This window comes from Rhizobium sp. USDA 4016 (assembly GCF_056279705.1).
The window spans coordinates 2337052-2561135 of record NZ_JBWCCY010000004.1; the positions used below are offsets into that span (position 1 = coordinate 2337052).

Here is a 224084-nt window from a genome sequence, read left to right on the forward strand (position 1 = left end):
CGATGTCCCTTTCCAGTCTCCAGGCCTTAAGGCCCACCTTATCTGTTCATTGCCTGCCTCGAAGCCGAAGCAGACGCAAATCGCGCTCGCGCGCCATTTGCTACATTTTTATGTCATAAGCAAGCGGCCCTGGGGCCGCTTGCTTAAAAGATTACTCTACGATCGAAGCAACGATACCGGCGCCGACGGTGCGGCCGCCTTCGCGGATGGCGAAGCGCAGCTTTTCTTCCATGGCGATCGGCACGATCAGCTCGACGTCAACCGTGACGTTGTCGCCCGGCATCACCATTTCCGTGCCTTCCGGCAGCGTCACGATGCCCGTCACGTCCGTCGTGCGGAAGTAGAACTGCGGACGGTAGTTGGTGAAGAACGGCGTATGACGGCCGCCTTCTTCCTTCGTCAGGATGTAGGCTTCAGCCTTGAACTTCTTGTGCGGCTTCACCGAACCCGGCTTGCACAGGATCTGGCCACGCTCGACGCCGTCGCGGTTCACGCCGCGGATCAGTGCGCCGATGTTGTCGCCGGCCTGGCCCTGGTCGAGCAGCTTGCGGAACATTTCAACGCCGGTCACCGTCGTCTTCGAGGTCGGGCGGATGCCGACGATCTCGACTTCTTCGCCAACCTTGACGATACCGCGCTCGACGCGGCCGGTCACGACCGTACCGCGGCCCGAGATCGAGAACACGTCTTCGATCGGCATCAGGAACGGCTGGTCGATCGGACGCTCAGGCGTCGGGATGTAGGCGTCGACCTGGGCCATCAGCTCACGGATCGCATCTTCGCCAATCTTCTTGTCGGAATCTTCAAGAGCAGCCAGCGCCGAACCCTTGACGACCGGGATGTCGTCGCCCGGGAAGTCGTAGGACGACAGCAGTTCGCGCACTTCCAGCTCGACGAGCTCGAGAAGCTCGGCGTCGTCGACCTGGTCGACCTTGTTCAGGAACACGACGATTGCCGGAACGCCCACCTGGCGGGCGAGCAGGATGTGTTCGCGGGTCTGCGGCATCGGGCCGTCGGCAGCCGAGCACACCAGGATCGCGCCGTCCATCTGTGCGGCGCCGGTGATCATGTTCTTGACGTAGTCGGCGTGGCCGGGGCAGTCGACGTGCGCGTAGTGGCGGGCAGCCGTCTCATACTCGACATGCGCCGTCGAAATCGTGATGCCGCGAGCCTTTTCTTCCGGCGCAGCGTCGATCTGGTCATACGCCTTGAACTCGCCGAAGTACTTCGTGATCGCCGCCGTCAGAGACGTCTTGCCGTGGTCAACGTGGCCGATCGTGCCGATGTTAACGTGCGGCTTGTTGCGCTCAAACTTACTCTTTGCCATTTTCGGCTCTCCATTCTGCTAGTCCCCGAAGGGATCTAATTCTTGTTATCGGTCAATTGGTATTCCGGTCACTTCTGACCGGAATACTTTGCCTGGATTTCAGTTGCGACGTTCGACGGGACCGGCGCGTAGTGATCGAAGGTCATCGTGTACTGAGCGCGGCCCTGCGACATGGAGCGCAGGTTGTCGACGTACTTGAACATGTTCGCCAGCGGAACGTTCGCGTTGATGACGACAGCGATGCCGCGGCTCTCCTGGCCCTGGATCTGACCACGGCGCGAGTTCAGGTCGCCGATGACGTCGCCGACATAGTCTTCCGGCGTCACGACTTCGACCTTCATCATCGGCTCGAGCAGCTGAGCGCCAGCCTTCTTTGCTGCCTCACGGAAGCAAGCGCGGGAGGCGATTTCGAACGCCAGGACCGACGAGTCGACATCGTGGAAGGCACCGTCGATCAGCGTCGCCTTGACGCCGAGCATCGGGAAGCCTGCGAGAGGACCGGAGGTCAAAACGCTTTCGATGCCCTTCTGAACGCCCGGGATGTATTCCTTCGGAACAGCACCGCCGACGATCTTGGACTCGAACTTGAAGTCGTCGCCTTCTGGGTTCGGTTCGAAGATGATCTTGACGCGCGCGAACTGGCCGGTACCACCGGACTGCTTCTTGTGCGTGTAGTCTTCTTCGTGCGTCTTCGTGATGGTTTCGCGGTAGGCAACCTGCGGCGCACCGACGGTTGCTTCAACCTTGAACTCGCGGCGCATGCGGTCAACGATGATGTCGAGGTGAAGTTCACCCATGCCGGCGATGATCGTCTGGCCCGATTCCTGGTCCGTCTTCACGCGGAAGGACGGGTCTTCGGCAGCCAGGCGGTTGAGCGCGAGGCCCATCTTTTCCTGGTCGCCCTTGGTCTTCGGTTCGATGGCGATCTGGATGACCGGCTCGGGGAATTCCATGCGCTCGAGGATAACCGGCTTCAGCGGATCACACAGCGTATCGCCAGTGGTGGTTTCCTTGAGGCCTGCGAGAGCAACGATGTCGCCGGCGAAGGCTTCTTCGATGTCTTCACGCGAGTTGGAGTGCATCTGCAGCATGCGGCCGACGCGCTCGCGCTTGTCCTTGACCGTGTTCATGACCGACGCGCCCTTCTCGAGCTTGCCGGAATAGATGCGGGCGAAGGTGAGCGAACCGACGAAGGGGTCGTTCATGATCTTGAAGGCGAGCATGGAGAGCGGCTCGGCGTCATCGGGGTGACGCTCGATTTCAGCTTCCGTCTTCACGTCGATACCCTTGATCGCCGGAATGTCGAGCGGCGACGGCAGGTAATCGACAACTGCGTCGAGCAGCGGCTGAACGCCCTTGTTCTTGAAGGCAGTACCGCAGAACATCGGATGAAACTTGACGTCGATGGTGCCGCGGCGAACGAGCGCGCGGATCTGATCGTTGTCCGGCATGTTGCCTTCGAGGTAGGCTTCCATTGCGGCTTCGTCGATCTCAACAACCGTCTCGATCAGCTTTTCGCGATATTCTTCAGCCTTGGCCTTCATGTCTTCCGGGATTTCGACGACGTCCCACTGTGCGCCGAGAGACTCGTCGCGCCAGATGAGAGCGTTCATCTCGATCAGGTCGACAACGCCCTTGAACTCGGTTTCTGCGCCGATCGGCAGCTGCATGACGACAGCCGTCGCGCCGAGACGGGTCTTGATCATCTCGACGGAGCGGTAGAAGTCCGCACCGGTCTTGTCCATCTTGTTGCAGAAGATCATGCGCGGAACATGATACTTCTCGGCCTGGCGCCAGACGGTTTCAGTCTGCGGCTCGACACCGGCGTTGGCATCGAGAAGTGCGATGGCGCCGTCAAGAACGCGCAGCGAACGCTCGACTTCGATGGTGAAGTCGACGTGGCCGGGGGTGTCAATGATGTTGAAGCGGCGCATCTTGCCGTCACGGCCCTTCCAGAAGGTCGTGGTCGCAGCGGAGGTGATCGTGATGCCACGCTCCTGTTCCTGCTCCATCCAGTCCATGGTGGCTGCGCCGTCGTGGACTTCGCCGATCTTGTGCGACTTACCGGTGTAATAAAGAATACGTTCGGTGGTCGTGGTCTTGCCGGCGTCGATGTGCGCCATGATACCGAAATTGCGGTAGTCTTCGATTTTATATTCGCGAGCCATTGTGGACTGCCTTTCGATACCGTTCGGAATTACCAGCGATAGTGCGAGAACGCACGGTTGGCATCGGCCATCTTGTGCGTGTCTTCGCGCTTCTTGACGGCACTGCCGCGGTTGTTGGATGCATCGAGAAGCTCGCCCGAGAGGCGGTCAACCATGGTCGTTTCGTTGCGCTTGCGGGCAGCAGCGATCAGCCAGCGAATGGCGAGAGCCTGACGGCGCTCCGGACGGACGTCGACCGGGACCTGGTAGGTCGCACCACCGACGCGGCGCGAGCGGACTTCGACGTGCGGGGCGATGTTATCGAGCGCAGCGTGGAAAACCGCAATCGGCTCCTGCTTGGACTTGCCCTGCACGACGTCGAATGCGCCGTATACGATGTTTTCAGCAACGGACTTCTTGCCGTCGAGCATGATGGCATTCATGAACTTCGTGACAACCAGATCGCCGAACTTCGGGTCCGGGTTGATCTCGCGCTTTTCTGCTCTGTGACGTCGGGACATACTTCTCGTCTCTTCAACTGTTAAGGCGCTTTACCACGCGGAGAACCTCGCGCAGCGCCGGAAAACCAAAACCGAATTACTTCGGACGCTTCGCACCGTACTTCGAACGGCGCTGCTTGCGGTTCTTGACACCCTGGGTATCGAGAACGCCGCGGATGATGTGGTAACGGACACCCGGAAGGTCCTTCACGCGGCCGCCACGGATCATGACGACGGAGTGTTCCTGAAGGTTGTGACCTTCGCCGGGAATGTAACCAATGACTTCGAAGCCGTTGGTGAGGCGGATCTTGGCAACCTTACGCAGAGCCGAGTTCGGCTTCTTCGGCGTCGTGGTGTAGACGCGGGTGCAAACGCCGCGCTTCTGCGGGTTTTCCTGCAGCGCAGGAACCTTGTTACGCTTTACACTTGCCTGGCGAGGCTTGCGGATCAGCTGGTTTACGGTAGGCATTCAACCATCCCTTACGTTTATCTCTCAAACCCTTGCGGGCGTAACTCGCGCCGTCTCCGGCAAGATCACACGGCTGTCGTCAATGCGCAAAATGTGGCCCGATCCGCTTGCGCAGATGGACCACTGAAGGCAGAGGACGCAAAAAAGACATGCGTCATGCGTGCAGGCATCATATCTTCAACGTGCGTTTCGAACCTTGTTTGAGGAGAACTCCAGGACGAGACGCCCCGGACAGCCATGCCTCACATGGGTTCCGATGGCGCGGGTACTACTGGTTTCCCGCTGGTTCGTCAAGGCCGGTTAAGAAATAATCTTCGGCGGATCGCCTTGAAACCCGGGCTGCGTGCGCTCTTTGAAGGCTTTTAGACGCAACGGACACCGCATGCCAAGTTGAACTTGGGCATCGCTGCAAAAACGGATAAGGAATCAGCGATCGCAGGCCGCGCGCCTGTCAAAACGGATTCGAGTTTCGAATCGCCAGATATCCAAAGGACCGATGAATGATCGAAAAGCCCGACAACGACAATAATTCCGTAGGCCCGATGATCTTCATCATCATCGGCAAGGGCTACGAGTCCGATGGCGCTGAGGGCGTCGACCTGCACGTGATGTTGAAGGCCGCCGATGACGACAGCGCGGTGCGCGAGGCGCTGAACGCCCTTGCCGAAGAGGGCTTCATCGAAGCCGACCTCGACCAGATCGGCATGCTGACTGACGTTCCCGAAGAAGAACCGCATGCCTCGGCGTACCAAGGCGCGCTCGAAGGCGAAGTCGCGATCATCCGCTTCAACTGAAGACATGACGGGGCCGGATGCGCAAAAGGTACTGATCTACGCCACCTGGCGCGGCCGACTCCTGGTTTTCGACGAGCCGGATTTTCCGGAGATCGAACTGCAGGTTCCGGGCGGGACGGTCGAACCCGGCGAAGACCCTGAGCAAGCGGCAACCCGCGAATTCGCCGAAGAGACAGGTCTTGCGCTGAGCAACACTCTTCGTCCGCTTCAATCGATGACTACCGCTTCATCAAGAACGGCGCCGCCATCTACCACCGGCGGCATTACTATCATGCCGATATTGGAGGGCCCTACCCCGACACCTGGCTTCATCACGAGATGACACCATTCGGCGGCGGCGGACCGATCCTGCTCCGCTTTTTCTGGATTGATATCGCAGCAGCAAAGGCCAGGCTCGGTTACGGAATGCAGAATTGCCTCATCCTGCTTCGCTAACCAATCCGAGCTTGGGAAATTACGATCGCTTCATAGTTCATCGCGCTATTGGAGACGTGCACAATATGCACCTTCCACGAAACGATTATACGGTCTTTCAGCTCGGCAAAAACGTCCTGCCGGTTGAACGCAGCCGGCTTCGAGGTGGCCATCCCGCAGGCCAAAGCGGCATCGAGCGATGCAAGGTGTCTTTTCCTTTCATCGAAAAGCCGCATGCGGTTCCGAGCCATGGGAACGACTTCCGTAAGCTATATGGAGGCGAGCCTGTAGTAGTTATCAAGAAAGAATGGAGAACTATTTTCGGCCTCCCCGCCGCCGCGAAACCAGACAAAAAACCGCCCGGATCGCTCCGGGCGGTTTTTCAATTCTGAGTCCGGGCTGCCGGCTATTCGGCCGCCGAAGCGTTTTCGCCGGCCATATCCTGGAGCATCGGGGTTGCGGCATCCGCGCCCGTGCCCTTGCGGCGCTCTTCGAGGATCATCTCATCGCGCGACGTCGCGATGCGGCGGATCGCCGTCATGGTGCCGCCGGTACCGGCCGGGATGAGGCGCCCGACGATGACGTTTTCCTTGAGACCCTGCAGACCGTCAGTCTTGCCGGCGATCGCAGCTTCCGTCAGCACCTTCGTCGTTTCCTGGAAGGAAGCGGCGGAGATGAAGGACGGGGTCTGCAGCGACGCCTTGGTGATGCCCAGAAGAACCGGCTCGCCATAGGCAGGCTTCTTGCCCTGCTCGATCAGGCCGTCGTTGACGTCCTCGAGCTCGATACGGTCGACGTTGTCGCCGACGATATAAGTCGAGTCGCCCGCATCGGTGATTTCCACCTTCTGCAGCATCTGACGGACAATCACTTCGATGTGCTTGTCGTTGATGACAACGCCCTGCAAGCGGTAGACTTCCTGGATTTCGTTGACGAGGTAGGAAGCCAGAGCCTCTACGCCCTTGATCGCCAGGATGTCGTGCGGTGCCGGGTTGCCGTCGAGGATGTAGTCGCCCTTTTCGATATAGTCGCCTTCCTGAAGGTGGAAGGGCTTGCCCTTCGGGATCAGGTATTCGACAGGCTCGACACCGTCTTCCGCCGGCTCGATGATGACGCGGCGCTTGTTCTTGTAGTCGCGGCCGAGGCGGATCGTACCATCGATCTCAGCGATGATGGCGTGATCCTTAGGGCGGCGGGCTTCGAAGAGTTCGGCAACGCGCGGCAGACCGCCGGTGATGTCCTTGGTCTTGGCGCTTTCCAGCGGCGAACGTGCAAGCACGTCACCCTGGGAGACCTTCTGGCCCGGCTCGACCGAAAGGATCGCGTCGACCGAAAGCAGGAAGCGGGCATCGCCGCCGCGAGACAGCTTCGCGACATTGCCGCTTGCGTCCTTGATGACGATTGCCGGCTTGAGGTCCGAACCACGCGGGGTCGAACGCCAGTCGATGACCTGACGCTTGGTGATACCCGTGGATTCGTCGGTCGCTTCGAGAACGGAGAGACCGTCGACAACGTCTTCGAACTGAACGGTACCGGCCAGTTCCGTCATTATCGGACGGGTGTACGGATCCCACTCAGCCAGACGCTGGCCGCGCTTCACCTTGTCGCTCTCGTCCACATACAGCTTCGAACCGTAGGCAACGCGCTGCGAGGAGCGCTCAACGCCACGCTCGTCCAGGATCTGGACGGTCATGTTGCGGCCCATGGCAACGAGGATGCCTTCGGAGTTCCGCAGAAGGTTGCGGTTCTTGATCTGAACCGTTCCTTCATACGAGGCTTCCAGGAACGACTGGTCGACCACGGTGGCCGTACCGCCAAGGTGGAAGGTACGCATGGTGAGCTGCGTGCCTGGCTCGCCGATCGACTGAGCCGCGATGACGCCGACCGCTTCGCCCATGTTGACCGGCGTACCGCGAGCAAGGTCGCGGCCGTAGCAGACCGAGCAGACGCCTGTCTGGATTTCGCAGGTCAGTGCCGAACGGATGCGGATCGACTGGATACCAGCCTTTTCGATCTCGACGACATCTGGCTCGAGGATCATCTTGCCGGCATCGACGATGCGCTCGCCGGTGACCGGGTGATCGATGTTGTCGAGTGCCGTACGGCCGAGGATACGTGCGCCGAGCGAGGCAACGACCTGACCGGCATCGACGATGGCGGTCATGGTGAGGCCCTTGTCGGTGCCGCAATCCACGGAGTTGACGATGCAATCCTGCGCGACGTCGACGAGACGGCGGGTCAGGTAGCCCGAGTTTGCCGTCTTCAAGGCGGTGTCTGCCAGACCCTTACGGGCGCCGTGGGTCGAGTTGAAGTACTCGTTGACGGTCAGGCCTTCCTTGAAGTTCGAGATGATCGGCGTCTCGATGATTTCGCCCGAGGGCTTAGCCATCAGGCCGCGCATGCCGCCCAGCTGACGCATCTGGTTCGGCGAACCGCGGGCGCCCGAGTGGCTCATCATGTAGATCGAGTTCATGGGCTTCTGGCGGCCGGTCTTTTCGTCGAACTCGACAGCCTTGATGCGGGCCATCATCTCTTCGGCGACCTTCTCGGTGGCCTTGCCCCAGGCATCGACGACCTTGTTGTACTTTTCGCCCTGCGTGATGAGGCCGTCGTTATACTGCTGCTCGTATTCCTTCACGAGTGCTTCGGTATCGCCGACGATCTTCACCTTGGTATCCGGGATCACCATGTCGTCCTTGCCGAACGAGATGCCGGCGCGGCAGGCATGCGAGAACCCGAGCTGCATGATGCGGTCGCAGAAAATGACCGTGTCCTTCTGGCCGCAATGACGGTAGACCGTGTCGATCATCTTGGAGATGTTCTTCTTGGTCATTTCCTGGTTGCAGATGTCGAAAGGCACCTTGCCGTTCTTCGGCAGCAATTCGCCGATGAGCAGGCGGCCCGGGGTCGTTTCATAGATCTTGGAGTACGGCTTGCCGTCCTCGCTGATCGACTTGAAGCGGCCGCGGATCTTGGTGTGCAGGGTGACGACCTTGCTTTCGAGAGCATGATGCAGTTCGCCGAGGTCGGAGAAGGCCATGCCTTCGCCCGGCTCGTTCTGGTTCATGATCGAGAGGTAGTAGAGGCCGAGAACCATGTCCTGCGACGGAACGATGATCGGTGCGCCGTTTGCCGGGTGCAGGATGTTGTTCGTCGACATCATCAGAACGCGGGCTTCGAGCTGGGCTTCGAGAGACAGTGGCACGTGGACGGCCATCTGGTCGCCATCGAAGTCGGCGTTGAAGGCCGTGCAAACGAGCGGATGCAGCTGGATCGCCTTGCCTTCGACCAGGGTGGGTTCGAAGGCCTGGATGCCCAGGCGGTGCAGCGTCGGTGCGCGGTTCAAGAGAACCGGATGCTCGCGGATGACCTCGTCGAGGATATCCCAGACTTCCGGCTTTTCCTTCTCGACCAGCTTCTTCGCCTGCTTGACGGTCGAGGAATAACCCTTGGCGTCGAGGCGGGCGTAGATGAACGGCTTGAAGAGTTCGAGCGCCATCTTCTTCGGCAGGCCGCACTGGTGCAGCTTCAGCTCCGGACCGGTCACGATGACCGAGCGGCCGGAATAGTCAACGCGCTTGCCAAGCAGGTTCTGGCGGAAGCGGCCCTGCTTGCCCTTGAGCATGTCGGAGAGCGACTTCAGCGGACGCTTGTTGGCACCCGTGATGACGCGGCCGCGACGGCCGTTGTCGAACAGCGCATCGACGGATTCCTGCAACATGCGCTTTTCGTTGCGGATAATGATACCCGGCGCACGAAGCTCGATCAGGCGCTTCAGACGATTGTTACGGTTGATGACGCGACGATAGAGATCGTTGAGGTCCGACGTCGCAAAGCGGCCGCCATCGAGCGGAACCAGCGGACGCAGATCCGGCGGGATCACCGGAACGACCTTCATGATCATCCATTCCGGACGGTTGCCGGATTCCATGAAGTTCTCGACGATCTTCAGCCGCTTCATCAGCTTCTTCTGCTTGAGATCCGACGTGGTGTCGGCAAGCTCGGAACGCAGATCGCCGGCGATCTTCTCGAGGTTCATCGATGCCAGCATCTCGTAGATGGCCTCAGCGCCGATCATCGCCGTGAACTGGTCTTCGCCATATTCGTCGACGGCGAGCATGTACTCTTCTTCCGAGAGGAGCTGATGTTCCTTAAGGGCCGTGAGGCCCGGCTCGGTGACGATGTAGTTTTCGAAATACAGGACGCGCTCGACATCCTTCAGCGTCATGTCGAGCAGCGTGGAAATGCGGCTCGGCAGCGACTTCAGGAACCAGATGTGGGCAACGGGTGCTGCAAGCTCGATATGGCCCATGCGCTCGCGGCGAACGCGCGACAGCGTGACTTCGACGCCGCACTTTTCGCAGATGATGCCCTTGTACTTCATGCGCTTGTACTTGCCGCAAAGGCACTCGTAGTCCTTGATCGGCCCGAAGATGCGCGCGCAGAAGAGACCATCGCGTTCCGGCTTGAAAGTGCGGTAGTTGATGGTTTCCGGCTTCTTGATCTCACCGTAGGACCAGGAAAGGATCTTCTCCGGAGAGGCAATCGAAATCCGGATGGAGTCGAAATTCTGTGCAGGCACCTGCGGATTGAAAAGATTCATGACCTCTTGGTTCATGCCTGTCTCCTTCATGGGCGAAAGCGCCCTTAGCTTGCGATGGTCGGCGGCAAATCCCGGGAGCCGCGCCAACGCTCAAAACGACAATAACCGCACAATGCGGCGGAAACGTCCCTGCCCGGCCGACACATTACGGGGCCATGGCGGGAACGGTGTGCGCCCTCTTAAGGCGCACACCCTATCAAGTGGTTACTCGGCTGCGTCCGGCAACTGGCCCGCCTGCTGCAGATCCTCGACCTTCGAGTTCTCCAGCTCGACGGAAAGGCCGAGCGAGCGCATTTCCTTGACGAGAACGTTGAAGCTTTCGGGAATACCCGCTTCGAACGTATCGTCGCCCCGGACGATGGCTTCGTAGACCTTGGTGCGGCCGGCAACGTCGTCCGACTTCACCGTCAGCATTTCCTGCAGCGTGTAGGCTGCGCCGTATGCTTCCAGAGCCCAGACCTCCATTTCGCCGAAGCGCTGGCCGCCGAACTGGGCCTTGCCGCCCAGCGGCTGCTGGGTCACGAGCGAGTAAGGACCGATCGAACGGGCGTGGATCTTGTCGTCGACCAGGTGGTTGAGCTTCAGCATGTAGATGTAGCCCACGGTCACCTGACGGTCGAACTGCTCGCCGGTACGGCCGTCATACAGCGTCGACTGACCGGAATCCTTGAGACCCGCCAGACGCAGCATCTCGTTAACATCGCCTTCATGGGCGCCGTCGAAGACCGGCGTTGCGATCGAAACGCCGCGCTTCCACTGGTCCGCAAGACGCAGAACCGAGTCATCGTCGAAGTCCTTGACCTGCTCGGCCTTCGGACCGTCGCCGACAACGTCGCCGATCGTCTTGCGCAACGGCTCGATATTGCCGTTCGCCTTGTAGGCTTCGATCAGATCACCGATCTGCTTGCCCATGCCGGCGCAAGCCCAGCCGAGGTGCGTCTCGAGGATCTGGCCGACGTTCATGCGCGAAGGCACGCCCAGCGGGTTCAGAACGACGTCGACATGCGTGCCGTCTTCGAGGAACGGCATGTCTTCGACCGGAACGATGCGCGACACAACACCCTTGTTGCCGTGACGGCCAGCCATCTTGTCGCCCGGCTGGATCTTGCGCTTCACTGCGACGAAAACCTTGACCATCTTCATCACGCCCGGAGGCATTTCGTCGCCGCGCTGGACCTTCTCGACCTTGTCCATGAAGCGCTGCTCAAGGCGCGACTTGGATTCGTCGTACTGGCCGCGGAGTGCTTCGAGTTCGCTCTGGACCTTCTCGTCCTCGACTGCGAACATCCACCACTGCGAGCGGGGATATTCGGAGACCACGGCGTTCGAAAGCTCGGCGCCCTTCTTGAAGCCCTTCGGGCCGGCGATGGACATCTGGCCGCGGAGCATCTCGATCAGACGGCCGTAGACGTTACGGTCGAGAATCGCCTGCTCGTCGTCGCGGTCCTTGGCAAGACGCTCGATCTCTTCGCGCTCGATTGCCATTGCGCGCTCGTCCTTTTCAACGCCGTGGCGGTTGAAGACGCGCACTTCGACGATCGTGCCGTAGGTGCCGGGCGGCATGCGCATCGACGTATCGCGGACGTCGGACGCCTTTTCACCGAAGATGGCGCGCAGGAGCTTTTCTTCCGGCGTCATCGGGCTTTCGCCCTTCGGCGTGATCTTGCCGACAAGGATATCACCCGGCTGAACTTCGGCGCCGATGTAGACAATGCCTGCTTCGTCGAGATTCTTCAGCGCTTCTTCCGAAACATTCGGAATATCGCGCGTGATTTCTTCCGGACCAAGCTTCGTGTCGCGCGCCATCACTTCGAATTCTTCGATGTGGATGGAGGTGAACACGTCGTCGGCAACGATACGCTCGGAGAGCAGGATCGAATCTTCGTAGTTGTAGCCGTTCCACGGCATGAACGCGACGAGCGCGTTGCGGCCGAGAGCCAGATCGCCAAGGTCGGTCGACGGACCGTCCGCGAGAATGTCGCCGCGGTTGACAACGTCACCGACGGTGACCAGCGGACGCTGGTTGACGCAGGTGTTCTGGTTCGACCGCTGGAACTTCTGCAGGCGGTAGATATCGACGCCGGACTTGCCGGCTTCGAGGTCTTCCGTTGCGCGGATGACGATACGCGTCGCGTCGACCTGGTCAACGACGCCACCGCGGCGGGCGCCGATAGCTGCACCGGAGTCGCGAGCGACGACCGGCTCCATGCCGGTGCCAACGAACGGAGCTTCGGCACGCAGCAACGGAACAGCCTGACGCTGCATGTTCGAGCCCATGAGGGCGCGGTTCGCGTCGTCATTTTCCAGGAACGGGATAAGAGCGGCTGCAACCGAAACGACCTGCTTCGGCGAGACGTCCATCAGGTTCATGCTGTCGCGCGGGGCGAGCATGACTTCGCCGGCGTGACGGCACACGACGAATTCGTCAACGAAGGAACCGTCCTTGTCGAGTTCGGCGTTGGCCTGTGCGACGTAGTACTTCGCCTCTTCCATGGCCGACAGGTAAAGAACATCGTTCGTCACCTTGCCGTCGACGATGCGGCGGTAAGGGCTCTCGATGAAGCCGTACTTGTTGACGCGCGCAAAGGTCGCCAGCGAGTTGATGAGACCGATGTTCGGGCCTTCCGGCGTTTCGATCGGGCAAATACGGCCGTAGTGGGTCGGATGAACGTCGCGGACTTCGAAGCCGGCGCGCTCGCGGGTCAGCCCGCCCGGGCCAAGTGCCGAGAGACGGCGCTTGTGGGTGATCTCCGACAGCGGGTTGACCTGGTCCATGAACTGCGAGAGCTGCGAGGAGCCGAAGAATTCGCGAACGGCGGCAGCTGCCGGCTTCGCGTTGATCAGATCCTGCGGCATGACCGTGTCGATTTCGATCGAGGACATGCGCTCCTTGATCGCGCGTTCCATGCGCAGCAGGCCCAGACGGTATTGGTTTTCCATCAGCTCGCCGACCGAGCGGACGCGGCGGTTGCCAAGGTTGTCGATGTCGTCGATCTCGCCCTTGCCGTCGCGTAGCTCGACGAGCATCTTGACCACGGCCAGGATGTCGTCCTTGCGCAGGACGCGGACGGTGTCTTCGACGTCGAGGTCGAGACGCATGTTCATCTTCACGCGGCCGACGGCGGAGAGGTCGTAACGCTCCGCATCGAAAAACAGCGAGTTGAACATGGCTTCGGCCGATTCCATGGTCGGCGGTTCACCCGGACGCATGACGCGGTAGATGTCGAACAGCGCGTCCTGGCGGTTCTCGTTCTTATCGGCGTTGAGTGTGTTGCGGATGTAGGCGCCGACATTGATGTGGTCGATGCCGAGAACCGGGATTTCGTCGAAACCGTTGGCGAGGATGACCGGCAGAGTCTTCTCGTCGATTTCGTCGCCGGCTTCGAGATAGATCTCACCCGTCGAGTAGTTGACGATGTCTTCTGCGAGGTAGTTGCCGTAGAGATCGTCGTCCGTCGCCTTCAGAGCCTTGAGACCCTTGTCGGAAAGCTGGCGGAGCAAACGCGGGGTCAGCTTCTTGCCCGCTTCGACCACGACTTCGCCGGTGTCGGCGTCGACCATCTCGGTGATCGCCTTGGCGCCCTTCAGCGCCTCGGGCTGGAAGGGAATGCGCCAGCCTTCGCCGTCGCGCTTGTAGAGCGACTTCGTGTAGAAGGTGTCGAGGATTTCCTCGCCATCCATGCCGAGGGCCATCAGCAGCGACGACACCGGAATCTTGCGGCGGCGGTCGATACGGGCATAGACGATGTCCTTGGCGTCGAACTCGATGTCGAGCCAGGAGCCGCGATACGGGATCACGCGGGCGGCGAAGAGCAGCTTGCCGGAAGAATGGCTCTTGCCCTTGTCGTGGTCGAAGAAGACGCCCGGCGAACGGTGCATCTGGGACACGATCACGCGCTCGGTGCCGTTCACGATGAACGTGCCGTTGTTCGTCATGAGCGGCATGTCGCCCATGTAGACGGACTGCTCTTTGATGTCCTTGATCGACTTCGCGCCGGTATCCTCGTCGATATCGAACACGATGAGACGGAGGGTAACCTTCAGCGGCGCGGCGTAGGTCAGGTCGCGCTGGCGGCATTCGTCGACGTCGAACTTCGGCGGTTCGAACTCATAGGACACGAATTCCAGCATCGAAGCGCCGGAGAAATCCGTGATCGGGAAAACTGACTTGAAGACGGCCTGAAGGCCTTCGTCAGGGCGGCCGCCCTTGGGCTCTTCAACCATCAGGAATTGGTCGTAGGACGCCTTCTGAACCTCGATGAGGTTCGGCATTTCTGCGACTTCGGGGATTTTACCAAAAAACTTGCGTACGCGCCTACGACCATTGAACGAAAGGGTCTGAGCCATCGTCGCTCCTTCAAAATTGCATCCGGGCCTGCAACGGACGGGAACCGCTGGCCAGGCGATCCCGTCGATCAATGGATAATTCAATCTCGTCCCACTTCCCGAAGCCACATGGCCGGATTGCCCTGCGCTTCGGTTCGAGACCATGCTCTTGAAGAACCCATTACCCAAAAGCCGTTTTCACGCGGCTTTTGGGTAATTCGTTCACAAAAACGGCAAATGGGAGACGGTGAAGACCGCCTCCCAGATGCAGTTCAAGATTACTTGACGTCGGCCTTTGCGCCAGCGTCTTCAAGCTTCTTCTTGATGTCAGCGGCTTCAGCCTTGGAAACGGCTTCCTTGACAGCCTTCGGAGCGGCTTCAACGAGGTCCTTGGCTTCCTTGAGGCCGAGGCCGGTGATGGCGCGGACTTCCTTGATGACGTTGATCTTGTTGGCGCCGGCATCCGTGAGGATGACGTCGAACTCGGTCTTTTCTTCTTCAGCAGCGGCAGCAGCGCCACCAGCACCACCAGCAGCGGCAGCGACAGCTACCGGAGCAGCAGCGGAAACGCCCCACTTTTCTTCGAGAAGCTTGGACAGTTCTGCAGCTTCCAGAACGGTCAGCGAGGAGAGGTCGTCTACGATCTTTGCGAGATCAGCCATTTTATCAGTTCCTTTTGTTCGGTTCGAACCGGTTTTCTATAAACAGCGAAAAACCGCCTTAAGCGGCTTCGTCCTTCTTGGCGTAAGCCGAAAACACGCGGGCAAGCTGGCTTGCCGGTGCTGCAACAACGCCTGCGATGCGGGTAGCCGGTGTCTGGATCATGCCCAGCAGCTTCGCGCGCAGTTCGTCCAACGACGGCAGGGTCGCAAGCGACTTGACTGCATCGGCGTTGAGCGTGGTTGTTCCCATGGCGCCGCCGAGCACAACGATCTTGTCGTTGCCCTTGGCGAAATCCACGACGACTTTCGGAGCGGTGATCGGATCGGCGCTGTATGCAATCAGCGTCTGACCGGTGAAGAGATTGGAAATCCCTTCCGCTTCCGTACCCTGAAGGGCGATCTTGGCCAGGCGGTTCTTCGCGACTCTGACGGTGCCGCCAGCAGCGCGCATCTTCGAACGGAAGTCGTTCATCTGCGCGACTGTAGCACCAGCATAGTGGGCCACGACAACCGAGCCCGAAGCCTTGAAGACTTCGTTCAGTTCCGTGACGAATTCGCGTTTTTCCGCTCTTTCCACTGCCTATCTCCAGTTGGCGGGACCGTGAAACGGACCCACCGGGTTGCCTTTGCCTCCCGGGATCAGAAGCGATCCCAAGCGGCGCTTGAGGATCCTGTCCCCTCGCGCTTCGCGCCAAAAGGCCGAAGGCACAAGGCATCCAAGGCTCGAACCAAATCCATGAAGCTGAGCTTCATCGAAATTCGGGTCTTACCCGTCTCATGCAGGCCGAAGTGATTAAGGGAAAACCACCTGCAATCTCGGACAGGATTCCGGATTTCTCCGGAATATTCCGGCCCCTTTCGAGGCCGGAATTCTTGCCACCGGGCAAAGCCCGATGAAATTCGTTAAGCGGCCGTGACCGACGACGGGTCGATCTTGACGCCCGGGCCCATGGTCGAAGAAATCGCTACGCGCTTGACGTAGTTGCCCTTTGCGCCAGCCGGCTTCGCCTTGATGACGGCATCAGCGAAGGCACGGATGTTTTCTTCCAGAGCCTTTGCATCGAAGGATGCCTTGCCGATGCCGGCGTGAACGATACCAGCCTTCTCGACGCGGAATTCGACGGCGCCGCCCTTGGAGGCCTTGACCGCCCCGGCAACGTCCATGGTGACCGTTCCGACCTTCGGGTTCGGCATCATGCCGCGCGGGCCGAGTACCTTACCGAGACGGCCGACGAGCGGCATCATGTCCGGGGTCGCGATGACACGATCGAAATCGATCTTGCCGCCCTGGACGATTTCGACCAGCTCTTCTGCGCCGACGATGTCAGCACCGGCTGCCTTGGCTTCGTCAGCCTTGGCGCCGCGCGCGAAAACGGCGACGCGAACGTCACGGCCCGTACCGTTCGGCAGGTTGACCACGCCGCGGACCATCTGGTCTGCGTGACGCGGATCGACGCCGAGGTTCATGGCGACTTCGATGGTTTCATCGAACTTGGCGACAGCCCGGTCCTTGACCATGCCGATAGCAAGGTTGAGAGCGTAGAGCTTCGTGGGATCAACACCTTCGTTGATCTTCTTGGTGCGCTTGCCAGCCATGGTCTTAACCTACCACTTCCAGGCCCATGGCGCGGGCAGAGCCCTCGATCATCGCCATTGCACCTTCGATATCTGCTGCGTTCAGGTCCTTCATCTTCGCTTCGGCAATCGCCTTGACCTGAGCCTTGGTCAGCTTGCCAGCGACAGAGCCCTTGCCGGGCGTCTTCGAACCGGACTGGATCTTCGCTTCCTTCTTAAGGAAGTAGCTGACGGGCGGCTGCTTCATCACGAAGGTAAAGGACTTGTCCTGGTAGTAGGTGATGACAACCGGGATCGGCATACCCTTTTCCATTTCCTGCGTGGCGGCATTGAACGCCTTGCAGAATTCCATGATATTGATGCCACGCTGACCAAGCGCCGGGCCGATCGGCGGGGACGGGTTTGCCGATCCTGCCTTGACCTGAAGCTTGAGCTGGCCTGCAACTTTCTTAGCCATAACTCTCTGCCTTTCATTGATGACCGGTTGCCCGGCCAGTGATGCCGGATTTCTCCGGCGGCTGCGGTTGCGTGGTGCGGATTTTAAGGCCCGGCTAAGACCCCTCACCTTCCACGCGATTGGCGGCTATCGCCGCGCAGAAGCCGGTCAGTACTGACCGACTTCCATCTCAAAAATCAGACCTTTTCGACCTGACCGTATTCCAGCTCGACCGGCGTTGCACGGCCGAAGATCGACACTTCCACCTTCAGGCGCGAACGCTCTTCGTCCACATCCTGAACCGTGCCGTTGAACGACGCGAACGGGCCATCGGAAACGCGGACCTGTTCACCGACCTCGAAGGTAACCGAAGCCTTTGGCCGCTCGACACCTTCCTGGACCTGGCCGAGAATGCGCTCGGCTTCGGAGTCCGGAATCGGAACGGGCTTGTTATCGGAGCCGAGGAAACCGGTGACCTTCGGCGTGTTCTTGATGAGGTGGTAGGCCTCGTCCGTCAGGTTCGCTCGAACCATGACATAGCCCGGAAAGAACTTGCGCTCGCTGTCGACCTTGCGGCCGCGGCGCACCTCAACCACCTTTTCGGTCGGCACGAGGATCTTTTCGAAGAGATGCTCGAGCCCCTTCTGCCTGGCCTTCTCCTCGATGGATTCAGCCACCTTCTTCTCAAAATTCGAATACGCGTGGACGATATACCAACGTGCCGCCATCTTATATCTCCACCCGATCAGTTGCCGGTGTTGAGCACGTAGCTCAAAGCCCAGCCAATCAGCTGGTCAGCAGCAAAGAAAAACAGCGCGGCAAAGACGACCATCACCAGAACCATGATCGTCGAGATCATGGTCTCGCGGCGAGACGGCCAGGTAACCTTGGACGTTTCGGTGCGAACCTGCTGCAGGAACGCAAACGGATTGGATTTGGATGCCATCGATTGCCCACGCAATTACGGCACGTAAAGCTGAACATATCAGCCCCACGCACCGCGTGTCTGTTGAACCCTACATAAACACCGATTCCCAATTGCACAAGAGGAAAACCGACGTCTAGCGAAATTTGCCATAATACCCTCCCCGACGGACCGCTGCGAGAACGTCCGCGCTTTCCCTTCGAAGAAGATGGCAGGGGCAGAGGGGCTCGAACCCCCGACCTGCGGTTTTGGAGACCGCCGCTCTACCAGCTGAGCTATACCCCTTTACGCTTTACATTCAGCCCTTTGACCATGAGGGTCGAAGCGCTTCCTGCAAGCATGGCGCTCCCTTTAAGACGGTGGCACGGGATATGCAAGTGCGATTTTCGATTTTTCCCAATCCGCCATCACCCCGGCATGGCCTACGGTCAGAGCTTCACATATTTGCGCCAGTCGTGCTCTTCCTTGAAGCCGAGGACTTCGCGGATCTTGCGGTTGGAAAGCAGGCCCTCATGCTCCCCGATCTCGCGGGTGAAGGGAACGTTCGGAAAGAAGCGTTTGGCGAGTTCCTTCGACGGCATATTGGCGGTCACGGTGTCGTTCACCGCATTGAAGACCTGGAAGCCCAATCCGCTCTTTTCGATACACAGATGGACGACCTGCGCGAGATCGCGGGCGTCGACATAGTTCCACGCATTGCGCCGGCGCGTCTCCGGATTGGCGATGAAGCCGGGAAACCTGTCATATTCATGCGGCTCGATGACGTTTCCGATGCGCAAGGCATAGATATCGGCACCGGACCGCTCGGCGAAAGCGCGCGCCGTCTTTTCGTTCAGCACCTTCGACAGACCGTAGCTGTCCATTGGATCGACGTCGTAGTCCTCCTCCAGCGGAAACTGATGGAAATCCTTCTTTCCCTCCGCGAAGCAGACGCCATAGGTGGTCTCGCTGGAGGCAAGGATGATCTTCCTGACGCCGAGCTTCACCGCTGCCTCGAGGACATTGTAAGTGCCCATCGTATTGATGCGGAACGTCTCGTTGTCCGTCTTGATCAGAATGCGCGGTATCGCAGCGAAATGCACGACAGCCTCGAAGCCTTGGACGCCGTTGCCCGGCTCCAGATCGGGAAGATCGCGATGCATAGACAGCGCGTTGAAGACCTGGCCGCTGTCGGTGATGTCGGCAATCAGGTTGGTGACGCCGGGACTGTCGAGCGGCACCAGATCGACATTGTGAACCTCATAGCCGGCATTCACCAGCCACGGTACGACATGACGTCCGGCCTTGCCCGAACCGCCGGTAAAAAGAATACGCTTCTTCATGAAATCTCCTCCGCATCATGAAATAGAAGGAATAGATAAAGGCTCCACAACAGGGCGCAAGGTGAAGGCGTGGCGATTGAGAAGCCACGGTCAGATTTCGCCTAAGCTGCTTCCACTTCAGGATTCCGACCAGCACCTCTTCCAGCGCGCGAGCCTGGATCTTGATGTCGTAGGCCACCTGCATATTCATCCAGAATCCGGCGATGTCTTGAAGGACTTGCCGAACCGAAGAGCCGTATCGGTGCTGATTCGACGTCCAAACGTCAACAATAATGCAACGCAAAAGCCCCGCCGTTTCCAGCGGGGCTCCTTCAATACAAGCTAATCCGAAGATTACTCTACGATCGATGCAACGATACCGGCGCCGACGGTACGGCCGCCTTCGCGGATGGCGAAGCGCAGCTTTTCTTCCATGGCGATCGGCACGATCAGCTCGACGTCAACCGTGACGTTGTCGCCCGGCATCACCATTTCCGTGCCTTCCGGCAGCGTCACGATGCCCGTCACGTCCGTCGTGCGGAAGTAGAACTGCGGACGGTAGTTGGTGAAGAACGGCGTATGACGGCCGCCTTCTTCCTTCGTCAGGATGTAGGCTTCAGCCTTGAACTTCTTGTGCGGCTTCACCGAACCCGGCTTGCACAGGATCTGGCCACGCTCGACGCCGTCGCGGTTCACGCCGCGGATCAGTGCGCCGATGTTGTCGCCGGCCTGGCCCTGGTCGAGCAGCTTGCGGAACATTTCAACGCCGGTCACCGTCGTCTTCGAGGTCGGGCGGATGCCGACGATCTCGACTTCTTCGCCAACCTTGACGATACCGCGCTCGACGCGGCCGGTCACGACCGTACCGCGGCCCGAGATCGAGAACACGTCTTCGATCGGCATCAGGAACGGCTGGTCGATCGGACGCTCAGGCGTCGGGATGTAGGCGTCGACCTGGGCCATCAGCTCGCGGATCGCATCTTCGCCAATCTTCTTGTCGGAATCTTCAAGAGCAGCCAGCGCCGAACCCTTGACGACCGGGATGTCGTCGCCCGGGAAGTCGTAGGACGACAGCAGTTCGCGCACTTCCAGCTCGACGAGCTCGAGAAGCTCGGCGTCGTCGACCTGGTCGACCTTGTTCAGGAACACGACGATTGCCGGAACGCCCACCTGGCGGGCGAGCAGGATGTGTTCGCGGGTCTGCGGCATCGGGCCGTCGGCAGCCGAGCACACCAGGATCGCGCCGTCCATCTGTGCGGCACCGGTGATCATGTTCTTGACGTAGTCGGCGTGGCCGGGGCAGTCGACGTGCGCGTAGTGGCGGGCAGCCGTCTCATACTCGACATGCGCCGTCGAAATCGTGATGCCGCGAGCCTTTTCTTCCGGCGCAGCGTCGATCTGGTCATACGCCTTGAACTCGCCGAAGTACTTCGTGATCGCCGCCGTCAGAGACGTCTTGCCGTGGTCAACGTGGCCGATCGTGCCGATGTTAACGTGCGGCTTGTTGCGCTCAAACTTACTCTTTGCCATTTGAATGCTTCCTGTGAACGAAATGGGTGACCCCGGCGAGCCGGTTTAGTGCCGCCGTTTAAGGCTTTCGGCGGGATTGCGCAAGACCTAATTGCGAACGCCATTCTTGGCTTGCAAGCGCATATGGGAGACAATTCGCGCCGAGCAAGACGATTCGCCCCGAACCTGGCGAAAATCGTTGAAACCAAGGGGAAAATCTGGAGCGGGTAGCGGTATCGAATGCGTGATCGCGCAGGCACGTCGTTCAAGCTGTCCAGGTCCCGCGAGCTCCCAAACGAGCGCGAGCGCTGCGAGCCTTGGCGGCTGGTCGTGTGGCTTAGCTCCAACCCTAATTCGGGATCTTGTTATAAAAAGATTCTGGATCGTAGACGCAGGCATAATCGAGGACGCAGAGCTTTCCACCGGCATCCCGCAAACTGGTCGTCGAGTGCTTGTCCCCCAGCCTGCAGCGCGCCGGCGGATAGCGGAAGCTGCGGCCGCCAATGCCAATTCGGACAAATACCGTTTTGTTTTGCCGGATGAACTGCGCGAGTTCGCCACAGCTGAGATCGCGAGCCCTGACTTCCACGGCCTCGGCGGCAAGGGCGACCGATGGAAGCAAGAATGCAGCGGCCAAAATCACGTTTCGCATGGCACCTCTCAATGGAGGCCAGTTAAGCAGCAGTATCCGCGTCATTCAAACAGAAATTTTGCGCGCTCGAAGGCACGGCGCCAAAAAAAGCGCGCGCAATGCGCGGCATTGCCGAAGAATTGAAAGGCTTGGAGCGGGTAGCGGGAATCGAACCCGCGTATTCAGCTTGGAAGGCTGCTGCTCTACCATTGAGCTATACCCGCGGGGTGGTGCGATCCAAGTGACGAATGGTGGAGAGAGTTGGATTTGAACCAACGTAGGCTGAGCCAACGGATTTACAGTCCGTCCCCTTTAACCACTCGGGCATCTCTCCAGTTTTTCGTCTGGATCGTAACCAAGCTCGAAGACCCAGGAGCGTTACCGCCCCTCGATCTGCGCCGCGTATATGACCGGAGCATTTGCCCATGTCAACATGAAGACAATAGAAAAAACACGAAAAATTTCATCGCCTGTTGAAAGCCGCCGCCGGCAAAGAAACCCTATGCGCGGTGAAGCACCGCCGTTATAAAGCCGCATGAGCAAAGACAACAAATCCGGCGGCAAGCCCGCAACCGACAAGTCCCCCAAGGATACGCACTACGCCACTTTGCGGCGTGCCCACCGCGATGCCAAGCGCGAGCGCGGCGAAATTCCGACGCCGCCTCCGCAGAAGCGCAAACGCGGCGGCGAGGATTGGAAGGCGCCGGCGCTTACGGCCGACCAGGTCTATCTCTACGGCCTGCATACCGTGCGCGCCGCAATCGAAAATCCCGAGCGGAAAAACGTCAAGCTGACGGTGACGCAGAATGCCCTCACCCGCCTCGAAATCGATGCCGGGCAGCTCGGCATTCCGGTCGAGATCGTCTCGCCGCAGGATATCGACAAGGTGCTCGGCCCCGATGCGATCCACCAGGGCGTAATGCTGGAGACCCGCCCGCTGCCCGTCCGGCGCCTGGAGGCGCTGAAGGACAGCCCGCTGCTCCTCGTGCTCGACCAGGTCACCGATCCGCACAATGTCGGCGCCATCATGCGCTCGGCCGTCGCCTTCAATGCAGGCGCCGTTATCACCACGCAAAGACACAGCCCGACCGAATCGGGCGTGCTTGCGAAATCGGCCTCCGGCGCGCTGGAACTCATTCCTTATATACAGATCACCAATCTTGCCGACGCGCTTGGTGAATTGCATCGGCTCGGCTTCTTCTCGATCGGCCTCGATTCCGAAGGACCGGCGCCGATCGAAGGCACGTTCTCAGGCGACAAGGTTGCGCTCGTCCTCGGTTCCGAAGGCAAGGGTCTCAGGCAGAAGACGCGCGAGACCGTCAGCGCGCTTGCGCGGCTCGACATGCCGGGCGCGATCAAATCGCTGAACGTCTCGAATGCGGCTGCGATCGCGATGTATGCCGCCCGGCTTCATCTGAAGAAATAAGCGGACGTCTCAAAATGAACGAATGGTGGGCCTAAGGTTCGCCGGAGCGCAGCGCAACAGCAAGAGAGAGAAGGAAAATACCCGGCATGGCAATCCGGCCCCTCCTGTTCGGCATCCTGTTCATCGCAGTCTTCGTCGCCATCATTCTCAGCATCATATGGGTCGATCCCACCCAGCCGACGCGCCAGCCGGATCCTCTGGCGCCTGTGACGCCGGTACCCACACCGACACCACCGGCGCAATAGCCGCCGGGAATCGCACCGGCGGCATCGCGTTTGCTGATCGACGGCTGCTCCAGCAGCCCCATTCTCGGTATCTTGATGATGCCGCCCTTTTGAGAGCCGGCATCAGCAAGCCAGCGGGCGATCATAGGTCGATGCGGAAATACAAGTAGTGCGGCCGCTGATGATGACGCCAGTAATGACGTTCCCTCCACCTGCGTTCGGCGCGCCAGGGCCGGTAGTGGCGGCGCTCATAGGCATACGGATGATGGCGCCAGTAACGGCGTTCATGCCGCCACGAATGGCGCCCATGGCGGCGATGATCACGGTAGTGCACCTTCACGACGTCGCTCTTATCGACGGACGCAACAGGTGCATATACGGGAGCGGCAACCACGGGCTCGACGGCAACGACGGCCGATCCGAGCGACAGAAGCGCTGCAATGGCAAAACGGGCAATTCTCATGGCTCATCTCCTTGATGAAGGTGAGCGAAATCTGCGCCTCCTGCCCTGAACGCCTCCTGAATCGCTACTTCAGCTTTTGTTCATGAATTAACATCTTCCCCCGCTCGAAAGCGGGGGATTTCCGAGGGGGCGCGAAGCTCCGCCGATCGTTATCGCTTCAACGGAGAGCCGCTGCCCTTCCTCCACGATCATAGACGCCGTGTTCCGACGCAGGATGTTGATTGCAGCATTGTGGTCGGCATGGGCGCGGAAGCCGCATTGGCAACAGCGGAAAGACGCTTGGCTTTCGCGGCTTTCCCTGTCCACGGCTCCGCAGGCCGAACAGGTCTGCGAGGTGCGGCGGGGATCGACCTTGCACAGGTATCCGCCCCGCTCTTCGAGCTTGTAGGCCAACACGGTTTCAAAGCCGTGCCAGCCTTGTTCGAGGATCGCCCGGTTCAGGCCCGCCTTCTGGCAGACGTTGGTTCCGGGCGCGTCCACGGTTCCCCTGGCGCTGCGCGTCATGTTGCGCGTGGCGAGGTCTTCCAGCACGACCGTTGCGAAGCGACGGGCGATATCAAGACTGGCCTTGTGCCGCCAATCCTGCCGGATGCGGGCAGCACGGGCCTGCAAGGCTGCAACGCGGCGGCGGGCCTTCGCGTGGCGGCGCGACCCGCGCTTGCGCCGCGCCAGAACGCGCTGGGCCCTGCGCTTCCTGGGCTCGATCTCCGCAAGGCCGGCAGGCATCCACCAATGCTCCCCGGTCGAAAGCGTCAGCGTGTTCGCCACGCCCCGGTCGATCCCCACGGCGGGCAAATCGTTTTGCGGGACGGCATGGTCGATTTCGCAGGCGAAGGCGATGTGCCAGCCGTTCGCCGCCAGACTCACCGTCACGTTCATGGTCTTGCCACGCAGGCGCCGCGTGTCGCGGAACTTCACCCAGCCGATCTTGGGAAGGCGCGCGGCGGACCACTTGCCGTTCAGGCGCTTGACCTCGATCTCCCGCCCCTGAAAGCGGAAGGCGCCGTTCACGCCCTTCTTGCGGGGCGAGGGATATCCTGCGCGCCCGGCGAAGAAGTTGGCATACGCCTTATCCAGATCGCGCAGGGCCTGCTGCTGGGGCGTCACATGCACGGCGGCAATCCAGTCGAACGCGGCCCGCAGGGCGGTCAATTCCCGCGCCTGGGCGATGTAATTCAAGCGGTTCCCGGTCTGCCGCCGGTAATGCCGCCACCAGTCCCTGCGCTGCTCCAGCGCCAGATTATAGACCAGCCGCACAACACCCGCGAACTGCCGCAACAGGACTTCCTGTTCGGCGGTCGGAGCGAGCTTGTAGCGGAAAGCGCGGTGGATCATGTTACGATTCTATCAATTGCTCCAAGGAGCGCAACCGTGGATCGCACCGGCAGGCATGTCGTCTACATGCTCCATGGTCATTTGGTCTTTGTCACGAAATACCGCCGTGACGTTCTGTCAGAACCGGCAATCCGCCACCTGCGGCGCATCTTCGCCAAGCTGTGTCGCGACTTCGAGGCCGAATTGATCGAATGCGACGGCGAGGACGATCATGTTCACCTGCGGGTGCATGACCCTCCGAAGATCGCCCTGTCGAAGCTGGTCAACAGCCGCAAAGGCGTATCCAGCCGACGTCTGCGCGAGAGCCGCCCGGAAATCACCGGGCGCTACCACAAGGGCGTTTTGTGGTCGCCGTCCTCCTTTGCGGCAAGCTGTGGCGGCGCACCGCTCTCGGTGATCGCCGAATATGTCAAATCCCAGCGGGAAGCAGCCAAGGCCGCTCTCGCGTTCCTCCCCGGCCTGAACGCCGGGGTATCCCGCGAGGTTCACGATGAAGAGGGATTGGGTCTATGATCGATCACGAAATCGCGCCCAGGTCGGATTTTTCTTTACAGACCGGAAGAATCTGCTAGTTGGCACGCATTGCCCTTGTAGCTCAGTTGGTAGAGCACCTGATTTGTAATCAGGGGGTCGCGGGTTCGAACCCTGCCGGGGGCACCATATATTAGTTAATAAAATCAGTGACTTGATGCTAGCCCGCGCTTAGCTGGCGGTTTTTCATGCGCCAATGATTTAACCAGAATTACCATGTTTTCCGGGCTTTTCCCGAGGGTAGCGGCGATTCGTTGGAACATGAATCGCGCATAAGAAACAAGACGCAGCATACCAAGGGTCTAGCTTGAGACAACCAACGTATAATGTCGGGAGGCGCGGTCCATTGGTATGTTGCGCTATCGCCTCAACACCCCAACCATAGAGGCGATCAGCTGCGCCAAGCTGCTATCGACTTCGGTGTCTCTCACCCCTCTCTCACCGTGGTCGGCGGATATCGAATCCGCGTTGACCGCCTCGCAGTCGGGGCGGTCTCTTTTTTTGATGAAGCTGTAAAGAAAAACCCGCCGGCTGGTGAGGCCGGTGGGCGGGCTGTGGTGGTCTGCGGACAAAGCGCCGGGATCGAAACATGCCACGCACCGGCCGGCGCGCAAATCACGCCGAGAAAGGAACCGTCGGCCAGTTGAGAGCGTGTCGACGCCTACAAGAATGAGGACACAACGAAGTCAGTAGCAGGCATTCGGCAGGTGCCGTTGTCGTCGGCGATGCTGGCCGAGCTTCGAAAGTGGAAAGACGCGGCCAAGAGCTCCGAGCTGATGACCTTGTGTTTCCGAATTCCAAGGGCGGATTCCTCGATCACAAGAACATTCTAAAGCGCGAGTTCCGGCCGCTGCTCGCAAGGCAACCGAGCACGAAGGCTTTCAACTGGCACGTAATCGGCCGCTTCGCGATCAGCCCATGGATGAAGGTCGGCATGCAGCCGAAGAACTGTCCACACGTTCGCCGGTCACTCCTCACTGGCCGTCACGATGAGCCGCCACATGTTTCCAAGCGACACGCACCGCAATCTAATGGATCAGGTTTCGTGCTCTATTTTCGGCGATGGCGCACAGATGGTGCATGACGCATAGAAGCACCTGTAGAATAAAGCTTTCCATCCTGATTTGTGATCAGGAGTTCGAACCCTGCCGGAGGCCCATTTGCATCACGATTTTTTTTGGCGCACGGTGCCACACGCCCGTGCAGTCCGGACGCCCCGATCGCATCGTCTGCCGAGGGCAGGCTTCCATACTCGTCGTCAGTTGCGGCCGTCGTTCGAGCGTGACTTGCGTGCCTCGCTGTTGGTCGAGGATGCCGTCTTTCCGTCGGGTTGCTGGCCGAAATAGGTGCCGCCGAGATGGCCGCCGGCGCTGGTGTTTTCGACCTGGCGCTCGGCCCGCTTCACGAGCTTTTTGACGTCTGTCTTGCTCATTTTGACGCTCCATTGGCTGGTGGTGACATGGGAACAACGACACGCGGCCAAGAGAGTTCCCTCTTTCCAGGAACCCGGCGCAACCGGACCGCGGCGTTGCTTTGAATGGCTGGTTCCTTGACAAATCTACCAAGCGCACGTGAAAGTACCTCGCTCGTGTACGCTATGACAATTATGGATTGCGATATCGAATGCCCAAAAAACCGAAACTCGAATACTCGGAACTTGCCGGCGAATTCACCGAGGACGGCATTACCGTGCTCGTCGATATCTTCCGGACAGCCGGCTCCAACGAGGACTGGTCGATGGAAGTCGTGACGCAGGAGGAGGATCTCATCCGCTGGGACGAACCGTTCGCGACCGACCGCGAGGCGTTTGACGAATTCCTGGCGACAATCGCCCGCGACGGCATTCGCTCGTTTCTGGACGATACCGAGCAATCCGTGCACTGAACGGCCCTGCATTCGCTATCCACCGACTGACCAGGCGTATTCGCGCTCTTGCTAAAATATGATATGGTCGCCGCGGGAGAGCGGTGATGCGACGGTATAATCTCCGGCATGAAGCCGATGATCGCTGGCTTGTTGTTGACGGAATGACAATGCAGCCAGCCGCCCTGGACGGTATCCCGATCTGCGGCATGCAGTGGGCGGAGGCCTGCGATATGGTCGATCTCATGAATACCCTCGACAGCATCGAACGCGCAGCGGATCGGTACGCGGCTTCGTTTCGCCGGAGCGCCTGACGGCCGCCTTTCCGTCTCCTGAAAATCTGCAGCCGCAGGCCCAACCGGCCCGTCCCCTTCCGGACTTGCTGTTGCCGCAACGGAACAAATCCGCCGTCCACCGGTTCGAATCTTCAAGGAGGATCGAAGCATGGTTGCGGAGTATCTTTGGCTCTTCGCTATCGCCGGCGGCGCCTTCCTTCTCGGCTGCGCGATCGCCTACGGCATGCTCACAAACCGCAAGCTCTCGCGCACTGAGCAGGACGCGCAGGACCGCAAGGTGCGGAAACTCTACGAGAAGCCGCCGCATGAGGCATCGCGATGAGCCGGCGGTATGCTTGGGCGGTCGCCATCGCGCTGGCGCTTGCCGCCGTCCTTGCCGCCGAGAGCGCCGGTTATTTCCAGTCGTCCGAAACGCCCGGCCGGCCCGCTCCCCACGCAATCGACCAGTCACAGTAGGAGCCAGTCACAGTAGGAGATCGACATGCCAGGTCAGGACAAGAGCTTTGATTCCGGCACGGATGATGCACGCTGCTCGGACACTGCGGCCGCTGCCGAGCGTCGGGAGGAAGCCAAATTGCAGGCCGCGCGCGGGCTGGCTTCCGGAATGGGCCATCCGCACGAGGCCCTGCTGGATATCAAGCCGGAGGACATAGCGCGGGACCGCCCTTTTGGGGAAATCGAGCCCGATGAACGCGCGAAACAGGCCGCCCTGAAGGAACAGGCCCGCCTCCACGGCGATGTCTACATCGTCGAAACCGACCTGGAAGACAGGGATCAGCGCGAAGCAGCGCCGGGCACGCGAGAGCAGAAATAGCAGCCGCTCTCCCCTCTTCGGCAGCCCACAGCGGAGGCGGCAGAGTCTGCTTGCGCGCAAAATACCTTGTCGCATAAGCCCTTTATCCTTTAGCTAGGCGAAGATCATAAAGGGCATCACATGGGCCGTTCATTTCAGACGCTTTGTTTCCTCGCTTCCTCGGCAACGGAGGCGCTTGCCGCGCGGGAAGAGTTGATTCGCCTTTATGGGGAGGTTCCCGCCGAGGAAGCCGATGTCATCGTGGCGCTCGGCGGCGACGGCTTCATGCTGCAGACGCTGCACAGCACGATGAATTCCGGCAAGCTCGTCTATGGCATGAACCGCGGTTCTGTCGGTTTCCTGATGAACGACTATCGCACCGAGAAACTGCAGGACCGCATCTGCGCGGCCGTCGAGAATGCCTTCCATCCCCTGCAGATGACGACGGCCAACGCCGACGGCACCAATTCCACGGCACTCGCCATCAACGAAGTCTCGCTCTTCCGTCAGTCCTACCAGGCCGCCAAGCTGCGCGTCGAGGTCGACGGGCATGTGCGTCTCGCGGAACTGATCTGCGACGGCCTCATGGTGGCAACGCCCGCGGGCTCCACCGCCTATAATCTTTCGGCCCACGGCCCGATCCTGCCGCTGGAAGCGCCGCTGCTTGCCATGACGCCGGTCAGCGCCTTCCGCCCGCGGCGCTGGCGCGGCGCGCTGCTGCCGAACAAGGTGACGGTCGACATCCATATTCTCGAGGCCGAAAAGCGGCCCGTGAATGCGGTTGCCGACAATGCCGAGGTCAAATCCGTGCTGCATATCCGCATCGCCCAGTCGGAGCACATGACGGCGCGCATCCTTTCCGATCCGGACCGCTCATGGTCGGATCGCATTCTTGCCGAACAATTCGAGGATTGAGGCCATGCAGCTTCGAACCGCTCTTCTTGCCGCTGCGCTCATCACCGGCCCGGCAGGCCTTGCGAAGGCTGTTACGCCAGCCGACACGATCCTTCCGCCCGCCGTGATCTTTGCAACCAGCACCGGCTATTGGGAGGAAAGCCGTGCGGATATCGCGATCGAGCGTGCGCCGGGCGCAGCAAGCGATCCGGCAAAAGTGGAACCTCAGCCGCGCCGCGGCTATTACAAGCTGTTTTCCGTCCGCCAGCCGGACAAGACTTCGAAAATCTACCTGCAGCAGATCGCGCAGGCCGACAGCGGCCCGGAAATCGTCTCAAGCGTCGAGCTGCACGAGTTCACGCAGCTCAAACCCTATGTCACCGATATCCGTCCGGAAAGTTCCACGGGCATGGGCAAGCAGCCCGGCCTCTTCGCCACGGTCTACCTGAAGACCGATCCGAATGCCGAATCCGAGGGCTGGACCGTGCTGATCGACGAATTCGGCGAGATCACCATCGAGAAGGCGACGAACTGACTGCTCGAACCGGCGGCCTGCCCGCACAAACCTCCCGAACGCACTCGCGCAGCCAGCGATGCGCCGGATCGAGGTCCGTCCGCGGGTGCCACAACAGCGAGATCGTAATGTCCGGCGGCGAAACCGGCAGAGGGAAAGAGAACATCCCGTCACGCAGGTTTCCCGTATAGCGTTCGGGGACGCTGGCGATCAGATCCGAGGCACGCGCCAGAGCCAGAGCTTCCGAAAAGCCGCCAACGACCGTTACGATCTCCCGTTTCAGGCCGAATGGCTCAAGCGCGTCATCGATCGGTCCCCTGTCGAGCCCGCGCCGCGAGATGAGGATATGCCGGCCGGCAGCGTAATCCGCAGGCGTGATCGCAACCTCGCACAACGGATGCCCCATCCGGACAACGCCGACGAAGCGGTCTCGGAACAGCGCTTGCGCGCGCACCTCCGGCCCCATGGCTTTTCCGACGACGCCCGTTTCCAGGTCAACGCTGCCGTCGCGCAGCGGCGCGCTGTCCCTGTCCGGCTTTGGTACGAAACGCAACTGCACGCCCGGCGCCTGGTCGCCGACACGTGCAATGAGATCAGGTCCGAAATTCTCGACAAAGCCATCCTGGTTTCTGAGCGTGAATGTCTGCACAAGCCGTGTCAGGTCGAGGGTCTCGACGGGACGCAGAACAGCTTCGGCGTCCTGCACGAGCTGGCTTACACGCTCGCGAAGCTCGAGCGCCCGCGGCGTCGCAACAAGGCCGCGTCCGGCCCGAACCAGCAGCGGATCGCCGGTCGCCTCGCGCAATCGCGCCAGCGCGCGGCTCATCGCGGACGGGCTTAGCCGCAGCCTTTTGGCGGCGCGGGCGACGCTGCATTCCTTCAGAAGCACATCAAGGGTGATAAGCAGATTGAGATCGGGATGCGACATGCAGCGACCATAGCACAGCCGGCGCAAGATGACATGGCGTCAAACGCACGAATGAGATGCATATGATGCACCTTCCGCCCTATCTGGCCGCGAGCTATCTCTGTTCCTAACGCAAATTTTGGAGTAGCTCTTCATGATATCGGTCCGATTTGTTCCTGCCGCCTTCGCTGTCGTCTTCGTGGTCGCACCGCTCGCGCGCCGGGTCGTCAACAGCCTCGTAGAGGCCTGAGGGGGAAGGGCCGATGACCTCCTGCACAGATGACGCAACCAACGATGGCATAACCCCGGCAACTTCGGTTCGATGGGCGCTTGCCGGCCTTTGCCTATCCATGCTGCTATCTTCGCTCGGCACCAGCATTGCCAATGTCGCCTTGCCGACATTGGCTCAGGTGTTCGCCGCACCATTCCAACAGGCGCAGTGGATCATTCTTGCCTACCTCCTGGCGATCACGATCTTGATCGTCGGCGTCGGACGGCTGGGCGACATTGCCGGGCGCCGGCGGGTTCTCCTGGCGGGGCTGGTCGTGTTCACTGTCGCCTCGGCGCTCTGCGGCCTTGCACCCTCGCTCTGGTGGCTGATTGCCGCCCGGGCCGCGCAGGGCCTCGGCGCCGCCGTCCTGATGGCGCTTACGATGGCGTTCGTCGGCGAGACGGTCCCCAAGCAAAGAACCGGCAGCGCCATCGGACTGCTCGGAGCGATGTCGGCAATCGGCACCGCGCTCGGTCCGTCGCTTGGCGGCATTGCGATCGCCTGGCTCGGCTGGCGGGCAATCTTTCTCGTCAACATCCCGCTCGGTCTGCTGGCCTTTTTTCTTGCCCACCGTTTCCTGCCCGTCGACCGCGATTTGCCGAAAACGGACCGCCCTGGCTTCGACGCTCTGGGCACGCTGCTGCTTGCAGGCGCGCTCGCCGCCTATGCTCTCGCCATGACAATAGGGCGCGGCCATTTCGGCACGCTGAATGCGACGCTCCTGATGGCTGCACTCACCGGCATCGTCCTCTTTGTTTTCACTGAGGCGAAAGTGGCATCGCCTTTGATCCCATTGGCAGCATTCCGCAATTCGGAGTTCAGCGCCAGCCTTGCCATGAACGCCCTCGTCTCGACGATAATGATGGCGACGCTGGTGGTGAGCCCGTTCTATCTCTCCCGTGCGCTCGGGCTCAACGCGGCGTTCGTTGGAATGGTCATGTCGATTGGCCCGGTTGTCTCGGCGCTGACCGGCGCGCCGGCTGGCCGTCTCGTCGACCGTTTGGGCGCGCCGTTCGGGGTCATCGTCGGGCTCATCGAAATGGCCGTCGGTGCAGTTGCCCTATCCGTTCTTCCGGCAATGTTCGGCGTTGCCGGCTACATTGCCGCCATCGCCGTCCTGACCCCTGGTTATCAGTTGTTCCAGGCAGCCAACAACACCGCCGTCATGACCGATATCCCCGCCGATCGGCGGGGCGTCGTTTCCGGCCTGCTCAGCCTGTCGCGCAATCTCGGGCTCATCACCGGCGCTTCCGTCATGGGCGCCGTGTTCGCCTTTGCCGCGATGACGGCCGATATCACGACGGCACGTCCCGAAGCCGTTGCCACCGGCATGCAGGTCACCTTCGCCGTCGCGGCGGCTCTGACCGCCGTCGCAATCGCCATCGCCGTCCAAGGCCGCGCCCTTGCCATGCGTCCCTCGCCTCGTGGAGACAGGTCGGCTTAAGACGGCCTGAACCGCGCTCTGCCCGCTTTTTGACTGCTGGCCCGCCACCGTTGCGGCGGGCCAGTGGTCAAATGCTTGCCTGCACGCTGTGCAGGTTGGCATAGACGCCTTCCTGCGCCATGAGGTCGTTATGGGTGCCCTGTTCGATGATGCCATCGCCTGTGAGCACCAGGATGCGGTCGGCGTGGCGGACGGTGGAAAGACGGTGGGCGATGACCAGGGTGGTTCGGCCGTTCGCGAGATTGAGCAGCGCCTTCTGAACCGCCCGTTCGCTCTCGTTGTCGAGCGCGCTGGTTGCCTCGTCGAAGATCAGGATCGCCGGATCCTTGAGGAAAGCGCGCGCTATCGTGAGGCGCTGCCGCTGGCCGCCCGAAAGCTTGACACCGCGTTGGCCGATATCGGTGGCGTAGCCATTTGGCAGAGCCGTGATGAAGTCGTGAGCGTTGGCGGCACGGGCGGCGGCCTCCACCTCGGCATCGGTCGCGTCGGGCCGGCCGTAGCGAAGATTCTCCGCCACGGTGCCGGCAAAGAGATAGACGTCCTGCTGCACCACCCCGACATGTCGCCGCAGTGACGAGAGCGTCACGTCGCGAATGTCGGTACCGTCAATGCGGATCACCCCGGCCTGCACATCGTAGAAGCGCGGTATGAGCGCGCAAAGCGTGCTCTTGCCCACCCCTGAAGGACCAACCAAGGCCACGAACTCGCCCGGCGCAATGGTAAGCGAGAGCCGCTCGAGCACCTTGGGGCCATCGGACTCGTAGCCGAAGACGACGTCGGAAAAACTGATCTCACCCCTTGGAGCTGGCATGGGATGGGCGGCCGGGCGGTCGAAGACGTCCGGTGCGATCTCCAGGATCTCCATGGCCCGAACGAAGCCGGTGTAGCCCTCCTGCCAGAGGCGGACGAAATTGGCGAGCCGCTGCATCGGATCGACCAGCACCGCCACGCAGAGCAGAAAGGTGAGGATGTCCGCCACGGACAGCTCCGCCGTCAGGATGCGCAGCCCCCCGATCACGATGACAAGTATGGTGATGAGCTGTGCGAAAGTTTCGGTGCCCACCGAAAACCAGGCCTCGCTGCGGTAGCCGTCGGCGCGGCCTTGCAGGAACCGCCGGTTCAGCTTGGCAAAACGCTCCTGCTCCAGCGCCTCGTTGGCGAAGGACTGGACGACGCGAATGCCCGCCAGTGCGTCCTCCACGCGTTCGTTGACGGCGGCGATCTGCCGCTTGCTCGCTTCGAGTGCGCGGTTCATGCGCCGGTTGAAATGCAGCGCATAAGCCGCCGCCACCGGTGTGAGCAGCAGGATGAGGCTGGCCAAAGGCGGATCGATGAAGAACAGCACCAGCATGGCGCCGCCATATTTGAGTACGGCGATGGAGAGGTCCTCCGGGCCGTGGTGGAAGAGCTCGCCCAGCCACAGGGAATCGTTCGTGATGCGGCTCATCAACTGCCCAGTGCGTTGACGGTCGTAGAAGCTGAACGAGAGCTTCTGGCAGTGTTCGAAGAGCTCCTGCCGGACGGCGGCCTCGATACGGGCGCCCATCACGTGCCCCTGATAGTCGACGAAGAAGATGGCAACGGTTTGGATCGCCAGGATGGCAAGCATGAAGGCGCCGACGGCAAGGATCTGCTCGTAGGCCTCCGGCATGTTGGGCAGAGCCAGAAGGCGGCTTGTGACGAAGTTGGCACAGAGCGGCAGAGCCACCGCCGTACCGGCGACGAGGATTGCGCAGAGCAGATCCGCCAACAGCAAAGGCAGGTGTGGGCGATAGTAGGAGAGGAACTTGCGCATGCGCAAGCGGCGCCGGTCGCGGTCGGCGTTGCGCGGATAGTCGCGGAAGAATTTCAGGAAGCGGTTATGGCGCGGCGGGCTTTTCCTCGCGCGGGGGAACAGAGTGTGCATGAAGCAGAATGTCCTTGTGGGCGATGTTTCCTTTCTGGTTGGACAGGTTCGCTTTCATGTCAGTCTCCCCGGGGATCGGACCAATGAGAGCCTAAGCATCGCGGACAACCGCGACCGATTCAACCCGGCAGCGGAAAGAGATCGGCCGGTGTTGTCACTATGCAACAGCCGGTGGCCCGCCGCTGCCGCTCAGTGTGTAGCTGGCTGCAGTATGGATTTCCGTCGCGAAATGAGAAGGCGACGAACTGTTCGCAGCAACTGGACGACGCATGTTTTTCGAAGTCGAGCTCGCTGAGATTATAAAGCGCTGTCGATATTTGTCCGCACCGCGTGGCATGAGGACGCGAGTGTCTGGGTCGCATCGACAACGACGTGGAAGCACTGCCAGTAGAGGCTGAAACGCTGGAATTGCTCGAGAAAACGGCTCTCGCTCTTTCGGATCTGATCTAACTGAACGGAATTACGTCCGATCTGCCTGAAATCCCTGTCCACATCAGGGCAGAGCATCTGACCAAGACCGTCGTTCTGGTTGAAGCAAACCGGGCTGACGAAGGCCTTCCAGCTCATGAAAGCCTCGAGCGCTGGGATTTGCGCGAACTAAAAGAACTCGTCAAGCACCATGTAGTAGGCGACTTTCCCGTCATTGATGCCGGAAAGCCCATAACAATCGAGGAAATGCCGAACCCACGCTTCCCCGACATTGTATCGGATGCTTCGCAGTGCCAACGCAATATCCTGGTATCGATCCGCAACGCCCAGACGGCCGCAATCGACATATCCACTGAATTGCCCTTCATGCGTGATGAAGTTCGGCAAACAGGCGTCGCCGTGGGCAACGACGGGATCCGTGACGTCAGGCTGGTTGGCGTCCAGGTATGCAAAAAGGCTCGCAGCGGTTGCGTTTTGCCGCTCTTCGTCAAAATCACCCTCGTCTACGGCCCCCGCTACCATCCGCGCCTTGGCAAGCCTCAAACGAGCTGTCAGCCTGTGGTCGAAAGGGCAGGTTTCCGGATCAAGTTCGTGCAATCGACGCAAAGCGGCCGCCAGAATCTCGATGCGCTGCCTATCTGTGGTCAATTTGCACGAAGCCAGGTCGCTTCCCGCGAGCGCGCTCAGCAGCAGCCAGTTTCTGCCCTCATGGCTTTCCAGGGCGACGACACTGGGGCATTGCAGTCCTTGCTCGGCAAGCCACAGCAGACGCTCCGCCTCCAACGGCAATTCCGCAAAAGGACCCGCAATTTCGCCTTTCAGGAAAAACCGCGTCCGGCCACCTTCTGCGAGCCTGAACACGTCTGCAGACGAACATCCCAGATCGTCCTGCTTCCACTCGTGTCGAGATAGCAGCGCCCTTAGACTGGGAGGTAAGGCAGTGTTTTCCATCGGCACATCATGTCGTTTGCCATAGGCTTGGCACACACGCCAAGCCGCCTGCAACCACTTGCTGCAAGCGGATTTAGCCGCTAAGCCGGATGCCACACGTTTAAGTCAGGCTCACCGTCTCTTACGGTTCTCCCTCCAATCTCAATCAACGTCCTCGAGAACAGCGTCCGGCTTGCCGCTGATGCGGTGCGCGAGCGCTGCTTCCATGAACTCGTTGAGGTCGCCGTCGAGTACGTCGCCCGGTGCCGTGCTCGAAACGCCGGTGCGCAGGTCCTTGACCAGCTGATAGGGCTGCAGCACGTAGGAGCGGATCTGGTGGCCCCAGCCGATCTCGGTCTTGGACGCCGCTTCGGCGCTTGCTGCCTCTTCGCGCTTCTTCAGTTCCGCTTCATACATGCGGGCGCGCAGCATGTCCCAGGCCTTGGCGCGGTTCTTGTGCTGCGAGCGCTCCTGCTGGCAGGCGACGACGATGCCGGTCGGGATGTGGGTGATGCGCACTGCCGAGTCGGTCGTGTTGACGTGCTGGCCGCCCGCGCCCGACGAGCGGTAGGTGTCGATGCGGCAGTCGCTTTCGTTGATCTCGATGTTGATAGAGTCATCGACCACCGGATAAACCCAGATCGACGAGAAGGACGTATGGCGGCGCGCATTGCTGTCGTAGGGCGAGATGCGCACGAGCCGGTGCACGCCCGATTCCGTCTTCAGCCAGCCATAGGCGTTGTGTCCCTTGACGAGCAGCGTCGCGGACTTGATGCCCGCCTCTTCGCCGTCATGGACTTCGAGAAGCTCGACCTTGAAGCGCTGGCGTTCGGCCCAGCGGGTGTACATGCGAAGCAGCATGTTTGCCCAGTCCTGGCTTTCGGTGCCGCCGGCGCCCGAATGCACTTCGAGATAGGTATCGTTGGCATCGGCCTCGCCGGATAGCATGGCTTCCACCTGGCGGCGCGCGGCCTCGGCCTTCAGGCTCTTCAGCGCGTCCTCGGCCTCCTTGACGATGCTTTCATCGCCCTCTTCCTCACCCATCTCGATGAGTTCGACATGGTCGTTCAGCTGCTGTTCGAGCTGCTTCACGCCGTTGATGCCGTCATCGAGCTGCTGGCGCTCGCGCATCAGCTTCTGAGCTTCGGCAGCATCGTTCCAGAGATTCGGGTCCTCTGCCTTGTTGTTTAACCAGTCCAGCCGTCTTATCGCCTGGTCCCAGTCAAAGATGCCTCCTCAGCAGGGTGATAGCCTGCTTGGTTTCATCGACTACGTTTTCGATTTCCGCTCGCATTTTCCTGCTTCTTTGCGTTGGTCTTGAGTTGGTCCGTCAAATAGTTGCGGCGGCCGCGGATGTAAAGAGCCGCCGCCGTCGCATCCATGCGGGGATTGTTCAGTAGAGGCCGCCTGCGCCAGACTGCACGGCCTGGTTGGCCTGCGGCGAGGTCTTCAGGATTTCCTCCGGCGCCATGGTGCTGTCCATGCCGATGACGGACAAGCTGTCGGCCGGACCGGTGCCGGGCTTGAAGGCCTCGATAATGGTGTTCGGATCGCCCTCCATCGCCGCCATGCCGGTCTTGCGGTCGATCGGGATCAGGTTCATGCCCTGCGGGATGACGAATTTCGATTCCGGCATGTCCTTGACGGCTGCCTGCATGAATTCGTTGAAGATCGGAGCCGAGAGGCCGCCGCCCGTACCGCCGCGGCCAAGCGGCGCCGGATTGTCGAAACCCATGTAGAGGCCGGCCACGAGGTCGGGCGTGAAGCCTACGAACCAGGCATCCTTCTCGTCGTTGGTGGTGCCGGTCTTGCCGGCCACGTCGCGCCCGCCGAGGTCGATCTTGCCGGCCGCAGTGCCGCGAGTGATGACGCCCTGCATCATCGAGGTGATCTGATAGGCCGTCATCGGGTCGAGAACCTGCTCGCGGTTGTCGACGATGTTCGGCTCTTCCTGGTTCTGCCAGTCGCCGGCATTGCAGCTGTCGCAGAGGCGTTCCTCATGTCTGAAGATCGTCTTGCCGTAGCGGTCCTGGATGCGGTCGATCAGCGTCGGCTTGATCTGCTTGCCGCCGTTGGCGATCACCGAATAGGCCGAAACCATGCGCAACACGGTGGTCTCGCCGGAGCCGAGCGACATGGCAAGCAGCGCCGGCATCTTGTCGTAGATGCCGAAGCGCTCGGCATATTCGGCAACGATGTTCATGCCGAGGTCATTGGCAAGGCGCACGGTCATCAGGTTGCGCGAGTGCTCGATGCCGGAGCGCAGCGTCGACGGACCGTTGAACTCACCGCCGTAGTTTTCCGGCCTCCAGACCTGGCCGCCGGAGACGACCTCAATCGGCGCGTCCATGATCACCGAAGCCGGCGTGTAGCCGTTGTCCATGGCCGCAGCATAGACGAACGGCTTGAACGAAGAGCCCGGCTGGCGCATCGCCTGCGTCGCGCGGTTGAATTCCGATTGCCCATAGGAAAAACCGCCTGCCATCGCAAGAACGCGGCCGGTCTTCGGGTCCATGGCAACGAGGCCGCCCTGAACCTTCGGCGGTTGGCGAAGACGGTAGGAGGTCGAGCCTTCGCCCCCCAGCCGCTCGACATAGACGACGTCGCCCGGCGAAAGCACGCCTTCCGGCGACTTGGCCGTCTTGCGCTCGCCGGTCGAGGAGCGGTAGGCCCACTGCATGTTCTTCGCCTCGATCGTGCCATGCTCGCGCTCGGCGGCAGCCTTTCCCGCACCGTCCCTGGCGGGCTGGAGGCCGATGTCGACGCTTTCGGTGGAAACGGCAAGCACGACGGCGAGGCGCCATTCGGGCACGTCGGAGAGTGCTGGGATTTCCGCGAGCGCCTTGCCCCAATCGGCAGTGGTGTCGATCGACTTCAGCGGTCCATGGAAGCCGCGGCGTTCGTCGTAGGTCGTCAGGCCGTCCTGCAGCGCCTTGCGGGCGGCAAGCTGCATCTGCGGATCGAGCGAGGTGCGGACCGAAAGCCCGCCTTCGTAAAGCGCCTTTTCGCCATACTGGCCGATGAGCTGGCGGCGGACAGCCTCGGCGAAGTAATCCGAAGCAAAGAGCGAAGGGCCGTTGCTGCGGGCGGTCACGCCGAGCAGCTGCTTCTTGGCTTCCGCCCCGTCGCTCTGGCTCACATAGCCGTTTTCGACCATGCGGTCGATGACCCAGTTGCGGCGCTCCACCGCGGCATCCGGATGGCGGAAGGGATGATAGTTTGCCGGGCCCTTCGGCAACGAGGCGAGATAGGCGGCTTCGGCAACCGTGAGTTCGGTGACCGACTTGTTGAAGTAGGTGAGTGCTGCACCGGCGATGCCGTAGGAATTCAGGCCGAAGAAGATCTCGTTCAGATAGAGCTCGAGGATCTTGTCCTTGCTGTAGGCCTGCTCGATGCGGAAGGAGAGGATCGCTTCCTTGATCTTGCGGTCGATCGTCTGGTCGGATGTCAGGAGGAAGTTCTTCGCCACCTGCTGGGTGATCGTCGAGGCGCCCACCGGACGGCGGCCGGAGCCGAAATTCTGCAGGTTGACGACGATGGCGCGCGCAAGGCCGCTCAAGTCGACGCCGGGATGGTTATAGAAATTCTTGTCTTCGGCCGAAAGGAAGGCCGCCTTGACGCGATCCGGGATCGCCTGGATCGGCAGGAAAAGACGCTTCTCCTTGGCATATTCGGCCATCAGCGCACCGTTTCCGGCATGCACGCGGGTGGTGACCGGCGGCGCATAGCTGTTCAGGACGGCGTAATCGGGGAGATCCTTCGCGACGTTTGCCAGGTAGACGGCAACGACGGCAGCAGCGCCGAGAAACAGGACGCAAGCAATTCCGAAGAAATATCCAAGAAGTCTGATCATATTGAGCTACCGGTATTCCAAATTTTCAATCGGCGCAGGCGCTATATTTGCATCTAAGCGGGCGACTTGCACGTCGCGCGGGCTTACTCCATGAGCGCCATCGCGACAAGCCGTCCAACCCGCCTGTCGAAAACATAGCGGCGAGTAACGGCCTGAATGTGAGCAAAATAGGGCTCCCCTGCCCCATTCACATGCTCCGCTTTGCTTTCGCCGCGGGTGTCACATCTCAGCCACGGCCTCAGCCGCCATTGGCAACCACGGAGGAGCGGTAGCGCTTGACGGCGTCGGTCAACAGCTCGGCGATCTTCACCCGCCATTTCTCGTCGAGCAGCAGCTTTTCGTCTTCCGCGTTGGAGAGGAAACCGAGTTCGAGCAGGATCGAGGGCACATCCGGCGCCCGCAGAACCTGGAAGCCCGCATGCCGATGCGGATTGTTGATCGTACTGATCTGATCCTTGAAGGAGCCGAGCACGCTTTCGGCCAGCGAGATCGAGAAGGCCTGGGTCTCGCGGCGCGTCAGATCGAGCAGGATATCGGCCACTGCCGGCGGTTCGGCGGCGGTTTCCTTGCCGGCGATCTGATCGGACAGGTTTTCGCGCTCGGCAAGATCGGCTGCAAGCTTGTCGGAGGCCTTGTCGGAGATCGTATAAACCGTCGCGCCGCGGATATCCTTCTGCTTCAGCGTATCGGCGTGCAGCGAGATGAAGAGGCCAGCATGGTTCTGCCTGGCGATCTGCACGCGCTCGGCAAGTGACAGGAATTCATCCTCGCTGCGGGTGAGGAACGCCTTGATGCCATGCTCGCGGTTCAGCCGGTCGGTCAGCGCCTTGGCGAAGGCGAGCGTCACCTGCTTTTCCTCGGTCTTGGTATCGACGCCGATCGCGCCGGTATCGATGCCGCCATGGCCGGCGTCGACGGCGATGATGAAATCGCCGGGCTTTGCCGCCTCGGGCGCCGGCATTGCGTTCGCCGGCTGCGGACGGTCTGCCGGATCGCTCCAGGACTGCGCCTTGACGAGGGCCGTGAACTCCTCCTTGCCGGTCATCTCGGCATCGAGCACGAGGCGGTAGCCCCTGCCATCCTCGTCCGCCTGCACCTTGGCCGTCGCCAGCTTCACCGGCTTGACGGCGCTCAGCACGATGCGGGCGCTGCCTTCGTCCATCGTGCCGTAGCGGATGTCCTTGAAAAGCCCCCTCGCCGCCAGATCCTTGGCCTGGAATCCGAAAGCGGTCGCCGGCAGATCGACGACGATGCCGCTCGGGGTTGGCGATATAGTGGACCGAAAAACTCGGCTGCCGGTCGAAATCGATGACGACGCGGGTTCGAGCGTCGTCGCCGATGATGCGGGCGCCATAGGCAAGCAACGCCTCGGGCTTCTTCGGATCGGCGGCAAGCGCGGTGATGGCCTGGAGCGAAACCGCCGCCGCTGCGAGCACGCCTACGAATCTCATCTTCCGCTTGCCGGATTCCCCCGCTGCGGGCCGCACCCTCTTAAACAATCGACCGCACACCCTATCTGTCATTGCAATGGATCCTTGCGGCCTAATACACGCACCGCCCGGCTTTCAGCGCTTGTACGCCGCGCCGAATCAGGACCGCTATTTCCCCATTGTCTATGCGTTTCGAAATCCATCAATATTATGGCGCATTTGGCTTTTCCCTTGCTATTGTGACAGAGAAACCATACAACGATTTTCAGGTTAGAAAGTGTTGACGGGATAGAGTCGCCGCGCGGCTGCCAACCCCACGAGGACCTTGGCGCCACAACCGGCAATCGTCCGCCGTCTTACGCGCTTCTCTCCACGGTAAACTGGATCCTGAATTTTCCGGCGTATGCGGAAACTTCATCGGTGGATAGCCACCAAACGCTCTGAGGAGCAAACTCATCGGACCCCAAGGGGTCTTAAGTATTGTCGATCTCGCTTGGTCATAATGGTTTCGCAGCAGGTTTTATCCAAAGTCTACAGGCCCCGGGAGAATGATTTCCCCGCTGTTGCCTGGCTGCTGCTGTCCCGCCCGAACCAAGCGCGACTTTCATTATCCGGCGCACCCACGTTCGACCGCATGCCCCCTGTTATCAATACAGGCGGGAATGCGCGTCTGCGGCTGCGCCGAGGAGCACACCTTACATGGCAGACAAAATGCTTATCGACGCGTCTCACGAGGAAGAGACACGTGTCGTTGTCGTTCGCGGGAACCGTATAGAAGAATTTGACTTCGAGTCGCAGCACAAGAAGCAGATACGCGGCAACATCTATCTCGCAAAAGTAACGAGGGTCGAACCCTCGCTGCAGGCCGCTTTCGTCGATTACGGCGGCAACCGGCACGGCTTCCTGGCCTTTGCCGAAATCCATCCCGACTATTACCAGATCCCGCTGGCCGACCGTCAGGCTCTGCTTCGCGCCGAGGCCGAGGAGCACCGCCGAGACGACGATGTCGAGCATGTCGAAACCGCGCCGGTGAGCGACCTGTCGACCCAGGAGCAGCCCGACATCGGCATCGTGCCGAAGAAAGAGCCGGCCGCCGAAGAGGTTTCCGAAGACGCCGCTCCGGTTGAAGCAAGCGCTCCGGCCGCCGAAGAGGCTCCGGCAAAGAAGGCCAAGCCGCGCCGCAGCCGCAAGAAGGCCGTCGAAACCACCGCAACCGAAGATGCCATCCCGACCGATGTCGAAGCACCTTCCGCCTCAGTCGTCGACAATGACGACGAAGGCCCCGTCGGCGGCAGCATGGCTGCTGCTGTCGAGACCGACTCGATCTCCGAAGACGTCGATTCCCGCCGCCGCGGCAATGACGACGATGACGACGACGACCATGAAGAGGAAGTGATCGAATCCGTCGGCGCCGAAGACGCGATGGAAGAGGTACCGGACCGCGTACAGCGCAAGCCGCGCAAGCAGTACCGCATTCAGGAAGTCATCAAGCGCCGCCAGATCCTGCTTGTGCAGGTCGCCAAGGAAGAGCGCGGCAACAAGGGCGCGGCGCTCACCACCTATCTCTCGCTCGCAGGCCGCTACTCGGTTCTGATGCCGAACACGGCTCGCGGCGGCGGCATTTCCCGGAAGATCACCAATCCGCAGGACCGCAAGCGTCTCAAGGAAATCGCCCGGATGCTCGAAGTCCCGCAGGGCATGGGCGTCATCCTGCGCACGGCCGGCGCCAACCGCACCAAGGTCGAGGTCAAGCGCGACTTCGAATATCTGATGCGCCTGTGGGAAAACGTCCGCACGCTGACGCTCGCATCCACCGCGCCCTGCCTCGTCTACGAGGAAGGCTCGCTCATCAAGCGCTCGATCCGCGACCTCTACAACAAGGACATCAGCGAAATCATCGTTTCCGGCGAGGAAGGCTATCGTGAAGCGAAAGACTTCATGAAGATGCTGATGCCGAGCCATGCCAAGGTGGTTCAGCCCTACCGCGACATCCATCCGATCTTCTCGCGCTCCGGCATCGAGGCGCAACTCGACCGCATGCTGCAGCCGCAGGTGACGCTGAAGTCCGGCGGCTACCTGATCATGAACCAGACGGAAGCGCTCGTTTCGATCGACGTCAACTCCGGCCGCTCGACGCGTGAACATTCGATCGAGGACACCGCACTCCAGACGAATCTCGAGGCTGCCGATGAAGTCGCCCGCCAGCTTCGCCTGCGTGACCTTGCCGGTCTCATCGTCATCGACTTCATCGACATGGAAGAAAAGCGCAACAACCGCGCCGTCGAGAAGAAGCTGAAGGAATGCCTGAAGAACGACCGTGCCCGCATCCAGGTCGGCCGCATCTCGCATTTCGGCCTGCTCGAAATGTCCCGCCAGCGCATCCGCGCTTCGGTGCTTGAATCCACGACCCAGGTCTGCTCGCATTGCGGCGGTACCGGCCATGTGCGCTCGCAGTCCTCCGTCGCGCTGCATGTGCTGCGCGGCGTCGAGGAATACCTGCTGAAGAACACGACGCACGACATCACCGTGCGCACCACGCCGGAAATCGCGCTCTACCTGCTCAACCACAAGCGCCAGTCGATCGTCGATTATGAAACCCGCTTCGGCGTCGCAATTGTCGTCGATGCCGATAGCGCAGTCGGCTCGCAACATTTCGCGATCGATCGGGGCGAACCGGTCGAAAATCCGGTCAAGATCGAAACCCTCTTCAACTTCGCAGCCATCCCTGACGATGACGACGAAGATATCGTCATCGAGACGGAGGAGGAAGAAGACGAGGAGCTTGAAGAAAAGCCCGCAGCCGCCGAGCGCGCGCCCCAGCAGCGCGCCGAAGGTGATGGCGAAGGCGGCCGCAAGCGCAAGCGCCGCCGCCGCCGCCGTGGCCGCAATGGTGCCGGTGAGCAGATCGCCGCCCAGGAGACCGTTTCCGGCGAAACCGGCAACGAGGATGAAGGCGACGAGGAGGGTAGCGAGGGCGATGATACAGCCGCAGCAACCTCCGAAACGGGGGCTGAAAGCGAAGAATCCCAGCGCCGCAAACGCCGGCGCCGCGGCAAACGTGGCGGCCGCCGCAACCGCGAGGAAGGCGAAGAACTGAGCGCCGGCGCGGAAGCCGTCGACGAAAACGCCGCTGATGCCGGGGATGGCACCGAGGCCGAAACGCAGGCTGAGATCGTCGAGGCCGTTGCCGAAGAAGCCGCCGATGGCCAGCCGGCAATGGCAGCCGTCGAGTCCGGCGCATTTGTCACGGAAGCAAAGCCCGCCAAGGGCCGCAGCCGCCGCAAGGCCGCCGCGTCTCCCGTCGAAGAACCGGTTGCCGAAGCCGTACCTGCGGAAGCCGAAACGGCCGAAGCCTACGCCGATCTCGCGACTCCGGCAGAGGACGAAGCCAAGCCGGTCCGCGCCAACCGCGAATCGAACATCTCCTCTTCGGCGACCCCGACGGTCAAATCCACGCGCAGCGAGCCCGCCGAGGCCGACAATGACGGCAAGCCAAAAAAAGCCGGCTGGTGGCAACGCCGCGGCTTCTTCTGAGACGCCGACCCAGGATCATGAAGCGACAATCCGGCTGCGGCAACGCGGCCGGATTTTTTTATCCGCTCGTCTGGTTGCGCGAAGGATGTAGCAAGAGGCTCTGGCGAGGTTTGGCAGTTTGTAAAATTGCCCTTGGCACTTGGCCAAGGCTTAGGTTTTATTGGTAAGGGGAACGCTACCCGCAGAAATGATCCCCTCTGGGCGGCGGTCGGACAGAAAATTCCGGGCCGGGTGTTACCGGACATGTCTGTGAGACACACAGACAGACCCCGCCAGGAAAGTGCGGCCGTTCATCCCAAAGCCTTGCGCTCCAACGAGGCGCCGATATCCGAGAGAGACCGACTGCCGATAAAAATCGCCGAAGGGGCGGTGGGAAGCCCCATATGCTTCACTTCAACGCGGCAAATTCCAGCCCCGTCCGAGTGGAACGCAAGATGCAAGACGCGGGGTGAAACCCACCGCGTGAACACGAGACCATGATTGCGAATATTTTGATTCAAGTACTTTCAAAAATCCTTTCGAAATCCTCGGCAAGCCTCGGAAATCAGACTCTATTTCAGCCAGACGGCAATGCGTTCCACCGCCTCGGCGATGTCGGCCTCGGAGCCCGCATAGGACATGCGCATCGTCCGGTTGCCCTCCAAGGGATCGAAGTCGAAGCCGGGTGTGGCGGCGACATCGATTTCCGCCAGCATGCGCTTGGCGAAGGCCATGCTGTCATTGGTGAAGCGGGTGACGTCGACATAGGCATAGAAGGCGCCGTCCATGGGCGAAGCGATCGAAAGCCCGATCTCGGGAAGACGCCGCATCAGGAAATCGCGGTTCCTGGCATAGCTTGCCCTATAGACATCGAGCTCCGCCGTTGCGTTGAGTGCCGCCGTTGCGGCGATCTGGGAAAGCTCTGGCGGCGAGATGTAGAGGCTTTGCGCCACGCGCTCGATCGGCCGGACCAGTCGCTCCGGCAGCACCATCCAGCCGATGCGCCAGCCGGTCATGCAATAATATTTCGAAAAGGAGTTGATGACGATCGCCTCGCCGGTCAGCTCCAGCGCGCTCGTCTCCTCGCCGGCAAATGTCAGCCCGTGGTAGATTTCGTCGGAGATGAAGGCGATCGAGTTGGCGGCGCAATAATCGGCGAGCGCCTTCAGCGCCTCCCTGCCCGTCACCGTGCCCGTCGGATTGGCCGGGCTTGCGAGCAGTACGCCTTTCAGCCTGACGCCGCCTTCCTTTTGCGCCGCCTCCAGGCTTTCCGGCGTCAGCGTGAAATGCGCCTCGGCCGTCACCGGCACTTCAATAATCTTCAAGCCGAGCGCGCCGAGGATATTGCGATAGGCCGGATAACCGGGCCTGGCGATCGCCACGGCATCGCCGGCATCGAAGAGCGAAAGAAAGGCAAGGTTGAAGCCCGCAGACGAGCCGGTGGTGACGGCGATCCGTAGCGGGTCGATGTCAAGCCCGTGCCGGTCGCGGTAGTGCTCAGCGAGCGCTTGCTTCAGGCGTGCGGTGCCGAGGGCGTCGGTATAGCCGATCCTGCCCTTGGCGAGCGCTGCGCGTGCCGCATCGAGTGCTGCCTGCGGCGCGGGATGCGAAGGCTGGCCGACCGCCATGGAAATAACCGGATGACCGCTTGCGCGCCGTCTGGTCGCCTCGGCGAGCACGTCCATGGCGTGGAAGGGTTCGACTTCGCTGCGTCTCGATATGGAAAACAAGGCTGCATATCTCCGGAAGTTCACTTGCGGCCAGACAATTGCCGCAATAATCGGCTCATCACAATCCCGCGATTGTGTCGCGCCTGCGAAAAATCCTGTTTGAGGACGGGACCATGCGCCGTAATTTGGTGCTTCGCAGTTCTACCTGTTAACACGGCGATGATAAGATGCAGCAAATATCGCGCCCCATCCGCCGTAAACGAGGATAAAATGACCTTCTTCCCGAAAGCCTTCACCGCCCTTGCGCTCGCAGCGAGCGTTGCCCTGCCCCTTCCGGCGGCAGCCCTCGATGACGCGCAGAAGAAGGAGTTCGGCGAGTTCATCAAGGAATACCTGATCCAGAACCCCGAGATCATGATTGACGTTCAAAATGCCCTGCAGAAGAAGCAGGAAGAGGCTCGCCTCGTGAAAGCCAACAGGGCGATCGAAGACAACGAGAAGGAAATCTTCGACGCGAAATACGACGCGGCCATCGGCAATCCGAAGGGCGACGTCACGATCGTCGAGTTCTTCGACTACAATTGCGGTTATTGCCGCCACGCTCTTTCAGACATGCAGACCATGCTCGAAAAAGACAAGAACGTCCGTTTCGTGCTGAAGGAACTTCCGATCCTCGGGCCGGAATCGGCTGCTGCCCACAAGGTCTCGGGCGCCTTCCGCAAGCTTGCGCCTGAAAAATACGGCGAGTTCCACATCGCCCTGCTCGGCAGCGGTGGACGGGCTGATGAGGAGAAGGCTCTCGGCGTTGCGGAATCGCTCGGCGTCAGCAAGGAGCAGATCCTCGCGGAGATGAAGAAGAGCCCGAGTGACGAGAGCGTTCAGAAGACCTATCAGCTTGCCCAGAACCTCGGCATCACCGGCACACCGTCCTATGTGATCGGCAACGAGCTGGTGCAGGGCGCGGTCGGCTTCGACGACCTGGAGGCCAAGGTCAAGAACATGCGCACCTGCGGCAAGACGAGCTGCTGAGGCCGCGCCCATCAATTCGCCAAAATCCAAGTGTTTCAGCCATGTGGACAAATATGGCACGATTCCGGCTGCCCTCCCCAAAGGGCTTTCAATCAAGGCATGGGGAGTCTATAGGTGGCCCTCGTGCTTTTGACGGAACATTCGATGACGCAGACCATTTTCGTCCTGAACGGACCTAACCTGAATTTGCTGGGCACCAGAGAGCCCGGCATTTACGGCGGAAAGACGCTCACGGATATCGAGACGGATTGCAAGGCGGCGGGCGGCGAACTCGGCTTGGAGATCGACTTCCGCCAGAGCAATCATGAAGGCGTCCTCATCGACTGGCTCCACGAGGCAAACGGCAAGGCGGCGGGCGTCATGCTCAATGCCGGCGCCTACACGCACACCTCGCTCGCACTGCACGATGCAATCCGCGCTATTTCCATTCCGGTGGTGGAACTCCATATCACCAACGTTCATGCTCGCGAAGAATTTCGCCACAAGTCGTTGATTGCGCCCGCTGTGAAGGGTGTCATCTGCGGTTTTGGCCCCCATAGCTATATCCTGGCGCTCCACGCGCTGAAGAACCTCACGGCATAAGAAGAAGACAGGGCACACTCATGGCTGAGACGAAAAAAGGTATCGATCAGGCGCTGATCCGCGATCTCGCAAACATCCTCAACGACACGGACCTGACGGAGATCGAGGTCGAGCAGGACGATCTGCGTATCCGCGTTTCGCGCGCCGGCAACACGCATTATGTCCAGGCGCCGATCGGTGTTCCTGCCTATGCTGCAGCCGCTTCTTCTGCAGCCGTACCGCAGCCTGCTCCCGCTGTTCCGGCCGCCGCAGTGCGTAACCCGGCCAACACCGTCAACGCGCCGATGGTCGGCACTGTCTACATGGCTCCGGCTCCCGGCGCCCGTGCCTTCATCGAAGTCGGCGCGACCGTCAAGGAAGGCCAAACGCTTCTCATCATCGAAGCAATGAAGACGATGAACCAGATCCCGTCTCCGAAGTCCGGTAAGGTCACGGAGATCCTCGTCGAGGATGGTCAGCCCGTCGAATACGGCCAACTCCTCGTCGTCATCGAATAAGGCAGGCGTCATGGTCTCCAAAATCCTCATAGCCAATCGCGGGGAAATCGCGCTGCGCGTGCTGCGCGCCTGCAAGGAGCTCGGCATTCCCTGCGTCGTGGTTCACTCCACCGCCGATGCCGATGCCATGCATGTGCGCCTTGCCGACGAGAGCGTCTGCATTGGCCCGCCGCCCTCGCGCGATAGCTATCTGAACATCCATCAGATCGTTGCTGCCTGCGAAATCACCGGTGCGGATGCCGTGCATCCGGGCTATGGCTTCCTTTCGGAAAATGCCAAGTTCGCGGACATTCTCGATGCCCACGACATCACCTTCATCGGTCCGACGGCGGACCATATCCGCATCATGGGCGACAAGATCACCGCCAAGACGACCGCGCTGGAACTCGGCATCCCGGTTGTTCCAGGCTCGGACGGCGAAGTGAAGACCGAGGAAGATGCGATCAAGACGGCAGCCTTGATCGGCTATCCGGTTCTCATCAAGGCAACGGCAGGCGGCGGCGGCCGCGGCATGAAGGTCGCAAAATCCGAGGCCGACCTCATCGAGGCTTGGTCGACAGCACGCGCGGAAGCGGCGGCGGCCTTCGGCAACGACGCCGTCTACATGGAAAAGTATCTCGGCAAGCCGCGCCACATCGAAATCCAGGTGTTTGGCGACGGTGAAGGCAATGCGATCCACCTTGGCGAACGTGACTGCTCGCTACAGCGCCGTCACCAGAAAGTCTGGGAAGAGGCAAACTCTCCGGCGCTTAACGTCGAGCAGCGCATGAAGATCGGCCAGATCTGCGCCGACGCCATGAAGAAGCTGAAGTATCGCGGCGCCGGCACGATCGAATTCCTCTACGAAAACGGCGAATTCTATTTCATCGAAATGAACACCCGCCTGCAGGTGGAGCATCCGATCACCGAAGCGATCACCGGCATCGATCTCGTGCACGAGCAGATCCGCGTCGCCTCCGGCCGCGGCCTCTCCGTCACGCAGGAAGAGGTCACCTTCGAGGGTCACGCCATCGAATGCCGCATCAATGCCGAGGACCCGCGCACTTTCGTGCCTTCGCCCGGCACGATCACGCATTTTCATGCGCCGGGCGGCCTCGGTGTGCGCATCGATAGCGGCGCCTATCAGGGCTACAAGATCCCCCCCTACTATGATAGCCTTATCGGCAAGCTCATCGTGCATGGACGTACCCGCGTCGAATGCATGATGCGTCTGCGCCGTGCTCTTGACGAATTCGTCGTCGACGGCATCAAGACGACGCTACCACTGTTCCAGGATCTCGTGTCCAATCAGGATATCGCCAACGGCGACTATGATATCCACTGGCTGGAACACTACCTGGCCAACCATCCGGCATAACGGAAATGGCAGGCTCGCGCAGGAAGTCCCCAGGCATTACCCCGGAGATTCTCCTGCGCGCCTATTCCATCGGCCTCTTCCCGATGGCCGAATCCGCCGACGATCCGGAAATCTTCTGGGTCGAGCCGGAGCTTCGCGGCGTGCTGCCGCTCGACATCTTCCATGTCTCTAAAAGCCTTGCGAAGACTATCCGCAGGCAGCCCTTCGATATCCGCTTTGATCATGATTTCGACGCCGTGATCGCGGCCTGTGCCGAGGCGACCTTCGACCGTCCGAGCACCTGGATAAACCATACGATCAGATCACTCTATTCGACGCTCCACCGCATGGGCCATGCCCATTCCGTCGAAGCATGGCACGACGATCAACTGGTCGGCGGCCTCTATGGCGTCTCGCTCGGTTCCGCGTTCTTCGGCGAGAGCATGTTCTCCCGCCGCACCGATGCCTCGAAGATCTGTCTCGTTCATCTGGTTGCGCGTCTGCGCGACAGGGACTTCACCCTGCTCGACACGCAATTCACCACCGAGCATTTGAAGACCTTCGGCGCCATCGACGTGCCCAAGGACGACTATGCGGTGATGCTCGCCGCGGCGATGGATTCACCGCACCTGAAGTTTTGAGGGCTGCGTCAAGCGTCTTTCCCGCGCTGCCCGCCCTCGCCCTTTGAGGGTCGCTTCGCTCTCGCCTCAGTGTGAAGACTTCTCACGCGTCGGCGCTTGGCAAATATCGGTGCTGCCTCCATCCTCATCCTGAGGGGAAGCTTACACGGCGTAGCCTCGAAGGACGAGGATGGCCACGACGCTGCTCATGAAATGGAACGCTACTTCGCCGCGCCTTCGGGCGCCGGCACCTCGGACTGCGCCTTGCAGTCCTTCAGCCAGACGTCATAAATCGGGTGTTCCACAGCGTTGAGGCCGGGGCTGTCTGCGAACATCCAGCCGGTGAAGATGCGGCGGATCTTTCGGTCGAGGGTGATCTCGTCGACTTCGACGAAACCGTCGATCTTCTGGGCTTCCGCCTGGTCGCGCGAATAGCAGGCCTTCGGCGTGACCTGAAGTGCGCCGAACTGCACGGTCTCGTTGACATAGACGTCGAAGGTGGTGATGCGGCCGGTGATTTTGTCGAGGCCGGAGAAGACGGCAACGGGATTGTCGATGCGTGCGGCAGACGCCGCCTGCGGCAAGAAGGAAGAACCAAGCGCCAGGGCAAACCCGGCAGCACGCAGGACATGATTCCGCGTGAAAAGCTTCATATCTACCCGTCTCCAGCGCATTTCAGATCAAGGCCGCAGCTCGTGCGACCAATCTGCGGGTAAAGGTCAATTGTGGCCAAAAGCGGGGCCGGACGGCTCGCTTGGCAGAGCGACATCAGTTGCCGGGCGTCCAGGCGTCGTAGTCGCCGGTCACCCGCGGGCGTTCGCCGGCAACGGCAAGCGAGCCCGGCGGGCGGTACGCCTGCGGAGAGCCGGTGAGGTTGGGACGGTGCGTCTTTTGCCATTCCTTGGCGACGTAGTTTTCCTTCGACGGCGGAACATCGGTGCGGTGGTGCATCCAGCCGTGCCAGCCCGGGGGGATGGCGGAGGCTTCGGCATATCCCTTGTAGATCACCCAGCGCTTCGGCAGGCCATAGGAGGACATGCCGCCTTCATAGTAGACGTTGCCGAATTCATCCTCACCGACGCGCTTGCCGAAACGCCAGGTCGCAAAACGCGTGCCCAACGTCTGGCCGTTCCACCAGGTGAAGATTTGCAAAAGAAGGTTCTTCATGTCTTTTCCTTGTGCTTGCCGAAGGCGAGCGGGACTAGAATTCGTTCTTCGCTTATGCCGCCGGAACGCTGGATTGTCCAGCGATTCCCATCGGGCGAAACCTCATTTCAGGGCCATCATGGAGCCCAAATGCGACGGCTTGAAACTGAGGCGCTTGGAGAAACGATGCGCATCCCGGCGCTTGGCGTTGGTTGCAGATGCGAAAGGCCGCGGCCTTTTGCCTCGCCGACGTAGAATTCGATCATCTGCGCACCAATTCCGTTGCCGCGCATGTCGCCACGTCAACTTTGGCCATCGTTGCCGGTTCAATGGGGTTCGAGCTGCTTTTCAAGGATCAGCGGCGCGATCCCGGATTGGCCCGGTCCGTCGTTTTCGTTGCGGCCTGCGTCGGCAAAACCGTGCGCGTGATAGAAGGCAATCGCCTTTTCGTTCCTTGGCTCGACCTCCAGACGCATGATCTCTGCATCAGGAAAGCAGGTCTCGAGCTCGGCGAAGATTTGGCGTCCGATGCCCTGGCGATGCAGCGACGGCCGCACGTAAAGCAAATGCAGCATAACCGTCTTCGTCCTCTCGTCCGACATGGCGGCATAGCCAATGCCGCCCACGGTCTTGCCGTTGTCGGCGACGAGGAATTCCGCGTTCTTCTTCGCCAGCCGCGCCTGGAGCGCTGCCGGAGAAAACAGGTGCGCGATCAGCTCGCTCACCTTCGCCTCGCCATAGAGATCGGCATAGGCGGAACGAAACGCCTCGACCAGCAGGGCGCGGACCTTGTCGAGGTCCCGCTCGCTTGCCGTGCGCACGAAATACACGATCCCTACTCCTCGATTCCGAGCTTGGCCTTGACGAGCGCCTGGACGGCCTGCGGATTGGCCTTGCCGCCGGTTGCCTTCATCACCTGGCCGACGAACCAGCCGGCAAGCGTCGGCTTTGCCTGAACCTTGGCCACCTGATCCGGGTTGGCGGCGATGATCTCGTCGACGGCCTTTTCGATGGCGCCGGTATCGGTCACCTGCTTCATGCCGCGGGCCTCGACGATCTCAACCGGATCGCCGCCTTCGTTGAGCACGATCTCGAAGAGGTCCTTGGCAATCTTGCCGGAGATGGTCTCGGCCTTAATGAGATCGATGATCGCGCCCAGCTGAGCCGGCGAAACCGGCGTCTCTTCGATGTCCTTGCCGGTCCTGTTCAAGGCGCCGAGCAGGTCGTTGATGACCCAGTTTGCAGCCGTCTTGCCGTCGCGGCCTTCGGCCACGGCCTCGAAATAATCGGCAATCGCCTTTTCGGAGACCAGCACCGAAGCGTCGTAGACCGAAAGGCCGAGTTCGCGGACGAAGCGCTCCTTCTTGTCGTCCGGCAGCTCCGGCAGGTGGGCTGCAAGATCCTTGATGAAGCCATCGTCGAATTCGAGCGGCAGCAGGTCCGGATCGGGGAAGTAGCGATAATCATGCGCTTCTTCCTTGGAACGCATGGAGCGCGTTTCGCCCTTGTTCGCGTCGAAAAGGCGGGTTTCCTGATCGATCGTACCGCCGTCCTCCAGGATGCCGATCTGGCGGCGGGCTTCGTATTCGATCGCCTGGCCGATGAAGCGGATGGAATTGACGTTCTTGATCTCGCAGCGCGTGCCGAAGGGCTCGCCAGGGCGGCGGACGGAGACGTTGACGTCGGCGCGCATCGAGCCTTCGTCCATGTTGCCGTCGCAGGTGCCGAGATATCGCACGATCGAGCGGAGCTTCGTCATGTAGGCCTTCGCCTCGTCCGACGAGCGCATATCGGGCTTCGAGACGATTTCCATCAGCGCGACGCCGGAGCGGTTGAGGTCGACGTAGGACATCGTCGCATGCTGGTCGTGCATCGACTTGCCGGCATCCTGTTCCAGATGCAGGCGCTCGATGCCGATCTCGATATCCTCGAACTGGCCTTGGCGGTCAGGACCAAGCGAAATGACGATCGTGCCTTCGCCGACGATCGGATCCTTGTACTGCGAGATCTGATAGCCCTGCGGCAGGTCGGGATAGAAATAGTTCTTGCGGTCGAAGACCGAACGCTTGTTGATCTGAGCCTTCAGACCGAGGCCGGTGCGCACCGCCTGCTTGACGCATTCCTCGTTGATGACCGGCAGCATGCCGGGCATGGCAGCATCGACGAGCGAGACGTTCGAATTTTGCGGCTTGCCGAATTCCGTCGAGGCGCCGGAGAAGAGCTTCGCATTCGACAGCACCTGCGCATGGACTTCCATGCCGATGATGACTTCCCAATCGCCGGTGGCGCCGGGAATGAAGCGTTTCGGATCAGGCGTGCGAACGTCGACAATGGTCATTTGATGCTCTTTGGAGGCTGTTCTTTTCAACTGGTGAGGTAAAGGAAATGGTCTGCCGGTGCAAGGCTTTCGGCACGTCAGTCAGAAGCTAGAGCCAGGCCCGTAACTGCCGTCGCCCTCGGTTTCCAGGTCCTTCGCCAATCCGACCGATGGTACGTCGCGGTCGAGCTTCGGATTATAGGCGATTGAAAGCCAGTGGATGGCGTAACCGTGCTTCTGGAAAAAGCTGATCGCCTCGGTATTTCCCGAATGCGTCTGCATTGCCGCCTTCGCGAAACCCTGCTCGGCAACGTCCTTTTCGATCTCTTCCAGGAGCGCAGAGCCGAGGCCCTGGCGAGTATAGGCCGGATCGATCCAGAAATCGGATATTGTCTCGTCCAGGTGCTCGCGCGCCGCCCAGCCGGCAACGATACGGTTGAGCTCGATCACCGTGATCGTCAGCCATGTGCCTTGCGTAAAATTGACGAAGGCACTGCGCGCCGCATCCAGCAGCGCGTCCGACTCGCCCATTGCCGTCATCGCCTTTTGCCAGGCTCTGAGGCCGATCTCACTCAAAAGGTCCGCTTCGCCCTCGCGGGCATTGCGAATGTGGATCAATGGCACCTCCGCTCAACGCTTTCAGTAGAACACCGAATCGGTGGTTTTTCCAATGATTTGCGCGCTCGCGCCATCGTTATCAGCCGATTTTCGCAAGCCCGGCGCCTGCTTGACCTCCTGTTCGAGGCGAGCTACCAAGTCCTTATGTTGAGCCATTCTCAGACCCGCTAACGGCCCTGCCTGCAAGCCTGCTTGCGCGCATGGGCCAGAAAAAAACGAAGCCCCGACGCTCGCCTCGAACGCCGGATCGTTTTTTTACGCGCTTTTTCGGCGCGAAGACCGGATCAACATTCAAATGGACATTTCCCGCACGGAGCAGCGCATCCTGCACCTATTGGCCCAGGGCGGCCGCATCGAAATCACACGCGACGAAAAGAAAAAGATCGAAAAACTGCAGCTCTATACCCGCGAAGGCTGGGTATTCTCCGGCCTTGACCTGATCACCTTCCGCAAACTCAAACAGAAGAAGGCGATCAAATCTTCGAGCGGTAAGCCCTACCGCATCACGGAGCGCGGTTTGGTGCTGGTAAGAGCCGAGCAGGATAATCGATAGTTCCGCAGCATCATCCAAGCCGCGTGTCGTTTTCGGCGCGCGGCCTTGGCGGCGATGTCAGAGCTGCGCCGAAAGCTCGGCCCTCATCGCCGACCACTCTTCAGCCACGGTACCGGCTGCGCGCTTCTTACCCGCGCGTCGGTACCAGTAATCAGCATTCCAGTCGTCGCCTTCGATGCGATGGCAAAGGGCATGACCCCAGTCGAAGGGCTTTTCACCCTCGTGGGCCTGGCAGATTTCGTGCACGGCCTGCCAGTCTGCGCCCATGTGAAAACCGCCGGCCGCGAGACGATCGAATGCCTGGATCAACGGCGCGAGGTCTGTCTTGTCCATGAAGCCTCCTCGCGCCGCAGCTATTGACGACTGAGTACCATCTCAAGATGCATCTTATCGGAAGCCGTCATCTTGCAGATGATGAGCCCGTTACCACCACTTCGCCGGCGTGAACTTGCCCGCGGCCTGTTCGATGACATGCGCGGTCTTGAAGAGGGTCTCTTCATCGAAGGGCTTGCCGATGAGCTGGAGGCCGAGCGGCAGACCTTTGTGGTCGAGGCCGGCAGGCACGGCGATGCCCGGGAGGCCCGCCATGTTGACCGTCACGGTGAAGATGTCGTTCAAGTACATCTTGACCGGGTCGGAGGCGAGGTTCTCGTCGGCGATGCCGAAGGCCGAGGACGGGGTGGCGGGCGTCAGGATAGCGTCGACGCCGGCGTCGAAGGCGAATTCGAAGTCGCGCTTGATCAGCGTGCGGACCTTCTGGGCGCGCAGGTAATAGGCGTCGTAGTAGCCGGCCGACAGCACGTAGGTGCCGATCATGATGCGGCGTTTGACTTCCTTGCCGAAGCCCGCGGCGCGGGTCTTCTCGTACATGTCGACGATATCCTTGCCGTCGACGCGCAAGCCGTAGCGCACGCCGTCGTAGCGGGCGAGGTTCGAGGAGGCTTCGGCCGGAGCCACGATGTAATAGGCCGGCAGCGCGTATTTGGTATGCGGCAGCGAGATGTTGACGATCTCGGCGCCGGCGTCCTTCAGCCAGGCGATGCCCTGCTGCCAGAGGGTCTCGATTTCTTCCGGCATGCCGTCGACGCGGTATTCGTTCGGAATGCCAATCTTCATGCCCTTCAGCGACTTGCCGAGCGAGGCTTCGTAATCCGGCACCGGCAGGTCGACGGAGGTCGTATCCTTCGCATCGACACTTGCCATCGACTTCAACAGGATCGCGGCATCGCGCACGTCGCGGGCGATCGGACCGGCCTGATCGAGCGAGGATGCGAAGGCGACCGTGCCCCAGCGCGAGCAGCGGCCATAGGTCGGCTTGATGCCGACGGTGCCGGTGAAGGCGGCCGGCTGGCGGATCGAACCGCCGGTATCGGTGGCGGTGGCGCCGGCGCAAAGATGGGCTGCAACCGCCGCCGCCGAGCCGCCGGAAGAGCCGCCCGGAACGAGCTGCTGGTTCGAGCCCGCCGCACGCCACGGATTGATGACCGCGCCGTAGTGCGAGGTCTCGTTGGAGGAGCCCATGGCGAACTCGTCCATGTTCAGCTTGCCGAGCATGACGGCGCCGTCGTCCCAAAGGTTCTGGGTGACGGTCGATTCGTAGCGCGGCTCGAAGCCGTCGAGGATGTGGCTGCAGGCCTGGGTGTGGACGCCAACGGTCGCAAAGAGGTCCTTGATGCCGAGGGGGATTCCTTCGAGATCGCCGGCCTGGCCTGCGGCGATGCGCTCGTCGGATTTCTTCGCCATGATGCGGGCGAGATCGGGCGTGACTTTGATATAGGCTTTCAGCCGGTCATTGGCCGCATCGATAGCCGAAATATAGGCTTCCGTCAGTTCGGACGCGGTGATCTCCTTGGCGCGCAGCTTCTCGCGGGATTCGGCAATGGTCAGGCTGGTGAGTTTGCTCATCGTGTTCGCTCGGATTCTTGAATTGGCAACGGGGTCGGAAAAAGCGCTGGGCTTATTCGACGACTTTCGGCACCAGGAAGAAATTGTGGTCGCTGACCGGCGCATTGGCGACGATGTCCTCGGCCTTGCTGCCGTCGGTGACCTCGTCCTTCCGCTTTTTCATCGCCATCGGCGTGACGGAGGTCATCGGCTCGACGCCTTCGACATTCACCTCGGAAAGCTGCTCGACGAAACCGAGGATGCCATTCAGCTCGCCGACCATGCGATTTGCCTCTTCTTCCGAAACGGCAATACGGGCAAGGTGCGCGACGCGCTTAACGGTGGCAAGATCGACGGACATGGCATTCTCCGAATGGGAAATTTCCCACCCGCTATAAAGGCCATATCCGCCCAGTGCAACGGCGTTTTGCTTAGATGGACAGCGTCTCGCCCTGCTTCGGCGTCTTCACCTGCGTCTTCGAGCCTTCCATGCCGGAGACGAATTTTTCCGGCGTCTGGTCGATGATCGGGAAGGTGCCGTAGTGGCAGGGGATTGCGGTCTTGAAGTTGAAGTAACGCCGGCAGGCGAGTGCTGCGACGGCACCGCCCATGGTGAAGCGGTCGCCGATCGGCACGATGCCGATGTCCGGCTGGTGCAGTTCATTGAGGAGCGCCATGTCGGAGAAGATGTCGGTATCGCCCATATGGAGCAGGCTCGCCTCATCGTCGAAATGCAGCATCAGGCCATTCGGATTGCCGAGCGAATGGGAGACGCCGTCCTCGGTGATCTGGGCGGAGGAGTGCAGCGCATTGGTGAAGGTGGCGGTGAAACTTCCGAGCGAAACCGTGCCGCCCGTGTTGCCCATCTCGATCCTCTCGACGCCTTTGGAGCCGAGCCAGGCGGCGAGGTCTGCATTGGCGAGCACAACGGCTCCCGTCTCGCGGGCAAGCGAAATGGTATCGCCGACATGGTCGCCATGGCCGTGCGTCAGGAGGATATGGGTGATGCCGCTCGCAACCTGCTTAATGTCCTGACCGGCGAAGGACGGGTTGTGGGTGAGAAACGGGTCAATCAGTATCTTTGCCGCATTCGTCTCGATGCGGAAGGCGGAATGGCCGAGCCAGGTGATCTTCATGGAATCGCTCCTTAATACGTGATGCAAAAGCGGAATTGGATGCTAAGGACATATCCGGTATGGCCACAAAGAAAAGCGGCCAATGCTTCAATTTCTTTTGACGGGATGAACGACGATGACGGTGCTGACGATCGAGGAACTGGCGGCTGTGTTGCGGTCCGGACAGGCGATCGCCGGGCTAGATCTTGGCACAAAGACGATCGGCCTTGCGATGTCCGATCTCGGGCGGCGTTTCGCAACGCCGCGGCCGGTCATCAAACGGCAGAAGTTCACGATTGACGCCGAAGTGCTGCTTGCTTTTGCCGCGAAGGAAAAAGTCTCCGGTTTCGTCATCGGGCTGCCGATGAACATGGATGGCTCGGCCGGTCCGCGCGTTCAGGCGACGAGAGCCTTCGTGCGCAACATGGAGCAAAAGACCGCCCTGCCTTTTGTCTATTGGGACGAGCGGCTTTCGACGGTTGCGGCGGAACGGGCGCTGATCGAGATGGATGTGTCGCGCGCCAAACGTGCCGGGCGGATCGATTCGGCCGCCGCCAGCTTCATTCTTCAGGGGGCGCTGGACAGGCTCTCGCTGCTCACCAGATCGGACGATTTCGAGGCCTGACGCGCCTTCCACCAGGCAATGAGCTTCCTGCGCTTGCGAAAGCCTATGATGGCGAAGACGACGAGGCTGTCGACAGCGATCGCGCGCGCGACAAGCTGCGGAATGGTTTCCGGCGGTACGCCGAGCACATCGCCGTAAATCTGGAAGGTCAGGTCATGAACCTGGCGCGTCAGCATGAAGATGCCGAAGTTCATGTCGTAGTAGGAAAGCCAGTACCAGCCGCCCAGAAAGGCGATCGGTCCCAACCAGAAGACCAGGAACCACTTCATGCGGCCTCCCCTTCCTGCCGGCTCAAAGACGCGTCGGGAGTGACCGCCCATGTCGACATTGCCATGACGCTCAAAACCAGTGCAGGCACGGCGATATCCAGCGCAAGCACCGCGAAAAACATCATCGCGGCAAAGAGCAGCATGGCTTTGGCAGCTTTGGTTCCCATGATTCCGACAGCTAAGATTTAGACTGCGGATACCCTGTCCCGTTAACCCGCAGGGTGCAATGTAAACCATTCGTTAAGGTTAACGGCCGGGTCGCCGCCTGTGGATGACACGAAGCCGCGTCAGCCGTAAACGCCGCGAACGATGCGCTTCAAAGCGGCTGCTGCTTTTTCCCAATCCTTGGGGGTCTTCAGCGCAAGGCCCGCACACTGGCCGCCTGCCGAAGCCGAGAGCACGAGGTGCTGGATCGCGGCAATGAGAATTGCGTTGACGGCGGCGGCATCGACGCCCTTCGGCGGCGCCAGCGAGCCCTTCATGCGCTCCAGCCATTGCGACAGCGCCTTCGAGCGGGATTCGGCAAGCCGCCTCACCTGCTCCGTATTCTCGGAGACTTCCCAGGCGACGATGCGGCGCATCAGCGGGTCGTCGCGAAGCGCCTCGAGGAAAAGCAACGCCAGGCGCTCCATGAGATCGCCGTAGGTGAGCAGAAACATGCCGCCGGTATCTTCCGGAATGCGGTCCCTGACCCAGGTGCCGAGATCGGCGCCGATCGCTTCGACAAGGCCGTTCAGACCGCCATAATAGCGATAGATCAGCTGCTTGTCGCATCCGGCCCGGCGGGCAACCGCGTTAATGCCGAAATTCTGAAACCCCTCTTCCGATAGCAGCGCCTTGGCCGCCCTGAGGATCGCCTTTTCGGTCGCACCGCGGTCGCGGACGCGCTTATCGGCTTCGCTTGCAGCCTGCGGAAGAGCTTCAAGTACCGCGGATTCATTCAACATATCGGATCGCCCAGCCTGTCACTATGCGGTGAGTAGCGAAGCCTTAGCTTGCCGACAATGGGCAGGTCTCGGAAAGCCTGGGGATATTGTTTGAAATGGACGAATGTGTAATCCGGCCAAAGATACACATGCGGCCAACATGCGAACCAATGTAGACATCGATGATGAGCTAAGGGAACAGGCAATGCGCCTCAAAGGCTTGCCGACGAAAAAAGCGACCATCGAGGAAGCCCTGCAAGATCTCATCCGGCGCCGGGCACAGCGCAAAGCTATGGACGAACTCTGGGAGCGGTCACAGCCTGTTGCATCACGATTTAGATTTCGAACCCATGCGCAGTACCTCGCGGTGTTATCTTGCCCTAACCTGCCGGCGGATAAAGCAGGTCCACGATGTAGGTCGCGTCGAAGCGGGAATCGAGCATGCCGTAGGTCGCCCGCCAGCCGCCTGCGAGACGCGTTTCGATGAAGGCGTCGGCGATGCGGCCGGCACCGAGGCGGTAGAGCTCGGCAGCGGCGGCGGCGAGCGCAAGCTGTTCAACCAGCAGACGAGCCGCGCCCTCGTCCCGTTCGCAGAGCGCCATTGCGGCGCGAAGGACGTCAATCGTCTTCTTGCCGGCCGGGCCGAGATCGCGGGCAAGGCCGGTGAACACCGTTTCAAAGAGATCCTTGCCGCGCGTCAGCACACGCAGCACATCGAGCGCCATCACGTTACCGGAGCCTTCCCAGATGGCGTTGACCGGGGCTTCACGGTAGTGGCGGGCGATCGGGCGCTCCTCGATGTAGCCGCTGCCGCCGATGCATTCCATCGCCTCATAGATGAGCGCCGGCGCGATCTTGCAGCACCAGTATTTCGCAACCGGCGTCATGACGCGGGCGTAGGCAGCCTCTTCCGCATTGCCGCGGGCCTTGTCGAAAGCATCAGCGAGGCGGAAGGACAGAGCCGTTGCGGCCGCGACGTCGAGCGCCATATCGGCCAGCACGCGGGTCATGATCGGCTGGTTGACGAGCATCTTGCCGAAGACGCTGCGGCCGCGGGTGTGGTGCACGGCTTCGGCAAGCGAGGCACGCATGATGCCCGACGAGGCAAGCGCGCAGTCAAGACGCGTCAACGTCACCATGTCGAGGATCGTGCGGATGCCTGCATCCGGGCCGCCAAGCAGGAAGCCGAAGGTATCGCTGAACTCGACTTCGGAGGAGGCGTTCGAGCGGTTGCCCACCTTGTCCTTGAGGCGCTGGAATTGCAGGCCATTGGCCGAACCGTCTTCCAGCAGGCGCGGAACCAGGAAGCAGCCCACGCCTTCCTTCGTCTGCGCCAGCATGATGAAGGCATCGCTCATCGGCGCCGACATGAACCATTTGTGGCCCGACAGGCGGTAAATGCCTTCGCTGATCTTTTCGGCTGTGCTCTTGTTGGAGCGGACGTCGGTGCCGCCCTGCTTCTCGGTCATGCCCATCCCGATTGTCACGGCAGACTTCTGCATGGCAGGCTTGTTCGACGAATCATATTTGCGCGAGAGGATCTTCGGCGCCCAATCCTTCTGCACGGCAGGCGAAGCGGAGAGTGCTGCCACCGAAGCGCTCGTCATCGTCAGCGGGCAAAGGTGGCCGGATTCGAGCTGGGCAGTGAGGTAAAAGCGGGCCGCACGGATCTTGTGCGCCTGATCCTTGGCGTCGGCATCGGCCTGTGGATCCCAGACTGAGGAATGCAGGCCGACGGACATCGAGCGGCGCATCAGTGCATGCCATGCCGGGTGAAACTCGACGACATCCAGACGCTCGCCGCGCGGGCCATGGGTGCGAAGCTGCGGCGTACCCTGGTTTGCCATGCGCGCCAGCTCCTGCGCCTCCGGCGAGGTCACGTAGCGGCCCATGTTTTCCAGGTCCTCGCGCGTGCCGCGCGGCAACGCCGCAGTCAAGTCGACGATCAGCGGATCGGACCGGTAGGCATTGATGCCGGACCAGAGACTTGGCTGGTTCAGCTCGGCGAGTTTTTCTTCAGCGGATGTCATGAGTCGCTTCTAGTGCAAGAGACAGGCAAAGGGAAAGCGGAAGTTCGAGCTTTCCCGCTTCAGCTCTAGCGAATTTACGACAAAATTGCATGGGGACGTAAGCCTTTGTCCGCAGCACATGCTTGCCCCTCACCGCGCCACTCATTATAGAGCGCGTGACACAGCAAGAGGCAGGTTCATGGTCTTCTTTCCCCACCGCCACCTCATCGGCATAAAAGGCCTCACGGAGCAGGATATCACCTACTTGCTCGACAAGGCGGATGAGGCCGTCAAGATCAGCCGGCAGCGCGAGAAGAAGACATCGACCCTTCGCGGCCTGACGCAGATCAACCTCTTCTTCGAAGCCTCGACACGGACGCAAGCCTCCTTCGAACTCGCCGGAAAGCGCCTTGGCGCCGACGTCATGAATATGTCGGTCGGCAATTCCTCGGTGAAGAAGGGCGAAACGCTGATCGATACGGCGATGACGCTGAATGCGATGCGGCCGGACGTGCTGGTGATCCGCCATTCGAGCGCTGGTGCCGCCGCACTCCTGGCGCAAAAGGTCTCCTGCTCGGTGGTCAATGCCGGCGACGGCCAGCACGAGCATCCGACGCAAGCGCTGCTCGACGCGCTGACGATCCGCCGCGCCAAGGGCAGGCTGTCGCGCATCATCGTGGCGATCTGTGGCGACGTGCTCCATTCGCGGGTGGCGCGCTCGAACATCCTGCTTCTGAATGCCATGGGCGCGCGGGTCCGTGTCGTCGCACCGGCGACGCTGCTTCCGGCCGGCATCGCGGAGATGGGCGTCGAGGTCTTCCACTCGATGAAGGAAGGGCTGAAGGACGCCGATGTAGTTATGATGCTGCGCCTCCAGCGCGAGCGGATGTCCGGCGCCTTCGTGCCTTCGGTGCGGGAATATTTCCATTTCTATGGGCTTGATGCGGAAACTCTGAAAGCTGCCAAGGACGATGCGCTGGTGATGCATCCGGGACCGATGAACCGCGGGGTGGAAATCTCATCCGAGGTGGCGGATGGACCGCAGAGCGTGATTGCCGAACAGGTGGAAATGGGGGTCGCGGTGCGCATGGCGGTGATGGAGACCTTGCTTGTGTCTCAGAACCGGGGGCCGCGGGCATGACGAACTCGATCGTTCTCAAGAATGTTCGCATCATCGATCCTTCGCGCAATCTCGATGAGATCGGCACGATCATCGTCAAGGACGGCATGATTGCGGCAGCCGGAAAGGATGCGCAGAACCAGGGGGCGCCGGAAGGTGCCACGGTTCGCGATTGCAGCGGTCTCGTCGCAACGCCGGGCCTGGTCGATGCATGCGTCAATATCGGCGAGCCGGGCGCCGAACACCGCGAGACGATCGCTTCGGCGAGCCGGGCGGCGGCCGCAGGAGGCGTCACCTCGATCATCATGATGCCAGACACCGATCCTGTCATCGATGACATCGCGCTGGTCGAATTCGTCAAGAAAACGGCGAGGGACACGGCGCTCGTCAACATCTATCCGGCTGCGGCGATCACCAAGCATCTGGCCGGCGAGGAGATGACCGAGATCGGCCTGCTGATGGAAGCCGGAGCCGTCGCCTTCACGGATGGCCGTTCCAGCGTTCACGACACGCAGGTGCTGCGGCGGGTGATGACCTATGCGCGGGAATTCGGCGCCGTCATCTCCTGCGAGACCCGCGACAAATATCTCGGCGCCACCGGCGTCATGCATGAAGGATTGCTTGCCAGCTGGCTCGGTCTCGGGGGCATTCCGAAGGAAGCGGAACTCATTCCTCTTGAACGAGACCTCCGCATCGCGCAGCTGACACGCGGCACGTATCATGCGGCGATGATCTCGGTACCGGAGTCGGTCGAGGCGATCGAGCTTGCGAAGAGCCGCGGCGCCAAGGTGACCTGCGGCATCTCGATCAACAACCTGGCGCTTAACGAAAACGACATCGGCGAGTACCGTACCTTCTTCAAGCTCTATCCGCCGCTGCGCTCCGAAGACGACCGCGTGGCGATGGTGGATGCGCTGGCGAGAGGCGCAATCGACATCATCGTTTCTTCGCATGATCCGCAGGATGTCGATACCAAACGGCTGCCTTTCGGCGAAGCGGCTGATGGCGCAGTGGGTCTTGAGACGATGCTTGCAGCGGCCCTGCGCCTCCACCACAGCGGCCAGGTGAGTCTGATGCGGCTGATCGATGCGATGTCGACGCGCCCTGCGCAGATCTTCGGCCTGAAAGCCGGCACGCTAAAGCCGGGTGCCAAAGCCGATATCGCGCTGATCGATCTCGACGAGCCTTGGCTTGTCTCGGAAGACATGCTTCTCTCGCGCTCGAAGAATACGCCTTTCGAGGATGCGCGCTTCAGCGGACGGGCTGTCGCGACCTATGTCGCGGGGAAGCTGGTTTACGGATTGGAATAAAGTGGGAGTTGCCCCTCATCCGCCTTGCCGGGCACCTTCTCCCCGCAGGCGTGGTGAAGGTGACTCGCAGCGGCGTTTCGCCCTTCGCAAAGGGCCCGCTGTGCAGGTTCCCTGGCCCCGCTTGCCGGGATAGGTCAGGGTGAGGGGTAAGCCCATTGGACGAAAGGGATGGAGTAAATGATCTCTGACTTGATGACCTGGCAGATTACACCGCCGCTGGCGCTTGCGGCGGCCGCGATCGGCTACCTGCTGGGCTCCATCCCCTTCGGCCTTATCCTGACGCAGGCGGCGGGGCTCGGCGATGTGCGCAGCATCGGCTCCGGCAATATCGGCGCGACCAATGTGCTGCGCACCGGCAACAAGAAGCTTGCGGCTGCGACCCTGTTGCTCGATGCGCTGAAGGCGTCGGCCGCAGCCTGGATCGTCGGTTATTTCCTTGGCGGGGAAGCGGGCATCATTGCCGGCTTCTTTGCCTTCATCGGCCACCTCTTCCCCGTCTGGATCGGCTTCAAGGGCGGCAAAGGCGTTGCCACCTATATCGGCACGCTGCTTGGCGTCGCGCCGGTCATGGTTCTGCTTTTCGGCGCCGTATGGCTCGCGGTTGCCTTTACCACCCGTTACTCGTCGCTGTCGGCGCTGGTCGCGATGCTTGTCATCCCGGTTGCATTGTGGATATTGGGAGCCGAGAAGGTTGCAGCGGTCATGGCCGTGATGTCGGTCATCTCCTATTACAAGCACAAGGCCAACATTTCCCGCCTCATGAGTGGGACGGAGAGCAAGGTCGGGGCAAAGAAATAAGATGGACGCGGCAAGCGCAAGGCCGAAGGGAATTGCGCTGAGGAAACGGCAACGGATTGCCTGGCTGCGGCTGATCGCTCCGACAATGTCGGCCCCGCCCACCTTCCGCGACCTCCTCCATCATTTTCGGCTCGCGCAAACCGCGCTCTCGGTGCTTTCGGAGCTCTCGTCGCGCGGCGGCGCCACGCGCGCAACCCGCATCGCGACCGAAGCCGAGGCGCATCGGGAACTGGAACCGGCGCAAATTCGGCACCCCTTCGTCGACGTGATCGAAGGTGCCCCGCTGGCGGAAGGGACATGCTGCCGGCCGATGTTCCCGAGCGCGCCAGGATCGTCGATGCGCTGGGCCGACACCGGTCGAGATCGATACGATCATCCGGCACACCGGGCTCTCCGTCTCGGCGGTCTATCTCGTTTCTGCTTGAACTTGATATCGGCGCAAGGCTGCACCGGCATCCCGGCTGCCTCGTCTCCCTTGCGATGGGCGATTGAGCTTCCTACATGCGGTTGTGAAGCTCGCCGGCCTCGACATAGGCCATCTCGATCAGACAGCACAGCATAATCCACCTCTTCCTTTTCGGCGACCTGACGCAACTCGGCGAGCATCTGGCGGATGGATGCGATTTTTCCCCGCGAGGCCGATCCATCGCTGTTCTTCTTTTCAACCTTGGGCGCCATGAAGGGTCTCTGGACGATTACGGACCGCTGCTTGCAAGGAGCCCTGGCCGACTTGAAAAACGATAACCATAATACCTAAAATTGCAATGCGTTCTTAATCTCTCTTTGGTTGCATTGGATTGTAACGCCTAAAATTCAGCAAACCCCTTGACCGGAACGATTTCCCTGTCCATGTCGGAGGGCCGGTATTCTTCGGGCGGCAAGTATTACGCTCTTCTCCTCGCCGGGCGCGGTAGTTTTTTAGAGAATCATGATGAATGTTGTAGTGGTGGAATCGCCTGCCAAGGCCAAGACGATCAACAAGTATCTGGGCTCCGGATACAAGGTGCTCGCCTCCTTCGGCCATGTGCGCGATCTGCCTGCCAAGGACGGCTCTGTTCTTCCTGACCAGGACTTCGAAATGCTTTGGGAGGTCGACAGCGCCTCGGCCAAGCGCATGAAGGATATCGCAGACGCGGTGAAGTCTTCCGACGGGCTCATCCTCGCAACCGACCCGGATCGCGAGGGTGAAGCGATCTCCTGGCACGTGCTCGACGTCCTGAACAAGAAGCGCGTGCTGAACGGCAAGTCGGTGAAGCGCGTCGTCTTCAACGCCATCACCAAGAAGGCGGTTCTGGACGCGATGGCCGAGCCCCGGGACATCGACGTACCGCTGGTCGATGCCTATCTCGCACGCCGCGCGCTCGATTACCTCGTCGGCTTCAATCTTTCGCCGGTTCTCTGGCGCAAATTGCCGGGCGCCCGTTCGGCCGGTCGCGTGCAATCGGTCGCGCTGCGTCTCGTCTGCGACCGCGAAACCGAGATCGAGCGCTTCATCTCGGAAGAATACTGGAACATCTCGGCCCTCCTGAAGACGCCGCGCGGGGATGAATTCGAGGCCAAGCTGGTTGCAGCCAATGGCAAACGGTTGCAGGCGCGATCGATCGCCAATGGCGAAGACGCCGCCAAGCTGAAATCCCTGCTCGAGGGCGCGGCCTATGTCGTCGACAGCGTCGAGGCAAAGCCCGTCAAGCGCAACCCGGGACCGCCGTTCACGACTTCGACGCTGCAGCAGGCGGCCTCCTCCAAGCTTGGTTTCTCTGCATCGCGCACGATGCAGATCGCCCAGAGACTCTACGAGGGTGTTGATATCGGCGGCGAGACGGTCGGTCTCATCACTTATATGCGTACCGATGGCGTGCAGATGGCACCCGAAGCGATCGATGCGGCGCGACGCGCCATCGTCGATCAGTTCGGCGAGCGCTACATGCCGGAGAAGGCCCGTTTCTATTCCACCAAGGCGAAGAACGCCCAGGAAGCGCACGAAGCAATCCGTCCGACGGATTTCGACCGTTCGCCTGACCGCGTGCGGAAATTCCTCGATGCCGATCAGATCAAGCTCTACGACCTGATCTGGAAGCGCGGCATTGCGAGCCAGATGGCCTCGGCCGAAATCGAGCGCACGACGGCCGAAATCACTGCTGACAACAATGGCCAGAGGGCCGGCCTGCGCGCCGTCGGATCCGTCATCCGGTTTGACGGCTTCATTGCGGCTTACACCGACCAGAAGGAAGACGGCGAACAGAGCGACGAAGGCGACGAAGGCGGCCGCCTGCCGGAGATCAATGCGCGCGAGAACCTCGCAAAGCAGAAAATCAACTCGACGCAGCACTTCACCGAACCGCCGCCGCGCTATTCGGAAGCGACACTGATCAAGAAGATGGAAGAGCTCGGCATCGGCCGTCCCTCCACCTACGCCGCGACGCTCGCAACGCTCCGCGACCGCGAATATGTGACGATCGACAAGCGCAAGCTGATCCCCCATTCCAAAGGACGGCTGGTGACGGCGTTCCTCGAGAGCTTCTTCACCAAATATGTCGAATACGATTTCACCGCCGACCTTGAAGAGAAGCTCGACCGGATCTCGGCAGGCGAGCTCAACTGGAAACAGGTGCTTCGCGATTTCTGGAAGGATTTCTTCTCGCAGATCGAGGATACAAAGGAACTGCGCGTCACCAATGTGCTCGACTCGCTGAACGAACAGCTGGCGCCGCTCGTCTTCCCGAAGCGGGAGGACGGTAGCGATCCGCGCATCTGCCAGGTCTGCGGTACCGGCAACCTGTCGCTGAAGCTCGGCAAATACGGCGCCTTCGTCGGCTGCTCGAACTATCCGGAATGCAATTACACCCGCCAGCTCACCTCCGAAAACGGCGCAGAAGCCGAAGGTGGGGCACAAAACGAACCGAAGAACCTCGGCACCGATCCGGTGACCGGCGAGGAGCTGACGCTGCGCTCGGGCCGCTTCGGCCCTTACATCCAGCGCGGCGACGGCAAGGATGCCAAGCGCGCTTCGCTGCCGAAGGGCTGGAAGCCGGAAGACATCGACTACGAGAAGGCGATGGCGCTGATCTCGCTGCCGCGCGACATCGGCAAGCACCCGGAAACCGGCAAGATGATCTCCTCCGGTATCGGGCGCTACGGCCCATTCCTGCTGCATGACGGCGGCTATGCCAATCTGGAAAGCGTCGAGGACGTGTTTTCGATCGGCCTCAACCGTGCGGTAACGCTGATTGCCGAGAAGGCGAACAAGGCTCCGGGCGGCCGCGGACGTGGAACACCGGCGGCGCTCAAGGAGTTGGGCGAGCATCCGGATGGCGGCGCAATCACCGTTCGTGACGGCAAGTATGGTCCCTATGTGAGCTGGGGCAAGGTGAACGCCACGCTGCCGAGGGGCAAGGATCCGCAGGCAATCACGGTCGAGGAGGCACTGGCCCTGATCGCCGCCAAGGCCAGCAAGGCGCCGGCGGCCAAGGGCAGAGCAAAACCGAAGGCAAAGGCTGCCGCTTCCGAAGGCAAGGCGACGAAAAGCGCCGCCAAGCCCAAGGCTAAAGCCGCTGCGAAAGCGAAAGCGCCCGCGAAAACGAAGAAGAGCTGAGAGTGAGCAGGAATCCGCGCGAAAGAACGAAGACCATGGGCAAGCGCCCGGGGAAGATCGGCCGCGCGAGCCGCGATGCCGCTCCCGTCGAACCGCTGAACATCGTGCACGGCGCATTGCCGTCGCGCGAAGTCATTTTGCGCTTCATCGCCGAACATCCGCAAAAAGCGTCCAAACGCGAGCTCGCCAAGGCCTTCGGCCTCAAGGGCGACAGCCGCGTCGAACTCAAGCACATGCTACGGGACCTCGAACAGGAAGGCATGCTGCAGAAGACACGGAAGTCGCTGATCCGGCCGGGCGCACTGCCGCCCGTAACCGTTCTCGACATCACCACACGCGACAAGGACGGCGAACTGATCGCCCGGCCGGCGGAATGGCCGGAGGATCAGGGCGTTGCGCCTGCCGTCGCGATCCGCCAGACGTCGCCTGCCGGACGTCAGGGCAAGGGAAAGACACCCGTTGCCGGAATGGGTGACCGCGTCGTGGCGAAGATTTTCCCGGCGGCTGACCGCGGCGGACCGGCCTATACCGCGCGCATCATCAAGATCATCGACAAGCGCCGCGGCGCGACCATGGGTGTTTTCCGCACCGCCCCCGGCGGCGCTGGACGGCTGCTGCCGATCGAACGGCGCGGCGAAGAAATGCTGATCGATCCGGACTATACCGGCGACGCCAAGGACGGCGACCTCGTCGAAGTCGAGATCGCGCGCCTCGGACGCTTCGGCCTGCCGCGCGCAAAGGTGCTGTCGGTCGTCGGTTCCGTCGCCTCGGAAAAGACGATCTCGATGATCGCGATCCACGCGCACGGCATTCCGCATGTCTTTCCGCAGCCGGTGATCGACGAAGCCGATGCGGCCAGGCCCGCGACGATGTCGCATCGCGAGGATTGGCGCGACGTGCCGCTGATCACCATCGACCCGGCCGATGCGAAGGATCACGACGACGCGGTCTATGCCGAACCGGACCCTTCCCCCGACAACCCGGGCGGCGTGATCATCACCGTGGCGATCGCCGATGTCTCCTACTATGTGAGGTCCAATTCGGCACTCGACCGCGAAGCGCTGAAGCGCGGCAATTCGGTCTATTTCCCCGATCGCGTCGTGCCGATGCTGCCGGAGCGCATCTCCAACGATCTCTGCTCGCTGAAGGAAGGCGTCGACCGGCCGGCGCTTGCCGTGCGCATGGTCTTTTCGAAGGAAGGCCGCAAGGCCGGACATACGTTCCACCGCATCATGATGAAAAGTGCGGCGAAGCTTTCCTACAGCAACGCGCAGGCGGCGATCGACGGCAAGCCAGACGACAAGACCGGGCCGATGCTGGAACCGATCCTGAAGCCGCTCTGGCACGCCTACGAAGTGATAAGGCGCGGCCGTGAGAGGCGCCAGCCGCTCGAACTCGATATGCCCGAGCGCAAGATCCTGCTGAAACCGGACGGCACGGTGGACCGCGTCGTCGTGCCGCCGCGGCTCGACGCGCACAAGCTCATCGAAGAAATGATGATCCAGGCCAATGTCTGCGCGGCCGAAACGCTCGAGAAGAAGCGTCAGGTGCTAATCTATCGCGTCCACGACGGCCCGACGCTCGCCAAGCAGGAGATCCTGCGCGAATTTCTGGCGACGCTCGGCATCTCGCTTGCTAAGGGCGGCAATGTGCGGGCGAACAGCTTCAACGGCATCCTGGCAAAAGCCGAGAACACGCCGCATCAGACGATGGTCAACGAGATGGTCCTGCGCTCGCAGAGCCAGGCGATCTACAGCCCAGAAAATATCGGCCATTTCGGGCTGAACCTGATGAAATATGCGCATTTCACCTCGCCGATCCGCCGCTATGCGGACCTGATCGTTCATCGTGCGCTGGTCGGCTCGCTCGGTCTTGGCGAAGGCGGCATCACACCGCAGGAAGAGGCCGCGCTCGACGACATCGCCGCCGAAATCTCCACCTTCGAGCGCCGTGCAATGGCCGCGGAGCGCGAGACGGTCGACCGGCTGGTCGCCCACCATCTCAGCACGCGTGTCGGGGAAGAGTTCAAGGGGCGCGTATCGGGCGTCACGAAATCGGGACTATTTGTCGCCCTCCCCGACTATGGAGCCGACGGCTTCGTACCTATATCTACGCTCGGCACGGACTACTTCATCTACGATGAGGCGCATCAGGCGCTGTCGGGTGAGAGGACCGGGCTGGGGTACCGTCTCGGAGACGATGTCACCGTAAAGCTTGCCGAAGCGATCCCGCTCGCCGGCGCGCTTCGCTTCGAGATGATAAGCGAAGGACGCAACATGCCGACGGCAGTGCGCTCGTTCCACAAGGCAGGCCGCCGTGACAACCGGCAGGCCCGCATGATGGCCGGGACAAGGCCGCCAAGGGGGCGGCGATAGGGCATCCTTTTCGGGATGCTCTGCATTTGAAATAAGGAGCGTCCCTTCTCCGCCAGGCGGCGGGTTGCGGCGCTTCGTTGCGTGTATGGACGCTCGAAAAGGAACGATCATGACCACCGCATCGACCGAACAACCGGTCCGCCATGGGGACGCAGAAAAGGCCGAGCGTCCGCTCGGCCGCTCCATCATGCGCGGCATGCTGAACCGTTGTCCGCATTGCGGCAGCGGCAAGCTTTTCAGGGCTTTTCTGAAGCCCGTCGACCATTGCGCCGCCTGCGGCGAGGCCATGCACCATCACCGCTCCGACGACCTGCCGCCCTATCTCGTCATCCTCGTTCTCGGCCACGTCGTGGTCGGCGGCTACATGATGACCGACATGATCTGGCCGCTGCCGCTCTGGCTGACGCTGGCGATCTGGGCTCCCATCACCGTTCTGACCGCCCTCGTCTCGATCCAGCCGATCAAGGGCGGCGTCATCGGCCTGCAATGGGCGCTTCGCCTGCATGGTTTCGGCGACCAGAACGACGATCACGACGATTACGATATCCCCGGCCGCGGGCGCTCGTCGTAAGCAGTCCTGCACCTTCACCGTCCAGACATAATTCGCGTGTAGTGGGCAACGCTCGCCGGCGCTGCAGGATTGCAGCGCCAGTCCTGAGTGATCACGAGCTGGATTATTTGATCTATTGCCATCGGCACCGGACTTTCCGTAAAGCACAACCCGTCACTTGGATTTGGCACGCGTGTGTCTTTCTATGTGCCACAAACGGGCGATTCGTTTCAGTCATTCAAGGATGGATTCATGTCTCAGCCGAGAAACGGCACACCGGGCGATGTCGAGGAAATCCATTGGCCGTCGCTGGTTGCCGCCGTCTCGTCGATTTCCGCTGTCGGTATCGCGATCGGCCTCGGACTTCCGCTTCTCAGCATCATCCTGGAAAAGCGCGGTATCCCCTCAACGCTCATCGGCCTCAATACGGCCATGGCAGGGATTGCCGCCATGGCTGCCGCCCCGATCACCACAAAGCTCGCGCATAAATACGGGGTCGCCCCGACAATGCTCTGGGCGGTGGTGATTTCCGCGCTCAGCTCGCTCGGATTTTACTACGCCGAGAATTTCTGGCTTTGGTTCCCATTGCGCTTTGCATTCCACGGCGCGACGACGACCCTGTTCATCCTGTCCGAGTTCTGGATCAATGCCGCCTCACCGCCTACGAAACGAGGCTTCGTGCTTGGCATCTACGCCACAGTGCTTTCGCTCGGTTTCGCGGCGGGCCCCCTGCTCTTCTCGATTCTCGGCAGCGACGGCATACTGCCGTTTCTGGTTGGCGCAGCCGCGATCCTGCTTGCGGCCATCCCGATCTTTATCGCGCGACACGAAAGCCCGATCCTAGAAGAGAAGCCGGAGCTGCACTTCATGCGCTACGTCTTTTTGGTACCGACGGCAACGGCCGCAGTCTTCATTTTCGGCGCGGTCGAGGCGGGCGGCCTTTCACTGTTCCCGATCTATGCGATCCGCGCAAACTTCACCGAATCGCAGGCGGCACTGCTGCTGACGGTCATGGGTATCGGCAATGTGATCTTTCAGATCCCGGTCGGAATGCTCTCCGACCGGATTTCCGACAAGCGCCCGCTGCTTGCCGCCATGGCCTTCATGGGCCTTATCGGCTCGCTGATGCTTCCGCTGCTGTCCCATAGCTGGATCATGATGGCAGGGGTCCTGCTTTTCTGGGGCGGTTGCGTTGCCGGCCTCTACACCGTCGGCCTCAGCCACCTCGGTTCCCGGTTGACAGGTTCCGATCTTGCAGCGGCGAATGCCGCCTTCGTCTTCTGTTATGCCGTCGGCACCGTTGCCGGCCCGCAGGCAATCGGAGTTGCTATCGACGTTGCCGGAAACAATGGTTTTGCCTATGCGATTGCCTGTTTCTTCGGGCTTTATGCCTTGCTGGCCGGCATAAGACTGCTTTTCCTCCGAAAGCGGGCTTGACTTTTCGGGCCGGATTCGTAGTTTCGCGCCAGAATTTGCCGTGGAGCCCATCCGGCTTTCCACGGCTTTCATTTTCGTAAAGGCAGGACAACCATGGCCAAGGCTACCACAATCAAGATCAAGCTGCTGTCGACGGCCGACACCGGTTTCTTCTACGTCACGACGAAGAACAGCCGTACGATGACGGACAAGATGACGAAGACCAAGTATGACCCGGTCGCTAAGAAGCACGTCGAGTTCAAGGAAACCAAGATCAAGTAATTCTTGATCTCAGGTTGTTTAAAAAGCGCGCGCCGTCTGGCTGCGCGCTTTTTTCATTCCTGGATTGTGTTTTTGCCCTCTCAGCGCAAACAAAAACGCCGTCTTTCTCCGTGATGGGAAAGACGGCGTTTTTCAGGCAAAGGGGGTCGGCCAGCAGGCAAGGCGGCACGAGGAACCGCGAAAAGTTGCGAGCTAGCCGACCGGACCCCACGACCCAGGAGATGCGGCGGACCTGAGCATCATGGGGTATGCGGACTCCTCAAGAGGGAGTGCTTTTCTCTTATGAGCCAATAATTTGCGCAAAAATGGAAGAAAATCAACAAATTCTTAATGATGAGCTATTCCTGCCTGTTCCTATGGTTAAAAGTCCAATTTTGGGGCAGGTGGAGATCAGCCTAATGACTTAGGCGCTCAGGAAATGAACCAGCTTTGCAAAGAAACCAATAGGCACATAGCAGTAACTTTACCGGATGTTGACGTTACGTAAGGTCGCAACATTTCCATTCGGGAAATAGCACTGCTTGCATAGCCGCCTGCCGCTATCCGTGTATTCTTTGACAGAGCGCCTTTGTTCTTCCCGCCGGGGGCAGATGCACCCTGAGAGGGTCACCGACGGCAGTGATCCATTTCCGGGCCTTTTCCACAAAAGAAGCGTGTCCTTTGCCAAGGCCACGATTACAAATTTGTAATGTTCGGCGTTTTCCAGTGGAAAACGATGTCCTGCGCCGGTCCTGAGACAGTATTGCCTTCAGGCTGCGGCAGCAACGACGCGGTTCCGGCCGGTGTTCTTTGCTTCATAAAGAGCAAGATCAGCCTGCTTCATAAGCTGGTCCGGCGTGATGACCGAGGACAGGCGCGAAGAGATACCGAAGGAGGCGGTGACTTTCAGCTCCTGCCCTGCCGATTTCAACCCAAAAGGAATGCTTTCGACGGAGGCCCGCAGGCGCTCGGCAACCGCGGCAGCCACCTCAGGCGACGTATCCGGCATCACCACGACGAACTCCTCGCCGCCATAGCGGCAGGCGAGATCGGCGCCGCGGACAGTCGAGCGGATGCGGTTGGCAAATTCCTTGAGCACTTCGTCGCCGGCATCATGGCCGTGCGTGTCGTTCACCTGCTTGAAGCGGTCGATGTCGGTGATCAGCACGGATAGCGGCCGCCCCCGGGCCATCGAGCGGTTGAAGAGAACTTTGAGATGATTGTCGAGGTAGCGGCGGTTGTTGAGACCCGTCAGGGGATCGGTGACGGCAAGCTCGATGGTCTGCTTGACGCTGGCGCGCAGGCGGTCGTTGAAGCGCTTGCGGCGGATCTGCGTCAGGGCCCGGGCGACGAGTTCGTTCGTATCGACCGGACGGACAATGTAGTCGTTGACGCCGAGATCAAGCGCCCGGATGACCATGTCGTCAGCGCCCTGCTCCGCTATGATCAGGATCGGCAGAAAACGGGTACGCTCCAGCGATCGGAACTGCGAGCAGAGCCGCAAGGGATCGTAATCGTCGAAATTGGCATTGACGATCACGAGTTCGAAGGCGTTCTCGGCAGCTTCGAACAGGGCTGCCTGCGGGTCGGAGATGGCCGTGACATCGGCGATCGGCTTCAGCGCCTTGATGATACGCTCCTGCGAATTGGCGCGGCTGTCGACCAATAGAATCTGTCCGGCTTCTTCCGGGCGCCCTTCGCCGGCACGCAGCAGATCGTCGATCCCCATCGTCTCGGCCGTTTCGGCGCGGATGCGCAGTTCATCGCTCAGCGTCTTCAGTCGCAGAAGGCTCTTCACGCGGGAGATGAGCTGCAGGTCGTTGACCGGCTTGGTCAGGAAATCATCGGCGCCCGCCTTCAGGCCGCGCACGCGGTCAGCCGGCTGGTCCAGCGCCGTCACCATCACGACGGGAATATGCGAGGTCTTCGCGCTCGCCTTCAGACGCGCGCAGACCTCGAAGCCGTCAAGCCCCGGCATCATCACATCGAGCAGGATGAGATCGACCTGGTTGCGCTCGCATATCGCCAGCGCCTGATAGCCGTCCGCCGCCGTCAGCACGTCGAAATATTCCGCGAGAAGCCGCGCTTCGAGCAGTTTCACATTCGCCGGAATATCATCAACCACCAATATGCGCGCAGTCATAAACGTCTTTCAGATGCGCTAGGCATCACCGAGATAGGTCTTGATCGTTTCAATGAACTTCGGAACCGAGATGGGCTTGGAGACATAGGCTTCGCAGCCGCCCTGACGGATACGCTCCTCGTCGCCCTTCATTGCAAAGGCCGTCACCGCAATCACCGGGATGACATGCAGTTCGTCGTCTTCCTTCAGCCATTTGGTAACCTCCAGGCCGGAAACCTCCGGAAGCTGGATATCCATAAGGATCAGGTCCGGCTTGTATTTTCGAGCAAGATCAAGCGCTTCCATTCCGTTTCGGGTCTGAATTGTCGTATAGCCGGACGCCTCGATCAGGTCGCGAAAGAGCTTCATGTTGAGCTCGTTATCTTCTACAATCATCACCTGTTTGGGCATGGCACGCTTGTCCCTACGTCTCGTCCCTGCAGCCGATCGCGCCGTGACAGAAGACTGCGCGCACGAATCCAGGAAACCGATAGTGGTAAACTACCGGTATTTGGTTGAAGAAAAGGTAACTTACCCAGCGAAATGCAAAGCAACTTCAAGACTTCCAAACAATTGGCCGCAGATCCCCAGGAAACGGCGATTGCCGTTCTCAGCTGGCTGGCGAATGAACCCGACATGTTCTCGCGTTTCCTGGCGCTGACGGGCGTGGAGCCTGCCCAGGTCCGCAACGCCGTCCACGATCCTGGCTTCCTCGCCGGCATGCTGGATTTCCTGATGAACCACGAGCCAACGGCGGTGGCCTTCTGCGAGGCGACCGGCACGAAGCCAGATACGCTCGCTGCCGTATGGCGGCATTTCTCCTCTCCCGGCCTCGATTCCGGAGAATACTGAGCGCAATGGAGACCGGGACTTTCGACATCTCGCATGTGCGGCTGGGCGACCGGCCGCTGATCGTCTGCGACGTCGACGACGTCGTGCTGCAGTTCATCGATCCCTTTCAGCGATTTCTTCTCAGCGAAGGGCATGAGCTTTTGCCGCGTTCCTTTCATCTTCATGGCAATATCGTTTCTAAAGATGGGGTTGCGCTCGAGGTTATCCATGTCAGCCGGCTGATCGAAACCTTCTTCGAACGGCAGGAGGAGTGGCAGCTGCCACTTTCGCGGGCCACGGAGGCGCTCGGCAGGCTCTCCGCCACTGCCGATATCGTTTTCCTGACCGCAATGCCGCCGGTCTATGCGGATCAACGGCGGCGGTTGCTCGACCGCTTCAGCCTTCCCTACCCGCTGCTTGCGACCCGTCAGCCGAAAGGGCCGGTCGTCAAGGCGCTGCATGGCATGCGCCCCCTGCCCGTTGCTTTCATCGACGACATGGCGGTCAATCTTCATTCGGTGCGCGAACATGTCGCCAACTGCCTTCTGCTGCATCTGATGCCGGTCTCCGAAATTCACCGTTTCGCGCCTGCGGCCATGGACGACATTCAGCGGATTCACGACTGGAACGAGGCTGCATCGCTGATCGGCCGTCATTTCACTGAAGCCGACGCGGCTCGAAGCCTCACTGCAGCAAATCCAACCGCATGAGCGGCCGCCCGTCCTTTCGCCGCGCCACCGGCTCGAAGCCCGCCGCATCGAAGATCGCGGTCGAGCCGATGCAGAGCGTGACCGACTTCGACTGCTTCGTATGGTCGATGGGACAGCCTTCGAGACAGCGCGCGCCGTTTTGCCGCGCGTGATCGATCGCGCCCTGCAGCAGGCGATGACTGAGACCTTTGCCACGCAGTGGCGGCGAAAGAAAGAAACAGCTCACAGCCCAGAGGGACGGGTCCAGCACATCGCCCTCCTCCAGCGGCCGGGAAACCGTGCGCGGCGAGTTGAATTGGGCAACATCTTGGCGCGGTCCCACCTGCACCCAGGCGACCGGTTGGCCATCCGCATAGGCGAGAATGCCGGGCGGCGGACCGGCGGCGATGCGGTTTCTGATATACTCTTTCCGCTCATCCGGCCGCATTTTGGTGCGCACTGCATGCGGCAATCTGAGAGCCACGCACCAGCAGTCACAGAAGGCACCGCGCGGACCGAAGACCGTCTCGAAATCTGTCCAGCGCTCCGGCGTCACCGGCTCAAAACGCAGATCGATATCCAAAGCCAAACCTCTCCAGTCTCTTGAGACTCGGAAGTTTAAGGCGTAGTCTCACAATGTTCAATCTTTGTTCTCACCACGATGACCCCCACCCCTGACAAGACACCCGGCTTCTGTCGCGACTGCCTTGCCGAGCAGAAGGGCGAGGCGCGCCGCTGCATGGCTTGTGGCAGCCCGCGCCTCGTGCGGCACAAGGAACTCTATGATCTGACCCTCGCACATATCGATTGCGACGCGTTCTATGCGGCGGTGGAAAAGCGCGACAATCCGGAGCTCGCCGACAAGCCGGTCATCATCGGCGGCGGCAAGCGCGGCGTCGTGTCCACTGCCTGCTACATCGCCCGCATCCACGGTGTTCGCTCCGCCATGCCGATGTTCAAGGCGCTGGAGGCATGCCCGCAGGCGGTCGTCATCCGTCCCGATATGGAGAAATACGTCAAGGTCGGCCGCGAGGTCCGCACCATGATGCAGGAGCTGACGCCGCTTGTGCAGCCGCTTTCGATCGATGAGGCATTCCTCGAACTCGGCGGCACCCAGCGCCTGCACCATGACCCGCCGGCCCGCACGCTCGCGAAATTCGCCCGTCGCGTCGAAAAGGAGATCGGTATCACGGTTTCCGTCGGGCTGTCCTACTGCAAGTTCCTCGCCAAGGTGGCCTCAGACCTGCAGAAACCGCGCGGCTTTTCCGTCATCGGCCGCGAAGAAGCCGTGGAGTTTCTGGCGCCGCGCCCGGTGACGACGATCTGGGGCGTGGGCAAGGCTTTCGCGGCAACGCTCGAAGCGGATGGCATCCGCACAATCGGACAATTGCAGACGATGGAGGAAACGGACCTGATGCGCCGCTACGGCAGTATCGGCCAGAGGCTCGCGCGCCTTTCGCGCGGCATCGACGACCGCGAGGTTCACCTCAACGATCCGGCAAAGAGCGTCTCCTCGGAGACGACCTTCTTCGACGATATTTCACGCTATGACGAGCTGGTGCCGATCCTGCGCAGTCTCTCCGAGAAGGTCTCCTGGCGGTTGAAGAAGAGCGGCATTGCCGGGAATACCGTCGTCTTGAAGATGAAGACGACGGACTTCAAGTCCCGCACGCGCAACCGGAAGCTGGAAGACCCGACGCAGCTTGCCGACAGGATTTTCCGGACCGGCATCGAGCTTCTGGAGAAGGAAACGGACGGCACGAAATTCCGCCTGATCGGCATCGGCGTCACCGACCTTTGCGACCCGGCGCGCGCCGACCCGCCGGACCTCATCGACCAGCAATCCACCCGGCGCGCGGCGGCGGAAACCGCGATGGACAAGCTGCGCGAGAAATTCGGCAAGAAGACCGTGGAGACCGGCTATACGTTCGGCAGCGGCAAACGCGACGGATAATCGGGCAATCGCAAGTACACGGCTGTGGCGGCCAAAGATCACCCATGCGTGAGCGCCGATCCAACGACGAACGCTCAAGCCTTCCTTAAGCATCGTGCCGTATATGAAGGACAAGTATTGCGTATTGGTTGGCTCACATGTTCTCGCGTTTTGTTTTCGGCCTCGGCTTGCTGTCGGCGACCGCACTCGTGCATCACCCTGCCTTTGCGGTGGATGCCCGCACCCTGCAAATCTTTGTTTCCAAGGACAAGCAGTCGCTTGTCGTCTATGACGGCACCAAAGTGATCGCGACCTCGAAAGTCTCGACCGGCAAGGCCGGCCACACGACACCGAACGGTATCTTTTCCGTTCTCGAAAAAAAGAAATACCACGAGTCCAACCTCTACTCGGCAGCTCCGATGCCGTGGATGCAGCGACTGACCTGGTCTGGCATCGCGCTTCATGAATCGAATTCCGTGCCGCGCTATCCGGCCTCCCACGGCTGCGTGCGCATGCCCGCCGCCTTTGCCAAGCAACTCTACAAGATGACGGATCTCAGCGTGCCGGTCATCGTCAGCGATGCCGAAGTGGCGCCCGAGCCGATCGCGCATCCAAATCTCTTCCGTCCCGATCTGCCGGAACCGCCACTGCTGCTTTCGGATGCGGAACTGCGCCCGGCGATCGGCGAAAACCGCGGAGAGCCTGTTCAGTTGGCGATGAACAACGCCGCGCCACCGCCTGTCGCGCAGGTCGCGGCACCGGAAAACACCGATCCGATCCGCATTCTCATCTCCCGGCGCACCGAGCGCGAGACGGTGATCGATATCCAGACCTATCTCAACCAGCTGGGTTTTTCGACGGGCACACCCGACGGCCTTGTCGGCACGGCCACCATTCAGGCCATCAACACCTTCAAGGCGCTGCGGCCTGCACAATTCAAAGGTGACAAAGCGCTCGTCAGCGACACACTCCTTAGGGAAGTTTACGCCGCGGCAGGCAAGGGCGAGCCGCCGAACGGCATTATCATGGTGCGGCAGGATTTCATGCCAGTCTTCGAGGCGCCGCTGACGATCGACAATCCACGGCAGGCACTTGGCACGCATTTCTTCGCACTGCACGCCGTCGACGCCAAAAACGGCAAGGCCGACTGGCTCGGCGTGACGCTCAAGAACGATCTTTCCAGGCAGGCAATGAAGCGGCTCGGGATCGTCGCCAACGAGAGTTCGATCGTGACCGGCACGCCGATCGCCAACGCGCTCGACCGCATCACGATACCCAACGAAACACGCCGCCGGATCGGCGGCATGCTGGCGGCAGGCTCGACTCTGACGATTTCCGACACCGGCATCGGCCCAGAGACCGGCGCCGGCACGGATTTCATCACAATTACGCGCTAGAGCGCAAAGTCATCGATGGCTGGCGGCACGGCCGTCGTATCGGCAGCTCTTTTGCAGTTGGTTCCGGCACCGCCTGAGCTATCGATTTCGCAGGCATGGCGTATAACGCCTAATTGCAATCTCGTCGCAAACAATGAAATACTGGTTGCATGATAGAGCGATTCATTTGGAACGTTCGATCAACCAAGTGGTGGGCCTGATCGAAAATGGAAATGCTCACGCATGTATGTCCTGAAACACGGCATCAAGAAAAATCCTGAAAAGCGGTGGGCGCTGCCTGACCGTATCTTCTTTGGCTATGGCGCCTGCCACATCCTCGCCGGTGTCTTCCTTCAGCGTCCGCCGCTCGAAGGTTTCCATGCTGAGCGGATCATTCCGAACGAGGGTTTTGCAGGAGGCCATATGTATGTGACGAACGGCATCATCGCCTTCGATTATCACGGTTATTCCGGGCGCGAACGGCTTCTGGAACACCATCGGAAGGGGTGGGCATCTCATAATCTTGGGTGGGGCTGCGCGATCGAGGGTGTCGATTTCGATCCGCTCAGCACGGCCGAGCTAAATCAACGCAAGATGCTGGGTCCCGATCAGTATCTGCATGACCCAATCCCTCGGGCACGCAACTTCATTGACCGCAGAGACCACACGCAGGATGCGGCGAAGGCGCTCAAAACAACCTTCGCTTGAAAATTGAAAAGGCAGCGCAAGAAATCTTGATTTATGCGCATGGTCCTGATGATGTTCAGCATGGGCAAACGCCAGCCGTTCAATCTCGAAGCCTACTTGCGCGATATAGCGACAAGGCCCTGTTTTATCTGCGGGCTGGTGAGCGGAGATCCTGCGTTCTTCCATCATCGCATTTTCGAGGATGAGGAGACGATCATCTTTCTCAGTAAGTATCCAACGCTGCCCGGATACTGTTTGGTTTCCCCAAAGAAACACCGCGAAGACTTGGCTCAGGATCTCTCGACCGAAGAATACCTGCGATTGCAAGGGCATGTACACCTCTTGTCTCGGGCGCTGAAAAAAGCATTCGAGGCTGAAAGAATCTACGTTCTTTCACTCGGCAGCCAGCAAGCCAACAGCCACCTCCATTTCCATGTGGTTCCTCTGCCTGCGGGCGTACCCCTCGAAGAGCAACAGTACCACGCGCTCATGGCCGAGCATGGCGTGCTGCAGATTGCCGCCGGCGAGATGGCACGGCTAGCGGAGCAGATCACCCAAGCCTTTCTTCAGGAACGGGGCGTTCCCTGATTCTGGTTCAGGCAGTTCATGACCTAGACAAGCTCGACATCGACGATGCCGGGGGCGGCGCGCAAGGCAGCGGCAATTTCCGGTGTGATGCGGTATTTTTGCGGCAGTTCGACCTCGACCTCGCGCTTGCCGTCCTCCTTGATGACGATGAAGGAAACGAGGCCGTCGCCCTTGGCGTTCAGGTGCGCCGCAACGGCGCGCAGAGGACCAGAATCGCGGACATAAACGCGCAGCGACTTCTGCATCTGCAGCGACTTTTCCTCGAGCGACTGGATCGTCTGCAAGCGCAGACCGACGCCTTCGGGCCGCTCCTCGCCGGTGGCGGTTAGCACAAAGGACTTCCCGGGTTCCAGCACGTCGCGGTACTGGTTCAGCATTTCGGAGAACAGCACAGCTTCGAACTGTCCGGACGAATCCGAAAAGACGATGATGCCCATCTTGTTGCCGGTGCGCGTCTTGCGCTCCTGCTTCGAAATGACAGTCCCGGCAAGCCGGGCATTGGTTGCGCCCTGCTTCACGGCGGAGGAGAATTCCGCAAAGGTCTGGACCCGCATCTTCTGCAGGATGTTGTTGTAGCTGTCGAGCGGGTGCGCCGTCAGGTAGAAGCCCAACACCTGGAACTCCTTGAGCAGCCGCTCGGAAGCGAGCCACGGCGAAAACGGCGGCAGCGCGATTTTCTCCGGTCCGGACGACAGCGCGCCGCCGAAGATATCCGACTGGCCGCTCAGCTTATTTTCCTGCGCGCGCTGGGCATAGCCCAGAATGCGATCAAGGCCGGCTGCGAGCTCTGCGCGATCCTGGCCGAAGCAATCGAAGGCGCCGGCATAGATCAGGCTTTCCAGCACGCGCCGGTTGACCTGGCGCGGATCGATGCGCAGGCAGAAATCCTCGATGCTGGCAAAAGGCTCGTCGCCGCGCACCTCGACAATGTGATCGACGGCATTTTCACCAACGCCCTTCAGCGCCGCCAATGCGTAATAAATACGGTTGTCGCCGGTTTCAAATTGGCGGAACGAGCTTTGAACCGAGGGTGCGATGACCTCGATGCCGAGGCGCTTGGCATCCTGCCGGAAATCGTTGACCTTATCGGTGTTCGACATATCGAGCGTCATCGACGCGGCCAGGAACTCGACCGGGTAATGCGCTTTCATATAGGCCGTCTGATAAGAGACGATAGCGTAGGCGGCGGCGTGCGACTTGTTGAAGCCGTAGTTTGCGAACTTTGCCAGCAGCTCGAAGATGTTGTCGGCTTGCGGCTTCGACACGCCGTTGCTGATGGCACCGTCGACGAAGCGTTCGCGCTGCTGGTCCATTTCCGCCTTGATCTTCTTGCCCATGGCGCGGCGCAGAAGATCGGCTTCGCCGAGCGAATAGCCGGACAGGACCTGGGCGATCTGCATCACCTGTTCCTGATAGACGATGACGCCCTGTGTCTCCTTGAGCAGGTGATCGATCATCGGATGGATCGACTCGACCTCTTCTTCCCCATGCTTGCGGGCATTGTAGGTCGGGATGTTTTCCATCGGGCCCGGGCGATAAAGGGCGACGAGGGCGATGATGTCCTCGATGCAGTCCGGCTTCATGCCGATCAGCGCCTTGCGCATGCCAGCACTTTCCACCTGGAACACGCCGACCGTTTCGCCGCGAGAGAGCATCTCGTAGGTTTTCTTGTCATCGAGCGGGATCGCGGCGAGGTCCACCTTGATGCCGCGTTTGGCTACGAAATCGACCGCAACTTTCAGTACCGTCAGCGTTTTCAGGCCGAGGAAGTCGAACTTTACGAGGCCGGCCTGCTCGACCCACTTCATGTTGAACTGGGTGACCGGCATATCGGAGCGCGGGTCGCGATACATCGGAACCAGCTTCGAGAGCGGCCGGTCGCCGATGACGATGCCGGCGGCGTGCGTCGAGGCGTGGCGGTAAAGGCCCTCGATCTTCTGGGCGATATCGAGCAGGCGCGCCACCACGGGCTCCTTCGCTGCCTCCTCCTGAAGCTTCGGCTCCTCCTCGATCGCCTTGGAGAGCGGCGTCGGATTGGCCGGATTGTTCGGCACCAGCTTGCAGATCTTGTCGACCTGGCCGTAAGGCATTTCCAGCACACGGCCGACGTCGCGGAGGGCAGCGCGCGCCTGCAGCGAACCGAAGGTGATGATCTGCGCCACCTGTGCGCGGCCGTATTTCTGCTGCACGTAGCGGATCACCTCTTCGCGGCGGTCCTGGCAGAAGTCGATGTCGAAGTCGGGCATCGAGACGCGTTCCGGATTGAGGAAGCGTTCGAAGAGCAGCGAAAAGCGCAACGGGTCGACGTCGGTGATCGTCAGCGCATAGGCGACGAGCGAGCCTGCACCGGAACCGCGGCCGGGGCCAACAGGGATATCATGCTGCTTTGCCCATTTGATGAAGTCCGCAACGATCAGGAAGTAGCCCGGAAACCGCATGCGCTCGATGACGCTGAGTTCGAATTCCAGCCGTTCGCGGTAATCCTTCTCCTCATAGCCGGGCGACATGCCGAGCGTCGAAAGGCGCATGTCGAGGCCCTCCTCCGCCTGCCGGCGGAGCTCCAGCGCTTCGGCGCGTTCCGCCTCCTCGGGATCGTCGGTGGCGCCGGTAAAGCGCGGCAGGATGGGCTTGCGGGTCTTCAGTACGAAGGAGCAGCGGCGGGCGATCTCGACCGTGTTTTGCAGCGCTTCCGGCAGATCGGCAAAGAGTTTCGCCATCTCCGCGCGGCTCTTCAAATAGTGGTCCGGCGTCAGGCGGAAGCGGCTGTCGTCCGAGACGATGGCGTTATGGGCAACGGCCATCAGCGCATCATGGGCATCATAATCGTCGCGCGTCGGGAAGAAGGCCTCGTTGGTCGCCACCAACGGCAGATCGTGCTCATACGCAAGCCCCACGACCTTCTGCTCATGGCGCTTGTCATAGGTTCCGTGGCGCTGCAATTCGACATAGAGCCGGTCTGGGAAGAGGCGCTTCAGGGCAAGCAGCCGGGTTTGCGCCTGCGCGGCATGGCCCTGCTTCAGTGCCCCATCGACGGGACCGCCAAGCGCACCCGTCAGCGCGATCAGCCCTTCGGTTCCGGCCTCTTCCAGCCAGGATGCCCTGATATGGACCGCCTGGTTGTCGTCGCCGCCGAGATAAGCGCGGCTGACGAGATCGACGAGCCGCTCGTAGCCTTCCGCGGTCGCGGCAAGCACGACGATCGAGGGCAGCTTGGCCAGCGCCTGCTGACCGCCGCGCCTTTCTGTCTCCAGGCCGTCCATATCGATCGACAGCTGGCAGCCGATGATCGGCTGTAGCCCCTCTTCCATCGCCTTTTGCGAAAATTCGAGAGCGACGAACAGATTGTTGGTGTCTGTGATGGCGATCGCCGGCTGGCTATCGCCCGATGCCTTGTAAAGGATCTTCTTCAGCGGCAGCGCCCCTTCAAGGAGCGAATAAGCCGAGTGGACACGCAGATGCACGAAACCCGGCGTACCGCCGACGAAGCCGCTCTGCGCATCCGCCATTTCATACCCTTCCAATCGCCCGAATGAATCGGTTTGCATTGTCGGCGTTGATGACAGCGATGTCCAGAAGCAGTCCCTTGTGCGGACCGCATGAAAGCGATGCGGTCCCCTGAAAACTTACAGTGCCATGAGGATCAACGAAAAGCTGGCAACGAACATTGCAATGGAGGTGAATGCTGCGATATCACGGATCATGTCAGTCATCTGGCTCTCCTTTACTCGTTATGTTTCCAATTTGTTCTGCTATTGTTCTGTTGTCAACAGGAATCATTTGCGCATAGTTAACGGCGGACCGGAGGAGAATTATGAGGGTTGTCATTGCATTCATCGCCATTCTCGTCGCAACGGCGACGTCGGCTGCGGACATAAACCCTGGCGCCATCGTCGATGGCGCGACGGGAGACTGGAACGGCGACGGCAAGCTGGATCTAGCTATCCTCGTCGCACCGGCCGATGCGGAGAGAAAAGAGCAGATCGGCATCTACATCTATCTGCGCGACGCCGACCACGAACTGCTCAGGCTTTCGGCAAGCGCGCCCAGTAAGATCTGGGGCAGCACGGATGCAGACGGCGTTTTCGGCCAAGAGCCCACGATCAAGGCTGCCGGCAAATCCTCCATTGCAGTCCATTCCCAAAACAGCGCGATCGGCCGCGAGCGCTGGGATCTGACGCTGACGCTTGCCTACCGCAACAAGCAATTCGTTGTCGCCGGTTACACCCACAATCACTACGACACGCTCGATCCCAATGCCGGCGGTTCATGCGACTACAATGCGCTGACCGGCAAGTTGCAGAAGAACGGAAAGGACGTGAAAGCCGCGCCGCGCGTGATCACCATCGAGCAGTGGAGCGACGAAACCGGTCAATCGATCTGCGGCCAATAGTCGCCAGTTCTCTTTTTGTTCTTTACAGGCATACGTTTTTGGGAGAGCTTCAGCGCGGGAGACCGAGAGCCATGAATCTTGCTGCATTGAACGGCTTCATCGTCGAAGCGAAGGCAAATACCTATGTCGGCGGCGGGAGAAAGCTGGACCCCTGCCGCAGCGGATCGCACGACATCGGCTACGAGCGCGGAGAATGGCGCTATCTCGACAGCTATTTTGGCGGAACGGATTTCGCCGGACAAGAAGTCGTGTGGCTGGGCGGCGAGCCCGTCTGGGTGATGAACTATTTCGGCCGCATTGTCGAGCCGACGCTGATCGATGGGGAGAAGGCAGGCGCCGTCATCAAAGCCGCGCTTTCGACGATGTATGCCGAATACAGTCGCTTCCTGGGCGGCATGGAATTCGAGCATGCCTTCGGCTTTTATGCCGACCACAGCACCGGCGATTGCGATCACTTCAGCGGACGGGAAATGATCATCGTTGCAGAGCGGAGAGCCTACGAGCTGGACTACCGAGGCGGCCTCATCCGCCCCTAATCAGAACTCGACAACCTTACCGTCGCTGAGGGTCACGCGACGGTCCATGCGGCCGGCGAGTTCGTGGTTATGAGTGGCGATCAGCGCTGCAAGACCGGACTGGCGGACGAGCGCCTCCAGCGCATCGAACACGTAGCTCGCAGTCTCGGGATCGAGGTTCCCGGTCGGCTCGTCGGCGAGAAGCACGGTCGGCGCATTGGCAACCGCGCGCGCAATCGCGACCCGCTGCTGCTCGCCGCCCGAAAGCTCGCCGGGACGATGGCTGGCGCGGTGGCCGATGCGCATATAGTCGAGCAGCTGCTTTGCGCGTTCGCCCGCCTCCTTTCGCGGCAGACCGGCAATCATCTGCGGCATCATGATATTCTCGAGGGCCGAAAACTCCGGGAGGAGATGGTGGAACTGGTAGACGAAGCCAATCTCGCTGCGGCGGATCGCCGTGCGCTTCTCGTCGGTCAGCCCTTCACAAACTTGACCGTTGACGATGACTTCGCCGCCGTCCGGATGCTCCAGCAGGCCCGCGACATGCAGCAGCGTCGATTTGCCGGTGCCCGAAGGAGCGACCAGGGCGACGATCTCGCCGCTGTGGAGGGTAAAATTGGCGCCCTTCAGAATGGTGAGCACGGTATCGCCCTGGCCATAGTGACGCTCGACGCCGGAAAGCTTGAGAACGACGTTCCGTTTCATTGAAATCAGCATTCCTTATTCGTAGCGGAGCGCCTGCACCGGATCGAGCCGCGAGGCCCGCCAGGCGGGGAAAATGGTCGCGAGAAAGGAGAGCGCCAGCGCCATGACGACGACAGAGACCGTCTCGCCGAGACTCATCTCGGCCGGCAGCTGGCTCAGGAAATAGAGTTGCGGATTGAAGAGCACGGTGCCCGTGACCCAGGAGAAGAACTGGCGGATCGACTCGATGTTGATGCAGACGACGACGCCGAGCAGCACGCCAGCAATAGTGCCGACGATGCCGATCGCAGCACCGGTCATGAAGAAGATGCGCATGATGGCGCCGGACGTCGCGCCCATGGTGCGCAGGATCGCGATATCGCTGCCCTTGTCCTTCACCAGCATGATCAGGCCGGAGATGATGTTCAGCGCCGCGACCAGAACGATCAGCGTCAGGATCATGAACATCACATTGCGCTCCACTTGCAGGGCGGAGAAGAAGGTCTGGTTGCGCTGGCGCCAATCGGTGATGGCGATCTGACGGCCTGCCGCTTCCTCCACCTTGGGGCGGAGATTGTCGATATCGTCGGGATTGTTGGCGAAGAGCTCGATCGACTGAACGAGGCCCTCGGCATTGAAATAGAGCTGCGCCTCCTCAAGCGGCATATAGATAATCGCCGCGTCATATTCCGACATGCCGATCTCGAAGATGCCGGAGACCGTGTAGGATTTGACGCGCGGATTGATGCCCATCGGCGTCACGTCACCTTCCGGTGAAATCAGCGTGATGGTGTCGCCTGCCTGCAGACCGAGCTGCTCCGCCATGCGCGAACCGACGAGAACGCCCTGCCCCGAAGCAAATCCGACGAGGTCTCCGGACTTGATATTGTCGGAAACCGTCTTGAGCTTGGTCAGGTCTTCGGCGCGGATGCCGCGCACCAGTGCGCCGGTTCCAGCACCGGCCTGGCCCGACGCCAGCGTCTGCCCCTCGACCAACGGCAGCGCCATCCTGATGCCGGGCACCGCCGCGAACCTGTCGGTCAATGCCGCATAGTCGGTAAAAGGTCCGTCCACCGGCTGCACGATCATATGGCCGTTGATGCCAAGAATGCGCGAGATCAGCTCGGTGCGGAAACCGTTCATGACCGCCATGACGATGATCAGCGTCGCAACGCCCAGCATGATGCCGACGAAGGAAAAGCCGGCGATGACCGAGATGAAGGCTTCCTTGCGGCGCGCGCGCAGATAACGCCACGCCACAAGGCGTTCGAAGGCGGAAAATGGCCTGACCGCCGGACCGAAGCCGGATTTCGAACCCCGCTGGTCCACCGCCGCATCTGCCATTTCGCCTCCGTTTGGCCTTACGCCAAGAGCTTGTTGATCGCCGCGTCGATCGTCATCGTTTCGCGGGCACCGGTCTTGCGGTCCTTGAGTTCCACTTCGCCGTTCGCGACCGCGCGCGGGCCGGCGATGATCTGCATCGGTATGCCGATCAGGTCGGCGGTGGCAAATTTCGTTCCGGCGCGATCATCGGTATCGTCATAGAGAACGTCCTTGCCGGCCTTCGAAAGCGCCGCGTAGATCGTCTCGCATGCTGCATCGCAACCGGCATCGCCCTCCTTCATGTTGATCACGAGCGCATCGAACGGCGCAACAGAAGTCGGCCAGATGATTCCGTTGTCGTCATGCGATGCTTCGATGATGGCGGGAACAAGGCGTGTCGGCCCGATACCGTAGGAACCCATGTGAACAGTGTGTTCCTTGCCATCTGGCCCCTGCACCTTGGCGCCCATCGGCTCGGAATATTTCGTGCCGAAATAAAAGATGTGGCCGACTTCGATGCCGCGCGCCGAAAGACGCTCGGTTTCCGGGATGGCGTTGAATGCTGCTTCGTCGTGCATCTCCGAGGTGGCTGCATAGACAGAGGTCCACTTGTCGAAAATCGCATTCAGGCCGGCGGCATCGTCGAAATCGGTATCGGCCGGCGGGATATCGAAATTGACGAAATCCTTGTGGCTGTACACTTCCGATTCGCCGGTCTCCGCGAGAATGATGAATTCATGGCTGAGATCGCCCCCGATGGGACCGGTGTCGGCGCGCATGGGAATGGCGCGCAGCCCCAGGCGGTCGAAGGTGCGCAGGTAGGCCGTGAACATCTTCTTGTAAGAGTGCTCGGCGCCTTCACGCGTCAGATCGAAGGAATAGGCATCCTTCATCATGAACTCGCGCGAGCGCATCGTGCCGAAACGCGGGCGGATCTCGTCGCGGAACTTCAGCTGGATGTGATAGAGGTTCAGCGGCAGGTTCTTGTAGGACTTGACGTAGGAACGGAAGATATCCGTCACCATCTCCTCATTCGTCGGTCCATAGAGCATCGGCCGGTCCTGGCGGTCCTTGATACGCAGCATTTCCTTGCCATAGGCGTCGTAGCGCCCGCTCTCCTGCCAGAGCTCGGCGGACTGCAGCGTCGGCATGGAAAGCTCGATCGCGCCGCTACGATTCTGCTCCTCGCGGATAATCGAGTTCACCTTGTCGAGAACGCGCTTGCCGAGCGGCAGCCAGGAATAAATGCCCTGCGACTGCTGGCGGACCATGCCGGCGCGCAGCATCAGCCGGTGGGAGACGATTTCCGCCTCCTTGGGGTTTTCCTTGAGGATGGGCATGAAATAGCGGGACAGACGCATGACGGATTCCAGAGCAGTTGGGATTCCGCTCTCATGCGGAATCGACGGCGATCGTTGATATCGGGAGCGTCATAACCGCTTCGCGGCCGGAAAGAAACCCGCGTGACGCGCGAGCAGCCTATCGTAGACGCAAGTTTGCGGCCGAAAAATGCCTATGCGAAAAAAAGCGGGCATTTCTAAAGGTTTGCATCAAAATCTTGTCAACAGGTATTTTTTTCTCAAGTGTAGCAAAAATGCAAAAAAAGCTGATGACAAAGCTTAATCTTTGAGCTAGCTTTAGCTCACAAAACAGGCAGGGAGATTAAATTCCTGTCGAATTCGCGGTCAAGTCTTGGGAGGATCAGATCTTAGGCGCGCTCGTCGCAGCCCCGGCAACGGTTACAGATCACGCGATACTTAAAACAAGGCTTTCAGCCTTGTTTTTTTTTGGTTTTTCCAACCTAACTCGACGCAGAAAAGCCCTAGGTCTTACCTTACGGCAAGGCGTCATGCCGTTGCGTGAGTTTCTCTGCGTCATTTCCGTGACGCCCGTATGACTGCTCCGACTTTCCGGCAAGTTTACATATGCTCAAAGATTGAGCAAAAGCTCCATTTTATCGGAAGCTCGGGCCAATCTGCGGGAGGGCGTCGATACCCCAGCCGAAATAGGTCGAGGAGATATACCAGGCGCCATAGATAACCGCCGAAACGATGGTCGTCAGTGAGAAGGTGAAAAGCGCCCGAAAACGCGTCGGCGCGCTCGGAACGGTGCCGAGAACCACATCATTGTCCTCCGCCTGCGTGCGCAGGCCGATCGGCAGCACGGCAAAAAGCGTGATCCACCACACGACGAAATAGACGGCAAAGCCCTGTAGAAAAGTCTGCAGCATTTCTGTGTCCCGCGACGCCGTTGCAAACATTGCAACAGACGCGCTTATAGAGCGGAATGGTGGATAGCTCAAATCCCATATCCGGACGCTTCCGCAGTCAGGTCACTCTGCCGCAGCCTGCCTCAGACCTGTTCCAGCTCGATCAGTGTGCCGAAGAAGTCCTTTGGATGCAGGAAGAGCACAGGCTTTCCATGGGCGCCGGTTTTCGGCTCGCCGCTGCCAAGCACCCTCGCGCCCGATTTCGCGAGTTGATCGCGCGCCGCAAGGATGTCCGAAACCTCGTAGCAGATGTGATGCATACCGCCGGAAGGGTTCTTTTCGAGAAAGGCGGCGATCGGCGAATTTTCGCCGAGCGGCTCCAGCAGTTCGACCTTGGTGTTCGGCAATTCGACAAAGACGACGGTGACGCCGTGTTCAGGTAAAGCTTGCGGCTGCGAGACCCTGGCACCCAGCGTGTCGCGGTAGCCTGCCGTTGCTGCGGCAAGGTCGGGGACGGCGATGGCGATGTGGTTGACGCGGCCAAGCATCGATCAGACCTTTGTGATGAACGCCGTGACGATCGGCTTCTTGCCCCAGGTCTGGTTTGCCGCAGCGCGGACCGCGCGGCGCACCGCCTCCTGCATCATGTCGAGGTCCTTGCGGCGGGCGCGCGGGATGCTCTCTATAGCGCCGACGACGGCGTCGAAGAGCGTGTCTTCCATCTCGTCGCCCTCGTCGTCATAGACCGGCAGGCCGATGGCCACGAGATCGGGATCGCCGACGATGTCGTAGCGGCTGTCGATCACGAGGCTGACCGCGACATGGCCGACATAGGAGAGCTTCTTGCGCTCGCCGATCCCCATCTCGTCGAAATCGCCGATGAGCATGCCGTCCTTGTAGATGCGTCCGTGCGGTGCCTCGTCGATGACCTCGACCGGACCGGGCGCAAGTCGCAGAATATCGCCGTTGCGCACACGCGGCACGATGCCGATACCGGATTGTTCCGCCAGTTCCTTGTGAGCTGTCAGATGCGTCGCCTCGCCGTGCACCGGCACGACGATCTTCGGGCGTGTCAGCTCGTACATCTTCTGCAGCTCGTTGCGGCGCGGATGGCCGGAGACGTGAACCAGCGCTTCGTTGTCGGTGATGACGTGCACGCCCTGCTCGGTGAGGCCGTTCTTGATGTCCTGGATCGCCTTCTCGTTGCCGGGGATGGCGCGGGATGAGAAGACGACGATATCGCCGGCGGCGAGTGCGACGTTGCGCATCTCGTCGCGCGATAGCTTGGCAAGCGCTGCGCGCGGCTCGCCCTGGCTGCCGGTCAGGATGACCACGACCTTGTCGCGCGGGATATAGCCGTATTCGTCCTCGGAAATGAAGGGTTTGACGCCTTCCATCAGTCCGATCTCGCGCGAGACATCGACGACGCGCTTCAGCGAGCTTCCGAGCAGCAAGACTTCGCGGCCTGCGGTTTCAGCGGCCTCGGCAATGGTGCGGATACGGCCGACATTCGAGGAGAAACTGGTGACCGCAACGCGGCCTTCGGCATTCTCGATGATCCTGCTCAGGCTTTCCGAAACGTCCTTTTCGGACGGCGAAACGCCGTCGCGAAGCGCATTGGTGGAGTCACACATCAGCGCTAACACGCCCTCGTCGCCGAGCTGGCGGAAGCGGGTCTCGTCGGTCAGCGGTCCGAGCGACGGCTCGTGGTCGATCTTCCAGTCACCGGTATGGATCACATTGCCGAGCGGCGTGCGGATCATCAGCGACATCGGCTCGGGGATCGAGTGATTGACAGCCACGCCTTCAATGCTGAAGGGACCGGCATTGATCGTATCGCCTGCCTTGAAGATCGTCACCGGCACTTCGCCGATCGCATCCTTCTCGAAATTGCGCTTGGCTTCCAGCAGGCCCGCGGTGAAGGGCGAGCCGTAGACGGGAACATTCAGGCCCGGCCAGAGGTCGGCCAGTGCACCGTAGTGATCCTCATGCGCATGCGTGATGATGATCGCCTTGAGGTTCTTGCGCTCGGCGGCGAGAAAGCGGATGTCGGGCAGCACCAGATCGACGCCCGGAAGATCCGGACCCGGGAAGGTGACGCCGCAATCGACCATGATCCACTGGCGGTGATCTGCCGGGCCGTAGCCGTATAGCGCGAGATTCATGCCGATCTCGCCGACACCGCCCAAAGGCAGAAATACCAGTTCGTCCTGCTTAGCCATAAGCTCCACTATCCAAAAAATACATCCCCGGCGGCAATCTGCATCATCTTGCCCGTGCCGGTTTTGAGCATCAACAAGCCATTATCATCAATCCCGGCGAATTGTCCGGAAATCGAGCGGTCCGGCAGATTGACCGTGATCTTCTCGCCGATGCCGCAGGCGACATCCCGCCAACGGGCGGTGATCTCGCGAACGCCTCGTCCCTCGTTCCAAACGTCGAGCACCTCTGCCATCGAAGCAAAGAGATGGGCGAAGAGTTCCTCGGGGGCGGCGGTACTTCCCTCTTGGCGCAGACAGGTCACCGGGTAGAGCGGATTGTCGGGCATGAGGGCGACGTTGATGCCGATCCCGATCACCAGCGCGTAGCGCTCATCTGCAAGCTTTTCACCTTCGACGAGGATTCCGCAGGTCTTCCTGCGGCCGATCAGGATGTCGTTCGGCCACTTCACCTCGAGCGGTGCTGCGCCAGGCGGCAGAACCATGCGGATTGCCTGATGCACGGCAACGGCGATTGCCAGCGGAAGCGACGAAAGGCGATCCATCGGCGCCGGATCGATCAAGAGAAGGGAAGCGTAGAGATTGCCCCGTTCCGAAGCCCAGGCGCGGCCGCGGCGGCCGCGGCCACTGGTCTGCTTTTCCGCAGTCACCCACAGGAAACCATCGTCCCCTGCCCTGGCGCGGGCAAGGCATTCGCTGTTGGTGGAGGATGTTTCCGACAGCGCCTCGTGCCGGAAATCGCCGAGCGATATCCGGCGCCGCACGGGAAACATCATCAAAAGAGCGTCGCAGCCGCGAGCTCGGCCGCACCGCCGATCGGGCCACCGATGACGACATAGGCAAGAACGAACAGGCCGGAAAGGCCGAACACGAGGCGAAGTGGGCCGGAAACGCGGGCAAACTCATCCGTCGCTTCATCGAACCACATCAGTTTGATGACACGCAGATAATAGTAAGCGCCGACGACCGACGCGAGAACGCCGATGATGGCGAGCGCATAGAGCTTGGCTTCGATGGCAGCGACGAAGACGAAGTACTTCGCGAAGAAGCCTGCAAGCGGCGGAATGCCGGCGAGCGAGAACATCAGGGTCGTCAGCACCGTCGCCATGAAGGGGTTCGTGCTGGAAAGGCCGGCGAGATCGTCGACAGCTTCGACGACCGTGCCGTCCTTGCGGCGCATCGACATGATGATCGCGAAGGAGCCGAGCGTCATGACCATATAGATGACCATGTAGAGCATCACGCCCGTCACGCCGGTCTGGTTGCCGGCGGCAAGCCCGACGAGCGCATAGCCCATGTGACCGATCGAGGAGTAGGCCATCAGACGCTTGATGTTCCGCTGCCCGATGGCGGCGAAGGAGCCGAGCAGCATCGAGGCAATCGAGATGAAGACCACGACCTGCTGCCAGTCGGCAATGACCGGCTGGAAGGCAGTGATGACGATGCGCGTCATCATGGCCATGGCCGCAACCTTCGGCGCGCTTGCTAAAAAGGCGGTGACCGGGGTCGGCGCACCTTCGTATACGTCCGGCGTCCACATGTGGAAGGGGACCGCCGAGATCTTGAAGGCGATGCCCGCGAGGATGAAGACCAAGCCGAAGACCAGGCCAAGCGAGCGGGCACCTTCGGCGGAAAGCGCCTGGGCGATATCGTCGAAATGCGTATGGCCGGTGAAGCCGTAGACCAACGACATGCCGTAAAGCAGCAAGCCCGAGGAAAGCGCGCCGAGAACGAAATACTTGAGGCCCGCTTCGGTGGACTTCAGGTTCTCCCGGTTGATCGCCGCCACGACGTAGATCGCCAGCGATTGCAACTCGAGACCGAGATAGAGCGCGATCAGGTCGTTTGCCGAGATCATCAGCAAGATGCCGAGGGTGCAGAGCACAAGCAGGACCGGGAACTCGAACTTGTCGAGCTGGTTTTCCCTGGCAAGACCGATCGACATGAAGAGCGCTGCGAAGGAGCCGACGAGCGCGGTGATCTTCATGAAGCGGGAGAAACCGTCCGCCTGGTAGACGCCGCCGTAAGCGAGGCCATCGCCCGGCACGAAGATCAGCCACAGCGCAGAGGCCGCAAACAGGATCAGCGCCAGAACGCTCACCATACGGCCCGACCGCTCGCCCGCAAAGACGCCGATCATGAGCAGGACAAGGGCGCCGACCGCGAGGATGATCTCCGGCGCGGAAAGATGCAGGCTTGCGAGAATGGTTTCAGCGGTCATGTCCAAAAAGTCCCGTCATCAATTCATCGACAGCGCAACGTCGTGCGCAGCGTTTACGGCGGCCGTATAGTTGTTCACCAGCATATCCACGGAGGCGGCCGTCGCATCGAAGACCGGCGCCGGATAGACGCCGAAGAAGATCGTCAGTGCTACCAACGGATAGAGGATCAGTTGCTCGCGCGGCGAAAGATCGAGAAGCGCCTTCAGCTTTTCCTTTTCCAGCGCGCCGAAGATCACGCGGCGGTAGAGCCACAGAGCGTAGCCTGCCGACAGGATCACGCCGGTTGCGGCGAAGAGCGCTACCCAGGTATTGACGCGGAAGACGCCCATCAGCGTCAGGAATTCGCCGATGAAGCCCGAGGTGCCCGGAAGGCCGACATTCGCCATGGTGAAGACCATGAAGGCGACGGCATATTTCGGCATGTTGTTGACCAGGCCGCCATAGGCCACGATCTCGCGGGTGTGGGTGCGGTCATAGACGACGCCGACGCAAAGGAAGAGCGCTCCCGAAACGATGCCGTGTGACAGCATCTGGAAGATCGAGCCCTGCACGCCCTGCATGTTCGCCGCAAAGACGCCCATGGTGACGTAGCCCATGTGGGCAACCGACGAATAGGCGATCAGCTTCTTGATGTCGTCCTGCATCATCGCGACCAGCGAGGTGTAGATGATGGCGATCACCGACAGGGCGAAGACCAGCGGCGCGAAGAAATCGGACGCGACCGGGAACATGCCGAGCGAGAAGCGGATGAGGCCGTAACCGCCAAGCTTCAAAAGCACGCCTGCCAGGATGACGGACCCGGCCGTCGGTGCCTGGACGTGCGCATCCGGCAACCAGGTGTGAACCGGCCACATCGGCATCTTCACCGCAAAGGAGGCGAAGAAGGCAAGCCACAGCCAGGTCTGCATGGCAGGCGGGAACTTGTAGGCGAGCAGCGCGGAAATATCCGTCGTGCCGGCCTGCCAGTACATCGCCATGATGGCGAGCAGCATCAGTACCGAACCGAGCAGCGTGTAGAGGAAGAACTTGTAGCTTGCGTAAACGCGGTCCCTGCCACCCCAGACACCGATGATGAGGAACATCGGAATGAGACCCGCTTCGAAGAAGACGTAGAAGAGCACGATATCGAGCGACACGAAGACACCGACCATCATCACTTCAAGGATGAGGAAGGCGATCATGTATTCCTTCAGGCGCTTTTCGATGGAGAGCCAGCTCGCCAGAATGCAGAAGGGCATGAGGACCGTCGTCAGGACGACGAACAGCATCGAGATGCCGTCGACGCCGACATGATAGCCGATGCCCGTGCCAAGCCAGCCATGCTTCTCGACCATCTGGAAGCCCGGGTTCGCATTGTCGAAACCGATCCAGATGAACAGCGAAACGATGAACGTGACGATGGTCGTGATCAACGAGATGTTGAGCACGTTGCGCCTGCCGCTCGGGCCGTTTTCGCTCATCAGCAGCAGAAGCACCACGCCGACGAGCGGCAGGAAGGTGACCGTTGAAAGAATAGGCCAATCGGTCATCAGAAGGAACTCCCGAGCATCATCCAGGTAACGAGTGCGGCAATGCCGATCAGCATCGCGAAGGCATAGTGATAGAGGTAACCGGTCTGCAGGCGGACGACGCGATTGGTGACGTCGACGACGCGGGCGGCAACGCCGTTCGGGCCGTAAGCGTCGATGACGCCGATATCACCCTTCTTCCACAGGAAGCGGCCGAGCGCCTTGGCGGAACGGACGAAGAGGAAATCGTAGAGCTCGTCGAAGTACCACTTGTTGAGCAGGAACTGGTAAAGCACGCGGTGCTGCTGCGCGAGAACGCGCGGCGTCGAGGGCGACTTGATATACATGTACCAAGCCGTCACGAAGCCGAGAAGCATCGCGATGAACGGGCTCAGCGCCACCCAGGCCGGCACGTGGTGGAATTCTTCCAGCAATTCGTTCTCGGCGCCGGTGAAGAGCGCGCCTTTCCAGAACTCGGCATAGTGGTGGCCGTAGAAGTAGCCCTCGAACAGGACACCCGCGAGAACGGCGCCGACCGCCAGAAGATAGAGCGGCACGAGCATGACCTGCGGCGATTCGTGGACGTGGTGCATCACCTCGTGCGAGGCACGCGGCGTGCCGAAGAAGGTGAGGAAGGCAAGACGCCAGGAATAGAAGCTCGTGAACAGGGCCGCGATCACCAGAAGCGTAAAGGCGAAGCCTGCAACCGGTGAATGCGAGGCGTAGGTCGCTTCGATAATCACGTCCTTCGAGAAGAAGCCGGCGAAACCAACCGGCGTGAACGGGATGCCGACGCCGGTCAGCGCCAGCGTGCCGATCGTCATCATCCAGAAGGTGACCGGGATGTGCCTACGAAGGCCGCCCATGTAACGCATGTCCTGCTCGCCGTCGACGGCATGGATCACCGAGCCGGCGCCGAGGAAGAGAAGCGCCTTGAAGAAGGCGTGTGTGAAGAGGTGGAAGATCGCCGCGCCGTAAGCCCCGACGCCGAGCGCCACGAACATGTAGCCGAGCTGCGAGCAGGTCGAATAGGCGATGACGCGCTTGATGTCGTTCTGCACGAGACCGACGGTCGCCGCGAAGAAGGCGGTTATCGCGCCGATCATGGTGACGAAGACCAGTGCATCGGGCGACAATTCGAAGAGCGGCGACATGCGGGCGACGAGGAAGACGCCGGCGGTGACCATGGTCGCGGCATGGATGAGTGCCGAAACCGGCGTCGGGCCTTCCATAGCGTCCGGCAGCCAGGTGTGCAGCAGGAATTGAGCGGACTTGCCCATCGCGCCCATGAAGAGCAACAGGCAAATGCCGGTCAGCGCATGCGCCTTGTCGAGCTGCATGCCGAAGAGGTTAAGTACGACTTCACCCGCGGCTTCGACACCTTCATGCGGCGCGAAGCTCGAGGCATTGGCGAAGATCGTGTCGAGGTTGATCGAACCGAACAGAACGAAGATGCCGGCAATACCGAGCACGAAGCCGAAGTCGCCGACGCGGTTGACGACGAAGGCCTTGATTGCGGCGGCGTTTGCCGACGGTTTCTTGTACCAGAAACCGATGAGCAGATACGAAGCCAGACCCACGCCTTCCCAGCCAAAGAACATCTGGGCGAGGTTGTCGGAGGTCACCAGCATCAGCATGGCGAAGGTGAAGAGCGAGAGATAGGCGAAGAAGCGCGGACGATGCGGATCATGGTGCATGTATCCGATCGAGTAGATGTGCACCAGCGTCGAGACCGTGTTGACGACGATCAGCATGACGGAGGTGAGCGTGTCGACGCGCAGCGACCAGGAAGCATCGATGCCGCCGGACTGGATCCAGCGCAGGACCTCGACCTTGATCGGCCCGCCTTCGAGATGCCCCATGCCGACGGTGACGAAGACGTACCAGGACAGGACAGCGGCGACGATCATCAGGCCGCAGGTGACGTATTCCGATGCCTTGGCGCCGATCGCACGGCCGAAGAGGCCGGCGATGATCGCGCCGATCAAGGGAAGAAAGACAATAGCCTTATAGAGGAACATGAGCCGCTCAGCCCTTCATCATATTAACGTCTTCGACCGCGATCGAGCCGCGGTTGCGGTAGAAGACAACGAGAATTGCAAGACCGATCGCTGCCTCAGCCGCAGCAACCGTCAGAATGAACAATGCGAAGACCTGGCCGACGATGTCGTTCAGGAACGACGAGAAGGCGACCATGTTGATGTTGACCGCAAGCAGGATGAGTTCGATCGACATCAGGATGACGATGACGTTCTTCCGGTTGAGGAAGATGCCGAAAATGCCGATTGTGAAGAGGATGGCGCTGACCGTCAGGTAATGGGAAAGACCGATGACCATGTTCTTTGTTCCTTGTCCCTGCCTTTAGAGGCCCTGCCCCGGCTTGACCGTGACCACCTCAACGGCGGTCGCGGGCGTGCGGGCAACCTGTCTTGGAATATTCTGCCGCTTGATGTTGGTACGGTGCCTCAGCGTCAGCACGATCGCACCGATCATCGCGACGAGAAGGACCAGGCCGGCGATCTGGAAGAAGTAGATGTAGTTCGTATAGAGCACGTCGCCGAGGGCGGCGGTATTAGTGCGCTCGGTAATGGCCGGGATCGGCATCGCGACGGTCTTTGCGACTTCCGGAGAGATCACGCTGCCGCCGACAACGACGATGAGTTCGGCCGCAAGAACCAGACCGATCAGGCCGCCGATCGGGGCGTATTCAAGAACGCCCGCGCGCAGCTCCGTAAAATCGATGTCGAGCATCATGACCACGAAGAGGAAGAGGACCGCGACTGCGCCGACATAGACGACAAGCAGGATCATCGCCAGGAACTCGGCGCCGAGCAGCAGGAAGAGGCCTGCGGCATTGAAGAAGGTCACGATGAGGAACAGAACCGAATGAACCGGATTCTTCGCCGAGATGACCATGAACGCCGACGCTACCGCGACAAAGGCGAAAAGATAGAAAAATAGAGCCTGCAGACCCATGTTGGTGCCTTTTTCATCTTCCCCCGGGCAGCCGGGAGTTTCCCTGCCCGAATGGAGCTTGGCGTGACGTCAAGCCCGCAAAGCTCCGGTGCATGTTGACCGCGGGAGGCGAGCGCCCGCCGCGCGGCATTTCAAATTCCAATCAGCGGTACGGTGCGTCGATCGCCATGTTGCGGGCGATTTCGCGTTCCCACCGGTCGCCATTGTCCAAAAGCCGCTGCTTGTCGAAATAAAGCTCTTCGCGGGTTTCCGTGGCGAATTCGAAATTCGGGCCTTCGACAATCGCATCGACCGGGCAGGCCTCCTGGCAGAAGCCGCAATAGATGCACTTCACCATGTCGATGTCGTAGCGCACCGTGCGGCGCGTGCCGTCATTGCGGCGCGGTCCAGCTTCAATGGTGATCGCCTGAGCGGGACAGATCGCTTCGCAGAGCTTGCAGGCGATGCAGCGCTCCTCGCCGTTCGGATAGCGGCGCAGCGCATGTTCGCCGCGGAAGCGCGGGCTGACCGGACCCTTTTCGAAGGGGTAGTTGATCGTCGCCTTCTGGCGAAAGAAATAGCGCATCGACAAGAAGAATGCGCCAACGAATTCCTTGAGGAACAGCGAGCTGACGGCGTTGGACAAGCTTGCCATCTTCAACCTCCAAAATTGCTGGAAACGAGGGCGGACATCATCATGCCCATCCCATCAGCTTCAGCACGAATGCAACGATGACGACCATGGCGAGCGACAGCGGAAGGAAGACCTTCCAGCCGAGGCGCATCAGCTGGTCGTAGCGGTAGCGCGGCACGAAGGCCTTGACCATCGCGAACATGAAGAACACCAGGCAGGCCTTCAGCGTGAACCAGATGATACCCGGTACCCAGTTCAGGAACCAAACGTCAACCGGGGGCAGCCAGCCGCCGAGGAAGAGGATCGTCGTCAGCGCGCACATCAGGCAGACGGCCGCATATTCGCCAAGCATGAACATCATGTACGGCGAAGAGCCGTATTCGACCATGAAGCCGGCGACCAGCTCCGATTCGGCTTCCGGAAGATCGAAGGGCGGACGGTTGGTTTCGGCAAGCGCGGAAACGAAGAAGACGATGAACATCGGGAACAGCGCGAGCCAATGCCAATCCAGGAAGGACGCCGGCAGGCCGAGCATCGTTCCGAGGCCGTCATGCTGCGCATTGACGATGTCGGTCAGGTTCAGCGAACCGACGCAAAGCAGGACACAGACGATGACGAAGCCGATCGAGACTTCGTAGGACACCATCTGCGCGGCCGAACGAAGCGCACCCAGGAACGGATACTTCGAGTTCGAAGCCCAGCCGCCCATGATGATGCCGTAAACTTCGAGCGAGGCGATCGCGAAGATATAGAGGATGCCGACATTGATGTCGGCAATCACCCAGCCATCTGCGAGCGGCACGACCGCCCAGGTGGACAGCGCCAGAAGCACAGCGACGAGCGGCGCAAGCAGGAAGACGACCTTGTTGGCGCCCGCGGGAATGATCGGCTCCTTGAAGACGAACTTCAGAAGGTCGGCGAAGGACTGAAACAGGCCGAAGGGGCCGACGACGTTCGGGCCGCGGCGAAGCTGCACCGCAGCCCAGATCTTGCGGTCGGCAAGGAGCACGTAGGCAATAAAGACCAGAAGGCAGACCAGCAGGAGAAGCGACTGGCCGACCATGATGATCCCCGGCCAGACATATGTGGAAAAGAAAGAGTCCATAGTCCCTGCCCTTACTCTGCCGCGACTTTGAAGTTGTTGCGGGCCAATGCCGAGCATTCGGCCATGACAGCCGAGGCGCGTGCGATCGGGTTCGTCAAATAGAAGTCTTTGACCGGTGACGCAAACCCGGATTTGTTCATCTTCCCGGCTTTTTTGGCCAGTGCGGCAATTTTGGCGCTGTCGCCTTCGGCGATCTCGTCGACGGCGGCGAAATGCGGGAACGCCGCATAGAGTTTCGAGCGCAGTTCGGCAAGCGAATCAAAGGGAAGCTTCTTGCCGAGGACGTCGGAGAGCGCACGCAGGATCGCCCAGTCCTCGCGGGCATCGCCCGGTGCGAAACCGGCGCGGCTGCCCATCTGGACGCGGCCTTCGGTATTGACCCAAGTGCCCGACTTTTCAGTATAGGCGGCAGCCGGCAGAATGACGTCTGCATGGTGCGCGCCGTTGTCGCCGTGCGAGCCGATATAGACCGTGAGCTTGGCCTTCTTGGCGGTGAAGTCCAGCTCGTCGGCGCCGAGCAGGAAAAGCACGTCCATGGAGGCCAGCATGGCAGCCCCGTTGACGCCCTTGGCGCCGGGCACGAAGCCGAGGTCAAGGCCGCCGACACGCGATGCGGCCGAGTGCAGGACGGCAAAACCGTTCCAGCCTTCGACTACCGCGCCGACGTTGACGGCGAGCTTTGCGGCGCTTGCCAGAACACCCGCGCCATCCGTGCGGGAAAGCGCGCCCTGGCCGATGATGATCAGCGGCGTCTTGGCCTCCGCCAGGACCTTGGCGAAGGCATGGTTGCCATCCACCAGATCCTTCAGCGTATCCGGACCAGCACCGAGATATTCGTAATCATAACGCAGGTCACCGCCTTCGCCGATCACGCCGATCGGGAAGCCGCCGCGGCGCCAGCGCTTGCGGATGCGGGCATTGAGCACGGCAGCCTCGAAGCGCGGGTTCGCGCCGATGATGAGCAGCGCATCAGCCTGTTCGATGCCTTCGATCGTCGGGTTGAAGACGTAGCTTGCGCGGCCTAGCGACGGATCAAGTGCCGTCCCATCCTGGCGACAGTCGAGGTTCTCGGAACCGAGCGACTTCACCAATTCGGAGAGCGCGTACATTTCCTCGACCGAAGCGAGGTCGCCGGCGATCGCGCCGATCTTTTCGCCGGTCGTCTTGGAAACTGCAGTCTTGATCGCGCCGAAGGCTTCCGCCCAGGTCGCGGGCTGCAGGCGACCACCCTTGCGGACATAGGGTTTGTCGAGACGCTGCGTCTTCAGGCCGTCCCAGATGAAGCGGCTCTTGTCGGAAATCCACTCCTCGTTGATCGCCTCGTTGACGCGCGGCAGGATGCGCATGACTTCGCGGCCGCGGGTATCGACGCGGATGGCGGAGCCGAGCGCGTCCATGACGTCGATCGATTCCGTCTTGTTCAGTTCCCACGGACGGGCCGTGAAGGCGAAGGGTTTCGAGGTCAGCGCGCCGACCGGGCAAAGGTCGACGACGTTGCCCTGCAGCTCGGAGGTCATCGCCTGTTCGAGATAGGTGGTGATTTCGGCGTCCTCGCCGCGGCCGATCAGGCCGAGTTCCGAGATGCCGGCGACTTCCGTCGTGAAGCGGACGCAGCGCGTGCAGTGGATGCAGCGGTTCATGACCGTCTTGACGAGCGGACCGATATACTTGTCTTCGACGGCGCGCTTGTCTTCCTGATAGCGCGAGGTGTCGATGCCGAAGGCCATCGCCTGGTCCTGCAGGTCGCATTCGCCGCCCTGGTCGCAGATCGGGCAATCGAGCGGGTGATTGATCAGCAGGAATTCCATTACGCCTTCGCGGGCCTTCTTGACCATCGGCGTGTTGGTGAAGACTTCCGGCAGCTCGCCATTCGGTCCGCCGCGAATGTCGCGAACGCCCATAGCGCAGGATGCCTGCGGCTTCGGCGGGCCGCCCTTCACCTCGACAAGGCACATACGGCAATTGCCGGCGACCGACAGCCGCTCATGGAAGCAGAAGCGCGGAACTTCAGCGCCGGCTTCCTCACACGCCTGGATGAGCGTGTAATGATCCGGGACTTCGATCTCGTTGCCGTCTATCTTCAGTTTTGCCATCGTCACTCAGTCCTGTTTCCCGTTCGCCGGATGGCGGCAAACAAACCTATTTTGCAGCATGACCGCTGCCAGGCGGGATTTTGTCCCCGCAGGCACCGGTGTCGCCCAATTGTCCTTCCAGGATTCGGAAAACCCGAAACCCGATCGGCGGGCAGTTCGCAGGCCCCTGCCCGCTTGCCGTTTCGCCATTCCCCTCCCGGCTGCTTGGGTCAGCCGAAAAGATCACGTCCGCTTCCGGCCCTTCGCACAAAGCGCCTTCGCCTGACCGGTCCAGTCGTCGCGTGCGATGCGGCCGTTGAAACCAAGTTCGGCGTCGAGCTTTGCGATTTCCGCATCCGTCCAGGCGGCGATCTCGGCGAAGGTCCGAATGCCCTTTGCGTTCAGCACCTGCTCGAGCTTCGGACCGATGCCTGCGATCAGCTTCAGGTCGTCTGCCTTCTTCGCGCGTGCCGCCGGCTTCTTCGGTGCCGTAGGCTTTGATCCAGTTGCGCCGACAATCGAAAGCTTGGCCTTCTCCACCGCCGCCGGCCGGATATTCTCCGGCTTGATGCGCACTTCCGGCTTTGGTTCTTCCGGCGGCGTGTCGTCAAGCGCTTCCGCCAGCCTGTTGGTCTCCTCGAACGCGCCCTGCAGAGCCCCGAAGAAAGCGCCAGCTATCTGCGTCGAGAAACCGAAGCCGATCGCCGTTGCCGCAGCCATCGCCGCTACGGGCGGCGCCATCAGCGGATGCATCGGCAGAGCCCGCTCCAGCATCTCGGCTGCCAGACGGCCGAAGTCTGCCGGGAAATCGGCCGCTCCATCCTTCCCTGTGCTACCGGATGCCTTCGCCATCTTCTTACTCCGCTGCCTCGAGAACCGCACCGTGATCCATGGCGCTCGCCGTGTACTGGTCGATGCGCGCTTCGATCTCCGGACGGAAGTTACGGATCAGACCCTGCACCGGCCATGCGGCAGCATCGCCGAGGGCACAGATGGTGTGGCCTTCGATCTGCTTGGTGACCTGGAAGAGCATGTCGATCTCGCGCTTGTGGGCGTTGCCCTTTGCCATGCGCTCCATCACGCGCCACATCCAGCCGGTGCCTTCGCGGCACGGCGTGCACTGGCCGCAGCTCTCATGCTTGAAGAAAGCCGAGATGCGGGCGATCGCCTTGATGACGTCCGTGGACTTGTCCATGACGATCGCGGCGGCCGTGCCGAAGGACGAACCGACAGCGCGCAGGCCGTCGAAATCCATCGGGCAATCGATGATGTCCTTGGCGGGCACGATCGGGCACGAGGCGCCGCCGGGAATGACGGCGAGCAGGTTGTCCCAGCCGCCGCGGATGCCGCCGGCGTGACGATCGACGAGCTCACGGAAGGTGATGCCCATTTCCTCTTCGACGGTGCACGGCTTGTTGACGTGCCCGGATAGCATGAAAAGCTTGGTGCCGACATTGTTCGGACGGCCGATCGAGGAGAACCAGCCGGCGCCGCGGCGAAGGATCGTCGGGGCAACGGCGATCGATTCGACGTTGTTGACCGTCGTCGGGCAGCCGTAGAGACCCATATTGGCCGGGAACGGCGGCTTCAGGCGCGGCTGCCCCTTCTTGCCCTCAAGGCTTTCGAGCAGGGGCGGTTTCTTCGCCGCAGATGTAAGCGCCGGCGCCGTGATGGACATAAATTTCCATGTCCCAGCCGAGCTTGTTGTTCTTGCCGAGCAGGCCGGCATCATAGCATTCGTCGATCGCCGCCTGTAGTGCCTCACGCTCACGGATATATTCGCCGCGGACATAGATGTAGGCGGCGTTCGCGCCCATGGCGAAGCTCGCAATCACGCAGCCTTCGATCAGCGTATGCGGATCGTGGCGCATGATGTCGCGGTCCTTGCAGGTGCCGGGCTCCGACTCGTCGGCATTGACGACGAGATAGTGCGGCCGGCCATCGCTTTCCTTCGGCATGAAGGACCATTTGAGACCGGTCGGGAAACCTGCGCCGCCACGGCCGCGAAGGCCGGACGCCTTCATCTCGTTGACGATCCAGTCGCGGCCCTTTTCGAGGATCTGCTTGGTGCCGTCCCAGTGGCCGCGGCTCATCGCGCCTTTCAGGGACTTGTCCTTGAGGCCGTAGATGTTGGTAAAGATGCGGTCCTTATCTTGTAACATGCTTCACACCTCTTACCGCGGCTTCTTGCCAAAGACCTTGATATATTCCGCTTCGCCGCCCTTGGCGAGCGCCTTGGCCTGCTTGGCCCAGTCGTCGCGCTCGATGCGGCCCTTGAAATTCAAGTATCCATCGACCCATTCGCGTTCGGCCTTCTTCCAGCCTGCGACCTGCGCATAGGTGAAGATGCCGAGTTCGTTCAAAATGGCCTCGATCTTCGGACCGACGCCCGAGATCAGCTTGAGATCGTCCGGAGCTGTCGGCTTTTCGATGCCGACCGGCCGGTTCTTGTCGGTCAGCGCCGGCTTGCTCACGGCCGGAGCCGCGGCTGCCCTTGCGGGCTTTTCGGCCGGTGCAGGCAGCGGTGCAGCCTCGACGGCCTTGACATTCTTGGCCGCGGCCTTCGGCGCCGTATGGGGCGTCTTCAACGCCGGATTGGTTTCGGCGTCCGAGCTCTTCGGCCGGCCGGCCTCTGAGGGCGGAAGGCTGACGGCATCGCTGACGGCCTTTTTTGCGGAGGCCTTCGGCTTCGGATCCGGCGCCAGAAGCGTCGTCGGACCGCCTTCGGGCGAGGAAAAATGACGGTCGATCTGCGGGCCGGGCTTGATGCTCGCCCCATTGCCGGCATTGAACGTGTCTATGATCTCTTCGAGGCGCTCCGGCGTCAGGTCTTCGTAAGTGTCCTTGCCGATCATCACCATCGGTGCGTTAACGCAGGCCCCGAGACATTCGACCTCTTCCCAGGAGAGCGTGCCTTCGGCATTGCGCTCGAACGGGTGATCGTGGATCTTGCTCTTGCAGACCTTCATCAGGCCTTCAGAGCCGCGCAGCATGCAGGGCGTCGTGCCGCAGACCTGGACGTGCGCGCGCGTTCCGACCGGACCCAGCTGGAACTGGGTGTAGAAGGTCGCGACTTCGAGGACACGAATATAGGCCATGTCCAGCATGTCGGCGACTTTCTCGATCGCCGCGCGGGTGACCCAGCCGTCCTGCTCCTGCGCCCGCATCAACAGCGGGATGACCGCCGACTGCTGACGGCCGGCAGGATATTTCTTGATCGTTTTGTCCGCCCAAACCGCGTTTTCGTCATTGAAGGCGAATGCGGCAGGCTGGAATTGATCTTCGGCTAGTCGACGAACGGACATTCTTCCTCACGCCTTGTCAGTTTAGGGTCCCACACCGCGAGGCTGTCAGAGACTGCATCTCGCAAGCATAGGCCGACTGGTCTTTCTGCATAAACACAACGAACTTGTTGCCGTTCGGAACGGCAGCCTTGATTTCATAGCCCCGGGACAATAGCTCGCCCATGGAGGCCTGGCCGCCTGGAGGCGCTACATCCTGCGCGCCCAGCTTCTGGCCGAATCCCTGATTATCCTGAGCGAACGCTCCGGATGCCATGAGGAAAACGGCTGCTGAAAGCGCGGCAAGCTGCATCAGCGGTCCACCTCGCCGAACACGATGTCGAGCGAGCCGAGAATGGCAGCGACGTCAGCCAGCTGGTGGCCGCGGCACATGAAATCCATCGCCTGAAGATGGGCATAGCCCGGAGCCTTGATCTTGCAGCGATACGGCTTGTTGGAGCCGTCGGAGACGAGATAGACGCCGAACTCGCCCTTCGGCGCCTCGACGGCGGCGTAAACTTCGCCGGCCGGAACGTGGTAGCCTTCGGTATAGAGCTTGAAGTGGTGGATCAGAGCTTCCATCGAGCGCTTCATCTCGCCGCGCTTCGGCGGCACCACCTTGCCGTCGACCGACGAGAACGGTCCGGTGCTGGCATCGCCAAGCAGGCGGTTCACGCACTGCTTCATGATGCGGACCGATTCACGCATTTCAATCATGCGGATCAGGTAACGGTCATAGCAGTCGCCGTTCTTGCCGATCGGGATATCGAACTCGAGATCGGAATAGCACTCGTAAGGCTGCGCACGGCGCAGGTCCCAGGCAGCGCCCGAACCGCGGACCATGACGCCCGAGAAGCCCCAAGCCCAGCAGTCTTCAAGCGATACCACGCCGATATCGACGTTACGTTGCTTGAAGATGCGGTTGCCGGTCAGAAGATCGTCGATGTCGTCCAACGCCTTCAGGAACGGATCGCACCAGTCGCCGATATCCTGAACGAGCTTTTCCGGCAGATCCTGATGGACGCCGCCTGGACGGAAATAAGCCGCATGCATGCGCGAGCCGGAAGCGCGCTCATAAAACACCATCAGCTTTTCGCGCTCTTCGAAGCCCCAGAGCGGCGGCGTCAGCGCGCCGACGTCCATGGCCTGGGTCGTGACGTTGAGGAGATGCGACAGGATACGGCCGATTTCCGAATAAAGAACGCGGATCAGCTGACCGCGAATCGGGATTTCGATGCCGAGCAGCTTCTCGACGGCCAGCGCGTAGGCATGTTCCTGGTTCATCGGCGCCACATAATCGAGACGGTCGAAATAAGGAACGGCCTGCAGATAGGTCTTGGTTTCGATCAGCTTCTCGGTGCCGCGATGCAGCAGGCCGATATGCGGATCGACGCGCTCCACAATTTCGCCGTCAAGCTCCAGGACAAGACGAAGAACGCCGTGCGCCGCCGGATGCTGTGGCCCGAAATTGATGTTGAAGTTGCGGACGTTATGTTCGGTCATGCTGCAAACTCCAAGCCAAACGCGCCGCTGGTTAGGCGAATGGCGAATGGCGAATAGCGAATAGTTTCGTTCCGTTTCATTGTTTCTCCTGGAGACTCCGTATCAGCGCCCTGATCATCCGTCTGATCTCGTCGCACTTTTCGGTCATCTGCCTGAACGCAATCTCGCCGATCAACCGACGCGGTGAGAAATGAATATCTGTTTCCAATTCCTTCAACGAACCTGGGACATGCGCAGATATCGAATAAAGCTTCCAGTGACTTCACGTCCGTGCCCTTCAGCAATATTGGCAGCAATCGAATTTGCTGCCCTGCGTATCTCGGTCGTCAGACCGTCAAATCTCCAACTTGGGAAGATCCTTGGTCATCCGATAGCAGTCCATCGCGAGATCGATCGCCAACTGCCAGACCTTGAGATCCTTGTCGGAGTTTATCGTCTGCAACCCCTTCCCAACTCGTCGCTGTTCACTATTCGCTTCTACTGCTTCGCCTTCTCATCGCCCGGCAGCACGTACTCGGTGCCCTCCCAAGGCGACATGAAGTCGAAGTTGCGGAATTCCTGCTTCAGTTCCACCGGTTCGTAAACGACCCGCTTTGCCGCATCGTCGTAACGGACTTCGACGAAGCCGGTCGTCGGAAAGTCCTTGCGAAGTGGATGTCCTTCGAAACCGTAATCGGTCAGGATGCGGCGGAGATCCGGGTGGCCGGTGAAGAGAACGCCGTACATGTCCCAGGTCTCGCGCTCGAACCAGTCGGCGCCGGGATAGACCGCGCAGGCCGACGGAACCGGCGTATCCTCGTCGGTCGCGACCTTCACGCGGATGCGCAGGTTCTGCTTCGGCGACAAAAGATGATACACAACGTCGAAACGCTTTTCGCGCTCCGGCCAATCGACGCCGCAGATGTCCGTCAGGTTGACGAAACCGCACTTGGCGTCATCGCGCAGGAACGCCAGAAGCGCGATCAGGTTTTCGCCCGTCGTCGTCAGTGTCAGCTCGCCGAACTTCAGTTGCGTCGCGGCAATCAGGCTGCCACGCGCTTCCGAGAGATGGGACGAAAGCTCAGTGAGGGCTTCGCTCATATGTCTTGTCCTTAACCCTTACCGCTCGATCGTGCCGGTGCGCCGGATCTTCTTCTGCAGCAGAAGCACGCCGTAAAGCAGCGCCTCCGCCGTGGGGGGACAGCCCGGCACGTAGATGTCGATCGGCACGACGCGGTCGCAGCCGCGCACCACCGAATAAGAATAGTGATAGTAGCCGCCGCCATTGGCGCAGGAGCCCATCGAGATCACGTAACGCGGCTCAGGCATCTGGTCATAGACCTTACGGAGCGCGGGCGCCATCTTGTTGGTGAGCGTGCCAGCAACAATCATCACGTCCGACTGGCGCGGCGAAGCGCGCGGCGCAAAGCCGAAACGCTCTACGTCGTAACGCGGCATCGACAGCTGCATCATCTCGACGGCGCAGCAGGCGAGACCGAAGGTCATCCACATTAGCGAGCCGGTACGCGCCCAGTTGATCAGTTCGTCGGTCGAGGTGACGAGAAAACCCTTGTCGGCCAGTTCGTTGTTGATGTCGCCGAAGAACCCGTCGTTGCTGCCGATCGGCTTGCCGGTTGCGGGATCGATGATCCCCTTCGGCTGCGGCGCCACGAGCGTGCGATTGCTTGAGGGGGTCACTGCCATTCCAGGGCTCCCTTCTTCCATTCATAGATAAAGCCGACGGTGAGCACGAGCAGGAAGACCATCATGGACCAGAAGCCGAACCAGCCGATGGCGCCAAAGGAAACCGCCCAGGGGAAGAGGAAGGCGACTTCGAGGTCGAAGATGATGAAGAGGATCGACACGAGATAGAAGCGGATGTCGAATTTCATGCGAGCATCGTCGAAGGCGTTGAAGCCGCATTCGTATGCGGAAAGCTTTTCCGAATCGGGCGCCTTGAAGGCCACGGCAAACGGCGCAATCAGAAGCGCCAGGCCGATGACGAGGGCAATGCCGATGAAGATAGCGATCGGAATATAGGAACTGAGCAGTTCAGTCATCATGTTCATCCCTGCTTGCCGAATGCGCCAGGCAGCGCAACGGGCAAATGCCCGGCAAGCGAACGTGCGTTGCAACAAGCCGTGGTTAGCGCAGCCGGAGCCATGGCGCAAGACTTTTAGAAAGCCAATTCCACCTGTGAGGATGCGACATTATCAAGCAGATGCAACGATGTCGCGACAAATACGCACAAGTTAAGAGAGGTTGCATGGCAGCCAACCAAAAACTGCATGGCTCGGAGAAAAGAATGGCGCGAGTGACGGGGCTCGAACCCGCGACCTCCGGCGTGACAGGCCGGCACTCTAACCGACTGAGCTACACCCGCGCATCTTGAAGGAAAGGCCGGAAAGCGCCTTGCGGCACATCTTAAAATGGCGCGAGTGACGGGGCTCGAACCCGCGACCTCCGGCGTGACAGGCCGGCACTCTAACCGACTGAGCTACACCCGCACTTCATTTCAAGTCATCCGGAGCTTTCGCATCCTTGTCAAAACGGACAGGCCGCTTCGATGAGCGGCTAACTAAGGGGTTCGCATTTGAGTGTCAAGCAGGTTTGGAGACAAAACCATGACAGTCCGGAAATTGTTTTCGAGGCGAAGTCCAGCCGCCGCACAAGAGCTGAGCGTTGACAGGACTTCCGACGCATTTTCGCGCGTCTGACGCCGCTTCAGGCCTTTCCGGCATATTGCTCGTCGCTGACCTGCTCCATCCAGTCGGCGACGCTGCCATTCAGTGATTCCTGGATGGCGATATGCGTCATCGCCGTTTCCGGGGCTGCGCCATGCCAGTGCTTTTCGCCGGCCGCGAACCAGACGGTGTCGCCCGGCCGGATTTCGCGGATGTCGCCGCCCCAGCTCTGCACAAGCCCCTTGCCGGACGTGATGATCAGCGTCTGGCCCAGAGGATGCGTGTGCCACGCGGTGCGCGCTCCCGGCTCGAATGTCACGTGCACGACCCTCACGCGGGCCGGATCCGGCGCTTCGATCAACGGATCAAGCCGCACGGTGCCAGCGAAATAGTCCCCCGAAGCCTTCGCCGATGGCCGGGAACCGGCTGTCTTGATTTCCATGCTATTGCCTCTTCGTTGTTTGATCCGGCGCGTCCCTCACAGAAAGTAGGTCATCGGTCGACCCATTTGAAGTGGAGCGGGAAGATATGCCAGACCAATCGGCACCGTTCTCGAATAAGCAACGTCTGCGCCCTATTTCCCCCGCAGGCGCTTGTCCGCCCGGGGCCTGGCTGATAGTCGCCGTGCGAGCTTTTCATCACGAATGGAGGATTCCCATGAAACAGCATTCTTTCGGCCGCATGCCGTTTTCAGTCACCAATGTCGGGTTCGGCGCATGGCAGATAGGCGGTTCCTGGGGCGAGGTTAGCGAGGCTGACGGCCGGGCGGCCCTCAATGCGGCGCTCGACGCCGGCATCACCTTCATCGACACAGCGGACGTTTATGGCGACGGCCGATCGGAAAAGATCGTCGCCGACGTGCTGAAGAGCCGTGGCGGCACGCGCCCGATGGTCGCCACCAAGGCCGGCCGAAGGCTGAACCCGCATGTCGCCGGCGGCTATACCAAGGCCAATCTCGAAGGCTTCATCGACCGCAGCCTGAAGAACCTGCAGGTCGACAGTCTCGACCTCGTCCAACTCCACTGCCCGCCGACCGAGGTGCTTTACCGTTCGGAAGTCTTCGACGGTCTCAACGAGCTGCAGAAGGCCGGCAAGATCAAGGGCTATGGTGTCAGCGTTTCGACGGTGGAGGAAGGCTTGAAAGCGATCGAGTTTCCGGGCGTTGAAAGCATCCAGATCATCTACAACATCTTCCGTCAGCGCCCCGATCGCCTGTTCTTCCAGGAAGCCCGCCGCAGGAACGTCGCCGTGATTGCCCGCGTGCCGCTCGCAAGTGGCCTGCTCTCCGGCAAGATCACCCGCGACACCAAGTTCGCAAGCGACGACCACCGCAATTTCAACCGCCACGGCGAGGCCTTCGATGTCGGCGAGACCTTCGCGGGCGTTCCCTTCGAGGTCGGCCTGCAAGCGGTCGAGGAGGTGCGCAAGCTGGTGCCGCAGGGCGCCTCTATGGCAGCCTTTGCGCTTCGCTGGATCCTGATGAACGATGCCGTGACCGTGATCATCCCCGGCGCGCGCAACGCCGAACAGGCAAGGGCCAACGCAGCGGCCGCCGATCTCGCGCCGCTCTCCCACGACGTGATGGACGCGACCCGCGAGATCTACGAGCGGCTGATTGCACCGCATGTGCATCAGCGCTGGTAAGCGTAACTTTCAGAACCAAAAATGGCCGGGTTTGACCCGGCCATTTCCTTTCAGTTCTGGGACCTCAGTTCGTGCCGACCAGGTTGACCGGGAAGAACAGGGTTTCACCTGAGGAGTCGCTGACCCCGTCGTTGTCGGTGACGGCATAGGCCTTGCCGCCAGCGTCGAAGGTGAAGCCTTCGATCTTGTCGAGCACGTAGCCGTTGGTGGCCGTCTTCAGCTCGTTGACGAAGTCGTAGGCTTCGGTCTTCTCGACGGCCGGCAGCTCGCCGCCGAGCTTGGCGGGCTTGAGATCGGCGATCGCCACCTTATAGAGCTTCTTCAACTTCGCTGCATCGCCCACGAGGTTGTCGCGCTCGATGATATAGACGTTGTCGCCATGGGCAGAGATTTCCGAAAGACCGACCCAGCCGTTTTCGGACTTGTCGAGCGGGTAGCGCACGGCGCCCCATTCCTTGCTCTTCAGATTGTAGGAGACGAGCTTGACGAAGCCCTTCTCGTCGTCCTTCCATTCACGCTGAATTGCCATCCACAGCGTTGCATCATCGCCGGAGCCGATGATCGTCACGCCTTCGAAGCCGTAGCGGATTTCGTTGGCGGTCAGTTCCTTCGGCAGGGCGACCTCGGCCTTGATCTCGCCCTTCGGATTGACGTGGTAGAGCGCGTGCGGCAGCAGCTTTTCGCTGTTGCCTTCGGAAGCGAGCCAGAACCAGCCCTTCTCATCGACGGCGATGCCCTCGATGTCGAGCTTCTGGGCGGCAGCACCATCACGCTTGACGGTCAGCGTCTCGGTGATGACGGCGGGCTTCTGCGTCGCGTCGATCGTGTAGATCGTCGGCTGCATGCCGAGCACGCTGTCGCTGACCGCAAAGAGCTTGCCGGGCTTTTCCGGGACGGCAGCAAGGCCCGAAAGGGCGGCAAAGCCGACCGGGTTGCCATCCTTCTCGGCCGCGACGATCTGCGGATAGGCCTTCTCTCCTTCGGCAAGCTCGTAGATCATCACATGCGAGCGCGGGCCGCCGTCCTTTCCGAGATCGACTTCGTTGGCGGTCGCAAAGAGGTTGCGCGAGGGGATGGCGACAGCGCCTTCCGGCGAAACGCCCGATGGCAATATCTGCGAGAGCTCCGGGTCGGCGCCCGTGTCCTTGTAGACGCCGACAACAGAAGCGCGCTCGGCAAGCACGAAGAAATATTGCTGGCCTCCGAAGGTGGCTGCTTCCAGGCCCTCCGGTTCGACGCCCTTCGAGGAGGAGCGGCCGTCCGGATAATGGCCGAGATCAGCCACGGCGCGCTCGAAGGAACTGCCGGATTCGTAGAGAACCTTGCCGGTCTTATCGAAAATCGTGAACCCGCGCGAGCCGCCTTCATAATCGCCTTCGTTGGCGACGACGAGACGGTTGTCGTCCAGCCATTTCACAGCGTCCGGTTCGCGCAGAACACCCTTCAGTTCGCCAGCAAACTTCAGCGCCCCGTCCTTCTTCGTGTCGATACCGGAAAGGTCGGTGCTGCCTGCGGAGAAATGCGTCTTCACCTGTGCGGTTTTGGCGTCGATGATGACGATCTCGTTGTTTTCCTGCAGTGTCAGTGCGATCTCATCCTGGCCGTTGAAGGCGACGAATTCCGGCTCCGGGTCCTCCGGCGCGACGGCCGAGAGGCCGGTCAGCGCAACGTGCTTGATCGTGCTGCAATCGACCGTTCCGTCCTTGACCTGGAAGATAGCGAGATCGCCTGCCGGCATCTGCGGGATCTTGCCGTCGTTGACGTCTTCGTCGCGCTCGTTTTCGATGGCGATGGTGCCGAGCGTCTTGTCCTTGTTGAGCGCGATCGAATCCGGCTGACCGCCGAGATCGCAGGTGTTCTCGATCTTTTTGGTGGCAACGTCGACGATTGCCAGATGGCCGGAAGGCTTCTGCTTACTCTCGCCGGTGTTGACGGCAACGAGCGCCTTGCCGGCTGCCGACGTAACGGATGTCGGCTCGCCGTCCATCATCAGCGCGCCGACGGCCTTCGGGGCCTTGGCATCGATGATGTCGACGAAGCCGATCGCGCCGAGCGGGCTGTCGCTGTAAATCAGCGTCCTGCCGTCATCGGTGGCGGTGATGATTTCGGCGGAGGTCGTGGAAAGCTTGTCCTTGCCGTCGGGCAGGTTTGCGGCAACCGGGAAGGACGCAATACGATTGAAAACAGGCTCCGCAGCGGCCGGGAAAGCAACGGACGCGAGAAGCACGGCAGCCAGTGTTGCCTTGCGCGATGAAATGGTCATGAAATCCCCCATGTGTCGAATATCGAAACGGGGGATTTTTGAGGGACGCTGATGACAGACACATGACAGCCGGCGCGTTTTGCGCCGCCCTGTCTATGCAGCCGTCTGCTCGCGGCGCAGTTCGTTGCGCATGATGAAGAGGGAGGCGCAAAAGATCAATGCCGCTCCGAGCCAGAGGTAACCGGTAGGCGCATAGCCGAAGACGAGCCAACCCGAAAAGACGTTGAGCGGCAGCTTGAGATCGTCGAAGGGCTGCACATAGGCAGCGTCGGCCGCTATATAGGCAAGTGTGAGAAAATATTGCGCGAGCACGGTCAGCAGGCCGGCGAGTACAAAAAGCCCCAGCGTGACGCCCGCCGGAACTTCGAAGCCGGCCGCCAGCGCAAGCCCGCCATTGATGGGCGTCAGAAGCACCAGCAGCCAGACCGTGATGGTTTCGGGCCGCTCGATGCCCGTCAGGTTCTTGGTGATCAGCGAGGAAGCGCCCCAGAGCAGCGCCGAGAGGATCGGCGCCAAGGATAATTGGTGCGCATCGCCGAGAAGCCGGCTCGGTAGAGGAACGGCAGCGAGAAGACGAGCGCGAAGGCAATGGACGCGGCCGGGAAGGCAAGCTTCATCGCCGCCCATTGCGTGACGACGTTGAGGATCGAGAAGGCCACGCCGGCCAGCACCATCCAGGCGGCACCTGCCATGGCACGCGACGTGGAAATAGTGAGGGAAGTCTGATTCATGTCATTCATCCAAGATAAAAAGGACCAACACAAATCAGGACGCATGAGCGCAACAACACCGCCGGGCAGTTCCCTGCCCTTCGTGCATGCGATCATTCTCTTTCATCCGGACTATGACCGTCGGCTCCGGCATCGCACCGGATCTGCTGACCCCTCCCCGCCCATGGGCGCGCGGAAGGCGCTCGCGGGCTCGGGCCGAGGCCCTTACCGCCGGTGGGGACTTTCACCCCGCCCTGAGAACAGAAAAGCCGTAGATGAAACTTGAAAAGCCCGCAAGACCTGCGGAAGTGGAAAAGGGTCCGGCTTTCGCCGAACCCCTCCAAACCTGGGCTGCCAGTCTCGTTATCCGGCGGCCAGAAATCTCATTAGCCGTTAACGGCATCCTTCAGGCCCTTGCCGGGCGTGAACTTCGGCACGTTGCGAGCCGGAATATTGACTTCGGCGCCGGTGGACGGATTGCGGCCCTTGGTGGCAGCGCGATGAGAAACGGTGAAGCTGCCGAAGCCGGCGAGACGGATGTCGCCCTTCTTCTTAAGTTCAGCCTGGACAACGTCGAAAACAGCGTCGACAGCAGAAGCAGCGTCAGCCTTGGTGAGGCCAGCCTTTTCGGCAACTGCGGACACGAGTTCATTCTTGTTCATGTTTCCACCCCTTTCAATGGTTCGAAACGACTCAAATCTGTAAGCCAGGCACAGAATAAGTTTCATCAGGCCCGCCGCAACCCAAAAGCCCTGCAAATCAAGGAAAAGCAAGCGGCTCTGTGACGTTTTCACAAAAAAGGCTGGCGTTTTAAGCCAGCCTTTTCCGAGTTTTGCAGCATTTTGACATAAATGTGGCAGGCAGCGCTCAGTGAGCGATGGCTGCACCTGTCTCATCGAGGCCCTCGACCGTCGCGATGACCGGCGTTTCAACCGTTCCATCCCATTCGATCGGTTCAGGCCTGCGAACCAGCGCATGCTTGATCACCTCGCCCATGCGGGATACCGGGATGATCTCCATGTTGTTCTTCACGTTGTCCGGAATCTCCGCCAGATCCTTGGCATTTTCTTCCGGGATCAGCACCTTCTTGATGCCGCCGCGAAGCGCTGCGAGCAGCTTTTCCTTCAGGCCGCCGATCGGCAGAACGCGGCCGCGAAGGGTGATCTCGCCGGTCATGGCGACATCCTTGTTGACCGGAATGCCGGTCATGATCGAGACGATCGCGGTTGCCATGGCGACACCGGCCGACGGGCCATCCTTCGGCGTCGCGCCTTCCGGCACGTGCACGTGGATGTCGCTCTTGTCAAAGCGCGGCGGCTCGATGCCGAAATCGACAGCGCGCGAGCGAACGTACGAGGCCGCAGCGGAGATCGACTCCTTCATGACTTCCTTCAGGTTGCCAGTGACCGTCATGCGGCCCTTGCCCGGCATCATCACGCCTTCGATCGTCAACAGCTCGCCGCCGACTTCGGTCCAGGCAAGACCGGTGACCACGCCGACCTGATCCTCGCGCTCGGCTTCGCCGTGGCGGAAGCGCGGAACGCCCAGATAGTCGTCGATGTTGGCAGCCGTGACGGCGACCGACTTCGACTTGCCCTTGATGATCTCGGTCACCGCCTTGCGGGCGAGCTTCATAAGTTCGCGTTCGAAGTTACGCACCCCTGCTTCGCGGGTGTATTGCTGGCTGATCGCCATCAGGGCATCGTCGCTGACCGAAAATTCCTCCGGCTGCAACGCATGTTCCTTGATGGCCTTCGGCAGCAGGTGCCGCTTGGCGATTTCTCGCTTTTCGTCTTCGGTATAGCCGGCGATACGGATGATCTCCATGCGGTCCATCAAAGGTGCCGGAATGTTCAGCGTATTCGCCGTCGTGATGAACATCACGTCCGACAGGTCGTATTCGACTTCCAGGTAGTGATCCATGAAGGTCGAGTTCTGGGCCGGGTCGAGCACTTCGAGCAGGGCCGAGGACGGATCGCCGCGGAAATCCATGCCCATCTTGTCGATCTCGTCGAGCAGGAAGAGCGGATTGGACTTTTTCGCCTTCTTCATCGACTGGATGACCTTGCCGGGCATCGAGCCGATATAGGTGCGGCGGTGACCGCGGATTTCGGCTTCGTCGCGAACGCCGCCGAGCGCCATGCGGACATACTCACGGCCGGTCGCCTTGGCAATCGACTGCGCAAGCGAGGTCTTGCCGACGCCCGGAGGGCCGACGAGGCACAAGATCGGCCCCTTGAGCTTGGCTGCACGCGCCTGCACGGCGAGATACTCGACGATCCGCTCCTTGACCTTGTCCAGGCCGAAGTGATCGGCTTCGAGGATCTGTTCTGCGTGGTTGAGGTCCGACTTGATCTTCGATTTCTTGCCCCACGGAATGCCGAGCAGCCAGTCGAGATAGTTGCGGACGACGGTTGCTTCGGCAGACATCGGGCTCATCTGGCGCAGCTTCTTCAGCTCCGCGTCGGCCTTCTCGCGCGCTTCCTTGGAAAGCTTGGTCTTGGAGATGCGCTCTTCCAGTTCGGCCATCTCGTCGCGGCCTTCCTCGCCGTCTCCGAGCTCCTTCTGGATCGCCTTCATCTGCTCATTCAGGTAGTATTCGCGCTGGGTCTTCTCCATCTGGCGCTTGACGCGCGAGCGGATGCGCTTTTCGACCTGCAGGACCGAAATCTCGCCTTCCATGAAGCCGAGCGCCTTTTCGAGGCGAGCCTTGACGCTGGTGGTTTCCAGCATCTCCTGCTTTTCGGTAATCTTGATCGACAGGTGCGAGGCAACCGTATCGGCGAGCTTGGAATAATCGTCGATCTGGCTGGCAGCGCCGACCACTTCAGGCGAGATCTTCTTGTTGAGCTTCACATAGCTCTCGAACTCCGAAACGACGGAGCGCGACAGCGCTTCCAGCTCGACCGGGTCGTCATGCGGCTCTTCGAGCACATGGCCGAGCGCCTCGTAGAAATCCTCGCGGCTGGTATAGGCATCGATCTCGGCACGGGCGCGGCCTTCGACAAGAACCTTCACGGTGCCGTCGGGCAGCTTCAGGAGCTGCAAAACATTGGCAACCGTGCCGACATTATGAATTGCTGAAGGATCTGGATCATCATCGCTTGCGTTGATCTGGGTGACCAGCATGATCTGCTTGTCAGAACCCATGACCTCTTCAAGCGCACGGATCGACTTTTCCCGTCCGACGAACAGCGGCACGATCATATGGGGGAAGACCACGATGTCGCGCAGGGGCAAAACAGGATAGGCAGTGCTGCTCGCTACAGACGTTTTCTTCGTCATTTTATTTCCTTTCCATCGTCCCGTTTCCGGGCTCTTTGCGCGGCCGCATGCGATTGGCCGGCACTCTCACTTGGGCTACAAGTGGAGGTTCTGACTATGCATTTCAAGCCACGCTAACGCCCGCGTTCCACGGTTGTGACAGCTTTATTACAACGGAACGCTAGTACAATGAAGCGCCTAACTGGATCGACGCTTACCACTTTCGAACCGGCTAAAACACAAGGCCGGAAACCTCGCTATGGAATCATTCCATCATCTTTAAGGACGGAACATTCCGCAACGTCAGCAATAGCGTTTTCCCAGTCTTGCCAGCCATTATTAACAGGACCATACACGGTTTTTCAAATAGAAAGGGGCCTGCCTTCGGCAAGCCCCTAAATCTAACCATACGAGGACCGGCATCAGGCCGAGGCGTTTGCCTTTTCCTCCTGACGGTCCGCATAGATGTAGAGCGGACGGGCAGAACCGCGGGCAACTTCCTCGGAGATAACGACTTCGCGAACGCCTTCCAGCGCCGGCAGTTCGAACATCGTATCGAGCAGGATCTTTTCCATGATCGAGCGAAGGCCGCGGGCACCGGTCTTGCGTACGATCGCCTTGCGGGCGATTTCGCGGAGCGCATCCTCGTGGAAAGTGAGTTCCACGTCTTCCATCTCGAACAGGCGCTGATACTGCTTGATGAGCGCGTTCTTCGGTTCCGACAGAATCTGGATCAGCGCATCCTCATCGAGGTCTTCGAGCGTTGCCAGGACCGGCAGACGACCGATGAATTCCGGAATGAGGCCAAACTTCACCAGATCTTCCGGCTCGAGTTCGCGCAGCACTTCGCCGACGCGGCGGTCATCCGGCGCCTTGACGGTCGCACCGAAGCCGATCGAGGTCTTCTCGCCGCGTGCCGAGATGATCTTGTCGAGACCGGCGAAGGCGCCGCCGCAGATGAACAGGATGTTCGTCGTGTCGACCTGCAGGAATTCCTGCTGCGGATGCTTGCGGCCGCCCTGCGGAGGAACGGAAGCGACGGTGCCTTCCATGATCTTCAGAAGCGCCTGCTGCACGCCCTCGCCCGACACGTCGCGAGTGATCGAGGGATTGTCGGACTTGCGGGAGATCTTGTCGACCTCGTCGATATAGACGATGCCGCGCTGGGCGCGCTCGACATTGTAGTCGGCAGACTGCAGAAGCTTCAGGATGATGTTTTCGACGTCTTCACCGACATAGCCGGCTTCGGTCAGCGTCGTTGCATCGGCCATCGTGAAGGGAACGTCGATGATGCGGGCGAGCGTCTGGGCGAGATAGGTCTTGCCGCAACCGGTCGGGCCGACCAACATGATGTTCGACTTCGCCAGTTCGACTTCACTGTTCTTGGTGGCATGCGCCAGGCGCTTGTAATGGTTGTGGACGGCAACCGACAGTATCTTTTTCGCCTGCCGCTGGCCGATGACGTATTCGTCGAGAACCTTGATGATGTCCTGGGGCGTGGGAACGCCGTCGCGGGACTTGACCATCGAGGACTTGTTCTCCTCGCGGATGATGTCCATGCACAGTTCGACGCATTCATCGCAGATGAAGACGGTCGGCCCGGCGATTAACTTCCGGACTTCGTGCTGGCTCTTTCCGCAGAACGAACAATACAGGGTATTCTTGGAGTCGCCGCCGTTGCTGCCGCTGACCTTGCTCATATCACTTTCCTTCCAGCACGCCGCATTTCAAGGTGAAATCGCGGTCCACTCAATGGCCCGCCGGCCTGCTCCCACCGGAGCATCAGCCGGCCAAGGCTTTAAGGGGTAAAAACCGGTACCCAACCAAAACATGCCCGGGTTCCGGCGGCAACGAACTCCCCTTCGAATGCCGAATGCTATGTCATACAGATTCAACATAGCATTAATAGTTACTATTAGCGTCTTCGCTACCGCATTAAACCCCTTGTTCAATCACAAATGGGATAGAACTGTGGCGGCAAAAACACCATCCCTATTAATTACTAGGCCTGATCGCCTTCCATTTCGATGCGCGACGTCAGGACCTTGTCGATCACGCCCCAGCTCTGAGCCTCGTCGGCATCCATGAAGTGGTCGCGGTCGAGGGTCTTTTCAACTTCTTCGTAGCTGCGGCCGGTATGCTTCACGTAGACCTCGTTCAGCCGGCGCTTCATCTTCAGGATATCCTTGGCGTGGCGCTCGATGTCGGATGCCTGCCCCTGGAAGCCGCCGGAGGGCTGGTGAACCATGATGCGGGAATTCGGAGTGGCAAAGCGCATATCCTTGTGGCCGGCGGCCAGAAGCAGCGAGCCCATCGAGGCCGCCTGGCCGATGCAGAGCGTCGAAACGGCGGGCTTGATGAACTGCATCGTGTCATAGATCGCCATGCCGGCACTCACGACGCCGCCCGGCGAATTGATATAGAGCGCGATTTCCTTCTTCGGGTTTTCGGCCTCGAGGAAGAGAAGCTGGGCGCACACGAGCGTCGCCATGTGATCCTCGACGGCGCCCGTGAGGAAGATGATGCGTTCCTTCAGCAGGCGGGAATAGATGTCGTAGGAGCGTTCACCGCGATTGGTCTGTTCCACGACCATCGGCACGAGGGCCATAGCGGTATCGACTGGGTTTCTCATGTGCGTCCTTTGCCAACGTCTGCCGGCTGCCGCCGGGAATCAAAGAAAATGCTTCATCCCTACATAGAGTGTCACCGCCCTCTTCTTCAAGACACGCATAAGGATAACGTTAAGAAGCGGAGCCGGCAGGATGAACCTCATGACAGGGCTATCTCCCAGCCGCCGCTTGACCGGGAGAGGCCACCAAGGGGGCTCACAGCTTTTCTCCGCGACAGGATGAACGAACCCTAAATACCACTCGGATAGTCCCGAGGCGGTTTACCTTGTGGAAAGCCTAATGGCGAATATAGGGCAGAAGGCGTTCCGGCATTAATCGACTGGAGAATTTCGGCGGCGAGAATGCCCGCATTCCAAGGGGTGTTGCCGTGTTTAATATTACTACAGGATTAGCCATCTGGTGCGCGGAAGCCATGACGCTCGCGTTGCTGCTGTTCATGGCCTGGCGCCATAACGTCCGCAACAGGGCCTATCTTTATTGGAGTCTCGGCTTCCTGTTGAGCGGCACCGGTTTTGCCATGATCGCGCTGCGCAGCCAAATCCCCGATATCCTATCGATCGAGGCCGGCAACGCGACCGCACTCCTCGGCCAGAGCGCCTGGGTTGCAGGCTTCATGGCGCTCGATCGCCGGAAGGTCGAATGGTGGGCGCTGCTGCCGCCGGCGATATGGCTTGCCGGCGTTTACCTGCCCTGGGTCAACGACGACTCCGGCAACCGCGTCATCCTTTACAATCTTGCTTCGGCGACCGGCGCCACCGGCCTTGCCATGGCCGTCTGCAGCGCCGGCATGCGCCGCGAACCGACGCGCGGCAAACTTGCCGCCGTCTTCATCGTCCAGGCATGGCTTTGCTTTGCCGTGGCTCTGACGATGGCCGTGACCTTGCCGAGCGACGCGGAAGCGACCAACTACAGCGGCGCAGCTGCCATGGCGAGCGCCTTTCTGCTGACGATCGCCTTCGCATTCACCTGCCGCATGATCATGGAACGTTCGGAAAAGCACTTGCGCGCCTTGAGCCTCACCGATTCATTGACCGGCGTCTGGAACCGCCGCGGCCTTTTCGCCCGGTTCGATGCAATGCATGAGAAGGCCTTCGACGACAAGTGCCAGATCGCAGTCCTGCTTTTCGATCTCGATCATTTCAAACGCGTCAACGACCGTTTCGGCCATCAGGCGGGCGACGCCGTTCTTTCGGCTTTTGCGAGGACGGCGCGCCAGTTCGTGCCGGATAACGTCTTCGGCCGCATGGGAGGCGAGGAATTCGCGGCCTTCGCGATCGTTGCCGACCAGATGGAGGCAGAGGCGCTTGCCGAATCGATCCGCGCCGAATTCTGCCGCGTGCCGGTCGCAACCGGCGAGGCGATCGTGCCGGCCACCGTCAGCATCGGCATTGCGCTCAGTTCTGCGGCCGAAACCAATATGGACAAGCTGATTTCCGCAGCCGACCGCGCACTCTATGCGGCAAAGGCCGCTGGCCGGAACTGCAGCGTCATTTTCGGAGCGGAAGAAGCCGCCGCCCCCGCACCTGCGGAAATGGACAAGAATGCCGGCGAGCTGGTCCCGACGGTTGACGATCAGGTCGACGCGCTCCGGCGGATGGGCTCGCTGTCGCGCGCCGGCTGACCTTCCGATCCATCTTTTCGGGGCATGTCAAATCCGCTAAGCCTGCGAACATGATGATAGCGCCCTTTTTCTCGATCGATCCCGCCACCCGCCGCGTTTCCCTCGACAGCAGCGATCCGGCTTTCTACGGCAATCCGAACGACGTCTATGAGGCGCTGCACTGCCATTGTCCGACCTTTTACTGGGAACAGCAAAAGCAGTGGTTCTTCACCGGCTACGACCATGTGAACGCATTGCTGCGCGACCGGCGCTTCGGCCGCCAGATCCTGCATATCGCGACGCGCGAAGAGCTGGGCCTTGCCGAGCCGGAGCAGCATCTGGCAAATTTCGATCTGGCCGAGCGCTACTCGCTGCTCGAACTCGAGCCGCCGGAGCACACGCGCCTGCGCACCCTCGTCAACCGCGCCTTCGTCTCACGCCATGTCGAGAAGATGAAGCCGGAGCTTGCGGAGCTCGCGAACAAGCTCATCGACGGTTTCAAGGACAAGGGCGAGGTCGAACTGCTTTCCGCCTTCGCCGATATCATCCCGGTGACGATGATCGCCCGCATGATTGGCATTCGGGAAGAAATGGGACCGCAGCTTCTTGCCTGGTCACATGCCTATATCCGCATGTATCTTTTCGGCCGCACGCGCGAAGACGAGGACGGCGCCGAGCGAGCCGCAAGCGAATTTTCCAATTATGTGAAGACGGTGATTGCCGAGCGCCGTGCCAACCCGCGCGACGATCTGCTGACGCACATGATCCACACGGAGCACAAGGGCCAGTACCTGACCGATGCCGAGCTGGTCTCGACAACGATCGTGCTCCTCAATGCCGGCCACGAGGCGACCGTGCACCAGATCGGCAACTCGGTCCGCGTCATCCTGGAAAGCGGCTGTGATCCCGCCGAACTGTTCAAAGACGAAGCGGCGACGGAGCGCACGGTCGAGGAAACGCTGCGTATCTGCGCGCCGGTGCATATCTTCCAGCGCTGGGCCTTGGCGCCCGTCGAGATCGATGGCATCTCTTTCAAGCGCGGCGACAAGGTGAGCCTGATCCTTGCCGCCGCCAATCTCGATCCGGCGAAATTCACCGATCCGCTGAGCTTCAGGCCCGACCGCAACGAAGCGCCGAACCTCTCCTTCGGGGCCGGCATTCACTTCTGCATCGGCGCGCCGCTCGCCAGGCTCGAACTCAACGTCGTCCTGCCGATCCTCTTCGAACGGCTACCGGGCCTCAAGTTGGCGAAGACGCCGTCTGTGAAGGACGTCTACCACTTCCACGGGTTGGATGCGCTGAATCTCGCCTGGTGACGATTGTCCGCCAAAGCTCAGCGATGACGGGCCTTATCGCCGATCGCTGCGATTTCGCTCATGTTGGAGATTTCGCGCAAAAGCTTGCGATAGATTGCCGGGGAATATTCTTCGGGAGCTGCGACTGGCTCAGCAAAGGCGTCCGGTCCGCCGATCACCTCGCTCCGGAAATAGGCAAGCAAGTTTTCGGGCGATATGACCTCTCCTTCATCGCCCAGCAATCCGCCATACACAACAGGTAAGGCATTGATGGTGATGCCGCGGGCAAGGACGCCGGCGCGGACGGGCATGACATCGCGCCCCTTGTTGTTGACGCCGTCGCCGGAGATATTGATGAGCGAGCGCGTCGCCTCATAGCCGCTGGAGCGGATCAGATAATCGGCATAGGAAAGTATGCCGCTGGTGGACGTGCCTCGGCGTATCTTTGCCGGTAAACTCACCTCAAGCGTCAGCGAAAACATCCAGGAATCGATCTCATTCGTGATGATGGTCCATGGCATGACTAGCCTTCGCTGTCCGTCGCCGCCCCATTCGACATAAGTGACGGCGATCCGGCCGTGCCTGCCTGCTGCGATCGCTTCGATGATTTCCGGGCGCCGGAACGCTTCGACGAAGCCCCGCTGCTGCAGGGCCTTTTCCTCCGCATCCATTGATGTCGATACGTCAGCCGCGATCACCAGCTGCATATCCACAGGCTCGCCGGCCACGGCGACATTGAATATTGTCGCAGCCATCGAAAGGCCGGCAAGCAATTCAGCGATATGGCGGTGCCCTCTGGATGTTTCCCTCCACACCTGCATGTCACCCTCCCCAAGAAGAGTTGATTGATTGCGTGAAAAGAGGCGTACGGACGAAATTGCCGGAGCGGCGATCGGGCCGGATGGCGGTTTCAATAGTGGAAAGCGATCTCAAGTTAAATTAGCTAAATATAATATAATGAGCGAACGTGATTGCTCGCGGTCAGCTGTAGTAATACTTCGGAATTAGCGCCTCGATCAAAACGGAACGCTTGCTCAAAAAAGGGCGCTTGGGACTGCGTTGGTTCGCCGCAGTCCCAAGGCGCGCCGCCTCAGGCCCTCGGGACACCATAGCGGGCGGCCGGGTGGTCGTGCGAGAGGTTGGGGCCAAGCGCCGAACGGGCAGCGGTGAACGCGTTCCAGTCGGCATTGTCCGGAAGAGAGGGAATGGTGATGAGTTCGCCCTGATCGAAGCCTGCCAGTGCCGCATCCACCATGTCCGTCACGTCCATGATCATCGTCGGCGGGAAGCGATCGAAGGAGCTGCCGACACGGTCAAAAATTTCGGTCCGGGTCAATCCGGGAAGCACGGCCTGGACCTTCACGCCCTTTGGCCCCGCTTCGGCGTTGATCGCCTGCGTCAGATTGAGCACGAAGGCCTTGGTGGCGCTGTAGGTGCCGTTGAAACGCTCGGCGATCAGCGCTACGACCGACGCGATGTTGATGATGGCGCCCTTGCCGCGTTTGGCGAATGTCTGCGCCGCGGCGATGCCGAGCCGGTTCACGGCTACGACATTCAATTCGATCATCGTTTCGAGATAGCCGATATCATCATCCAGCAGCGTGCCTTTCGGACCGATTCCGGCATTGTTGACGAGAAGCGTGATGTCTTCATCCTGACGCAGCCGTTGTTCGACCTTGCGGACATCTTCACGCTCCGTGAGATCGGCCGGCAACACCTCTGCCTTGATGCCCCGCTCTGCCGTCAGCTTTTCGGCAAGCGCATGCAGGCGACTGGCATCGCGGGCGACAAGCAGGAGATCATAGCCGCGTTTTGCCAGGCGATCGGCATAGGTCGCGCCGATCCCCGAGGAGGCGCCGGTCACGAGTGCAGTTCCAAGAGACGAGCGAGACATTAGTAATCCTTTCCGAGATGAATTTAGTGGTATATGCCACCATATTGATCGGAACCTGATTTCCCGCAAGAGCAATCGATGGAGAATTCCCAAGTGGCGATTGACTGATCGTCAACAATCCGCAGACATCGCCTCAGGAGAGCGATTATGGACGAGAAGACGGAAGGCTTTGAAAGCTGGGCCAATTGCAGCAACAGCGCATTGCGCCGCGCCACCAGGCAACTCGGCCAGCTCTATGACGACGTGCTGGCACCAAGCGGGCTCAAGGCGACGCAATACGGAATGCTCAGCCAGATTCACTTCAACGGCAACCCTTCCCTGAAATCCCTGGCCGATGGATTGGTGATGGATCTTTCCGCACTCGGACACACACTCAAGCCCCTCATCCGCGACGGGCTTGTGGAACTCGTGCCTGACGAGAAGGACCGCCGCGTGAAGCGGGCAAGATTGACGGAGATCGGCGTCGAAAAGTGGCAAGAGGCGCATCTGCTTTGGCGCGAGGCGCATTCGCGTTTCGACAACGCCTTCGGCGAAGAGGAATCGGCAGCGCTGCGCAATGCGATGAACCGCATCGCTTCACCGGACTTTGCAAAGAAATTCGTCGCCGGCCCTGAAAAGGACAGAGGCACTGCGCCCTAAACCCGGATCACATAATCCTTGCGAGTCGTTTCAACGACTTCCCAGGTTCCCTTGAAACCGGGCTTTAGAATCATCCGGTCGCCTGCCTTCAGATGCACCGGCTCGCCGCCGTCCTCGGTGACGATCGAGTGCCCGCAGAGCACGTTGAAATATTCCCACTCGTCATAGGAAATCCGCCATTTGCCGGGCGTCGCCTCCCAGATACCCGAATAGAGGCCGCCTTCGGCCTCCTCCAGGTTCCAGGTGCGGAACTGCGGATTGCCAGAAACGATGCGGTCCGCATCCGGTGCGCCGAACTCGGGTTCAGTTCCGTCTATGCCGAAGGTGATGTGGTTTGCCATGGACCTCAGATCTTCGAAAGCGACTGTTCAAGGTCGGCTATGATGTCCTTTACGTCCTCGATGCCGATCGAGAGGCGGACGACATCGGGACCGGCGCCGGCGGCGGCCTTCTGTTCGTCGGTCAGCTGGCGGTGGGTGGTCGAAGCCGGGTGGATGACCAGAGAGCGCGTATCGCCGATATTGGCGAGGTGGGAGAAGAGCTCCAGGCCCTCCACCAGCGCCTTGCCCGCCTCGTAGCCGCCCTTGACGCCGAAGGTGAAGACCGAGCCTGCACCCTTCGGCGAATAGCGCTGCTGCAGGGTGTGGTTCGGATCGTCGTCGAGACCCGCATAATTCACCCAGGCGATCTTGCTGTGTGCTTTCAGCCATCTGGCGACCGCTATGGCATTGTCGCTGTGACGCTGCATTCTTAGCGGCAGCGTTTCGATGCCGGTGAGGATCAGGAAGGCGTTGAAGGGCGAGATGGCCGGGCCGAGGTCGCGAAGGCCGAGCACGCGGGCGGCGATCGCGAAGGCGAAATTACCGAAGGTCGAATGCAGCACCATGCCGTTATATTCCGGGCGCGGGGTGGACAGCATTGGATAATTGCCGGACTTTGACCAGTCGAAGGTGCCGCCATCGACGATGATGCCGCCCATGGAATTGCCATGGCCGCCGAGGAACTTCGTCAGCGAATGCACGACGATGTCGGCGCCATGCTCGATCGGCCGGATGAGGTAAGGCGTCGCCATCGTGTTGTCGACGATAAGCGGCAGGCCGTGCCTGTGGGCCACTTCGGCAATCGCCGCGATGTCGACGAACGTGCCGCCGGGATTGGCCAGGCTTTCGATGAAGATCGCCCGCGTCTTCTCATCGATCTGGCTTTCAAAGTTTGCCGGATCGAGGGAATCGGCCCAGCGCACCTGCCAGCCGAAATTCCCGAAGGCATTGCCGAACTGATTGACCGAGCCGCCGTAGAGCTGCCTGGCCGCGACGAAATTCTCGCCCGGACGCATGATCGTATGAAAGACGATGACCTGCGCCGCGTGACCCGAAGCCACGGCAAGCGCTGCCGTACCGCCCTCAAGGGCTGCCACGCGCTCCTCCAGCACCGCCTGCGTGGGGTTCATGATGCGCGTATAGATATTGCCGAAGGCCTGCAGGCCAAAGAGCGAGGCCGCGTGATCGGAATCGTTAAAGACGAAGGCTGTCGTCTGATAGATCGGCGTTATCCGCGCGCCCGTCGCCGGATCCGGCTGCGCACCGGCATGGATTGCCAGCGTGTTGAAACCCGGATCGCTCGTCGCCATGTCGTCCTCCCGTCGCTATCGATGGCGGGAGCATAGACTACGATCCGCAAATGTTAATCGCTTTGCGTTTCAACCATCGGGCGTCTGGAGAAAAATCCGTGCACTCACGCGGCAAGGCGCGGGATTTCGATTGCCGGGCAGCGGTCCATCACAACTTTTATGCCAGCTTCCTCCGCCTTCGCTGCGGCAGCATCATCGCGCACGCCAAGCTGCGACCAAATCACCTTCGGCTGCAAGGGAAGAGCCAGAGCCTCATCAACGACGCCATGGAGATATTCCGAGGCGCGGAACACGTCGACCATATCGACCGGCACCGGGATATCGGCAAGCCGGGCATAGACGAGCTGGCCCTGGATCTGCTTGCCCGCCTGCCCGGGGTTGACGGGAATGACATTGTAGCCGCGCGACAGGAGATAGCCCATCACGCCGTTGCTCGGCCGGGCCGGATTGGGCGACGCCCCGGTCAGCGCGATCGTCTTCACGGAGTTCAAAATTCCGGCAATGTAATCGTCCGGATAACGGTCGTGATTCATCAGCTTTCCTCCAGTCGACATTATTTGCAGAGCGTTGAAACTGACAGTTCCTTCGGGCGTATATATAGGCATCCGGGTTCCCAAGGAGGAATAACCCATGAAAAAACTCGCTCTCGCCGCAGCGCTTTTCCTTGCGGCCTCACCATCGCTGGCGATCTCCCGCTACAATCCGATGTCCATGACCTGCCAAAGTGCCCGCGCCGCCATCCACAATCAAGGCGCCGTCATCTTCCGCTGGACCTCGCCGCGCGGCCTTCCGCTTTACGATCGCTACGTCCGCAACAGTCGGTACTGCGACGCTAACGAATATGCGGAGTGGAAGAACATACCGACCAGAGACGACCGGTCCTGCCCCGTCCTCAACTGCCAGAGTATCGACAATCTTGACGGGATGTTCTTCATACCAAACCACTCCCTGTAGCAGGTGTTCGGGACGCGAAAACGATTTCGCAAGAGCCGGAAACACGCAGCTTCCGGCCATTGTAAATCAGAAGCGGTTCGAATTGCTACTTGGATTTGCATCAAAATGGATATAGCAAAATTATAGAACAATCTCTATATTACAGAAGTATAAATCGAGAATGGACTAAGCGGAGAAATATTATCATCTATTAAACTTCTTTTGTCTTCGTTTTGTTCCTTTTTCGTTCTTGCGTCTATTAGAAACACCTCATAGTTGAGTGTGCGCGGCCAAAATAAACGTATTTCGAGCGCGCACGCTACGCCCCGATGATGCTGCACGTAGCGCCGGAACCGAGCATGACGATTCTCATTTTCAAGCAGGAGACCAGCCACCGGTTGCAAAATCCGCTCGCAAGATTGATTTTCGCGTCAACACGGCCCATACCCATTCTCCCCAGATAGCCTTCCCTTTCATTCCGGTCCGCATCGTGCCCCTCGACGTCATTCTGCTCGTTCTCTTCGGTGCATTCCTGCATGCGACATGGAACGCGATCATCAAGGCGGGGACCAACAAGTCGCTGGACGCGGCGCTTGTTTCGGCCGGCGGGGCAGTGGCGGCGCTGCCGTTCCTGCCCTTCCTTCCGCTGCCGCAGCCAACGGCCTGGCCCTTCATCGGCGCGTCGGCCGTCCTGCAATTTGCGTATTTTCAATTGGTCGCGGCCGCTTACCGCGCAGGCGATATCGGCCTCGTCTATCCGCTGATGCGCGGCTGTGCGCCGCTCCTCATCACCGCCACAAGCGGCTTCGTGTTGAACGAAAGCCTTTCGGGCGGCGCGCTCATCGGCACGATGACGATCTGCGCCGGCATTCTGACCCTTGCCTTCGAGGCGCGGCGCGGCAGCAAACATGCCATCATGCTCGCGCTCGTCAACGCCTGCGTCATCGCTACCTATACTTATGTCGACGGCATCGGCGCACGCGTCTCCGGCAATGCGGTGTCCTATACGCTGTGGATGGCGCTGCTGCCGCCGGTGCTGCTCTTTGCATGGGCGATCTCGCGCCGCGGCCTTCTCGCAGTCGCGGTTCATGTCCGCTACAATTGGTGGCGCGGTCTGATTGGCGGCGCCGGTTCGATCGCCTCCTACGGGTTCGCCCTCTGGGCCATGACCAAGGCGCCCGTCGCCACCGTTGCCGCGCTGCGGGAAACGTCGATCCTCTTCGCGCTCATCATTTCGGTGCTGGTCCTGAAGGAGAAAGCCAGCCCATGGCGTTATGTCGCAGGCGTGATCATCGCGAGCGGCGGACTGATCCTGAAGCTCGGGTAACAACTACGCGGCAGATTGCGCTGGAATAACCTCTTTTGAAATCCGCTCGCCCTTCTCACGTTCTGCAACAGCCAGATCGCAAGCAGATTGCAGATTGAGCCAAAAGCTGCGGATCGTTTCCCGTCTTCGCAGCGAAAGCATAGACGCCAAGGGCCATTGATTGTCGTTGCCCACTGACCTTTCCGATCGCCGCTCAATCTATGCAGTCCAACAGATTTAGCGGGCTCAAATCGTCGAGCGATTTCGCAATGAGCACGACTCGCCTTTTGGCCTTGTCTGCTCGTCCCGCAGAATGTCGAGCGCGCTACTCGCCGGTCCAACTCGGCACCCGTTTTGCAAGAAATGCGCCGATGCCCTCTTCCGCGTCTGCAGTCAGCATGTTGTCGACCATCACCTGGGCCGCATGGCTGTATGCCTCTTCTGTCGGCATTTCGAGCTGGCGGTAGAAGGCCTCCTTGCCGATCTTCAGCGTCAAGGGTGATTTCGAAGCGATGACGGAAGCGTATTTGCTCACGACCTGCGTCAGATACTGCTTGGGTACGATCCGGTTGACGAGGCCGAAGTCCTTGGCGGTCGAAGCATCGATCGTTTCGCCGGTCAGCAGCATTTCCATCGCCTGCTTCCGGTGCGCGGCGCGCGTAACGGCGACCATTGGCGTCGAGCAGAACAGCCCGATATTGACGCCAGGTGTGCAGAAGGTCGCGGTGTCGGTACAGATCGCAAGGTCGCAGGAGACGACGAGCTGGCAGCCGGCTGCGGTCGCAAGGCCGTCGATCTGCGCGATCACCGGTTTCGGCAGGCGGGTGATCTCCAGCATGAGATCGGCTGCAAGCGCAAATGTCTCCTCGAAGAAGGCCACCCCGCCATCGGCATCGGCACGATGCTCCGTCATCTCCTTGAGATCGTGCCCCGCAGAGAACACATCGCCGGTCGAGGCGATGACCACTACGCGGACTTCGCCGTCTTCAGCGGCTTTCTGAAGCTCCCCCATCAACAGTTCCATCACCGCGATCGAAAGCACGTTCGCCGGCGGGTTGTTGAGCGTGAGCCGCAGCACGCCATCGGCAAGCGAGCGGGTAACGAGGACACTCCCATCCTCGTTTGCGCCCTTCCGGAAGGATACGACTTCGGCCATGGTCTAACTCCTTACATTGCGATTTCGTGCTAACAGTTCTGTCACAAGCTATCGGCAATTTCGAGGAGAAGCGATGCAGCCGGTCATGACGATCGAGGAGGTCCACCAGTTTCTGGAGACCGATTTCCCGCAGATCCACACGGACGGGCGCGTCTTTACCGTGACGGATATTACGCCCGGCAGTGTCTCGACGCGGTTCGATCCGTCAAAAAGGCATCTGCGCCCTGGCGGCACCGTGTCCGGTCCTGCCCTCTTCACGCTGGCGGACGTCACCGCCTATGCAGCGGTGCTTGCCCATATCGGCCCGGTCGCACTTGCCGTCACGACCAGCCTCAACATCAATTTCCTGCGCCTGCCGAAGCCGCAGCCGACAACCTGCACCTGCCGGATCCTCAAGCTCGGAAAGCGGCTCGCCGTTATCGACGCCGCCATCTTTCAGGAAAATCCGGCCGAGCTGGTGGCCCATGCGACGGCAACTTATTCGATTCCACCGCGATAAAATTACGGTATCATATTACCACATAATTAACATATTGATTTTGTTTCGTATATTTTACGGTGACGCAGACGGGTGATATTGACCGTTAAGGCCTTTCCCTCTATACACCGCGCCAGAAGCGCAGCCTTTCCGGGCTGCTTTCTTTTTGGCGCGCTTTCGGGTGCGTCAAACCAAGCAACAAGAAACGCCCTTGGCCCTCGGGTTCAGGGATCCAAAAGAGAGAATTACTATGGCAACCTTCTCCCAGAAGCCTGCAGAGGTGGAGAAGAAGTGGGTGATCATCGACGCCGAAGGGCTTGTCGTTGGCCGCCTCGCTTCCCTCATCGCCATGCGTCTGCGCGGCAAGCACAAGGCAACCTTCACGCCTCACGTTGACGACGGCGACAACGTTATCGTCATCAATGCCGACAAGGTCGTTTTCACCGGCAAGAAGTATTCCGACAAGGTCTACTACTGGCACACCGGTTATGCCGGCGGCATCAAGGAGCGCACCGCTCGCCAGATCATCGAAGGCCGCTTCCCGGAGCGCGTCCTCGAGAAGGCCGTTGAGCGCATGGTCCCGCGTGGTCCGCTCGGCCGTCGCCAGATGAAGAACCTCCGCGTCTACTCCGGTTCCAACCATCCCCATGAAGCACAGCAGCCGACCGTCCTCGACGTCGCCAAGCTGAACAAGAAGAACGTAAGGAGCGCCTGACAATGGCTGACCTCTCTTCCCTGAAGGACCTCGGCACGTCGTCGGAAGCAGCTGCTCCGGTTCACGTCCGCAAGGTCGACTCGCTTGGCCGCTCCTATGCGACCGGCAAGCGTAAGGATGCCGTAGCCCGTGTTTGGCTCAAGGCCGGCTCCGGCAAGATCACCGTCAACGGCAAGGACTTCACGGCATACTTCGCCCGTCCGGTCCTGCAGATGATCCTGCGCCAGCCGATCGTCGCTGCAGCCCGCGACGGCCAGTTCGACATCGTTGCAACGGTTGCAGGCGGCGGTCTTTCCGGCCAGGCCGGTGCCGTTCGTCACGGTCTCTCGAAGGCCCTCACCTACTTCGAGCCGGGCCTTCGCGGCGTGCTCAAGAAGGGCGGCTTCCTGACCCGCGACAGCCGCGTCGTCGAGCGTAAGAAGTACGGCAAGGCCAAGGCCCGCCGTTCGTTCCAGTTCTCGAAGCGCTAATCGCTCCAGAATACGGATTTTGCAAAGGCCGGGTCTTTCCCGGCCTTTTCTTTTGCCACCGCTCGCAACCGGCCCTCAGATCGGCAGCTCTGTCGTCGACTTCAGTTCGCGCAGGACGAAGCTCGAAACCACATTGCGCACATGTGGATTGCGCATCAGGTAGCGTGTCATGAAGGCCTCGTAGGCTTCGACGTCGCGCGCCCTGATCTTCAGCATATAGTCGAACGTCCCCGATAGCGCATAGCATTCCATGATCTCGGGCCGGTCGCGCACTGCGGCGGCAAAGGCTTCGATCGCCTCTTCGTGGTGGTCCTCCAAGGTTACATGGGCGATGATGCAGAGCTTGAGATCGAGCTTTGCCGGATCGAGGAGCGCCACACGCTTGCGAATGACGCCTTCCGTCTCGAGTTCCTGCATCTTGCGCCAGGCGGTGCTTTGCGACATGCCGGCCTTTTCCGCCAGCTCGGCGAGCGACAGAGTGCTGCCGGCCTGCACAAGCTGCAGGAGCTTGCGGGCCGCCTTCAAATTTTCTTTCATTCTTTCCCCTCCTCACGGATTATTCTCCCATTTTCCAACCATAATCCGGCAATGCTGAAATGTTTACCCGCATTCCCAGGGATATAATGGTGACATGACAGCCGGAGGTCGAAATCGCCCGGCTCATTGGATCAGAGGACGGGAGGCCGCTCATGACCAAGGAAAGCACCTACACGGCGAACCTGCCGGATGCGAACGGCATCTATCACTACACCGCTGAAGAAGACCAAATCTGGAGCGAGCTCTATCAGCGCCAGATGACGCTGCTCGCCGACAAGGCCTGCCGGGAATATCTGGACGGCGTGAAGACCCTCGGGCTGAAGCCGCAGAAGGTTCCGCAGCTTCGCGAAGTCAATCGGCGTCTTAACGAAACCACCGGCTTCGGCGTGGAAGGCGTCCCTGCCCTCATCCCGCCGTCGCGCTTCTATGAATTGCTGTCGCAGGGCAAGTTTCCGCTGGCGACGTTCATCCGGCGCCGCGAGCATATCGATTATATCGAAGAGCCGGATATCTTCCACGAGGTCTTCGGCCATTGTCCGCTGCTGACCAACCAGAGCTACGCCAATTTCGTCCGCCGCTTCGGCGAGAAGGCCGTCGGCCTCGGCAAGGGGTATTCCTGGCATCTGTTTCGGATTTTCTGGTTCACTGTGGAATTCGGCCTCATAAACACCCCGCAGGGACGCCGCTGCTTCGGCGCCGGCATCGTCTCCTCGCCCAACGAGACGCGGGCGGCAATGGAAGGCAAGGCATGCGAATTCCGGCCTTTCGACCTGATGACAGCGCTGAGAACGCCCTACCGGATCGATATCGTCCAGCCGATTTACTACGTGATCGACAGCTTTTCGCAGTTGGAGTCGATCATCGAGGAAGATATCGGTGCCCGCATCAACGAGGCCAAGGCTCTCGGCGACTTTCCGCCGGCATTCGAAGCCAAGGCGTCCTGAGCGACAGGAATTTCGTTTCGTTCGGGGCTTGCCTTGTCGGCCGTGATTGTCCAACGTCCCGCCAACATGTGATGAAGGGACGCCATGGCAGAGAAGTCGATCGATCACGCCTTTATGGCGACCAGCCTCACATCGTCGGCCACTGACCCAACCTTTGCCGGAGCGCTCTCCTTCATGCGGCGTCGGTTCACCAAGGTTCTGACAGGCGCCGACGTCGTCGTCTGGGGTATTCCCTTCGATGCGGCAACCTCCAACCGGCCGGGAACGCGCTTCGGGCCGCAGGCGATCCGTCGCGCCTCGGCGATCTTCGACAACGATCCGCAATATCCCTTCAATCGCGATCTCTTCGCCGAAATGGCGGTGATCGACTACGGCGACTGCCTGCTTGACTACGGCAATCACCAGGAGACGCCGGCGGCAATCGAGCGGCAGGCGAATACGATTCTTGACAGCGGCGCCTTCCTGCTCACGCTAGGCGGCGACCACTATGTCACATGGCCGATCCTCAAGGCGCATGCGGCCAGGCACGGTCCGCTGGCGCTGGTGCAGTTCGACGCGCATCAAGATACCTGGCTCGACGATAACCGGCGGATCGATCACGGCTCCTTCGTCGCACGCGCGGCCCGCGACGGCATCATCGACCCGGGCCGCTCCATCCAGATCGGTATCCGCACCCACGCGCCGGAGGATTTCGGCATTCGCATCCTCTACGGCCATCAGGTCGAAGAAATGAATGCCGCTGAGATCGCCTCGGCAATCGTCTCGCACACCAAGGACGCTCCGGCCTATCTGACCTTCGATATCGACTGCCTCGATCCGGCCTATACGCCAGGCACCGGCACGCCAGTAGCGGGCGGGCCGTCGAGCGCCAAGATCCTTTCGGTCCTGCAGCGCCTGCAGCAGCTCGATATCCGCGGCGCAGACGTGGTCGAGGTCTCGCCGCCTTATGATCACGCCGATATCACCGCCATTGCAGGGGCGACGGTCGCGATGTATATGCTGGGGCTCCGCGCCGAGAGGCACGCAACGGCACGCTAGGCCGTTATCAAACTGATTCAACTTCATGGCACACTGATTCCGCAAGCAATCCGAACTCATTGAAAGCGCAGGATTATCATGGCACCGAAAATCTTCATCGATGGCGAACACGGCACAACGGGTCTGCAGATCCGCACGCGCATGGCCGGCCGCCGCGATGTCGAGCTTCTGTCCATTCCGGAGGCTGAACGCCGCAATGCCGCGATGCGCGAGGACATGCTGAACAGCGCCGATATCGCCATCCTCTGCCTGCCCGACGACGCGTCGAAAGCAGCCGTCCAGATGGTTTCGGCGAACAACAATGTGCGCGTTATCGACACGTCGACCGCCTTCCGCGTCAATCCCGGCTGGGCTTACGGCTTTGCCGAAATGGACAAGGAGCAGGCCGAAAAGATCAGGGCCGCCCGTTTTGTCGCCAACCCCGGCTGCTACCCGACAGGCGCTATCGGCCTCATCCGGCCGTTGCGCGCTGCAGGCATTCTGCCGGACGGCTATCCAGTCACCGTCAATGCGGTCTCCGGCTATACCGGCGGCGGCAAGCAGATGATCGCGCAGATCGAAGACCAGAGCCGCGACGATGCAATCACCGCGCCGCATTTCCTCTATGGCCTGCCGCTGACACACAAGCATGTGCCGGAGATGAAAATCCATGGCCTGCTCGACCGAGCGCCAATCTTCTCGCCTTCGGTCGGCAAGTTCGCGCAGGGCATGATCGTCCAGGTGCCGCTGCATCTCGACGATCTCTCGGGCGATGCGACGCTCGAAAGCATCCATGCTGCCCTGACAGCGCATTATGCCGGTCAGGATATCGTCACGGTCGTTCCGCTCGAGGAGAGTCGTACACTTGCCCGTATCGATGCCGTGGAGCTTGCCGGGAAGGACACGATGAAGCTCTTCGTGTTCGGCACGCCGGGCTCCAGCCAGGTCAACCTCGTCGCTCTGCTCGACAATCTTGGCAAGGGCGCCTCGGGTGCGGCCGTCCAAAACATGGACCTGATGCTCGCCTCGTAAACCTTCCGGAGCCCCAAGGACATGCCGATCGATACGCTTTCGGCCGGCGTTGCTGAATGGTTTTCCGCTGCGCTGCCGGATCACGGCATCTATGCGCTAATCTTCTTTGCCTTCATTGCCGGGCTCGCGCGCGGCTTTTCGGGCTTCGGGGCGGCGCTGATCTTCATTCCGCTTGGCGGCGCGATTGTCGGCCCGAAGCTGATTTCTCCCGTTTTGCTTCTCATCGACGGGCTTGCGACACTTGGGATGATCCCGCCTGCCTGGCGCAGCGCCAACCGGCGTGAAGTCTTCGCGATGGCGATCGGCGCGGCTCTCGGCGTTCCCGCGGGCACAGTTGCACTTGCGCTGATGGATACCTTGACGCTGCGCTGGATCATCACCGCCGTGGCTATATCGCTGCTGGCGCTCCTCGTGTCCGGCTGGCGCCATCACGGAGAGCCGCGCGCGCCGCTCAGTGCCGGGGTCGGCCTTATCGCCGGTCTTTTCAGCGGCGCGGCACAGCTTGGCGGCCCGCCGGTCGTTGTCTATTGGCTCGGCGGCAAGAGCGAGTTTACCCGCGTCCGGGCAAATGTCATCCTCTACTTCTCGATCTCCACCTGCTTCAGCGCAATCAGCTATTATGCCGGAGGGCTTTTCGTGCAGGCCGTCTTTGCTCTGACGCTCGTCATCCTGCCGGGCTATGCGCTCGGCCTCTATGGCGGCTCGAAGCTGTTCGGCTTGGCGAAGGAGAGCACGTTCCGGCTGATCTGCTATTTGCTCATCGCCGCGGCCGCCATCATCGGCATGCCAGCGCTCGACGGGATCTTGCGGTAAGCGCCTGACCCAACCTCCTGCTCAGTCCCTTTCCGCAATCATCGTGTCGTGCGCAAACTCACCGTAGAAGCCGCGCCAGTTGGCGACGGCGAAGCCCAAGACGATCAGGGCGCCTGCCTGATGTAAAAGACCCCAATGAAGCGGGACCTGCAGAAGGAGCGTAGCGATGCCGATTGCGGCCTGCAGCGTGACGAGCGCGAAGAGAACGACAGCGCGGCGGGCGTGTGTGGTTTGGGGAGCTGCGCGGAGCGCAACCACCATATTGATGAAAGCGAGCGCGAAGAGCACGTAGGCGCCGGCGCGATGGAAGAATTGAACGGTCTTCGGGTTTTCGAAGAAATTGATCCAAGCGGGCTTTTGGATGAGAAGATCAGAGGGGATGATCGCGCCGTCCATCAGCGGCCAGGTATTGTAGGTGAAGCCGGCATCAAGACCGGCCACCAGCGCGCCGAGATAGATCTGGAAGAGCGCGAAAATGGCAATTATCGCCGCCCATGCCCGCGAGCTTTCGGTGGGCGCGGCGTCGTTCGAATGCGGGGAAAGGCCGCGCATGATCCACATGCAGGCGGCGAAAATCAGACAGGCCATGACGAGGTGCGCCGCGAGGCGATACTGGCTGACGTCGGTCCGCACCGAAAGACCGGACGAGACCATCCACCAGCCGATGAAGCCCTGCAGGCCTCCGAGCGCCAGGATGCCGGCGAGCGGCCAGCGCAGCCGCCGTTCGACCATGCCCGTCAGCCAGAAAAAGACAAGCGGCAGAGCGAAGATGACGCCGATCCCGCGGGCGATCAGCCGGTGCGCCCATTCCCACCAGAAGATGGTCTTGAAATCCTCCACGGTCATGTCGCTGTTTAGCTGCTGGAATTCGGGAATGCGCTGGTAGAGCCTGAATTCTTCCTCCCATTCAGCGGCAGTGAGCGGCGGAATGACGCCGTGGATCGGCTTCCATTCCGTGATCGAAAGGCCGGAATTGGTAAGACGCGTCGCGCCGCCGACGAGCACGAGACAGACGAGCGCGAGGAGCACGATACCCAGCCAGATGCGCAGTGCGCGGCGGTTCCGGTCCAACCTGCGGACCTCGCTCAAGATCGTCTGTTGCGTGGTCAAGTTTGCGACGGCCATGATTGTTCCTTCTTTCCGGCAGTTGATTTGCCCCAACGGCTCATGCAAAACAAGCCCCGAACCTTTGCGGCATGCCGTCGCGCGGGTCCACATACTCCGGAAAGAGAATTCATGCCCATCCGCTTGCGCAAATTCATCGGCACGATCCTCATCGTCGTTCTCGTGCTTCTTTATGCGCTTTTGGCGAACACGATTGCCGTAGCGACACTTGGGGAATCGTCGTGGTGGGTCCACCTCCTCTATTTCTCGGTGACGGGCCTTGTCTGGGTCCTGCCGGCGATGCTGATCATCAAATGGATGGCCGGTCCGCGGCAGAAGTAAACGCCGTTAACGCCGGAATAACCGTGATCCGCGGAAAAGACGGTCTGCCCTATTGCATTTAAGCCAAATGAAGGCGCTCGCCCCTTATGCTTCCGGCCAAGCCATCTTGACCGGAGAAGACCCGTGCAGACGCAAAAGCTCGATGCCCATCAACGACCGCTCGACGAAGCGGCGAAAGTCGAGGAAGGCATTGCGAACCATCGCTCGCTGAGCGCGGAACTCGATGTCACGGTCTACGACACAATGGCGCCGCTGGAAAAGGATTGGCGCGCCTTGGAGCTCGACAATCTGACGTCTCTCCATCAGGGCTATGACTGGTGCCATAGCTGGGTCGGCGCCTATCGGCGGCCGCTCGCCATTTTGCGGGGCGTCTGCGGGCCAGAAACGGCCTTTATTCTGCCGGTCGAAATCGAGCGCTCCCATGGCGTGCGGATCGCGAAATTCATCGGCGCCAATCACAGCAACATCAATACCGGACTTTTCACGGAGCATTTTCTGCGCCGCGCCGTTGACCTCGATGCGCACTGCTTCGCCGAGAGGCTTCGTCACGCCCTTCGCGGCAAGGCCGATCTGCTGCTCTTGCAGAACATCCCGCTGGAATGGCGCGGCCAGAAGAGCCCGCTCGGTCTGTTGCCATTGGTGCAGAACCAGAACCACGCCTATCAGCTGCCGCTGCTTGAAAATTTCGAGGCGACGCTCAGGCAGTTGAACTCCAAGAGCCGCCGGAAGAAGTTCCGGGTGCAGTCGAAACGGCTCGAAGCCATCGGCGGCTTCGACTATGTCGCTGGCGGGACGGCCGGCGAGCAGCACGCCTTTCTTGACCAGTTCTTCGCTCAGAAGGCCGAGCGCTTCAAGGCACTCGGGCTGCCCGACGTGTTTGCCGACGCCGAAACGCGGACCTTTCTCCATGGCCTGATCGATATCCGCGAGGGCGACGATTTCGGGCTTGAGATGCATGCGATCCGCCTCAAGGGCGAAAACGAAGGGCATATTGCTGCGCTATCCGGTATCTCGCGCAAGGGCGATCACGTGATCTGCCAGTTCAGTTCGATCAACGAAAGCATTGCGGCGGATGCAAGCCCGGGCGAATTCCTCTTTTGGCAGATGATTTCCAAATTGCACGGGGAGGGCGTCACCCTCTTCGATTTCGGTCTCGGCGATCAGGTCTACAAACGTTCTTGGGCACCGATCGAAACGGATCATCACGATATAGTGCTGCCGCTGTCCTTCGTGGGAAGGATCGCCGGGCTTGCGCACCGGGCCGTCACGCGGAGCAAGGCCCACATCAAGGCTCGGCCCGGCCTCTATAAATTCGCGCAGCGCGCTCGTTCAAAGATCGGCGTCTGATCAGGCGGCGCGGCGCGGGAGGTCCTCCGCAATTGTCTCGTCGCCGGACATCAGCAGGACGCGCTGATAGCCCGCCTTTTCGAATTCCGTCATCGCGAAGACGAACTCCTCTTCGATCACGTCCGGCATCGAAAGGATGATCTCGACATCCTTGCTGCGCGTCAGGCGGGAGACGCCGGCAACATCGGCTGCACCGCACTCGACAATCACGAGATCATAGGCTGAGGACAATGCGTCGAGCAGCAGCGAAAGCCGGTCTGCGCCGCGCATCGCCTGACGGATGTCGCTAATGCCCTGCGGGATCAGATGAGCATCTGAATCACGGTCGCCATGGATCGTTTCGCCGAAAGCGGCAGCGCCGCAGAGCAGATCGGTGACGCCCGGCGCATTCGGGTCGTCGCCCATCAACTCGGTCGGATAGCCGGAGCCGGTCATGTCGACCAGAACCACGCGCTGACCGACGTCGGCAAGTGCGCGGGCAAGCGAAACGGTCGCCGCGGAACCATCGTCGCCAGTCGGCGATATCGCGACAGCGAGCGTTGCCCGGCTGCTCGTGAGATAATGGGCGACAGAGCTGATCGAGAATTCGCTTTCGTCTTCCAAAGGTGCAGGCGCCTCCTGCGCAGGCTCTTCTTCCACCGGTGCCGAAAGCATGCTGGGCTTGACGTCACGCTTGGCTTTCGGCGCGGCGGCGGCCTGCGTTTTTTCTTCGATCGGCGCACCCGGCTCGACGCTGCCGTCGACCGGACGCAGTGCCCGGCCGCTGAAAAGTTCCGCGAGCATGATGACGATCGCGCTCATGACCAACGTCGCGACGGCAGCGACGACAACGATCGGCACGACCTTCGGGAAGTACGGATCGACAGGCTCGATGGCGCGCGAGACGATGCGCGCATCCGCCGGACTCGAATTGCTGTCGGCGCGGGAAGCGGCTTCCCGGTAGCGAGCGAGGTAGGTCTCGAGCAGCTGGCGCTGGGCGTTCGCCTCGCGCTGCAGGGCATTCAGGCCGACCTCGTCTTCGCCCGCCTGGGCGCTGTTTGCCCGCAACGTGCCGGACTGGCGCTCGAGTTCGGCAGCACGAAGGCCGGCGACCTTCGCCTCCCCCTCTACGCTGGCCAGGATCTTTTGCGTCTCCTGGCGGATCTGCGTCTTGATGTCTGCAAGCTGCGCCCGCAGGCTCTTCAACTTCGGATGGTTATTGAGCAGCGACGTGCTGAGATCGGAAATCTGCGACTGGAGGCCCGACTCAGTGGCCTTCAGCCGCTGCATCGACTGCGAGGACATGATGTCCGGCAACGTATCCGACGCCTCACCGGAGGCGAGCGCGTTGCGGACGGACTGGGCGCGCGCCTCGGCATTCGCCTTTTCGCCGCGTACGCGGGTCAGCTCAACAGAGATATCGTTCAGCTGCTGCTGCGGAAAGTTGCTGCCTCCGTTCGTCGGCAGGAGACCGTGCTTGGCGCGGTATTCGGCAACCTTCTGCTCGGCGTCGTTTACCTTCTTGCGAAGGTTCTCGATTTCCGGCTCGAGCCAACGGGTGGCCTCCGAGTTCGTATCGAGTTTGGCGCCGCTCTGCGTCGCGAGATAGACATTCGCCATGGCATTCGGAATGCGCGCGGCAATCTTCGGATCCTTCGACGTGAAGGTGATGCCGATGACGCGCGAACCGGGAACCTGGTAGACCTGAAGGCGCTCGATGAACGCATCGATCACGCGCTCTTCAGGCGGATTTTCAAGCGGGTTCTTCTTGATATGGAGCGCCACAAGGATGTCGCTCAGCGCAGAGCCGTTGACGGCATCGTCGAATTCAGGCAGCTCATAGAGCTTCTCGCTGTTGATGACCTGCTTGATGATATCGGCGGACTGCAGAAGCTGAACCTGGCTCGCAATGTTCAACTCGTCGAGCAGCGGTCCGGCATTGCCGTCGTTCGATTGGGTGTTGGCGAAAGCCGGTGCACGCTGCTCGATCAGCAGACGCGTTTCGGCACTGTATTTCGGCGAGATCATCTTGGCGCCGGCAAAGGCGACCCCTGCCCCGATCAGCGTGACGGCGACAACCTTCAGCCGGCGGGCCCAGACGGCTCGAACGAGCTGGCCAAGGTCGATGTCCACATCCTGATTACCCGTTACGCCGGACATACTCGTACTCCGAGAACAAACATGGCGCGAAGCGTAAACGACTATAGTAACCCGAGGGTTAATGTTGCCCGGCATAAGCAAAGCGAAGCGTGACCGGGCAAAAAGCAAAAAATGCGGCGTATTTTTACCAGCCATTAACCCTAACGGATCGATAACGGCAGCACCGAGTTCGTTTCCTGTGAGCATAACGCGGATGCTTTTCGTCCAGCCCAAGACGCTTCTGGCTCTGAGCCTTGTCGCCATGACGGCGGCATTGAGCGGTTGCAACACCTATAAGCCCGCGCCGAGAGCTTTCAATCAGGCAACGATCCAGCCCTATACGCTCGACAGCGGCGACCGCCTGCGCATCACCGTTTTCGATCAGCCGAGCATGACCAATACCTATATGGTCGATCAGGCAGGCTACATCGCCTTCCCGCTCGTCGGACAGGTGCCGGCGCGCGGACGCACGCTGCAGCAGCTTTCCGGCCAGATCGCCCAGAAGTTGCAGCAGGGTTATCTGCGCGATCCCGATGTGACGATCGATGTCGACCGCTACCGTTCCATCTTCATCATGGGTGAAGTCGGTCAGCCCGGCCAGTATTCCTATGTACCGGGCATGACGGTGCAGAACGCGATCGCCGTTGCCGGCGGCTTCACCTCCCGCGCCAATCAGGGCACGGTCGACGTCACCCGCAAGATCAACGGCCAGGTGCTGACCGGACGCGTCAACATTTCGTCCTCAATCATAGCCGGCGACACGATCTATGTCCGCGAACGGCTGTTCTGATCGCTGATGGCAGAACAGCGCCCCCTCCGCATACTCCATTGTTTCAGATCGCCCGTCGGCGGGATATTTCGCCATGTCCGCGATCTGGTGGAAGAACACAGCACGGCCGGGCATGAGATCGGCATCCTCTGCGACAGCTCCACCGGCGGCGAGCACGAGGACCGGCTTTTCGACGATATCCGTCCCTTTCTCTCGCTCGGGCTGACGCGCATACCGATCCGGCGTTCCGTGGCGCTTTCCGATATCGGCGTGATATGGGAGACATACAAGAAAATCAAAAGTTTGCGGCCGGACGTGCTGCACGGACACGGCGCCAAGGGCGGCGTGCTCGCGCGCCTTGTCGGCTCAGCCTTGCGGGTGAACAGGTATCGCGTAGCCCGCCTCTATACCGCCCACGGCGGAAGCCTGCACTATTCCCGCTCGTCGCTCACCGGACAGTTCGTCCTGCGGATGGAGCGGTTGCAGGAATATTTCACTGATGCCCTCGTCTTCATCTGCGAATACGAGCGCGACACCTATGCGCAGAAAGTGGGCCGGCCGAGACCCATGACGCGGCTGATCTACAACGGGATCGGGGAGCGGGATTTCCAGATCATTCCGACACGATCCGATGCCGTACATTTCATCTATGTCGGCATGCTCCGGGACCTTAAGGGTCCCGATCTGTTTGTGGATGCATTTGCCAAGACCGAGCGGCTGATTGGTCGCCCTCTTTCCGCGCTGATGATCGGCGACGGGCCGGACCGGGAGAAATACCGCGACATGATGGTCGAGCGCGGCCTCGGCAAGCGTATCGGCATGCTGCCGCCGATGCGTGTGCAGGAAGCCTTCGCGATGGCGCAAAACCTGGTGGTGCCATCCCGCGCCGAAGCAATGCCCTATATCATCCTCGAAGGGCTCGGCGCCGGAAAGACGGTCATCGCCAGCCGCGTCGGCGGCATTCCGGAAGTGCTCGGCAGGAGCAGCCCTGCCCTCGTCGCGCCCGACAACGCGGATGACCTAGCCCGCGTCATGGCTGACGCGCTGACGACACCCGGCTGGCATAATGCCGTGATGCCTTCGATCGACTCGGTGAAGTCCGTTTTTTCCTCTTCCGTAATGGCAAGAGATGTCCTGAAACTGTACCACGCGCTCGCGGAGGGGTCCTTCAGCCTCCGAAACCTATGAGGCATCCGTAAATCTTTCTTAGGGCCTTTCTGCTAATGCCGTGTGAAACAACGAGCGGCTGAAGCCTTATGAACAAAGCAGAAAAGAGCGATCAGTTCGACGTGGAAGCCCTGCGCAAGCGGGTTTCCGCTGCCAGCGCAGACGGTGGCGGGAAGGAAACCCCGGGAGAGATCAACGCCTATGCCCGGCAGATTGCCGAACAGTTCCGCGAGGGAACGCGTTCCCCGTCGATGGTCATCGGCCAGCTACGCCTCTTCGAATTCGTCTCGCAATTCGCAATCGGGCTGCTCGCCTTCCTGATCTGGCCTGGAGACGGCAGCGAAAGCCTTGGCGCGCGGGCGGGCATAGCAGCCGCCGCGGCGGCGTTGGGCGTCATGGCGCTGCAGCTTTCGGATACCTATTCCATTCCGGCGCTGCGGGCCCGCATTCGCCTGCTGCCGCGCATCTTCGGCGCCTGGGCGGCTGCCTTTGCCGTAACGGAAGTGATCTTTTCGCTCTTCCGCGATCTCGCATGGGCAGAGATAAACCTGCATGTCGCCTGGTTCTCGCTTGCCTCAATCTTCCTGCTCGGCTCACGCTTCCTGGTCGCCTACGGCATCCGAAACTGGGCGCGCAACGGCGTCATGGAGCGCCGCGCCGTGATCGTCGGCGGCGGCGAACCTGCCAAGGATCTGATCCGCGTTCTCGAGCAGCAGGCAGACAACGACATCCGCATATGCGGCATCTTCGACGACCGGGGCGAGAAGCGCTCGCCGGTCATGGTCGCCGGCTATCCGAAGCTCGGCACCGTTGCCGAACTGGTCGAATTCGTACGGCTGACCCGGATCGACATGCTGATTATCGCGCTGCCGCTCAGCGCCGAGGCGCGCATCCTGCAGCTTCTCAAAAAACTTTGGATCCTGCCGGTCGATATCCGCCTTGCGGCACATGCCAACCGCCTGCGGTTCCGGCCGCGTGCCTATTCGCATATCGGCTCCGTGCCGATGCTCGACATTTTCAAGAAGCCGATCCGCGATTGGGACTCTGTCGCCAAACGCGGCTTCGACATCTTCTTCGCATCGCTTGCGCTTGCTTTGCTCTGGCCGGTGATGATCCTGACGGCCATTGCAATCAAGCTGACGTCCAAGGGTCCAGTCTTCTTCATGCAGAAGCGGCACGGCTTCAACAATGAGGTCATCAACGTCTTCAAGTTCCGTTCGATGTACACCAACATGAGCGATCACAATGCCAAGGTCGTAGTGACCAAGGGCGATCCGCGCGTGACGCCGGTCGGCCGCTTCATCCGCAAGTCCTCGATCGATGAATTGCCGCAACTGTTCAATGTGCTGAAAGGCGATCTCTCGCTCGTCGGCCCCCGGCCGCATGCAGTCCTGGCGCAGACCAAAGATCGCGCCTGGGGCGACATCGTGGAAGGCTATTTCGCCCGTCACCGCGTGAAGCCCGGCGTGACCGGCTGGGCGCAGATCAACGGCTGGCGCGGCGAGATCGACAATGACGACAAGATCAAGTTCCGCACCGCCTACGACCTCTACTATATCGAGAACTGGTCGCTCTGGTTCGATCTCAAGATACTGTTCCTGACGCCGGTGCGGTTGCTCAACACGGAAAACGCCTATTGAGCGCGATCGAGGCGGCATATTCCCACGTCGCCCAACCGCAGCGCGCCGCACTGCGCTTCATCGGCTCGGCGATGGTTGCCTTCGGCGTCTTCCTCGCTGGCTTCGTCATCAATGAGCCTGCGCCTTACGAACTGTGGATGGCGGGGCTCGTCGGCATCTGGTTCATCCTCGGTCTCCGAATCTCGCGCTTCACCGCGATGCTTCTGACCCTGCTCCTGACCTTCAATGTCGGCGGCATGCTTTCACTGACGCAAATGAAGGACATGACCGGCGGGCCGATGTATGTCGCGGTCTCGACCTTCCTTGCCCTGACCTCGGTCTTCTATGCGGCCATCATCGAAGACAGCGCCAAGCGGCTGCCGCTGATCTTCAATGCCTGGGTCTTTGCAGCCGTCATCACCTCGTTGCTCGGTATACTTGGATATTTCCATGCCTTTCCCGGCGCCGAGGTCTTCACGCTCTACGACCGCGCGAAGGGCGCATTCCAGGATCCGAACGTCTTCGGACCGTTCCTCGTCGTACCGTCCCTCTATCTCATCCACGGTATATTGACGCGCGACCTGAAGACCTCGCCGTTGCGCGCCGCCGCCCTGCTGATCGTTGCGCTCGGCGTATTCCTGTCCTTCTCGCGCGCCGCCTGGGGCCTCTTCCTGCTCGGTGTGGTGCTGCTCATCTTCCTGATGCTCTTGAAGGAGCGAAGCGGCGCTTTCCGGCTGCGCATCCTCATCCTCTCGCTTCTGGCGATCGTTTTGATGGTCGCAGCCCTTCTGATCGCGCTTCAATTCCCGCAGGTCAGCGATTTGTTCAGCACCCGCGCACAGCTCGTCCAGGAATATGACGGCGAATATCTCGGCCGTTTCGACCGCCACCGCATCGGCTTTCAGATGATGATGGAAAGGCCGCTCGGTCTCGGCCCGATGGTGTTCGGCACCATCTTTCCGGAAGACGAGCACAATATCTGGCTGAAGACGCTGACGACCTATGGCTGGCTCGGCTTCGTCTCCTACGTGTCGCTCCTCGTGTGGACGCTTTACCTCGGCCTCAAGAACCTCCTCAGGGATCGGCCCTGGCAGCCTTATCTGATGATCGCCTGGATCTGCATCATCGGCCACGCGGTCATCGGCAACGTGATCGACATCGACCATTGGCGGCATGTCTATCTTCTTTTCGGCATCGTCTGGGGGTGCGCCGCGCTCGAACATCGCCACCGGCAGAGCTTCCCCGGCCATAGCGCGGCCTAAGTACTTGAGAACGGCGGCATTCGCGCTAAACTTCCAAGCATGATCACAGGAATGCAGATACGCGGCGCGCGCGCCATGACCGGGATGAGCATCGATGAGCTTGCCGCTGCGTCCGGCCTGACGCCGGAAGCTATAGAGGCACTCGAAGACGGCGACGGAATGGGCGAGCCCGGCGCATTCCTTGCCGCCAAGCACGCGCTGGAAGCAGCCGGCGTGATCTTTATCGCAAGCGGCAATCAGGACGAGGGCGGCCCCGGTGTGCGTTTGCGGGCGCGCACGTCAAGCGACGACGGCATCCGCCCCGAAAACCTCAACGCCACCAACGACGACTGAGTGTGGCCCGCACAAGGAACCAAAGGGATGTTCACGCGTTTTTCCTTCGATATCAAAACGTTGGGGAAAACATCTTGAACCGCAACAATGGTCTCTATTTCGTCGTCGGCGCCTTGGTCGTCGTCATTGTCGGCCTTGGCGCCTATATTTTCAATGAGGAACGCAAGCCCGATGGCATCGAACTTCGCATCGGCCAGAACGGCATTTCCGTCGAGGAAAAGTGAGGGCTAGAGATAGGCCTTCGCAAGGGCGGCGAGTTTCGTGCTGTCCTTGGCACCCTGGCGATAGAGCTGGATGATCAGCGCGCCGAGGTGCTCGGCTTCGGGCGTGTTGCGGCTTAGTCCCCTCGCCTTGCAAACGACATCCAACACTCCGGAAATCACATCTAGGTCTTCCGAAAAGAGCGGCAGATCACGGGGATGAAAAGGTGTATCGAGCATCGAGCCGCACTTCCCATGAGGGCGAAAGCACAACTGCATCATTCGCCAGCCGCCCATCCATGGCCGACGATATAGATAATATGCGCGCCGATTTCCGGCTTGGCAACTGGAACAAATGTCTCGGGGTCGCAGGCTGGGTTTCCGGCGCGCCTGCGCTTGTGCCGGTCCCCTTCTGCGTGCTTTTTTTGCATGCCAGTCGAGCTTACGCTTTCCTGCATAAAACAGAGCACCATTTACTTCGTGCGCCAGAGGCGCGCGACACGGAACGTTCCTCCGTTACACGGCAAAACATTTGAAGGCCAACAGTAATGGGAATTCGACCGACGATTTTGATAGCTTCACTGGTGTTATCCGGCTGCACCAGCGGCTCCGAAGGAATTGAGCCGATACGCGGAAGCATCACATATGGAGGCCAGCCACCGGTGCGGCTTAGCAAATCGCCGCCCGGCTCTGTTCTGCCCCATCAATTTATCGACCCGACCGGCCGATGGGTGGAGGAAACCTACATCATTCAACCGGACAGAAGCCTCAAGCTCGTAAGACGGCGTGATGTGGTCGACAGCGCCGATTGAGTGGACACAAGCAAAAGGAAAGGCCGGTGCGACACCGGCCTTTCCTTGGAAGCACATCGGTTACTTGTTACCGCATAGTTCTGCCATGGCGGTCTGGTCGTCGCCGCGGCCAGGAGAGGTCCGCGCCTTGTCGTACGCAGAGCAATTGCTTTCCATGGAGCCTCCCCGTGTCATGGTCGTGCTGCCGGTTACATTGGGATCAACCGGAGCAGGCGCATTGCTAGTGTTGCCGAAAGGATAGTCTTCCCCTTCCTGCACCGATGGGGGCGAATTCGTTGAGCTGGCCGGAGCGCCTTGGCTCTGGGCATAGGAAGCCGATGTTGCCATGCCGAGGGCCAGAATGGATGCTGCTAAAAGTTTCATACGCATAACGTCCTCCAGTGTTGCGTGGGTGACGGCAGGCTAACCCTAAGAAGACGGGCTTGTTCCGGGAAAAACGGCGGTTCATGATAACAGCTAATCACGCTGTCGCGAGCGGCCGGTTTCTTCCGGCTCCGCTCCATGACGAGCTCTCGAAGTAACTGTTCCAGATAGAAATAGCGGCCAGTCGGACGCTTGCCCCACCAGCCGCCTTTCGGATTCCCAAAGATAACTCGTTGAATTAACGAGTAAAAATCTCGGAATGGCCGGATTTGAACCGACGACCCCTTGACCCCCAGTCAAGTGCGCTACCAGACTGCGCTACATTCCGTCATATGCGTCATTCGGTAGGCCTCAACAATTTCGCTGATCCTTATATCGAACCAGCGCCCCTTGATCCAGTCAAGTGCGCTACCTGGTTGCGCTACGCCTCGACCTGCCGAAACAGCTTGTTTCGTTTAGTTTTTCGTGTCGCCCAATGCAAGCGGAAAAAGCCGTACTCCGCGCAAAAAGCCGATGTGCCACTTAGGCTCCGACGATTCCGTATCCGATGCCGCCGATTTTCTTCACGGTCCATGCCTCGTAGTCCGCAATCGAGAAATGCGGTGTTTCGAAGGGCGTGGCATGTGTCGCGGTAATGACGGTGACATCGGCTCCTGCACCTTCTCCTGCAAGTATGCCCGCAACCGCGTCTTCGAAGACCAAGCAGCGTTTCGGATCGACACCCAGGCGGCTGGCGCCGAGCAGGTAGCATTCCGGGCTGGGCTTGCCTGCCTGGACTTCCTCGCCGGTGACGATGACCTTCGGCATCGGGATGCCGGCGGCGGCCATGCGTCGCTTGGCGAGTTCAAATGGGGCGGAGGTGACGATCGCCCATCTGTCGGCGGGAATGCCGTTCAGAAAGCGGATTGCGCCGGGGATCTGCACGATACCGTCGACGTCTTCCATTTCCTCGATCAGGAGTTTTTTCGCTTCAAGCACCGGATCCACACCGGGAAGCGCCAGTTGACGGATGGTGTCGCTGGCACGGACGCCGTGTATCGTCTTCAGGAACACTTCGGGCTCGAGGCCGTGATCCTTTGCCCAATCGCCCCAGATGCGCTCGACGACCGCTATGGAGTTAAGCAGCGTGCCGTCCATGTCGAAGAGGAATGCATCGTAGGCTTTGCCGGGTACATTGAAAGAGGACACAGGGGAATTCCTTGTGAAATGGGGCTTAGTAAGCAGAAAGGCGGACGGAGATCAGGATTGTCTCTCCCGTTTTTCTGGCGGCTCTCAGCACGAGTCCTTTCGTGCGATCCTCTCTAAACAGATACCGGCGGCTTTGCCAAGATCGGTGCCACGTCAGCGCCGAAGCAGCAGGCGGCTGTGACCTTTTCCGGAACAACGGACCCGTGGGGGCGTTTTTTCATCAAGGCTGGGTAGGAAAAGGAGATTTGTCCTATGCGCAAGACCATGCTGGCTACGGCCGCCGTAACACTGACGGTCTGCTCTGCCGCCTTCGCACAGAGTACGGTAATCGTCGACCCTGCACCCACCGGCGCCATCGTCTTGCCGGGCGAAGTTCGCACCTATGTGATGGAGCAGCAGGTACCTTCTGTCGTCTATGAGGGCGATGTCGTCGTCGGAACGATGCTTCCGGAGACCGTCGAAATCCACGAGGTCCCGGATATGGACGGTTATGCTTATACCGTCGTCAACGATCGAAGAGTGATCGTCGAACCTCAGACGCACCGTGTCATTCAAATCCTCGAGTGACCAGATCAGGCGCGAAGCTCACAGCTTCGCGCCCATGTCCCTCCCAGAGCAGCAGACAGCACAGGTGTTCCATCCTCAGGAAGCCTTCTCAATGTTTTGAGCCCAGAGCCGGCGATGAATAGCCTTCCCGGCGCATGACGCGGCAGCTGTTCCGCCAGCCGCATGGCGAGCACGACCGCTGGTAGCGCCGGATTGGCCTGCCCTCCCGTCGGAAAGACGCTGCTTCCGGCGACATTTTCCACGGGAGAGGCAATCGACGTCGACGATGCCGCCTGGGAATTGGCCGACGTCAGGCCGAGCTGGTGATCACCGTCCAGTACCTGGTCACGGACCGCATTCCCAGGGCGCAACGATTTTTAGCGCACCTGATCGAGAAGGCGCTTGCATTCCAGAAGATCGTAGAGCGCCTCCTGCAGAAGCGCCCTGTCCTCCTTGCTGACGCTCGACTTGCCGAGCGAGACTTCAGACTGATCGTCGTCGCCGGCGACGAAATTGAAGAAGCGGCGGGTAATCGGCGGCTTTGCGCGGCCGACCAGCTGATCCTCCTCCGCAATGCCGACGCGCGGTTCACCCGGAGCGCTGTCCCTGCCGCCCGCCGCAAGCGCCTCGACGCTGGCGAGATCGCCTTGCGCGACAGCGACGACGAACTTGTTGCCGTTTGTCTTCAGGAGCTTCTGAACGCCCTTGATCGTATAGCCATGGTCGTAAAGGAGATGGCGGATGCCCTTCAGCAGATCCACGTCTTCCGGCCGGTAATAGCGGCGCCCGCCGCCCCTCTTCATTGGCTTTATCTGCGGAAAGCGCGTTTCCCAAAAACGCAGAACGTGTTGCGGCAGATCGAGGTCGTCAGCGACTTCGCTGATTGTTCGGAAGGCATCGGGGCTCTTGTCCAAGGTCGTACTCCCTACGCGATCACCGGGGCGGTCCAAACCGCGACTCATCATATTTCAACGGTTTGCGGCGTTGAATTCAAGTCATGTCTTCGCATAGCCCACAAGCCGGAAAGCGCGGTTGGAGAAAAATGATCAGGAGGCAGCAATCAGGGACGGATATTCAACTTATCCCATTGCACCCTTACATGGCCGGATTTGCGGGCTTCTGCTTGACCTTGCGCAGGGTGTGCGCCTTGAGAATACGGGTCTTCAGGACGTTCGAAGCCTTGAAGGTCATCACCCGGCGGGGCGAGATCGGCACTTCTTCGCCCGTCTTGGGGTTGCGGCCGATGCGCTCGTTCTTATCGCGGACCTGGAAGGTGGCGAAGGAGGAAAGCTTGACGGTTTCGCCACGGACGATGGCGTTGCAGATTTCGTCGAGCACGGTCTCGACGAGTTCGGCGGATTCGGTCCTGGAGAGACCGACCTTCCGGAAAACCGATTCCGCCAGGTCTGCTCGCGTAACTGTCTTTCCGGTCATGGTCTCCCCGCCAATTCTACAAAATATTTTTTAAATGCGAGCAAAGACTATTTGTCTTGCGCCTTACGGTCAAGCTCTTGTTCGTCGCCAGTTTTTTGCGATTCTTCGCCGTCACCAGCGCAGCAGCAAAGCACCCCAGGTGAAGCCGCCGCCCATCGCCTCCAGCATCACCAGATCGCCTTTCTTGATGCGTCCATCGCCTGCTGCAGTGGCAAGTGCGAGCGGGATCGAGGCGGCCGAGGTGTTGCCGTGCAGGTCGACAGTGATGACGACTTTCTCGGGGGCAATATGCAGCTTCTTGGCGGAGCCGTCGATGATGCGGCGGTTCGCCTGGTGCGGCACAAGCCAGTCGAGATCTTCGGCGGTCGTACCCGTCGAATCGAAGGCGGCCTGGATCACGTCGGTGATCATGCCGACGGCATATTTGAAGACCTCGCGGCCTTCCATGCGCAGCTTGCCGACGGTGCCGGTGGTGGACGGGCCGCCATCGACGAAGAGTTTCTCCTTGTGCGAGCCATCGGAGCGAAGATGCGCCGTCAGGATGCCGCGATCGGCTGTCGTACCCTCACCTTCGGCAGCCTCGATCACGATCGCGCCGGCGCCGTCGCCGAAAAGCACGCAGGTGGTGCGGTCGTTCCAGTCGAGGATGCGCGAGAAGGTTTCCGCACCGATCACGAGGGCACGCCTGGCGAGGCCGCCACGGATATAGGCGTCGGCCGTCGTCACGGCATAGACGAAGCCGGTGCAGACCGCCTGAACGTCGAAGGCGAAGCCGTGGTGCATGCCGAGACGGTTCTGGATATTGACCGCCGTCGCCGGGAAAGTGTTGTCCGGCGTCGAGGTGGCGCAGATGATGAGATCGATATCGGCAGGTGTCATCCCTGCCTTGTCGAGCGCCGCACGCGCGGCCCGCTCGCCGAGCGAAGACGTGGTCTCGTCATCGCTTGCGATATGTCGCTGGCGGATGCCGGTGCGTTGGACGATCCACTCGTCAGACGTATCGACGACATCTTCCATCTCGCGATTGGTCATTACGCGTTTCGGAAGTGCGGCTCCGAACCCGCGAACCACTGAACGGATCATTCTGGTTAAACCTCGTTGCTCATGCGGCTTCCGGCCCCATCGGGGGTAACCGCTTGGCATGATATTTCTTGAGATCGTTTTCTATTTTCTGATTGAGGCCATTCTTGGCCATATCATAGCCGACCTCGATGGCAGCAGCGATGCCGTCTGCATTGGCACCGCCATGGCTCTTGATGACGATGCCGTTGAGACCAAGGAATACGCCGCCATTGACCTTGCTCGGGTCCATCTTTTCGCGAAGCATGTCGAAGGCGCTCTTGGCAAAGAGATAGCCGATCCTGGCAAGCAGCGTGCGGGACATCGCGGCACGCAGGTATGCGGCGATCTGTTTTGCCGTACCTTCTGCCGCCTTCAAGGCGATATTGCCCGAAAAGCCTTCGGTCACGACGACATCGACGGTGCCTTTCCCGATGTCGTCGCCTTCGACGAAACCGGAATATTCGAGCGAATCGATATTGGCCTCGCGAAGCAGCCGGCCTGCTTCCTTGACTTCTTCCTGGCCTTTCATCTCTTCGACGCCGACGTTCAGCAGGCCGATCGTCGGCCGTTCGAGTTCGAAGAGGGCGCGCGCCATGGCGCCGCCCATCAGGGCGAAGTCCATCAGCTGCTGAGAATCAGCGCCGATCGTCGCGCCAACATCGAGAACGATGCTCTCGCCCCGCAGCGTCGGCCAAATGGCCGCAATCGCCGGGCGCTCGATATTGGCCATCGTGCGCAGACAGAACTTTGCCATGGCCATCAGAGCGCCGGTGTTGCCCGCGGAAACGGCGACATCAGCGTCGCCCGTCTTCACGGCCTCGATCGAGCGCCACATGGTGGAAATATATCGGCCGCGGCGCAGCGCCTGACTGGGCTTCTCGTCCATGCGAACGGCAAGTTCGCAATCGTGGAAGACGGACTTTTCCCTCACCTTCGGAAACTTGGCGAGAACCGGATCGCACTGCTCTTTCAGTCCAAAAAAGACGAAGGAGATATCCGGATGCCTTTCCAATGCTTTCGCGGCACCGGGGATGACAACCTGGGGACCAAAGTCGCCACCCATGAGGTCGAGAGATATTCTGATCACGCGTCCCTGATCCTTTTCTTTCGCCTGAGGGGAGCGAAAATTTCGGCCAAAATACCGGTTTTCCTATCGCTTACAACTGAATTGTGTCAAATACCCCACGGGTGTTCAGTCCTTCTGCCAATCCTTGAGTACCGCAAAGGCAGAAGGCTTCTTATCGTTTTCCCCCGTATCTTCGATATGGCCGGAGAACTCGACACCCTTCTTGCGGGGATAGGGATCGATCGCCAGCGCGGCGAATTCCATCACCACTTCTCCCGCGTCGATCGTGTCGCCAAAGAAGGTTTCAGGCAGGTCCGGCCCGTCGGGATCGAGAACCATTTCGCCGGCATCATTGGCCGGGTGCCGCGCGAGTTTCGAATTCTCGGGCACGTAGATCTGCTCGAACTGCTCGTCGATATCGGCAGGTACCGGGTCGAGCGTCACCACGCAGGCCTGAACGATCTTTGCCTGCACCCTGCCCTTCACGCGGACGCCATCCTTCTTCCAGCGATTGATCTGCAGGTCCGCACGCAGATCGTCGACGGACAGTACATCCCAGCGTTCGGCAAGCGCTTTCCGCTCCTTCTCGTCTGCCTTGAGGTGCACTTCGACAGGGTTTGCGGAGATATGGCCGACCTTGACGAGGTAAGAAAATGCAATGTCGTCGTTGCGATGTTTCATGGCGTCCTCCTTACGCTGCCTGTGGCAGCGTCGCCGAGCCGGTGGCGATCCGCTCCTCGGACTGGGCCGACAGATCGGCTTCGGCGTCAAACATCCAGTTGGCAAGCGCCGTCATGTCGTAAGCGTCGGCGGCTTGCGGATGGATATTGCGGTTAAGGGCTGCGGCAAGGGCCGCGCGGTCGCCGCTATCGATTGCCGCCGAATAGGACTCGAGACGTCCGTAGAACATGCCGGCAAGCTTCTTCATGCGTTTCGGCACCCCGTTGTCGCTGATGCCGAGTTCGCGGATCGAATGGTCGATATCCTCAAAGAAGGCATCGACGATCTCCTGGGCAATCTCCTGTCCGCTGGTTTCGCAGGAGCGTGTGCGGCGGAAGAAGAGGATCATCACCAGCGACAGCATCTCGAAACGGCCCATCACGGTGTCCGGAACATGCATGGTCTCGTAGAATTCCGGCATACGGGCTGCGGCAGTCAGTACCGAATACTGCCGTTCGACGATCGCCTGATTGTTGTTTTTCTTGCGAAAGAGCCCGAAGATCATTGTTTCTTCCGGAAAAGCCTCGTTCTTCACGCGGAGTTGCGTGGGCCGTGTTGCATGATTTCGAAAGCTGGTTTACCGAAGCAGGCGCGAATTGCAATGCCGAAGGTGGCCACTTTCGGGACAGCGCCCTTGTCGGCTCGATCTCGGGGAATTGGGAGTATTCGACCCCGGAAAGGCCACAAAGGTTTTGCATCAGCGGTGATTGCAGGGCCGGAAAGCTGCCTATCGAGACCTCAAGGGAGTAGATGTCGTTGAAGAAACGGTATTTCAAGTCTGACATAAGATTCTTCAGCAGCGCAGCCATCGCCATCATGATTGCCTCAGCGGGCCTCACAGGTTGCCAAACGGGAACAGTGCTTAACGGCGGCTATATCGTCGACGAGCAATCCCTCAATCTCGTTCCGGAAGGCTCGAGCCGCGAACAGGTGCTTCTGTCGCTCGGCACGCCTTCGACGACGGCAACGTTCGACACCGAGGTCTTCTATTACATCTCGCAGAAGCGCACGCGCTCCGTCGCCTTCCAGAAACTGAAGGTCGTCGACCAGAGCGTGCTTGCGATCTACTTCGATAAGGACGGCGTCGTCACGCGCCGCGCGAATTACACGCTCCAGGACGGCAGGGTCTTCGACACGATTTCGCGCGTGACCCCGACCGGCGGCCGCGAACTGACCTTCCTGCAGCAGGTTCTGGCAGGCGGCGCGGGCGGTGCAGCAAAGAGCCTGTTCGGAACGCCTTCAGGCAATCCGCAGAATCCTGCAAGTATCCGATAAATATCCGACCCAACAAAGAATCCCGCCGGATCGCTCCGGCGGGTTTCTTCTTCGATCAGGCCAAGACCGCCAAGAGCAGCAAGGCGACGATATTGGTGATCTTGATCGCCGGATTGACGGCTGGACCTGCGGTGTCCTTGTAAGGATCGCCGACCGTATCGCCGGTGACGGAGGCCTTGTGTGCGTCCGAGCCCTTCATGTGGCGGACGCCGTCCTTGTCGACGAAGCCGTCCTCGAAGGACTTCTTCGCGTTGTCCCATGCACCGCCGCCCGACGTCATCGAGATGGCGACGAACAGGCCGTTGATAATGACGCCGAGGAGCGATGCGCCGAGTGCGGCGAAGGCCGAGGCCTTGGAGCCGGAGACCAGCAGAACACCGAAATAAACGACGATCGGAGCCAGGACCGGCAATAGCGAGGGGATGATCATCTCGCGGATTGCGGCCTTGGTCAGAAGGTCGACGGCCTTGCCGTAGTCCGGCTTTTCCGTGCCCTGCATGATGCCCGGCTTTTCCTTGAACTGACGGCGCACTTCCTCGACGATTGCGCCGGCGGCGCGGCCGACGGCCGTCATGGCGATACCGCCGAAGAGGTAGGGAATGAGCCCACCGAAGATCAATCCGGCCACCACGTAGGGGTTGGAGAGATCGAATGAAATCTCCCCTATGCCTGCGAAGTAGGGAAACTTGTCGCCATTTGCCGCAAAATATTTGAGGTCATAGGAATAGGCCGCAAAAAGCACCAGCGCGCCGAGTCCGGCAGAGCCGATCGCGTAGCCTTTTGTCACGGCTTTCGTCGTATTGCCGACGGCGTCGAGCGCGTCCGTCGACTTGCGGACTTCCGGCGGCAGATGGGACATTTCGGCAATGCCGCCGGCGTTGTCGGTCACGGGACCGAAGGCATCGAGCGCAACGATCATACCGGCAAGGCCGAGCATGGCGGTGACGGCGATGCCGGTGCCGAAGAGGCCGGCGAGCTGGTAGGTGCCGATAATACCGGCGACGATGACGATCGCAGGCAGCGCCGTCGATTCCAGCGAGACCGCAAGGCCCTGGATGACGTTGGTGCCGTGGCCGGTCACGGATGCCTGGGCGATCGAATTGACCGGGCGTTTGTTGGTGCCGGTATAATATTCGGTGATGACGACAATGAGCGCCGTTACCAAGAGGCCGACGAGGCCGCAGAAGAAGAGATTGGTACCGGTAACATCCACACCGCCGGCCTGTCCGAGCGCCCCCCAGCCCACCGTCAACGATGTTGCAGCGCCTAGGCCGACGATCGACAGGAGGCCGGTGACGATAAGGCCCTTATAGAGTGCGCCCATGATCGAGCCGTTGGTTCCAAGCTTGACGAAAAAGGTACCGACGATCGAGGTGAGGATGCAGGCGCCGCAGATTGCCAGCGGATAGACCATCGCCGACTGCAGGATCGGTGCCCCGGCAAAGAAGATTGAGGCAAGAACCATGGTTGCGACAACGGAAACGGCATAGGTCTCGAAAAGGTCGGCGGCCATGCCGGCGCAGTCGCCGACGTTGTCGCCGACATTATCTGCGATCGTCGCCGGGTTGCGCGGGTCGTCTTCCGGAATGCCTGCCTCGACCTTGCCGACGAGATCCCCGCCGACATCGGCACCCTTGGTGAAGATGCCGCCGCCCAGACGAGCGAAGATCGAGATCAGCGAGGCACCGAAGCCGAGCGCCACAAGCGCATCGATGACTTCGCGCGAACCGCTTTCATGGCCGAGCAGGCCGGTCAGGATGAAATAATAGATGGATACGCCGAGCAGTGCCAAACCGGCGACGAGCATGCCGGTGATGGCACCGGATTTGAAGGCGATATCGAGGCCGGCCGAGAGGCTGTGCGATGCGGCCTGCGCCGTGCGGACGTTGGCGCGAACGGAGACGTGCATGCCGATAAAGCCGGCGGCACCGGAAAGCACGGCGCCGATCAGAAAGCCGATGGCGGCCATGCCGGAGAGAAGCAGCCAGGCTGCGATGAAAACAACGATGCCGACGATCGCAATCGTCTTGTACTGGCGCATGAGATAGGCCTGCGCCCCTTCACGGATATACCCCGCGATTTCCTGCATGCGGCTGTTTCCCTGATCGGCCGCCAGCACCGAGCGGGTTGCCCAGATGGCATAAACCACCGAGAGCAGACCGCATGCAATTACGCATAAAAGAATTATCATTTCGCTCTTTCCTCCAAAAGTGCCGGAGCACTCCTCCCTCCGGCCACGAACGCAGCCGAATCGTCTTCTCTCCACAGAAACGCTCTAGCTTTGCGTGCGGAGATTGCGGGGTGGGAAACACGACGTCAAGACCGCAAGGGACGAAAACCCTTGCAGCGCAACGTAAAGCGCGAAATGGTCCGATAGCGGACGGAAGGCTTACTTCTTCGTTTCGCCGCGCACCTGTTTGGCGATGCGGTCGAGCACGGCATTGACGAGCTTCGGCTCGTCATCCTCGAAGAAAGCCTGGGCGATCTCGACATATTCCGTAACGATCACGGCCACCGGCACGTCTTTGCGGTCGAGAAGTTCGAAAACGCCGGCGCGCAGGATCGCGCGCACGGTGCTGTCGAGGCGCGACAACGCCCAGTCGTCCTGCAGGGCAGAGGCGATCAAAGGATCCAGACGAAGCTGCTCGCGCACCACGCCGGAAACGATGGAACGGAACCACGCGGCATCGGCCTTGAGATAGGTCTCGCCGTCGATTTCTTGACCGAGGCGGTGAGCCTCATATTCGGCGACGATTTCCAGAACACCGGTGCCGCCGATATCCATCTGGTAGAGCGCCTGAACAGCAGCCAGACGCGCAGCGCCGCGCTGGTTTGCCGCCTTTACCTGACGCTCCGGATTTTCACTAGTCATTCGTATGCACCCAGTTTCTTCTTCAGCTCGATCATCGTGAGAGCTGCGCGAGCGGCAAAGCCGCCCTTGTCTTTGTCCGAGCGGCGGGCGCGTGCCCAAGCCTGCTCATCGTTTTCGACCGTCAGGATGCCGTTGCCGATGGCAAGGGATTCGCTGACGGCGAGATCCATCAATGCGCGGGAGGATTCGTTCGACACGATGTCGAAGTGGTAGGTCTCGCCGCGGATGACCATGCCGAGAGCGACATAGCCGTCATATTGCGTGCCGCCATTGTCGGCGCCGTCAAGCGCCATGGCAATCGCCGGCGGAATCTCCAGAGCTCCTGCAACGGTGACGACATCGTAGCTCGCGCCGGCTTCCTTGAGCGCAAAGGTTGCCCCTTCCAGAAGAGCGTCGGCCATGTCGTCGTAGAAGCGGGCTTCGACGATCAAAATATGGGGAGCGTTATCTCGCGCCATGCATCACCTTCGGTTTCTGAGGACTTTGCCATTTGGCAGGCCGCGGTCAAAACATGCCTTTCGATGAATGGCAAGCAAATTCGGATCATGGCCGGAAATCTCTGCAAGAGGATAGCGGAAATATACGCCGGCCGTTTGCCATGCACGCTCGCAAGCACCTTGAAAACGGCAAATCGAAGGCAATCGTTATGAACAATTTGTAATGTTATTTCAGGTGTTTAGCTCTTGATTCCACGCTGTGGCCGACCCAACTCAACAAGCGTAACGCTGACGATCCCCTGCACGACAGCCGACCGTCATAGCAGATGAAAGGATACCATCATGAACCGCGTTGCCACAATCGCCATCGTTTCCGCGTTCTCCTCCCTCGCGCTTGCCGGCGTCAGCCGTGCGGAAAGCTTTGGCATGAACAGCCCATCGGGCATCGAACAGACGCTCCGCAATTTCCGGGGTAACGACTTCAACGTAAAGCATTTCTACAACTGGCACGACGCAAGCCCCGAAGCATATGGTCCGCGCTCCGCTCCGCCACGCTCGGCCAAGGAAGTGCGCCAGATTCAGGCATCGATCGACGCCAACAAGATGCTGACGCGCAAGCTCGGCAATGACGGAGTCAATGTCCGCAACGTCATCAATGCCGAACAGGCGGCCGATGGCAGCATTACCTTCTATACCGACTGATCGGCGCAGGGCGGCGCAGATCGCTGCGCCGCCCTCCCCGACAATTCTACTGACGCCTATTGAAAACCATCCCGAATTGATGGTCTGTTCGTCCCTGCAAAAGGGGAAAAGACATGCCACGGGACATCAAACCGGTTCTCAATATTGCCGACCTGACACTGGAGCGGTGGCAACAGGGCGCGCTCTACGAGGGCGCCGACACATCCTTCGGCCGCCTGCTTGGCCTTTCCAATCTCGGGATCAGCTACAACGAGGTGCCGCCCGGCAAATCGAGCTGTCCGTTCCACAATCACCATGTCGAGGATGAGCTGTTCTTCGTAATCGAAGGGACAGGCGAATACCGTTTTGGAAGCGAACGTTACCCCATCAGGAAAGGCGACACGCTCGGCGCGCCTGCCGGCGGGAAGGAAACGGCACACCAGATCCTCAATACCGGCAGCACGACGCTGATCTATCTCGGCATCTCCACGATGGCGAAGACGGAGATCGTCGAATACCCGGATTCCCAAAAATTCCTCGCCAAGACAAATCATGACGTCGGGCGCTTCCGCTTCATCGGGCGCGCGGAGAACGATCTCGACTACTGGGACGGCGAAGCAGGCGCGTGAGACAGGTGTTCACAGAAACGATATCCAAGATGATCAATGTTCCGACCATCGAAACGAAACGGTTGATTCTGCGGCCGCACCGGCTCGACGATTTCGATGCCTACATACACTTATGGGCAGATGCGGACGTCGTTCGCTATATCAGCGGCGTGCCATCGACACGCGAGCAGACATGGTCCCGCCTCATAAGGGCGAGCGGCATGTGGCATCATATGGGTTTCGGCTTTCTGATCATCGAGGAAAAGCAAAGCGGGCGGCTGATCGGCGAAGCAGGCTTCCACGAAGCCCGACGTGAGATGTCTCCACCCATCGAGGAAACACTGGAAACCGGATGGGTGTTGCTGCCTTCCGCACACGGAAGGGGCTATGCGACAGAAGCGCTCACGGCGCTGATCGCATGGGCTGACTGTCATTTCCCCGGCAAGGAGATGACCTGCATCGTCAGCCCGGAAAACGCAGCTTCGCTACGCGTCGCGGAAAAGCTCGGCTTCCGCGAGGTGGCACGTACCGATTATCACGGCGAAATCATTCTGCTTTCGCGGCAGGGAATTCAGCCAGCCTAGCGGCATAGCGCGCCATCGTATCGACCTCGAAATTGACGAAATCGCCGGCCTCTCGCTCGCCCCATGTCGTGACTTCCAAAGTATGGCGAATGAGAAGCACATCGAAATCCGTGCCTTCGACGGCGTTGACCGTCAGCGACGTACCATCGAGCGCGATCGAGCCTTTGGGCGCCACGAACTTCGCAAGATGCTCCGGGGCGCGCAGACGGAAGCGGGTCGCATCGCCTTCCGTAGTCACCGACAGGATTTCTGCCTTGCCGTCGACATGCCCTGAGACGATGTGGCCGCCGAGTTCGTCGCCGATCTTCAGAGAACGCTCGAGATTGACGCTGGTGCCTTCCTTCCAGCTTGCAAGCGTCGTGAGCCTCAGAGCCTCTTCCCAGGCCTCCACCTCGAACCAACGCCCGTTGCTGCCTTCGTCCGGCAGGCCGGTCACCGTCAGGCAGATGCCCGAATGGGAAATCGACGCGCCCATATCGATTGTCTTAGGGTCGTAATTGCTCACGACGCGGAGCTTCACACCCTCGTTCATGGGAGAAACGGATTCGATCATGCCGATATCGGTGACAATTCCGGTGAACATCAAAATTCTCTTTCGTATTCGTCCAGCCGGTCGTCGCCGAACATGAATGTGCCTCTATGGGCAAAACCGGATGGCATATCGGTCTTCGTCAATGGCGATTCAATACCGCCCTCGCCGATGATGAGCTGGCCCTGGTAAAGCTGGATTCGATCGACGAGACCGGCGTCGAGGAAAAGCCGCGCCGTCTTCGCACCGCCTTCGACGACGAGCGAGGAAATGCCGCGTGAGGCGAGCGCCGGAAGCAGCACTTCGGGATGGTAAGGATGGCAATAGAGAATTTCAACGCCTGCAGCCCGCAGGGCTTCGGCGCGAGCCTCACCCCCCTCTGCCCTGCCGGGCATCTCCCCCACCAGGGGAGGGATCGGCAGATTGTCGCAGCTCGCTTCTACTGGCACCTCATCAGTGGTGGCGTCGGTCCCGGCGGAAGAATGCGGGCGAGCGTTCACCTCATCTATCTCGCCCCTCGTAGGAGAGATGTCGGGCAGGATAAAGGGGGGTGCCTCGCCTGCAACGGCAATGGTCGGCACCTCTCGTGCTGAACGCACAAGTTTACTGCCGAGCGGCAAATCAAGCCGCGGATCAAGCACGACACGCACCGGCGACAGCGATTGCAGGCCCGGCACGCGCACCGTCAGTTCCGGGTCGTCGGCGATCGCCGTGCCGATGCCGACGAGGATGGCGTCGGTTTCAGCGCGGAGCGCCTGGACCTGTGCGCGGGCGAGAGGACTGGTGATGGCGATCTGTCCCTCGCCTTTGCGGCCGATCATGCCGTCGGCGGAAACGGCAAGCTTCAGAGTCACATAGGGCCGGTTCTTCGTCTGCCGGGTGAGATAGCCGGCGAGCGAGCGCCTGCCCTCCTCTTCCAGCACGCCGGTATCAACCTCGATGCCGGCTTCGCGCAGAAGCGCGATGCCGCGGCCGGAGACACGAGGATCGGGATCGGTCACGCTGATGACGACGCGCGCGACACCAGAGGCGATCAGCGCGTCGGCGCAGGGCGGCGTCTTGCCGTGATGAGAGCAGGGTTCGAGCGTCACATAGGCGGTGGCGCCGCGAGCCAGTTCGCCTGCCTCGGTGAGCGCCTGCGGCTCGGCATGCGGGCGCCCGCCGATCGCCGTCGTGCCGCGGCCGACGATTTCGCCGTCCTTGACGATGACGCAGCCGACGGAAGGATTTGTGGAGGTCTGGCCGAGATGCAGAAGGCCAAGACGGATTGCCTCGGCCATGAAACGCTTGTCATGCGGCCCGGCGCTCAAGGCTCAGGTCTCCAAAGTGTCGCGGCTGATCTTGGCGTTGATTTCGGAGATGACCTTTTCGAAATCCTCGGCATGCGAGAAATCCCGATAGACCGACGCGTACCGAACAAAGCCAACGTCATCGAGACTCTTGAGAGCTTCCAGCACCTGAAGGCCGATGGCCTCGGAGCTGATTTCGACTTCGCCGGAGCTTTCGAGGCGGCGGACGATGCCGGAAACAGCCCTTTCGATGCGGTCACGGTCGACCGGACGCTTGCGCAGCGCGATCTCGAAGGACCGTACCAGCTTATCGCGGTCGAAAGGCACCTTGCGGCCGGTCTTCTTGACGACCATCAGCTCGCGCAGTTGCACGCGCTCGAAGGTCGTGAAGCGGCCGCCGCAATCGGGACAGATCCGTCTGCGGCGGATGGACGTATTGTCCTCCGCCGGACGTGAATCCTTGACCTGGGTGTCTTCCGATCCGCAGAATGGGCAGCGCATGCGCTATCCTTAGCCGATGTAGTCGTACATTGGGAAGCGGCCGGTAAGGTCGACCACCTTGCCACGAACGGCTGCTTCGACTGCAGCGTTGCCTTCATCGGAGTTGGCGACCTTGAGGCCGTCGAGAACTTCAACGATGAGGTTGCCGATTTCCTTGAATTCCGCTTCCTTGAAGCCGCGCGTCGTGCCTGCCGGAGCGCCGAGACGGACGCCGGAGGTGACGAAGGGCTTTTCCGGATCGAACGGAATGCCGTTCTTGTTGCAGGTGATGTAGGCGCGCCCGAGCGCTGCTTCGGCGCGCTTTCCGGTCGCGTTCTTCTTGCGAAGATCGACGAGCATCAGGTGGTTGTCGGTACCGCCGGAGACGACATCGAGTCCGCCTGCCATCAGCGTCTCGGCAAGCGCCTTAGCGTTCTTGACGATCTGCGCGGCGTAGTCCTTGAATTCCGGCTGCAGCGCTTCGCCGAAGGCGACGGCCTTGGCGGCGATGATGTGCATCAGCGGACCACCCTGGAGGCCCGGGAAAACAGCCGAGTTGAACTTCTTCGCCAGATCCTCGTCGTTCGTCAGGATGACGCCGCCGCGCGGGCCGCGAAGCGACTTGTGGGTCGTGGTCGTTGCGACGTGGCAGTGCGGGAACGGCGACGGATGCTGGCCGCCGGCAACGAGGCCGGCAATATGAGCCATGTCGACCATGAGATAGGCGCCGACGGAATCGGCAATCTCGCGGAAACGCTTCCAGTCCCAGACACGGGAGTAAGCGGTGCCGCCGGCGATGATCAGCTTCGGCTTGTGCTCTTCGGCCTTGCGGGCGACTTCGTCCATGTTGAGCAGGTTGTCGCCTTCGCGAACGCCGTAGGACACGACGTTGAACCACTTGCCGGACATATTGACCGGCGAACCGTGCGTCAGGTGACCGCCCGAGTTCAGGTCGAGGCCCATAAAGGTGTCGCCCGGCTGCAGCAGCGCCAGGAAGACCGCCTGGTTCATCTGCGAGCCGGAATTCGGCTGGACGTTGGCGAAGTTGACGCCGAAGAGCTTCTTGGCGCGTTCGATCGCCAGCTCTTCAGCAATATCGACGAACTGGCAGCCGCCGTAGTAGCGCTTACCCGGATAACCTTCCGCATATTTGTTCGTCATGATGGAGCCCTGGGCTTCCAGCACCGCGCGGGAAACGATGTTCTCCGATGCGATCAATTCGATCTCATGCCGCTGGCGGCCGAGCTCCTTTTCAATCGCGCCGAAGATATCCGGATCGGTGTCGGCAAGCGAGCGATTGAAGAAGGTCTGCGTGGAAGCATTTGTCATGGGCGGGCTCCTCAACTGGAATGCGCGAAGGTATTAGCGTTCCGCCCTGCCGAGAGCAATACGAAGAACGACATTTGCTGGGCAATCTACGCGCAGGGGTGTCCTTTGCTTGGCATGTTATCGTGGGATGCGCCTCACCCTAATCCTCTCTGCGCCAGCTTGGAGGGGACGTGCCTCACAAAACTTGGAGATTAACCGAAGCGTTGCGACATATCCCCTTCGCCTCGTTTACCGGGAGAAGGTCCCGGCAAACGGATGAAGGGCAACCGCTGGCAAAGAAAAAACCGCGCCTTCCAGCGCGGTTTCCCAATTCATACGCATGACGCTTACTGAACCGGCTGTTCCATTCCAGCGGTCGTATCGAGAGCAAGCTCGGCGTTGCCGTCCATCTGGTAGATGTCGTCGCGGAACTGCACGAGGCCGTCCGGCATGCCCCAGGCGGAGATGTAGACGAAATAGACCGGGATTTCCTCGGCGAGCGTAATCGGCGTGTTGACCCGGCTGGCGATCACCTGCTCCATCTGCTGGCGCGACCACGGCGGGGTGTCGCGCAGCAGCCAAGTCGTCAGGTCGCGGACGTTCTGGACGCGGACGCAGCCGGACGACTCAAAGCGCATCAGCTTGTTGAACAGGCCCTGCTGCGGCGTGTCGTGCATGTACTCGCCGTTCTTGTTATGGAAATTGATCTTCGCCGAGGCCATGGCGTTGATCTTGCCTGGATCCTGACGGAACATCAGGTTCGGCGCCTCGCCATTCCAGTCGATGGTTTCCGGGGCGACTTCGTTGCCCTTGCCGTCGATCAGGCGAATGGCGTTCTTCTCGAGATAAGTCGGATCCTTGCGCATCAGCGGCATGATGTCCTTCTCGACGATCGAGCGCGGCGCAGTCCAATAGGGATTGAGGATGACCTCGTAGATCTTCGAGTTGACGATATGCGTCGGGCGGCTGATACGTCCGACGACGGCCGCATGACGTGTCGCCACGCTGCCGTCCTCGACCGCCTCGACATAGGCGGCCGGAATATTGACCATGACGTGGCGGCGGCCGAGATCTTCCGGGAAGGTCTGCAAGCGGATGAGGTTGGTGTTCAGCTGCTGCAGGCGCACATCAACCGGAATGTTCATCGCCTTCAGCGTGAATTCGCCAATGACGCCGTCCGCCGGAAGGCCATGACGAGCCTGGAAGCGCTTGACCGCTCCATCGACATAGGAATCGAAGGCAGACGACATGCCTGCTTCGCGCGGCAGGTCGCCGGTGATGGCAAGGCGCTGGCGCAGAGCCTGAACGGAAGGATCCGTCACGCCGAGCTGGAGACGCAGGCCAGCCGGATTGACCTCAGGCCAACCGCCTGCTGAGGCGATCTGCTGATACTCCATGATCGCCTGCTGGATGCTCGGAACCGATTGCGGGCTCAGGATCGGGGTATTGGAGACGGCGGCACTCGCCGTACGCGAGGCAGCCTTGGCATCGAACTGGTCATCCCAGGCGCCGCGGCGCGGTGCGTTGATCAGCGCATCGAGCGCGGACTGCGCAAATGCCGGGGCGGCGATTGCACTGGCGCCGACGGTTGCCGCAGACGCAAGAAAGGCGCGGCGCGAAAGAGCTTCAATACGGTTTTTCTTCGACATAATCCCAACCACTCAATGCCGCAGCTTGAAAGGAAAACCGCGGGCTTTGCGATTCACTGCGCCACGGCCCAGATCACTACCATTCCGTTTTCCGGCGCATCACAGGTTTTCCGCGCCTGGCCATCACAAGATTGCGAGCCGGAAGCGCGGACGACTTTGAACTACCATATGAGAAGCGCCGCTTGCCTTGCATGTCCGCTGTCATACCAATATGGCCAATTCGTGTCGCCGACGCCCAAGATGCCTACCGATGGTCGGGAGCGGCACGAACGAAACCAATCGATCCGTCGTAAACGGTGCTGGTTAATAACGGCTAAAAAACGGCCTGAATACAGGGCCTGAATACAGGCCGCTGTGCTTGGGTGCGATGCGTTGCAAAGATGACACGCTTGGCCCGGAACGGCAAAACCGGACGCGCAGGGACGCGTCCGGTTTTCTTCGACCTTGGAGGAGGCCTCTTACCTTAAAGCCGGTAAAGGATCTGGTCGTTCCAGAAGCGGTCGAGGCGCTGCAGGAGCTTGTTCATCTGGGTGAACTCGTCCGTGCCGATGCCGCCGACCTTGTCGATCGAGGCGATGTGGCGCTCGTAGAGCCTGGCGACTGTTTCGGCGACCTCAGTGCCGGTTTCCGTCAGGCTGATGCGGACGGAGCGGCGGTCGATGCGCGAACGCTGGTGGTTGATGAAGCCGAGATCGACCAGCTTCTTGACGTTGTAGGACACGTTCGAGCCGAGATAGTAGCCACGCGAGCGCAGCTCGCCGGCGGTCAGCTCGGAATTGCCGATGTTGAAAAGGAGCAGAGCCTGGATGGCGTTGACGTCGCTGCGGCCCTGACGGTCGAACTCGTCCTTGATGACATCCAGAAGGCGGCGGTGAAGACGTTCAACAAGGTGAAGGGATTCCATGTAAAGATCACGGATGTCCTGGTCCTGCTGATCACGGACGTTCGATACCGCCTGCGGCTTGATTTTCGTATTCATGATGACTGCCTCACTGTTTTGTTTGGCGGTGTTGGTTTTCTTCCCGCCTTGAGACAGACCCTATCGAATACAAATAAAATTCTACTTAAACTGCAGGCTTAACAGCACCTTACCGGAAACCCCGCGTTGTATCAGGGTAAATCAACGCTTACTTTGCGGCGCTGGCGGCGTTTCTCCAGCCAGAGCGCCAGGCGGAAAACCAGATAGACCAAGGCAACCGCGCCATGCATCACAAGGATGAGCCGGTTGGAGCCGAAGGTCTGCGGCAGCAGGCCATACATCAGGATTTGTCCGCCTGCGGCGAGCACCCAAACGACCGGGCCCCAGGATACCGTCAGCCAGAGGCCGAGCGAAGCGACGGGGAAGAGAACGGCAAGGCTGGTGGCCGCAACTTTCCACGGCAAGCTCAGAAGATCGAAGCGCCCTGCCCCCACCAGTGAATAGCCAACAAGCATCGCCCAATATTGCAGGCCGAACCAGAAGCAGGAGATCGCGATCAGCCTCAGGAAGAGGATGAACAGGATGTCTATCAGCGTCCGCTTCGGCATCGTCGGAGAATCATTTTCCATGGCGCAGACTTTAGGGTTCCCGTTGCGGCTCCACCAGCGGCTGATCCGCCGCGGCCAATCGCCCGGTTTGGTTTTCCGGTCCGTCATGATAATGAGCGGACCAAGAAATGGAATGGCCAGGGACGAAAGACAATGCAGGACAAGACGCACCTCGTCGACGAGATCACCGGACACCGCCGCATGCGCCGCAACCGCAAGGCGGACTGGACGCGCCGGCTGGTGCAGGAAAACCGGCTGACGGTGGACGACCTGATATGGCCGGTCTTCGTGATCCCCGGTTCCGGCATCGTGGAACCGATCCCCGCCATGCCCGGCGTCAACCGCATGAGCATCGACAAGCTGGCGGATGCAGCCAGGGAAGCGGCTGACCTCGGCGTCCCGGCAATCGCCACCTTCCCGAACATCGAGATGGCACTACGTGACGAAACGGGCTCGAACAGCCTGGAGGCCAACAATCTCATCAATCAGGCGACGATCGCCATCAAGAAAGCCGTTGGAAACATCGGCGTGATCACCGACGTGGCTCTCGACCCTTTCACCAGTCACGGCCATGACGGCATCCTGCACGGTGGGGAAATCGTCAACGACGAGACCGTCGATCAGGTCGCGCGCGCCGCCGTCATGCAGGCTGATGCCGGTTCCGATATCATTGCCCCGTCGGAAATGATGGACGGCCGCATCGGCGCGATCCGCCGGGCGCTCGATGCTGCAGGGCACCAGAATGTCGGGATCATGAGCTATGCCACCAAGTTCGCGTCGGCATTCTACGGGCCTTATCGCGAGGCGATCTCAACCGGCGGCCTGCTGAAGGGTGACAAGAAGACCTACTATATCGATCCTTCCAATGGCACCGAGGCGATCCGCGATGCGGCACTCGATGTCGAAGAGGGTGCGGACATGCTGATGGTCAAGCCCGGCCTGCCCTATCTCGACATCTGCTGGCGGATGAAAGAGGCCTTCGGACTTCCGACCTTCGCCTATCAGGTTTCCGGGGAATATACGCAGATCAAGGCTGCAGCGATGAATGGCTGGATCGACGGCGAACGGGCGATGCTGGAAACGCTGCTAGCCTTCAAGCGCGCCGGCTGCGACGGGATCCTGACCTATTTCGCGATCGAGGTCGCCAGACTGCTGGCAAAGCGCTGATCCTCGCGCATTATTGTATCTCCGGCGGCCGACACCATATCTGTGGCATCGATTTCCAAAGGAGACCGCAGATGAGCCTTAATCCGAACCCGCTTTATGCCGCACCGGAAGACTGGCGCGCCTATAGCGGCACGCTGAGCCGGCGAGTCTTCGCGTTCATTCTCGACTACATCATTGTGCTGCTGCTCTGCATTCCCGCGGCAGTCGTGCTGTTTTTTCTGTCGATTCTGACGCTCGGCCTCGGCTTCTTTCTCTATCCGGCGCTCTTCGTGCTGGTTGCCGGCCTTTATTTCGGCTTGACGGTCGGCGGGCCGAACCAGGCTTCGCCCGGCATGCGGGCGATGGGGATCGCAATCGTGCGCGTCGATGGCCGCCCGATGGATTTCCTTTTGGCGATCGCTCATCTGGCGCTTTTCTGGATCCTTAATTCGCTATTGACGCCGCTGATTCTGCTTGCTGGTCTTTTTACCGAGCGCAGCCGGCTGATTCACGACCTGCTTGTCGGCACGGTTACCGTTCGCACCGACTGAGGCGGCAAATAAAATCCGCCGCCGGTCTTTGCCGGCCGGCCCGCGGCGCCATATCAAAAAAGAACAGAAAATTGATAGCGCGGATAGACCAGCCGCGCTGTTGACGTTTTCTATTCTTAGTTCATGCTGTCTTCAAATAGTCAGTGCGAAAGGACATTTCCCCGGCAGATGAATACGCAGGCCTCGCCATCACCGCAGTTTTATCTGACGGCTCCGGCTGCATGTCCGTATTTGCCGCATGAGATGGAGCGTAAGGTCTTCACGCATCTCGTCGGTCCGCGCGCTGCAGAAATGAACGACATCCTGACACAAGGCGGCTTCCGCCGTTCGCAGAACATCGCCTACCGCCCCGCCTGCGAAGCCTGCCGTGCCTGCGTCTCGGTGCGTATCCTCGCACAGGAGTTCCAGCCGACGAATTCGATGAAACGGGTGCTCGCCCACAACGTCGACGTCATTGCGACCGAATTTCCGGCGCAACCTTCCAGCGAGCAGTATTCACTCTTTCGCCGCTATCTCGACGACCGCCATCAGCAAGGCGGCATGTCCGACATGACGGTGCTCGACTATGCGATCATGGTGGAAGATACGCATGTGAACACCAAGATCATCGAATACCGCAAACGCGAGGAAGGTTCGGGGCTGGAGACCCGTCCGCGCGGCGAGCTCCTGGCTGCCGCGCTGACCGACACGATGAGCGACGGCCTTTCCATGGTCTATTCCTATTTCAATCCCGAATATGACAAGCGCTCGCTCGGCACCTTCATGATCCTCGATCATGTGAAGCGCACAAAGGCGCTCGGCCTTCCACATGTCTATCTCGGCTACTGGGTTCAGGGATCGCGCAAAATGGATTACAAGACGCGCTTCCAGCCGCAAGAGCACCTGACGCCGCGCGGCTGGGAACGCTTCGATCCCTCCACGGTGCCCGAAAGCACGCACGACTAAATGTCCCTTCCTGCCCTTTCCGGTCACCGGAAAGGCCTTGCCCTGACGGCAATCGGTGGCCTGGTCCTTTCCATGGACATTCCGCTTCGTGCGACTCGCCGAAGGAAAGATGTGGCGGATCCTTGGCCTTCGCAGCATCACGACGGTTCTGGTGACGCTGCTTATCGTCGCAGCGATCGGCGTGCTGAAAGGGAAATGGCCGATCCTGAGGACGAGACGGCACGGCATCGCTGCGGGACTGCTTTACGGTTTCAGTTTTCAACACGGCGACGGCCGACGTCGTCTTCATCGTTGCCTTCAATCCGATGTTCGGCGCGCTGCTTTCGTGGATATTTCTGAAAGAGCGGCCGCCGGTTTCGACCTTGCTGGCGATGGCCGCCATGATCGTCGGCGTCGGGCTGATCGTGCATGACGGAATTTCGAGCGGCCACATCTTCGGCGACGCGACGGCGCTGCTGAGCGCGCTCATCCTTGACGCGGCAATCACGGTCGGCCGGGCCTCTCGGCGCGACATGGGGTTCGTGCCGCTCCTTGCCGCGATGTTCCCGGCGATCCTCGGCTTCGGCACGGCGCTGCCTGCGGGCGTTTCGATCGATCATCCCGGCTGGATCATCTTCAACGGCGCCATCGTGATGCCCGTCGCCTTTTGGTGTCTGGCAACCGGCCCGCGCTATCTCTCGGCCCCCGAAGTCGGCATGCTCTACCTGCTGGAGACGGTACTTGCCCCGATCTGGGTCTGGTTCATCTTCGCCGAAATTCCGACCGCGATGACACTCATGGGCGGCGCCATCCTCTTCATAGCGATCATGACGCATTTGCTCTGGATGGCACGCGGAAGCGGTGTTCGGCAGCGACGATAGCGTTCGGCGAGGACGATATCTTTGTCCTCGCCGGTGCATACTTCATGGGATTGTCCGAAACCATCCTTTGATCGACGGCAACAAGCAGACCGGCTACCTCGATGCGTTCGCCTTCCTATATCTAAACGGCTGTCTCATTGATGCCGAGAATGCACGAATTGTTGCCTTCGTCGCCTCTGTCGCCGCCTGCGAAATAGACGAAGCGGGCGTGACGCGGTTTCTGCGCGATTTCAGCGTATCCTTAGCTCGCTAGCCGGTCCGTCTGTTCCAGCACCCGTTCCAGACCGTCCATCACACGCGTCCAACCCTGACGGGTCTTTTCTTCGAAGGCCCCCCATTCGGCGCACATTTCGTGGGACAGCGTCAGGCGGCTGCCGTCACCCAGCGGCTCGATGTCGATCTCGACGCGGTCGGGATTGTGGTCGTGCTCCTCCGCCGAGAAGCTGAAGGCCATGTGTCTCGGCCTGCGAAGTTCGAGAAATATGCCGCAGTGGCATGCGTCGCCGGTTGGGCGCCTGTCGATGATCAGAAAGCGGCCGCCGACATGGGGAGCGATCTCGGCGCGGATAACATGGCCATCCTTCGCCGCGAAAAGGAAGCGCCTGGCGATTTGCGGGTTGAGCCATGCGTCGTAGACGACGGAAGGCGGCGCATTATAGGTGTGATCGACATGCAGCTTGATGGTATTGGCAGACATTGATGCTCCTCCGTGTGGGGGCTGCGCTGCGAGCGCAATGCCCAACGGCCATTCCGTCCGTCCTCGGAATGAACCTGTTCCCAATTTTGATAACAGGAATGAAATAGAGGATGCGACCCGCTCGCCAAGAGCGGATCGCCAATTTGTTATTGCCTCAGCCGGCGAATTTGCCGCTGCGGGGGAAGCCCTTTGGAACCGTGCGGCCCGCAGAAGCGCGGTCGCCCAACCATTCGGCCAGTTCTTCCTTGTTTTTTGTGAAAGTACGACCTGCGCTGTCTTCCCAGACGAGACCGTCGGCGATCGCGAAGCAACGGACGTCGGAAATGCCGCCATCCTTGTATCGCTGCAGGCGCACGCCCTTGCCGCGGCCCATCTCCGGAACCTGGGCCAGCGGGAAGACCAGCATCTTGCGGTTCTCGCCGACGACAGCGACGTGATCGCCGCCGACGGGCACGATGAGCTTGGTCTCGTCCGGCATCGCAACATTCATGATCTGCTTGCCCTTGCGGGTGTTGGCAGCCATTTCGGATTCCGCCACAACGAAGCCGTTGCCGGCCGTCGAGACGATCAGCTGCTTGCGCGCCGGATCGTGGACGAAGGCCGTCAGCACAGCCTGATCGTTATCCATGTCGACCATGATGCGCAGCGGCTCGCCATGGCCACGCCCGCCGGGCAGCTTGTCGCCGCCGAGCGTGAAGACCTTGCCGCCGGTGGTGACGACAAGGATCTTGTCCGTCGTCTGTGCCGGGAAGGCTATCTTCAGCGCATCGCCTTCCTTGAAGGTCAGGCTCGCGGTGTCCGCGATGTGGCCCTTCAGCGCACGGATCCAGCCTTTTTCGGAAACCACGACGGTGATCGGTTCCTTCTCGATCATCGCGTGCTGGATGGCTTGTTCGTCGGCTTCGGGCGCCTCGGCGAACTGGGTGCGGCGGCGGCCGATTTCGGTTGCCTTGGCGAACTTCTTCTTCACCTCGCCAATTTCCCAGGCGACCGTCTGCCACTGCTTTTCCTCGGAGGCGAGCAGCGCCTCGATGCCGGTCTTCTCCTTCGTGAGTTCGTCAAACTCGGTTCGGATTTCGAACTCTTCGAGCTTGCGCAAAGAGCGCAGCCGCATGTTGAGGATCGCCTCGACCTGGTTGTCGGTCAGTCCCCAGCGGGCCACCATCACCGGCTTCGGTTCGTCCTCCTCGCGGATGATGCGGATCACCTCGTCGATGTTCAGGTAGGCAATGAGCAAGCCGCCGAGGATTTCGAGGCGTCTGTCGATTGCGGCAAGGCGGAAGCGTGAACGGCGCTGCAGGACCTCGCGGCGGTGATTCAGCCACTCCTTCAGCACCTCGTTCAGCGCCATGACGCGCGGAATGCGCCCCATGGACAAAACGTTCATGTTCAGCGGGAAGCGGCTCTCCAGCTCCGTCAACTTGAACATCGATTCCATCAGGATCGTCGGATCGACGGTACGGCTCTTCGGCACCAGCACTACTCGGACGTCTTCGGCAGACTCGTCGCGTATGTCTTCCAGCAGCGGCAGCTTGCGGGCGATCAGCAGCTCGGCGATCTTTTCGATCAATCGCGACTTCTGCACCTGGAAGGGGATTTCGGTGACGATGATCTGATAGCCGCCGCGACCGAGATCTTCGATCTGCCACTTGGCGCGTACCCGGAAGCCGCCGCGGCCGGTCCGGTAGCTTTCGATGATGCTTTCGCGACCGTCGATGATGATGCCACCCGTCGGAAAATCCGGCCCCGGAATGAACTCGACGAGCTTTTCGACGGTCGCATCCGGATGCTTGATCAAGTGCAGTGCCGCATCGCAAAGCTCATGGGCGTTATGCGAAGGAATGGAAGTCGCCATGCCGACGGCGATGCCGGAGGAGCCGTTCGCGAGCAGGTTCGGGAAAGACCCCGGAAGAACGGTCGGTTCCTCGTCTTCCTCGTTATAGGTCAGGCGGAAATCGACGGCATCCTGCTCGATGCCTTCGAGAAGCAGCGCCGTGACCTCCGTCATGCGCGCTTCGGTATAGCGGTAGGCGGCGGCGTTATCACCGTCGATATTGCCGAAGTTTCCCTGCCCGTCGACGAGCGGATAACGCTGGGAGAAATCCTGCGCGAGACGCACCAGCGCATCGTAGACGGACTGGTCTCCATGCGGGTGGAACTTACCGATGACGTCGCCGACGATGCGGGCGCATTTCTTAAAGGCCGCGTTCGGGCGTATGCCCATCTCGCTCATGGCATGAATGATGCGCCGATGAACCGGCTTCAGACCGTCGCGGACGTCTGGAAGCGCGCGGTGCATGATGGTCGAAAGTGCATAGGCCAAGTAACGCTCCTCGAGCGCGGCCTTCAGATCAACCGGGTGAATGCTGTCGTCGTCTCCGCCGGAAGGCGGCAAAATCTCTTGTCCCATGAGCCTTGCCTAGCCCAGAAGGCGATTCACGGCAAGGAATGAGCGGGGTGGCCCTGTGGATGACCTCCCGGAACGACATGAAAAGGTCATCAAGCATCGCCACCAATTTGGACTTTGTTTGCTTTCCCCTTCAATAGAAATTTAGAAACCTGCAAATATAAACCGCGTTCGATTCGCAGTAGTCTCACTGCAATTTGCAACCGCCACCAAAGGACTTACCTATGACCTTTTACCGGACAACCCGGCTGATGCTGTCTGGCGCCGCGTTCCTGTCACTCGCCGGCTCCGCGTTCGCGCTCGACGGGCAGGATCTCCTGAAGAAGCTGAATGCCGCCTATAGCGCCCAAGGCGGAACGATCACTGCCGATGGTGTCGATGTCGACGACACGACGGTGACGCTGAAGAACGCGAGCTTCAAGCCGACTGGCAGCGAGGCCCTCCACATCGGCGACATCACGATGACCGGCGTCGAGGAAGACGAAGACGGCGGTTACTACATCGAGGAAGCAGCCTTTCCCGACATCAACATCACGGAAGACGGCGCGACCGTCAGCGCCTCCGAAATGACGCTCGGCGGCATATCCATTCCTGCTGATGTCAGCGGTGACGGCCTCGACTCCATACTGCTTTACGAAACGGCGCATGTCGGCCCGTTCAAGGTTACCAAGAATGGCAAGGAAGTCTTCTCGCTCGGCGAAACCCAGATGAACCTGTCGCTTCGTGAAGACGAATCCGGCTTCGACTTCGACGGCGCATTCAAGAGCATGAAGGCGGACCTCAGCGATGCTCCGGACCCACAGGCGAAGGAAGCGATCGAGAAGCTAGCCCTGCAGCACGTCAACGGCGACATCACGATGAAGGGCGCCTGGGATCTCGGCCCCGGCACGATCGACATCTCCGAATTTGCCTTCGACGTGACAAATGTCGGCCGCCTAAACCTTGCCTTCAAGATTTCGGGATACACCCTGCCCTTCATGAAGTCGCTGCAGGAAGCGGCGAAGGCCTCCGAAGCGAACCCGAACAAGGAAGAAGCGCAGCAGGCGCTTGGCCTTGCCATGCTCGGCCTGATGCAGCAACTTTCGTTCAACGGCGCCGAAATCCGCTTCGATGACGCATCGATCACCAAGCGTGCGCTGGAATATGCTGGCTCCAAGCAGAACATCTCGGCGCAGCAGATGGCGGATGCGCTGAAGGCTATGGCGCCGATTGCGCTGGCGCAGCTCAACATCCCGGAACTGCAGAATGCGATTTCGGCAGCGGTCAACACCTATCTCGACGACCCGAAAAGCTTCGCCGTCAGCGCCGCACCGGCCAAGCCTGTCCCCTTCCCGACCATCATGGGTGCTGCCATGGGCGCTCCGAACACACTGCCCGGCGTGCTCGGCGTGAAGGTGACGGCGAACCAGTAAGATTTGAACTCCACCAACAAATAAGCCCGGTAACGCACCGGGCTTATTGCATTGGAATAACTCAGTCTTTGTTGACCGGCGGGATCGGGCGGATCGCCAGTTCGCGCAGCTGCGCAGGCGTTGCCGGCGACGGTGCGCCCATCAGGAGGTCCTGGGCCTGCTGGTTCATCGGGAAGAGCGAGATTTCGCGCAGGTTCTTCGCGCCAGCGAGCAGCATCACGATCCGGTCGATGCCGAAGGCGGCGCCACCATGCGGCGGTGCGCCGTACTGGAAGGCGCGATAGAGACCGCCGAAGCGATCCTCGACGTCCGCCTGGCTGAGACCCACCTTTTCGAAGGCCTGGACCATCAGTTCCGGCGACTGGTTACGGATCGAGCCCGAAGCGATTTCGAAGCCATTGCAGACGGCGTCGTACTGGAAGGCCTTGATCGTCAGCGGATCCTGGTTCTGCAGCGCCTCCAAACCGCCCTGCGGCATGGAGAAGGGGTTGTGCGCGAAGTCGACCTTCTTCTCGTCCTCGTTCCATTCGAAGAACGGGAAGTCGACGATCCAGCAGAGTTCGAAACGGTCGCGGTCGATGAGGTTCAGCTCGTCGGCAGCGCGGTTGCGCGCTTCGCCTGCGAACTTGTAAAACTTGTCCGGCTCGCCGGCGACGAAGAAACAGGCATCGCCGTCATCGAGGCCGAGCTGAGTGCGGATCGCATCCGTGCGCTCTTCGCCGATGTTCTTGGCGAGCGGACCGGCTCCTTCGAGCTTCTCGCCTTCCTTGCGCCAGAAGATGTAGCCGAGGCCGGGCTGGCCCTGGCTCTGCGCCCAAGCGTTCATGCGGTCGCAGAAGGCACGGGAGCCGCCGGTCTTTGCCGGGATCGCCCAGACTTGGACCTTCGGGTTGGACGCGATCATGTTCGCGAAGACCTTGAAGCCGGAGCCGGCGAAGTGTTCGGTCACGGCCTCCATGACGATCGGGTTGCGCAGGTCCGGCTTATCGGAGCCGTATTTGCGAATTGCCTCGTCATAAGGAATGCGTGGCCATTCCTTGGTCACCGGCTTACCTTCGGCAAACTCCTCGAACACCTTGGTCATCAGCGGACCCGTGGCGTTCCAGACGTCTTCCTGGGTCACGAAGCTCATTTCGAGGTCGAGCTGATAGAACTCGCCAGGCAGGCGGTCGGCTCGCGGGTCTTCATCACGGAAGCAGGGCGCGATCTGGAAATAGCGGTCGAAACCGGCAACCATCAAGAGCTGCTTGTACAGCTGCGGCGCCTGCGGCAGGGCGTAGAAGGTGCCGGGATGGATGCGGCTCGGCACGAGGAAGTCACGCGCGCCTTCCGGCGAGGAGGCCGTCAGGATCGGCGTCGAATATTCGGTGAAGCCGATATTGCCCATTTCACGGCGCATGGCAGAGATGATCTGCGTGCGCTTGACGATGTTCTTGTGCAGCGTCTCGCGGCGAAGGTCGAGGAAGCGGTACTTGAGGCGGACGTCTTCTGGATAGTCCGGCTCGCCGAAGACTGGCAGCGGCAGTTCCTTGGCGGCGGACAGGATTTCGATCTCCTGCGCGTAGAGCTCGATCTCGCCGGTCGCCATCGCCTTGTTGACGGTGTCTTCAGTACGCGCCTTCACGAGGCCGTCGATGCGGATGACCCATTCGCCGCGAACGGTTTCAGCGATCTTGAAAGCCGGCGAATCCGGATCGGCAACAACCTGGGTGATGCCGTAATGGTCGCGAAGGTCGATGAAGAGAACGCCGCCATGGTCGCGAACGCGGTGGACCCAGCCGGAAATCCGGACATTCGCGCCAACATCCGACTTACGGAGGGCTGCACATGTGTGGCTGCGGTAGCGATGCATAATGTCTAATCCTGGTATTTTGGCTTGAGACGGCAGCAGGGGCTCGAATGGCTCTCCGGTGCCGACAAGAAAATCGGGCGGAAAAGCGCATGGACGGTCTGATTTGTCAAGGCTTGGGCCGCATTGAGCACCACTTTGGCGCGGTTTATTCGGGCGCATGATGCAAGGCAACTGCGGCAGTTTGGCCCTCACTTCCTTATTGATGAAAAGCGCAGTCAACTTTAAAGATGGCGCCATTGTTGTTGCCGGAGCGCCAGATGCCCCTATTCACCCGCCGCAATCTGTTGAAGGCGTCCGCCGTCGCCGGCGCCTACAGTGCCGGCATGGGCATTGCCGGCAAGTTCGGCTTTGCCGGCTCGGCGCCCGAACCGCAGGTGCTGAAGGCGGTGAAGACCGAGGCTTCGCTTGCTGCTGCCGGACCCACGAGGGATGTCATGACCTGGGGCGATGGCGGCCCGCCGCCGGTGCTTCGCATGACCCGCGGCAGGCCCTATGCCGCACGCCTGACCAATGCTCTCGACGAGCCGACGACGATCCACTGGCATGGCCTTCGCATCGACAACAGGATGGACGGCGTGCCCTTCATGACGCAGCCCTACATCTATACGGGTGACAGCTTTGACTACGCCTTCACGCCGCCGGATGCCGGCACCTTCTGGTATCACCCGCATTGCAATACGCTGACCCAGATGGGCCGCGGCATGACCGGCGTGATCGTCATCGAGGATCCTGCCGATCCGACTTTCGATGCCGAGATCGCGCTCAACATGCGCGACTGGCGGCTCGGCGGAGATGGGCAATTCATCGCGCCCTTCCGTCCGCGCGAGGCGGCAAAGACCGGCACCTATGGAACGGTGCGCACGGCGAACTGGCAGCAGGAGCCGCAATATGATGCGCCGGCCGGCGGCCTTGTCCGCCTGCGCATCGCCGTGACGGATGTCACCCGCGTCTTCTCGCTGCGGATGGAAGGCGCCAAGGCGACGGTAATCGCCATCGACGGCAATCCGGTGCCGCAGCGCTTTCCGCTTGACCTGCTCCAGATCGGTCCCGGGCAGCGGCTGGACCTTGCCGTGCGGATGCCGGACAGCGAAGGCGGTGTAGCGATACTGGAGGATATCCGGGGGACCACGCCGAAAACGATCGCGAGCCTGCGCGCCGTCGGTCAGTCGCTGAAACGCAACGCGGGCGACCTTGCCCCGCTTGCCGCCAATCCGGTCGCGCAGGCCGATCTTTCCGCCGCCGAAAAGATCCCGCTGGTGCTCAGCGCCACAGCGGAAAGCGCCTCCGTCGACAGCATATGCGGCACACTCGGCTTCAGTTTCTGGGCGATCAACAGGCTGCCGTGGCCGGGCGACATTGCCGATCCGACCGCCCCGCTTGCCGAACTGAAGCTTGGCAAGAGCTACATCTTCCAGCTCGAGAACTTGACGCCGCACCTGCATCCGATCCATCTGCACGGCATGAGCTTCACGGTCATTTCGTCCTCGACACGCGAGGTGATGCCGCTCGTTTCCGACACCTATCTCGTCCAGCCCGATGAGAAGGTCGAGCTTGCCTTCGTCGCCGACAATCCGGGCAACTGGGTGCTTCATTGCCATATCATCGAGCATCAGAAGACGGGCATGACGAGTTATGTGCGGGTTGTTTGAGGTAAGCTAAAGCCCTTGTCCGCCTGCCGGCACCTTCTTCCGGCTTTAACGGGCACAGGTGATATGCCGCAGCCTCTCCGTCCTTCTCAGCCATTTCGCGAGGCAAGTCCCTCGCCCCGCTTGCGGGGAGAGGGTTAGAGTGAAGGGCTTCGGCATGACGCAGCCTCCTGCATCTTGTTCCTCGCCGATTGCATTACATCTCGGAGGAGGACGTGCACTGAGAGGGCCTACCCCTATGAGCGGCATCGCAATCTTCGCTTTCATTGTTCTGCCTGCGACGATCGCCGCCGGAGGCTGGATTGCCGTGCTCGCCAATGAATACAGCAATCGTGCGAAGCGCTGTATCGATCCCGGCGAATAACCCGCCGACCACGCCGGCATAGGCACCTTCAACGTATTGACATCTCGAGCGTAAAGGAGAAGGAAGGTTAATCGACCTTTTTCCTTGCGAATGAATTGACATGATAGAAACAACCGCCGAATTGGCGGCCGCCTGCAAAGAGCTGGCCAAGTCCGACTTCATTACAATCGACACTGAATTCCTGCGTGAGACGACATTCTGGCCGGAGCTTTGCCTGATACAGATGGCAAGCTTGACGACGGAAGTCATCATCGACCCACTTGCTAAGGGCATAGACCTTGCACCCTTCTTCGCGTTGATGGCCAACCCGAATGTGCTGAAGGTTTTTCATGCGGCGCGCCAAGACATCGAAATCATCTTCCATCGCGGCGGGCTGATCCCGCATCCGATCTTCGACACGCAGGTCGCCGCCATGGTCTGCGGCTTCGGCGACAGCGTTTCCTATGACCAGCTCATCAACCGGACAAAGGGCGTGCAAATCGATAAATCCTCGCGCTTCACCGACTGGAGCCGCCGGCCACTTTCCGAAAAGCAGCTCGATTATGCGTTGGCGGACGTCACACATCTGCGCGACGCCTATCTCTATCTCAAGGCCGAACTGGAGCGCGAAGGCCGCTCGTCCTGGCTCTCGGAGGAGATGGATATTCTCGAATCGCGCGAGACCTACGACATGCATCCGGATGACGCTTGGCAACGTTTGAAGATGCGGCTGCGCAAACCGCAGGAACTTGCGACCCTCAAATATGTCGCGGCCTGGCGCGAGCGGGAGGCGCGATCGCGCAACGTGCCGCGTTCGCGCGTATTGAAGGACGATGCGATCTACGAGATCGCCCAGCAGCAGCCGAAGGACACCGAGGCCCTGAGCCGCCTGCGCACGATCCCGAAGGGATGGGAGCGTTCTGCCGCCGGTACGGCGGTTCTCGAAGCCGTCAATACGGCCCTTGCCCTGCCGAAAGCCGAGATGCCCCATGTGCCCCGCCACACGCAGGCGCCTGAAGGTGCTGCCGCTGCGGTCGAATTGCTCAAGGTACTGTTGAAGCTGATTTCGGAAAAACACGGCGTCGCGCCGAAAGTCATCGCCAACAGCGAAGACCTCGACAAGATTGCCGCGGACGGCGAGAAGGCGGAGGTCGCAGCACTTAGCGGTTGGCGCCGCGAATTGTTCGGTGCGCCCGCGCTGCAGCTTATCAAGGGCGAGATCGCGCTTCGTTTCGTCGGCAAGAAAGTCGATACCGTTTCGCTTTGATGGCCCTCGCCCCTTGAGCCGGCTTGCGAAATCGCTTGACCGAAGCGTCTCGCGTGGAAAAATGCGCGCGGGCGCCAACACAGGTCAGATGTCATGAAAGAGATTTCTCCAGCGCAGAACTGGCTTCTCTTAACGGCCGTGATGGCTGCAAGCGGCGTAGCCTATAGCCTGGTGGTCTATCCCGGCGAACCGGTCATCATCGGCGCGGTCTTTGCGGTCTTTATCGGCATGCCGATTTTGGCCTTCGAGCGGAGAGCCTTCCTGCGCCCGCTCTACCGGCGGCTCCAGAAACTTCCGACGGCGTCGTTCATCATTTCAGCTTTGCTGATTTATGAAGCCCTCATGAACATCGGCTATGCGCTGGCCGCCTCGCTGCTGTCGGCGATCGGGCTGATCAAGCCTGAGTCGCTCTTGAACATCCTGGTGATGCCGTTCAACGTCTTCATGTATGCGCTGGGGGTCTGCGCCGTCGTCATCTTCGTGTTGCGCGTGCGCGAACTGCTCGGCCGCGATGTTTTTCTCAGCATGTTTTCCGGCCGCTACCGGACCCCCGTCCAGGAGGAACGCATCTTCCTCTTTATCGACCTCGTCGATTCGACCCCTTTTGCCGAAAAGCACGGAGATCTTCGAGCGCAGCAATTGCTGAACTCGCTGTTTGCCGCTTTTGCCGAACCGGTGCGGCGGAACAAAGGGGCGATTGACGATTACGTCGGCGATTCCGCGATCATAACCTGGCCGCTCGCGCGCGGGCTGAAGGATGGCCGCTGCGTGCGCTGTATCTTCGACATCCTGAACGATATCGAAGCCGATGCGGAAAGCTGGCTGAAGCAATATGGACAGGTGCCCCGCCTGCGCGCAGCACTCCATGGTGGCTTCGTCATCACAGCGGAAATCGGCGTCGATCACCACAAGATCGCCTATTTCGGCGACACTGTGAATACAACTTCAAGGCTTGAGTCCCTTTGCAAGACACTGAACCGGCCGGTGCTGATCTCGAGCGAGCTTGCCCAACGCCTGACGCTGCCTGAAAGGATCAGCGCGCAGGACCTGGGTGTTCATGCGCTCAAGGGCCGGGGCCAAGGACTCGGCGTCATGACGCTGGCACAGGCCCTGCCCACGTCGGCAGCGTCACCAAAGCTTCATTCAACCTTCAATTAGGCGCCATCAATGGACTGCTAAGCGAAACCGCCATTTCATTTTACTGGAGGTTTCCATGAAAGCTGCGCTTTTCAGTTCCGTCTCCCTCTTCTTCCTCGTCGCCGCCTCCGCTTCCGCCGACCAGCGGGCTTTTCCGGCCAAGCTCGCCGGCCAGGCGATCCTGCCTGCCAACACGCTGGTTCCGGCACCCGCCGACGCGCCCGAATTCCTGAAGCACGCCGGCAAGTTCACCACTCCGGACCGCAAGCGCACCGAAGCGCTCGGCTCCGTTCCCGGCAAGGACGGACAGCGCGTCACCGACATCAAGCTGCCGCTCGACGGCCAGCCTGTCCAAGGCTTTTCCGGCATCAAGACGATGGAAGACGGCACGTTCTGGACGCTCTCCGACAACGGTTTCGGCTCCAAGGGCAACTCCAGCGACGCCATGCTCTTCCTGCACCAGATGAAACTCGACTGGACGACCGGCAAGGCCGACGTCGTCAAGAACATCTTCCTCTCTGATCCAAACAAGATCGCGCCCTTCCCGATTACTCTCGAAGGTGCCGAGAAACGCTATCTGACCGGCGGAGATTTCGACATCGAATCCATCCAGCCGGTCGCCGACGGCTTCTGGCTCGGCGATGAGTTCGGTCCCTATCTTTTGAAAGTCGATACCGAAGGCCGGTTGACCGACGTGATCGCCACCACGGCCGATGGCAAGCTGGTGATGTCGCCCGACAACCCGCTGCTCTCGGTTCCGGCAAATCCGGCCGCCAAGATGCCTGCCTTCAACCTCAAGCGCTCCGGTGGCTTCGAAGGTCTTGCCATGTCGAAGGACGGAACCAAGCTTTACGGCCTTCTGGAAGGCGCGCTCTATCAGGATGACGGCAAGATGGAATCCGTTGACGGCCACACTGCCATCCGCGTCATCGAGTTCGACGTCGCCTCCAAGAAATGGACGGGCCGCAGCTGGTTTTATCCATTCGAGGACAAGGGTGCCGCGATTGGCGACTTCAACATGCTGGACGACACGACCGCCCTCGTCATCGAGCGCGACAATGGCGCCGGTACGAAGGACAAGGTCTGTGCCGATCCCAAGGAGCCTAAGCCGGACTGCTTCCAAGCTCCGGCGGAGTTCAAGCGCATCTACAAAATCGAGCTCGACGATGCCAACGCCAGCAAGGCCGTGCGCAAGATCGGTTACATCGACCTGATGCATATCGAAGACCCGGACAACAAGAAGAAACAGGGCGGCGGCGAAGGCTTCTACGACATGCCCTTCGTGACGATCGAGAATGTCGACCGCGTCGATGCCACGCACATCATCGTCGGCAACGACAACAACCTTCCCTTCTCCGCCGGCCGCGCCGTCGACAAGGCAGATGACAACGAGTTCAGCCTGCTGGAAGTGGGTGATTTTTTGAGTGCGAAATAGATAGACGCTCTTGGGGATGGAGAGGGTGGCGCGTGAGTGCCATCCTCCCCTTCCTTGCGGCTCACTGCGGATGAGGCGTTGCTCGGCAGACCGTTTTTTCGTTCTCCCGCCTCATACCTGTGCCCGCCACAGAATCAGGTGCGCCCAAGTCCTTGAGGCGCGGGAGGTTCATTTTGATTTGCGGGAGAGTTATTCACGGCGCAGACCCGCTGTGGCTGGATTCCTCTGACGAGAACAGGAATGACGGTGTTCAAGGGCGCTTCACCGCAGAACAAAATCCACGAATGCCCCCTACTCGAACCTGAACGCCAGCCGTCTGTTCGTCAGCCGCGAGAGCTGCTGCAGGCGGCCGTCGAGGCGTTCTCCCGCGAAGTCGCGATATTCCGATGGCACGACGAATTCGAGGTCGATGCTCGGATTGGAGGACTTGCGGAATGTCAGGTTCTTCACCAGGCCCGGCATGGAGGCCGAGAAGAGATAGACGACGCGCAGCATGCCGCCGAGCAGCTTGGCGCGCTCGACATATTGCGGGCCGGCGATCGTGGCAAGCGGTGCCGTCGAGCCGTCGTCATGCAGGCCTTGGAAGCGGTAGTAATTGGCGAGCGCGATGAAGGCCCGGCCGGGATGGCTGATGCCGACGAAGGAGGAATGGGCAATCAGGTTCAGCGCCTGCAGGCCGCGGTAGTCCGGATGCGCGCGCCAGCTGATGTCGGCGAGCAGGCACGCCGCCTGGCGGTAGCGGGCTTCCTCTTCCGTTTCCACAACCCCGAAATACGGCATCATGTAGCCGGTCCATCGCGCAAGCTCGCGCGCATGCTCAGGGGAACGCGCGCGCAGGATGGCAAGCTCGCCGGCCGCCGAAAGCAGCGGATCGGCGCGGCGCTCGCCCTCCGACAGCAGCGAGTAGAGGTAGCCTTCGCGAACGCCCTGCGCCGAGAAGGAAATGACACCGGGATTCATCGCGCTCAACACTTCCTTCATGGCAACGGCGCCGAAGGGCAGCAGCGCACGGCGATGCTTCGAGACCGCCTGGAAGGCCGGATCCTTGGAGTCCCTGGCTACTTCCACCTGATCGAGGAACTGCATCATCCCTTCGAGAGAAACCTCGTAGCCCTGCATCATGTGAAGCGGATATTGGGTAAGTTCCATGTGCAGCTTGGCGATGTTACGCCAGGTGCCACCAACCGCGTAGAAGGTTCGCCCGGCCCCCTTTTCCAGGATTTTCGTGGCGCTTCGAACATGCTTGCGCGCGAAAGTGCGGGCTCTCACGAGGGAGCCGCCGGCATATTCCGAAAGGCGAAGCCCCCCGAGCGGCAGGGTGATCCCCCCTGCCGATCTCGCGCTCCTTGATGTCGATGAGTTCCAGCGAGCCGCCGCCGAGGTCGCCCGCGATGCCGTCCGGATGGAAGAAGCCGCTGATGACGCCGAGCGCGGAAAACTTCGCCTCCTCCTCGCCGGAAAGCACGCGAATCTTGCGCTGGAGGATCGTTTCGGCCTGGTGGATGAAGTCAGGCCCGTTGGAGGCTTCGCGCGCGGCAGCCGTCGCCAGCACATACATGGTCGCCGCGCGGGCCTGGTCGGAAAGGGCCTTGAAACGATGCAGGGCGGCCAGCGCGCGGGCGACGCTTTCCTCATCCATCCTGCCGTTCAGCGCGATGCCCTTACCGAGGCCGCAGAGCACCTTTTCGTTGAAAAGGATCGCCGGCGACCGGGACATGCCTTCGTAGATGACCACGCGGATCGAATTCGACCCGATATCGACGACGGAGACCGGGGCAATCCCTGGTAGGCGCCCCTGGGCTTCTGATTCAACCATGCAGGTCCAGTTTTATCTCTTGGTCCAGCCGGAAAGCAGGCCGGCAATCAGCTTGGGCGCACTGGATTTCAGGGCTTCACCACGGCCGGAAAGGCTGGGATTGGTCATGAAATACTGCTGCGCATTGAACGGTTCTTCGCCTTTGCGCACTTCCATGCGCCGAGACGTGCCGTCGGGCAATATCTCGTAGCTCTGCTGATTGTCAATGATATTGCCTAGCATGATCTGGGACAAAACCTGCTCGTGCACAGTCGGATTGATGAGCGGGACGAGCGTCTCGACGCGGCGGTCGAGGTTTCTGGGCATCATGTCGGCGGAGCCGATATAGACGAGCGCCTTGTCGGACGGCAGGCCGTGTCCATTGCCGAAGCAGAAGATGCGGCTGTGCTCCAGGAAGCGGCCGACGATCGACTTGACGCGAATATTGTCGGAGAGGCCCGGCACCTGCGGGCGTAGGCAGCAGATACCGCGAATAACCAGATCGATTTCAACGCCTGCCCGGCTTGCCGTATAGAGCGCGTCGATAATTTCCGGATCGACGAGCGAGTTCATCTTCATCCAGATCGCTGCCGGCGCACCGTTCTTGGCATGTTTGATCTCCTCGTCGATGTGAAAGAGGATGCGCGAGCGCAGCGTATAAGGCGAAACGGCGAGCTTCATGCTCTCCTCCGGCTCGCCGTAGCCAGTGATGAAGTTGAAGATGTTCGCCATATCGTGGGCGATCACCTGATTGCAGGTGAAGAACGAGAGGTCGGTATAGATCTTCGCGGTGACCGGATGGTAGTTGCCGGTGCCGAGGTGGCAGTAGCTGCGAAGTCTGCCCTCCTCGCGGCGAACGACCAACGACATCTTTGCGTGTGTCTTGAGCTCGATGAAGCCGAAGACGACCTGCACGCCGGCGCGTTCTAGGTCGCGTGCCCAACGGATGTTCGCCTCTTCGTCGAAACGGGCCTTGAGCTCGACGAGGGCAGTCACCGACTTACCGGCTTCGGCAGCATCGATGAGAGCCCGGACGATCGGGCTGTCGTTCGAAGTGCGGTAAAGGGTCTGCTTTATCGCCAGAACGTCAGGATCGCGCGCAGCCTGGAGAAGAAACTGGACCACCACGTCGAAAGACTCGTAGGGGTGATGAACCACCATGTCCTTTTCGCGAATGGCCGCGAAGCAGTCTCCGGCATGCTCGCGAACGCGTTCGGGAAATCGCGCATTGTAGGGCGGAAACCGAAGGTCGTCGCGCGGCGCCTTGGTGATCTCGGAGACCGTATTGAGCGCGAGCAGGCCCGGCAAAACGGCGACACGATTGTCTGGAACGTTCAACGCCTGCACCACGAACTGGCGCAGCGATGCCGGCATCTCGGAATCCGTCTCGATGCGGATTACCTTGCCGCGGCGGCGGCGCTTCAGCGCGGTTTCAAAGAAGCGCACGAGGTCTTCGGCTTCTTCCTCCACTTCGATATCGCTGTCGCGGATGAGGCGGAATGTACCGGAGCCCTGCACCTCGTAACCGGGATAGAGCCGGTGAATGAAGATGTTCGCGACATCCTCCAGCGTGATATAGCGGATCGTGCCGGCGTCATCGGGCAAGCGCACGAAGCGATCGAGCGCAGGCGGCAGGCGAAGCAGCGCCGTCATCGGCTCGCGCCCGTGCTTGCTGGTCAGCTGCAAGCCGATCGAGAAACCGAGGTTCGGGATGAACGGGAACGGGTGAGCCGGGTCGATCGACAGCGGCGTCAGAACCGGAAAGATCGCCTGCTCGAACTCTGCGGCCAGCCACTGCCGGTCGGCGTCGCTGAGAGCGCCGGGACGGACGAACAGAATGTCTTCCTTCGCGAGATACTGCTGCAGGACGGCAAGCGAAGCCTGCTGCTCCATCTGCAGATTGTCGATCTCCTGCAGGATTGCATCGAGCTGTTCGGCGGGCGTCTTCCCGTCCGGCGTGCGAACCACGATGTTCTGGCGTACCTGGCCTTCGAGGCCCGCGACGCGCACCATGAAGAATTCGTCGAGATTGGCCGCGGAAATCGACAGGAAACGGACGCGCTCGAGCAGCGGGTGCTCAGTGTTCAGCGTTTCCTCGAGAACGCGACGGTTGAACTGCAGCCAGGAAAATTCACGGTTGATGAAACGTTCGGGACTAGCGAGCAGGTCTTCCAGCGGCGGGACTGCTGCCGCTGTTTCCGGAATGGGTTCCTGATGCTCTGCTACCGCACTGTCCATGTTCCGATCACCCCGTTTCACTCGTCCATGCGCAGTATATCAGTTTCACGACGGAACTGTGACAGTCAATCGGACGACGCCGAATTACCCAATTCATTCAATACTTCGGCAGCGAGCGACCGGGTGATTTTCGTGCCCCGTGCAAGGGCCAGCCGGTCGAGCCTTTCGACGATCGTCTGGGCCGCGTTCAGCGACCGCTCCATCCGGTTCACGATATAAAGGACGAGTTTGTCATCTATATTAAGCTGCCGGTCGGAGAAGAGCTTGACGATAACCTGCGACAGCAATTCCTCGTCCGGCTCGCCGATTTCGACGACGGTCGCAGCCTTGAGCCTCGAGCGCAGGTCGGCAAGCTCCACCGGCCACGACATCGGCCACAGGCGGCTCGTCATCAACAGGCTGTTGCCGTTTTCGCGCACGCTGTTGATGACGTGAAAAAGTTCGGTGTCATCGAAGCCGAGGCGGTCGACATCCTCGAAAAGGACAGGCCCGTTTGCCGCAGTAACGGCGGCATCCGATCCTCGCTTCGGATGGATGCTGACGGCACCGCTATGCTCTTTCCAGATGCTTGCAAGATGCGACTTTCCGGAACCGACCGGCCCGGCCAGAATGACGACCGGCGACGGCCATTGCGGCCAGGCGTCGATGATGGCCACCGCAGCGCTCAGCCGGTCGGAGACCAGCAGGTCGTCCCGGCCGCTTGCCGCATCATGGGAAAAGACCAGCGGGAGCTGTTCCCCCGCCTTGCGCTTCACGTCGTTCATTTGGATTCGGCTTTTGTCTTCCGGGCGTCGGCAGGTTGCGAACGGCCCGCATAAAGATCGCTCTGAAGGTAGCGCGAGAGCGCAAAGCGGACAAGGACGCCGACGGCGGCAGCGGCCGGCACGGCAACGAGCAGGCCGACGAAGCCGAAGAGCGCGCCGAACGCAAAGAGCGCGAACATCAGCCAGACCGGGTGAAGTCCGACGCTGTGGCCGACGAGTTTCGGCTGCAGGATATTGCCTTCCAGGAACTGGCCGCTGAAGAAGACAACGAGCACGGCGCCGACCCAGAGATAATCCGGCCAGAACTGAACGAGCGCCACGCCGACCGCAAGAACCAGCCCGACCAGCGAGCCGACATAGGGGATGAAGCTTATCATGCCGGCAAAGAGTCCGATGAGCAGGCCGAAGTTCAAGCCGACGAGCGACAGACCGACGGCGTAGTAGATTCCGAGGATCAGGCAGAGAGAGCCCTGCCCGCGAATGAAGCCGGCGATCGCTTGATCGATCTCATGAGCGATCTGGCGAACGTCGCTGACATAATCGCGCGGAATCCACTGATCGACCTTGGAAATCATGCGGTCCCAGTCGAGCAGGATGTAAAAAGCAACGACCGGCGTCACGACCAGCAGCGAGATGACGTCGACGATGGCCTTGCCGGAATTCCAGATCTGGCCAAAGAGGCCGGTCAGGAAGCCCATGCCTTCCGACAATATGCCGGAGAAATTGTCCTTGATCGTGCCGAGCTGGTTCCTGATCCAACCCGGCAGCACGGAATCCTGTACATTGGCGATGAAGGCCTGCAGCTGGCTGATATATCCGGGGAGCCGCTGGGCGAAATCGTTGAACTGATTGATCAGGACCGGAATGAGGATCATCAGGGCCAGCGCGAAGATGATGACAAAGGCGACCAGGATGCCGATTGTTGCCATCAGGCGGCTGAGCCCCAGACGCTGCAAACGGTCGGCCACGGGATCAAGGAAATAGGCGATCGCCATGCCGGCGACAAAGGGCAGCAGGATGGAGCTGAAGATATAGAGAAAGACGATGAAGAAGACGAGCACGCCCAGCCAGAAGAAGACCTGCCGTTTGAGACTTGCTCCGCTGACCTGATGTGGCATCGCTTTCCCCGTTCGTCTGCCCGTGACGCAATCTTTTCGCGCCGCTACTCGAAGCACATAGGATGCGGGCCGGAAGATGGTCAACCCTGCGGCGGAAAATCCAACCCTCCCCTATGGAAAGAGCGGGAAATTGGGGCTTTTCTCCATCGCCACCTTGCATAAAGCGCACTCTCATGCAATTGCGACCCGCATGTGACGCGGTCCATTATACCGCCCGAACCAGCCATCGGAGATCAGCATGAGCCAGTCTGGAAGAAACGGCCTGACCTATAGCGACGCAGGCGTCGATATCGATGCCGGAAATCTTCTGGTTGAGAAGATCAAGCCTGCCGTACGCTCCACGAGGCGGCCTGGCGCCGATGGCGAAATAGGAGGCTTCGGCGGCCTGTTCGATCTCAAGGCCGCCGGCTTCACCGATCCGGTTCTCGTCGCCGCCAATGACGGCGTCGGCACCAAGCTGAAGATCGCCATCGACGCGGATTACCACGAAACGGTCGGCATCGACCTCGTTGCCATGTGCGTCAACGACCTTGTCGTGCAAGGTGCTGAGCCGCTCTTCTTCCTCGACTATTTCGCGACCGGCAAGCTCGATCCGGAACAGGGTGCGGCGATCGTCGGCGGTATTGCTGCCGGCTGCCGCGAGGCGGGCTGTGCATTGATCGGTGGCGAAACGGCGGAAATGCCGGGCATGTATTCTTCCGGCGATTACGATCTCGCAGGCTTTGCCGTTGGTGCCGCCGAGCGCGGCCAGCTTCTGCCTGCAGGCGATATTGCCGACGGCGATATCATCCTCGGCCTCGCCTCCTCCGGCGTTCACTCGAACGGCTTTTCGCTGGTGCGCAAGATCGTTGAGCTTTCGGGTCTCGGCTGGGAGGCGCCGGCGCCTTTCGCCGAAGGCACGGCTCTCGGCGAAGCGCTGCTGACGCCGACCCGCATCTATGTGAAGCCGCTTCTGAAGGCGATCCGCGAAACCGGCGCCGTCAAGGCGCTGGCGCACATCACCGGCGGCGGCTTCCCCGAAAATATCCCGCGCGTGCTGCCTAAGCATCTTGCCGCCGAGATCGATCTTGCCGCGGTCAAGGTTCCGCCGGTCTTCTCCTGGCTTGCCAAGACGGGTGGCGTCGAGGCGAAGGAAATGCTGCGCACCTTCAACTGCGGAGTCGGCATGATCGCCGTCATCTCGGCTGAAAATGCCGCTGCGGTGACCGCCCTCCTGGAATCGGAAGGCGAGAAGATCATCACGCTCGGCCGGATAATCGGCCGCGCAGAAGGTGCGCCGGGAACGGTTTACAAGGGCACGCTCGCTCTATGACCATGCCGCGCAAACGCGTCGTCGTCTTCATTTCCGGCGGCGGCTCCAACATGATGGCGCTCGTCGCGGCAGCGAAAGCTCCGGACTTTCCCGCTGAAATCGTCGGCGTGATTTCCGACAAGGCGGATGCGGGCGGCCTTGCGAAAGCCGCCGCGGAAGGCATTTCCACGTTCGCTTTCGTTCGCAAGGATTATGCCAGTAAGGAAGCCCACGAGGCGACGATCTTTGAAGCGCTCGACCGGCTCTCGCCGGATATTCTCTGCCTTGCGGGCTATATGCGGCTTCTGAGCGCGAGATTCATCCAACGTTACGAGGGCCGGATGATCAACATCCACCCTTCCCTTCTGCCGCTCTTCCCGGGCCTCCACACGCATCAGCGCGCCATCGACGCCGGCATGCGGATCGCAGGGTGCACGGTGCATTTCGTGACCGAAGGCATGGATGAAGGGCCGGCGATCGGACAGGCCGCCGTACCGGTTCTGTCCGGCGATACCGCCGAGACGCTCGCCGCGCGTGTCCTCACGGTCGAGCATCAGCTCTATCCGCAAGCGCTGCGGCTCTTTGCCGAAGGCAAGGTGCGAATGGAAGGCGGCAGGGCGGTGGGCGCAGCGATATCCGCCCGCCCCAATGCCAATCACATCATTTCCCTGATCGCCTGATCCTTCACGCAACGAGCGCCCGAAGCTGATGCAAGGTGCCGTCGCTGTAGACGAAGCGTCCGCCGCAGAAGGTGGCGCGGATGCGGTGCACATCGCCCGGCTCGACGACGACCAGATCGGCGCGCTGACCGACGGCGATCTCGCCGCGGTCCGTCAGACCTGCGGAACGGGCGGCATTCCTGGTCGCCATGGCGACCGCGGCCGGCATTGCGGTGTACTCGGCGATCTTGAAGATGCCGGGCACGAAAGCCGCCGGGTGATAATCGGCAGCAATCACCGTCAGTAGCCCGGCCTTGGCGGCATCGAGCGCACTCAGATTGCCCGACATTGACTGGCCGCGAAGCGCATTGGGCGCTCCCATAAGCGTCCAGAGCCCGCGGCGGCGGGCCTCCACGGCAGCTGGTAGCGTGACCGGAAACTCGCTGATCGTCACACCGAGATCATGCATCTCGGCGACCTTTTCAGCACTATCGTCATCGTGGGAAGCAAGCGACAGCTGCCCCTTGAGCGAGAGGGCGACGATCTCCTTCAGCTTTGCCTCGATCTCCGGATTGCTGCGCATGGCAATGCGCTTGGCGACCATTTCCGCTGCCATTTCCTCGGAGATCGCCCGGCGCTCGGCGATGCTCAATATGTAGCTCTGGATGTTGTTGTACTGCCCCTGCCCCGGCGTATGGTCGGTCAGCGACACCATATCGATATGACCGGCTTCAAGCAGCTTTTCAAGCGCGGGCGCGGCACCCAGATTGGTGATCTCATAGCGCGCATGGACGCGATGGTCGATCAGCAGATCGTGCTTGAGCCGGTTGATCCCCTCGATGATCGCACCTGTTGTTTCGAGTGAGCGGACATAGCCGTAGACGCTCTCGGTCGCAAAGGAGATCGCCGCAAAAGCCGTCGTCACGCCGGCGGCCGCGAGTTTCTTGTCGAGTTCATGGATGCCGAAATCAATCGGCATCATGGCGTTCGGGCGCGGCGCGATCTCGCGCTCGACCATGTCGCCATGCAGATCGACGAAACCCGGCATCAGCAACCGCCCGCCGCCGTCGATCGCGGCATTGCCGACCGGCTCCGACCGTATCTCGGCAATCGCCCCGTCCTCGATCCGGATTGCGCCCCGGCTCACCACCTCTTCGGGAAGAACGAGCGTGAAATTGCTGAGCCACATAGGCACTCTCCTGACGGCATTCCATGATTTGATAAACTGCAGCGCTTAGGCGGGATTCGTGACAGCGGTATGAACTTGGATGCTGCTGCGACAATCAACCCAAAGCACTTTCACAATACTTGATGAGCTGCATGAAAAATATGTCGGCCCTGCTCGTGCCGTCCTTTGCCCATCGTGCGGAAACGGCCATCAATCTCGTACTCTGGAAATGGTCGAGCACGCTTGCGTATCAGGTGAGGGTCATCGATCCAACCGGTCGACTGCCGAAAGATCAACGGTCCTGGGAAAAAATGTCGATTAGATCAAGCTATCCCTCTTCATCGCCGCCCATTGCAGCAGGATGATCGTCTTCATGTCGCGGATATCGCCGCTTTCGATCATGGCGATTGCCGTGTCCAGCGGCACGTCCAGCACTTCGATATCCTCATGCTCTTCGGCCAGGCCACCGCCGTTCGAGACGCGGTCGGACGTATCGATCGGCGCGGCGAAGAAATGCACGACTTCGCTGTTCGAACCGGGCGAGCTGTAGGCCCTGAAGAGGAACCGGACGTCGCGGACGCGGAAGCCCGTCTCTTCCATCGCTTCGCGGCGGATCGCTGCTTCCGGCTCCTCGCCGTCGAGAAGGCCGGCCGGCGTTTCGATCATGAAGGCGGGCTCGCCCCGAAGATCGGGCGGCAGGCGGAACTGTTTGACGAGTACGACGGAGCCGCGTTTCGGATCGTAGAGCAGGATCGTCGCGGCCGGCGTGCGGTGATAGACCTCGCGATGGAGGCGATGGGTAAGGCCGTTCGAATCCTTGTAATCGAGCTTATAAACGCTCAGCCGCGTCCAGCCCTCCGCGAGCGTCGTTTCCCCGACGACCTCCGCCCTTGCCTTCGCGAACTTCGTCATACGGCATCCTTGCGCAGCCAGACTTTGTTGTCGTGGACCGCCGCACCGCCATAGGGCGCAACGGGGTCTGCGCCGGTGAGCACATTGATGCCCTCGCCGTCGACATGCGCCTTGTTGGGCCACAAGCCTTCGGCGATCAGAACGCCCGGCTTGACCTCGGTCGTGACGTGGGCGTGCAGGCGCACCTCGCCGCGCCGGTTTCCGATCTGGACGAGATCGCCGTGGGCAATGCCGTTTATCTCGGCATCCTGCGGATTGATCATCAGTTCGGGACGCCCCTCCTTCTGCCGCGACGTCTTTGTTTCGGAAAAGCTGGAATTGAGGAAGTTGCGCGCGGGCGAGGTTGCCAGCCGGAAGGGATGTTCGGCATCGGCCATTTCGATGACATCCACTTGATCGGGAAAAGCCGGCAGCTCGGGATGCGGGCCGAGCAAGCCGACGGATTCCGGTGGACGGTTAGGCGCCGGCTGGTTCGCCCAATCCGGCCGAAAGCGGAACTTGCCGTCCGTATGCGCGAAACCGTTGAGGAAATGCGCGTCTTCGAAGTCAGGCTGGCGGTCGAACCATTTATGCTCGAGGAAGTGATCGTAGTCCGGCAGGCCGCTTGTTTCGAGAATGCGGTCGACCATTTCCCGGGCGCTAAAGCCGAAGCCTGGCTGATCCGCAACGCCGAGGCGCTTTGCGAGTTCCTCGATGACAAAAAGGTTGGCGCGCACCGTCGGCGGCGGTTCGACGAGTTTCGGGCCGAGCAGGATATGGTTCTGGCCGCCGGCGCGGTAGATGTCGTCATGCTCGACGAACATCGTGGCGGGAATGACGATATCGGCCATTTCCGCCGTCTCGGTCATGAACTGCTCGTGTACGGCCACGAAGAGATCGCCCCGCGCAAAGCCGCCCTTCACAAGGCGTTGCTCAGGCGCGATGTTCATCGGATTGGTGTTCTGAACAAGCATGGCGGTGACCGGTCCGCGATGGCGGAGTGATGCGGCATCGCCCGTCAGCACGCGGCCGATCTGCGACTGGTCGAGCATGCGGATATCCGGATCCTTCATCGATTTTCCGGTCAGCTCCGCGTTGTTCATGCGGAAAATGTCACTGTTCGAATGGAAAGCGCCGCCGCCCTCATACTGCCAGGAGCCGAGCACGGTGGCGATCGAGGCTGCGGCATGCATGGCGACCGCGCCGTTGCGTTGGCGGGTGAAGCCGTAGCCGAGGCGGAAATAGGTTTTCTTCGTCGTACCGACGAGCTTTGCGAAGGCTTCGATCTCATCCACCGAGAGACCGGTGATCGCGGCCGCCCATTCCGGCGTCTTCGTCTTGAGGTGCGCTTCGAGACCTGCCGGATCGTCGGCATATTTTGCCATATAGGCCCGGTCGGCGTAGCCGTCGCGGAAGGCGATGTGCATGACGGCGCAGGCGAGCGCCGCATCGGTGCCAGGCCTGACGATCAGCGCCATGTCGGCCTGCTTCATCGTCGGATTGTCGTAGATATCGACGACGGCGATCTTCGCGCTGCGTTCCTTGCGCGACTTAATCGCATGCGTCATCACATTAACCTGCGTCGCGACCGCGTTCGTACCCCAGATGACGACGCAATCGGTGCGACCCATCTCGCGCGGATCGGGACCGCGGAGCGTGCCCGTCGCCATCGTGAAGCCGGTCCAGGCCGGGTTGGTACAGATCGACGAGAAGAAGCCGGAATAGCGTTTGGCGTGGCGCAGGCGCTCGATGCTGTCGCGCTGCACCCAGCCCATGGTGCCGGCATAGTAGTAAGGCCAGACCGCCTCGCTGCCATCCTTCCCTTCGGCCTTCATGAAGGCTTCGGCGATCTCGTCCAGAGCCTCGTCCCAGGAAATCTGCTGCCAGCGCCCCTCGCCTTTCGCGCCGATGCGGCGCAGAGGGTGCATCAGCCGGTCCGGATGGTAGAGGCGTTCGGCATAGCGCGCGACCTTGGCGCAGATGACGCCGGACGTATAGGTGTGGTCGTTGGCACCGCGCACACGGCCGATGCGGCCGTCCTCCGCAATCTCCACTTCCAGCGCGCAGGTGGAGGGACAGTCGTGCGGACACGCGGTGTGCCCGACCTTCTTGCCGGGATCGGCGGATTTGGCGTGAATGGGGGTCGCAATGTTCATGGCTTTTCTATATTCCAAGCCGTCATCCGCCAAAAGCCGGAAATGACGGCTATGACATGAATTCATAACAGGCATCAGCGAAAATGAACTACCGCCACATCTATCACGCGGGCAATTTTGCCGATGTGCTGAAGCACGCCGTTCTGGCGCGTCTCATCCGCTATCTGCAGAAGAAGGACGGCGCTTTCCGAGTGCTCGACACGCATGCCGGCGTCGGGCTTTACGACCTCTCCTCGGAAGAGGCGCAAAAGACTGGCGAGTGGCAGGACGGCATCGGCAGGATCATGGAGGCCGAGCTTGCGCCGCAGGTGGCCGGGCTGCTCGAGCCCTATCTTTCCGCGGTCCGGGAACTCAACCCGGATGGCGGCGTGCGCTTCTATCCCGGTTCGCCGAAGCTTTCGCGCATGCTCTTTCGCCCACAGGACAGGCTTTCGGCGATGGAACTGCATCCGGAGGACTATATCCGCCTTCACCGGCTGTTCGAAGGCGATCACCATGCCCGCATCACCGAGCTCGACGGCTGGCTGGCGCTCGGCGCGCATCTGCCGCCGAAGGAAAAACGCGGCATCGTGCTTGTCGATCCACCATTCGAGGAGGACGGCGAATACGAGCGTCTAGTTGACGGTCTGGCGAGGGCCTACCGGCGGTTTCCGGGCGGCATCTATTGCCTTTGGTATCCGCTGAAGAGGGGCGCTCCCATCAAGGAATTTCACGAGGCGCTGCAGGCGACCCAAATTCCGAAGATGCTGTGCGCTGAACTCAGCGTGCGCAGCGACCGCAGCGTTACCGGGTTGACGGGCTCCGGTCTCATCATCGTCAACCCGCCCTTCACGCTGAAGGACGAGTTGCACGCGCTGCTGCCGGCGCTCAAGGATCATCTCGCCCAAGATCGGTTCGCCTCACAGCGCGCATTCTGGCTGCGTGGCGAAGCGAAGACCGGAAACGCCGATTGACCGCTTGCTGCACGTGCGAAATTTGTCCGCACCGAAACCGCTTTCGAGGTGAAACATGAAGCTGCTCTGCTCCCCGACATCGCCCTATTCCAGCAAGGTGCTGATGGCTGCGCATTATCTGGAACTCGGCGTCACCGAAATCCGTGTCGATACCAATGCCGGCCCGGCAATCCTCGTCGACAACAACCCGCTCGGCAAAATCCCCACGCTTCTGACCGACGAAGGGGTTTCGGTCTTCGACAGCGTGGCGATCATGCATTATTTCGGGCGGCTCAAGTACACGAAGCTCTACCCTTCGAAGAACGGCAAGCGAACCGATGCCGAAATTTTGGAAGCACTCTGCGACGGCATCTGCGACTGCCTGCTGGCGATCGTTTACGAGCGCCGCTTCCGCGACGAGGAGAAGGTGCACCAGCCCTGGATCGACCGGCAGTGGAAGAAGGCCGTCAGCGGCCTGAACCACATCAGCGCGCATCCACCGAAGATCGGCCGCAGGCTGAATGGCGGTCACTTCGCGCTTGCTGCGACGATCGGCTATCTGGAACTGCGCTTCAAGGGCCAGTGGGAAGCCGAACATCCGGAACTGATCGCCTGGGCACGCAAATTCGAGAAGAAATTTCCTGCCTATCAGGAACTCAAGCCGCATGGCTGAGATCGGGTAGGAGGGAGCCTTGCGGCGTCCCTCCTCCCACACCACCGTGCGTACGGTTCCGTACACGGCGGTTCATGTCGCGTCGGTTTCATGGTCCCCAATGCCCGCCGCCCTACAAGCGCCCAGCCTTATCTCGCGGGTTCCGCCCGCTACCTCCGGCTTAGGCCCTCTTGCGAGGCATCTGCTCAAGGCGGTCGGAAAAGCGGTCCGGCCTCCGTCGACATGTTCGGCCCTTCACCGGTTGGTCCGGCTACTACGGCGTCTGCTGACTTCTGCCGCCCCATCCCGACACCTTTCGACGCCGGTAGCAACACCTGAAAACCAGGGGCAGGTCGGCAGACCTCAGGGTAAGACGCGTGACCTTCGTGCCAAATACCTGTCGCATCTACGCCCGCACCCTCCGGGTGATATCGGGCTTCGGGTGTGTTTGCCCCCTCACCCGGATGCGGACGCCTCATATGCGCTGGTTGTGTGCGTCAGGCCGGCACTTTGCCTACAGCTTCCTTCAGACCCCGCCTCGCGGCAACGCCCTTGCTGTTCAGCTAACGGTTCCCATCACCAGGGCCCGCAGAGGACTCTCACCTCCAAGTCATCGGCCGGATACCACCCCGGCCACACGGTGTTCGCACACCACGCGCCATGCCTGGCGCACAAACAAAAAAGCCGGGCGCGAGGCCCGGCTTTCATTAGATGTGTTCGGCAGACTTAGAACTTGACGCCGATACCGACCTTGACGCTGTGTTCGTCATAGCCGCGGGATACGTTCGTGGCGCCGAGATCGAAGTCCTTGTTCTGATAGTCGCTGAAGCGATATTCGACACGTGCCGTGATGTTGTTCGTCACCATAGCTTCAGCGCCGGCGCCGACGGTGTAACCGAAAGCCGTATTGGTATCGGACTGACCGAAGCCGCTGACCTTGTTGTTCGCCGCAGCTGCACCAGCCGTGGCGTAGAGCAGGAACGGGTTCAGGTCGTAACCGACACGGCCGCGAACGGAGCCGTTGAAGCGGTTCTTGTTGGTGATGCCGTCAGACGTGCTGTCGAGGCCGGAATAACCGAGATCGGCTTCGACACCGTAGACGATCTGGCCGCTCTGCCAGTTGTAGCCCGTGTAGAGCTGGCCGCCCATCGCGTAACCGTCGCGGTCTGCACCGAAGTTGCCCTTGTTATAGGTGCCCGCGCCGCCGAGGTAAAAGCCTTCCCAGTTACCTGCCGGAGCGGCCGGCTCGGCCTGTGCTACCGGAGCTTCCGGAACCTGGTCGACTGCATCGGCGGCGTTGGCGGCAGAAAAGCCGGCGATCACGAAGGCGGACGCCATCAGACTAGCAATAAATGTACGCATACTCATTTCTCCTTTCGATCTCGCGCCCTTCGTGACTGTCCTACGCCGAAGCATTCGCGAGAAATTACAAGATGTCCCTCTCGGATCGAGGTCGAAAGTGGAGCGCAATTGCGGATTTGAGAGAGCCAAATTGTGAAATGATTGAGGCAGCGAAGCGGCTGAAATTTGATGTTGCTATAGAGCAACAGAATATTTGTTAACCATAACGATGGGTTAAATTGTCAATACTTATTCTAAGAAATTTATTTCTCAAATAATACATAGAATAGGTCTGCCACAAAGGCAATCGTGACACCCTATTTATATAGTCTGTGCCTGCCCCTATATAGAAACGCACTTAGACTCGAGGGACCAGAAGGCACGCTTTTGAACGAGAAAAGACTTAAGGCCTCGCTCATAACCGGGGCTGCCAAGAGAATAGGCCGGGCGATAGTCGAGGATTTGGCGGAAAACGGCTTTTCCGTTGCCATTCATGCCAATAGCTCGATCGACGAGGCGGAGGCGGTTGCGGCGGAATTGCGGCAAAAAGGCAAATACGCCGTCGCAGTGCAAGGCGACCTCACGAAAATAAACGAGACGGAAGCCCTGGTAAAAAGGGCCGCAGACCGGCTTGGTCCCATCGATCTGCTCGTCAACAATGCCTCCGTCTTCCGCGAAGATTCGGTGCGAAAGATGGATGCCGGTGTCTGGGACGAGCATTTCGCCGTGCATGTCCGGGCGCCGTCGATCCTCGCCGCCCAATTCGCCGCCCAGCTACCGGAAAAGTCCACTGGCCTCATTGTCAATGTCATCGACCAACGCGTCTGGGCGCTGCGGCCGAGCTTCTATTCCTACACCCTGTCGAAGTCGGCGCTTTGGACCGCAACACAGACGATGGCGCAGGCGCTTGCTCCGAAGATTCGTGTCAACGCCATTGGGCCTGGCCCCTCGATGCCAAGCGAACGGCAGTTGCAGGAAGACTTCCAAGCGCAGGTCGCAGCCCTTATCTTGAAGCAAGGACCTGCGTTGGAGGAATTCGGCCGGACGATTCGTTTTCTGTTCGAGACGCCTTCGATCACGGGTCAGATGATTGCACTCGACGGCGGCCAGCATCTCGCGTGGCAGACGCCAGATGTGCTGGAGATCAAGGAATGAATGCCAAGAAGCTGCCCGATGGCGGTGTTCTTTATGATGAAACCGATGAAAACGAAGACGATATCGAGGTGGAAAGCGACCTTTCCGCCTCGCCGCTTCCGGCTGCGATCGACTGGAATGAAGGCGGCGGCAACGAGAGCGGGCTTGCCGGCGCGGAACTGATCGGCGAATTCGTCAAGCGGCTGCCGAACAGCCCCGGCGTCTACCGCATGTTTAATGCCGATGGCGACGTGCTCTATGTCGGCAAAGCGCGCAGCCTCAAGAAGCGCGTCGGCAACTATGCGATGGGCCGGGTCCATTCCAACCGCATCGCGCAGATGGTCCGCCTGACCTCGCATATGGAATTCGTGACGACGCGCACGGAGACCGAGGCGCTGCTCCTGGAAGCGAATCTGATCAAGCGCTTGCGGCCGCGCTTTAACGTGCTTTTGCGCGACGACAAGTCGTTTCCCTATATCCTCATCACCGGCGATCATCGCGCCCCCTCGATCTTCAAGCATCGCGGCGCCCGCGCCCGCAAGGGCGATTATTTCGGTCCCTTCGCTTCCGCCGGCGCAGTCGGCCGCACGATCAATTCGCTGCAGCGCGCCTTCCTGATCCGCACCTGCACGGACAGCGTTTTCGAGACGCGCACGCGCCCCTGCCTGCTTTATCAAATCAAGCGCTGTTCTGGCCCCTGCACCAGGGAGATCAGCGACGAAGGCTATGCGCAACTGGTGCAGGAGGCGAAGGATTTCCTTTCCGGCAAAAGCCAGAAGGTGAAGGCGCACATGGCGCAGGAAATGAACGCCGCCGCCGAAGATCTCGATTTCGAGCGTGCGGCGATCTATCGCGATCGCCTTGCCGCGCTGTCGCACGTCCAGAGCCATCAGGGCATCAATCCGGCAGGCGTCGAGGAGGCGGATGTCTTTGCGATCCACCACGAGGGCGGGATTTCCTGCATCCAGGTCTTCTTCTTTCGCACCGGCCAGAACTGGGGCAATCGCGCCTATTTCCCAAAGGCCGACCCGCAGCTTTCGGGCGCCGAGGTTCTGAATGCCTTCCTCGCGCAGTTCTATGACGACAAGCCGGTGCCGAAGCAGATCATGCTGTCGGAAACCGTCGAGGAAATGGCGCTGCTGGCGGCAGCGCTCGGCGAAAAGACCGGGCACAAGGTTTCGATCCTGGTGCCGCAGCGCGGCGAAAAGCGCGATCTAGTCGACCATGTCGTTGCCAATGCCCGCGAGGCACATGGCCGCAAGCTCGCCGAGACTGCTTCGCAATCGCGCCTGCTCGAGGGCTTCAAGGAAACGTTCGGTCTACCCTATGCGCCGCAGCGGATCGAGATCTACGACAACTCGCATATCATGGGCACGAATGCCGTGGGCGGCATGGTCGTGGCGGGGCCAGAAGGCTTCGTGAAGAGCCAGTACCGCAAGTTCAACATCAAATCGACCGACATCACGCCCGGAGACGACTTCGGCATGATGCGCGAGGTGATGACCCGGCGCTTTTCGCGGCTCATCAAGGAGGAAGGCATTCCGGACCGGACGCAGACGGTATCGAGCGCTGAGGCCGCCGATCTGCCTTTCCCTGTTTGGCCGGACGTGATCCTGATCGACGGTGGCCAGGGTCAGATGACGGCGGTGCGCGCCATCCTCGAGGAACTCGCCATCTCGGACAGCGTCATTGCCATCGGCGTTGCCAAGGGCGTCGACCGCGATGCGGGGCGCGAGCGTTTCTTCCCGCCGGGGCGCGAAAGCTTTACGTTGCCGCCACGCGATCCCGTGCTCTATTTCATCCAGCGCATGCGGGACGAAGCCCACCGCTTCGCCATCGGCTCGCATCGCGCGCGACGCAAGAAGGAGATGGTGAAGAACCCGCTCGACGAGATCGGCGGCATCGGCCCGTCGCGCAAGCGGGCGCTGCTGCAGCATTTCGGCACCGCAAAGGCCGTTTCGCGGGCAGCGCTTTCCGATCTCATGGCAGTCGAGGGCATTTCCGAAACGGTCGCAAAGCAGGTCTATAACCATTTTCACGACGATGCCGCGAAATAGGCGGCTACGGTCGCAAATTCCACGCAAAGGCGGCAGAAAAACAGAAAGAATGTTGACGGCTTGCGGTCAAACCCGTCATCTACAAGCACATAAATTCAGAGAACGGTTTCATGGCATCGCGCGCGTATAATATTCCCAATTTGCTGACCTACGGCCGCATTCTCGCGGTACCGCTGATCGTCCTGTGCTTCTTTGTCGAGGGACGGCTTGCGATCAGCAACACGGCGCGATGGGTCGCCCTTTGGATATTCATCATCGCTTCTCTCACCGATTTCCTGGACGGCTATCTGGCGCGCATCTGGAACCAGACTTCGAATATCGGCCGCATGCTCGACCCGATCGCCGACAAGCTCCTGGTCGCCTCGATCCTGCTCCTGGTTGCCGCGGATCAGACAATCGCCGGCTGGTCGATCTGGGCGGCAATCACCATCCTGTGCCGCGAAATCCTCGTTTCGGGACTGCGGGAATATCTCGCCGCCCTCAAGGTCAGCGTTCCCGTCACACGGATCGCCAAATGGAAAACGACGCTGCAACTGGTGGCTATCGCCTTCCTGCTTGCCGGTCCTGCGGGCGACGAGATTTTTCCCTATACGACGCAGATCGGCATCGGCCTGCTTTGGATCGCGGCCATTTTGACCATATATACCGGCTATGACTATTTCCGCGCCGGCTTGAAGCATATCGTGGATGACGAAGAATGACGCGTCTTGTCTATTTTGCCTGGGTGCGGGAACGGATCGGCAAGAGTGAGGAAGACATCGCCCTTCCCGCCTCCGTCGTCACCGTTGCCGATCTTCTCGGTCACTTGAAGACCCTGGGCGAAGAATACGAAACGGCGCTTCAATACGAAAACGTCATCCGCGTGGCGCTCGATCAGGAACACGCCGAACACGACGAACCGGTCGGCAATGCCCGGGAGATCGGGATTTTTCCGCCGATGACGGGCGGGTGACGGATGACGGACGCACGCTCGCGTTTCCGAGAAGACAAATGGAAACACTGCCTATGGAGACGGCTGCCCCACGCTTCTCCCTCATTCCTGTGCTTGTCACCGGAATCGAGCCACAGCGCGTCCACGCCGTGAATGACTCTCTTTGTCTTGCAAGAACTTCTTTCGCTCCCAAGGCGTTGGGCGCACCCGCTGCCTGTGACAAGCACAGCGATGAGGGAGTGCGTTTTGAGGTCATCGTACATCAGCAAAGGGGAAGCATGACGTGAGCCCAGCCCCCACCATCCGCGTCCAGCGCGAAGATTTCGACATGCAGACTGAAGTCGACCGGCTGAAAAAGGCCGCGCCCGGCGTTGGAGCGATCGTGACATTCTCCGGCCTCTGCCGCGACGAAGGCGGCACATTGGCAGCGCTGGAACTGGAACATTATCCGGGCATGGCCGAGGCGGAGATGACGCGCATCGCCGATTTGGCGATCGAGCGTTTTGGCCTGATTGGGCTCACCGCCATCCACCGCTTCGGAAGAATCACCGCAAGGGAAAATATCGTGCTGGTGATTGCCGCGGCGCCGCACAGGCAGGCGGCATTCGACGGCACGAACTTCGTCATGGATTATCTGAAGACCTCCGCGCCCTTCTGGAAGAGGGAACATGGCACGGATGGCTCGGCAGGCGATTGGGTCTCTGCCAAGGACGCAGACGACGCTGCGCGCGACAAGTGGAAGTAGTCACGGAATGGCGCGCTCGCGCCGGCTCAGCACCAGCAGGAAGACGAGCAGCGAGAAGATGACGAAATCCCGCCAGAGGAACGGGCCGTAGGCGGTCCAGAGGGTTTCGGCAAAACCGATGCCTGCTGCACCGCCTGCGGATTTCAGCGGATCGGAATAGCCGCCGGCAGCGGAGATCATCAGCACCTTGAGGCCGAAGAGCAGACCCGCACCGAAATCCATCGAACCATAATAGAAGGTCGTCAGGATGCCACAGCAGGTGGCGATGAAGACGGCGGCCACATAGGCAGCGAGGAACACGCGGATTGAGCTGACGCCGCAGAGTTCAGCGGCGAGCGGATCGTCCGTCACTGCGCGCCAGACGCGACCCCAGGCGCTGCGGCGCAGCACCAGGCCGCCGACCGCGATCAGCGCACACATCAGCCCGGTATTGATAAGCTGGATATAGGTCAGCGTCACCTTGAAGGATGCGTCGCTCCAGAAAACGACGGTGCGGTTGAGGAAGGGCGAGAGCCAGAGCTCCCGCGTATCGGAAGCCAACCGCGCCGTCTCCATGAGCAGGATGGTCACGCCGAGGGCTGCGACGATGACCGTATTCGGTGAGCGTCGCACGAGCGGCTGCATGACGGAGCGGCCGATCCAGAAGCCGGCGCCGAGCGAATAGACGAAAGACATGACGGCGCCGATCGCGAGCGATGCGGGCAGGACAAGCCAGAGGCGGTTATAGGCGAAATCGGTGAACAGCAGCAGGATCTGTCCCGCGAAAGCGAAGACCGCACCATAGGTGATATCGGCGCGCTTGGTGACGCCGAAGGCAAGCGCATAGCCAAAGGCAAGCGCCGCGTAGAGCGCTGCCAACGGCACCGCGTTTGCCAGCTGCTGCAATAGATAACCCATCAGGAAACTCCGGATCCTCTGCAAATAATAACTGGCAAAACCTATTTTACCAGTTATATTTTCCTTATGATCTTTGCCTGGACCGCACATCGTTTCTCTGGCGGCGCGCTGGCGCTGGATGTCGCCAACAGCGTCATTCTGCGTCATGATATAGCGCGCAGCATCGACCGCTTTGCGGCGGATGAACAGTTCGCGAGCTTTCCGCATGCGGCTGCGGAATTCTGCGCCGAGCGCGCACTTTTCAGGGAAGTTCTGCCGGTGGCGCCAGAAGACAGGCGGAATTTCATCGCGCTGCGCGAGGCGACGGACCGCTATTTCCGGCAACAGGTTTTGACAGGCAATGACGATCGACTCCTCGCGGACCTGCTTGGAAAACTTGCCGTAACCCTCCGCAACGCCCGGCCCAACGGGCTCGACGCCGCGACCGCGCATTCGGTGCTTCGCCTGATCGCGATGCCTGATCCGGAGCGCTTGAAGATCTGCCGCAATTGCGGCTGGCTGTTCATAGACCGCAGCAAGAACAAAAGCCGTGCCTGGTGCGACATGGGCGTCTGCGGCAACCGCGCCAAGGCAAGCCGGCACTACCGCCGGAAGAAAGAGGACGCGACATGAAGATCAAGGTTATCACGGCGCTGGCGCTGAGCGCCGCGCTGCTCGCCGGCTGCCAGCGCGAGATGGAGAAGATGGTCGAAGTGAGCGGCCATATTTTCGTGTTCAACTACCGCGTCGCAAGCGCGACCTACCTCGTCACATTGAAGAAGACTGCATCCATTCCCGATGGCGCGGTGGCGATCGCGGAATTCGAGAACCCGGCCGGCGGCGACCCAATTGTGCTCACCGAGAAGATCTATCCGGCCTGGGACAAGATCACCCTCCAGAGCCCAAAAGTACACTGCATCCGCAAGGATAGGCCTTATTCCGTAAAGATCCGTCTCGTCGATGCCGAGGGGGCGACGCTGCAGGAGTTGAAGACACAACTGGTCTCGGACGTCGATCAATCGATCCTGCCGAGCAAGCCGCTGGTCGTCGGGCCGCTCTATACGCAGAACCCGGATGTCTTCAAGCCGGACGGAACGACGGACTTCAGCAATACAGACAAGTGCCCTGCCGCATAACGAAAAGCCGGAGCGAAGCACCGGCTTTCAGAAACATTTCAAAGGCTTCAGCCTCTCGGCTGAAATTCCGATTCAGCCGACGATTTCGGTGTCGGAGAACCAGTATTTGATTTCCTGCGCAGCCGTTTCCGGAGCGTCGGAGCCGTGAACGGAGTTTTCGCCGATCGAAAGGGCGTGCACCTTGCGGATCGTGCCTTCGTCAGCGTTTGCCGGGTTCGTCGCACCCATGATTTCGCGGTTCTTGAGGATTGCGTTTTCGCCTTCGAGAACCTGCACGACGGTCGGGCCGGAGGTCATGGTGTCGACGAGTTCGCCGAAGAACGGACGCTCCTTGTGAACGGCGTAGAAGCCTTCAGCTTCACGCTTGCTCATCCAAACGCGCTTGGAAGCAACGACGCGCAGGCCCGCATCTTCCAGCATCTTGGTGATAGCGCCCGTCAGGTTGCGCTTCGTTGCGTCCGGCTTGATCATCGAAAAGGTGCGTTCAATCGCCATTGGGTCAAATCCTCTGGTTTAGCGGGAAAAGTGGGCGGTCTTTATCCGCCCCTAGCCCCGAAAACAAGGGGGACGCGGCAATTTCACGCCGTTGTCATAGTGCGGCCCCTGCCTTCATACAGATCAAGGCAGCGCTCGAACCAACTCTTGACATCTTCCCCGCCCGAAAGGACGGAGATTTTCAGGGGCGGCTCAGGTCGCCCTTTCGCGTTCTCGGGAGACGGGTTTAACCGCCTTCGATGGCCGTGTTCCGGCCGCCAGGATGTTGACCGCCGCGTTGACGTCGGCATGGTCTGCCTGTCGGCAGGAGAGGCAGAGGAACTTCGCTTGGTTTTCGCGGTTTCCCTTGTCCCTCGACCCCGCATTCGGGAGCAGGTCACGGACGTGTATCTCGGATCGACATTCACGAGGTTGCCGCCATGGTCTTGCCTTGATCGCGGCTTTCGGCCAAAACGCCGCGCATGATCACGATTACCGACATTTCTGCCCGCATCGCCGGGCGCCTTCTCCTCGACAATGCCAGCGTGACGCTTCCGGCGGGCACGAAGGCTGGCCTTGTGGGGCGGAACGGCGCGGGCAAATCTACGCTTTTCAGGATCATCACCGGCGATCTCGGCGCAGAAACGGGCTCAGTTTCCATACCGAAGAACGCCCGCATCGGCCAGGTGGCGCAGGAAGCACCGGGCACGGAAGATTCACTGATCAAGATCGTGCTGTCCGCCGACAAGGAGCGCGCCGCGCTGCTTGTCGAATCCGAGATCGCGACCGATGCGCACCGGATTGCGGAAATCCAGATGCGCCTTGTCGATATCGATGCGCATTCGGCAGAGGCGCGGGCGGCAAGCATTCTTGCCGGCCTCGGCTTCGACCAGGATGCCCAGCAGCGCCCGGCCTCGGCCTTCTCCGGCGGCTGGCGCATGCGCGTGGCCCTTGCCTCAGTGCTCTTTGCCGAACCCGATCTGCTGCTTCTCGACGAGCCGACGAACTATCTCGACCTCGAAGGTACGCTCTGGCTGGAAGACTATGTGCGGCGCTATCCGCACACGGTCATCATCATCAGCCATGACCGCGACCTTCTGAACAATGCCGTCAATTCGATCGTCCATCTCGACCAGAAGAAGCTGACCTTCTACCGCGGCGGCTACGACCAGTTCGAGCGGCAGAAGGCGGAAGCCGACGAATTGCAGACGAAAGCGAAGGCCAAGAACGAGGCCGCGCGCAAACATCTGCAGAGTTTCATCGACCGCTTCAAGGCAAAGGCCTCCAAGGCGCGCCAGGCGCAGAGCCGCGTCAAGGCGCTGGAACGCATGGGCACGGTCGCCGCGGTGATCGAAAATCATGTGCAGCCGATCACTTTCCCGGAACCGGAAAAGCAGCCGGCATCGCCGATCGTCGCCATCCAGAGCGGTGCCGTCGGTTACGAATCGGGCAAGCCGATCCTCAAAAACATCAGCCTTCGCATCGACAACGACGACCGCATCGCGCTGCTCGGCTCCAACGGCAACGGCAAATCGACCTTCGCAAAATTCATCGCCGGCCGACTTTCGGCCGAAAGCGGCGACATCAAACTCGCACCGAGCCTGAAGATCGGCTTTTTCGCCCAGCACCAACTCGACGATCTCGTCCCCAACGAGTCGCCGGTCGAGCATGTGCGCCGCCTGATGCCCGCAGCGCCCGAGGCCAAGGTCCGCGCCCGCGTGGCGCAGATGGGGCTTTCGACGGAAAAGATGTCGACCGCCGCCAAGGATCTTTCTGGCGGCGAGAAGGCCCGCCTGCTGATGGGGCTTGCTGCATTCCACGCGCCGAACCTTCTCATTCTCGACGAGCCGACCAACCACCTGGACATCGACAGCCGCCGCGCTTTGATAGAAGCGCTTAACGACTACGATGGCGCCGTCATCCTCATTTCGCACGACCGCCATCTCATCGAGGCGACGGTCGACCGTCTCTGGCTGGTCAACAACGGCACGGTTTCGAATTTCGAGGGCGATATGGAGGAATACCGCAATCTCGTCGTCTCTTCGGGCAAAAAAAAAGACGAAAGGCCTGATCTGAGCGAAGAGCCCTCCTCCAAGGCGGAGCAGCGCAAGGCGAATGCCGGCAAGCGCGCCTCGCTCGCGCCGCTCAGGAAAAAGATCAATGAAATCGAGTCTTTGACGGCAAAGCTGGAGAAACAGATTCAGGAGCTCGATGCGGAGCTTGCCGATCCGGCGATCTACGAAAAGGCGCCGGCAAAGGCCAGCGAGAAAGCCAAGCAGCGTGGCGAGGCAGCCGCAAAGCTCGCAGCCGCCGAAGAACAGTGGCTGGAGCTTTCTGCCGAATATGAGGACGCCATGGCGGGCTGAGTGTCGCGCCTTTTCGATCTGCACGTGACAAGGCCGCTTGCCCGGCGGTAACATTCTGATAAAACACCGCCCAATAAATCATACTTTTGAGCGAAACACCGAACGCGAGCTTCAGCCATGTCACCCATCAACCTCGCCATCGTCGGCGTCGGCAAGATCGTCCGCGACCAGCACCTCCCCTCGATCGCCAAGAATCCGGATTTCAAGCTTATCGCGACGGCAAGCCGCCACGGCAGCGTCGACGGCATCCAGAGCTTCACAAGCATCGAGGCCATGCTCGACGCCGTGCCTGATATCGACGCCGTGTCGCTTTGCATGCCGCCGCAATATCGCTACGAGGCAGCCCATAAGGCGCTTTCTGCCGGCAAGCACGTCTTCCTCGAAAAGCCGCCGGGCGCGACCCTGAGCGAGGTCGCCGACCTTGAAGCGCTGGCCGCCGAAAGAGGCGTCTCGCTTTTTGCAAGCTGGCATTCGCGCTATGCGGCTGCGGTCGAGGCCGCGAAGGCCTTCCTCGCCTCGACGAAGATCGAAAGCGTCCACGTCATCTGGAAGGAGGACGTGCGCCACTGGCATCCGAATCAGGACTGGATTTGGCAGCCGGGCGGGCTCGGCGTTTTCGATCCGGGTATCAATGCGCTGTCAATCGTCACCCATATCCTGCCGAGGGCGATCTTCCTGACGAGCGCCACGCTGGAGTTTCCGGAAAACCGCGACGCGCCGATTGCGGCCGACATGCATTTCAAGAATGCCGACGATGTCCCGGTTCACGGCGAATTCGACTGGCGCCAAACCGGCAAACAGAGTTGGGACATCATTGCCGAGACGGCAGCCGGCAAGATGGAGCTTGCGGAAGGCGGATCGAAGCTTTCCGTCAACGGCGAACTGAAATTCTCCGCTCCGGAAGAGGAATATCCGGCGCTCTACCGGCGCTTCGCAGAGATCATCAAGGCAGGCAAGTCGGATGTCGACCTCGCACCGCTACGTCACGTGGCCGACGCCTTCATGCTCGGCAAGCGGAAGTTCGTGGAAGCATTCCACGACTGACCGACGGATCGTCGGCCGGCTGCCAGTGCTACCGTTGAATGTTAGAGTGGCAAGATCGACCCTCGCCAAGGACGTCCAATACCATGCATCAGGAGCAAGACGAATCTTTTGGGTTGGGCGTGCGGCATCTGACCGTCACGCTCGCCGCTCCCGACGAGAGATGGCGGGAAGCCTATGCGCTGGAAGAGGCTAGAATCCGAGGTGCGCTCGGATCTCTGGCGCTCGACATCCAGCATTTTGGCAGCACCGCCATCCCGGCGATCAAAGCAAAACCGATAATCGACATTCTGATCGGCGTCAGACGTTTCGAAGACGGGGCGACCTTTATCGGCCCGATGGAACAGATCGGCTACGATTATGCTGGAGCCGATATCGTGCCCGACGACTACATCTTCGGCCGCGGCATCAAGGGCGAGACGCGCACGCACCTCGCCCATATCGTCGAGTATCAGGGTCACAATTGGAAGCGGAACATTCTTTTCCGCGATAGGCTTCGGAGCGATCCCATTCTCGTCCAAGCCTATGAAGAGCTGAAGATCGATCTTGCGCGGAAATATGCCCAAAATCGCGCCGCTTACACCGCGTCGAAGAAGGCTTTCATCGACAAGGTCGTGACGGACGGCGGTCTTGCCTGACCTTGGCGGTCAGGCCTTCTTCTCCCAGCGTCCCTCCGGCGTCTGCTGCCAATAGGTGAGGCTGTGCCCCTCGCCCTTCAGCCTCTTCCACTGGGCCCGCGCGGCTTCGAGCTGCTCCTGGTCGTATCCGTCGAACATGAAGACGATGCGCTCATAGGTGTCCACCGACGGCGGTTCGGCGCCGTCGACGACGAAACGCACGGTCGCAGCGTTGGCGTTTCCGGCCGATGCCGTCAACAGGACGGGCTGGTCTTCGGCGAATTCAGCCTCGTCCGTACCGTGCGGCAAAAAGCTGTCTTCGCGGAAAGTCCACAGATGCGCGTCGAGCGCATCCCTTCGAGCCGTTTCCTTCACCTGGATCGCGACACGCCAGCCGCGCCCCACGCTCTTGTCGACGAGCGGCGGCAGCGCGTCCTCCAGCTTGGATTCGGTCAGATGATAGAACAGGACTTCCGTCATTGCGCGATCAGGCTTCGTAGTGGTCGCGCACCAGGCGATCCAGCAGGCGGACGCCGAAGCCGGAGCCCCAGGACTGGTTGATCTCATCCAGCGGCGACCCCATCGCGGTGCCCGCGATATCGAGGTGCGCCCAGCGGGTGTCCTGCACGAAGCGCTTGAGGAAATGCGCCGCCGTGATCGAACCTGCATAGCGGCCGCCGGTGTTTTTCATGTCGGCGAACTTGCTGTCGATCATCTTGTCGTATTCCTTGCCGAGCGGCATGCGCCAGACCTTCTCGCTTGTGGAGAAGCCGGCCTCCGTCAACTGGCCGGCAAGCGCGTCGTCGTTCGAAAACAGTCCGGCATAGACGCTACCGAGCGCCACGACGACAGCGCCTGTCAGCGTCGCAAGGTTGACCATGAACTGCGGCTTGAAGCGGTCGTTGCAGTACCAAAGCGCATCGCAGAGCACGAGACGGCCCTCGGCATCGGTGTTGATAACCTCGATCGTCTGGCCGGACATCGAGGTGACGATATCACCCGGGCGTTGGGCATTGCCGTCCGGCATGTTCTCGACAAGGCCGATGATGCCGACCGCGTTGACGGCCGCCTTGCGCGCCGCAAGAACATGCATGAGGCCGGTAACGGCCGCCGCACCGCCCATATCGCCCTTCATGTCTTCCATGCCCGCTGCCGGCTTGATCGAGATGCCGCCTGTATCGAAGACGACGCCCTTGCCAATGAAGGCGACGGGACGCTCCTTGGCCTTTCCGCCCTTCCACTGCATGATGGCAAGGCGCGGCGGACGGACGGAACCCTGGGCGACGCCGAGCAGCGCGCCCATGCCGAGGCGCTTCATCTCGCGCTCCGTCAGGATTTCGACCTCGACACCGAGCTTTTCCAGTTCCCTTACCTTCGCGGCGAACTCGACGGGGCCAAGGACGTTCGGCGGTTCGTTCACGAGATCGCGCGCCAGATTGACGCCATCGGCGACAGTTTCGGCATCGGCAAAGGCCTTCCTTGCGCCTGCCGCATCGGCGGTAATGATAGTAACCTTGGCCTTGCCGCTCGCCTTGTCCTCGTCATCGGTCTTCTTCGTCTTGTAGGTGTCGAAGCTGTAGCCCCGCAGCAGCATGCCGAGCGCGAAATCGGCCCCGGCCCTGGCATCGACGCCAACGCCTGGCGCGTCGATGAAGACCGTCGCCTTCTCGGCTCCCTTGATCTTCGAGGCAGCCGTACCGCCAGCCTTCAGCCAGTCATGCGCCGTCAGTTCTTCGGCTTTGCCGAGACCAACCACGATGACGCGTTCGGCCGGCGAGCCTTCGGGGGCGACAAGATCAAGCGTACTCACCGGTTTTGCCGAGAATTTGGCAATTTTCGCGGCCCTGGCGATGACACCGGCCGGGTCGGCGATTTCAGCTCCCGCAGCCAAATCGGCGTCGCTTGCCTTCAACAGTATGGTCAGTCCGCCGCTGATCTTGGCCGACTTTGAAAATGAGATATCGAATTTGGCTGCCATGTTTTCTCCATTCGGATTCTGCAGAATCCAACCGGCGGCGATAATTTCGGGTTTCAGCGCCGAAAACAAGGCTTGATCGGGAGGCCATGGACAAATCCGCGATACCGAGTCAAAAAGCAACTGTGCTTGAAACGGCGCCGAAAACCACGAGAAGAATGCCCTGACGTGACCGCTAGTCTTGCAGACAAATTATCAGGCTCCCAAGTTCGCTTCCCGCCCAGCGCGGCAGGTTCTTTCATCGGCCTCTTCTGTCTGTGGTGGGCGCTGCTTCTGATATTCCATACCTTCCCGCATGTCGACATTGTAGCGTCGTGGCATTTCTTTCTCGTCGATACCTGCAAAACCTCGGACGCAGCGGCACAGGTTTGCGGACGTTTCCCCTCCCGTCAGACAGCCTTTCTGGACACGCTCAGAACGATCTTCTTCCGGCTGCCGTATGTTGTGGCGGCTGTTCAACTCGCCATGCTGATCGCGTGCTACTGGCCTCACGGTGCAACGTTCAACGCGCTTCGGGCCCGAAATCTCAAGGTCGCTCTGGCATCGCTGCTGCTCGGACCCGGCCTGATCGCGAACGTCATCCTCAAGGAGCATTGGGGCCGCCCGCGGCCGATCGAGACCCTCAATTTCGGCGGTACCCTCGATTTCGTGCAGGCGGGATCGCTTGCCGGAAAGTGCATTTCGAACTGCTCGTTTGTCTCCGGAGAAGCGGCAAGCGCCGGCTGGCTGCTCTGCCTCGTCATGCTGATACCGCAGCCGGCACGAACCGGACTATTCCTGCCGATTTTGGCGATCTCTATCCTCACGCCGCTGATGCGGCTTTCCTTCGGCGCGCACTTCCTTTCCGATATCGTACTCGGCTGGCTATTGGCGATTGTCGTTTTTGCCGGTGTCTATGCGAGTACCGAATTCATCACACGGGCCAAAAAATTCTGAATTTTGCATGAAATTTTGACACCTGCTTGTCGCAAAAGCGCAGCAAAGAGCTTAGATGGTTCCTGCTGCGATGCTTCCGCTTCGCAGGTGCGTTTCAAGGGCAGGCATGAAACTACTTGAAATCTACATATTGCGGCGCGTCGGCCAGATGTTTCTCGTAGCGCTGCTGCCGGTGCTCGCGATCATATGGACGACCCAGGTCCTGCAGCGCATCAACCTGGTCACCGATAGCGGTCAGTCGATCGGCTCGTTCGCCAAGCTTGCGACGCTGATTCTGCCGTCGATTATTCCTGTCGTCTTGCCCTTCGCCCTTGTGATCGGCGTCACCCAGACGCTGACAACGATGAACAACGATTCGGAGCTGACCGTTATCGATGCGGCCGGCGCCAAGCGGAACATCATCGTCCGGCCGATCCTGCTGCTTGCGGCTGTCATCAGCGCGTTCTCCTTCTTCGTCGACAACGTCGTCGAGCCGAAGGCAAAGACCGGTGCGCGACAGATGATTGCGGCGGCCTATGCCGATCTTCTGTCCACCGTCATAGAAGAAAAGAACTTCCGCAGGATCGATGAGGGTCTCTATGTGCAGATTTCGGAGCGGCTGGCCGGCCGCGTGCTGAGGGGCCTGTTCGTCGTCGACGAGCGCGATCCTGCCTTCGACATGATCTATTATGCGCGCGAGGGCGCCGTCGACGATACGGGAACATCGCTCATCATGCGCGACGGCGAGGTTCAGCGCAAAGCCCGCGACGGCAACGTCTCGATTATCAAATTCGACTCCTATTCTTTCGATCTCTCCGATCTGACGCAGAACCGCGGACAGGCGACGCTCCGCGCCAGCGACCGCGACCTGGGCTTCCTGCTCAATCCGGATCCGGCCGACAAGGATTACATCTCCAGGCCGCAATCATACCGCGCCGAACTTCACAGACGGCTGACGGACTGGGTTCTGCCTTTCGTTTTGGCGCTGATTTCGCTGGCGATCGCCGGTGACGCGCGTTCGCATCGCGAGGCGCGCCTGCACCCGATGGTCACGGCTTTGACCTTTTCCTTTGCGCTGCGCTGGGCGTCGTTCTACGCCGCGAACCAGATCGACACCAATCCGTTTTACATCGGCGTGCTGTATGCGATTCCGGTCGTGGCCGGCGTCGCGGCGAGCGGCTTCCTCAATATGCATAAGCGCCTTTCGATTCCGGCCGCCGTGGGCGAACGTGCCGCCGGCATCTGGCACAGAATCGAGCGGCGACTGCCTTCTGCGCTCGGAAAGACGCCCGGAGGCAGCGCATGATCTTCGGCACCTTGGGACGCTACTTCTTCCGCCGCTATCTTGCGATAACGATCTGGTTCTTCCTTGGAATCATCTCGATTGTCTTTCTGATCGATTTCAGCGAGACGGCAGGCCGAATGTCCGGGCTTCCGGGCTATACCGTAGCCGGTGGCCTGTTGATGACGGCCGTCCGACTGCCGCTCATCATCCAGCAGACCGTTCCGTTCATTGCGCTCTTTGTCGGAATGACGGTGTTGATCGGGTTGAACCGCAAGTATGAACTCGTGGTGGCGCGCGCAGCCGGCATCTCGGTATGGCAGTTCATGTCGCCCTTCATCGCCGGTGCCTTCCTGCTCGGCATCCTGACGATGGCAGTCATCAATCCGCTCGCGGCCTGGGGCCAGCGTCAGGCGGCACTGGTGGAGACCGATTGGCGCGGCCAGGAGAAGGCCACAAGCAGTAAGCCGCAGGTTCCCTGGCTGCGCCAGATCAGCGGAAAGGACGACGTCATCATCGGCGCTCGTACGATTCAGGAGAACGGAACGCTGCTGATCGATGCCGTTTTGATCCACTTCGATTCGGACGGCCGCGTGATTCTGCGCCAGGACGCAGCTTCCGCAAAATTGGAAGATGGTTACTGGCTCCTTAAGAACGTTACCGAGCGCCGGCCGGGCGAAATCGCGGTCCGCAAGGATACGGTCCAGCTTCGCACCAATTTGAAACAAGACTTCGTCCAGGAGCGCCTGACATCGCCTGAAACCATTGCTTTTTTTGACCTTTCCAATCGAATAGCAATTGCAAAATCCTTCGGTGTTCCGACGAAGGCGCTGGAGACGCAATTTCACTCATTGCTGTCTCAACCACTGCTGCTTGTCGCGATGACTCTCATTGCTGCAACAGTGTCTTTAAAATTTAGCCGGTTCAACCAGTCGAGGTCGGTGATTCTGGGTGGAATCCTTTCGGGCTTCGTGCTTTATGTCGTCAACGTGCTTGTAAAAGCATTTGGAAGCAGCGGAGTCGTACCGCCTTTCGTGGCGGCGTGGATTCCGGTAGTCGTCGCGCTGGCTCTGGGCGCAACGATTCTGCTTCATCAGGAGGACGGCTAGTGGCGGCAGGCGACCGCAAGACTTTTAGTAAACAGTTGGTTGCCCTGCTCGCAGGGGCGACTCTGCTTGGCTATTCTGGAAGCATTCCTGCTGTGTTCGCGCAGGAGAATTCGACGTTGCAGAGGCTGCAGCCGAAGATCGATCCCGAAGCGAAAATGATGCTTTCGGCCAACGAGCTCGTCTACAACAGGGACCAGCAGATCGTCTCCGCAGTCGGGGGCGTCCAGATCAACTATGCGGGCTACAGAATGGTGGCCCAGCGCGTGGAATACAACCAGAAGACGGGCCGCATGATGGCGGTCGGCAATATCGAGCTGATCAGCCCCGACGGCAACCGCATGTATTCCGACAAGCTCGATGTGACCGACGACTTCGCCGAAGGCTTCGTCAATGCGTTGCGTATCGAGACCACGGACAACACGCGCATCGCGGCCGAAAGCGGTGAGCGCGTCAACGACAATCTGATGATCCTCAACAAGGGCGTCTACACCGCATGCCTTCCCTGCGCCGAACGGCCGGAACGACCGCCTTTCTGGCAAGTCAAGGCCGAGCGCGTCATTCAGAATGGCGAAAAACATACCATCCGGCTGGAGAAGGCACGCTTCGAATTGCTCGGCCATCCGATCGCCTTCCTCCCCTGGATCGAGGTCCCGGACCAGACGGTCAAGAGGAAGTCCGGCTTTCTGTTTCCGAGTTTCAGTACATCGGAAAATCTCGGATTCGGCGTTACCGTTCCCTACTACTATGTCTTCTCGCCCAGCATGGACCTGACGGTCAGCGGCACCGGCTACACGAATCAGGGCTTCCTGCTCGACGCGGAGTTCCGGCAGCGTTTCGAGAACGGCACGCATACCCTGCGCGTAGCGGGCATCAACCAGATGCGCCCGGAGAGCTTCACCGAGGGAACAAGCGACCAGGAGGCCGATGACCGCGGAATGATCGGATCCAAGGCGGAGTTCAAGATCAATCCCCGCTGGGCATTCGGCTGGGATGTCATGGTGCAGAGCGATAATAACTTCTCGCGTACCTACGAACTCAGAGGGTTCAACGAGACAACCCATGTCAACCAAGTCTACCTGACCGGCCTCGGGAAGCGGAATTACTTCGACATCAGATCGTTCTACTTCGACGTTCAGGACTCCGACCCGCATAGCGAGGAAGAAAAGCAGCAGGCGATCGTCTATCCCGTGATAGACTATCATGCCGTGGCTCCGCAGCCGCTGGCCGGCGGCGAATTGTCGCTCGACGTCAACTTCACGAATATTTCGCGCACGCATGACAGTTTCTTCGACAACCCCGTAGGTGATGATCGCTTCTCATTGAAGGGGCAGACATCGCGTCTGACCGGGGAACTCGAGTGGAAGCGAACTTTCGTGACGCCGCAGGGCGTACTCATCACGCCTCTGCTCGCCGCGCGCGGCGATGCACTGGCGCTGAATGTGGACGATCCCAACTCCATCAGCGGGACGTCCGTATACGACGGCGACTTCGAAAACGGTGATGGCGCAACGCGCGGGATGATCACCGCCGGCCTGGAAGCGCGCTATCCGATTCTGATGACGACGGCCAACAGCACGCATGTCTTCGAGCCGATCGCCCAAATCTACGCCCGTCCCGATGAGTCTCTGGCGGGCGCCCTGCCCAACGAGGACGCGCAGAGCTTCGTCTTCGACGCGACGTCGCTCTTCGAGCGCGACAAGTTCTCGGGTTACGATCGCATCGAGGGCGGCACGCGTGCCAATATCGGCTTCCAGTACACCGGCACCTTCGACAACGGCTACAAACTTCACGGCATTTTCGGCCAGTCCTATCATCTTGCCGGCCAGAACTCGTTTGCCACGGACGATCTCGTGAATGCGGGGGCGAATTCGGGTCTTGAGACCGACCGTTCCGACTATGTCGGGCTGGGCGGCATCGAGACGCCGCAGGGCCTTTCCCTCGCCGCCTCGTACCGTCTGGACGAGAAGGATCTCTCTTTTCGCCGTGGCGATCTGACGGCCGGGTTCCAGACCGATACATTCCAGAGCCAGCTTCTTTACACCCACATTTCGCCTCAGCCGGATTACGGGTCCGCCGAAGGCGGTGATGAAATCCAGAGCAAGGCAACGGTCAAGTTCAGGGACTACTGGTCCGTCTTCGGCGGCATTGCGTGGGATCTCAACAACGACGTCATCAGCAGGAAGACGCTCGGCCTCTCCTATGAAGACGAATGCACGATCTTCACGATCGCCTATACTTCAAAACGCGATACAAGCGACGAGTCGGCAAGCGACTGGAGCATTGGCGCCAGACTTACGTTCCGCACGCTCGGCGATGTCAACGTCGGATATTCTGACGATATCGAAAAGAATATCTACAATAATTGATTGCGATATTGGACGGCGAAAGAAAGCGAGCCTTTCTTTCGCCGCAACACTATGCAGGACATTGCCGTCAATCGGGTTATGAGGCATAGGAATGTCGCTTGGAGGCGGCTTCGACCTCGGTAAAGCTGTGTTCACGCGCACGTGCTGCCGCAGCGTCTATGGGAAGGATCGACACATGATTGGCGCGAGAATGACTGTCACGACTCTGTTTGCCGGCGCTGCGTTCTGTGTGCTCGCGGCGCTTGCTCAGCCACAAAGCGGTTCCGCATTTGCAGCCAGCGAAGTCAAGGCCGTCGTCAACGGGGTGGCACTGACCACGGGCGATGTCGCAAGGCGCCAGGCATTTCTTCGTCTCCAGCACCAGAAGGCCGATGCGAAGACGGCGGAAGAATCGCTCGTTGACGAGACCCTGAAACGTCAGGAAATCTCGCGTGTGCGCATGTCCGTCTCCAAGGATGAAGTCGATGCGTCCTTTGTGCGTTTTGCGTCCGGAAACAAGCTCTCCACCGAGCAGCTTACGCAAATTCTCACTCAGGCCGGGGTCGGGGCCGATCACTTCAAGCAGTATATTGCCGTGCAAATGAGCTGGCCGCGCGTCGTCAATGCGCGCTACGGGTCGAGCGCCCGCATGTCGAGCAGCGACCTTGTCAGCCGCATGATGGAAAACAATAAGCAGAAGCCGGTCACGACCGAATATATGCTTCAGCAGATCATCTTCGTGGTGCCGCAATCGAAGAAAGGCATTACGGGCAAACGCAAGAGCGAGGCCGAAGCCTCCCGTTCGAAATATCCAGGCTGCGAACAGGCAAAGGTCTTTGCAGCAACGATGCGTGACGTATCGGTCCGCGAACTCGGCCGCGTGCTGGCACCGGAGCTTCCGGTCGAGTGGAAGCCGTTGATCGAGCAGGCCAAGGGCAATACTACGGCAACCCGCGTGACAGAAAAGGGCGTGGAATATCTTGCAATCTGCAGCCAGCGCGAGGTATCCGACGACACCGCCGCTGAGATCGTGTTCCGCCAGGAGGATCTCGACAAGGCCAAGGCTGGCAAGAGCGCCCCGGAAAACGAAAACGCTACCAAATATCTCGAAGAGCTGCGCAAGAAGGCGCAGATCATCTATCGCTGACCGCCGTGGCTACCCCGTATTCGCGCCCGCTTGCGCTGACGCAAGGCGATCCGGCCGGCATCGGCCCGGACATAACCTTGATGGCCTGGCTGAGGCGGCATGAGCTCGGCCTGCCGCCCTTCTTTCTGATCGGCGATCCTGACGTGCTGGCGGTAAGAGCACGCCAGCTCGATCTTTCCGTCGCGATAGCCGAAGCGAACGCCGCAACGGCCGCGGATGTCTTTGCCGATGCTCTCCCCGTCCTGCCTGTTCCTGCGGGCGTCGAGGTGGCAGCCGGCGAGCCGCATGTCGCGACTGCAGCGGGTACGATCGCCGCGATCGAAACGGCCGTATCGCTGGTCGTCAAGGGCGAGGCAGAGGGCGTCGTCACCAATCCCATCGCCAAAGCTGTTCTTTACGAGGCCGGCTTCAAGTTTCCCGGCCACACCGAATTCCTTGCTGATCTCGCGAGCCGCGCGACCGGCAATCCGGTCAGGCCGGTGATGATGCTTGCCGGACCGAAGTTGCGGGCGATACCGGTTACCATTCACATCCCAATCAAGGACGTGCCGCAGGCTTTGAGCGGTGAATTGATCGCAGAGACCTGCCGTATCGCGCATTCCGATCTCAGGCACCGCTTCGGCATCGAAAGGCCGCGCCTTGCCGTCGCCGGTCTCAATCCGCATGCCGGCGAAAACGGAACGATGGGGCGCGAGGACGAAGACATCATTCATCCCGCCATACAGCTTCTGCGCTCCGAGGGCATCGACGCGATCGGCCCCCTGCCCGCCGATACCATGTTCCACGACGAGGCTCGCGCCCGGTATGATGTCGCGGTCTGCATGTATCACGATCAGGCCCTGATCCCGGTCAAGGCGCTCGGCTTCGACGATTCCGTCAATGTGACGCTCGGCCTGCCTTTCGTGCGGACATCGCCGGATCATGGCACAGCTTTCGGCATTGCCGGCAAGGGCATCGCGCGCGAAAAGAGCCTGATTGCCGCCCTCAAGCTTGCAGCCCATCTCAGTCGTCCCGCGGAACACCGCTGATGGCTGCGCTCGATGGTCTGCCGCCGCTTCGCGACGTGATCCAGCGTCACGGCCTTGATGCGCGCAAGGCGCTCGGGCAAAACTTCCTTCTCGATCTCAACCTGACGCAGAAAGTCGCCCGCACGGCAGGATCGCTGGAAGGCTGCACCGTCTTCGAAGTGGGACCTGGACCAGGCGGGCTGACGCGCGCCATCCTGGCGCTGGGTGCGAAGAAGGTGATTGCCGTCGAGCGTGATCCGCGCTGCCTGCCAGCACTGGCGGAAATATCCGCTCATTATCCTGGCAGGCTCGAGGTCATGGGCGGCGATGCGCTGAAGACCGATTTCGAGGCGCTGGCGCCTGGGGGACCCGTCAAGATCATCGCCAATCTTCCGTACAATGTCGGCACGCAACTGCTGGTAAATTGGCTGCTGCCAAAAGAGTGGCCGCCATTTTGGGAATCCTTGACGCTGATGTTCCAGAAAGAAGTCGGCGAGCGCATCGTCGCCGAACAGGATGACGACCACTATGGCCGCCTCGGCGTACTCTGCGGCTGGCGCGCCGATGCCCGCATGGCTTTCGACGTATCACCGCAAGCCTTCACGCCGCCTCCGAAGGTGACGTCGACGGTGGTGCATCTGACGCCGAAGGCAAACCCCATCCCCTGCGCCGTCGCCAATCTTGAAAGAGTAACACATGCGGCCTTCGGTCAGCGGCGCAAGATGCTTCGCCAGAGCCTCAAGCCGCTCGGCGGCGAGAATCTGCTCAACAAGGTGGGTATAGACTCGCAGCGCCGCGCCGAAACGCTATCCGTCGAGGAATTCTGCCTGCTCGCGAATTCGCTTTAAAGGACCGGCGTCTCTTCCAGCAGTTTGGTGACGAAATCGTAGATGCCGTGCCGCCGGTCGCGGCGCAGGCGCTCGGCCTTCACGATCGACTGCACGGCGTCGAAGGCAGTATCGAGATCGTCGTTGACGATGACATAGTCATATTCCCGCCAATGGGCGATTTCGGCGCGCGAATTGGCAAGCCGCTTTGCGATGACCTCTTCCGAATCTTCCGCACGGCGGTGAAGCCGTGATTGCAACTCGGTCATCGTCGGCGGCAGCACGAAGATGGATACGACATCTGCCGACATCTTTTCCTGCAGCTGCTGGGCGCCCTGCCAATCGATGTCGAAAAGCATGTCGCGGCCTTCGGCCATCGCTGCTTCCACCGGTTCGCGCGGCGTGCCGTAGAAATTGCCGTGCACTTCAGCCCATTCCAACAGCGCATCGGAATCGCGCAGTCGCTCGAATTCGCGGATGCTCTTGAAGTGGTAGTGAATGCCCTCGACCTCGCTCGGGCGCCGCTGGCGGGTCGTCACGCTGACTGAGAGGCCGATCTGGCTATCCTGCGCAAGCAGCGTCCGCGCAATCGTCGACTTTCCCGCGCCCGAGGGCGACGAGATGACGAGCATCAGACCGCGGCGAGCGATCGGAACGGGCGAGGCTTTCGCCGGTTTCATGTCCTACTCCAGATTCTGGACCTGTTCGCGGAACTGGTCGATGACGACTTTCAGTTCGATGCCGGCGGCAGTGACCGCCGAGGCATTCGACTTCGAACAGATGGTATTCGATTCGCGGTTAAATTCCTGTGCAAGGAAATCGAGCTTGCGGCCGACCGGGCCGCCGCGGCCCAACAGATCCCGTGCGGCCGCGACATGCGCCTTCAGCCGGTCGATTTCTTCGCGCAAATCGGCCTTCGTCGCAAGCAGAGCGGCCTCCGCATGCAGCCTGTCGCGGTCGAGCGCGCCCGCTCCGTCCATCAGCAAGGCAACCTGCGCCTTGATGCGCGCGCAAATCTCCTGCGGCGTGCGCGACGGGTCGCGTTCGATCGCGTGCGTCAAGTCCTCGATCGTCGAAACATGATTGAGCAACACGCGAGACAGTGCAGCCCCCTCCTGTTCCCGCATGAGCTTGAGGTCAGCAAGTGCAGCCAGCAGGCCCCTGGTGACGTCCGCATCGCGGGCGGCGATTTCTTCTTCGCTGTCCTCCGTCTCGCGAAATTCGACGAGTCCGCGGATCGAAAGCAGCGTTTCGAGGGTCAGAGGCGCCGGATCGATGACGCCTGCAAGCTGGTCACGCATTGCAAGCACATTGGCCAGAGCGTCCTGATTGAGAACCGTTTCGAAGCGGTTTTCGGCTGCCGAAACCGAAAGGTTGGCCTGCATGTTGCCGCGGCTGAACTGTTCACCCGTAATGCGGCGAACGTCTGTTTCCATGCGCTCGAGGCCCGGCGGCAGGCGAAGGCGCAGGTCGAGCCCCTTGCCGTTGACCGACCGCAGTTCCCAAGCCCAGCGCCAGCGGCCGCTCGTTCCCTCGCGCCGCGCAAAACCGGTCATGGACTGCAAAGCCATCCGAGCCTCCGAAATCAGTTCGTCTTCTTTTTCTTCTGCTGAGCCGCCGGCTCGGCCTGGGCCTCCGGCTGGCCGTCAACCACGATATTCGGATCGGCGCCCTTGTCAGCTTCGAGCTTGCGCCAGCGCTTGACGTTGGCATTGTGCTCTTCGAGCGTCGCCGCAAAAACGTGGCCGCCGGTGCCGTCGGCAACGAAATAGAGGTCCGCCGTCTTCCAGGGATTGGCCGCCGCTTCCAGGGCATCACGGCCGGGATTTGCGATTGGCGTCGGCGGCAGGCCCTTGATCACGTAAGTGTTGTAAGGCGTTTCCTTCTTCAGGTCCGACAGGTAGATCGGCCGGTCGGCAGGCTTGCCGTCACCACCGAAGAGGCCGTAGATGATCGTCGGATCGGACTGAAGCCGCATGCCTTTGGCGAGCCGGTTGAGGAAAACGGATGCGACATGCGCGCGCTCGTCGGGAATGCCAGTCTCCTTCTCGACGATCGAAGCAAGTACCACGAACTCTTCCTTGGATTTCAGCGAGACCGAAGGATCGCGTTTCTCCCAGATCTGGTCGACGAGCTTTTTCTGCTCTGCAGCCATCTGGTCGATGATCTCGGAGCGTTTCGTGCCGCGGGAGAACTTGTAGGTATCGGGACGCAGGCTGCCTTCGGGCGGCAGCGCCGTCGGCAGCTCGCCTTCGAGGACGGTATCCCCGCTCATGCGGTTGAACATCTGGCGCACCGTCAGGCCCTCCGGGAAGGAGATCGAATAGAGGATCGATTTACCGGACTTCAGCAGTTCCATGATGTCGTTCATGGAAGCCTTCGCCTTGATCTCGTATTCGCCGGCCTTCAGGCTCTCCCCCTCGTTCAGGTACGTCGCCGTGAGATAGCGGAAGATGCGGGCGTCGGAGACGATGTTGTTGCGCTCGAGATTGGTGGCGATTTCCGAAAGGCCCGCGCCGCTGCGCACGATGAAATTGGTGTTCGTCTCCAGCGGACCGGGGTCCTGGTAACTGGAGATCGCGTAGTAGAAGGCGAAGATGCCGGCGGCGCAGGCAAGCACGACCATCGTCATCAGGAAGTTCAGGAAGATGACGACCTGGCTGCGCGCCTTCTTCGAGCGCTTCGGCGGCTCCGGAACGCGTTCCGGGCGCAGCGCTTCATTGGGCGACTTCGGAATGATCGGCCCGTTCTGCGCCGGATGGCCGTTGTGGCCCGCCGCGTCGTTGCTCTGATTCGTATCGCTCACCGGCAATCCTCTAAACTTGGCCCTGTCCGCTGTTTTAAGAAGCAATACGGCAAAAAACAGGTAGGCCACCCTCCCGAAAGGTACTGGCCCGTCCTCCCGTCCTGTCAAAAACCGCCTTCAGGCAGTATAGCGGCGCAGCACCAGCGATGCATTCGTACCGCC

At 60.5% G+C, this 224084-nt stretch carries 216 protein-coding genes, 7 tRNA genes, 10 pseudogenes and 1 riboswitch (1 of these 234 running past the window's edge); of the genes and pseudogenes, 100 read left to right on the plus strand and 133 right to left on the minus strand.

What is annotated here, in order from left to right; genetic code table 11:
* Positions 1-151 precede the first annotated feature (151 nt).
* From tuf (ACZ9DP_RS26995) to rpsL, 4 genes are all read right to left on the minus strand, one after another.
* A complete protein-coding gene (gene tuf, locus ACZ9DP_RS26995; RefSeq protein ID WP_074067586.1) occupies positions 152-1327 on the minus strand; it encodes an elongation factor Tu in 1176 nt (391 codons plus the stop codon).
* Positions 1328-1395: 68 nt separating this feature from the next.
* Positions 1396-3495, minus strand: coding sequence for an elongation factor G (gene fusA, locus ACZ9DP_RS27000; RefSeq protein WP_022719191.1), 2100 nt, complete (start codon positions 3493-3495; stop codon positions 1396-1398).
* Positions 3496-3524: 29 nt separating this feature from the next.
* A complete protein-coding gene (gene rpsG / locus ACZ9DP_RS27005; protein ID WP_022719192.1) occupies positions 3525-3995 on the minus strand; it encodes a 30S ribosomal protein S7 in 471 nt (156 codons plus the stop codon).
* Between the two features lie 76 nt (positions 3996-4071).
* Complete coding sequence (gene rpsL, locus ACZ9DP_RS27010; protein WP_022719193.1) at positions 4072-4443, minus strand: 30S ribosomal protein S12; 372 nt, start codon at positions 4441-4443, stop codon at positions 4072-4074.
* A 500-nt stretch (positions 4444-4943) separates the two neighbouring features.
* Between rpsL and ACZ9DP_RS27015 the strand changes: the two genes are divergently transcribed.
* A complete protein-coding gene (locus tag ACZ9DP_RS27015) occupies positions 4944-5237 on the plus strand; it encodes a transcriptional regulator (RefSeq protein ID WP_074060952.1) in 294 nt (97 codons plus the stop codon).
* On the plus strand, positions 5179-5559 hold the full coding sequence (locus ACZ9DP_RS27020) for an NUDIX domain-containing protein (protein WP_476204116.1): 381 nt from the start codon (positions 5179-5181) through the stop codon (positions 5557-5559). Before ACZ9DP_RS27015 ends, ACZ9DP_RS27020 begins: the two co-directional genes overlap by 59 nt.
* Positions 5560-5668: 109 nt before the next feature.
* Here ACZ9DP_RS27020 and ACZ9DP_RS27025 read toward each other — a convergent pair whose 3' ends face one another.
* The 11 genes from ACZ9DP_RS27025 to ACZ9DP_RS27075 form a co-directional block, all read right to left on the minus strand.
* Positions 5669-5902 (minus strand): hypothetical protein, encoded by a 234-nt coding sequence (locus tag ACZ9DP_RS27025; protein WP_476204117.1) that lies wholly within the window; start codon positions 5900-5902, stop codon positions 5669-5671.
* Positions 5903-6057: 155 nt separating this feature from the next.
* The gene (rpoC, locus tag ACZ9DP_RS27030; RefSeq protein ID WP_476204118.1) at positions 6058-10269 is read right to left on the minus strand and encodes a DNA-directed RNA polymerase subunit beta'; all 4212 of its coding nucleotides are present in this window, start codon (positions 10267-10269) and stop codon (positions 6058-6060) included.
* 189 nt (positions 10270-10458) lie between these two features.
* Positions 10459-14601 (minus strand): DNA-directed RNA polymerase subunit beta, encoded by a 4143-nt coding sequence (rpoB, locus tag ACZ9DP_RS27035; RefSeq protein WP_476204119.1) that lies wholly within the window; start codon positions 14599-14601, stop codon positions 10459-10461.
* 257 nt (positions 14602-14858) lie between these two features.
* Complete coding sequence (gene rplL, locus ACZ9DP_RS27040; RefSeq protein WP_022719200.1) at positions 14859-15242, minus strand: 50S ribosomal protein L7/L12; 384 nt, start codon at positions 15240-15242, stop codon at positions 14859-14861.
* 58 nt (positions 15243-15300) lie between these two features.
* Complete coding sequence (gene rplJ / locus ACZ9DP_RS27045; RefSeq protein ID WP_022719201.1) at positions 15301-15819, minus strand: 50S ribosomal protein L10; 519 nt, start codon at positions 15817-15819, stop codon at positions 15301-15303.
* Positions 15820-16145: 326 nt separating this feature from the next.
* On the minus strand, positions 16146-16838 hold the full coding sequence (rplA, locus tag ACZ9DP_RS27050; RefSeq protein WP_039844633.1) for a 50S ribosomal protein L1: 693 nt from the start codon (positions 16836-16838) through the stop codon (positions 16146-16148).
* Positions 16839-16842: 4 nt separating this feature from the next.
* Positions 16843-17274, minus strand: coding sequence for a 50S ribosomal protein L11 (gene rplK, locus ACZ9DP_RS27055; protein ID WP_022719203.1), 432 nt, complete (start codon positions 17272-17274; stop codon positions 16843-16845).
* A gap of 176 nt (positions 17275-17450) precedes the next feature.
* Positions 17451-17981, minus strand: a complete 531-nt coding sequence (gene nusG, locus ACZ9DP_RS27060) for a transcription termination/antitermination protein NusG (protein ID WP_022719204.1) — start codon at positions 17979-17981, stop codon at positions 17451-17453.
* A 17-nt stretch (positions 17982-17998) separates the two neighbouring features.
* A complete protein-coding gene (secE, locus tag ACZ9DP_RS27065; RefSeq protein ID WP_039844632.1) occupies positions 17999-18199 on the minus strand; it encodes a preprotein translocase subunit SecE in 201 nt (66 codons plus the stop codon).
* 188 nt (positions 18200-18387) lie between these two features.
* Positions 18388-18463: transfer RNA gene (locus ACZ9DP_RS27070), tRNA-Trp, on the minus strand.
* A gap of 143 nt (positions 18464-18606) precedes the next feature.
* Positions 18607-19500, minus strand: coding sequence for an NAD-dependent epimerase/dehydratase family protein (locus tag ACZ9DP_RS27075; RefSeq protein ID WP_194729448.1), 894 nt, complete (start codon positions 19498-19500; stop codon positions 18607-18609).
* Here ACZ9DP_RS27075 and ACZ9DP_RS27080 point away from each other — a divergent pair.
* Positions 19499-19825, plus strand: coding sequence for a hypothetical protein (locus ACZ9DP_RS27080; protein ID WP_476204121.1), 327 nt, complete (start codon positions 19499-19501; stop codon positions 19823-19825). The two genes, ACZ9DP_RS27075 and ACZ9DP_RS27080, sit on opposite strands and share 2 nt — an antisense overlap.
* 8 nt (positions 19826-19833) lie before the next feature.
* On the opposite strand, the gene tuf (ACZ9DP_RS27085) is transcribed toward ACZ9DP_RS27080, so the two are convergent.
* The 4 genes from tuf (ACZ9DP_RS27085) to ACZ9DP_RS27100 all read right to left on the minus strand — a co-directional run bounded on the left by tuf (ACZ9DP_RS27085) (position 19834) and on the right by ACZ9DP_RS27100 (position 21953).
* Complete coding sequence (tuf, locus tag ACZ9DP_RS27085) at positions 19834-21009, minus strand: elongation factor Tu (RefSeq protein ID WP_074067586.1); 1176 nt, start codon at positions 21007-21009, stop codon at positions 19834-19836.
* Positions 21010-21337: 328 nt separating this feature from the next.
* On the minus strand, positions 21338-21640 hold the full coding sequence (locus tag ACZ9DP_RS27090) for a hypothetical protein (RefSeq protein ID WP_074067585.1): 303 nt from the start codon (positions 21638-21640) through the stop codon (positions 21338-21340).
* 129 nt (positions 21641-21769) lie between these two features.
* Positions 21770-21843, minus strand: a tRNA-Gly gene (locus ACZ9DP_RS27095).
* Between the two features lie 25 nt (positions 21844-21868).
* A tRNA-Tyr gene (locus ACZ9DP_RS27100) sits at positions 21869-21953 on the minus strand.
* 201 nt (positions 21954-22154) lie between these two features.
* Between ACZ9DP_RS27100 and rlmB the strand changes: the two genes are divergently transcribed.
* Positions 22155-23045, plus strand: coding sequence for a 23S rRNA (guanosine(2251)-2'-O)-methyltransferase RlmB (gene rlmB, locus ACZ9DP_RS27105; protein WP_194729447.1), 891 nt, complete (start codon positions 22155-22157; stop codon positions 23043-23045).
* A 31-nt stretch (positions 23046-23076) separates the two neighbouring features.
* Here the strand turns inward: rlmB and ACZ9DP_RS27110 are convergent, their stop codons facing one another.
* The 3 genes from ACZ9DP_RS27110 to ACZ9DP_RS27120 form a co-directional block, all read right to left on the minus strand.
* Positions 23077-23415 carry a hypothetical protein gene (locus ACZ9DP_RS27110; protein WP_476205544.1) on the minus strand — a complete coding sequence of 113 codons (339 nt, stop codon included), beginning with the start codon at positions 23413-23415 and terminating at the stop codon, positions 23077-23079.
* Positions 23412-23732 (minus strand): hypothetical protein, encoded by a 321-nt coding sequence (locus ACZ9DP_RS27115; protein WP_194729446.1) that lies wholly within the window; start codon positions 23730-23732, stop codon positions 23412-23414. Before ACZ9DP_RS27115 ends, ACZ9DP_RS27110 begins: the two co-directional genes overlap by 4 nt.
* Positions 23733-23819: 87 nt before the next feature.
* Entirely contained in the window at positions 23820-25067 is a 1248-nt protein-coding gene (locus tag ACZ9DP_RS27120; protein WP_476204122.1) for an RNA-guided endonuclease InsQ/TnpB family protein, read from the minus strand.
* Between the two features lie 36 nt (positions 25068-25103).
* Here ACZ9DP_RS27120 and tnpA point away from each other — a divergent pair.
* Positions 25104-25490 (plus strand): annotated as a pseudogene (gene tnpA / locus ACZ9DP_RS27125) (IS200/IS605 family transposase); the annotation flags it as partial.
* Between the two features lie 161 nt (positions 25491-25651).
* Positions 25652-25727, plus strand: a tRNA-Thr gene (locus tag ACZ9DP_RS27130).
* A gap of 1129 nt (positions 25728-26856) precedes the next feature.
* Here ACZ9DP_RS27130 and ACZ9DP_RS27135 read toward each other — a convergent pair.
* Positions 26857-27030, minus strand: coding sequence for a hypothetical protein (locus ACZ9DP_RS27135; RefSeq protein WP_167377862.1), 174 nt, complete (start codon positions 27028-27030; stop codon positions 26857-26859).
* 191 nt (positions 27031-27221) lie between these two features.
* Here ACZ9DP_RS27135 and ACZ9DP_RS27140 point away from each other — a divergent pair, with 191 nt between their 5' ends.
* The 7 genes from ACZ9DP_RS27140 to ACZ9DP_RS27170 all read left to right on the plus strand — a co-directional run bounded on the left by ACZ9DP_RS27140 (position 27222) and on the right by ACZ9DP_RS27170 (position 29979).
* Positions 27222-27482: a hypothetical protein gene (locus tag ACZ9DP_RS27140; RefSeq protein WP_074067521.1), complete on the plus strand. Its 261-nt coding sequence runs from the start codon at positions 27222-27224 to the stop codon at positions 27480-27482.
* An 86-nt stretch (positions 27483-27568) separates the two neighbouring features.
* A complete protein-coding gene (locus tag ACZ9DP_RS27145) occupies positions 27569-27775 on the plus strand; it encodes a hypothetical protein (protein ID WP_022714900.1) in 207 nt (68 codons plus the stop codon).
* 130 nt (positions 27776-27905) lie between these two features.
* Positions 27906-28079: a hypothetical protein gene (locus tag ACZ9DP_RS27150; RefSeq protein WP_476204123.1), complete on the plus strand. Its 174-nt coding sequence runs from the start codon at positions 27906-27908 to the stop codon at positions 28077-28079.
* Entirely contained in the window at positions 28076-28213 is a 138-nt protein-coding gene (locus ACZ9DP_RS27155; RefSeq protein WP_156886386.1) for a hypothetical protein, read from the plus strand. Before ACZ9DP_RS27150 ends, ACZ9DP_RS27155 begins: the two co-directional genes overlap by 4 nt.
* A gap of 25 nt (positions 28214-28238) precedes the next feature.
* Complete coding sequence (locus ACZ9DP_RS27160) at positions 28239-28571, plus strand: DUF2934 domain-containing protein (protein WP_476204124.1); 333 nt, start codon at positions 28239-28241, stop codon at positions 28569-28571.
* A gap of 120 nt (positions 28572-28691) precedes the next feature.
* A complete protein-coding gene (locus tag ACZ9DP_RS27165) occupies positions 28692-29465 on the plus strand; it encodes an NAD kinase (RefSeq protein WP_074067519.1) in 774 nt (257 codons plus the stop codon).
* A gap of 4 nt (positions 29466-29469) precedes the next feature.
* Complete coding sequence (locus ACZ9DP_RS27170) at positions 29470-29979, plus strand: hypothetical protein (protein ID WP_074067517.1); 510 nt, start codon at positions 29470-29472, stop codon at positions 29977-29979.
* Here the strand turns inward: ACZ9DP_RS27170 and ACZ9DP_RS27175 are convergent.
* On the minus strand, positions 29954-30886 hold the full coding sequence (locus ACZ9DP_RS27175) for a LysR family transcriptional regulator (RefSeq protein WP_476204125.1): 933 nt from the start codon (positions 30884-30886) through the stop codon (positions 29954-29956). The genes ACZ9DP_RS27170 and ACZ9DP_RS27175 overlap by 26 nt on opposite strands.
* A gap of 242 nt (positions 30887-31128) precedes the next feature.
* On the opposite strand from ACZ9DP_RS27175, the gene ACZ9DP_RS27180 reads away from it, so the two are divergent.
* Complete coding sequence (locus tag ACZ9DP_RS27180; protein ID WP_476204126.1) at positions 31129-32580, plus strand: MFS transporter; 1452 nt, start codon at positions 31129-31131, stop codon at positions 32578-32580.
* Positions 32581-32647: 67 nt separating this feature from the next.
* Here ACZ9DP_RS27180 and ACZ9DP_RS27185 read toward each other — a convergent pair whose 3' ends face one another.
* The 6 genes and pseudogenes from ACZ9DP_RS27185 to ACZ9DP_RS27210 all read right to left on the minus strand — a co-directional run bounded on the left by ACZ9DP_RS27185 (position 32648) and on the right by ACZ9DP_RS27210 (position 41149).
* Positions 32648-34486 (minus strand): ABC transporter ATP-binding protein, encoded by a 1839-nt coding sequence (locus ACZ9DP_RS27185; protein ID WP_476204127.1) that lies wholly within the window; start codon positions 34484-34486, stop codon positions 32648-32650.
* Positions 34487-34783: 297 nt separating this feature from the next.
* Entirely contained in the window at positions 34784-35053 is a 270-nt protein-coding gene (locus ACZ9DP_RS27190; RefSeq protein ID WP_476204128.1) for a hypothetical protein, read from the minus strand.
* Between the two features lie 30 nt (positions 35054-35083).
* Positions 35084-35866, minus strand: a complete 783-nt coding sequence (locus ACZ9DP_RS27195; protein WP_476204129.1) for an APH(3') family aminoglycoside O-phosphotransferase — start codon at positions 35864-35866, stop codon at positions 35084-35086.
* Between the two features lie 141 nt (positions 35867-36007).
* Positions 36008-37139 (minus strand): peptide chain release factor 2 gene (prfB, locus tag ACZ9DP_RS27200; RefSeq protein WP_132552188.1). Its coding sequence is split into 2 segments (ribosomal slippage): positions 36008-37069 and positions 37071-37139, totalling 1131 coding nucleotides; the frame shifts between segments, so codons are not numbered across the junction.
* Between the two features lie 99 nt (positions 37140-37238).
* A complete protein-coding gene (locus ACZ9DP_RS27205; RefSeq protein WP_194729439.1) occupies positions 37239-39698 on the minus strand; it encodes a penicillin-binding protein 1A in 2460 nt (819 codons plus the stop codon).
* Positions 39699-39936: 238 nt separating this feature from the next.
* Positions 39937-41149: pseudogene (locus tag ACZ9DP_RS27210) on the minus strand (N-acetylmuramoyl-L-alanine amidase).
* Positions 41150-41827: 678 nt separating this feature from the next.
* On the opposite strand from ACZ9DP_RS27210, the gene ACZ9DP_RS27215 reads away from it, so the two are divergent.
* Positions 41828-44662, plus strand: a complete 2835-nt coding sequence (locus ACZ9DP_RS27215; protein WP_074067505.1) for an Rne/Rng family ribonuclease — start codon at positions 41828-41830, stop codon at positions 44660-44662.
* Between the two features lie 551 nt (positions 44663-45213).
* Here ACZ9DP_RS27215 and ACZ9DP_RS27220 read toward each other — a convergent pair.
* Positions 45214-46371: a pyridoxal phosphate-dependent aminotransferase gene (locus ACZ9DP_RS27220; protein WP_476204130.1), complete on the minus strand. Its 1158-nt coding sequence runs from the start codon at positions 46369-46371 to the stop codon at positions 45214-45216.
* Between the two features lie 210 nt (positions 46372-46581).
* Here ACZ9DP_RS27220 and ACZ9DP_RS27225 point away from each other — a divergent pair, with 210 nt between their 5' ends.
* From ACZ9DP_RS27225 to aat, 5 genes are all read left to right on the plus strand, one after another.
* Positions 46582-47340 (plus strand): DsbA family protein, encoded by a 759-nt coding sequence (locus tag ACZ9DP_RS27225; RefSeq protein WP_476204131.1) that lies wholly within the window; start codon positions 46582-46584, stop codon positions 47338-47340.
* A 144-nt stretch (positions 47341-47484) separates the two neighbouring features.
* Positions 47485-47922 (plus strand): type II 3-dehydroquinate dehydratase, encoded by a 438-nt coding sequence (gene aroQ / locus ACZ9DP_RS27230; protein ID WP_074067500.1) that lies wholly within the window; start codon positions 47485-47487, stop codon positions 47920-47922.
* Positions 47923-47942: 20 nt separating this feature from the next.
* Complete coding sequence (accB, locus tag ACZ9DP_RS27235; protein WP_476204132.1) at positions 47943-48419, plus strand: acetyl-CoA carboxylase biotin carboxyl carrier protein; 477 nt, start codon at positions 47943-47945, stop codon at positions 48417-48419.
* 10 nt (positions 48420-48429) lie between these two features.
* Complete coding sequence (accC, locus tag ACZ9DP_RS27240) at positions 48430-49776, plus strand: acetyl-CoA carboxylase biotin carboxylase subunit (protein ID WP_074067497.1); 1347 nt, start codon at positions 48430-48432, stop codon at positions 49774-49776.
* A 5-nt stretch (positions 49777-49781) separates the two neighbouring features.
* Complete coding sequence (gene aat / locus ACZ9DP_RS27245; RefSeq protein ID WP_476204133.1) at positions 49782-50396, plus strand: leucyl/phenylalanyl-tRNA--protein transferase; 615 nt, start codon at positions 49782-49784, stop codon at positions 50394-50396.
* 200 nt (positions 50397-50596) lie between these two features.
* Here the strand turns inward: aat and ACZ9DP_RS27250 are convergent, their stop codons facing one another.
* The 6 genes and pseudogenes from ACZ9DP_RS27250 to ACZ9DP_RS27275 all read right to left on the minus strand — a co-directional run bounded on the left by ACZ9DP_RS27250 (position 50597) and on the right by ACZ9DP_RS27275 (position 54456).
* Positions 50597-51028 carry a DUF2155 domain-containing protein gene (locus ACZ9DP_RS27250; protein ID WP_022714877.1) on the minus strand — a complete coding sequence of 144 codons (432 nt, stop codon included), beginning with the start codon at positions 51026-51028 and terminating at the stop codon, positions 50597-50599.
* Positions 51029-51143: 115 nt separating this feature from the next.
* Positions 51144-51542 carry an NADH:ubiquinone oxidoreductase subunit NDUFA12 gene (locus tag ACZ9DP_RS27255; RefSeq protein WP_239599277.1) on the minus strand — a complete coding sequence of 133 codons (399 nt, stop codon included), beginning with the start codon at positions 51540-51542 and terminating at the stop codon, positions 51144-51146.
* A 102-nt stretch (positions 51543-51644) separates the two neighbouring features.
* Positions 51645-51823, minus strand: a pseudogene (locus tag ACZ9DP_RS27260) (GNAT family N-acetyltransferase); the annotation flags it as partial.
* 24 nt (positions 51824-51847) lie between these two features.
* Complete coding sequence (locus tag ACZ9DP_RS27265) at positions 51848-52351, minus strand: N-acetyltransferase family protein (protein ID WP_476204134.1); 504 nt, start codon at positions 52349-52351, stop codon at positions 51848-51850.
* Positions 52352-52356: 5 nt separating this feature from the next.
* Positions 52357-53859 (minus strand): Asp-tRNA(Asn)/Glu-tRNA(Gln) amidotransferase subunit GatB, encoded by a 1503-nt coding sequence (gatB, locus tag ACZ9DP_RS27270; RefSeq protein ID WP_022714873.1) that lies wholly within the window; start codon positions 53857-53859, stop codon positions 52357-52359.
* Between the two features lie 81 nt (positions 53860-53940).
* The gene (locus ACZ9DP_RS27275) at positions 53941-54456 is read right to left on the minus strand and encodes an N-acetyltransferase family protein (RefSeq protein ID WP_476204135.1); all 516 of its coding nucleotides are present in this window, start codon (positions 54454-54456) and stop codon (positions 53941-53943) included.
* 295 nt (positions 54457-54751) lie between these two features.
* On the opposite strand from ACZ9DP_RS27275, the gene ACZ9DP_RS27280 reads away from it, so the two are divergent.
* Entirely contained in the window at positions 54752-55009 is a 258-nt protein-coding gene (locus ACZ9DP_RS27280) for a YjhX family toxin (protein WP_133940261.1), read from the plus strand.
* A gap of 57 nt (positions 55010-55066) precedes the next feature.
* On the opposite strand, the gene ACZ9DP_RS27285 is transcribed toward ACZ9DP_RS27280, so the two are convergent.
* From ACZ9DP_RS27285 to ACZ9DP_RS27300, 4 genes are all read right to left on the minus strand, one after another.
* Positions 55067-55342, minus strand: coding sequence for a hypothetical protein (locus ACZ9DP_RS27285; RefSeq protein ID WP_074067481.1), 276 nt, complete (start codon positions 55340-55342; stop codon positions 55067-55069).
* A 90-nt stretch (positions 55343-55432) separates the two neighbouring features.
* Positions 55433-56914: an Asp-tRNA(Asn)/Glu-tRNA(Gln) amidotransferase subunit GatA gene (gene gatA / locus ACZ9DP_RS27290; protein ID WP_476204137.1), complete on the minus strand. Its 1482-nt coding sequence runs from the start codon at positions 56912-56914 to the stop codon at positions 55433-55435.
* Between the two features lie 52 nt (positions 56915-56966).
* The gene (gene gatC, locus ACZ9DP_RS27295) at positions 56967-57254 is read right to left on the minus strand and encodes an Asp-tRNA(Asn)/Glu-tRNA(Gln) amidotransferase subunit GatC (protein WP_074067477.1); all 288 of its coding nucleotides are present in this window, start codon (positions 57252-57254) and stop codon (positions 56967-56969) included.
* A gap of 70 nt (positions 57255-57324) precedes the next feature.
* The gene (locus ACZ9DP_RS27300; RefSeq protein WP_476204138.1) at positions 57325-58029 is read right to left on the minus strand and encodes a metal-dependent hydrolase; all 705 of its coding nucleotides are present in this window, start codon (positions 58027-58029) and stop codon (positions 57325-57327) included.
* Between the two features lie 115 nt (positions 58030-58144).
* Between ACZ9DP_RS27300 and ruvX the strand changes: the two genes are divergently transcribed.
* Positions 58145-58633 carry a Holliday junction resolvase RuvX gene (gene ruvX / locus ACZ9DP_RS27305; protein WP_476204139.1) on the plus strand — a complete coding sequence of 163 codons (489 nt, stop codon included), beginning with the start codon at positions 58145-58147 and terminating at the stop codon, positions 58631-58633.
* Here ruvX and ACZ9DP_RS27310 read toward each other — a convergent pair.
* The 3 genes from ACZ9DP_RS27310 to ACZ9DP_RS27320 all read right to left on the minus strand — a co-directional run bounded on the left by ACZ9DP_RS27310 (position 58576) and on the right by ACZ9DP_RS27320 (position 59849).
* Positions 58576-58902 carry a DUF6105 family protein gene (locus ACZ9DP_RS27310; RefSeq protein WP_476204141.1) on the minus strand — a complete coding sequence of 109 codons (327 nt, stop codon included), beginning with the start codon at positions 58900-58902 and terminating at the stop codon, positions 58576-58578. The genes ruvX and ACZ9DP_RS27310 overlap by 58 nt on opposite strands.
* Positions 58899-59069, minus strand: coding sequence for a hypothetical protein (locus ACZ9DP_RS27315; RefSeq protein WP_194729429.1), 171 nt, complete (start codon positions 59067-59069; stop codon positions 58899-58901). Before ACZ9DP_RS27315 ends, ACZ9DP_RS27310 begins: the two co-directional genes overlap by 4 nt.
* Before the next feature lie 120 nt (positions 59070-59189).
* Positions 59190-59849: a TetR/AcrR family transcriptional regulator gene (locus tag ACZ9DP_RS27320; protein ID WP_476204142.1), complete on the minus strand. Its 660-nt coding sequence runs from the start codon at positions 59847-59849 to the stop codon at positions 59190-59192.
* A 139-nt stretch (positions 59850-59988) separates the two neighbouring features.
* On the opposite strand from ACZ9DP_RS27320, the gene ACZ9DP_RS27325 reads away from it, so the two are divergent.
* Entirely contained in the window at positions 59989-60315 is a 327-nt protein-coding gene (locus ACZ9DP_RS27325) for a type II toxin-antitoxin system VapB family antitoxin (RefSeq protein ID WP_476204144.1), read from the plus strand.
* On the opposite strand, the gene ACZ9DP_RS27330 is transcribed toward ACZ9DP_RS27325, so the two are convergent.
* Positions 60209-61858, minus strand: a complete 1650-nt coding sequence (locus tag ACZ9DP_RS27330; RefSeq protein WP_074067469.1) for an acyl-CoA dehydrogenase family protein — start codon at positions 61856-61858, stop codon at positions 60209-60211. The genes ACZ9DP_RS27325 and ACZ9DP_RS27330 overlap by 107 nt on opposite strands.
* A gap of 178 nt (positions 61859-62036) precedes the next feature.
* On the opposite strand from ACZ9DP_RS27330, the gene ACZ9DP_RS27335 reads away from it, so the two are divergent.
* The 10 genes and pseudogenes from ACZ9DP_RS27335 to rpmG all read left to right on the plus strand — a co-directional run bounded on the left by ACZ9DP_RS27335 (position 62037) and on the right by rpmG (position 73280).
* Complete coding sequence (locus ACZ9DP_RS27335; RefSeq protein WP_022714860.1) at positions 62037-62978, plus strand: aspartate carbamoyltransferase catalytic subunit; 942 nt, start codon at positions 62037-62039, stop codon at positions 62976-62978.
* Complete coding sequence (locus ACZ9DP_RS27340; RefSeq protein ID WP_476204145.1) at positions 62975-64267, plus strand: dihydroorotase; 1293 nt, start codon at positions 62975-62977, stop codon at positions 64265-64267. Before ACZ9DP_RS27335 ends, ACZ9DP_RS27340 begins: the two co-directional genes overlap by 4 nt.
* Before the next feature lie 177 nt (positions 64268-64444).
* A complete protein-coding gene (gene plsY, locus ACZ9DP_RS27345) occupies positions 64445-65065 on the plus strand; it encodes a glycerol-3-phosphate 1-O-acyltransferase PlsY (protein WP_476204146.1) in 621 nt (206 codons plus the stop codon).
* A 1-nt stretch (position 65066) separates the two neighbouring features.
* Positions 65067-65306 (plus strand): annotated as a pseudogene (locus ACZ9DP_RS27350) (DNA-processing protein DprA); the annotation flags it as partial.
* 34 nt (positions 65307-65340) lie between these two features.
* Positions 65341-65490: a DprA-like winged helix domain-containing protein gene (locus ACZ9DP_RS27355; protein ID WP_476204147.1), complete on the plus strand. Its 150-nt coding sequence runs from the start codon at positions 65341-65343 to the stop codon at positions 65488-65490.
* A 506-nt stretch (positions 65491-65996) separates the two neighbouring features.
* Entirely contained in the window at positions 65997-68657 is a 2661-nt protein-coding gene (gene topA, locus ACZ9DP_RS27360) for a type I DNA topoisomerase (RefSeq protein ID WP_476204149.1), read from the plus strand.
* A 2-nt stretch (positions 68658-68659) separates the two neighbouring features.
* Entirely contained in the window at positions 68660-71032 is a 2373-nt protein-coding gene (gene rnr, locus ACZ9DP_RS27365) for a ribonuclease R (protein ID WP_476204150.1), read from the plus strand.
* A 109-nt stretch (positions 71033-71141) separates the two neighbouring features.
* A complete protein-coding gene (locus ACZ9DP_RS27370) occupies positions 71142-71603 on the plus strand; it encodes a DUF983 domain-containing protein (RefSeq protein ID WP_476204151.1) in 462 nt (153 codons plus the stop codon).
* Between the two features lie 231 nt (positions 71604-71834).
* Positions 71835-73019 (plus strand): MFS transporter, encoded by a 1185-nt coding sequence (locus ACZ9DP_RS27375; protein WP_039844585.1) that lies wholly within the window; start codon positions 71835-71837, stop codon positions 73017-73019.
* 93 nt (positions 73020-73112) lie between these two features.
* Positions 73113-73280, plus strand: a complete 168-nt coding sequence (rpmG, locus tag ACZ9DP_RS27380; RefSeq protein ID WP_003547442.1) for a 50S ribosomal protein L33 — start codon at positions 73113-73115, stop codon at positions 73278-73280.
* Positions 73281-74028: 748 nt separating this feature from the next.
* Here the strand turns inward: rpmG and ACZ9DP_RS27385 are convergent.
* Positions 74029-75402 carry a PleD family two-component system response regulator gene (locus tag ACZ9DP_RS27385; RefSeq protein ID WP_476204152.1) on the minus strand — a complete coding sequence of 458 codons (1374 nt, stop codon included), beginning with the start codon at positions 75400-75402 and terminating at the stop codon, positions 74029-74031.
* A gap of 18 nt (positions 75403-75420) precedes the next feature.
* A complete protein-coding gene (locus ACZ9DP_RS27390) occupies positions 75421-75792 on the minus strand; it encodes a response regulator (RefSeq protein WP_022714852.1) in 372 nt (123 codons plus the stop codon).
* A gap of 132 nt (positions 75793-75924) precedes the next feature.
* On the opposite strand from ACZ9DP_RS27390, the gene ACZ9DP_RS27395 reads away from it, so the two are divergent.
* Both ACZ9DP_RS27395 and ACZ9DP_RS27400 read left to right on the plus strand, forming a co-directional pair.
* Positions 75925-76233 (plus strand): DUF3572 domain-containing protein, encoded by a 309-nt coding sequence (locus ACZ9DP_RS27395; RefSeq protein ID WP_092583059.1) that lies wholly within the window; start codon positions 75925-75927, stop codon positions 76231-76233.
* 5 nt (positions 76234-76238) lie between these two features.
* Positions 76239-76922, plus strand: coding sequence for a hypothetical protein (locus ACZ9DP_RS27400; protein WP_476204153.1), 684 nt, complete (start codon positions 76239-76241; stop codon positions 76920-76922).
* On the opposite strand, the gene ACZ9DP_RS27405 is transcribed toward ACZ9DP_RS27400, so the two are convergent.
* A complete protein-coding gene (locus tag ACZ9DP_RS27405) occupies positions 76897-77484 on the minus strand; it encodes an N-acetyltransferase family protein (RefSeq protein ID WP_476204154.1) in 588 nt (195 codons plus the stop codon). The two genes, ACZ9DP_RS27400 and ACZ9DP_RS27405, sit on opposite strands and share 26 nt — an antisense overlap.
* A gap of 78 nt (positions 77485-77562) precedes the next feature.
* On the opposite strand from ACZ9DP_RS27405, the gene ACZ9DP_RS27410 reads away from it, so the two are divergent.
* The 4 genes from ACZ9DP_RS27410 to ACZ9DP_RS27425 all read left to right on the plus strand — a co-directional run bounded on the left by ACZ9DP_RS27410 (position 77563) and on the right by ACZ9DP_RS27425 (position 81485).
* Positions 77563-78855 (plus strand): DNA polymerase IV, encoded by a 1293-nt coding sequence (locus tag ACZ9DP_RS27410; RefSeq protein WP_239599297.1) that lies wholly within the window; start codon positions 77563-77565, stop codon positions 78853-78855.
* A gap of 137 nt (positions 78856-78992) precedes the next feature.
* On the plus strand, positions 78993-80231 hold the full coding sequence (locus ACZ9DP_RS27415) for a L,D-transpeptidase family protein (RefSeq protein WP_476204155.1): 1239 nt from the start codon (positions 78993-78995) through the stop codon (positions 80229-80231).
* A 222-nt stretch (positions 80232-80453) separates the two neighbouring features.
* A complete protein-coding gene (locus tag ACZ9DP_RS27420; RefSeq protein ID WP_194729418.1) occupies positions 80454-80918 on the plus strand; it encodes a hypothetical protein in 465 nt (154 codons plus the stop codon).
* 60 nt (positions 80919-80978) lie between these two features.
* A complete protein-coding gene (locus ACZ9DP_RS27425) occupies positions 80979-81485 on the plus strand; it encodes an HIT family protein (protein ID WP_476205489.1) in 507 nt (168 codons plus the stop codon).
* A gap of 23 nt (positions 81486-81508) precedes the next feature.
* Here the strand turns inward: ACZ9DP_RS27425 and dnaE are convergent, their stop codons facing one another.
* Positions 81509-84991: a DNA polymerase III subunit alpha gene (dnaE, locus tag ACZ9DP_RS27430; protein ID WP_476204156.1), complete on the minus strand. Its 3483-nt coding sequence runs from the start codon at positions 84989-84991 to the stop codon at positions 81509-81511.
* A gap of 305 nt (positions 84992-85296) precedes the next feature.
* On the opposite strand from dnaE, the gene ACZ9DP_RS27435 reads away from it, so the two are divergent.
* Both ACZ9DP_RS27435 and ACZ9DP_RS27440 read left to right on the plus strand, forming a co-directional pair.
* A complete protein-coding gene (locus ACZ9DP_RS27435; RefSeq protein WP_476204157.1) occupies positions 85297-85875 on the plus strand; it encodes a hypothetical protein in 579 nt (192 codons plus the stop codon).
* A gap of 71 nt (positions 85876-85946) precedes the next feature.
* Positions 85947-86411 (plus strand): DUF5680 domain-containing protein, encoded by a 465-nt coding sequence (locus ACZ9DP_RS27440; RefSeq protein WP_074067441.1) that lies wholly within the window; start codon positions 85947-85949, stop codon positions 86409-86411.
* On the opposite strand, the gene ACZ9DP_RS27445 is transcribed toward ACZ9DP_RS27440, so the two are convergent.
* The 28 genes and pseudogenes from ACZ9DP_RS27445 to ACZ9DP_RS27580 all read right to left on the minus strand — a co-directional run bounded on the left by ACZ9DP_RS27445 (position 86412) and on the right by ACZ9DP_RS27580 (position 111210).
* The gene (locus ACZ9DP_RS27445; protein ID WP_476204158.1) at positions 86412-87095 is read right to left on the minus strand and encodes an ABC transporter ATP-binding protein; all 684 of its coding nucleotides are present in this window, start codon (positions 87093-87095) and stop codon (positions 86412-86414) included.
* A 15-nt stretch (positions 87096-87110) separates the two neighbouring features.
* Positions 87111-88418, minus strand: a complete 1308-nt coding sequence (locus ACZ9DP_RS27450) for a lipoprotein-releasing ABC transporter permease subunit (RefSeq protein ID WP_194729415.1) — start codon at positions 88416-88418, stop codon at positions 87111-87113.
* A gap of 17 nt (positions 88419-88435) precedes the next feature.
* Positions 88436-89758, minus strand: a complete 1323-nt coding sequence (proS, locus tag ACZ9DP_RS27455; RefSeq protein WP_476204159.1) for a proline--tRNA ligase — start codon at positions 89756-89758, stop codon at positions 88436-88438.
* Between the two features lie 593 nt (positions 89759-90351).
* Positions 90352-90627, minus strand: coding sequence for a DUF1467 family protein (locus ACZ9DP_RS27460; protein ID WP_476204160.1), 276 nt, complete (start codon positions 90625-90627; stop codon positions 90352-90354).
* A 122-nt stretch (positions 90628-90749) separates the two neighbouring features.
* Complete coding sequence (gene mce / locus ACZ9DP_RS27465) at positions 90750-91154, minus strand: methylmalonyl-CoA epimerase (protein WP_074067430.1); 405 nt, start codon at positions 91152-91154, stop codon at positions 90750-90752.
* A gap of 3 nt (positions 91155-91157) precedes the next feature.
* Positions 91158-92828 (minus strand): ribonuclease J, encoded by a 1671-nt coding sequence (locus tag ACZ9DP_RS27470; RefSeq protein WP_476204161.1) that lies wholly within the window; start codon positions 92826-92828, stop codon positions 91158-91160.
* 8 nt (positions 92829-92836) lie between these two features.
* The gene (locus tag ACZ9DP_RS27475; RefSeq protein WP_476204163.1) at positions 92837-93601 is read right to left on the minus strand and encodes a biotin--[acetyl-CoA-carboxylase] ligase; all 765 of its coding nucleotides are present in this window, start codon (positions 93599-93601) and stop codon (positions 92837-92839) included.
* Positions 93601-95046 (minus strand): NADH-quinone oxidoreductase subunit NuoN, encoded by a 1446-nt coding sequence (gene nuoN, locus ACZ9DP_RS27480; RefSeq protein ID WP_074067425.1) that lies wholly within the window; start codon positions 95044-95046, stop codon positions 93601-93603. The genes ACZ9DP_RS27475 and nuoN overlap by 1 nt, the downstream gene beginning before the upstream one ends.
* An 18-nt stretch (positions 95047-95064) precedes the next feature.
* Complete coding sequence (locus ACZ9DP_RS27485) at positions 95065-96576, minus strand: NADH-quinone oxidoreductase subunit M (RefSeq protein WP_074067423.1); 1512 nt, start codon at positions 96574-96576, stop codon at positions 95065-95067.
* Positions 96576-98576, minus strand: a complete 2001-nt coding sequence (nuoL, locus tag ACZ9DP_RS27490; RefSeq protein ID WP_476204164.1) for an NADH-quinone oxidoreductase subunit L — start codon at positions 98574-98576, stop codon at positions 96576-96578. The genes ACZ9DP_RS27485 and nuoL overlap by 1 nt, the downstream gene beginning before the upstream one ends.
* Before the next feature lie 7 nt (positions 98577-98583).
* On the minus strand, positions 98584-98892 hold the full coding sequence (nuoK, locus tag ACZ9DP_RS27495) for an NADH-quinone oxidoreductase subunit NuoK (RefSeq protein WP_022714828.1): 309 nt from the start codon (positions 98890-98892) through the stop codon (positions 98584-98586).
* Positions 98893-98916: 24 nt separating this feature from the next.
* A complete protein-coding gene (locus ACZ9DP_RS27500) occupies positions 98917-99531 on the minus strand; it encodes an NADH-quinone oxidoreductase subunit J (RefSeq protein ID WP_074067420.1) in 615 nt (204 codons plus the stop codon).
* Between the two features lie 142 nt (positions 99532-99673).
* Entirely contained in the window at positions 99674-100165 is a 492-nt protein-coding gene (gene nuoI / locus ACZ9DP_RS27505; protein ID WP_028739580.1) for an NADH-quinone oxidoreductase subunit NuoI, read from the minus strand.
* Between the two features lie 40 nt (positions 100166-100205).
* A complete protein-coding gene (gene nuoH, locus ACZ9DP_RS27510; protein ID WP_074067417.1) occupies positions 100206-101249 on the minus strand; it encodes an NADH-quinone oxidoreductase subunit NuoH in 1044 nt (347 codons plus the stop codon).
* A gap of 11 nt (positions 101250-101260) precedes the next feature.
* On the minus strand, positions 101261-103342 hold the full coding sequence (nuoG, locus tag ACZ9DP_RS27515; RefSeq protein ID WP_476204165.1) for an NADH-quinone oxidoreductase subunit NuoG: 2082 nt from the start codon (positions 103340-103342) through the stop codon (positions 101261-101263).
* 222 nt (positions 103343-103564) lie between these two features.
* Positions 103565-104173, minus strand: coding sequence for a 5' DNA nuclease (locus tag ACZ9DP_RS27520; protein WP_074067412.1), 609 nt, complete (start codon positions 104171-104173; stop codon positions 103565-103567).
* A gap of 4 nt (positions 104174-104177) precedes the next feature.
* Positions 104178-105483 (minus strand): annotated as a pseudogene (gene nuoF, locus ACZ9DP_RS27525) (NADH-quinone oxidoreductase subunit NuoF).
* 12 nt (positions 105484-105495) lie between these two features.
* Entirely contained in the window at positions 105496-106626 is a 1131-nt protein-coding gene (locus ACZ9DP_RS27530) for an NADH-quinone oxidoreductase subunit E (protein WP_074067405.1), read from the minus strand.
* A gap of 16 nt (positions 106627-106642) precedes the next feature.
* Positions 106643-106915: a hypothetical protein gene (locus tag ACZ9DP_RS27535; RefSeq protein WP_194729407.1), complete on the minus strand. Its 273-nt coding sequence runs from the start codon at positions 106913-106915 to the stop codon at positions 106643-106645.
* The gene (locus ACZ9DP_RS27540; protein ID WP_022714819.1) at positions 106915-108105 is read right to left on the minus strand and encodes an NADH-quinone oxidoreductase subunit D; all 1191 of its coding nucleotides are present in this window, start codon (positions 108103-108105) and stop codon (positions 106915-106917) included. Before ACZ9DP_RS27540 ends, ACZ9DP_RS27535 begins: the two co-directional genes overlap by 1 nt.
* A gap of 213 nt (positions 108106-108318) precedes the next feature.
* Positions 108319-108462: a four helix bundle protein gene (locus tag ACZ9DP_RS27545; protein ID WP_476205490.1), complete on the minus strand. Its 144-nt coding sequence runs from the start codon at positions 108460-108462 to the stop codon at positions 108319-108321.
* On the minus strand, positions 108440-108547 hold the full coding sequence (locus ACZ9DP_RS27550) for a four helix bundle protein (RefSeq protein WP_250638263.1): 108 nt from the start codon (positions 108545-108547) through the stop codon (positions 108440-108442). The genes ACZ9DP_RS27545 and ACZ9DP_RS27550 overlap by 23 nt, the downstream gene beginning before the upstream one ends.
* Before the next feature lie 35 nt (positions 108548-108582).
* On the minus strand, positions 108583-109185 hold the full coding sequence (locus ACZ9DP_RS27555) for an NADH-quinone oxidoreductase subunit C (protein WP_239599308.1): 603 nt from the start codon (positions 109183-109185) through the stop codon (positions 108583-108585).
* Positions 109186-109203: 18 nt separating this feature from the next.
* Positions 109204-109788 (minus strand): NuoB/complex I 20 kDa subunit family protein, encoded by a 585-nt coding sequence (locus ACZ9DP_RS27560; RefSeq protein ID WP_074067398.1) that lies wholly within the window; start codon positions 109786-109788, stop codon positions 109204-109206.
* Positions 109779-110144 (minus strand): NADH-quinone oxidoreductase subunit A, encoded by a 366-nt coding sequence (locus ACZ9DP_RS27565; protein WP_028739579.1) that lies wholly within the window; start codon positions 110142-110144, stop codon positions 109779-109781. The genes ACZ9DP_RS27560 and ACZ9DP_RS27565 overlap by 10 nt, the downstream gene beginning before the upstream one ends.
* A gap of 246 nt (positions 110145-110390) precedes the next feature.
* Positions 110391-110467: transfer RNA gene (locus ACZ9DP_RS27570), tRNA-Asp, on the minus strand.
* 47 nt (positions 110468-110514) lie between these two features.
* Positions 110515-110591: transfer RNA gene (locus ACZ9DP_RS27575), tRNA-Asp, on the minus strand.
* 217 nt (positions 110592-110808) lie between these two features.
* Entirely contained in the window at positions 110809-111210 is a 402-nt protein-coding gene (locus ACZ9DP_RS27580) for a (R)-mandelonitrile lyase (protein WP_476204166.1), read from the minus strand.
* Between the two features lie 215 nt (positions 111211-111425).
* Here ACZ9DP_RS27580 and ACZ9DP_RS27585 point away from each other — a divergent pair, with 215 nt between their 5' ends.
* Complete coding sequence (locus ACZ9DP_RS27585) at positions 111426-112412, plus strand: aldo/keto reductase (RefSeq protein ID WP_476204167.1); 987 nt, start codon at positions 111426-111428, stop codon at positions 112410-112412.
* 64 nt (positions 112413-112476) lie between these two features.
* Here ACZ9DP_RS27585 and ACZ9DP_RS27590 read toward each other — a convergent pair whose 3' ends face one another.
* From ACZ9DP_RS27590 to clpP, 6 genes and pseudogenes are all read right to left on the minus strand, one after another.
* Positions 112477-114675 (minus strand): esterase-like activity of phytase family protein, encoded by a 2199-nt coding sequence (locus tag ACZ9DP_RS27590; RefSeq protein WP_476204168.1) that lies wholly within the window; start codon positions 114673-114675, stop codon positions 112477-112479.
* A 93-nt stretch (positions 114676-114768) separates the two neighbouring features.
* Positions 114769-115406: pseudogene (locus ACZ9DP_RS27595) on the minus strand (EamA family transporter).
* Between the two features lie 90 nt (positions 115407-115496).
* Positions 115497-115651: riboswitch (FMN riboswitch) on the minus strand.
* 120 nt (positions 115652-115771) lie between these two features.
* A complete protein-coding gene (hupB, locus tag ACZ9DP_RS27600) occupies positions 115772-116047 on the minus strand; it encodes a DNA-binding protein HupB (protein ID WP_028739578.1) in 276 nt (91 codons plus the stop codon).
* A 205-nt stretch (positions 116048-116252) separates the two neighbouring features.
* Positions 116253-118670: an endopeptidase La gene (gene lon, locus ACZ9DP_RS27605; RefSeq protein ID WP_074067394.1), complete on the minus strand. Its 2418-nt coding sequence runs from the start codon at positions 118668-118670 to the stop codon at positions 116253-116255.
* Between the two features lie 401 nt (positions 118671-119071).
* Positions 119072-120349, minus strand: a complete 1278-nt coding sequence (gene clpX, locus ACZ9DP_RS27610; protein ID WP_022714809.1) for an ATP-dependent Clp protease ATP-binding subunit ClpX — start codon at positions 120347-120349, stop codon at positions 119072-119074.
* A 302-nt stretch (positions 120350-120651) separates the two neighbouring features.
* Positions 120652-121281 (minus strand): ATP-dependent Clp endopeptidase proteolytic subunit ClpP, encoded by a 630-nt coding sequence (gene clpP / locus ACZ9DP_RS27615; protein ID WP_039844551.1) that lies wholly within the window; start codon positions 121279-121281, stop codon positions 120652-120654.
* Between the two features lie 365 nt (positions 121282-121646).
* Here clpP and ACZ9DP_RS27620 point away from each other — a divergent pair, with 365 nt between their 5' ends.
* Together ACZ9DP_RS27620 and ACZ9DP_RS27625 are read left to right on the plus strand one after the other, a co-directional pair.
* Positions 121647-122900, plus strand: a complete 1254-nt coding sequence (locus tag ACZ9DP_RS27620) for a sensor domain-containing diguanylate cyclase (RefSeq protein WP_476204169.1) — start codon at positions 121647-121649, stop codon at positions 122898-122900.
* Positions 122901-122950: 50 nt separating this feature from the next.
* Positions 122951-124195 (plus strand): cytochrome P450, encoded by a 1245-nt coding sequence (locus ACZ9DP_RS27625; protein WP_476204170.1) that lies wholly within the window; start codon positions 122951-122953, stop codon positions 124193-124195.
* 17 nt (positions 124196-124212) lie between these two features.
* On the opposite strand, the gene ACZ9DP_RS27630 is transcribed toward ACZ9DP_RS27625, so the two are convergent.
* Positions 124213-124995 carry a DUF1194 domain-containing protein gene (locus ACZ9DP_RS27630; RefSeq protein WP_476204171.1) on the minus strand — a complete coding sequence of 261 codons (783 nt, stop codon included), beginning with the start codon at positions 124993-124995 and terminating at the stop codon, positions 124213-124215.
* A gap of 269 nt (positions 124996-125264) precedes the next feature.
* Complete coding sequence (locus ACZ9DP_RS27635) at positions 125265-126068, minus strand: SDR family NAD(P)-dependent oxidoreductase (RefSeq protein ID WP_476204172.1); 804 nt, start codon at positions 126066-126068, stop codon at positions 125265-125267.
* 147 nt (positions 126069-126215) lie between these two features.
* Here ACZ9DP_RS27635 and ACZ9DP_RS27640 point away from each other — a divergent pair, with 147 nt between their 5' ends.
* Complete coding sequence (locus ACZ9DP_RS27640) at positions 126216-126707, plus strand: MarR family winged helix-turn-helix transcriptional regulator (protein ID WP_476204173.1); 492 nt, start codon at positions 126216-126218, stop codon at positions 126705-126707.
* Here the strand turns inward: ACZ9DP_RS27640 and ACZ9DP_RS27645 are convergent.
* From ACZ9DP_RS27645 to ACZ9DP_RS27655, 3 genes are all read right to left on the minus strand, one after another.
* Positions 126704-127048 (minus strand): cupin domain-containing protein, encoded by a 345-nt coding sequence (locus ACZ9DP_RS27645; protein WP_074067384.1) that lies wholly within the window; start codon positions 127046-127048, stop codon positions 126704-126706. The genes ACZ9DP_RS27640 and ACZ9DP_RS27645 overlap by 4 nt on opposite strands.
* Before the next feature lie 5 nt (positions 127049-127053).
* Positions 127054-128337: an O-acetylhomoserine aminocarboxypropyltransferase gene (locus ACZ9DP_RS27650; protein ID WP_476204174.1), complete on the minus strand. Its 1284-nt coding sequence runs from the start codon at positions 128335-128337 to the stop codon at positions 127054-127056.
* Positions 128338-128441: 104 nt separating this feature from the next.
* Positions 128442-128870, minus strand: coding sequence for a CoA-binding protein (locus tag ACZ9DP_RS27655; protein ID WP_476204175.1), 429 nt, complete (start codon positions 128868-128870; stop codon positions 128442-128444).
* 97 nt (positions 128871-128967) lie between these two features.
* Between ACZ9DP_RS27655 and ACZ9DP_RS27660 the strand changes: the two genes are divergently transcribed.
* Both ACZ9DP_RS27660 and ACZ9DP_RS27665 read left to right on the plus strand, forming a co-directional pair.
* Positions 128968-129291 carry a hypothetical protein gene (locus ACZ9DP_RS27660; RefSeq protein WP_022714793.1) on the plus strand — a complete coding sequence of 108 codons (324 nt, stop codon included), beginning with the start codon at positions 128968-128970 and terminating at the stop codon, positions 129289-129291.
* 469 nt (positions 129292-129760) lie between these two features.
* On the plus strand, positions 129761-130597 hold the full coding sequence (locus tag ACZ9DP_RS27665; protein WP_194730107.1) for an EamA family transporter: 837 nt from the start codon (positions 129761-129763) through the stop codon (positions 130595-130597).
* A gap of 3 nt (positions 130598-130600) precedes the next feature.
* Here ACZ9DP_RS27665 and ACZ9DP_RS27670 read toward each other — a convergent pair whose 3' ends face one another.
* Positions 130601-130771, minus strand: coding sequence for a hypothetical protein (locus ACZ9DP_RS27670; RefSeq protein ID WP_239599324.1), 171 nt, complete (start codon positions 130769-130771; stop codon positions 130601-130603).
* A 130-nt stretch (positions 130772-130901) separates the two neighbouring features.
* On the minus strand, positions 130902-131732 hold the full coding sequence (locus tag ACZ9DP_RS27675) for an enoyl-CoA hydratase (protein WP_074067380.1): 831 nt from the start codon (positions 131730-131732) through the stop codon (positions 130902-130904).
* A 73-nt stretch (positions 131733-131805) separates the two neighbouring features.
* On the opposite strand from ACZ9DP_RS27675, the gene ACZ9DP_RS27680 reads away from it, so the two are divergent.
* The 3 genes from ACZ9DP_RS27680 (at position 131806) to rpsI (ending at position 133395) form a co-directional block, all read left to right on the plus strand.
* The gene (locus tag ACZ9DP_RS27680) at positions 131806-132231 is read left to right on the plus strand and encodes a PaaI family thioesterase (protein WP_039844541.1); all 426 of its coding nucleotides are present in this window, start codon (positions 131806-131808) and stop codon (positions 132229-132231) included.
* A gap of 229 nt (positions 132232-132460) precedes the next feature.
* Positions 132461-132925: a 50S ribosomal protein L13 gene (gene rplM / locus ACZ9DP_RS27685; protein WP_022714788.1), complete on the plus strand. Its 465-nt coding sequence runs from the start codon at positions 132461-132463 to the stop codon at positions 132923-132925.
* A gap of 2 nt (positions 132926-132927) precedes the next feature.
* A complete protein-coding gene (gene rpsI / locus ACZ9DP_RS27690; RefSeq protein ID WP_022714787.1) occupies positions 132928-133395 on the plus strand; it encodes a 30S ribosomal protein S9 in 468 nt (155 codons plus the stop codon).
* Between the two features lie 75 nt (positions 133396-133470).
* On the opposite strand, the gene ACZ9DP_RS27695 is transcribed toward rpsI, so the two are convergent.
* Positions 133471-133932 carry an Lrp/AsnC family transcriptional regulator gene (locus ACZ9DP_RS27695; RefSeq protein WP_074067377.1) on the minus strand — a complete coding sequence of 154 codons (462 nt, stop codon included), beginning with the start codon at positions 133930-133932 and terminating at the stop codon, positions 133471-133473.
* A gap of 152 nt (positions 133933-134084) precedes the next feature.
* Here ACZ9DP_RS27695 and ACZ9DP_RS27700 point away from each other — a divergent pair, with 152 nt between their 5' ends.
* From ACZ9DP_RS27700 to ACZ9DP_RS27715, 4 genes are all read left to right on the plus strand, one after another.
* Positions 134085-134876 carry a phenylalanine 4-monooxygenase gene (locus ACZ9DP_RS27700; RefSeq protein WP_476204176.1) on the plus strand — a complete coding sequence of 264 codons (792 nt, stop codon included), beginning with the start codon at positions 134085-134087 and terminating at the stop codon, positions 134874-134876.
* An 84-nt stretch (positions 134877-134960) separates the two neighbouring features.
* Positions 134961-135914, plus strand: a complete 954-nt coding sequence (gene speB, locus ACZ9DP_RS27705; RefSeq protein ID WP_476204177.1) for an agmatinase — start codon at positions 134961-134963, stop codon at positions 135912-135914.
* 78 nt (positions 135915-135992) lie between these two features.
* The gene (argC, locus tag ACZ9DP_RS27710; protein WP_283071383.1) at positions 135993-136925 is read left to right on the plus strand and encodes an N-acetyl-gamma-glutamyl-phosphate reductase; all 933 of its coding nucleotides are present in this window, start codon (positions 135993-135995) and stop codon (positions 136923-136925) included.
* Positions 136926-136946: 21 nt separating this feature from the next.
* A complete protein-coding gene (locus ACZ9DP_RS27715) occupies positions 136947-137738 on the plus strand; it encodes a sulfite exporter TauE/SafE family protein (protein WP_476204178.1) in 792 nt (263 codons plus the stop codon).
* Positions 137739-137759: 21 nt separating this feature from the next.
* Here the strand turns inward: ACZ9DP_RS27715 and ACZ9DP_RS27720 are convergent, their stop codons facing one another.
* Positions 137760-138863 (minus strand): COX15/CtaA family protein, encoded by a 1104-nt coding sequence (locus ACZ9DP_RS27720; RefSeq protein WP_476204179.1) that lies wholly within the window; start codon positions 138861-138863, stop codon positions 137760-137762.
* Between the two features lie 111 nt (positions 138864-138974).
* Here ACZ9DP_RS27720 and ACZ9DP_RS27725 point away from each other — a divergent pair, with 111 nt between their 5' ends.
* Both ACZ9DP_RS27725 and ACZ9DP_RS27730 read left to right on the plus strand, forming a co-directional pair.
* Positions 138975-139184: a DUF2842 domain-containing protein gene (locus ACZ9DP_RS27725; protein WP_074067363.1), complete on the plus strand. Its 210-nt coding sequence runs from the start codon at positions 138975-138977 to the stop codon at positions 139182-139184.
* A gap of 123 nt (positions 139185-139307) precedes the next feature.
* Complete coding sequence (locus tag ACZ9DP_RS27730; protein WP_476204180.1) at positions 139308-140531, plus strand: GNAT family N-acetyltransferase; 1224 nt, start codon at positions 139308-139310, stop codon at positions 140529-140531.
* Here the strand turns inward: ACZ9DP_RS27730 and ACZ9DP_RS27735 are convergent, their stop codons facing one another.
* The gene (locus ACZ9DP_RS27735) at positions 140532-142670 is read right to left on the minus strand and encodes a GumC family protein (RefSeq protein WP_476204181.1); all 2139 of its coding nucleotides are present in this window, start codon (positions 142668-142670) and stop codon (positions 140532-140534) included.
* Between the two features lie 193 nt (positions 142671-142863).
* On the opposite strand from ACZ9DP_RS27735, the gene ACZ9DP_RS27740 reads away from it, so the two are divergent.
* From ACZ9DP_RS27740 to ACZ9DP_RS27765, 6 genes are all read left to right on the plus strand, one after another.
* A complete protein-coding gene (locus tag ACZ9DP_RS27740; protein ID WP_022714777.1) occupies positions 142864-143439 on the plus strand; it encodes a polysaccharide biosynthesis/export family protein in 576 nt (191 codons plus the stop codon).
* 6 nt (positions 143440-143445) lie between these two features.
* On the plus strand, positions 143446-144606 hold the full coding sequence (locus ACZ9DP_RS27745; protein ID WP_476204182.1) for a glycosyltransferase: 1161 nt from the start codon (positions 143446-143448) through the stop codon (positions 144604-144606).
* Positions 144607-144674: 68 nt separating this feature from the next.
* Positions 144675-146225 carry an undecaprenyl-phosphate glucose phosphotransferase gene (locus tag ACZ9DP_RS27750; RefSeq protein ID WP_283071376.1) on the plus strand — a complete coding sequence of 517 codons (1551 nt, stop codon included), beginning with the start codon at positions 144675-144677 and terminating at the stop codon, positions 146223-146225.
* Positions 146222-147466 (plus strand): O-antigen ligase family protein, encoded by a 1245-nt coding sequence (locus tag ACZ9DP_RS27755; protein ID WP_194729383.1) that lies wholly within the window; start codon positions 146222-146224, stop codon positions 147464-147466. The genes ACZ9DP_RS27750 and ACZ9DP_RS27755 overlap by 4 nt, the downstream gene beginning before the upstream one ends.
* 39 nt (positions 147467-147505) lie before the next feature.
* Entirely contained in the window at positions 147506-147799 is a 294-nt protein-coding gene (locus ACZ9DP_RS27760) for a helix-turn-helix domain-containing protein (protein ID WP_039844528.1), read from the plus strand.
* A gap of 74 nt (positions 147800-147873) precedes the next feature.
* Positions 147874-148023: a hypothetical protein gene (locus tag ACZ9DP_RS27765; protein WP_167377858.1), complete on the plus strand. Its 150-nt coding sequence runs from the start codon at positions 147874-147876 to the stop codon at positions 148021-148023.
* 3 nt (positions 148024-148026) lie between these two features.
* Here ACZ9DP_RS27765 and ACZ9DP_RS27770 read toward each other — a convergent pair whose 3' ends face one another.
* Entirely contained in the window at positions 148027-148239 is a 213-nt protein-coding gene (locus ACZ9DP_RS27770) for a hypothetical protein (RefSeq protein ID WP_039844526.1), read from the minus strand.
* Between the two features lie 308 nt (positions 148240-148547).
* On the opposite strand from ACZ9DP_RS27770, the gene ACZ9DP_RS27775 reads away from it, so the two are divergent.
* A complete protein-coding gene (locus ACZ9DP_RS27775) occupies positions 148548-148811 on the plus strand; it encodes a hypothetical protein (RefSeq protein WP_476204183.1) in 264 nt (87 codons plus the stop codon).
* A gap of 60 nt (positions 148812-148871) precedes the next feature.
* Here the strand turns inward: ACZ9DP_RS27775 and ACZ9DP_RS27780 are convergent, their stop codons facing one another.
* The 3 genes from ACZ9DP_RS27780 to ACZ9DP_RS27790 form a co-directional block, all read right to left on the minus strand.
* A complete protein-coding gene (locus ACZ9DP_RS27780) occupies positions 148872-149180 on the minus strand; it encodes a hypothetical protein (RefSeq protein WP_476204184.1) in 309 nt (102 codons plus the stop codon).
* A 248-nt stretch (positions 149181-149428) separates the two neighbouring features.
* Positions 149429-149502 (minus strand) — tRNA-Pro (locus tag ACZ9DP_RS27785).
* 194 nt (positions 149503-149696) lie between these two features.
* A complete protein-coding gene (locus ACZ9DP_RS27790) occupies positions 149697-150362 on the minus strand; it encodes an HAD family hydrolase (RefSeq protein WP_476204185.1) in 666 nt (221 codons plus the stop codon).
* A 252-nt stretch (positions 150363-150614) separates the two neighbouring features.
* Between ACZ9DP_RS27790 and ACZ9DP_RS27795 the strand changes: the two genes are divergently transcribed.
* Positions 150615-150929, plus strand: coding sequence for a DUF1236 domain-containing protein (locus ACZ9DP_RS27795; protein ID WP_194729381.1), 315 nt, complete (start codon positions 150615-150617; stop codon positions 150927-150929).
* Between the two features lie 5 nt (positions 150930-150934).
* Here the strand turns inward: ACZ9DP_RS27795 and ACZ9DP_RS27800 are convergent, their stop codons facing one another.
* From ACZ9DP_RS27800 to ACZ9DP_RS27830, 7 genes and pseudogenes are all read right to left on the minus strand, one after another.
* The gene (locus tag ACZ9DP_RS27800) at positions 150935-151279 is read right to left on the minus strand and encodes a hypothetical protein (RefSeq protein WP_476204186.1); all 345 of its coding nucleotides are present in this window, start codon (positions 151277-151279) and stop codon (positions 150935-150937) included.
* A gap of 6 nt (positions 151280-151285) precedes the next feature.
* The gene (locus ACZ9DP_RS27805; RefSeq protein WP_476204187.1) at positions 151286-151870 is read right to left on the minus strand and encodes a MerR family transcriptional regulator; all 585 of its coding nucleotides are present in this window, start codon (positions 151868-151870) and stop codon (positions 151286-151288) included.
* A gap of 133 nt (positions 151871-152003) precedes the next feature.
* On the minus strand, positions 152004-152342 hold the full coding sequence (locus ACZ9DP_RS27810; protein WP_022714764.1) for an integration host factor subunit alpha: 339 nt from the start codon (positions 152340-152342) through the stop codon (positions 152004-152006).
* Between the two features lie 111 nt (positions 152343-152453).
* Positions 152454-153425: a beta-ketoacyl-ACP synthase III gene (locus ACZ9DP_RS27815; RefSeq protein WP_194729380.1), complete on the minus strand. Its 972-nt coding sequence runs from the start codon at positions 153423-153425 to the stop codon at positions 152454-152456.
* Between the two features lie 19 nt (positions 153426-153444).
* Entirely contained in the window at positions 153445-154491 is a 1047-nt protein-coding gene (gene plsX, locus ACZ9DP_RS27820; protein ID WP_039844515.1) for a phosphate acyltransferase PlsX, read from the minus strand.
* Between the two features lie 105 nt (positions 154492-154596).
* Positions 154597-155151 (minus strand): YceD family protein, encoded by a 555-nt coding sequence (locus tag ACZ9DP_RS27825; protein WP_194729379.1) that lies wholly within the window; start codon positions 155149-155151, stop codon positions 154597-154599.
* Positions 155152-155161: 10 nt separating this feature from the next.
* Positions 155162-155751: pseudogene (locus tag ACZ9DP_RS27830) on the minus strand (ubiquinol-cytochrome C chaperone family protein).
* Positions 155752-155940: 189 nt separating this feature from the next.
* Here ACZ9DP_RS27830 and ACZ9DP_RS27835 point away from each other — a divergent pair.
* The gene (locus ACZ9DP_RS27835; RefSeq protein WP_074067331.1) at positions 155941-156465 is read left to right on the plus strand and encodes an outer membrane protein assembly factor BamE; all 525 of its coding nucleotides are present in this window, start codon (positions 155941-155943) and stop codon (positions 156463-156465) included.
* Between the two features lie 55 nt (positions 156466-156520).
* Here the strand turns inward: ACZ9DP_RS27835 and ACZ9DP_RS27840 are convergent, their stop codons facing one another.
* The 3 genes from ACZ9DP_RS27840 to ribH all read right to left on the minus strand — a co-directional run bounded on the left by ACZ9DP_RS27840 (position 156521) and on the right by ribH (position 159795).
* Complete coding sequence (locus tag ACZ9DP_RS27840) at positions 156521-158656, minus strand: sodium-translocating pyrophosphatase (protein WP_476204188.1); 2136 nt, start codon at positions 158654-158656, stop codon at positions 156521-156523.
* Positions 158657-158854: 198 nt separating this feature from the next.
* Positions 158855-159337 carry a transcription antitermination factor NusB gene (gene nusB / locus ACZ9DP_RS27845; protein WP_074067327.1) on the minus strand — a complete coding sequence of 161 codons (483 nt, stop codon included), beginning with the start codon at positions 159335-159337 and terminating at the stop codon, positions 158855-158857.
* Complete coding sequence (gene ribH / locus ACZ9DP_RS27850) at positions 159334-159795, minus strand: 6,7-dimethyl-8-ribityllumazine synthase (protein WP_074067324.1); 462 nt, start codon at positions 159793-159795, stop codon at positions 159334-159336. Before ribH ends, nusB begins: the two co-directional genes overlap by 4 nt.
* Positions 159796-160116: 321 nt before the next feature.
* On the opposite strand from ribH, the gene ACZ9DP_RS27855 reads away from it, so the two are divergent.
* The 3 genes from ACZ9DP_RS27855 (at position 160117) to ACZ9DP_RS27865 (ending at position 161647) form a co-directional block, all read left to right on the plus strand.
* Positions 160117-160476, plus strand: a complete 360-nt coding sequence (locus tag ACZ9DP_RS27855; RefSeq protein WP_476204189.1) for a hypothetical protein — start codon at positions 160117-160119, stop codon at positions 160474-160476.
* A 113-nt stretch (positions 160477-160589) separates the two neighbouring features.
* Complete coding sequence (locus ACZ9DP_RS27860) at positions 160590-161084, plus strand: cupin domain-containing protein (protein WP_074067320.1); 495 nt, start codon at positions 160590-160592, stop codon at positions 161082-161084.
* Between the two features lie 29 nt (positions 161085-161113).
* Positions 161114-161647 (plus strand): GNAT family N-acetyltransferase, encoded by a 534-nt coding sequence (locus ACZ9DP_RS27865; RefSeq protein WP_194729378.1) that lies wholly within the window; start codon positions 161114-161116, stop codon positions 161645-161647.
* Here the strand turns inward: ACZ9DP_RS27865 and ACZ9DP_RS27870 are convergent.
* The 7 genes from ACZ9DP_RS27870 to ACZ9DP_RS27900 all read right to left on the minus strand — a co-directional run bounded on the left by ACZ9DP_RS27870 (position 161610) and on the right by ACZ9DP_RS27900 (position 168450).
* Complete coding sequence (locus tag ACZ9DP_RS27870) at positions 161610-162230, minus strand: riboflavin synthase (RefSeq protein WP_476204190.1); 621 nt, start codon at positions 162228-162230, stop codon at positions 161610-161612. The genes ACZ9DP_RS27865 and ACZ9DP_RS27870 overlap by 38 nt on opposite strands.
* Positions 162230-163486: a bifunctional diaminohydroxyphosphoribosylaminopyrimidine deaminase/5-amino-6-(5-phosphoribosylamino)uracil reductase RibD gene (gene ribD / locus ACZ9DP_RS27875; RefSeq protein ID WP_194729377.1), complete on the minus strand. Its 1257-nt coding sequence runs from the start codon at positions 163484-163486 to the stop codon at positions 162230-162232. The genes ACZ9DP_RS27870 and ribD overlap by 1 nt, the downstream gene beginning before the upstream one ends.
* A 3-nt stretch (positions 163487-163489) precedes the next feature.
* Positions 163490-163966, minus strand: coding sequence for a transcriptional regulator NrdR (nrdR, locus tag ACZ9DP_RS27880; RefSeq protein WP_022714748.1), 477 nt, complete (start codon positions 163964-163966; stop codon positions 163490-163492).
* Between the two features lie 9 nt (positions 163967-163975).
* On the minus strand, positions 163976-165274 hold the full coding sequence (gene glyA / locus ACZ9DP_RS27885) for a serine hydroxymethyltransferase (protein WP_476204191.1): 1299 nt from the start codon (positions 165272-165274) through the stop codon (positions 163976-163978).
* Between the two features lie 326 nt (positions 165275-165600).
* The gene (locus ACZ9DP_RS27890; protein ID WP_039844501.1) at positions 165601-166902 is read right to left on the minus strand and encodes a L,D-transpeptidase family protein; all 1302 of its coding nucleotides are present in this window, start codon (positions 166900-166902) and stop codon (positions 165601-165603) included.
* Positions 166903-167365: 463 nt separating this feature from the next.
* Positions 167366-167881, minus strand: a complete 516-nt coding sequence (gene ldtR / locus ACZ9DP_RS27895; RefSeq protein ID WP_476204192.1) for a transcriptional regulator LdtR — start codon at positions 167879-167881, stop codon at positions 167366-167368.
* A 131-nt stretch (positions 167882-168012) separates the two neighbouring features.
* Positions 168013-168450: a DUF6163 family protein gene (locus tag ACZ9DP_RS27900; protein ID WP_283071359.1), complete on the minus strand. Its 438-nt coding sequence runs from the start codon at positions 168448-168450 to the stop codon at positions 168013-168015.
* 132 nt (positions 168451-168582) lie between these two features.
* On the opposite strand from ACZ9DP_RS27900, the gene hemB reads away from it, so the two are divergent.
* The 5 genes and pseudogenes from hemB (at position 168583) to ACZ9DP_RS27925 (ending at position 172184) form a co-directional block, all read left to right on the plus strand.
* Positions 168583-169596 (plus strand): porphobilinogen synthase, encoded by a 1014-nt coding sequence (gene hemB / locus ACZ9DP_RS27905; RefSeq protein ID WP_074067310.1) that lies wholly within the window; start codon positions 168583-168585, stop codon positions 169594-169596.
* A 71-nt stretch (positions 169597-169667) separates the two neighbouring features.
* Complete coding sequence (locus ACZ9DP_RS27910; protein WP_074067308.1) at positions 169668-170126, plus strand: RDD family protein; 459 nt, start codon at positions 169668-169670, stop codon at positions 170124-170126.
* Between the two features lie 168 nt (positions 170127-170294).
* On the plus strand, positions 170295-171071 hold the full coding sequence (locus tag ACZ9DP_RS27915) for an arginyltransferase (protein WP_194729374.1): 777 nt from the start codon (positions 170295-170297) through the stop codon (positions 171069-171071).
* A pseudogene (locus tag ACZ9DP_RS27920) lies at positions 171072-171931 on the plus strand (DMT family transporter).
* 67 nt (positions 171932-171998) lie between these two features.
* Positions 171999-172184, plus strand: a complete 186-nt coding sequence (locus ACZ9DP_RS27925) for a hypothetical protein (protein ID WP_194729372.1) — start codon at positions 171999-172001, stop codon at positions 172182-172184.
* Here the strand turns inward: ACZ9DP_RS27925 and ACZ9DP_RS27930 are convergent.
* Together ACZ9DP_RS27930 and parC are read right to left on the minus strand one after the other, a co-directional pair.
* The gene (locus ACZ9DP_RS27930; RefSeq protein WP_022714738.1) at positions 172173-172628 is read right to left on the minus strand and encodes an SRPBCC family protein; all 456 of its coding nucleotides are present in this window, start codon (positions 172626-172628) and stop codon (positions 172173-172175) included. The two genes, ACZ9DP_RS27925 and ACZ9DP_RS27930, sit on opposite strands and share 12 nt — an antisense overlap.
* 154 nt (positions 172629-172782) lie before the next feature.
* Positions 172783-175038, minus strand: coding sequence for a DNA topoisomerase IV subunit A (parC, locus tag ACZ9DP_RS27935; RefSeq protein WP_194729371.1), 2256 nt, complete (start codon positions 175036-175038; stop codon positions 172783-172785).
* 221 nt (positions 175039-175259) lie between these two features.
* Between parC and ACZ9DP_RS27940 the strand changes: the two genes are divergently transcribed.
* A complete protein-coding gene (locus ACZ9DP_RS27940) occupies positions 175260-176447 on the plus strand; it encodes a YdgA family protein (protein ID WP_476204193.1) in 1188 nt (395 codons plus the stop codon).
* 61 nt (positions 176448-176508) lie between these two features.
* Here the strand turns inward: ACZ9DP_RS27940 and aspS are convergent, their stop codons facing one another.
* The gene (gene aspS, locus ACZ9DP_RS27945) at positions 176509-178299 is read right to left on the minus strand and encodes an aspartate--tRNA ligase (protein WP_074067298.1); all 1791 of its coding nucleotides are present in this window, start codon (positions 178297-178299) and stop codon (positions 176509-176511) included.
* Between the two features lie 257 nt (positions 178300-178556).
* Between aspS and ACZ9DP_RS27950 the strand changes: the two genes are divergently transcribed.
* From ACZ9DP_RS27950 to ACZ9DP_RS27970, 5 genes are all read left to right on the plus strand, one after another.
* Entirely contained in the window at positions 178557-179948 is a 1392-nt protein-coding gene (locus ACZ9DP_RS27950; RefSeq protein ID WP_476204194.1) for a multicopper oxidase family protein, read from the plus strand.
* Positions 179949-180183: 235 nt separating this feature from the next.
* The gene (locus ACZ9DP_RS27955; RefSeq protein ID WP_257788099.1) at positions 180184-180309 is read left to right on the plus strand and encodes a hypothetical protein; all 126 of its coding nucleotides are present in this window, start codon (positions 180184-180186) and stop codon (positions 180307-180309) included.
* A 100-nt stretch (positions 180310-180409) separates the two neighbouring features.
* Entirely contained in the window at positions 180410-181555 is a 1146-nt protein-coding gene (gene rnd / locus ACZ9DP_RS27960; protein WP_476204195.1) for a ribonuclease D, read from the plus strand.
* A gap of 93 nt (positions 181556-181648) precedes the next feature.
* Positions 181649-182713, plus strand: coding sequence for an adenylate/guanylate cyclase domain-containing protein (locus ACZ9DP_RS27965; RefSeq protein ID WP_476204196.1), 1065 nt, complete (start codon positions 181649-181651; stop codon positions 182711-182713).
* 55 nt (positions 182714-182768) lie between these two features.
* Positions 182769-184127 (plus strand): esterase-like activity of phytase family protein, encoded by a 1359-nt coding sequence (locus tag ACZ9DP_RS27970; RefSeq protein WP_476204197.1) that lies wholly within the window; start codon positions 182769-182771, stop codon positions 184125-184127.
* A 291-nt stretch (positions 184128-184418) separates the two neighbouring features.
* Here the strand turns inward: ACZ9DP_RS27970 and ppx are convergent.
* The 4 genes and pseudogenes from ppx to ACZ9DP_RS27990 all read right to left on the minus strand — a co-directional run bounded on the left by ppx (position 184419) and on the right by ACZ9DP_RS27990 (position 190042).
* Positions 184419-185943 (minus strand): annotated as a pseudogene (ppx, locus tag ACZ9DP_RS27975) (exopolyphosphatase).
* A 12-nt stretch (positions 185944-185955) separates the two neighbouring features.
* Positions 185956-188160 carry an RNA degradosome polyphosphate kinase gene (locus ACZ9DP_RS27980; protein ID WP_194729364.1) on the minus strand — a complete coding sequence of 735 codons (2205 nt, stop codon included), beginning with the start codon at positions 188158-188160 and terminating at the stop codon, positions 185956-185958.
* 65 nt (positions 188161-188225) lie between these two features.
* Complete coding sequence (gene hdaA, locus ACZ9DP_RS27985; protein WP_476204198.1) at positions 188226-188924, minus strand: DnaA regulatory inactivator HdaA; 699 nt, start codon at positions 188922-188924, stop codon at positions 188226-188228.
* Positions 188921-190042: an AI-2E family transporter gene (locus ACZ9DP_RS27990; RefSeq protein WP_074067286.1), complete on the minus strand. Its 1122-nt coding sequence runs from the start codon at positions 190040-190042 to the stop codon at positions 188921-188923. Before ACZ9DP_RS27990 ends, hdaA begins: the two co-directional genes overlap by 4 nt.
* A gap of 238 nt (positions 190043-190280) precedes the next feature.
* On the opposite strand from ACZ9DP_RS27990, the gene purM reads away from it, so the two are divergent.
* On the plus strand, positions 190281-191354 hold the full coding sequence (gene purM, locus ACZ9DP_RS27995) for a phosphoribosylformylglycinamidine cyclo-ligase (RefSeq protein WP_476204199.1): 1074 nt from the start codon (positions 190281-190283) through the stop codon (positions 191352-191354).
* Positions 191351-192013 carry a phosphoribosylglycinamide formyltransferase gene (gene purN / locus ACZ9DP_RS28000; protein ID WP_476204200.1) on the plus strand — a complete coding sequence of 221 codons (663 nt, stop codon included), beginning with the start codon at positions 191351-191353 and terminating at the stop codon, positions 192011-192013. The genes purM and purN overlap by 4 nt, the downstream gene beginning before the upstream one ends.
* A gap of 4 nt (positions 192014-192017) precedes the next feature.
* Here purN and ACZ9DP_RS28005 read toward each other — a convergent pair whose 3' ends face one another.
* From ACZ9DP_RS28005 to ACZ9DP_RS28015, 3 genes are all read right to left on the minus strand, one after another.
* Positions 192018-193181 carry an alpha-D-ribose 1-methylphosphonate 5-triphosphate diphosphatase gene (locus tag ACZ9DP_RS28005; protein WP_476204201.1) on the minus strand — a complete coding sequence of 388 codons (1164 nt, stop codon included), beginning with the start codon at positions 193179-193181 and terminating at the stop codon, positions 192018-192020.
* A gap of 297 nt (positions 193182-193478) precedes the next feature.
* Positions 193479-194072, minus strand: coding sequence for an NUDIX domain-containing protein (locus ACZ9DP_RS28010; protein WP_476204202.1), 594 nt, complete (start codon positions 194070-194072; stop codon positions 193479-193481).
* Positions 194069-196207, minus strand: a complete 2139-nt coding sequence (locus ACZ9DP_RS28015; RefSeq protein ID WP_246763278.1) for a molybdopterin-containing oxidoreductase family protein — start codon at positions 196205-196207, stop codon at positions 194069-194071. The genes ACZ9DP_RS28010 and ACZ9DP_RS28015 overlap by 4 nt, the downstream gene beginning before the upstream one ends.
* An 83-nt stretch (positions 196208-196290) precedes the next feature.
* On the opposite strand from ACZ9DP_RS28015, the gene ACZ9DP_RS28020 reads away from it, so the two are divergent.
* A complete protein-coding gene (locus tag ACZ9DP_RS28020) occupies positions 196291-197160 on the plus strand; it encodes a 23S rRNA (adenine(2030)-N(6))-methyltransferase RlmJ (RefSeq protein ID WP_476204203.1) in 870 nt (289 codons plus the stop codon).
* Between the two features lie 55 nt (positions 197161-197215).
* On the plus strand, positions 197216-197812 hold the full coding sequence (locus ACZ9DP_RS28025) for a glutathione S-transferase (protein WP_476204205.1): 597 nt from the start codon (positions 197216-197218) through the stop codon (positions 197810-197812).
* A 705-nt stretch (positions 197813-198517) separates the two neighbouring features.
* On the opposite strand, the gene ACZ9DP_RS28030 is transcribed toward ACZ9DP_RS28025, so the two are convergent.
* Positions 198518-199153: an outer membrane protein gene (locus ACZ9DP_RS28030; RefSeq protein ID WP_074067274.1), complete on the minus strand. Its 636-nt coding sequence runs from the start codon at positions 199151-199153 to the stop codon at positions 198518-198520.
* Between the two features lie 366 nt (positions 199154-199519).
* Here ACZ9DP_RS28030 and ACZ9DP_RS28035 point away from each other — a divergent pair, with 366 nt between their 5' ends.
* The 5 genes from ACZ9DP_RS28035 to ACZ9DP_RS28055 all read left to right on the plus strand — a co-directional run bounded on the left by ACZ9DP_RS28035 (position 199520) and on the right by ACZ9DP_RS28055 (position 203999).
* Positions 199520-200287: an SDR family oxidoreductase gene (locus tag ACZ9DP_RS28035; RefSeq protein WP_476204206.1), complete on the plus strand. Its 768-nt coding sequence runs from the start codon at positions 199520-199522 to the stop codon at positions 200285-200287.
* Positions 200284-202323: an excinuclease ABC subunit UvrC gene (uvrC, locus tag ACZ9DP_RS28040; RefSeq protein ID WP_476204207.1), complete on the plus strand. Its 2040-nt coding sequence runs from the start codon at positions 200284-200286 to the stop codon at positions 202321-202323. Before ACZ9DP_RS28035 ends, uvrC begins: the two co-directional genes overlap by 4 nt.
* 110 nt (positions 202324-202433) lie before the next feature.
* Positions 202434-203024 carry a CDP-diacylglycerol--glycerol-3-phosphate 3-phosphatidyltransferase gene (gene pgsA, locus ACZ9DP_RS28045; protein WP_022714716.1) on the plus strand — a complete coding sequence of 197 codons (591 nt, stop codon included), beginning with the start codon at positions 202434-202436 and terminating at the stop codon, positions 203022-203024.
* On the plus strand, positions 203021-203275 hold the full coding sequence (gene moaD, locus ACZ9DP_RS28050) for a molybdopterin converting factor subunit 1 (protein ID WP_039844473.1): 255 nt from the start codon (positions 203021-203023) through the stop codon (positions 203273-203275). Before pgsA ends, moaD begins: the two co-directional genes overlap by 4 nt.
* A gap of 262 nt (positions 203276-203537) precedes the next feature.
* Positions 203538-203999 carry a molybdenum cofactor biosynthesis protein MoaE gene (locus ACZ9DP_RS28055; RefSeq protein WP_476204209.1) on the plus strand — a complete coding sequence of 154 codons (462 nt, stop codon included), beginning with the start codon at positions 203538-203540 and terminating at the stop codon, positions 203997-203999.
* Here the strand turns inward: ACZ9DP_RS28055 and ACZ9DP_RS28060 are convergent, their stop codons facing one another.
* Positions 204000-204896, minus strand: a complete 897-nt coding sequence (locus ACZ9DP_RS28060) for a branched-chain amino acid ABC transporter permease (RefSeq protein ID WP_476204210.1) — start codon at positions 204894-204896, stop codon at positions 204000-204002.
* A gap of 66 nt (positions 204897-204962) precedes the next feature.
* Here ACZ9DP_RS28060 and ACZ9DP_RS28065 point away from each other — a divergent pair, with 66 nt between their 5' ends.
* Together ACZ9DP_RS28065 and ACZ9DP_RS28070 are read left to right on the plus strand one after the other, a co-directional pair.
* The gene (locus ACZ9DP_RS28065) at positions 204963-205508 is read left to right on the plus strand and encodes a CGNR zinc finger domain-containing protein (protein WP_476204211.1); all 546 of its coding nucleotides are present in this window, start codon (positions 204963-204965) and stop codon (positions 205506-205508) included.
* The gene (locus tag ACZ9DP_RS28070) at positions 205505-206011 is read left to right on the plus strand and encodes a hypothetical protein (protein WP_476204212.1); all 507 of its coding nucleotides are present in this window, start codon (positions 205505-205507) and stop codon (positions 206009-206011) included. The genes ACZ9DP_RS28065 and ACZ9DP_RS28070 overlap by 4 nt, the downstream gene beginning before the upstream one ends.
* Positions 206012-206083: 72 nt before the next feature.
* Here ACZ9DP_RS28070 and ndk read toward each other — a convergent pair whose 3' ends face one another.
* Positions 206084-206506 carry a nucleoside-diphosphate kinase gene (ndk, locus tag ACZ9DP_RS28075; protein WP_022714709.1) on the minus strand — a complete coding sequence of 141 codons (423 nt, stop codon included), beginning with the start codon at positions 206504-206506 and terminating at the stop codon, positions 206084-206086.
* Between the two features lie 461 nt (positions 206507-206967).
* Here ndk and abc-f point away from each other — a divergent pair, with 461 nt between their 5' ends.
* From abc-f to ACZ9DP_RS28090, 3 genes are all read left to right on the plus strand, one after another.
* Positions 206968-208851: a ribosomal protection-like ABC-F family protein gene (abc-f, locus tag ACZ9DP_RS28080; RefSeq protein ID WP_476204213.1), complete on the plus strand. Its 1884-nt coding sequence runs from the start codon at positions 206968-206970 to the stop codon at positions 208849-208851.
* A gap of 117 nt (positions 208852-208968) precedes the next feature.
* Positions 208969-209895 carry a Gfo/Idh/MocA family protein gene (locus ACZ9DP_RS28085; protein ID WP_194729351.1) on the plus strand — a complete coding sequence of 309 codons (927 nt, stop codon included), beginning with the start codon at positions 208969-208971 and terminating at the stop codon, positions 209893-209895.
* A gap of 83 nt (positions 209896-209978) precedes the next feature.
* A complete protein-coding gene (locus tag ACZ9DP_RS28090; RefSeq protein ID WP_476204214.1) occupies positions 209979-210530 on the plus strand; it encodes a GrpB family protein in 552 nt (183 codons plus the stop codon).
* A 9-nt stretch (positions 210531-210539) separates the two neighbouring features.
* On the opposite strand, the gene ACZ9DP_RS28095 is transcribed toward ACZ9DP_RS28090, so the two are convergent.
* Together ACZ9DP_RS28095 and ACZ9DP_RS28100 are read right to left on the minus strand one after the other, a co-directional pair.
* On the minus strand, positions 210540-210989 hold the full coding sequence (locus tag ACZ9DP_RS28095) for a DNA polymerase III subunit chi (protein ID WP_194729350.1): 450 nt from the start codon (positions 210987-210989) through the stop codon (positions 210540-210542).
* A 7-nt stretch (positions 210990-210996) separates the two neighbouring features.
* Positions 210997-212487 (minus strand): leucyl aminopeptidase, encoded by a 1491-nt coding sequence (locus ACZ9DP_RS28100; RefSeq protein WP_074070218.1) that lies wholly within the window; start codon positions 212485-212487, stop codon positions 210997-210999.
* Between the two features lie 165 nt (positions 212488-212652).
* Here ACZ9DP_RS28100 and ACZ9DP_RS28105 point away from each other — a divergent pair.
* From ACZ9DP_RS28105 to rsmA, 7 genes and pseudogenes are all read left to right on the plus strand, one after another.
* Positions 212653-213439 (plus strand): annotated as a pseudogene (locus tag ACZ9DP_RS28105) (phosphatase PAP2 family protein).
* Positions 213440-213526: 87 nt separating this feature from the next.
* Positions 213527-214705, plus strand: coding sequence for an LptF/LptG family permease (locus ACZ9DP_RS28110; protein WP_074070217.1), 1179 nt, complete (start codon positions 213527-213529; stop codon positions 214703-214705).
* Positions 214702-215790, plus strand: coding sequence for an LPS export ABC transporter permease LptG (gene lptG, locus ACZ9DP_RS28115; RefSeq protein ID WP_092583163.1), 1089 nt, complete (start codon positions 214702-214704; stop codon positions 215788-215790). Before ACZ9DP_RS28110 ends, lptG begins: the two co-directional genes overlap by 4 nt.
* Positions 215790-218156, plus strand: a complete 2367-nt coding sequence (locus tag ACZ9DP_RS28120) for an LPS-assembly protein LptD (protein ID WP_476204215.1) — start codon at positions 215790-215792, stop codon at positions 218154-218156. The genes lptG and ACZ9DP_RS28120 overlap by 1 nt, the downstream gene beginning before the upstream one ends.
* Before the next feature lie 175 nt (positions 218157-218331).
* A complete protein-coding gene (locus ACZ9DP_RS28125) occupies positions 218332-219282 on the plus strand; it encodes a SurA N-terminal domain-containing protein (protein ID WP_476204216.1) in 951 nt (316 codons plus the stop codon).
* 5 nt (positions 219283-219287) lie between these two features.
* Positions 219288-220310 (plus strand): 4-hydroxythreonine-4-phosphate dehydrogenase PdxA, encoded by a 1023-nt coding sequence (gene pdxA, locus ACZ9DP_RS28130; RefSeq protein ID WP_476204217.1) that lies wholly within the window; start codon positions 219288-219290, stop codon positions 220308-220310.
* Complete coding sequence (gene rsmA / locus ACZ9DP_RS28135) at positions 220310-221137, plus strand: 16S rRNA (adenine(1518)-N(6)/adenine(1519)-N(6))-dimethyltransferase RsmA (protein WP_074067240.1); 828 nt, start codon at positions 220310-220312, stop codon at positions 221135-221137. Before pdxA ends, rsmA begins: the two co-directional genes overlap by 1 nt.
* Here the strand turns inward: rsmA and gmk are convergent.
* The 4 genes from gmk to fabF form a co-directional block, all read right to left on the minus strand.
* Positions 221134-221796, minus strand: coding sequence for a guanylate kinase (gene gmk / locus ACZ9DP_RS28140; protein WP_074067238.1), 663 nt, complete (start codon positions 221794-221796; stop codon positions 221134-221136). The two genes, rsmA and gmk, sit on opposite strands and share 4 nt — an antisense overlap.
* A 3-nt stretch (positions 221797-221799) precedes the next feature.
* Positions 221800-222687 carry a YicC/YloC family endoribonuclease gene (locus tag ACZ9DP_RS28145; RefSeq protein WP_476204218.1) on the minus strand — a complete coding sequence of 296 codons (888 nt, stop codon included), beginning with the start codon at positions 222685-222687 and terminating at the stop codon, positions 221800-221802.
* A gap of 14 nt (positions 222688-222701) precedes the next feature.
* Positions 222702-223922, minus strand: a complete 1221-nt coding sequence (gene mltG, locus ACZ9DP_RS28150; protein ID WP_194729343.1) for an endolytic transglycosylase MltG — start codon at positions 223920-223922, stop codon at positions 222702-222704.
* A gap of 117 nt (positions 223923-224039) precedes the next feature.
* Positions 224040-224084, minus strand: partial view of a beta-ketoacyl-ACP synthase II gene (gene fabF, locus ACZ9DP_RS28155; RefSeq protein WP_039844456.1) — the final stretch only. The gene runs 1218 nt beyond the window's last position; the window shows 45 of its 1263 coding nt (coding positions 1219-1263); the start codon falls outside the window, past its right edge; its stop codon occupies positions 224040-224042.

Bases quoted from the DNA above. Each gene is read 5' to 3' on its own strand.
- tuf (WP_074067586.1), bottom strand. From the start codon at position 1,327: ATGGCAAAGAGTAAGTTTGAGCGCAACAAGCCGCACGTTAACATCGGC.
- fusA (WP_022719191.1), bottom strand. From the start codon at position 3,495: ATGGCTCGCGAATATAAAATCGAAGACTACCGCAATTTCGGTATCATG.
- rpsG (WP_022719192.1), bottom strand. From the start codon at position 3,995: ATGTCCCGACGTCACAGAGCAGAAAAGCGCGAGATCAACCCGGACCCG.
- rpsL (WP_022719193.1), bottom strand. From the start codon at position 4,443: ATGCCTACCGTAAACCAGCTGATCCGCAAGCCTCGCCAGGCAAGTGTA.
- ACZ9DP_RS27015 (WP_074060952.1), top strand. From the start codon at position 4,944: ATGATCGAAAAGCCCGACAACGACAATAATTCCGTAGGCCCGATGATC.
- ACZ9DP_RS27020 (WP_476204116.1), top strand. From the start codon at position 5,179: ATGCCTCGGCGTACCAAGGCGCGCTCGAAGGCGAAGTCGCGATCATCC.
- ACZ9DP_RS27025 (WP_476204117.1), bottom strand. From the start codon at position 5,902: ATGGCTCGGAACCGCATGCGGCTTTTCGATGAAAGGAAAAGACACCTT.
- rpoC (WP_476204118.1), bottom strand. From the start codon at position 10,269: ATGAACCAAGAGGTCATGAATCTTTTCAATCCGCAGGTGCCTGCACAG.
- rpoB (WP_476204119.1), bottom strand. From the start codon at position 14,601: ATGGCTCAGACCCTTTCGTTCAATGGTCGTAGGCGCGTACGCAAGTTT.
- rplL (WP_022719200.1), bottom strand. From the start codon at position 15,242: ATGGCTGATCTCGCAAAGATCGTAGACGACCTCTCCTCGCTGACCGTT.
- rplA (WP_039844633.1), bottom strand. From the start codon at position 16,838: ATGGCTGGCAAGCGCACCAAGAAGATCAACGAAGGTGTTGATCCCACG.
- rplK (WP_022719203.1), bottom strand. From the start codon at position 17,274: ATGGCTAAGAAAGTTGCAGGCCAGCTCAAGCTTCAGGTCAAGGCAGGA.
- nusG (WP_022719204.1), bottom strand. From the start codon at position 17,981: ATGGCGGCACGTTGGTATATCGTCCACGCGTATTCGAATTTTGAGAAG.
- secE (WP_039844632.1), bottom strand. From the start codon at position 18,199: ATGGCATCCAAATCCAATCCGTTTGCGTTCCTGCAGCAGGTTCGCACC.
- ACZ9DP_RS27080 (WP_476204121.1), top strand. From the start codon at position 19,499: ATGAAATCTCCTCCGCATCATGAAATAGAAGGAATAGATAAAGGCTCC.
- ACZ9DP_RS27075 (WP_194729448.1), bottom strand. From the start codon at position 19,500: ATGAAGAAGCGTATTCTTTTTACCGGCGGTTCGGGCAAGGCCGGACGT.
- tuf (WP_074067586.1), bottom strand. From the start codon at position 21,009: ATGGCAAAGAGTAAGTTTGAGCGCAACAAGCCGCACGTTAACATCGGC.
- ACZ9DP_RS27090 (WP_074067585.1), bottom strand. From the start codon at position 21,640: ATGCGAAACGTGATTTTGGCCGCTGCATTCTTGCTTCCATCGGTCGCC.
- rlmB (WP_194729447.1), top strand. From the start codon at position 22,155: ATGAGCAAAGACAACAAATCCGGCGGCAAGCCCGCAACCGACAAGTCC.
- ACZ9DP_RS27110 (WP_476205544.1), bottom strand. From the start codon at position 23,415: ATGATCGCCCGCTGGCTTGCTGATGCCGGCTCTCAAAAGGGCGGCATC.
- ACZ9DP_RS27115 (WP_194729446.1), bottom strand. From the start codon at position 23,732: ATGAGAATTGCCCGTTTTGCCATTGCAGCGCTTCTGTCGCTCGGATCG.
- ACZ9DP_RS27120 (WP_476204122.1), bottom strand. From the start codon at position 25,067: ATGATCCACCGCGCTTTCCGCTACAAGCTCGCTCCGACCGCCGAACAG.
- ACZ9DP_RS27135 (WP_167377862.1), bottom strand. From the start codon at position 27,030: ATGAGCAAGACAGACGTCAAAAAGCTCGTGAAGCGGGCCGAGCGCCAG.
- ACZ9DP_RS27140 (WP_074067521.1), top strand. From the start codon at position 27,222: ATGCCCAAAAAACCGAAACTCGAATACTCGGAACTTGCCGGCGAATTC.
- ACZ9DP_RS27145 (WP_022714900.1), top strand. From the start codon at position 27,569: ATGCGACGGTATAATCTCCGGCATGAAGCCGATGATCGCTGGCTTGTT.
- ACZ9DP_RS27150 (WP_476204123.1), top strand. From the start codon at position 27,906: ATGGTTGCGGAGTATCTTTGGCTCTTCGCTATCGCCGGCGGCGCCTTC.
- ACZ9DP_RS27155 (WP_156886386.1), top strand. From the start codon at position 28,076: ATGAGCCGGCGGTATGCTTGGGCGGTCGCCATCGCGCTGGCGCTTGCC.
- ACZ9DP_RS27160 (WP_476204124.1), top strand. From the start codon at position 28,239: ATGCCAGGTCAGGACAAGAGCTTTGATTCCGGCACGGATGATGCACGC.
- ACZ9DP_RS27165 (WP_074067519.1), top strand. From the start codon at position 28,692: ATGGGCCGTTCATTTCAGACGCTTTGTTTCCTCGCTTCCTCGGCAACG.
- ACZ9DP_RS27170 (WP_074067517.1), top strand. From the start codon at position 29,470: ATGCAGCTTCGAACCGCTCTTCTTGCCGCTGCGCTCATCACCGGCCCG.
- ACZ9DP_RS27175 (WP_476204125.1), bottom strand. From the start codon at position 30,886: ATGTCGCATCCCGATCTCAATCTGCTTATCACCCTTGATGTGCTTCTG.
- ACZ9DP_RS27180 (WP_476204126.1), top strand. From the start codon at position 31,129: ATGACCTCCTGCACAGATGACGCAACCAACGATGGCATAACCCCGGCA.
- ACZ9DP_RS27185 (WP_476204127.1), bottom strand. From the start codon at position 34,486: ATGCACACTCTGTTCCCCCGCGCGAGGAAAAGCCCGCCGCGCCATAAC.
- ACZ9DP_RS27190 (WP_476204128.1), bottom strand. From the start codon at position 35,053: ATGAGCTGGAAGGCCTTCGTCAGCCCGGTTTGCTTCAACCAGAACGAC.
- ACZ9DP_RS27195 (WP_476204129.1), bottom strand. From the start codon at position 35,866: ATGGAAAACACTGCCTTACCTCCCAGTCTAAGGGCGCTGCTATCTCGA.
- ACZ9DP_RS27205 (WP_194729439.1), bottom strand. From the start codon at position 39,698: ATGATCAGACTTCTTGGATATTTCTTCGGAATTGCTTGCGTCCTGTTT.
- ACZ9DP_RS27215 (WP_074067505.1), top strand. From the start codon at position 41,828: ATGGCAGACAAAATGCTTATCGACGCGTCTCACGAGGAAGAGACACGT.
- ACZ9DP_RS27225 (WP_476204131.1), top strand. From the start codon at position 46,582: ATGACCTTCTTCCCGAAAGCCTTCACCGCCCTTGCGCTCGCAGCGAGC.
- aroQ (WP_074067500.1), top strand. From the start codon at position 47,485: ATGACGCAGACCATTTTCGTCCTGAACGGACCTAACCTGAATTTGCTG.
- accB (WP_476204132.1), top strand. From the start codon at position 47,943: ATGGCTGAGACGAAAAAAGGTATCGATCAGGCGCTGATCCGCGATCTC.
- accC (WP_074067497.1), top strand. From the start codon at position 48,430: ATGGTCTCCAAAATCCTCATAGCCAATCGCGGGGAAATCGCGCTGCGC.
- aat (WP_476204133.1), top strand. From the start codon at position 49,782: ATGGCAGGCTCGCGCAGGAAGTCCCCAGGCATTACCCCGGAGATTCTC.
- ACZ9DP_RS27250 (WP_022714877.1), bottom strand. From the start codon at position 51,028: ATGAAGCTTTTCACGCGGAATCATGTCCTGCGTGCTGCCGGGTTTGCC.
- ACZ9DP_RS27255 (WP_239599277.1), bottom strand. From the start codon at position 51,542: ATGAAGAACCTTCTTTTGCAAATCTTCACCTGGTGGAACGGCCAGACG.
- gatB (WP_022714873.1), bottom strand. From the start codon at position 53,859: ATGACCATTGTCGACGTTCGCACGCCTGATCCGAAACGCTTCATTCCC.
- ACZ9DP_RS27280 (WP_133940261.1), top strand. From the start codon at position 54,752: ATGGACATTTCCCGCACGGAGCAGCGCATCCTGCACCTATTGGCCCAG.
- ACZ9DP_RS27285 (WP_074067481.1), bottom strand. From the start codon at position 55,342: ATGGACAAGACAGACCTCGCGCCGTTGATCCAGGCATTCGATCGTCTC.
- gatA (WP_476204137.1), bottom strand. From the start codon at position 56,914: ATGAGCAAACTCACCAGCCTGACCATTGCCGAATCCCGCGAGAAGCTG.
- gatC (WP_074067477.1), bottom strand. From the start codon at position 57,254: ATGTCCGTCGATCTTGCCACCGTTAAGCGCGTCGCGCACCTTGCCCGT.
- ACZ9DP_RS27300 (WP_476204138.1), bottom strand. From the start codon at position 58,029: ATGAAGATCACCTGGCTCGGCCATTCCGCCTTCCGCATCGAGACGAAT.
- ruvX (WP_476204139.1), top strand. From the start codon at position 58,145: ATGACGGTGCTGACGATCGAGGAACTGGCGGCTGTGTTGCGGTCCGGA.
- ACZ9DP_RS27310 (WP_476204141.1), bottom strand. From the start codon at position 58,902: ATGAAGTGGTTCCTGGTCTTCTGGTTGGGACCGATCGCCTTTCTGGGC.
- ACZ9DP_RS27315 (WP_194729429.1), bottom strand. From the start codon at position 59,069: ATGGGAACCAAAGCTGCCAAAGCCATGCTGCTCTTTGCCGCGATGATG.
- ACZ9DP_RS27320 (WP_476204142.1), bottom strand. From the start codon at position 59,849: ATGTTGAATGAATCCGCGGTACTTGAAGCTCTTCCGCAGGCTGCAAGC.
- ACZ9DP_RS27325 (WP_476204144.1), top strand. From the start codon at position 59,989: ATGCGAACCAATGTAGACATCGATGATGAGCTAAGGGAACAGGCAATG.
- ACZ9DP_RS27330 (WP_074067469.1), bottom strand. From the start codon at position 61,858: ATGACATCCGCTGAAGAAAAACTCGCCGAGCTGAACCAGCCAAGTCTC.
- ACZ9DP_RS27335 (WP_022714860.1), top strand. From the start codon at position 62,037: ATGGTCTTCTTTCCCCACCGCCACCTCATCGGCATAAAAGGCCTCACG.
- ACZ9DP_RS27340 (WP_476204145.1), top strand. From the start codon at position 62,975: ATGACGAACTCGATCGTTCTCAAGAATGTTCGCATCATCGATCCTTCG.
- plsY (WP_476204146.1), top strand. From the start codon at position 64,445: ATGATCTCTGACTTGATGACCTGGCAGATTACACCGCCGCTGGCGCTT.
- topA (WP_476204149.1), top strand. From the start codon at position 65,997: ATGAATGTTGTAGTGGTGGAATCGCCTGCCAAGGCCAAGACGATCAAC.
- ACZ9DP_RS27370 (WP_476204151.1), top strand. From the start codon at position 71,142: ATGACCACCGCATCGACCGAACAACCGGTCCGCCATGGGGACGCAGAA.
- ACZ9DP_RS27375 (WP_039844585.1), top strand. From the start codon at position 71,835: ATGTCTCAGCCGAGAAACGGCACACCGGGCGATGTCGAGGAAATCCAT.
- rpmG (WP_003547442.1), top strand. From the start codon at position 73,113: ATGGCCAAGGCTACCACAATCAAGATCAAGCTGCTGTCGACGGCCGAC.
- ACZ9DP_RS27385 (WP_476204152.1), bottom strand. From the start codon at position 75,402: ATGACTGCGCGCATATTGGTGGTTGATGATATTCCGGCGAATGTGAAA.
- ACZ9DP_RS27390 (WP_022714852.1), bottom strand. From the start codon at position 75,792: ATGCCCAAACAGGTGATGATTGTAGAAGATAACGAGCTCAACATGAAG.
- ACZ9DP_RS27395 (WP_092583059.1), top strand. From the start codon at position 75,925: ATGCAAAGCAACTTCAAGACTTCCAAACAATTGGCCGCAGATCCCCAG.
- ACZ9DP_RS27400 (WP_476204153.1), top strand. From the start codon at position 76,239: ATGGAGACCGGGACTTTCGACATCTCGCATGTGCGGCTGGGCGACCGG.
- ACZ9DP_RS27410 (WP_239599297.1), top strand. From the start codon at position 77,563: ATGACCCCCACCCCTGACAAGACACCCGGCTTCTGTCGCGACTGCCTT.
- ACZ9DP_RS27415 (WP_476204155.1), top strand. From the start codon at position 78,993: ATGTTCTCGCGTTTTGTTTTCGGCCTCGGCTTGCTGTCGGCGACCGCA.
- ACZ9DP_RS27420 (WP_194729418.1), top strand. From the start codon at position 80,454: ATGTATGTCCTGAAACACGGCATCAAGAAAAATCCTGAAAAGCGGTGG.
- ACZ9DP_RS27425 (WP_476205489.1), top strand. From the start codon at position 80,979: ATGGGCAAACGCCAGCCGTTCAATCTCGAAGCCTACTTGCGCGATATA.
- dnaE (WP_476204156.1), bottom strand. From the start codon at position 84,991: ATGGCGGATGCGCAGAGCGGCTTCGTCGGCGGTACGCCGGGTTTCGTG.
- ACZ9DP_RS27435 (WP_476204157.1), top strand. From the start codon at position 85,297: ATGAGGGTTGTCATTGCATTCATCGCCATTCTCGTCGCAACGGCGACG.
- ACZ9DP_RS27440 (WP_074067441.1), top strand. From the start codon at position 85,947: ATGAATCTTGCTGCATTGAACGGCTTCATCGTCGAAGCGAAGGCAAAT.
- ACZ9DP_RS27445 (WP_476204158.1), bottom strand. From the start codon at position 87,095: ATGAAACGGAACGTCGTTCTCAAGCTTTCCGGCGTCGAGCGTCACTAT.
- ACZ9DP_RS27450 (WP_194729415.1), bottom strand. From the start codon at position 88,418: ATGGCAGATGCGGCGGTGGACCAGCGGGGTTCGAAATCCGGCTTCGGT.
- proS (WP_476204159.1), bottom strand. From the start codon at position 89,758: ATGCGTCTGTCCCGCTATTTCATGCCCATCCTCAAGGAAAACCCCAAG.
- ACZ9DP_RS27460 (WP_476204160.1), bottom strand. From the start codon at position 90,627: ATGCTGCAGACTTTTCTACAGGGCTTTGCCGTCTATTTCGTCGTGTGG.
- mce (WP_074067430.1), bottom strand. From the start codon at position 91,154: ATGCTTGGCCGCGTCAACCACATCGCCATCGCCGTCCCCGACCTTGCC.
- ACZ9DP_RS27470 (WP_476204161.1), bottom strand. From the start codon at position 92,828: ATGGCTAAGCAGGACGAACTGGTATTTCTGCCTTTGGGCGGTGTCGGC.
- ACZ9DP_RS27475 (WP_476204163.1), bottom strand. From the start codon at position 93,601: ATGATGTTTCCCGTGCGGCGCCGGATATCGCTCGGCGATTTCCGGCAC.
- nuoN (WP_074067425.1), bottom strand. From the start codon at position 95,046: ATGACCGCTGAAACCATTCTCGCAAGCCTGCATCTTTCCGCGCCGGAG.
- ACZ9DP_RS27485 (WP_074067423.1), bottom strand. From the start codon at position 96,576: ATGACCGATTGGCCTATTCTTTCAACGGTCACCTTCCTGCCGCTCGTC.
- nuoL (WP_476204164.1), bottom strand. From the start codon at position 98,576: ATGTTCCTCTATAAGGCTATTGTCTTTCTTCCCTTGATCGGCGCGATC.
- nuoK (WP_022714828.1), bottom strand. From the start codon at position 98,892: ATGGTCATCGGTCTTTCCCATTACCTGACGGTCAGCGCCATCCTCTTC.
- ACZ9DP_RS27500 (WP_074067420.1), bottom strand. From the start codon at position 99,531: ATGGGTCTGCAGGCTCTATTTTTCTATCTTTTCGCCTTTGTCGCGGTA.
- nuoI (WP_028739580.1), bottom strand. From the start codon at position 100,165: ATGGCAAGCTTGTCCAACGCCGTCAGCTCGCTGTTCCTCAAGGAATTC.
- nuoH (WP_074067417.1), bottom strand. From the start codon at position 101,249: ATGGACTCTTTCTTTTCCACATATGTCTGGCCGGGGATCATCATGGTC.
- nuoG (WP_476204165.1), bottom strand. From the start codon at position 103,342: ATGGCAAAACTGAAGATAGACGGCAACGAGATCGAAGTCCCGGATCAT.
- ACZ9DP_RS27520 (WP_074067412.1), bottom strand. From the start codon at position 104,173: ATGGCGAAGGCATCCGGTAGCACAGGGAAGGATGGAGCGGCCGATTTC.
- ACZ9DP_RS27530 (WP_074067405.1), bottom strand. From the start codon at position 106,626: ATGTCCGTTCGTCGACTAGCCGAAGATCAATTCCAGCCTGCCGCATTC.
- ACZ9DP_RS27535 (WP_194729407.1), bottom strand. From the start codon at position 106,915: ATGCAGCTTGCCGCGCTTTCAGCAGCCGTTTTCCTCATGGCATCCGGA.
- ACZ9DP_RS27540 (WP_022714819.1), bottom strand. From the start codon at position 108,105: ATGACCGAACATAACGTCCGCAACTTCAACATCAATTTCGGGCCACAG.
- ACZ9DP_RS27555 (WP_239599308.1), bottom strand. From the start codon at position 109,185: ATGAGCGAAGCCCTCACTGAGCTTTCGTCCCATCTCTCGGAAGCGCGT.
- ACZ9DP_RS27560 (WP_074067398.1), bottom strand. From the start codon at position 109,788: ATGGCAGTGACCCCCTCAAGCAATCGCACGCTCGTGGCGCCGCAGCCG.
- ACZ9DP_RS27565 (WP_028739579.1), bottom strand. From the start codon at position 110,144: ATGACTGAACTGCTCAGTTCCTATATTCCGATCGCTATCTTCATCGGC.
- ACZ9DP_RS27580 (WP_476204166.1), bottom strand. From the start codon at position 111,210: ATGGAAATCAAGACAGCCGGTTCCCGGCCATCGGCGAAGGCTTCGGGG.
- ACZ9DP_RS27585 (WP_476204167.1), top strand. From the start codon at position 111,426: ATGAAACAGCATTCTTTCGGCCGCATGCCGTTTTCAGTCACCAATGTC.
- ACZ9DP_RS27590 (WP_476204168.1), bottom strand. From the start codon at position 114,675: ATGACCATTTCATCGCGCAAGGCAACACTGGCTGCCGTGCTTCTCGCG.
- hupB (WP_028739578.1), bottom strand. From the start codon at position 116,047: ATGAACAAGAATGAACTCGTGTCCGCAGTTGCCGAAAAGGCTGGCCTC.
- lon (WP_074067394.1), bottom strand. From the start codon at position 118,670: ATGACGAAGAAAACGTCTGTAGCGAGCAGCACTGCCTATCCTGTTTTG.
- clpX (WP_022714809.1), bottom strand. From the start codon at position 120,349: ATGAGCAAGGTCAGCGGCAGCAACGGCGGCGACTCCAAGAATACCCTG.
- clpP (WP_039844551.1), bottom strand. From the start codon at position 121,281: ATGAGAAACCCAGTCGATACCGCTATGGCCCTCGTGCCGATGGTCGTG.
- ACZ9DP_RS27625 (WP_476204170.1), top strand. From the start codon at position 122,951: ATGATGATAGCGCCCTTTTTCTCGATCGATCCCGCCACCCGCCGCGTT.
- ACZ9DP_RS27630 (WP_476204171.1), bottom strand. From the start codon at position 124,995: ATGCAGGTGTGGAGGGAAACATCCAGAGGGCACCGCCATATCGCTGAA.
- ACZ9DP_RS27635 (WP_476204172.1), bottom strand. From the start codon at position 126,068: ATGTCTCGCTCGTCTCTTGGAACTGCACTCGTGACCGGCGCCTCCTCG.
- ACZ9DP_RS27640 (WP_476204173.1), top strand. From the start codon at position 126,216: ATGGACGAGAAGACGGAAGGCTTTGAAAGCTGGGCCAATTGCAGCAAC.
- ACZ9DP_RS27645 (WP_074067384.1), bottom strand. From the start codon at position 127,048: ATGGCAAACCACATCACCTTCGGCATAGACGGAACTGAACCCGAGTTC.
- ACZ9DP_RS27650 (WP_476204174.1), bottom strand. From the start codon at position 128,337: ATGGCGACGAGCGATCCGGGTTTCAACACGCTGGCAATCCATGCCGGT.
- ACZ9DP_RS27655 (WP_476204175.1), bottom strand. From the start codon at position 128,870: ATGAATCACGACCGTTATCCGGACGATTACATTGCCGGAATTTTGAAC.
- ACZ9DP_RS27660 (WP_022714793.1), top strand. From the start codon at position 128,968: ATGAAAAAACTCGCTCTCGCCGCAGCGCTTTTCCTTGCGGCCTCACCA.
- ACZ9DP_RS27675 (WP_074067380.1), bottom strand. From the start codon at position 131,732: ATGGCCGAAGTCGTATCCTTCCGGAAGGGCGCAAACGAGGATGGGAGT.
- ACZ9DP_RS27680 (WP_039844541.1), top strand. From the start codon at position 131,806: ATGCAGCCGGTCATGACGATCGAGGAGGTCCACCAGTTTCTGGAGACC.
- rplM (WP_022714788.1), top strand. From the start codon at position 132,461: ATGGCAACCTTCTCCCAGAAGCCTGCAGAGGTGGAGAAGAAGTGGGTG.
- rpsI (WP_022714787.1), top strand. From the start codon at position 132,928: ATGGCTGACCTCTCTTCCCTGAAGGACCTCGGCACGTCGTCGGAAGCA.
- ACZ9DP_RS27695 (WP_074067377.1), bottom strand. From the start codon at position 133,932: ATGAAAGAAAATTTGAAGGCGGCCCGCAAGCTCCTGCAGCTTGTGCAG.
- ACZ9DP_RS27700 (WP_476204176.1), top strand. From the start codon at position 134,085: ATGACCAAGGAAAGCACCTACACGGCGAACCTGCCGGATGCGAACGGC.
- speB (WP_476204177.1), top strand. From the start codon at position 134,961: ATGGCAGAGAAGTCGATCGATCACGCCTTTATGGCGACCAGCCTCACA.
- argC (WP_283071383.1), top strand. From the start codon at position 135,993: ATGGCACCGAAAATCTTCATCGATGGCGAACACGGCACAACGGGTCTG.
- ACZ9DP_RS27715 (WP_476204178.1), top strand. From the start codon at position 136,947: ATGCCGATCGATACGCTTTCGGCCGGCGTTGCTGAATGGTTTTCCGCT.
- ACZ9DP_RS27720 (WP_476204179.1), bottom strand. From the start codon at position 138,863: ATGGCCGTCGCAAACTTGACCACGCAACAGACGATCTTGAGCGAGGTC.
- ACZ9DP_RS27725 (WP_074067363.1), top strand. From the start codon at position 138,975: ATGCCCATCCGCTTGCGCAAATTCATCGGCACGATCCTCATCGTCGTT.
- ACZ9DP_RS27735 (WP_476204181.1), bottom strand. From the start codon at position 142,670: ATGTCCGGCGTAACGGGTAATCAGGATGTGGACATCGACCTTGGCCAG.
- ACZ9DP_RS27740 (WP_022714777.1), top strand. From the start codon at position 142,864: ATGCTTTTCGTCCAGCCCAAGACGCTTCTGGCTCTGAGCCTTGTCGCC.
- ACZ9DP_RS27745 (WP_476204182.1), top strand. From the start codon at position 143,446: ATGGCAGAACAGCGCCCCCTCCGCATACTCCATTGTTTCAGATCGCCC.
- ACZ9DP_RS27750 (WP_283071376.1), top strand. From the start codon at position 144,675: ATGAACAAAGCAGAAAAGAGCGATCAGTTCGACGTGGAAGCCCTGCGC.
- ACZ9DP_RS27760 (WP_039844528.1), top strand. From the start codon at position 147,506: ATGATCACAGGAATGCAGATACGCGGCGCGCGCGCCATGACCGGGATG.
- ACZ9DP_RS27770 (WP_039844526.1), bottom strand. From the start codon at position 148,239: ATGCTCGATACACCTTTTCATCCCCGTGATCTGCCGCTCTTTTCGGAA.
- ACZ9DP_RS27775 (WP_476204183.1), top strand. From the start codon at position 148,548: ATGGGAATTCGACCGACGATTTTGATAGCTTCACTGGTGTTATCCGGC.
- ACZ9DP_RS27780 (WP_476204184.1), bottom strand. From the start codon at position 149,180: ATGCGTATGAAACTTTTAGCAGCATCCATTCTGGCCCTCGGCATGGCA.
- ACZ9DP_RS27795 (WP_194729381.1), top strand. From the start codon at position 150,615: ATGCGCAAGACCATGCTGGCTACGGCCGCCGTAACACTGACGGTCTGC.
- ACZ9DP_RS27805 (WP_476204187.1), bottom strand. From the start codon at position 151,870: ATGAGTCGCGGTTTGGACCGCCCCGGTGATCGCGTAGGGAGTACGACC.
- ACZ9DP_RS27810 (WP_022714764.1), bottom strand. From the start codon at position 152,342: ATGACCGGAAAGACAGTTACGCGAGCAGACCTGGCGGAATCGGTTTTC.
- ACZ9DP_RS27815 (WP_194729380.1), bottom strand. From the start codon at position 153,425: ATGATCCGTTCAGTGGTTCGCGGGTTCGGAGCCGCACTTCCGAAACGC.
- ACZ9DP_RS27825 (WP_194729379.1), bottom strand. From the start codon at position 155,151: ATGAAACATCGCAACGACGACATTGCATTTTCTTACCTCGTCAAGGTC.
- ACZ9DP_RS27835 (WP_074067331.1), top strand. From the start codon at position 155,941: ATGTCGTTGAAGAAACGGTATTTCAAGTCTGACATAAGATTCTTCAGC.
- ACZ9DP_RS27840 (WP_476204188.1), bottom strand. From the start codon at position 158,656: ATGATAATTCTTTTATGCGTAATTGCATGCGGTCTGCTCTCGGTGGTT.
- nusB (WP_074067327.1), bottom strand. From the start codon at position 159,337: ATGACTAGTGAAAATCCGGAGCGTCAGGTAAAGGCGGCAAACCAGCGC.
- ribH (WP_074067324.1), bottom strand. From the start codon at position 159,795: ATGGCGCGAGATAACGCTCCCCATATTTTGATCGTCGAAGCCCGCTTC.
- ACZ9DP_RS27855 (WP_476204189.1), top strand. From the start codon at position 160,117: ATGAACCGCGTTGCCACAATCGCCATCGTTTCCGCGTTCTCCTCCCTC.
- ACZ9DP_RS27860 (WP_074067320.1), top strand. From the start codon at position 160,590: ATGCCACGGGACATCAAACCGGTTCTCAATATTGCCGACCTGACACTG.
- ACZ9DP_RS27865 (WP_194729378.1), top strand. From the start codon at position 161,114: ATGATCAATGTTCCGACCATCGAAACGAAACGGTTGATTCTGCGGCCG.
- ACZ9DP_RS27870 (WP_476204190.1), bottom strand. From the start codon at position 162,230: ATGTTCACCGGAATTGTCACCGATATCGGCATGATCGAATCCGTTTCT.
- nrdR (WP_022714748.1), bottom strand. From the start codon at position 163,966: ATGCGCTGCCCATTCTGCGGATCGGAAGACACCCAGGTCAAGGATTCA.
- glyA (WP_476204191.1), bottom strand. From the start codon at position 165,274: ATGACAAATGCTTCCACGCAGACCTTCTTCAATCGCTCGCTTGCCGAC.
- ACZ9DP_RS27890 (WP_039844501.1), bottom strand. From the start codon at position 166,902: ATGTCGAAGAAAAACCGTATTGAAGCTCTTTCGCGCCGCGCCTTTCTT.
- ldtR (WP_476204192.1), bottom strand. From the start codon at position 167,881: ATGAATACGAAAATCAAGCCGCAGGCGGTATCGAACGTCCGTGATCAG.
- ACZ9DP_RS27900 (WP_283071359.1), bottom strand. From the start codon at position 168,450: ATGGAAAATGATTCTCCGACGATGCCGAAGCGGACGCTGATAGACATC.
- hemB (WP_074067310.1), top strand. From the start codon at position 168,583: ATGCAGGACAAGACGCACCTCGTCGACGAGATCACCGGACACCGCCGC.
- ACZ9DP_RS27910 (WP_074067308.1), top strand. From the start codon at position 169,668: ATGAGCCTTAATCCGAACCCGCTTTATGCCGCACCGGAAGACTGGCGC.
- ACZ9DP_RS27915 (WP_194729374.1), top strand. From the start codon at position 170,295: ATGAATACGCAGGCCTCGCCATCACCGCAGTTTTATCTGACGGCTCCG.
- ACZ9DP_RS27930 (WP_022714738.1), bottom strand. From the start codon at position 172,628: ATGTCTGCCAATACCATCAAGCTGCATGTCGATCACACCTATAATGCG.
- parC (WP_194729371.1), bottom strand. From the start codon at position 175,038: ATGGGACAAGAGATTTTGCCGCCTTCCGGCGGAGACGACGACAGCATT.
- ACZ9DP_RS27940 (WP_476204193.1), top strand. From the start codon at position 175,260: ATGACCTTTTACCGGACAACCCGGCTGATGCTGTCTGGCGCCGCGTTC.
- aspS (WP_074067298.1), bottom strand. From the start codon at position 178,299: ATGCATCGCTACCGCAGCCACACATGTGCAGCCCTCCGTAAGTCGGAT.
- ACZ9DP_RS27950 (WP_476204194.1), top strand. From the start codon at position 178,557: ATGCCCCTATTCACCCGCCGCAATCTGTTGAAGGCGTCCGCCGTCGCC.
- ACZ9DP_RS27955 (WP_257788099.1), top strand. From the start codon at position 180,184: ATGAGCGGCATCGCAATCTTCGCTTTCATTGTTCTGCCTGCGACGATC.
- rnd (WP_476204195.1), top strand. From the start codon at position 180,410: ATGATAGAAACAACCGCCGAATTGGCGGCCGCCTGCAAAGAGCTGGCC.
- ACZ9DP_RS27965 (WP_476204196.1), top strand. From the start codon at position 181,649: ATGAAAGAGATTTCTCCAGCGCAGAACTGGCTTCTCTTAACGGCCGTG.
- ACZ9DP_RS27970 (WP_476204197.1), top strand. From the start codon at position 182,769: ATGAAAGCTGCGCTTTTCAGTTCCGTCTCCCTCTTCTTCCTCGTCGCC.
- ACZ9DP_RS27980 (WP_194729364.1), bottom strand. From the start codon at position 188,160: ATGGACAGTGCGGTAGCAGAGCATCAGGAACCCATTCCGGAAACAGCG.
- hdaA (WP_476204198.1), bottom strand. From the start codon at position 188,924: ATGAACGACGTGAAGCGCAAGGCGGGGGAACAGCTCCCGCTGGTCTTT.
- ACZ9DP_RS27990 (WP_074067286.1), bottom strand. From the start codon at position 190,042: ATGCCACATCAGGTCAGCGGAGCAAGTCTCAAACGGCAGGTCTTCTTC.
- purM (WP_476204199.1), top strand. From the start codon at position 190,281: ATGAGCCAGTCTGGAAGAAACGGCCTGACCTATAGCGACGCAGGCGTC.
- purN (WP_476204200.1), top strand. From the start codon at position 191,351: ATGACCATGCCGCGCAAACGCGTCGTCGTCTTCATTTCCGGCGGCGGC.
- ACZ9DP_RS28005 (WP_476204201.1), bottom strand. From the start codon at position 193,181: ATGTGGCTCAGCAATTTCACGCTCGTTCTTCCCGAAGAGGTGGTGAGC.
- ACZ9DP_RS28010 (WP_476204202.1), bottom strand. From the start codon at position 194,072: ATGACGAAGTTCGCGAAGGCAAGGGCGGAGGTCGTCGGGGAAACGACG.
- ACZ9DP_RS28015 (WP_246763278.1), bottom strand. From the start codon at position 196,207: ATGAACATTGCGACCCCCATTCACGCCAAATCCGCCGATCCCGGCAAG.
- ACZ9DP_RS28020 (WP_476204203.1), top strand. From the start codon at position 196,291: ATGAACTACCGCCACATCTATCACGCGGGCAATTTTGCCGATGTGCTG.
- ACZ9DP_RS28025 (WP_476204205.1), top strand. From the start codon at position 197,216: ATGAAGCTGCTCTGCTCCCCGACATCGCCCTATTCCAGCAAGGTGCTG.
- ACZ9DP_RS28030 (WP_074067274.1), bottom strand. From the start codon at position 199,153: ATGCGTACATTTATTGCTAGTCTGATGGCGTCCGCCTTCGTGATCGCC.
- uvrC (WP_476204207.1), top strand. From the start codon at position 200,284: ATGAATGCCAAGAAGCTGCCCGATGGCGGTGTTCTTTATGATGAAACC.
- pgsA (WP_022714716.1), top strand. From the start codon at position 202,434: ATGGCATCGCGCGCGTATAATATTCCCAATTTGCTGACCTACGGCCGC.
- moaD (WP_039844473.1), top strand. From the start codon at position 203,021: ATGACGCGTCTTGTCTATTTTGCCTGGGTGCGGGAACGGATCGGCAAG.
- ACZ9DP_RS28060 (WP_476204210.1), bottom strand. From the start codon at position 204,896: ATGGGTTATCTATTGCAGCAGCTGGCAAACGCGGTGCCGTTGGCAGCG.
- ACZ9DP_RS28065 (WP_476204211.1), top strand. From the start codon at position 204,963: ATGATCTTTGCCTGGACCGCACATCGTTTCTCTGGCGGCGCGCTGGCG.
- ACZ9DP_RS28070 (WP_476204212.1), top strand. From the start codon at position 205,505: ATGAAGATCAAGGTTATCACGGCGCTGGCGCTGAGCGCCGCGCTGCTC.
- ndk (WP_022714709.1), bottom strand. From the start codon at position 206,506: ATGGCGATTGAACGCACCTTTTCGATGATCAAGCCGGACGCAACGAAG.
- abc-f (WP_476204213.1), top strand. From the start codon at position 206,968: ATGATCACGATTACCGACATTTCTGCCCGCATCGCCGGGCGCCTTCTC.
- ACZ9DP_RS28085 (WP_194729351.1), top strand. From the start codon at position 208,969: ATGTCACCCATCAACCTCGCCATCGTCGGCGTCGGCAAGATCGTCCGC.
- ACZ9DP_RS28090 (WP_476204214.1), top strand. From the start codon at position 209,979: ATGCATCAGGAGCAAGACGAATCTTTTGGGTTGGGCGTGCGGCATCTG.
- ACZ9DP_RS28095 (WP_194729350.1), bottom strand. From the start codon at position 210,989: ATGACGGAAGTCCTGTTCTATCATCTGACCGAATCCAAGCTGGAGGAC.
- ACZ9DP_RS28100 (WP_074070218.1), bottom strand. From the start codon at position 212,487: ATGGCAGCCAAATTCGATATCTCATTTTCAAAGTCGGCCAAGATCAGC.
- ACZ9DP_RS28110 (WP_074070217.1), top strand. From the start codon at position 213,527: ATGAAACTACTTGAAATCTACATATTGCGGCGCGTCGGCCAGATGTTT.
- lptG (WP_092583163.1), top strand. From the start codon at position 214,702: ATGATCTTCGGCACCTTGGGACGCTACTTCTTCCGCCGCTATCTTGCG.
- ACZ9DP_RS28125 (WP_476204216.1), top strand. From the start codon at position 218,332: ATGATTGGCGCGAGAATGACTGTCACGACTCTGTTTGCCGGCGCTGCG.
- rsmA (WP_074067240.1), top strand. From the start codon at position 220,310: ATGGCTGCGCTCGATGGTCTGCCGCCGCTTCGCGACGTGATCCAGCGT.
- gmk (WP_074067238.1), bottom strand. From the start codon at position 221,796: ATGAAACCGGCGAAAGCCTCGCCCGTTCCGATCGCTCGCCGCGGTCTG.
- ACZ9DP_RS28145 (WP_476204218.1), bottom strand. From the start codon at position 222,687: ATGGCTTTGCAGTCCATGACCGGTTTTGCGCGGCGCGAGGGAACGAGC.